We start from the raw sequence: 230,686 nt of genomic DNA on the forward strand, positions 1-230,686 counted from the left end.
CACCCTGGCGCTCGCCACGGTGATCCCGCTCAGCGGCTGGGCCGCCGACCGGTTCGGTACCAAGCGGCTCTACATGCTCGCCCTGCTGCTGTTCACGCTCGGCTCGGTGCTCTGCGCGACCGCCGACTCGATCGGTCAACTCATCGCCTACCGGGTGTTGCAGGGCCTGGGCGGTGGCATGCTCATGCCACTCGGTATGACGATCATGACCCGTGCCGCCGGTCCGGAGCGGATCGGCCGGCTGATGGCGGTCCTCGGTATCCCGATGCTGCTCGGCCCGATCGGCGGGCCGATCCTCGGCGGCTGGCTGATCGAAGCGGAGAGCTGGCACTGGATCTTCCTGATCAACCTCCCGATCGGCGCGGCCGCGCTCGTGTACGCGGCCGTCGTGCTGCCGAAGGACAATGCCGAACCGTCCCAGTCGTTCGACTTCGTCGGCATGCTGATGCTGTCGCCGGGCCTCGCGCTGTTCCTCTTCGGTGTCTCGTCGCTGCCGGAGACCGGCACGATCGCCACCACCAAGGTCTGGTCGACGATGCTGGTCGGCGCACTCCTGGTGGTCGGTTTCGTCCTGTACTCGTTCAAACCGAAGCACCCGCTGCTCGACCTCCGGCTGTTCCGCAACCGCAACCTGACGGTGGCGTCGATCTCGCTGTTCGTCTTCATCATCGCGTTCATGGGTGCCGGCCTGCTGTTCCCGAGCTACTTCCTGCAGGTCGGTGGCGAGTCGACCCTGCACGCCGGTCTGCTGATGGCGCCGCAGGGCATCGGCGCGATGCTCACGATGCCGATCGCCGGCATGCTGGCCGACAAGATCCCGGTCGGCCGGACCGTGCCGTTCGCGATGGCGCTCATCGCCGCCGGGTTCTTCACCTTTACCCAGGTCGGTACGGACACCTCGTACTGGCTGCTGTGCGGCTCGCTGTTCGTGATGGGTCTCGGCATGGGTGGCACGATGATGCCGATCATGACGTCGGCACTGCGTACGCTGACCAACCACGAGGTGGCCCGCGGCTCCACGCTGGTGAACATCCTCCAGCAGATCGGCAGCTCGATCGGCGCCGCCATCATGTCGGTGATCCTCACCAGCCAGCTGAACGGGTCGAACCCGATCCCGGGCCTGACCGACCCGCAGACCGGGGAGCCGATCACCGAGGCCGGCGCGGCGATCGCCAACCAGCACGGCGCGCAGTTGCCGCTGGAGCCGTCGATCCTGCAGCGCGGTCTGGAGTTCGTGGCCGACTCCTTCGCCACGACGTTCTGGGTCGGCTTCGCACTGGTGCTGCTGACGTTCATCCCGATCGCGTTCCTGCCCCGCAGGCGCGCGGCATCGCGGTTGTCGGCGGACCCGAGCGGTGACGGCGGCGAGGACCGCACGGCTACGCCGGTGTTGATCCACTGAGGTTGTCGGTGTACTGACGCCGATCTGGATGGCAGACACCATCGGCCGGCTGCGGGGGAGGACGACGCGCCCCCGCGGCCGGCCTTCACAGTTCCCGGCTGATGCCCAACGCCACGGCCCGGACCGCCGGGCCCACCGAGCGTAGGCTCAGCCCACCGCTGGCACCGGAGACCGAGACCGCCCCGGCCGGACGCCCGTCGGCGCGCAGGACGGCGCTGGCGACCGACGCCACCCCGGCCCAGGATTCCTCGTTCTCGTAGGCCAGGCCGGATTCCCGGACCCGCGCCAACTGTCGCCGCAACAGGGCGGGGGCGGTGACGGTTCGTGGACCGGCCGTCCGCAGCGGCCGGTCGCAGACGAGCGAGACCGCCGCGTCGACGCTGAACGCGAGCAGCGCCTTGCCGGCCGCGCAGGCGTGCGCGGGTAGCCGGCCTCCCACCTCGGACGGCATCCGGGGCGCGTCCCGGCCCGGCAGCATCTCGACGTGGACGACGTCGGTGCCGGCCAGGACCGCCAGCTGCACACTCTGCCCCGTCGCCTCGCGCAGGTCGGTCAGGTAGGGCAGGGCGATCGTCCGCAGGTCGCGTCGCCGGGCGGCGAGTGCCCCGAATTCGAAGAGCCGTACGCCGATCCGCAGGGCCGATCCGGTGCGGTCCAGCAGGCCGTACGCCACCAGGTCGGCCACCAGTCGGGACGTCGTCGACTTCGGCAGGCCGGTACGGCGACTGATCTCGGAGACCCGAAGTTCGCGGTGTCGCAGGTCGAACGCGCCGAGTACCGCCGACACCCGGGCGACGGCCAGATCGGGAATGTTCCGCTCAGCGGTACGCACCAGCGCAGCTCCTTGACAGGTCTGCCGGATCGTTGCTTACTAACGTACCAGTTCGTACATTAGCCGGCCCGGACCGATCCCATCGACGATCGGTCCCATCGAACGGTCAAGCACGGGGCGATCGAGGACGGGAGCGTCACACCAATGCCACTCTGCCGGTACGGCCTGATCGGTGCGGGGATCGGGACGTCGCTGTCACCGGTGCTGCACGAGACCGAGGGGCGTCAGCACGGGCTCGACCTGACGTACCGGCTGTTCGACGTCGACGCACCGGGAACACCGGCCGACCTGCGCCGGTTGCTGGACGACGCCGAAGCCGACGGGCTGGCCGGGCTCAACATCACCCATCCGTTCAAGCAGCGGGTGGTCGACCTGCTCGACGGGCTCTCCCCGCAGGCCCGGGACATCGGCGCGGTGAACACCGTCGTCTTCCGCGACGGGCAACGGCTCGGCTTCAACACCGACGCGTACGGCTTCACCGAGTCGTTCCGGCGGGGCCTGCCCGGTGCGGCGGTCGACCGGGTCGTGCAACTCGGTGCCGGTGGCGCGGGCGCGGCCTGCGCGTACGCCCAACTGCACGCCGGCGTCGGGCATCTCACCGTGGTCGACCCCGACGCCGACCGGCGCGGCGTGCTGGCGGAGGCCCTGAGCGTCCGGTTCGAGACCGACCGGATCGCGGTGGCGGCTCCCGAGGAGTTGCCGGCGGCGATCGGGTCCGCCGACGGTCTGGTCAACACCAGTCCGGTCGGCATGCGCGCCCATCCCGGGCTGCCGCTGCCGGTCGGGCTACTGCACCCCGACCTGTGGGTGGTCGACGTCATCTACATGCCGGTCGAGACGCCGCTGCTGCGGGCCGCCCGCGCCAAGGGGCTGCGCGCCATCGGCGGTGCGGCGATGTGCGTGTTCCAGGCCGCGGCGGCGTTCGAGCTGCTCACCGGTCGGACCCCGGACACCGAACGGATGCTCGACCACCTCGACCGCCTGCTCGATGCCGGCGGACCCGCCGTCCGGGCCTGACCCGGTGCCGCCGCCACCCGACCACTCCGGCCACCCCCGAACCACCGGCCGGCGCTGGAACCGCCCAACCACCATCCCCCTGGAGTACCGATGAGCCAACCAGCAACGAGACCAGAGACAACCGTGCCGCCCAGCGGCATCGTCACCCAGGACCTGCCGGAGCCGATGTCGCTACGCCGGATGGTCGGTCCCGGCGTGGTGGCCGTCGGTATCGGCCTGGCGGCCGGGGAGATCGTCCTCTGGCCGTACCTCACCGCGATCGGTGGGCTGGGCCTGCTGTGGCTCGCCTTCGCCACCCTCGCCGTCCAGTTCGTCATCAACATGGAGATCGAGCGCTACACCCTCGCCACCGGTCAGACCGCCGTCGCCGGCTTCTCCCGCTGGTGGAAGGGCTGGGGCATCATCATCTGCCTGGCCGGCGCGTTCCAGTACGTCTGGCCGGGCTGGGCGACCGGCGGATCGACCGTCTTCACGTACCTCGTCGGCGGCGGTGACGCGGTCTGGATCACCGTCGCGGTACTCGTCCTGATCGGCGTGCTGCTCTCGGTCTCGAAGGTCATCTACCGGACCGTCGAGCGGGTCGAGATCGTCAAGGTCGCGCTCACCCTCTTCTTCCTCGCCGTCGTCGTGGTCTTCGTCATCTCCGCCGCGAGTTGGGGCGAGGGCGCCAAGGAGACCGTCGTCGGCTTCGGGCAGATCCCCGAGGGCATCACCTTCACCCTGCTGCTCAGCGCGATCGGCGCCGCCGGTGCGGGCGGCGTACACAACCTCGTGCTGAGCAACTGGATCCGGGACAAGCGGTACGGCATGGGCGCGCACGTCCCGCGCCTGATCTCCCCGATCACCGGACAGGAGGAGGCGTCGGGCGCCGACCGGTACGCGTTCCCGCAGGACGAGCGGAACCTCGACCGGTGGCGTACCTGGTGGAAGCGCGCCAACATCGAGCACCTCTTCGCCTTCCTGCTGGTCTGCTTCGTGACCATCACGGTCATGAGCCTGCTCGCCTACGACACCCTCTTCGGCCGCGACGACCTCAAGTCCGACACCTCCTTCCTGCGGATCGAGGGCGACGTCCTCGCGGCCGAGGTCGGCACCTGGCTCAAGCTGCTCTTCTTCGCGATCGCCGCGGTCTCCCTCTGGGCCGCCGCGATGGGCCTGCTCGACGTCATCGGCCGGGTGGCGAGCGACTTCCTGCGCCGTAACTACCTCGCCACCTCGACCCGGTGGACCGAGGCCCGGCTCTACCTGGCGGTCGTCTGGGGCGAGATCGTCCTCGGCTCCGGCATCCTGCTCGCGGGCTTCAGTCAGCCGATCGGACTGCTGCTGGTGTCCACCTGCGCCGCCTCGGTCGTCACCCTGCTCTATTCCATCCTGCTCGTACGCCTCAACGTCAAGGACCTGCCGGCCGCCATCCGGATGCGTGGCTGGCGGCTCGGCGGCATGATCGTGGCCATCGGCTTCTACGGCTTCTTCGCCATCGCCATGGTGGTCACCCAGATCCAGAAGCTCTGAACCGTGCGGCGACCGGCCGGGGCGACGACATCGTCCCGGCCGGTCAGCTCGTGGAGAGCCGGAGATGGCGGTGCGCGGCCATCCGTACCGGTGCGTTGGCCTCGCCGCATCCGTCGTAGCCACCGATGCGTTGCACGATCTCGAAGAAGACCCGGCCGCCGTAGACCGGGGTGTACAGGTGGAGCAGTTCGCCACCGTGCTGGTCGCGGTCGTAGAGTATGCCGTACCGGCGCAGCCGCTCGACGAGATCGGTGGGCAGCGCGAACCGGGCGACGAGATCGGCGTAGTAGTTGTCCGGCACCGGCAGCGTCGTGCCGCCGAGCCGGTCGACGGCCGACGCGGTACCGAAGATGTCGGCGGTGGCGAAGGCGACGTGCTGCGGGTCGACGACGGCGGGCGCCCACTCGCCCCGGCGGAGCAGCGCCGCGGTGAGCGCGAGCCGTACGGTCCGGTCCGGCGTGGTGAAGGCCCGCGAGCGCATGAGCCCGAACGGGGCGGCGTACTCCTCCGTGGTCAGCCGGGCGAGCCCGAGCACCGAGCGGTAGAAGAGTCCCGCCTCGTCGAAGTGGTCGAAGGGTTGCGCCAGCCCGAGATGGTCGGTGACGGTGAGTCCGGCGGCACCGGAGAACTCCTCGCCGGTGGGCAGGAAGTCGGCCCGCCAGTCGTCGTCGCGGCTGAAGAACACCGACGTGCCGTCCGGGGCGGCGACGGCGGCGAGGTCGGACTCGCGGGCACCACGGACGCGGGGCAGCACCGGTGCGAGCAGCGCCTCGGCGCGGACCCGGGACCGGTGCGGGTCCGCGGTGGTGAGCGCGAACGCGCTGACCGCGGCCGTACCCGGGGTCTGGGGGCGGGTGACGGCGCTGTTCAGGACCACCCGGCAGGCGGCCTGCTCCCACAGCTCCACCGGCTTGGAGCGGTGCTGACCGGTGTGGGCGAACCCGAGACCGCGCAACGCGGCCCGTAGCGCCGGACCCGACTCCCCGTCCACCGCGAACTCACTGAAGGCGTGTCCGGACAGCGGCGGCGCCGCCGGCAACCGGCGTACGCCGGTTGCCGGCACCTCCGAGGGTCGCAGGCTGTCCTCGAGCGTGACCAGCGACCGCATCGCGTCGACGGCGGCCCGCGCCGGATCGGCCTGCCGGAACACATCGTTGAACACCTCGAGCGACAACGGGCCGGTGTATCCGGTGGCGAGTACCCGGTGGACGAAGTCGGTCAGGTCGAACGAGCCCTGGCCGGGAAAGAGCCGGTGGTGACGGCTCCACTGTAGAACGTCCATGCTGAGCCGGGGCGCGTCGGCGAGCTGGAGGAAGAAGATCTTGCCCGGGGTGATCTCGGCGATGCCGGCCGGACCGACCTCCCGGGACAGCACGTGGAAGGAGTCGAGGCAGAGTCCCAGCGCCGGATGGTCGGCCCGCGCGACGATCCGCCAGGAGTGGTCCCAGGTGGAGACGTGCCGTCCCCACGCCAGCGCCTCGTACGCGATCCGGATGCCCCGGGCGTGCGCCCGGTCGGCCAGCAGGGCGAGCTGTTCGGCGGCCAGTTCGTCGTCGTCGATCGCGGTCGGGGCGACCGACGAGCAGACCAGCATCGTGTCGACGCCCAGCTCGGCCATCACGTCGAACTTGTGCTCCGCGCGGGCCAGGTTGGCGGTCAGTGCCGCCGGCGGTACCGCCTCGAAGTCGCGGAACGGCTGGTACAGGTCAATCGTGAGACCGACGTCGGCGCACCGGGCCCGGACCTCGGCCGGGGTCCAGGGCGTCACCACCAGGTCGTTCTCGAACAGTTCGATGCCGTCGAACCCGGCGCCGGCCGCTGCCGCGATCTTGTCGTCCAGGGTCCCGGAGACGCAGACGGTCGCCATCGACCGGCGCAGCCCGGTGGACGCAGGGCGGGGAGGACGTCCGGTTCCGACCGAGGCCCGGCTGCTGCTCATGGCTCACCCTCCGACCGTACGGTTCAACGTTGGCCGAGATAGCCGACGACCATCTCGGCGAGCATGGTGCGGTAGTGCTGGCGCGTCGTCGGGTCGAGCAGGTCCCGGCCGAACAGCGCGTTGAAGGTGTGCCGGTTGGCGACCCGGAAGCAGCAGTACGCACTGATCATCATGTGGATGTCGAGCGCGTCGACGTCGGTGCGGAACACATCGTCCCGCTGGCCCCGGTCCAGTACGCCGCGCAGGACGTCGACCGCCGAACTGTTGAGGTCGACCAGCCGGGCGACGTGGGTCATGTGCTCGGCCTGTTGGGCGTTCTCGACGCCGACCAGCTTGATGAAGGCGGGATGCGCCTCGTGGTGGTCGAAGGTGACCTCCGCGATGCGGCGGACGGCGGCGACCGGGTCGAGGTGGTCGACGTCGACGGCCCGTTCGGCCGCCCGGATCTCGGCGTACGCGCGTTCCAGCACGGCCAGGTAGAGCTGTTCCTTGCCCTCGAAGTAGTAGTAGATCATCCGCTTGGTGGTGCGGGTACGCGCCGCGATCTCGTCGACCCGCGCGCCGCTGTATCCCCGGTTCGCGAACTCCTCGGTCGCGACGTCGAGGATGTCGGCGCGGGTACGCTCGGCGTCACGCCTGCGGTCGACCCGGGGTTCCGGTGGCGCCTGGCCCGTCATGCCACCTCTTCTCGCCTCGGATCCGTCGGACCCGGTGTCCCGGGCGATCGACCAGCTCCCGCCACCGCCGTCTCGTTGCCAAGGATAACGAACGAACTAGTCCGTACATGCGCGCAGGTAGGGTCGGGTCGGGAGCCGCCGCTAAGCTCAGGCGGTGCGTCCGGAGCCGCCGCCGTCGTCCTCGTCGCCGGGCGGTACGGCCGCCAGGACCGCGTCGAGCAGGCCGGGGAACCGGATGTCGAGGTCGTCCCGGCGCAGCGTGTGGCGGATGATCCGGCCGTCCCGGCGGGCGAGGAGCACGCCGCCCTCGCGGAGCACCCGCCAGTGGTGGCTGGCGGAGGACGGGGGCACGTCGGGCAGCACGGTGCCGCAGGTGAGTTCCGCGTCGTGGGCGAGGCGTCGCACGATCCGCAGCCGGACCGGACTGGCCAGGGCGTCGAGGACGGCGTCGAGCCGCAGCTGGTCCCGGGTCGGGTGGGTCAGGGTACGCATTCTTCGATCGTACGACAGAATGCGAATAATCGAACTGATCTGTTACCGTTCGAATCCGTACCGGCAGTCGGATGGAGACAAGGGACAATGCGGAAAACCGATCCGGCGTCGCCGCTGGACGTCTCGATCGCCCGCCCCGCCGAGGCCGACGACGGCGGATTCGTGGCCGAGATCGTCGACCTGATCAACCGGGTGTACGCCGGCGCGGAGCAGGGGCTGTGGCAGGACGGCACCGATCGGACCAGCCCGGCCGAGGTGACCTCCCTGATCCGTACCGGTCAACTCGTCGTGGCCAGGATGGACGGCCGGCTCGTCGGCACGGTCCGGGTCCAGCGGCTCGCGGGCGGCGAGGGCGAGTTCGGGATGCTCGTCGCCAGTCCGCACGAACGCGGCATCGGGATCGGCCGGGAACTCGTCGCCTTCGCCGAGCGTTGGGCGCGCGAGCGGCAACTCGCCCGGATGCAACTCGAACTGCTCGTTCCGCAGACCTGGACGCATCCGGTGAAGGAATTCCTGCGCGGCTGGTACACCCGGATCGGCTACCGGGAGATCCGCCGCGCCCGGCTCGACGAGGCGTACCCGGCGCTGTGGCCGTACCTGGCGACGCCATGCGACTTCGTGATCTACCACAAGTCCCTCTGATCGGCCGGGTTCGGCCCGTCGACCACACAAAGTGATCATCCTCACGGGAGCTGCCCAGGTCAGAGGTGTCGTTCCGGTCGCCTGACTACTCTGTGGAATCGGCGAACGGCAGGACATCCGCACCGCGCGGGCAAGGATTCGGGGGACGTACGACGATGACCGGTTCCACCACACGGTCCTGGCACGGCATGACGATCCCGGCCCCCGGCACCTACCTGCTCGATCCCGCACACAAGCGGATCGGGTTCCTGGCCCGGCACATGATGGTGAGCCCGGTACGGGGTGAGTTCGGCGAGGCGTCCGCGCAGATCCTCGTCGATCCGGATCCGCTGGGTTCCTCGGTGACCGCGACCATCCGGGCGGCGAGCATCGGCACCGGAAGCGCCGACCGGGACGCGCACCTGAGCAGCGCGGATTTCCTCGACGTGGAGCGGTACCCGACACTCGAGTACCGCAGCACCGGGATCAGGCACCAGCCGGAGCGGGACGACTCGATCTTCTTCTGGGCCCGCCTGCGCAGCCAGCGTCCCGGTCGACGCAGCGAGGTGGTCGTACCCGAGCAGGCCCGCCGGACGACCGGACGGTTCGTCCTCACCGGTGAGTTGACCGTCAAGGGGATCACCCGGCCGGTCGACCTCCAGGTGGAGTTCGGCGGCGCCCGGCGCGACCCCTACGGGCAGGACATCTTCGGCTTCAGCGCGACGGCGGAGATCGAGCGGGAGGCGTACGGGCTGCTCTGGAACGTGGCCCTGGAGAGCGGCGGTGTCCTGGTCGGAAGGACTGTCCGGATCGAGATCGCGGGCGAGGCGATCCGCCAGCCCTGACCCGACCCGCGACGCCCGGCCGGGTACGCCGGTTGCGTGCCGGTCCGGTCGGTCGGATTCGCGGATCACATGAAGTTGCGGGTGTGCAACGCCGACAGGGCGGCCGCCTCGTCGTCCGGGAAGCCGATGTACTCCAGCCGTCGTCGGCGGCCGGAATCCATCGCCTGCTGGAGCCGGAGCACGTCCTGCCAGCCCCGGGCGATCGCCGCGGGTTCCCAGGAGCCGGCGGCCAGGACGACCAGCGAGTCGAAGACCTGCTTGTTCAGGCCGGCCGTGTCGGCCAGCGCCGCGTGGCGTCGCTCGACCGCCGTACGCAGCCGGTGCAGGAAGCCCGGATCCGTCCGGACCACGTGCGCGGTGTGGGCGACCCCGAAGGCGACGTGCCGGGCCTCGTCCCGGGCGGCGAGCCGGGTGACGTCGGCGGTGACCTGGTCCGGGGCGTGCCGGTGCAGGAAGTGCAGCAGGTCCAGGAAGCTGCCCTCACCCAGGACGGAGAGCAGGAACGAGGCGAGGGTGAAGTCCGGTTCCTCGAGGAGGGTCTGCAGGGACGCCCGGCCGCCGGCTCCGGAGAGCCCGAGCCGGTCGCGGTGCATCAGCCCACGGCGGGTGAAGATCTCCATGTGCCGGGCCTCGTCGGCGGCCTGCGCCGCCAGGAGCTGCATCACCTCGCGGTAGTGCGGATGCAGCCGGGAGAGCAACCGGGCCGGGATCATCAGCGCGGCCTGCTCGTTCTCCACCAGGAAGGTCATCACCTGGACGACGGCGTCCTCGACGTCGTCCGGCACGGATCCGGCCGCCGTCCAGTCCACCGCGGTCGCCGGATCCCACTGGTTGGCCGTGGCCTGCGCGTACAGCTGCGGTGCGATGTCGGCCCAGACCAGATCGCGGTCGACCCAGTCGACGGAGAGCGCCGGACCACCCGGCTCGACCAGCGCGCCCCGGGCGGCCAGCCCCCACTCCCGACTCGCGTGCGGTACGACGTCGGCGGCCGTCCGCCCGGCCCGCTGCGCTCCCCGCCACCGGTCCCGGTCGGCCCTGCCCCGCACGATGGTCGGCGAGGCCGCCTCGGGGTCCAACCGGTGCCCCTCCGCCCGGCACCAGGCCGCGAGGTGTACGCCGAGCGCCGGATGACGACCGCGCACCACCAGGCGATCTCCCGGCTCCAGCCCGGCCAGGGCCCGGTTGACGAGCAGGTGGCCACCGTTGTCGAAACCGAGACCCTCAAGGTCGATAGTCGTCGGCACCGAGTGCCCCGTCGGGGTCGTAGAAACCGGTGTCGCTGACCGCTTGGTCCAGGGCGGCGTACCGGTCCGTCCGGCCCGGCAGCCACTCCTTGAGTCCCTCCAGGTCGAGCAGTGGCCGGGCGGAGTCGTCGGCGTACGACATGCTCAGCAGCAGCTCGCCGAACTGGTCCACGAGCGCCGGATCGGCCTGCGGCGCGACTGACATGTTGCAGTGGTCGTACGGCTCCGTCTGGGCGAGCACCCGGACCGAGGCGGACGGCAGGGTCCCGTCCCGGCCGAACAGCAGCAGATTCGCGTCGATCAGGCAGGCCGCGTCGGCACGGCCGGCGAGCAGCGCGGTCGCGGCGTCACGTTCGCCGCCGATGTGGTCGCCGTGCAGGCCGACGCCCACGTCGAAGCGGAGCAGAGTGCCGTCGGCCTCCGGATCGACACCGAGGCCGCGCAGCAGCGCCAACGGCAGCAGGGTCGCCTGCGGCGAGTCGACCGCACCGGTCGCGACGGTCCGGCCCCGCAGGTCGCCGGGGGAGTGCAGGTCGGAGTCCGCCCGTACCACGATCACCGAGGTGAGGTCGCGGTCCGTGTCGCGCATCGCGACGGTGCGCAGGGGAAGGCCGCGGGCCCGGGCCAGCCGCTCGGCGCGGATCCAGGCCAGCGGTGAGTTCCAGGCCAGGTCGATCCGGCCGGCGAGCAGGTCCTCGACCTGCCGTTCGTAGTGCGAGTAGAGCACGTAGTCCAGGTCCAGGCCACGCGCCCGGAACCAGGCCCGGAAGCCGTCCCAGATGGTCACGACCTTCGGGTCGTAGGCGACGGCGCCGAGCAGCAGCGGGCGGCTCACTGGGCCGGCCCGTCCAGCAGCGGCAGGCCGGTCAGGGCCCGGCCCACGAAGTCCAGCAACGCTGGCGTCGTCGGCGCCATCACCCGGGCCGCCCGGGAGTCCCGGAACCGGCGTTCGATCCCCAGCTCCTTGCGGAACGCGGCGCCGCCACACACCGTCATCGCCAGGTCGGCGACCTCGGCGGCGCTGCCGTCCGCCGCCGCCTTGACCTCCAGCACCAGCAGTTGCGCCTCGTCGTCTCCCTGCTCGAGGGCGGTCAGCGTGCTGTCGAGGAGCGCCCGGGTGCGGTCCGTCTCGATCCGCATCCGCGCCAGCACCGCCCGGGACTCGGGCTGCTGTGCCAACGACCGGTCCAGGTGCCCGAGGCGGGTCCGGGTCAGGTGTCCCGTCGCCTCGCGGGTCACCGCCTGCATGAGGCCGACGCTCGCGGCGGCGTTGAGCAGGAGGAACCACGGCAGTACGGCGGTGAGCGCCAGATCCAGGCCGGTGCCGTCCGCACCGAGCAGCGCCGTCCGGGACACCCGTACGTCGCTGCCGGTGACCGGTCGGGAGTCGTTGCCGCGCAGTCCCAACCCGTCGAACTCGGGACCGACCGACAGCCCTTCTGTGCCGGTGCGGACCAGCCAGAGCGACATCGGCCCCGCCGCGGCCAGCGGCCGGCTCGACCAGACGTAGCTGTCGGCGTGACCGGCCGAGGTGACCCAGCTCTTCCGGGCGTCCAGCCGCACCTCGTCGCCGTCGTCCGTCGCGGTGCTCACCGGCGCCCAGAAGTGGCTGCGTGAGCCCGTCTCGGAGAAGGCGAGGGTGCTCAGGTGGCGCCCGGCGGCGACCTCCCGCAACTCGTCGGCGCGGCCGGTCGCGGCCAGCGCGGCAACCGCGCTGTAGTGCATCATCGTCACCATCGCGGTCGAGCCGCAGGCCGCCGAGAGCTGCCGTACCACGTCGGTGGCGGCCCGGAGCCCCTCGCCACCCCCGCCGTACTCAGTGGGCACGGTAAGGGCGAGCAGGCCCGTCTCGGCCAGCGCGGCGACGGCCTCGCGGGGGAACGAGCCGGACCGATCGACGGATTCCGCCCCGGGTACGACGATCTCCTTGACGATCCGGTCCAAGGAATCCTGGTACTTCAAAGCGCCCTCCCCGGGCTCGGCCAACTCCAGCACCGCCATGTTGCCGCCCGGTTGTCGCGCTGACAACTGCCAAGTGTCTCGTCGTCACCGAGTAGTCGGGGCCGCCCGACCCGGTACCTGCCCGAGCGTGACGCGGCGCCGATCGAGTCCCGCCACGCCTACGGTCAGGTCAGCACCAGGATGTTGTAGTAGTCGAGCCGGTCGATGGTCACCCGCAGCCGGCCCTGGCGGCAGGAGGAGGCCGGCACCTCCGACCCCGCGAAGTCGGGAGAGATCTTGATCACTCGTCGGGGGCAGGACGGCAGGTCGACCTCCACGCCGAAGCCGGTCTGCGGAACGATCGCCAGGTCGTAGTTGTGGTTGACCAGGTGCAGCGTGCGCGCTCCGCTGCCGCGCTGTACGAGCAGACTCGCCGCGACGTTGCCGGTGCCGACCCGTACGGCCTGGGTCCCGTGGTCGTTGTTCCGGTAGAGCGATCGGTGCTCCTTGTAGAACTGGCTGTACGTCCGGAAGAAGCCCAGCATGCCGGACTGTTCCGCGGTCGGGCTGCCGATCGTGTCCTTGAGGTGGAAGGCCGGGAAGATGCCGTTGGCGTACGCCTCGGCGCCGAAGATCTGCCAGTAGTCCTTCTTCTCGGCCAGCGGCAGGTTCAGGTAGTTGGTCATCATGTCGTTCGGCCAGTCGATGAAGACCGCCACCGGTACGTCCCCGGCGATCCGTCGGCTCTGCTCCTTGAGGTACCGGTAGTTGGCCTGCAACGACTTGGCGCCGTTGAGGTGGCCGTCGCGCACCGGCACGTAGTCGGCGCCCCGGAAGTCGGGCGTCTGCTCGTCGGGGTTCCACGGGTACATCCCGACACTGTTGAAGTCCACGTACGGCAGCAACCCGTTCGAACTGATCAGCAGGTGGCGGCCGGCCGTGCTCCGGGCGTACGCCCGCAGTTCGTCGACCATCTCCCTCCAGTATCGCCGCAGGTAGCTGACGGTGAACGAGGTGTCGTCGGCGTACATCCGGTTGGCGGTCACCCGGCCCCACTCGGCGGCCAGCGGGTTGCCGGAGGTGAGCGGGTCGAGGTTCCAACCGTTGGTCCGCAGGTACCGCCGGTAGTGGAAGTTGCGGGCGAGGTCGTCGGCGGGAACGTCGCTCCGGACGAGGTTGTCGTCGGTCATGCCGAACCGGGACTTCCAGTCGGCGGCCGTGAAGTCCGGGTACTTCGTCAGCAGGTACCGGTTGAAGTCGGCGATGGCGTAGTCGTCGAATCCCTCGTTGCCGTTGAAGCCGTACTTCTGCCCGCCACTGAACCCGGCGTTCACCTCGTCGAGGTTGATCCCGTCCACGCCGCCGTCGATCTGGATTTTGGCCCAGTCGAGCAGGTATTCACGGTATCTCGGGTTGAACATGTTGCCCCGGCGCGCGGGATCGGGGAACCCGAACTCGTCATGCGGTACCGGGCTGTTGTCCGCGTCGCGCGTCGACATGTCGTCGAAGATCTCGGTGCTGGGGAAGTCGTGCGGGAAGATGACGCTGGCCGTCCCGCTGCCCATGAACGTGATGCCCCTGTCGTGGTAGCGCCGGATCTGGGCGAAGTCGTAGTCGGCCGCCTCGTCGCCGTTGGTGGACCATTTCCCGATCGCCCGGATGGTGACGTCGGGGACCAGTTCGTAAACCTGTGGATCCTCCTGGTCGACGTCGGACTGGCTGAAGCCGAAGACCGTGAAGTCCGTCGCCCGGGGCCGGTCGACGGTTGCGGCCGTCCGGTTGCGTACCTGCGGGACGTGCCCGGCGGCGACCTGGTCGGCGCGGGCGCCGGTCCGGTCGTCCTTCATCCCGGGTGCGGTCGGGGCGGCGGAGGCGGGCGGTGCGGGGAAGGCGAGCAGCAGCACGATGGCCAACGGGAACCAGTTCGGCGCTCCGGATCGGTGTGGCATTGCGCTCCTCCGTGGGCCGTTGTCCGACGGTCTTCTGGTGGCGGGCCATTCGAGAGCATATGTCGCACGCATCAATATAGAAAGCTGTCAATTAAGCGGTGGCGAACGGGTCGCTGGGAAGGGCGGTGCGGGGATTGCCCCGGTGGGGACAATGGGAAGGAGCGAGGGAGGTCGTCATGAGCGGTGATCGTCGGAACATCGAGCGGCTGACGGACGAGGATTTCGCTTCCGTACGGCGGATGAGGTTCGGTCGACTGCCCGCCAGGGTCATGCCGGCGGACCTGATCGAGACGGCGGAGACGGACGCTCCGCGCGACGAGGTGGAGCAGCCCCTGGTGCGCCGGGAGTGGGGATAAGCCGGTCAACGCCAACTGAATGCCGGCGGGGTGGGGCGGCCCACCGCCTCGGACCGGGCCACCGCACAGAACTGCCGCACCTTCGCCCGGACCGGCTCGGTCTCCCGGCCGAGTACCCGGTAGACCAGGCCCGCGTCGTTCGGCAACCTGTTGGCTCCGGCGGCCAGTGGCAGCTCGTCGTCCCAGCTGGGCGGCATCCGCTCGGCCACCCGGCGGGCGCGCTCGGGTGAGGTCAGCAGTAGCACGGTGCCGAGGACGTGGAAGTCGTCGAGGACGCCGCGCCGGCCGACGCCGAACCGTGCGGGTTCGATGACGAACTTCTCCACGAACAGGTCGGGCCCGTGCGGTCGCGCGGCGCGCACGGTGGCGGAGTACACGTCGTACTGGAAGATCTCCCCGGCCCGATGGTGCTTCCGTCCCGGCAGCAGAATCTCCGCGGCGACCATGGTGGCCGTCTCCGGCAGCGTGACGGCGGTGTGGGTGAGGAACCGGCTTCGTCGGTACGGGATGACCGGCTCCGGAAGATACTCCAGATAGGCATCCTCGCCGAGGGTGATCCGCTGGACCTGGACGGCGTAGTTCGCGTCCATCTCCTGGATCTTGTTGGCCGCCTGGGTGGTCAGGTGGACCCGGGCGCGGGCGCCGAGGGACACGTCGATCCGGTGCCGGTCGCCCTGCAGCATTCCGCCCGAGGTGGAGATGATGAACACGCAGGCCATCTCGGGCATCTCCACGTCCCAGTAGAGCGCCTGCTGCACCAGCAGCGGTGCCTGCCGGAACAGGTCGGTCAGCACCGTCCGGTCGACCCGGTGCTCGAACGCGAGTCGCAGCAGGCCGACCTTCCCCGGCGCGGCACTGGCCAGCTGGGCCGGCTCGTCCTGGTAGGGCGCCAGCTCGGGCGCGCTTCCCAGCCAGCTCATGCGGGTACGTCCAGCGCGTCCTCTCGTCGCGGGCCGGCCGGAGCCCCGAGGTCGGCCGAAGCCCCGAGATCGACCGAAGTTTCGAGATCGGCCGGGGGTTGGAGATCGGCCGGCGGGCTCAGGTCGAACAGTGCGTTGTGCCGGACGAGCGCGATCAGTTCGTCGATTCCCGCGCCGGACTTGCAGTTGGTGAAGACGAACGGTTTGCCGTCGCGCATCCGTGTCGCATCGTGGGCCATGACGTCCAGGTCGGCGCCGACGTGCGGTGCGAGATCCGTTTTGTTGATCACGAGGATGTCCGACCGGGAGATACCCGGGCCGTTCTTCCGTGGGATCTTGTCCCCGGCGGCCACGTCGATCACGTAGATGAAGTAGTCGACCAGGGCCGGGCTGAAGGTGAGGGTCAGGTTGTCCCCGCCGCTCTCGATGAGCAGCAGGTCGCTGTCCGGGAAGCGTGCCTCCATGTCCTCCACCGCGGCCAGGTTCATGCTCGGGTCCTCCCGGACCGCGGTGTGTGGGCAGGCGCCGGTCTCCACCCCGATGATCCGCTCGGCCAGCAGCACGCCGGTCAGGGCCCGCCGGACGTGCGCGGCGTCCTCGGTGGTGACCACGTCGTTGGTGACCACGAGCACCCGCAACCCGCTCTCGACCAGCTTGGGCACGATCGCCTCGATGATCGCCGTCTTGCCGCTGCCGACCGGGCCCCCGACACCGATCCGGCTGACTGTCTTCATGATCTCTCCCAGAACTCTGCCGTCAATTCATGAACATGCGGACGTGCGCGTGGACGTGGGTCGCCGCCAGTACGTCGATCACCGGCCCGAAGGTGGCCATGTCATCGAGGCCCGCGCCCGCCGCCCGCCGGTACTCCTCGGCGGCGGTCGCGTTCACCGCGTACAGGATCGCCTGGGTGTCGAGGTGGTCCACCCGCATCAGCCGGATGGCCGCGCTGAGCACCATCACCGCGACGCCGTACTGGTGGGCGGCGAAGGCGTCCTCCTCGGACAGCCCCAGACCGGCGAAGAGCGCACCGAACGCGACCGGATAGGTGACCGGGACAGGGTCTGCGGCGGCGTCCCGGAACCGTTTGTCGAGCATGGAGTCACCGAGGATGTGCGTCGCCGCCTCGGCCAGTTTGCGCCCCATCCGGACGGTCATCGTCCGGGCCTCCTCCGACAGCTTGCGGAGGTGGACCGCCTCGTCGGCCCGACGGATCAGGTCCAGGTCGCCCGCGACGGCGCCGCGATGCCCGGCCAGCAGCGCCACGCCGTCGCCGGTGGCGGCCAGATGGCTCACGGTACGGGTGAACTCCTCCAGGGTCGCCCGATCCCGGACCACCCCCTGTTGTACCGCCGTCTCCAGCCCTCCGGAGAAGGTGAAGGCGCCGACGGGGAACAGCGAGTCGCCGAACTGCAGGAGCTTCAGGGTCGCCGGAATGGTCGGCCTGGTCGGCGTCATCGGCCGACGAGGTCGGACACGTGTGAGTGCGGCGTCTGGTCGGCACCGCCGAACAGGCGGCGGGCCTCGTGCGGTGCGAGGTACGCGATGATCTCGGTGCCGGGCACGAAGTCGTACGAGATGCCGGCGAAGTCGTGGGTCCGCATCACCGAGTCCATCACCCGGCGGTCGACGGTGAGCGGCACGTACAGCCGGGTCCCCTTCACCACCGCGGGCCAGTGCTGATTGCCGATCGCGTGCCCCAGTTCGACCGCCGAGCGCAGGCCCAGCCCCGCCGGCTCGTTCTCCAGCTCCCGCAGGTCCACGACCATCACCTCGCCGAGTTGGACCCGGGCCACGATCGCGGTGGCCGCCCGCTCGTCCCAGCAGAGGACGTCCCCGTCGCGCAGCCGCGTTCCTCGGCCCAGGGACAGCGCCACCTCGACACCGCCAAGGGTTCGTTTACGCAGCCGGTTCTTCTGCGCCTCCCACTGGTCCAGCGCGAGACTGTCCACCCGTGCCGTCCTGAGCCGGGCGTCCCAGCCGGGCTCGGTCTCGTTGCCCAGTACCGATTCCACCAGCATTGCGTCTCCTTGGCCTCTGTCTGGCTTGCCGGACACCCCGTCGCGGCAACGGATCCGACCGGCCACGGACCTGTGCCGCTCCGGCCGCCGGAAGTTCTAGCTGAAGAAGTAGAGCTGGCTCAGCGGGAGGTGCCGGGCCGGCGAAACCGTCGCGTGCACGCCGTCGACCCGTACCGCGAAGGTCTCCGGATCCACCTGGATGTCCGGCAGGGCGTCGTTGCGGACCATGTCCCGCTTGGTCAGACCCCGGGTCCCGCGGACCGGAAGGATCTGCCGGCGCAGGCCGAGTTTCTCGCCGACCCCGGCCTCGTAGCCCGCCTGGGACATGAACGTCACGCAGTTCGCGCTCAGGGCCGCCCCGTACGCGCCGAACATCGGTCGGTACGTGACCGGCTGCGGAGTGGGCACCGAGGCGTTCGGATCGCCCATGATGGACCAGAGGATCATTCCGTTCTTGATCACCATCTTGGGTTTGGCGCCGAAGAACGCCGGCTCCCACAGCACCAGGTCGGCCATCTTGCCGGGCGCGATCGAGCCGAGCACGTGGGCGATGCCCAGGGTGATCGCCGGGTTGATGGTCATCTTGGCCACGTACCGCAGCACCCGGAAGTTGTCGTTCGCCGGTGCGTCCTCCGGCAGCCTGCCCCGGGCCACCTTCATCGCGCTGGCGAGCTGTACGCTGCGCAGCCAGTTCTCCCCGATCCGACCCATCGCCTGCGAGTCGCTGGACATCATCGAGATGGCGCCCAGGTCGTGCAGCACGTCCTCGGCGGCGATCGTCTCCGGGCGTACCCGGCTCTCCACGAGCGCCACGTCGGAGGGGACCTTCGGGTTGAAGTTGTGGGTGACCATGGTCATGTCGAACAGCTCAGCCTGGCTGTTGATGCCGTACGGGTTGGTCGGCGTGGTGGAGCTGGGCAGGCAGTTCATCTGGCCGGCCACCTTGATGATGTCCGGCGCGTGGCCGCCGCCGGCTCCCTCGGTGTGATAGGTGTGGATGGTCCGGCCCTCGAACGCGGCGATGCTGTCCTCCACGTAGCCGCTCTCGTTGAACGTGTCGGTGTGGACGGCCACCTGGATGTCGAAGCGTTCGGCGGCGGTCAGCACCGACCGGATCGCCTGCGGCGTCGCACCCCAGTCCTCGTGGAGCTTGTAGCCGGCGGCACCGGCGCGCGCCTGCTCCGCGAGTGGCTCCAGGCCGGAACTGTTGCCCTTGGCGATCAGGCCGACGTTGACCGGAATGCCCTCGATGGCGCGCATCATCGCGTGCAGGTTCCATGGCCCGGGTGTGGCGTTCACCCCGTTCGAGCTGTCGCTCGGCCCGGTGCCGCCGCCCCAGATGGTGGTCACGCCGTTGCTCAGCGCCGCGTACGCCTGCTGCGGCGCGATGAGGTGTACGTGCGAGTCGATCCCGCCGGCGGTCAGGATGAGATGCTCACCGGCGATGGCGTCGCTGCCCGGACCGACCACCAGCCCGGGGGTGACCCCGGCCATGACGTCCGGGTTGCCGGCCTTGCCGATCCCGACGATCCTGCCCTCCTTGATCCCCACGTCGGCCTTCAGCACGCCGAGTTGGGCGTCGAGGATTGTCACGTTCGTGATGACCAGGTCCAGGACTCCGCTGGAGTTGGTGAGGTCGACGTTGGCGCCCATGCCGTCGCGCAGGGTCTTGCCACCGCCGTAGACGGCTTCGTCGCCAAGGGTGCGCAGGTCCTGTTCGATCTCGATGTAGAGATCCGAATCGCCCAGCCGGATCTTGTCACCGGTGGTCGGGCCGTACAGTCCGGCGTACTCCTGCCGGGAGATCTGACTCATCGCTGCGCTCCTGGGGCCGCCGTCGGCACCCGTCGGGCCAGCCGTCCGGCGTCACTGCCCGCCATCGTTCCGGCCGGATGTGGACTTGAAACCCCTGATCCGGGAGCGGCGGGCGGCTTCGGCGCGATCCGGCTGGTACCCGAGTGGCTCGCCGCCGGTCCAGCCGTTCACCAGGCCGTTGAACCCGTACACCCGTTGTCGGCCCGCGTACGGGACGAGGGCGACCGTCTTCCGGTCGCCCGGCTCGAAGCGGATCGAGGTGGCGGCGGGTATGTCGAGTCGGCAGCCGAAGGACGCCTCCCGGTCGAACTCCAGGCTCCGGTTCGTCTCGTAGAAGTGGAAGTGTGACCCCACCTGGATCGGCCGGTCCCCGGTGTTGTGGACCTCGATCCGGACGACGGGGCGCCCGGCGTTGAGTTCCAGCGGGTCGCCGCGCAGGACGTATCCGCCCACCGGTGTCGGGGGCTCGGAATCGGCCATCGTTGCCTCGCGTTCGTTCGGCGGCGCTCTGCGGGCCGCTGGCGGCTACTGGATCGGCGTGTGTACGGTGACCAGCCGGCTGCCGTCGGTGAACACCGCCTCGACCTGGATCATCGGCACCATGTCGGCGACGCCCTCCATGACGTCGTCCCTGGTGAGTACGGAGCGCGCCGCGTGCATCACCTCCTCGACGGTTTTCCCCTCGCGGGCTCCCTCCAGCGCCGCCGCCGCGACCACGGCGACCGCTTCGGGATGGTTGAGCTTGAGCCCTCTGCCCCGGCGCGCCGAGGCGATCTGGGCCATCGAGAGGATGACCAGCTTGTCGAACTCCCTTGGAGTGAGGTGCACAGCTCGTCCTTCCGTGGTCGATCGCTGCCGGCAGGCAGACGACGGACCCCACGGCGGGATTCGACGAGCGTGAAGGCGAACTGCGACCGGTCAGCGGCCAGTGGAGATCCGTTGATCCGCCGTTCGGACGGCGTGGCTCCACGATAAACGAACGAACCGCTCTATAGCCGGCAAATCACCCAGAAGCCCGGTCAGACACCGGCCAGCCCCTGCGGGCTGTTGTACGGGATGCTCACGCTGGTGATCTCCTCGAGCGAACCGTCCGGCTGGATCTCGTAGCCCACGAGCTTCGAGGCGTTCCCGTAGATCTGGTAGAGATAGGCGCCGTCCGGTGAGACCCAGTTGTCGCTCGGACCGCTGCTCACGGTCCCGTTGAGCGCCCGGAAGCTGCCATCGCCCGGGACCCTCGGGCAGGCCGGATCCTTCGCGACGACCGGCGCGCCGCCGTCGAGTTGGAAGCTGCTGATGTTGCTGTACCCGAAGTTCGTGGCGAACACCGTCCGGTCGTCCGGCGAGACGGAGAGCCAGCAGAGTTCGGAGGGCTTGCCCGCACTGGTGTTGATCGGGGTGAGTGGGCCGAAGCTGACCATCCCGTCGGCGTCGATCCGACCCATGACGATCCCGTCGCCGACGGCGTACCCGACGACGAAGGTGTCCGGACGACCGTGCAGGAAGGCGATGTAGAACGGCGAACCGCCGCCGGCATCGTGGAACGAGGGAGCGCCGAGGGTCCCGTCGGCGGCCACCGGGAAGACGATGAGACCGTCCGGATCCGGCTCGTTCGACGCGATCGACTTCGGCTGGCCGTCCCGTTCGACCCAGAGGATCGCCGAGCCGTCCGGGTTCGCGGTGGGCGGCTCGTCGAACGTGGTGCCGACGAAGAGGAACCTTCCGTCGGGGGAGAGGGCCACCATGGTGGCGACTCGGTGGGGCTTGTCGGGCGTGTTCACCGAGTAGCGTTCCAGGCGCAGCGAGAGCCGGCCCTCGCCGTCGACCGACATCAGGCGGACGTGGTCGGGACCGAACGAGTGCAGCACGAAGAGCGTCTCACTGGCGGGGGCGTAGGCCAGCGACTTCGCGGTGCCGCTGCGTCCGGTGACGGCGTTTCCGGTCGGCTTGACGTCCAGCAGCGCGAGGCCTCCGTCCTCGGACACCCTGAAACTGGAGACCGAGTTGTCGCCGCCGTTCGTGGCGAACAGGAACCGCCGATCCGGCGAGAGGATCACGCTGGCCGCTCCCTCGAAGGCGTTCGGCGCGCTGGGCTGCCCGCTGATCGGCTTGAAGGTCCCGGATCCGGCGCCGCCGGTGGGGATGCGTCCGAGTTCGGTGATCATGCCGTCCGGCGACCGGAGGTAGTGGACGACGGAGTTGACCGGCTCGTTCGTCTGCATGTACAGATGTCCGCCGTGCCGTCCGTCCTGTGTGGCCGGTGGTGGCATCGCCCGCTCGCTCGACATACTCTGTCCCCCCGCCGTCGCCTCCGCCTCAGATCCCCTGGTGAAGCGGTAGCCGGTCCAACCTGAGACTACTTCGCCCGGACCGTGCCGGGAGCGGATACGCCGATCCGTCGGCCCGCTGAGGTTCCGGCCCCCGCTGTCCTTCCGGACCCCTCGGTCGTGCTGTTCGGACGCGGGGGCCTCCGGGGGGTGAAGGGCCGGCTTCGGGTCATCCCGCTCTCTTTCGGTGAAGCACCCTCGATGCGGTCACCGGCCGCCATACCCTCGAACAGGAAAATTCCTCTTATTAGTGCTTCAAGCAGCGTAAGGGTGAACCATGCGTCGGAAAAGGCTCGCAACAGCGGTTTTCCTCGCCTCCCTGGTCGGGGCGACCATCGCCTCGGGACCGGTCGTCGCCGACGACGACCGGTGGGACCACGGCGGCGGGAGCGAACGCGAGGGTCTGGTCTTCGTCCAGACCAACAAGCCGCTCGGCAACACGATCAAGGTGTACGAGCGCGGCCGGAACGGCCATCTCACGGCGGCCGGCGAGTTCGAGACGGGCGGTCTCGGGGGTGCCACGGTCGGACCGCCGGTCGACGCCCTGGCGTCCCAGGACTCGCTGCGGTACGAGGACGGACTGCTCTTCGCGGTGAATGCCGGAAGCAACACGGTGACCGTCTTCCGGGTCCACGACGACGGACTGGAGCGGACCGACGTGATCTGGTCCGGTGGGCTGCTGCCGGTCAGCATCGGGGTACACGACGACCTGGTCTACGTGCTGAACGCCGGCGGCGACGGTTCCGTCCAGGGCTACCGACTGGATCATGGACGGCTCGAACCGATCCGGGGGGCCCACCGGTCGCTGGACCTGGGCAACGCCAATCCGCCGGCGTTCGGCGACGCGCCGGCCCAGCTGAGCGTCACCCCGGACGGCCGGTTCGTGCTGGTGAGCACGAAGAGCCACAACACGGTCGAGGCGTACGAGATCGAGGACGACGGCCAGCTCGCGGAGCCGGTCAGCAACCCCGCCGAGGGCGCACCGTTCGGGTTCACCTTCGACGACAACCGGGGCGTCCTGGTCACCGAGTCCGGAACCAACGCGTTGGCCCGGTACCGGCTCGACCAGCACGGCAAACTGAGCCAGGTGGGTCCGGCGGTGCCGAACGGTCAGATGGCGCCGTGCTGGGTCCAGCGGGTGGGGGACTACTTCTACGTCGCCAACGCGGGAAGTTCCACCATCAGCGCCTACCGGATCGGCGACGACGGGCACCTGGTCCTGGTCGCGGCCGTCGCGGTGAACACCGGGGGCGGTTCGATCGACATGACCGCGAGCGGCGGATTCCTCTACGTGCAGAACGCCGCCGCCGGCAACGTGCAGGGCTACGCGGTGGGGGAGGACGGATCGCTGACTCTCGTCACCACGGTGGACGGACTGCCCGTCTTCGAGAACGGGATCGGCATGGAGGGCATCGCCGCCTCCTGAGCGTGACAGCAGCGTCGCCACCGGGGCTGACCTGCTTCCGGCCGGACCAACCGCGAAAGGGTGCGGATGGTCCGGCCGGAAGCCGTCCAACCCGGCCCGACCCTCACGGGTGGGTCAGGCGGCGCAGTTGTTGCTGGTCCGCTTGACGGTGTACTCGCGGTCGTCGTGGGTGATGCCCGACGGTGCGCCGTCGAAGTGGGCCTCGACCTTCTGCCAGCCCTGGCGCTGCTCGTAGTGCAGGTGCGGAGCGCCGGAGTTGCCGGTGCTGCCGACCCGGCCGATCTGGTCGCCCTGTTCCACCCGCTGACCGACCCGGACCAGTGGCGGTTCCAGCATGTGGAGGTACTGCGTCTCCCAGCTGCCGCCGTGGTCGATCTTCACCCAGTACCCGCCGCCACGGCCGCGTGGGCCGTCCGGGTTGTCCGGGGTACGGCCGCCCAGCGAGCCGTTGATCCCGGCCACGGTGACCTCACCACCCCAGGACGCGAGCACCGGGCGCCCCCACGCCTCGCCCTCGGCCGGGAACAGGTCGACGTCGTAGTCGTCGTGGCCGGGATAGGTGCCGAGCTGCCAGGTCTCGCCGCAGGCGACGGGAAGTTGGAATGCCGGACGTGGACCGGCTCCCCGCAGTAGCGGCACGGCGACGACGGCGACCACCGCGAGAACGCCGGTGGCCGCGACGGCGGCGAGCACGAGAAGGACCCTGGTGGTGCGGCTCCGGATGCGGCGGTGGGCGCGGGGTCTGGTCGGCTGGCCGGTCGTCACCGTCCCGAGGATGTCAGACACCGGCAAGACGGCGGATCCCGGGTCAGGGAGGCGTCCGGCGGCCGGCCAGGCCGACGAGGTCGTCGGGCTTGGCGTCCGGCACGTCCCGGTCGAAGTGGGCCAGCACCGGCAGGCGCAGCGAGACGACGACCAGTACGCCCATCGCCAGCCCGCACAGCAGGCGGCTGCCACCGAACCGGGGCGGTTACGGCCGCCAGACCATCGTCTGCTGGTGGAGCTGCCGGCCGCCCTGCCGAGCGCCGGGAACCAGCGCGGTCCGACCGTGCCGGGCGAAACCCACGCGTTCGAAGAACCGCACCGCACGGGTGTTCTCGGCCACGGTCTGCAGGTAGCACCCGGGTGAGCCGGTCTTGACGAGCCGATCGAACCACCGGCTCATCAGGCCGTCGGCGGCGCCGGTTCCCCGGGCCAGGGGTGCCACGTTGATGTGCAGGTGCGCCGGCCAGCGGGCATCGTCGAAGGCTCCGGCGGTAGGCACTCGCCGGATCGCCGCCGACGCCAGGTCGACCATCCCACGGGCGAGAAAGGCCGCCGGCCTGGGCCGGAGAATCAGCCGATACTTCGCGATCGCCCTCTCCATCCGCTCTCTCTCGCTGGGAAACGTCGAGCTGTCGAGGCACCCCGCGAGGTAGCCGACGACATCACCCCGGACCACGGCGACGAAGAACGAGTCCGGTTCCTGCCCCATGTACGGCTCCAGGTACATGGCCGCTTCCGACTCCTCGTGCCCCCACAGCGACGAGGACGGCGAGCCCGCGCCGGCCCGGCGGAACAGCCCACGCAGCTCGGTGCGGTCAGTCTCCGCGAAGCTACGAATTTCGATCATCCCGAGCCACTCCCCGCCGCCACCCCACCCGATCAGAACAGTCTGCCACGTCTCTGACCAGGGGTTTCCGGCGGCGATCCGGCGCCGGACGAGGGGCGCGGCGTATCCGGGCCCCAGTCGGAGGGCTCCCGGTCAGAGGCTGCGGGCCAGTTCGGTGCGGGACCGGACGCCCAGCCGGCTGAAGATGTTGCGGAGATGGTGGTCGACGGTGCGGGTCGACAGGTTCAGCTGGGCGGCCACCTCGCGGTTGGTGGCGCCGGCCGCGACCAGCTCCGCGATGCGCCGCTGCTGCGCCGTTAGCGCGGGTCCGGTCGGCGCGGGCAGGTCGCCGGCTTCTCCGGCCGCCCGGAGTTCGGCGGTCGCCGCCGCCACCCACACCGGCATGTCGACCAGGGCGAAGCCCTCCGCCGCGCGGTGCAGGTGCGGACGCGCGTCCCGGGGGCGGCGGCTGCGGCGCAGCTCGCGGCCGAGCAGCAATGCGGTGCGGGCACGCTCGAACTCGCTGCCGTCCGGTGGATGCAGGTCGAGGGCGGCTCCGAACTCCGCGAGCGCCGCCGGGCTCCCCCGGGGCAGCAGCAGGGCGCGGCACCGGGCGGCCAGCGCCTGCCGGGTGCCGTCGCCGGTCGCGGCCGCCCAGCGCTCGAACACCGACGCCGCGGTCGCCGCGACCGACGGGTCGCCGGCACCCGCTGCCGCCTCGACCAGGAACGGGGCGGCGGTCATCTGGATCAGCACGTTCCCGCTGCCGGTCGACGGATCGGCCATCGTGGACAGTCGACGGAGAGCGTCGCCGTGGCGGCCGGCGATCAGGTCGAGCACGGCGAGGGCCCACTGGACCAGCGCCCGGGGACGGCTGGCGTGTGAACCCGCGTGCAGTTCGCGCATCCAGCACAGGCAGCCGGCCCGGTCGCCGCGTACCGCCGCCAGCAGCGCCAGCAGTCCGACGAGGTTGCCGGCTCCGGCCGCCTGTCCGCAGGACCGGGCGACCACCAGCCCTTCCCGGGCGCTCGCCGTGGCGGTCTCGTAGGAGCCGGTCCAGTACTCCACGAACGTGCGCAGCTCCAGCGCCCGGGGAAGCAGCGCGACCGCGCCGGCGGAGTGCGCCGCCCCGATGCCCCGCTCCAGCGCCCGGTGCGTCGCCGCGTCGTCGCCGAGCAGCAGGCCGGCCGTTGCCGCCGAGACCAGCGACTCGGGATCGTCGACGCGCTCGGCCTGGGCCAGCACCGAGCGCAGCGCCGGCCGGGCCCGCACGTGGTCGCCACGCAGCACCGCCGCCAGGCCGGCGACCTGCGCCGACGGCAGCGGGGCGGTCCCCGCCGACCGGCGCAGTCGGGCGGCGCGGCGGACCACCTCGCCGTACCGGACGTGGTTGCCGTCGAGGCAGACCGCCTCGCCCGCCCGGACCAGGGCCCGCCAGGCCAGGTCGGGACGGCTGCCGGCGAGCGCGTCGGCAGCGGCGACGAAGTGGTCGAGGGCGGCGGAGGCGGTACCCGCGTGCAGGGACATCTCGCCCCGGAGAAGGTGACGCTCGCCGCTCGCCGCGTCGGCCGGCTGGTCGGTCGCCAGCCGGCAGGCGCGCTGGGGGTCGCCGGCAAGCCAGGCGTACCGCGCCGCCGCGACGCGCCGCTCGGCCGCGCGGGCCGGCTCGGGTGTCAGCTCCGCGGCGCGGGCCAACGCCGCCGAGGCGAGTGCGCAGTCCCCGGCCGCGTCGACCGCGTGCGCGATCTCGTCGGCCAGCCGGGCGTTCGGCGGCGCCGTCACGGCGGCGAGGTGGACCAGGCGGTGCATCCCGGTCAACACCCGCGCCAGCGTGCGATGCGCGTGCTGCCGGTCGGCGAGCGTGGCGTCGTCGCGGATCACCTCGCGCACCACGGGATGCGGGAACCCGACGCCGATCCGTACCAGCCCGATCCGCTCGGCCGGCGCGAGCGCGTCGGCGCCCAGCCGCGCCAGGACACCCGGATCCAGGCTCGCGTCGAGCGCGGCCATCAGCAGGACCCGCCGGGTGGCCGGCGGCAGGGTCCGCAGCCGCACGTGGTACGCCCGGTGCAGGGCGCCGTCCACCGGCAGGCGCGTGGGCGGCGGCTGCCCCGGCGCGGCCCGGACCAGGTCGAGCAGCGCGGCCGGGTTGCCGGCGGCCAGTTCGACCAGCGGCGCGGCAATGTCGCCCGTGATCCCGTGGTCGGCGAGCACCTCGCGCGCCGCCGTCGGCTCCAGCGGGGCGAGCCGGAGGACGGAGCCGCCGACCGGCGGTCCGGAGCCGCCGGCGAAGAGCATCGCGACCCGGTGGTGCCGGGCCCGGCGGGCGACGAACGTGAGGGCCTCGAGCGACGGCGGATCGACCCACTCGACGTCGTCGACGGTGCAGAGCACCGGCCGTTCCCGGCTCATCGCCACGACCGCGTCGAGCACCGACGCGCAGAGCGCCAGCCGCTGGTCGGTGGTGCGTGGCCGCCGGCCCCGTGGCCCGATGCCGAGGCGGTGCAGCGCGGCCAGGGGCAGGTCGTCCTCGCCGAGCAGGCCGTCAGTGGAGAGTCGGGTGAACGTCGCCGCCTGCCGTGCGGCGTAGCCGAGCAGCGCGCTCCGACCGGTCCCCGGTGCGCCCTCGATCATCAGCGCGCCGCCGGCACCCTCGGCGGTGCGCCGGAGCAGTCCGGTGATCGCGGCCTGTTGCCGGGCGCGACCGCGCAGTACAGGAATCTGCACTGCTGGTGCAACAACCATGTTGCCAGTGTCGCCTATTCGAAAGATCCCCGCAACAAAGGCGCCCATCGATCGGACGGGCGCCTTTGTGCTGGCCGGTGCGGTGATCAGGCGCTCGGGCAGGTGTTGCGGTACTCCTCGACCGCGCTGCCGCTCGGGCCCGGGCAGAGGAACTGCTCGTAGCGGGTGTCGTCGTCGACGAAGCGCTTGAGCCAGGCGACCATCTGCCGGCCGGTCGGCGTGTTGACGCTCTGCGGGAAGAAGTGGCTGGCCCCGTTGAGTTCCAGGTACGCCTTCTCGGACGAGGCCGGAATCGTGGAGTAGAACGGAACCGCGTGGGAGGAGACCGGGGCGACCGAGTCGTTCTCGCCACCGATGATCAGCGTCGGCACCCGGATCCCGGACCAGGTCTTGGTCGAGTTCCACGGCGCGATCGGGATGGCGGCCTGCAGGGACGGCCGGTCGCGCGACGCCTCCAGGCTTCCGCCGCCGCCCATGGAGTGACCGGCAACCGCCAACCGACCGGCATCGACGCGGCTGCGGACGGAACTTCCCTCGACGAGGTAGTCGAGCGCCGCGAGGAGTTGACGGCCACGGCTGTCGGGCTGGTCCAGCCGGCTGTTGGTCTCGATGCCGATCACCACGAAGCCGTGCGAGGCGATCCGTGGGCCGAGCCAGCTGATGCTCGACCAGGCTGCGGTGTAACCCGGCGAGATCGCGATCGCGCCGAACGTACCCTCGCTGGTGCTCGTCGGGTAGTAGATGACGCCGCCGCCGAAGCCGGAGACGAGCGACGAGACGCTCACCTGTGCGGTGGCGAACGGGCCACGGCTGGCGTCGAGGATCGCGGAGGTCGGGTCGGGGCCGCGCTCGTACGGGCTGTCGGCAGCCTGGGCGGGCGGGCTCGCGCCCACCAGGGCGAGCAGGACGGCGGTGGCTGCGGTGCTGAGGCGGATGGCGGTCTTCACGTCGGGGGCTCCCTGGTCCGTCGGGACATCGACGTGGACCAGTGTTTGCCGCCCCGGGCGGGTACGCATCGGCGAAATCACCAGCGGCGGGCAGCGTCCCGACCGCACGGGTGGGTGACGAACGACCACCACGCGTCGCCGACGGGATGGGCGAAAATCGTCGTACGACGGTGTCGGACGTCGTCTAGTCGTACCGGAGGTGTCCATGCTGTTTCGTCCTCCTGGGACTGTCGCCACCGGGGCGGCCGGGCAGGATCTCGGTCCGCGGCTGGCGACGTACCGGGCCTGGCGTACCGATCCGTTCACGGCGGTCTGGATCGCGGTCGGCGCCGCGGTCGTACTCGCGGTGCTGTCGTTCCTGGTCGGACTGCCGGCGGTCGGCGTCGCGCTCGTTCCCGTGGCCGCGCTCGGTGCGGCGGCGTACGCGGGACTTCTTCCACCGGCCGGGGGCCGCCGCTGGCTGGTGGTCCACGAGCGGGGATTCGTCGACGCCGTCGACGGCGTCCCGCCGCTGGTGGCCAGGTGGGAATGGGTGAGTGGCCCGGTGCGGCCCGGACCGGACGGGAGCCGGGCGATCAGCGTCCACCCGGTCGGGGCGGCCGAGCCCACGCGGGTCGTCCTCGACGGCCTGGCGCCGCTGGCCGACCTGGTGGCGGCGGTCGAGCTGGGCGTCGGGCCCGTCATCGTGTCCCGTGCCCTGGCGGCGGCGCGTGCCGGCGAGCGGGTGGAGTTCGGCCCGCTCGCCGTGACGGCCGACGGGGTGGAGCGGGTGGCCGATGGGGACCGCCTGCCGTGGGAACTGGTCGACTCGGTCCGGCTCGTGGCGGGAGAGCGGATCGTTCTCGGCCGGGCCGGCGAGGTGCGGGCCTGGTTCAGCGGGCAGGTGCCGGAGGCGGCGGTCGCGATCGGGCTGATCGCCGCGCTCCGACCTGCGACGGCACCCGGGCAGCCGGATACCGCGATCTTCGTCCCCGCCGCCGTCTCGGCCGCCGGACGCGCCCGGGACCGCCGCCGCCGGTACCTCGTCTCGGTCGCCGGGCTGGTGGTGCTCGCGTTGCTTCCCGGCGTCGCCTACGCGGCGATCGACCAGCCGGACGACCAGGCCCGGCCGGCCGCCACGAAACCCGTGCTCCGGGTGGCGCCGACGCCGTCGCCCACCCGGCCGAGCCCCACCCCCACCCCCACCCCCTCACTCGTCCCACCGCCGCTGCCGCGGTTGCCGGAGACCATCTACGGGTACTCGCCGGTCTGCGACGGCCAGGGTTTCGCCGGAGCCGCGCGGTACGGCGGCCGCGCGCCGCACCCGGTCCATGTCGACGAGAACTTCGTCCGTGGACCCGGGCGGTGGTACTCGGACAACCCGGCGAAGATCCAGATCGTCGCCTGCGTCCAGTTGCAGAAGGGCCGGGTACTCAAGAAGTGCCGCTACTTCGGCGGCGGCAAGGACGTCGTCCAGAACATGGTCCTCGGGCGGTACACGCTCGTCATCCGGGAGGCGCGTACGGCGAAGATCATCGGACGGACCCGGATCGACGGTGCCGACGCCGACTGCCTGTTCCTGCTCTACGGCGCACGGGAGCCCGACGAGCAGCAGGTAAGCGTGCCGACCGAGGCGCAGATCCGGACCGCGTTGCGCCGCTACGTCGAGTAGGACCGAGCCGACTCCGTCACGTCGGCTACCGGCCCATGGCAGCGCCGATGCGATCGTCCCTGGTGTTGGTCAGAAAGGTGGTCGGCGGCAGACCACCGCCCGGTGGTCTCGGCGCCAGTGTGGAGCCCGGATCGGTGGTGTGCAGCTCCGCGCCGCTCCAGCCGTCCTGGTTCCAGGAGTTGTCCGCCGCGTCCACGCCGGCACCGAGCTGCCACTCGCGGGCGTTGCCGATCGACAGGTTCTGGCGCAGCAGCGATGTTGATCGCTCGAAGGCGAAGCCGGTCTTGCCGTTGCGGAACGCCGTGTTGCTGCGCACCGTCAGCGTGCCGGCGTTCCCGCTCTCGGTGAACCCGTACCCGGCGTTGTCCCACGCCGCGCTGCCGGTGACCACGTGATCCACGGAAGCGGGTCGGGTACCGCCGCCGAGCTTGAAGCCGTAGCCGTCGCCGTCGAAGGGAGCGATGCCCCAACGGTTCACACCGTTGCCGAACGACCAGGTGCGTTCGATGGTGACCGGACCGGTGAACTCGTGCAGGCCCAGGCCGTCGTCGGCGTTCTCGTACAGCCGGCAGTTCCGGACGACGTTTCCGGTGCCGGAGCCGTACTCGATGCCCAGGCCGTCGGCGTACTCCCCGTTGGTGGCGGTGTCGTGGTTGCGGAAGAAGTCGCTGTCGACGACCAGGTTGCCGGTGGTGTTCGGGTCCCGGAGCAGCAGTCCGGTCTGCCCGTTGTCGTGGAACGACAGTCCCCGGAAGACGCTGTACGCGCATGACCGGCAGACGTACGCGCTCCCGGGGGCGCCGTGGACCTGAAGACCCTGCACGGTCCAGTAGCTCGCCCGCTGGCTGACGTACGGCGCGTCGGCCGGGATCTGCGAGGCGTCGATGGTCGGAATCTCGTTCCGGTAGTTGCTCAGCACGATGCGCCGGTCCGCCGTACCGCTGGTGGTGATCTCCACCGGTCGGGTGGGCCGGTAGACCCCGCCGCGCAGGGCGATGTTCTGACCCGGCCGGACCACCGATGTCGCCCGGTCGAGGGTGGCGAAGGGGAGGTCGAGACTTCCGGGGTTGGTGTCGCTGCCGTCGGGGGCGACGTAGTAGGAGGCGGTGGTGACGCCGTTGACGCCGCCCGCCGGTCGCGGGGCCGGAGCGGGCGTACTCCCCGGGCCGGCCGTCGGCGCGGCGGATGGCGCCTCGGCGGTCGCCGCCACCGACGGTTCCGCGAGTTCCGGACCGCCGTCCTGGTACGCCGGGTAGTGCACCGCGAGGACGAACGCGCCGGCCGTACCGACCGCGACGAGTCCGCCGACCGGCAGGAACTTCGCCATCAGGTACCTGGCGGCCCGCTGGAGCGGATCCCACAGGCCCCAGACGGGTGCGGCAACCCCGCCGGCGGTGGCCGCCGCGCCGGCCAACCCGGCGAGGACGGGCGCGAGGTTGGCGCCCGCGATCAGGTGTTCCGCCGGGATGAGCTCCCGCTCGTGGGCGAGACAGACCTCGCAGCGCCGGACGTGCCGACCGAGCCGCTTCAACCAGCGAGGATCCGACGGCCCGCTGAGTTTCTGGGCCGCCTCGGTCAGTTCGGCACAGCGCGGGATCGCGTGCCAGGCTCGCAGCAGCGTCCGGGCGAGCGCGAGCTGCGCCTTCACCCGCTGCACCCGGACCGCCGCGTGCGCGGGGGTGAGCCCGAGCCCGGTGGCGAGGTCGGCGCGGGTGAGCAGACCAGCCGACTCCTGCCACCACAGCCTCAGCACGCGCTGGTCCTCGACGCTCAGCCAGCGGCTGGCCTCGTAGGTCTCCCGGCGTTCGCCGGAGAGGTGGAGCCGGAACATGGTCGAGTCGACGAAGTCGCCGGCCGGGTCGGGCCATTGCGACACGTCGCCGACGAGCGGCCCCAGTGCGGTCGCGACTCGGATCGAGCGGCCGCGATCCTGCATCTGACGGTAGGCGATCGAGATCACCCAGGCCCGGAAGCGGTCCGGATCCTTGAGCCCGGCAATCCCTCGTACGACCCGGAGCATGGTTTCCTGGACCACGTCGTCGACGTCGGAGCTGCCGTGCAGGGCCTTGCCCACCACGTTGTACACCAGCGGCATGGCCTCGGCCACCAGGGTCGCCATGGCCTGCTCGTCCCCGCCGCGAGCCGCGATGACGAGCGCGGGGTCGACCGCTGTCCGCACGTTGACCCCCTCTCCGTCCGTGATCGTCATATTTGCATGGTTCGACCTCCCGGTCGGTGGTGACCCGGGCGTGGCCCACCTTCGTTGACGCGGGACCGGGTCGCCGGATAACAGCAATCGAAGCCCGGCCGCACGGGGCGGCAAGATTCCAGACCCGATCTTGCAAGGGGTACGGGAACGCGCTTTCCTGACCCAGGCTCCCGACGCTGCCGACCCCGGTGGCGACTGCTCCCGGGCGCCGTACGCCGTGCGCCGCATGTGCGTGGACCCCACTCCGTCCCGCCCCTGGAGGTTCCCCATGATCTCTGCGCTCCTGGACCGCCGACGATGGCGTCGGTGGTCAACGGTCACCGGTGCCGTCGCGGTGCTGGTCGTCGGTGCCATCGGCTTCAGCCACACCGCACAGGCCGCAGCACTGTTCGGTGACGACTTCGAGGACGGCGACACCGGCGGCTGGTCCAAGTCCGGCGGTACCTGGGCGGTCACCGCCGACGGTTCCCAGACGGTGCGGCAGTCCAACGCCGGCAGTGAGAACGCCCGCCTGTTCGCCGGTACGACCAGTTGGACCTCCTACGCCGTCCAGGCCCGGGTCAAGCCGCTGAGCTTCGGCTCAGGCGGCCAGGTCGGACTGCTGGCCCGGGCGGCCGGGTCCACGACCTTCTACCGGCTGGCCCTGCTCCCCGGCAACCAGGTGCAGCTACAGGCCGTCAAGGGCAGCACCGTCACCGTTCTCGGCGGCGCCTCCCGTACGGTCGCCACCGGCAGCTGGTACACGCTCGCGATCGAGGTCAACGGCTCGACGGTACGCGGAACCGTGGACGGTTCCCAGGCCGCGCAGGGCACCAGTTCGGTCTCCGGCACCGGCCGGATCGGCCTACAGACGGTGTACGCGTCCGCCGCGTTCGACGACGTCTCCGTGACGACGTCGGGAACCACCCCGCCGACGGCGAGTCCGACGACACCGAACAACCCGCCCACCACCACGCCGCCGCCCACGACCACTCCGCCCTCGACGACCTGGCCGACCCCGACCGGCAACGCGCCGGTCAACAACGGCACGATCCAGGTCACCGGCACCTTCGACGGTGGGATGCGCCGCTACTGCTGCATCGGCGACGGCGGGCAGGGCGAGAGCCAGGACCCGGTCTTCGAACTCGCCGCCGGAGCCACCATCCAGAACGTCATCCTCGGTGCGCCCGCCGGTGACGGCATCCACTGCGAGGGCAACTGCACCATCCGCAACGTCTGGTGGGAGGACGTGGGCGAGGATGCCGCGACCTTCCGGGGCGGCACCACCTACAACGTCATCGGCGGCGGCGCCCGATCCGCCTCGGACAAGGTGTTCCAGCACAACGGTTCCGGCACGGTGCACATCTCCGGCTTCTACGCCGAGAACATCGGCAAGCTCTACCGGGCCTGCGGCAACTGCTCCAGCTCGTACCAGCGGCACGTCGTGATGGACAACGTGACCGTCCGCAACGCCGATGCCATCGCCGGCATCAACACCAACTGGGGCGACACGGCCCGCTTCACCCGGATCACCATCTACGGCGACGCCACGGTCTGCCAGAAGTACCGTGGCGTGTCCAGCGGAAACGAGCCGGAACTGATCGGTGAGGGCGCGGACGGCGTCAACTGCATCTACAGCAGCTCCGACATCACCTACCGCTGACCGACGCTCAGCTGAGGACGGTGGCCCGTTCCCGCGCTGGCGGCGACGGGCCACCGCCACTTCTGTCCGAACCGACCGTTCGGCCGGCTGTACTCCACCGGACCAGCCGATGTCGGCCGGGGCGGCGCCGAGTGGTGGCCCTTGGGCGGTCCCGGTGGCATGCTTGGCGTCGGGCAGAACCCGGAGGTGCGGGATGAGCGGATCACCGCAGCAGGACGGGCCCGGCGACGGGCCCACAGCCGTACGGACACTGTTGGGTGCCCAGCTACGGCGGTTGCGCGAGGAACGGGGCTTGACCAGGGCGGAGGCCGGTGAGCCGATCCGCGCCTCGGAGTCGAAGATCAGTCGGATGGAGCTGGGACGGGTCGGCTTCAAGGAGCGCGACGTACTGGACCTGCTGTCGCTCTACGGCGTACAGGACGAACGGGACCGGGCGGCGTTGATGGCGCGGGTACGGGAAGCCAACGCCCCGGGCTGGTGGCATCCGTACAGCGACGTCACGCCGAACTGGTTCCAGCGCTACCTGGGGCTGGAGGCGACCGCGACCCTGATCCGGAGCTACGAGGTCCAGTTCGTCCCCGGGCTGCTGCAGACCGAGGACTACGCGCGGGCGGTCGTACGCCTCGGCCACGGCGCGGCGCGGGAGGACGAGGTCGCGCGCCGGGTCGGGCTGCGACTGGAGCGGCAACAGGTGCTCAACCGGCCGGATCCGCCGAGGCTCTGGGCGGTGGTCGACGAAGCCGCGCTACGGCGTCCGGTCGGCGGCCAGCGGGTGATGCGGGACCAGCTCGAGGCGCTGATCTGCATCGTCACGAAGATGCCCCACGTACGGCTCCAGGTGGTTCCGCTCGTCGCCGGTGGACATGCCGCCGCCGGTGGCGCCTTCAGCATCCTGCGCTTCCCCCAACAGGATCTGCCCGACCTGGTCTACATCGAACAGCTCACCAGCGCGCTGTATCTGGACAAGCGTGAGGACGTCGACTGCTACTTCGAGGCGGTGAACCGCCTGTTCGTCGAGGCCGCGCCGTTGGAGGACACGGTCGGGATCCTGGAGCGGATCATCCACGACCTCGACGGGACGGCGACCCGCTGACCGACGGTACCCTGAGCTCGTCAATGGACGGTGGCGGACCGGAGGGTGTTGCTGGTGACCGAGGAGACGTTTCAGTCCACGAAGGACCCGGCGGCCGGACCCGGGATCGACAGCAGCGTTCCGCAGACGGCCCGGGTCTGGAACTACTGGCTCGGTGGCAGGGACAACTACGCCGTGGACCGCGCCCTCGGCGACGAGATCGCGCAGGCCTATCCGATCATCGTGGACATCGCCCGTGCCGACCGCGCCGTGCTCAACCGGGCCGTGCGATACCTGGCCGGTGAGGCCGGCGTCACGCAGTTCCTGGACGTCGGCGCCGGCCTGCCCACCACCAACAACACCCACGAGGTGGTCCAGGCGGTGGCTCCGACGGCCCGCATCGTCTACGTCGACTACGACCCACTCGTCCTCGTGCACGCCCGGGCCCTGCTGAGCAGTGGACCCGAGGGCGCCACGGACTACGTCGACGCCGACCTGCGGGACACCGGGACGATCCTGCGGGAGGCGGGACGCACGCTGGATCTCACCCGGCCGGTCGCGCTCATGCTCTCCGGGATCCTGGCCCACCTGCCGACCGTCGACGAGGCCCGATCGGTCGTACGACGGCTGATGGACTCCCTGGCCGTCGGTAGCCATCTGGTGGTCGTCGACGGCACCAACACCAACCAGGAACTCAACGACGTGATGAGGATCTGGAACGAGTCGGCCAACCCGCCGTACGCGATGCGCAGTCCCGACGAGATCGCCAGCTATTTCGATGGTCTGGAACTGGTCGAGCCCGGCCTGGTGGACGTCACCCGGTGGCGACCCGATCCCGATCCCGCCGGCCCGGCGCGCCCGCTGGACAATCTCGTCGGCGTGGCCCGCAAACCCGCGCGGCCCTGACCACACCGGCCACCCGGCTCGGCGGCCGGTACCCGTCCCCCTGCTGCCGAGGGCGTCCCCCGGAACACGGGGGACGCCCTCAACGTCGTGCGGCGGTACGGCGGTTCAGCTCAGGCGTCGTCGTCCTGGACGGTCAACTGGCCGTAGGCGTCACCCACGGACACACCCTGGACCGACTTGACCGCCACGAGGTACGTCCGGCCGTCTCCGGGCTGGGTGTTGCCGGTCACCGCGATCGGGATGGCGATGCTGGTGCTGCCGGACGGGACGGTCACGACGCTGGCCGTGGCCACCCCGGTGACGGGGTCCACGACGAACACCCGTACCTGGCCGGTGCCGGTGCCGGAGACCTGGGCCGGCACCTGGTAGGTGACGGTTCCGGAGTTGCCCTCGGAGACCGTCCGCTCGCCGAGGTCGAGCCGGGGCCGCGCCACCGGCTGCGGCGCCGGGGTGCCGGGCCGCCAGCCCCAGGCGTCGATCAGCCAGATCCTGGCCCAGGTCTCACCGGCGCGCGGCACCACCTCCAGCGTCGCGATCTGGTTGAGATTCAGCCCGGCCGAGGTGGCGTTGGTCAGCGGCATCCGCACCTCCTGGGCCCACTCGGACGACGTCTGGGTCGGGCCGGGCCACGGGTCGAGGGTGGTCGTGCCGAGGGTGGCCCGACGGCCTGCGGAGTCCGTGATCGCGACGTCGAACTGGGTCCCCGGTGAGCCCGGCGGTACGACGGCCCGCAGCGCCACCGACTGCGCGCCGGAGAGCGAGACCGGTGCCGGCGGCCGGAGACCTGCCGGCGTACCCGGCGCCGTCCAGGTGACCAGGACCGCGTACCGGCCGGCCTCGGGGCTGACCGGATCGAACGCGGCGAAGTGCGGCGAGTTCGGGTTGCCGCAGGCGGTGGGTGAGCCGGGGGCGCCGATCTGCTCGCAGAGCCGGCCGTTGGTGCCGCTCACCACGGTCGAGGCGTCGGGCACGATCAGCCGCGTCCGGTTGCCGCCCACCGCGTGGCTGAACACCGTCGCCGGGTCCGCCGAGGGTGCCCGGAAGCCCGAGCCGTCCAGCAACGGGCGTACCTGGTCGTTGCCGGCCACGAAGGTGGCGGCGGCCGCGGCCACGTAGGTGGCACCGACGTTCTGTTGCTGGACCGGGGTCAGCCGGGTGGGTGCGACCGACCGGCAGACCGGGTCGTGCGGGCTGGGGTAGTCGTCCCAGGACTTCGCGGCGGACAGGCCGGGAGTCCACTCGGTGTTGAAGTAGTTGTGGTTGGCGCCGAGCACGTAGACGGCGCCGTGCAGGGCGAAGCCACGGCCGACGCCACGGGTCGCGTCCAGGTACAACTCGCCTTCCAGGTCGGACAGGTCACCGTCACAGCTCGGCAGGATGGTCACCGACGGTACGTCGGGAAGGGGGTTGTGGCTGTAGATCGACGGGGCGATCAGCGCCAGCCCACGGATCTGCCAGCGCACCGTACCCGGATATCCGTCCTGACCGGCGGGCGGCCGGTTGAGGCTGTCGAGGGCAGCCCGGCTGACGCCCTCACCACCTCGGGAGTGGCCGACCAGCAGGACGTTGGACATGTTCGGTACCGGTGCGTTGCGCACCACGTCGGGGGCGGTGGGGCGGGCCGTGCCGGCCCAGTCCGCCCAGCGGCCCAGGTGCAGCCGGACCAGTGACGACCGGGCCTGCGCACCGGCGTCCCGGGGCGGGAGGCCGGCGCCGTCCTGCGCGTTGATGCCGTTGGCGGAGACGGACACGGTCACGTACCCCTGCGAGGCCAGCACCTGCTGGATCCGCTCGTACCCACGGTGGCTCGGCAGCGCCGTCCAGCCGCTCGGGCAGGGCCAGGCCGTGGTCGGCTCGGCCGTGCCCTGGTAGCAGGTGGGGTGCCGGCCGTGCAGGATCAGCACCAGGGGGCGCTGGCCGGACGTACCCTGCGGTGCGACGACGTAGCCGCGCATCTCCACCGGCACCGCGAAGCCGGGCAACTGCACGTCGGGCAGCGCGTACTCGCCGGAGATCGTCGAGTATGGACCGGGCAGGCCCGGGTCGACCGGGTTGGGCGGCAGTGGGGCTGCCGCGAGCGTCGGTGGTGCGGCGGCCGGGCGGGGGACGGTCGGATCCACCGCGTCGAGGCGCCGCCCGCTGGCCCGCACCTGCAGGTCGGTCAGGCCCTGGGCGGTGACGCCGTCGATGGCGAGGTGGAAGCCGCGTTGGTCCGGCGTTGCCCCGGGCCGGCCGATCATCCGGTCTCCGACGTAGAACTCGACCGCCGCGTCGCCGGTCCGGACCAGCTGCTCCGGATGCCAGCTGAGTTCGTACCCGGACGCCGTCCTCTTCAGGTCCCAACCGTCCGGCAACGTGGCCGGGGAGTTCGGGTCCGGGTCACCGGGATCCGCCCAGGCCGCACCACCGCCGCCGATCGCCAAGGTGAGTGTTACCGCAGCCGTCATCACGGCTCTGCCGACGCGCATAGACGTACTCCCCGTTTGTTCCGTTGTCGGCGGAAGCGCCACCATTCCGGGAGCGCTCCCATGTCCGATGCGTCGCCATCCTAGATCGGCCGGACGACCGTGATCAATGCGTGTTCGACTGCCTACTTGAGACGGTGGCGGGGTCAGCCGGCGTGCGGACGGACCGGACCGCAGGTCACGGGCGACTCTGTTCATCACGTGTTGCGGTGGGTGTCATGTCGGCCGGTTGGGATGATCGAGAACAACGGCAAAATCCGACCGCAGTCCGGAAGGCACCCCGCCATGTCGCAGTCTCCGTCGACGTTGCCCCGTCGTCATTTCCTCGCCCTGGGCGGTATCGCCGCGGGCGCCTCGATCCTCGCCGCCGAACCCGCCTCGGCGACGTCCGCCGTCTCGAACGACCGGGTCACCCTGCCCGGCTACGCGTTCACGCTCGGCGTCGCGTCCGGCGACCCGGCGCCCGACGGCGTCGTGCTCTGGACCCGCCTGGCACCGGACCCGCTCGCCCTCGACGGGCTCGGCGGCATGCCCGACCGCGCCGTCGACGTGCGGTGGGAGGTGGCGGAGGACGAGCGGTTCCGCCGGGTGGTGCGCCGTGGCGTCCAACGGGCCACGGCGAGGTGGGGGCACTCGGTGCACGCCGAGGTGCACGGCCTGCGGCCGGACCGCGGGTACTGGTACCGGTTCCGGGTCGGGGACCAGGTCAGCCCGGTGGGGCGTACCCGCACGGCACCGCGCCCCGGGACCAGCCTGAAGTCGCTGACCTTCGCGTTCGCGAGCTGCCAGGCCTACACCGACGGCTACTTCACCGCGTTCGAGCACATGGCCCGCGAGGACCTGGACCTGGTCGTCCACCTCGGCGACTACATCTACGAGGGCGGCGGCGCCGGCTCGATCGGGCGCCCGCACCTTCCGGCCGTGGAGACGTTCTCCCTGACGGACTACCGGATCCGGTACGCCCAGTACAAGCTCGACCCGGCGCTGCGGGCGGCGCACGCGGCCGCGCCCTGGGTGGTCGCCCCCGACGACCACGACGTGGAGAACAACTGGGCCGGTGACCACTCGCAGCCGGACACCGAGCCGGACCAGGACCCCGCCGTCTTCCGGCTCCGCAGGGCCGCCGCCTACCAGGCGTACTACGAGAACCTGCCGCTGCGGGCGTCGTCGATGCCCCGTGGTCCGGAGATGCAGGTGTACCGACGGCTGCGGTTCGGCGATCTGCTCCAACTCGACGTGCTCGACACCCGGCGGTTCCGGGACCAGCAGCTCACCGACCCGTCACTGCGCTGGGACCCGAACCGGCAGATGCTCGGCGCCAAGCAGGAGGCCTGGCTGCTGGCCGGGCTCCGCGCCTCCACCGCACGGTGGAACGTGCTCGGCAACCAGATCTTCGCGATGGAGGCCGACCACACCGACGGCGCGCCGGAGACGTTCGGCATGGACACCTGGGACGGGTACGCGGCCGCCCGCCAGCGGCTCTTCGAGGGCGTGGCGGCGCGACGCGTCGAGAACTTCGTCATCATCACCGGCGACGCCCACCGCAGCGTGGCCGCCGACCTCAAGCTGGACTTCGCCGACCCGGGCTCGCGCACGGTAGGTACCGAGTTCCTCGGCACGTCGATCAGCTCGGGCGGCAACGGAACCGACATGGATCCGCTCGGCGTGACCTGGCTGGCCGAGAACCCGCACATGAGGTTCCACAACTCCCAGCGCGGGTACCAGCTGTGCCACCTCGGCCGGGGCGAGATGCGTACCGACTACCGCGTGGTGCCGTTCGTCAACGCCCCCGGCGCCCCGGTCGCGACCCGGGCCAGCGTCTACGTGCAGAGCGGGCGGCCCGGGGTGGCACACGTGTCGGACTGACATCGACCCCGCCCCCTGGCGCCGCTGCGGTCGAGGGCCGCGGCGCCGGAGTCCGCCACCAGCGGCCGGGCCCTGAAGGTCTCCCGGGCGCGGCAACGGTGGACGGACTCCGGCGTCGCGGCAGTGCTGCGGTCAGTCAGCCACTTCGGACCGGTCGCCGGCCCACAGGGTGTGGAAGGATCCCGGCCGGTCGACCCGCTGGTAGGTGTGCGCCCCGAAGTTGTCCCGGAGCCCCTGGATCAACGCGGCGGGCAGTCGGTCCCGGCGCAGCGCGTCGAAGTAGGCCAGCGACGAGGAGAACGCCGGGGTGGGCACCCCGGCCCGGGCGGCGTCGGCCACCACCCTCCGCCAACTCGGTACGCCGTCACCGATCGCCTTGGCGAAGTACGGCGCCACCAGCAGCGTCGGCAGGTCCGGCTGGTCGTCGTACGCCTCGCGGATCCGGTCCAGGAAGCGGGCCCGGATGATGCAGCCGCCCCGGAAGATGCTGGCCACCGCACCCCGGTCGATCTGCCAGCCGTACTCCTGGCTGCCGGCCTGGATGTGGTCGAAGCCCTGCGCGTAGGCGACGATCTTCGAGGCGAGGAGTGCCTTGCGGACGTCCTCGATGAACGCGTCCCGATCCTCCACCTGCCAGACCGGGGTGTCGGGGAAGGCGCGGGCGGCGGCGGCCCGTTGATCGGCGTGCCCGGACAGCGACCGGGCGAAGGTGGCCTCGGCGATGCCGGTGATCGGGATGCCCAGGTCGAGCGCGCTCTGCACCGTCCAACGGCCGGTGCCCTTCTGCTCGGCCTGGTCCAGCACCACGTCGACGAACGGCTGACCGGTGGCGTCGGTGTGGGCCAGTACGTCGGCGGTGATCTCGATCAGGAACGACTCCAGCTCGCCCGAGTTCCAGCCGCGGAAGATCTCGGCGATCTCGGCCGGGCTGATGGACAGGCCGGCCCGCAGCAGGTCGTACGCCTCGGCGATGAGCTGCATGTCGGCGTACTCGATGCCGTTGTGCACCATCTTGACGAAGTGCCCGGCACCGTCCGGGCCGACGTGTATGCAGCACGGCACCCCGTCGACCTGCGCGGCGATCGACTCGAACATCGGCCCGAGCTTGGCGTACGACTCGGCCGACCCGCCCGGCATGATGCTCGGGCCGAGCAGCGCGCCCTCCTCGCCGCCGGAGACACCGGTGCCGACGAAGTGCAGGCCGTGCTCGCGCAGCGCCTCCTCGCGTCGGCGGGTGTCGGCGAAGTGGGCGTTGCCGCAGTCGACGACGATGTCGCCGGCGTCCAGCAGCGGCACCAACTCCTCGATCACCGCGTCCGTCGGTCCGCCCGCCTTGACCATCACGATGACCGCACGCGGCCGCTCCAGCGAGTTGACGAAGTCGGCCAGGGACTCGCCGGGCACGAAGGTCCCCTCGTCGCCATGCTCGGCGACCAGCCGGCGGGTGCGCTCGGGCGAACGGTTGTGCACGGCCACGGAGAACCCGTGCCGGGCCAGGTTGCGGGCCAGGTTTCGGCCCATGACCGCCAGCCCGGTCACCCCGATCTGAGCGCCCGTCCGCGGCGCGGTTGCTTCTTCGGTCATCCTGACCGTCCACCTTTCCTCGGCAGCACCGTTTGGCATCGTGCCTTCGTGACCGTATCGCGCCGGCCACCCGTGCCGACGCCATCGGTGGCCCGTTCCCACGCCGTACCCGTTGGGTCGCGGTTGACCTGGGATCTTGTCGCCGGCCGGCGGGCGGTGCCGGATGGCTCGCCGACGCGATCGTGATCGCCGTCCGGCGATGATGTCGCTACTGTCGGTCAGGTTGATCCGCCGAGGGTGCCCGGACGGTGGAACGGCGCCGGCACCGAGGCGTACGCCGAGGCCCCCGGGCGGGACCGTGCGCCGGGTCCGGTGTTCGAGGGCCGGGCGAGGTGGGCGCCCGGCCCCGGTGGTCACCGGTGGCTCAGCTGGCGGTGCAGGACAGGCTCGGTGCGCCGTTGCTGCCGTTCCACGAGCCGATGAAGCCGAACGTGGTGCCGGCTCCGGCGCCGAGGCTGCCGTTGTAGCTCACGTTGCGGGCGGTGACGGTGGATCCACTGGAGGTCACGGTGGCGTTCCAGGCCTGGCTGACGGTCTGGCCGTTGGGGAAGGTCAGTGTGACCGTCCAGCCGCTGATGGCGGTGCCGCCGGCGGTGACCCGTACGTCGCCCTGGAAGCCGCCGGACCACTGGCCCACGGCCGAGTACGTGGCGGTGCAGGCCCGGTTGCCGCCGGGTGGCGTGGTCGTGGGCGTCGCCGGCGGTGTTGTCGGCCGTGGCGTGCTGGTCGGCGTGCTGGTCGGCCCCGTGGTGGGCGTCCCGCCGCCGTAGATCGTGGCCTCCCGGGCGGTGGGCCTGATCCCGTTGGCGCCGTTGAAGATCCGCTCACCCCAGGTGGTGAGCTGGTCGGGGTCGAAGTTGACCGTCATGTCGAGGATCGGGTCGGTGTTGCCGCTCCAGGACCAGGCGAGATAGCCGAGGCCGCGCGCGTTCGCCTCGGCCAGGATCGTCTCGTGGTCCACCTCGTTGGCGTTGAACCGCCAGCCGAACTCGCCGATCACGAGCGGCCAGCCGTTGGTCCGGAAGCGGTTGAGGTAGTCGGTGATGCTGGCGGCGGTGTTGAACACGGCGTACATGTGGATCGACAGCACGGTGTTGCGGTTGGTGTCGGCGTTCAGGATCGTCTGCGCGTTGTCCCGCATGACGTACTGCCAGTCCTGACCCCAGTTCGGCGCGTCGACCATGAGCAGATGTTCGAAGCCGTTGCTGCGCATCTTTCCGATTGCGCTGGTGGTGGCGTTGATCCATTGGCTGGCGTTGGTGTTCCCGATCGGCTCGTTGCCGATGTTGATGACGACGTAGTTCTCCTGGCCGACCAGTGCGCTCTTCTGGCTGACCCAGTAGTTGACCGCCTCGTCGAGGCTGGCGGCCGCGCCCTCCTCGCCGTACCCGGTGGTGTCGTGCACCTCCAGGACGCAGATCAGCCGGTTCTGCTTGCACAGCGAGATGACGTTGGCGACGTCGGTGGACGGGCCCCACCGCTTGCCGCTGCCCAGCACCACCCGCACCGTGTTGGCGCCCAGCGCCTTGATGTCGGCGAACGCGCTGGTCTGACCGGTGTACCAGACGTGCGGGTGGTTGACCCCCCGCATCACGAACCGTTGCCCGTTGGCCTCGACGATGTTCGTGCCGCTGACCCGTAGGCCGACGGCGGCGTCGGCGGGGCGTACGAACGTCAGGATGGATGCCACGGCGACGAGCAGGGTGACGCCGAGGACGGTGAGTTGTCTCTTCATGACCTACCTCAGATGGAAGGCCCCGGAGCCGGGGCAGGGTGAGTCCACCTCGTGGACCCGCTGTTCCTTTGCCCGGCTTCCAGCGGCAATTACCGTAGATCAATGTCTGGCCCGGATGCAACCTGCCCGAAGTGTTGCCCGTGCGCCCGTTGCGGAGCGGTTGTCGATGCGATGTCCGCCCCTCTTGACAAGGAAGATGTTAGCGCTAACACTCGCTTTTGGCGAGTTACCACCGTAAATGGCTGCTCAGCGGGTCCGGCCTGCGCCGACCACCGGGTCGACGCGCTGCCGCTCCCGAAGGCACGTCTGGAAGGGCGAACCCATGCGGCTGCACGTCCGGCGGTACACAGGCGCGGTGTTGGTGCTCGGCATGCTGTCGGCACCCCTGGGGGAGGTTCCGATGGAGCGGGCGTCGGCGGCCAGCGCACTGCCCAACGGCGTCGCGACCACGCCGCCGATGGGCTGGAACAGCTACGACTCGTACAACTGGAATGTCACCGAGGCGCAGGTCAAGGCCAACGCCGACTACATGAGCACCAACCTGAGACAGCACGGTTGGCAGTACGTCGTCGTCGACTGGGCCTGGTACTACCCGGGCAGCGGCACCGGAAGCCCGAACCAGGACGCCAACCTCCAGCCACGGCTGCGGATGGACGCCAACGGACGGCTGTTGCCGGACACCACCCGGTTCCCGTCCGCGACCGGGACGAACGGCTTCAAGCCCCTGGCCGACCACATCCACGCCGCCGGCCTGAAGTTCGGCATCCACCTGATGCGGGGAATCCCACGCCAGGCGGTCGCCGAGAACACCCCCGTCCTTGGCACGAGCTATCGGGCGAACCAGATCGACAACACCACCACCGCGGCCTGGCTCAACCTCATGTGGGGGCTGGAGATGGGCCACCCCGGGGCCCAGGCGTACCTGGACTCGCTGTTCCAGCTCTACGCGAGCTGGGGGGTGGACTACGTGAAGGTCGACGACATCGCGGCTCCGACGTACCGGCAGGCGGAGGTGGAGGGGTACCGGCTGGCCATCGAGCGCAGTGGCCGTCCGATGGTCCTGAGCCTGTCTCCGGGCCCGACACCGACGGCGAGCGGCAGCCACGTGGCCGCCAACGCCCACATGTGGCGGGTGGTCAACGACCTGTGGGACAACTGGGCCAGCGTGGACGCCCTGTTCGACAAGCTGCGGGACTGGACACCGTACCGGGCGAGCGGCGCCTGGCCGGACCCCGACATGATCCCCATCGGGCGACTGTCGAAGCAGGGGCCCGTCGGCTCGCCCCGCTACTCCAACCTGACCCCGGACGAACAGCGCACCCTGATGACGCTCTGGTCCATCACCCGGTCACCACTGATGTGGGGCGGCAACCTGGTCGAGAACCGCGCGTCGGAGCTGGCCCTGATGACCAACCCGGCCGTGCTCGCCGTCGACCAGAACAGCACGGCGAACCGTGAGCTGTACGGCGGAACCAACCGGGTGTGGACCGCGGACGTTCCGGGCACCGACCACAGATACGTCGCCCTGTTCAACCGGGGTACCGCGACGGGCAACGTCTCGGTCACGCTGGCGGACCTGGGCATCGGCTCGGCCAGCGTCACCGACCTGTGGTCCGGGGCGAACCTCGGCACCGCCACCGAGGTTCTCACCCGCTCGCTGCCCGCGCACGGCTCCGGGCTCTACCGGCTGGTTCCGCAGTCGACGGTGCCGGTGCCCCCGGCGTACACCCTGGCCGTCCGGCACAGCGGCAAGGTCGCCGACGTCTTCAACGGCTCGACCGCCGACGGCGCCGACGTCGTGCAGTGGACGGCCAACGGGCAGACGAACCAGCAGTGGCGGTTCCGGGACGCGGGCGGCGGCTACTCCCAGATCGTCAGCGCGAACAGCGGCAAGTGCCTCGACGTGTACGGCGGAGCCGGTGCCACGGCGGACGGTGTCCGGGTCACGCAGTGGACCTGTGGCACGGGTACCAACCAGCAGTGGCGGATCCAGGACCTCGGTACGGGCTACCTCCAGCTCGTCGCCCGGCACAGCGGCAGGTGCCTCGACGTGTTGGACGCCGCGTCGACCGACGGCGCCCAGTTGGTGCAGTGGACCTGCGGCTCGGGTACCAACCAGCAGTGGCGGCGCGGCCAGGTGTAGCGGCGCACCGCGACCCCGGCGACTCCGCATAACCGAACTCGCGTTTCTCCGGTCGCACCGCCCGCCGTTTTGCTCAATGCGCGGCAATGACTTATGGTTCTTAATCGATGTAGCCGACTCCTTCCCCCGTGGGAGCCGGCTACATCGCTTTCCGGACTCTTGTGCCCCACCCGGCCATGAGGTTCGTGGTGGTCCTGCTCTTCCTCGGTGCCGAGCCTCCCGAGGGGTTCGCACGACTGGCGAGGGCCGGGGATGGGGGCGGGGGAACGTGGGCACACACGAGGCGGCGCCCGCCCGGCCGCAGGTGTCGGCCGGGGCGGTCTTCTTCGACGACGACGACCGGGTGCTGCTGGTGGACCCGACCTACAAGAAGTTCTGGAACCTGCCGGGCGGTGCCGTCGACGTCGGCGAGACACCTCGGGCGGCCTGTGTCAGAGAGGTGCGGGAGGAACTGGGCCTCGACCCGTCGATCGGGCCGCTGCTCGTGGTCGCCTGGACGGCGAACGGTCCGGACGGGAAGCTCTTCTTCGTCTTCGACGGCGGGGTGCTTCCGCCGGACCGGCGGGCGGCGATCGTACCGGCGCCCGGGGAACTCGCCGAGTATGCGTTCGTTCCGGTCGAGCGGGCCCGGCGGCTGCTGTCCGAGCCGCAGTGGATCCTGCTGACCGAGGTGCTGGCCGCCCGTGCCGACGGTGTGACTCGGTACGTCGAGTCGGGCCAGGTCTAGACACCGCTGCCCGGACCCGAGGGGTGGTGGTCGCCCTCGTCGTGGTCTGCCGCGGGGTGGCGGATCCGGAGGTCGGCATGCCGGGGCGGCTGGCAGGATGGTGGGGTGTCAGTCCTCCAGAAGTCCGGCCTGCGTCCCGGCTACCCGGTCCGGACCGAGCGCCTGCTGCTGCGTCCGCTCACCGTCAGCGATGTCGACGCACTGTTCGCCTACCGAAGCCGGCCCGATGTCTGCCGATACGTACCCTTCGAGCCGATGACCCGTGAGGTTCTGCACGAACGGCTCGCCTCGTCCTGGGCGAACACCGACCTCACGGACGAGGGTCAGGCCCTGACCCTCGGCATCGAAGTCGCCGGGACGGGTCGACTGGTCGGTGACGTGGTGCTGTTCTGGCACAGCCGGGAGCATGGTGGCGGCGAGATCGGCTACGTCGTGAATCCCGACTTCAGCGGAGACGGGTACGCCACCGAGGCGGCCCGCGCGCTGCTCCAGCTGGGCTTCGACGATCTCGGCCTGCACCGCATCGTCGCGCGGATCGACGAACGCAACGAGCCCTCGGCGAAGGTCGCGCGACGGCTGGGAATGCGACAGGAAGCCCGACTGGTGCGCAACGAGCTTTTCAAGGGGGAGTGGAGCACGGAACTCGACTTCGCGATGCTCGACGAGGAGTGGCCGGCGTACCGCACTCCGCGCTGACCGCTGGTTCCGCGGGGCGGGGGTGGCCGGCTGTTCACCCGCGCGAACCTCGCCGAGGTGCTCGGGCCAGACTGGACGGCGTGAACCGCTCGGAACGTCGGCCCACGCTGGTGATCAGCCACGGGGCGTGGCACCAGCCATCGAGTTGGGCCGCTACCTGTGCCGCGCTCGCCGAGCGCGGTTACCAGACGCGGGTGCCCGCTCTGCCGAGTGCCGGAAACCCCACCCCGACCGGGTCGATGTACGACGACGCCGACGTCATCGCGCGGGCGGTGACCGAGATCGACGGGCCGGTCGTCGTACTCGCGCACTCGTACGGCGGCATGCCGGCCACCCAGGGGGCCACGGGCCTGACCCAGGTCTCCCACCTCGTCTACGTGACCGCCTACCTGTTGGACGAGGGCGAGTCCGTGTTCAGCTTCCACGGCCGGAGTACGCCGAGCGACACCGGCGGCATCCTCCGACTGCTGAAGAACCCACGGGTGGCGCTCTACAACGACATCGCCGACGAGCCGGCGGGCCGGGCCCTCGACGAGCTCGTCAACCAGAGTCGGCGGTCGTTCACGGACAGGCTGACGAGTGCCGCCTGGCGCGACATCCCGTCGACGTACGTCCTCTGCGAGGACGACCGGGCAATACCCCTCGCGATGCAGGAGAGGATGGCCACCCGAGCCACGGCCAGTCGCTGGATCGCCGGAGGACATTCGCCCTATCTGGCGGCACCGCACCGGTTCGCCACGGTGATCGACGAGATCCTCCGGTCCACGCCCGACGCCACGCGCTGACCGCCCTGCGTGGCAGCCGTACGGCCCTCGTGCGGCCGGACCCGTGGCAGCCGTACGGCCCTTGGAAGACAGCAGCCGGCGCGGGCTCAGCCGAGCAGGGCCGGTCTCATCTCCGCGCCGAGATTGATCGCGCTGACCACCCGGTGACCGGTCGGGTCGTAGACGTCGATGCTGTTGTTGGTCCGCATCAGCTCCCGGGCCGGGGGCGGCAGCGGTGGAGGATCGTCCATGGCCGCGCGGATCTGTCGGGCGCTGGCGATCAGCCGATTGGCCAGGGAGGCGGCGTCGGTGTCCACCCGGACCCGGCCGTACTCCCAACCGGCGGTGGTGAGGTCGAACACCTCGAAGACGTGGGTCAGCAGCGGGTTCGGGTCGATCGCCCGGACGACCCGGGTCGCCCGGCTGCCGACGACCGTGGCGGCTGCGGCCACCTGCACGTACGGATGGAAGCCGCACGGCAACGCGAAGAGTGGCCAGCGCAACTCCGGTGCGGCCGACCGCCACAGCGGCCGATAGTTCCGGCGGTCCACCACGAGCCGGCGGCCGGTCCGCCGGTGCAGATCGAAGGCCTGGCCGAGGAAATCCGTGTGAGCCTCGTCGGCGACCTCGCGCAGGACCCTGGCCGCCACGGACAGGCCGTCGTCGCCGTCCAGCAACCGGACGATCGCATCGACCTGCTCGGGGAACTGGACCTGTACGCGGGCACCGAACCGCTGCCGTACGTCCTGGAGCAGTTCCTCCTGCCGCCCCGGATCGTGCTGGACCTGCCTCTTACCCAGCAGGAGCCGGAACCACCGCATGTCGCCTCGTCTCAGCAGCTGCCTCAGAACTCGGCAATGCTAGCGGAGATCCCTGCGAATGCTGACCAGCGACGCCCTCGGTATGACGGCCGCTACGGTGCGGCGTCGACTCGGGGGGGGTGTGGCCAGCGCCGCCATGTTCTCGACCGTCCACAAGCGCTGCTGCAGGAGAGGTCCTGGGCAACGGCGCCCTGGTGTCACCGGCCGATCCGCGGACCGGGTCTGCTCAGGCCGGGCCACCATCGGCGTCGGCACCGGGATCCTCCGGTCGGGCGACGATGACCTGCACGAGGTCCCGCAGGTGCCGGCCGAGCGGGGCCGGGTCCGCCGCGCTCAGCCCGTCCGTGCCGATGACCTTGCGCATCAGCCACACCCCGGCGAGCAGGGACAGCAGCAGCTCGGCACGTTGGGCGGCGTCCGGACCGGGTAGCAGGTCGGTCAGGTGTCGGCCGAGACGGTTCCGGACTCCGGCCCGGATGATCTCGGCGGCCCGCGGATTGGCCGCCGATCGCAGCACCAGCAGGAACGGGTCCGGGTCGTCGGCTTCCGGAGCGGTGCGGGCGACCAGCGTGGCCGCCAGCTGCTCGCTCAGCGTGGCAGGATCGTCGCCGACCACCGTACGGGGCGCGAAGGCCCGGTCGACGGCCTCGGCGAAGAGTTGCTCCTTCGACCCGAAGTAGCGGTTGACCAGCATCGCGGTCACTCCCGCGCCCCCGGCAACCTCGCGTACTCCGGCGCCGTCGTATCCGGCCCGGGTGAACGCGGCCACCGCCGAGTTCAGGATCGCCTCCCGGGTGGCGCTGGCGTTCCGCCGTCGCGGAGGTGGACCGCCGACGTCATCCGCCGCGCCCCCGGTCATGTCTACGATCGTAGACAGCCCGGTCGCAGGAGGTCTACGAACGTGGACATGACGAGACCCGAGTGGCCGAACAGGGGGCGGATCCGGCGTCAGCGTGCGGCGCGGCCGGGTCGACCCTGGCTGGTCGCGGAGCGCCGGTGGCCGACGCGAGGTGCCCGTACCACGGGGGAGTTACCGGATGCCGGGCGGTAGTCGCGCGCCGCGTCGGCCACGGTTTCGTCGGAATCGCGTCCGAGGGCCTGCCGGATGTGCGGCGGAACGAGGTCGGAGGTCGCCATCGCCAGTCGGACCTGCACCGACCGGTCGTCGACCAGGCGTTCCAGGTCCGCCTCGGCCAACTCGACGGTGCGGACGAGTGCGGCCCGGACGTCGACCACGGGATCCTGGGCGAGCGCGCTCCGCTGTTCGGCGGTGGTCCGGGGGTTCCGGGCGACCCCCTTGCGTACCCGGGCGGTGCGGTCGGCCATCAGGGCGGTGATCACGTCGGGATCGTGGGTGTGGGTGGCGAGGCGTTCCCGTACCTCCGGGGAGACGTCGTCGATCAGCCGGGCGGCCAGGTCGGGCTCCAGGTCGCGCCGCTCGGCGAGGAGACCACGAAGTTCCTTGTCGGGTGCCTCGGACATCACCCGGCGAACCGACTCGTCGCAACCCGGGTTGCCGGCGACCGCCCAGCGGATCCACCGGTCGGCGTCCTTAACCAGACGCAGCAGGTTGCCGACGGACGTCGAGGGATTCCTCGCCACCGCCTCCCGAACCTGACGATCATGGTCCCGGGTCAGTGGTCGCAGTGCCTGCGCGGGGGCGTCGGTCCGGGCCGCGACCGCCTTGCGGACCGCGGCCGACGGGTCGGACGCCAGGTCGAAGAGGGTCATTTGTGGCGTTGCGGGATCCTGCGCGAGGGCGAGCCGTGCGTCGGAACTCGTCTCCGTCGCACGCTGGGCGGTGGCACTCGACCCGGTGTGACGGTCGGACCCGCCGACGTCCTGCTGCTTCCCCATGGGCGCAATCATGTCATGCGCCGATCGGGGCGGTGCGAGCCTGACCAGCGCGACCGGACCGCACCGCCGCGCCGACAGGTGCGACAGAACCCCCGCAAGGCGGTCGAGAAGCCCCTGATCTCCCGCGAACCGGATCGGGTCGGCGCGCATCCCTGACGGCTGCGCGACAGAAGGCAAGCCCAGCGGCTCCGGCCGCAACCGATCGCGATCACGACACGTGTTAGAGGCACTTCCCGGCCGACGACCGGGATCTCCTGGGGGAGGGATCGTGCAATTGTCAACGCCGCCACGGCTGGACGAGTCGCCACCGCCGAGCTCGGGCCGTGAGGTACCGGAGATCAACTTCGACGAGTTCTACCAGATCCACTTCCGAACGTTGACAGTGCAGCTCTGCGCATACACCGGTGACATGGGACACGCACAGGACCTGGTGCAGGAGGCCTTCTGCCGGGCGTTCGCCCGCTGGCAGAAGATCGTCCGGTACGAGGATCCGGTGGCGTGGGTCCGCAGGGTCGCCTGGAATCTGGCCACCAGCCGGTGGCGGCGACTGCGTACCGCCCAGCTCTTCCTGCGCAGGCAGCGGGAGGAGCACGTGCCGGGACCCGGCCCGGATCGGGTCGCCCTGGAGGCCGCCCTCGCGCTCCTGCCTCCCAAACAACGCCGGGCCGTGGTCCTGCATCACCTGGCCGACATGCCCATCTCGGAGATCGCCCGTCAGGAAGGCGTGGCCGAGGGAACCGTCAAGTCCTGGCTCCACCGCGGTCGCGCCGCGCTGGCCGCACACCTGACCGAACGCAACGAGGAGACCCGCCGTGACTAACGGGGACAACTTCCTGGACATCCAGTTCGCCGCCTACCGCAACGAGCGGTTGGCCGAGGTCAGGCCGGCCGGCTCGGCGGCGGTACGCGCCACGGTCGGACACCGCCGCCGGGTCGCGATGACGGCCGGCGCGGCGGCCGCGGTGGCACTCATCGCCGGTCCGGCGGCCGGGTACGCCGCGCTCGAGCGAGGGCCGGCGCCTCCCGGGCCGGTCATCTCGACCGAGCCGACGCCGGAGCCGACTTCTCCGGCGCCGGTGAGCCCGTCACCGACCGGGACGGCCCCCAGGGCACCCGCCACGGCGGATGGCCACATCGCCCGGACGGACCTGCTCGGCGCCCGACTCGATCTGCCGCCGTGGTGGGGCGACGCGCCCTGCCAGGGGGAGGGCCGGCTGGCCGGCGACAAGCCCTCGGAGGAGGGCAACTGGCTGGAGAGCGTCGACTACGCGGACGTGGACCGGGACGGCGCCGAAGAGACGGTGGCCATGCTCGGCTGCAAGTTCAACCACAAGGTCATCCAGACCCAGGTGGCGGTCTTCGAACGGGACCCGACCGGTAAGATCATCGTCGCGGGTCAGGTGCTGACGAGCCGGCCGATCGGCTGGATCTTCCAGGTCGACGCGCGGCCGGACGGCTCGATCCGGATCGAGGTCGGCGACCGGGAGCCGGTGGGCGAACGCGACGAGAACCTGGTGGTCCGGCAGTGGCGGACGTACGGCTGGACCGGCCAGAAGTTCGCGCAGACCGCCGGCCCGAGGAGCTTCCCCGCCAAGCCGAACCTGGCCGACCTGCGGGTGACCGCCACCGATATCGCCTACGGTGCGCCGCAGGACGGGTCCCGGCACGGGACCACCACCGTCCGGATCCACAACGCGGGGCCGGCCGACGCGGACTACGTCTTCCTGTCGTTGGAACTCGGCGACAACGTGCGGCACGAGGGCAAGGGCTGGTCGGGCTGTGCGGAGGCGAACACCAACGCGGGATCCTCGCCCCCGAACCTCGGCTGCCTGCTGGGCCGGTTGCCGGCCGGCGAGACCCGAACACTCGTGCTCGGGGTGGCCAGTAGCGGCGCGGAACTGAGCCAGGTTTCGGCCAGGGCCCACGTGATGCGCCTGGACCGGCAGCGGGACCCCGTACCGGACGCCAAGACGGCGGACAACGAGTTCCACTTCGACCAGGGTTAGTACCGCAACCGCAACAGCCGAACGGGTGGGTACCCGGCGTGCGTCGCCGCGTACCCACCCGTTCGGGATGGGTGCTCAGCCGAAGGCGCGGGCCTGCCAGGTGCCGACCTGGTCGGCGGGGAGCGCCTCGGGCAGGATGGCCATCCGGTCGACCTCACCGGTGAGCCGCTGGCCGCCGTCCTGGTCCGCGGCGAACCGCAGTTCCCTCGTGGCACAGCCGACGATGCCACCGTCCGGCACCTTCGCCGTACCGGCCCGCTGACCGTCGACGTAGACGACGATGTCGCCGTTGTCGTCCATCGTGATCACCAGGTCGATCCAGCGGTTGACCGGCAGGGTCGCGGTGCTGGTCACCCCGGTGCCGGAGCCGATGAACCGCACCTGGTTGCCCGGGGTGAGGTCGATCAGGACGCCGTCCGTTCCGGGGTCACCGCCGGGCTGGAAATCGAACAGCCGCCGATAGCTGCCGCTGGTGGTCACCTTGACCTCGGCGGCGAAGGTGGCGGTCTCCAGGAAGCCCAGCGTGGTCGGGGCGGTACGCAGGAACCGCGTGCCGTCCAGCACCAGCGCGCTGCCGCTCGGCCCGTCGGCGACGTACCCGGCACCGCTCTGCACCGTGGCCGTGCGCCCGTACGGCGACCGGTCGGCCACGGTGTCCCCGGACGTCGGATCCCAGGCGACGAGCGGGTTCGCCGGGTCCGGCCGGTCACACGGCGGCGGGATCGGCAACTGGATCGCGGTGCTGCCGGAGGCCCGCCAGTCGTCGTGGACCAGCCGCGCCTCGATCCGGTTCCGGCCCGGCGCGGCCTCCCGGCTGGGCGTGACGGTGAACCGGTAGACCTGGGAGTCGCCGGGCCGCAGTCGGGGTACCTGCAACTGTCCCGGCCGGCCGGTCCAGCCGGTCGGCAGGACCAGCTTCACCCGGGAGGCCGGCACGGTGGCCCCGCCGGAGGCCCGGACCGTCACCGAGACCGTGCCGGACTGGCCGGCCTCCAGCGTCGCCGGTGCGTCGATCTCGAAGCTCACGCCGGCGGTGGCGACGTACCGGTGGCCCTTGCGGGCGGTGAAGGTGGCCCGGTCGCCGTTGCCGTCCGGGTTGACCCGCTTGCCGGTCGTCGCGTCGACCAGCCGGTACGGGCCGGCGAAGAGCGGGCTGCGCAGCGTGACCGGGCCGTCCCGGCCGGCGGTGACGGCGACCTCGGTGGCGGCGCCGCCGGACCAACTGGTGTCGACGGTCAGGTCACCCCGGGCGCGCAGCCCGGAGACCGAGCCGGTGGGCCAGGCGCTCGGCAACGCCGGCAGGATCTGCACCTCGCCGGTCTGGCTCTGTAGCAGCATCTCGGCGATTCCGGAGGTGGCGCCGAAGTTGCCGTCGATCTGGAACGGCGGGTGGGTGTCCCAGAGGTTGGCCAGGGTGCTCTGCCGGAGCTGCTCGGTCAGCATCTTGTGCGCGTGGTCGCCGTCCAGCAGCCGGGACCAGAAATTGATCTTCCAGGCCTTGCTCCAGCCGGTACCGCCGTCGCCACGTGCGTTCAGCGAGACCTTCGCGGCGGCCGCCAGCTCCGGGTCCTTCAGCGCGGAGATCTGCGCCCCCGGATGCAGCGCGAACAGGTGCGACACGTGCCGGTGCTGGTCGCCCGGGTTGTCCAGGTCCTCCTTCCACTCCTGGAGCTGCCCCCAGGAGCCGACCCGGATGCCGGGGTCCAGCTTGTCCAGCGCGGCCCGGACCTCCTGACGGAACGCGGCGTCGCCGCCGACGATCCCGGCCGCCTCGACCGTGTTGGTGAAGAGCTCCCAGACGATCTGCTGGGACATCGACGCGCCGGCGGTGAAGTCGCCGTTCTCCGGCGAGTAGCTGGGGGAGACCACCAGCTTGCCGTCGCGCGGATCGACGACCAGTTCGTCGAGCCAGAAGAGCGCCAACTGCTTCATGACCGGGTACGCCCGGTCCCGCAGGAACCTCTCGTCCCGGGTGAACCGGTAGTGCTCGTAGTAGTGCTGCGCCAGCCAGGCGCCGGCCTCGGGGAACCAGAACGACTGCGGGTAGCTGTGCAGGCCGGTGAAGCCGTAGATGTTGGTCTCGTTGTTGACCACCCAGCCCCGGTTGCCGTAGACCTGCTCCGCCGTCACCTGCCCGGGCGGCACCATCGAGTCCACGTAGTCGAACAGCGGCGCGGTGGTCTCGGACAGGTTGGTGATCTCGGCCGGCCAGTAGTTCATCTGGAGGTTGATGTTGACGTGGTAGTCGGCGTCCCAGGGCGGGTTGGTGACGTTGTTCCACACGCCCTGGAGGTTCGCCGGCAGCGAGCCGGCCCGGGACGACGCGACCAGCAGATAGCGGCCGTACTGGAAGAAGAGCGCCTCCAGCGCGCGGTCCGCCGCCGAGTCGCCGCCCCGGTAGGCGCGGAGCAGGTCGTCGGTCGGGATGTTCGGCATCGCCTGGCCGATGTTCAGCCGTACCCGGTCGAAGAGGGCCCGGTGGTCGGCGGTGTGCGCCGCGACCAGATCGGCGTACGACTTCGCGGCGGCCCGGTCGACGGCGGCGGTGACCGCCGGATGCGGGTCCGGTCCCCGGTACGTCGGATAGGTGTCGGCGTAGTTCGTGCCGGCGCCGAGGACGACGGTGGCCGAGTCGGCGCCGGCCACGGTGACCGTGCCGTCGGTGCCGTCGGCGACCGTACCGCCCTCGGCGGTCACCTGGATCTGTGACTCGTACTTCAGTTTGTTGTCGTTGAGCGTGCCGGCGAAGGTGATCCGGCCGCCGCTGGCGGTGGTGCTCTTCGACCGGTTGTTCGGCGCGGTCACCCCGGTGGTGAACCCGACCCGGCCGGGCTGGTCGGCGCTGAGCCGGACCACGAGCACGTTGTCGGGGTTGCTGGCGAAGTACTCCCGGGTGTAGCGCACACCGTCGTCGGAGTAGCTGACCCGGGCGATGGCCCGGCCGATGTTCAGTTCACGGCGGTAGTCCTGGACGGTGCCGGGATCCTCGGAGAGCCGCAGCGTCAGGTCACCGAAGGTGTTGTACGACCCGAACCCGCTCTTCGGCTGGCCGAGCCGGTTCGCCACCTCCTGTGGACTCAGCCGCCCCCGCTCGTTGATCAGTTGTTGGACCTCGGCGATCGCGTTCGGGCGCGGCGAGGTCCAGTTGCCGAAGTTGTAGCCACCGGCCGAGCCGGGCCCGCCGGTCCAGAGGCTCTTCTCGTTGAACTGCACGGTTTCGGCGCCGACCCGGCCGAAGACCATCCCGCCCAGTGCGCCGTTGCCGATCGGCAGCGCCTGGGTCTCCCAGTCGGCGGCGGGTTCGTCGTACCAGAGGGTCAGGGCGTCATCGGCCGAGGCGGCCGGTACGGCGCCCGGGGCCGCCGAGGCGGGCATGGTGGTGGACCAGGTGGGCAGCAGGGCGGTCAGCGCGGTCGCCAGGCCGGCGGCCGTCCACCGGCGCAGCGTGCGGCGCCGGACAGGGTCATCCATCAGTATCTCCGGTCGTCGGATGTGGGGCGGGCAGGGCTCTGGCGAGCCGGACGACCGCACCGCCGATCGCGGGTTCGACACGCCTCCGATGTTTGGCCACGAGGTTACAAAGGACACCGTTGAGAAACAAGGGTGGTGAGCCATGGTGAACCGATCGAATCTCTGCTGACGGCGGTGTTGGGCCACTAGACATCCGATGTATTGGAGTGCCGGTGGGTGCGTGGCATCCCAGCCCTTCGGGCCGACGGGCCGGCCTCCGGCGACGGGGTAGGAGCAGCCCGGCCGGACGAACATCGAGTGAGGAGCGAGTTGAGAGCCGGGACCTGGCGCCGCGGTCCTATTCGCGGGGTCGGGCGGGCAGCAGCGCGCCGACGGCGAGCATGATGGCGACCGTGACCGCGGTCGCCGGGGGGATCGTGCTGCGGCCCATGTGCCGGAACAACAGCACGACGGCGGGTACCGCCACCAGGGTGGTCGAGACGATCAGGACGACGTGTCCCCAGCCCGGTCGGGGAATCCGGCGGGTTCGGAGCGACGCCCATCCGATGGTCGTGACCATCTGTACGCCGAGCAGGAAGACCATGCCCGCCGGCCCCTGCTTCACCAGGAGCACGCCGCCGAGCGCGATGTCGGTCGGCATCAGCAGCACCAGGGCCGCCGCGGCGGCGGCGACCGCCGGACTTCTCCGGTGGACGCGGAAGGCGGGCGGGTCCGGGTCGGTGCGCTCGGGCGGCTCCGCCGGCCCGGCTCCGGTGGCGGCGGGTCGGGGTCCGGGCTCCGCCGCCGCTACCGGATCCGGCGCGGTGCCCCCGGCCGGACCGAGGTGGAGACTGCCGGTGGCCACCGCCAGCTCCGGTTGTTCGATCACGGTCGGCGCCAGCCCGAGGGTACGGTGCAGCAGGCTCGCCACGAGCGGAACGCGGCTGGAGCCGCCGACGAGGAACAGCCCGGCCAGTGCCTCGCGGGTCACGCCGGCCCGGCGCAGGGTCGTCAGCGCGACCTCGACGCTGCGTTCCAGTAGCGGGTGGGCCGCCCGTTCGAACTCCTCCCGGGTCAGTCGCACTGTCACGTCGACGAGCGGGACGTAGAGGTCCGCGGCGGCATGGCGGGACAGCTGCTCCTTGACCGCCCGGGCGCCGTCCCAGAGGGTTCTGCGGGCCCGCTGGTCGTCGGGCGCCCGGGGCCAGTCCAACCGCCCCCACGCGTCGACGGCCGCGTCCCTGGTCAGTTGCCGGGCGTGTGCTACCACGAGGTGATCCAGGTCGACCCCGCCGAGATCGGCCAGGCCGGCGGCGGCGAGCGTGTCGAACCCGGTGCCGTGGCGGCGCAGCACACTGGTGTCGAAGGTGCCGGCGCCCAGGTCGTAGACCGACACCGCATGACCTTCCGGCAGTTCACGACCGAGCACGGTGCTGAAGTACGCGGCCGCCGCGATCGGCTCGGGCACCAGCGTCACCTCGCCCAGCCCGGCCCGCCGCGCCGCGTCGCCCAGCACATCCGTCCGGGCCCGGCCCCACGTCGCCGGGTGCGTCAGCACCACCGTCGCCGGGGCCGCGCCGACGACCCGGCGCGCCTCCCGCTCCACCCGGGCCAGCACCGCCGCGATCAGATCCAGCACCGGGATCTCCCGCTCGCCCAGCCACACGGTGCCCTCGTCGATGCGCCGCTTCGGGTGCGGCTCGAACCCGCCCGGATGCGCCAACCCCGCCCGGTAGGCGTCCGCACCGGTCAGCACCTCGGTGTCCGGCCCGGCGAACACCCCGGAACCCAGCAACGGCGAGGCGTCGAACAACAGCGGGGTCACCGCCCCGGCCCCGTTCCGGAGTACCGCCACCGTGCTCGTGGTGCCGAAGTCGATTCCGAGCCGGACCCCCATGGCGGTCAGCATCGTGCCCTGGACCTCGCCCGGCGGGCCGACCAGACCGGCGACGCGGCCCGGCGGCGGTCAGGCCCGGCGGTAACTCCGCCGGGACTGCGATGATTCGGCCCGCGCTGCCCCGGACAGGGATCGATCGGCACGGTGACACCGTATCCCGCCATCGGAGTCGGTCGCTGCCTCGGCTGTGCCGCACCACCCCGGCTCGACCCGACGCGGTCCCACCTACGTCGTGCTCGGCCAGATCAGGTCGCCGGAGATGCCGGATCGGACGGGGGAGTGCGGCCCCGTCGCCTGTCGTTGCCGGTCCGGCCATCCGATCCGGGCGACCACCGCGTCGGTGATGTCCTCGACCGCCTGGCCATCGGTGTCGATCCGGTGGCCGATCCCGGCCCGTTCCAGGGTCTCGGCCTCGCGCGCCGCCCGGTCGGCGACCTGGCGCAGGTACGGGACGGGCCTGCCCAGCAGCGGATCGCCGGGTTGTGACCAGTTGCCACGACCCTGGCCACGAAGCATGATCCGGCTGGTCAGCTGGTCCCGTCCGGCGTGCAGGCGGCACACGGTCACCGTCGATGCGGCCAGCGCGTCGGCGTACCCGGCGAGGGCGGATCCGTCTTCGGCAGGGCCGACCATGACCAGCGCCTGTGCTCCGGCATCACGGTAGACCCGCCACACGGCCGCGAGGTTCTGCGCCTTCACGCGATGACCGGCCGGCGTGGGGCCGCAGAAGCCGAGCTGGTCCAGGTCGACGTACGCGGCGGTCAGCCCGGCGCCGAGGACCTTCAGGTAGACCTGGAAGCCCACGGTGGACTTGCCGACACCGGTCGCGCCACAGAGCCACAGGACGTACCCGGCGGGGTCCGCGTCGGCTCCCGCGCCTTTCGGGACAGTGTGGCCGTGGGCGGCTGGTTCGGGCGCGGACGGAGGTCCGGGTGGGTCGCTGCGCACCGGCCAGCCATCGACGCGGTCGCGTACCCGGCGCGCCACCTCCGGCACCGTCAGTCCGCTGGTGTCCACGCAGACCTCGGCGACGGCCCCGGCATCCAGCCGTGCGGCCTCCAGCAACGCGTTCGTCAGTCCCTTCTCGTGTCCCTGCCGGCCGACGAACCGCCGCTTCAGCTCCTCCTCGCCAGCGCGTAACCGGCAGACCGTCAACGTCAGGTGGGTCAGTTCGTCGCGGTGCACGCCATGGTCGGCGTCGACAACGCCGGAGACCACGACACACCGGGCCCCGGCCGCGCGGTAGCCGGCGACGACGCCATCGAGATTGCGTGCCTTCATCCGGTGTCGAGCGGGATCGCCGGCCGCCTCCGGGTAGCACATGCCGAGCTGGTCGATGTCGACGTAGCCGGTCTGGACCCCGGACCGGACCAGCTCCGAGTAGATCTCCCAGCCCACCGCGGTCTTCCCGACCCCCGGAGGGCCGCACAACCACAGCACCGGAATCGCGTCGCCGGTCACCACCGGGAACCCCTCGGCGGACAAGGGGCGACATCGGGGCGCGACGCCTCGCCCCGTCCGACCGTTGCCCAGACCATGACCGACGATTCTCGCGTCCGTGGTCCGGCGCGTCGAGTCCATTCCCGTGGGCGGCGGCCCGGTGCACCGGACGAGGCACCATCGACGGTGAACTATGGTGATCGCGAATGGGAGGTCCGACCGTGATTCACCACGTGCAGCTCGCCTGCCCACCCGACAGCGAAGACGCCCTGCGTGCCTTCTACGTCGGCGTGCTGGGCCTGGCGGAGATTCCGAAGCCTCCGGTGCTGGCCGCCCGTGGTGGGTGCTGGTTCCGTGGTCACGGCCTCGAGCTGCACCTCGGCGTCGAGCAGGACTTCCGGCCGGCCCGCAAGGCGCACCCGGGCCTACTGGTCGACGATCTCGATGCCTGGGCGACTCGACTGCGGACGGCCGGATACGGCGTCGAGTTCGACGATGACTTCCCCGGCATGCGCCGCTTCTACAGCAACGACTGCCATGGCAACCGACTGGAGTTCCTGCAGCCGCTCGCCTGAGCCGGGGCGGGGCCGCGGCTCGCCGAAAAGGCTTTCGGAGGAATGCGGCCCCCGTCCCGGCGCCAGTCGGGTACGTCTACGCCCTCCGCGAACCCGGCCGACATCTCGATCACCGTCGACGGCGTGGTGGCGGGCGACTCGCGATCGCACACCTGCTGGCGGGTGGCCGGTGCACCATGGCCAACCCCCACCGCACCCCTCGGCCGAAGACCCACCGGTCGCGCCGGTGCCCCTTCCCGCGGCCGAAAGATTTCGGCGACGCCGCCGTGGCCGCCGGGCACCGATGATGCTGTTCGATGAACCACGGACGGACGTCGAAACCAACTGTTGACAGGGCCGTAACGGGCGGCCAGAATCCTCCGAAAAGGTTTTCGGTACTTTCAACATCGCGGTTGGTCGGAAAAGCTCTCGCGGGCTTCCCGACATGTCGGGTGTGGAGCTGCTCATGGTCGACGCCGCGACCGACCACCGGTCGTTCGCCAACCAGCTGCGTTGGGACAACGGCTACCACGGGCTGTAGTCGCACCTCGTACTGCAACAACAGGGAGAACGGCTCTTATCTCAGACAGACCCGAGGAGAATCATGAGAAGAACATCGGGCCGACGGACCGCTCTGCGGTCGTTGGCCGGAGTCCTTGCGGTGACGCTGGTGCTCAGCGTGGCGGCCTGCGGTGACGACAGCCCGGGGGACCAGGGCGGCGCGGCTCAGGCCGGCCCCAACGGAGTGGACGACGGCAGCGAGCTGACGCTGTGGACCCGGGCCCCGCTGGAGAAGCAGGCGAAGCTTCTCGTCGAGGCGTACAACGCAGGCCACAAGAACAAGGTCAAGCTGACCGTCGTCCCCAACGACGACTACGTCGCGAAGGTGGGCGCGGCGGCGGGCTCCGACAGCCTGCCGGACCTCTTCGCCGCGGACATCGTCTACGTGCCGAACTGGGTCAACCAGGGACTGTTCCAGGATCTCAGCTCGAACATCGACGGACTCAGCTTCAAGGACTCCGTCAACAAGGGCCACCTCGCGGCCGGTACGCAGGACGGCAGGAAGCACGTGCTGCCGTTCGTACTCGACCTGTCGATGCTGTTCTGGAACAAGCAGCTGTTCAAGGATGCCGGGCTGGACCCGGAGAAGGCGCCCGCGAGCATGGTGGAGTACGCCGCGGCGGCCAAGGCGGTCCAGGCGATGAAGAAGGACGGCGTCTACGGCACGGCGGCCGGTCTGAACTGCGGCGGTTGCCTGGTCTTCACGTGGTTCCCCTCCATCTGGGCCGCCGGCAACGAGGTGCTCAGTGAGGATGGCAGGGAGTCCAAGCTGGCCGACGACACCGCCAAGAAGGTGTACGACATCTGGGCCGACCTGTGGCGGTCGGGTGCCGTCCTGCCGGCCTCGTCCGGAGAGACGGGACCGACCTGGACGGCGGCGTTCACCGAGGGCAAGGTCGGCCTGATGCTCTACCCCGCGACGCTGCTCTCTTCCACGCCGTTCGATGCCGGCGTCGCCGGTATCCCCGGCCCCGACGGTGGTGCGTCGACCTTCGTCGGCGGCGACGGCATCGGCGTGTCGAAGGACTCGAAGAAGGCCACCCAGGCCTGGAACTTCCTCAGCTGGATGATGTCCGAGGAGGCCCAGGTGGAGGTGCTGGCGAAGAACAAGGACGTGGTGTCCCGCTCCGACCTGGCGAAGAACAAGTACGCCACCGCGGACCCGCGCCTGGTCACCATCAACGAGGTGGCCGGCAAGGGTGACACCCCGGTCGCGATGAACTTCCAGCAGGCGTTCAACGCACCGAACAGTCCCTGGCTGACCCTCGTGCGCAACCAGGTGCTCAACGCCAGCGGCGACACCCAGAAGGACAACAGCGAGATCACCGCCGTACTCAAGCAGTAGCCCTGATCGTCGCGGGCGTATGCCGGCAGCCGGACCCGTCGGACCGGCATGCGCCCGCCTCGCGGCACCGGAACGGGTGACCGGTCCGGCCCATCGCCGATGGAACGAGGAGTTGTCATGAATGTCGACGCACCGTCGCGCACATCCAGTGCGACGACGCGGGGCGGCTTCCGTCCCAGCCGCCGCCAGGCCCTGCTCGGCTGGATCTACGCCACGCCGACCGCGGTGTTCGTGGTGGCGCTGTTCCTGGTGCCCCTGCTACTCGTCATCAAGATGTCGCTGTCGAGATGGCCGCTTCTCAGCGGCGACCAGGGACCCAACGCGCCGGACAACTTCACCAAGGCGATCGACCACCGCTTCTTCACCGACTCGGTGGTCTTCACGATCAAGTACACGGTGATCGCGACCGTGCTGCTGCTGCTCCTCGGCCTGGGGATGGCGCTGCTCGTCCAGGAGTCCAGCCGGTGGAACAACCTGCTCCGGGCGTCGTTCCTGGTTCCCAGCGCACTCGGGTTGGCCTCGGCGTCCCTGCTGTTCTACGTGCTCTACTCGCCCTATGCGAGCCCGTTCGCGCCGGTGATGGAGAGCCTCGGCATCACCTTCCTCGGCTCGCCGAACGCGGCGCTCTTCTCGACCGTGTTCCTCATCGTCTGGCGCTACGCCGGCTTCTACATGGTGCTCATGCTGGTCGGGCTGCAGAGCATCCCGGCGGACGTGTTCGAGGCGGCGCGCTCGGACGGCGCGACCCGCTGGCAGACCTTCCGGAGCATCACCCTGCCGCTGCTCCGTCCGACGCTGGCGCTGACGACCGTGCTCTGCGTGACCGGATCCCTGCTCGCCTTCGAGCAGTTCTACATCCTCACCAAGGGCGGCCCGGACAACAGCACCATCACCGTGGTGCAGCTCATCTACATGATCGCGTTCCAGGGCCAGAACGACCTCGGCGTCGCCGCGGCGCTCTCGGTCATCGTGCTGGCGGCTCTGGTCCTCATCAACGCGCTGCAACTGCGCGCCTTCCGGTCCGAGGAGAACTGATCCATGACCGTGGACTCCAGCCCCACCAGTGCGGCTGTCGCCGGGTCGCCCCGGCGCCCACCGAGGATGCCGAGCGGACCGGGGAGGCAACGCGGCCTCACCATCGCCGGTGTCGCGTTCCGTACGCCGTACTGGGTCTTCACCGGAGCGGTGGCAGTGGTGTTCCTCTTTCCACTGGTGTGGACCGCCGTCGCCTCGGTCTCCCCGCAGGCGGGCACCAACCAGGTGACCGGTTGGGGGTTCGGCAACTACGCCACCCTCGCCGACTACCAGGCCGGCATCTGGCGGTACCTCGCCAACTCGGCCTTCGTCTCACTCCTGACGGTCGCGCTCACGCTGCTGATCTCCTTTCTCGGTGGCTACGCGTTCGCGCGGTTCCGCTTCCCCGGCAGGAACCTGCTGTTCCTGCTCACCCTGGCCATCCTCATGGTGCCGTACGCGACGCTGCTCATCCCGCTCTATGTCCTGCTCAACGAGGTGGGTCTGCAGAACTCGCTGGTCGGTGTCGCCCTGGTGCTCACCATGTTCCAGCTGCCGTTCTCGACCTTCCTGATGCGCATCTCCTTCGAGGCGGTGCCGCGCGAACTCGACGAGGCGGCGATGGTCGACGGCTGCTCGTCGTTCAGCGCGCTGTGGCGGGTACTCGTCCCCGCGGTCAAGCCGGGTCTGATCACCGTGGGGCTGTTCGCGTTCCTCGCCGCGTGGAACGACTTCATGGCGCCGCTGATCCTCATCAACGACTCCGAGCGCATGACGCTGCCGCTGGCCGTGTCCAACCTGCGTGGCCAGGTCCAGGGGGTGGTCGACTACGGCGCGACCGAAGCGGGCGTCGTCGTCCTCGCGCTGCCGTGCATCGTGCTGTTCCTGCTGCTCCAACGACACTACGTGCGCGGCTTCATGTCCGGCGCACTGAAGGGATGACCATGGCACCCAGCGCGCCCACGGCGGCACCCGTCCTGCCGAGCCGAGGCCGGCTCCAGCCGCTCGGACTGGACGAGGTACGGATCACCGGCGGCTTCTGGGCCGAACGTCAGTCCGTCAACGCGGAGGCCACTCTCGAGCACATCGGGCACTGGCTCGAGCGGGAGGGCTGGATTCGCAACTTCGACCTGGTGGACACCGGCGACCTGACCCGCGAGCGCCGGGGGCGCGAGTTCTCCGACTCGGAGGTGTACAAGTATCTCGAGGCGATGGCGTGGGAGATCGGCCGGACCGGTGACCCGGAGCTGGAGTCGCGGTTTCGTGCCGTCGTGACCAGGGTGGCCCGGGCCCAGGACGCCGATGGCTACCTCAACACCAAGTTCGGTCATTCCGGGCAGCCACCGCGCTGGTCCGATCTCCAGTGGGGCCACGAGTTGTACTGCGTCGGCCATCTCCTCCAGGCGGCCGTCGCCCGCGCCCGTACCCGACCGGAGGCGGACGACGGGCTGGTGGCGATCGCCCGGCGGGCCGCCGACAACGTCTGCGCGACCTTCGGACCGGACGGTATCGACGGGCTCTGCGGCCATCCGGAGATCGAGACCGCGCTCGTGGAGTTCGCCCGCGCCACCGGTGACGACCGCTACCTGCACCAGGGGGCGCTCTTCGTCGAGCGGCGCGGCACGGGCCGGCTGGGCGACGTGGAGTGGGGGAGGGAGTACTTCCAGGACGAGACGCCGGTACGTGAGGCGACGGTGCTGCGGGGGCACGCGGTACGGGCGAACTACCTCGCCGCCGGGGCGGTCGACGTCGCCGCCGAGACGGACGACCCCGACCTGATGAAAGCGGTCCGTGACCAGTGGCGGAACACGGTGGCGCGACGCACGTACGTCACCGGCGGGCAGGGCTCCCGGCACCAGGACGAGGCGTTCGGCGAGGACTGGGGGCTGCCGCCCGATCGCGCCTACTCCGAGACCTGCGCCGGAGTGGGATCAGTGATGCTGGCCTGGCGGCTGCTGCTCGCCTCCGGTGACTCCGGCTACGCCGACCTCATCGAGCGGACCCTCTTCAACGTGGTGTCGACGTCGCCCGGGGCCGACGGAAGGCAGTTCTTCTACACCAACACCCTGCACCGCCGGGAACTCGGCACCGTACCGGACGGCGACCGACCCAGCATCCGCGCCGCCGCCGCCCAGCGGGCGCCGTGGTACGAGGTGTCGTGCTGCCCGACCAACGTGGCGCGCACGCTGGCCAGCCTCGCGGCCTACGTCGCCACCACCGACGACGAGGGCCTCCAGATCCACCAGTACGTGCCCGGGACGATCGCGCACCGCCCGGTGGACGGCACCGATCGCCGACTGACCCTCACCACCGGCTACCCGGCCGACGGGCAGATCCGGGTCCGGATCGACAGCGACGACGACCGCCCCTGGACGCTGTCGCTGCGGGTGCCGGGCTGGGCGGACCGGGGTGCGACGCTGACCGTCGACGGGGAGGTCCGGCCGGTGCGCGCCGGTTACGTCACCGAGCGACGGACGTGGCGACGCGGCGACGAGGTCGTCCTGAGCCTGCCCATGGCGCCCCGGTTCACCCACCCGGACGCGCGCATCGACGCGGTCCGCGGCTGCGTCGCCGTGGAGCGGGGCCCGCTGGTGTTCGCGGTGGAGTCCGTGGACCTGTCGGGGGGCGAGAACGTCGACGAACTCCTCGTCGACACCAGCCAGCCGCCGATGTTGGCCGGTGGCCGGGTGGTGGTGTGTTGCCGGCGCCTCGACCCGGCCGACCACCACTGGCCGTACGGCGGGGGCGAGGCGGCGTCGACGACCACGCCCCGGGGGGACCTGCTCGAGGTTCCGTTGATCGCGTACCACGCCTGGGCCAACCGGGGTCCATCCACGATGCGGGTCTGGCTCCCGACGATCTGAGCCACCGGAAGCCGGACATCCCGGGCCGCGAGGGCGGCGCCAACCAGGTGACCGAGGCAGACCACCGCCTCGGCCGCGACCCCGTCATGCCCCGAGTGCGCCATCCGACCGAAGTCTGACCTTCACCCCCACCGCCACCAGGAGGAACAAGATGAGTATTAGACGCGTCAGGAGAGCGTCCACGTGGGCGGCTCTCGCCGCCCTCGTGGCGGGCGGGGTGGTCGGCCTGCCGTCGCCCGCCCACGCCGCCAGCCCGGTCCTTCCGGGCAACGAGGGCGACGTGGGTGTCTACACCGACGGGCAGAGCCACGTCATGGAGATCGGGGATCCTGCCTACGGCAACGTCGCGGAGGTGGCCGAACAGCTCAAGCCCGGCGTGCCGTTCACCGCGTCGAGCATGCACCAGTCCATTTTCGACAAGGATCTCGCGGCCGGCGGCACGGACTACTACCTCGACCGCGTCCTGGGCGTTCGCGGCACCCTCGGCGCGGCGGTGCTGATGACCAGGGGCCGGTCGCTGTACATGCGCGGCGCCAGCAACAACAACTTCGCCGTCATGGGCTTCGCCGGCAGCACCTTCGTCGGCGGGCCCAACAACCTCGGCAACCTCTACACCGTGACGGTGCCCGGCCAGACGGTCACGGAGGTCGGCGCGAACCGGTTCAACGCACCGAGTCACGCCAAGGGCCGGTACACGATCGGCAGCACCGGTGTCACCGCCGACCTGACGAAGTTCATCACCTACGACAACGTCGCGGTCACCGCCGTCGACCTGCGCAACCCGGGCGGGGAGGCGGCGACCTTCACCGTCCGCGCCGCGTCGCCGCTGGCGACGCAGGCCGGCGAGGGCGCCGCCGAGCTCACCGGTACCCGCACCATCACCAGCGGCTCCAACAACGGGCTCGTCGACACGGCGTGGAACACGATCAGGGTCGGCCTCACCGGCTCCGGTTTCACCCGCAGCGGCAGCAACCTCGACCGGGAGGTCACCGTGCCGGCCGGCGGCACGGTGTCGCTCTCCGTCGTCGGTGCCGTCTCCTCGGCCACCCTGCCGGAGACCGTGCAGAGCTACCAGCAGTACACCGGCCAGGCGCCGGGCGAGGCGGTCCGGACCGGCATCACCGAGTTCAACCGGCGCTGGGCGCAGGACGTCCCGTACATCGACGTCCCCGATCCCGCCCTGGAGAAGGCCATCGTCTACCGGTGGTGGGGCGAGCGGTACAACAGCCTCGACGCCAACGCGCCGGGTCACGTGTACCAGTACCCGACGACGATCGAGGGGGTGAACCTCTACCAGAACTCCGTGGCGCTGACCCAGCCGATGCATCTCCAGGACACCAAGTGGCTGCGTACGCCGTACCTGCCGTACGGGCAGATCCTCAACATCGGCGAGCTCTCCGGCTCCTCGGCCTTCCTCGACAGCCCCGGTCACACGAGTTGGAACAACCACTACTCGCAGTACCTCGGCACGGCCGGACTCGAGGCATACAACGTGCACGGCGGTGGTAAGGAGATCGCCCGGAAGTTCGCCGGCTACTTCGAGGGCGACGGCGTCGGGCAGCTCGAGCACTACGACGGCAACGACGACAAGCTGATCGCCTACGACACCAACTACATGCCGGGCAACGACTCCGACGCGATTTCCTTCGGTTTTCCGAAGACCAACGCCGGGGCACCCGGGGCGCGGACGATCGAACGTCCCGAGTCGGCGTACGTCTGGGGCGCGTTGGACGCGGCCCGGCAGCTCTACCAGATCGCCGGCGCCGACCAGGCCAAGGTCGACCAGTTGGCGGCCGGCGCCGACGGCGTCCGCGCCGCGGTCCTCGACCGGCTGTGGAGCCCGGACATGCGGATGTTCCTGGCCGGTACGTCGCACGGGGCCACCAGTGCGGCCAGCTCCAACGGCAGGGCCAACCCGCTGCCCGAATCGGCCCGCGACCTGATCCCGGCCAAGGAGTCGAACCTCTACGACGTCTACGCCGAGAACCTCATCCCGTTCGACCAGGCACAGAAGTACGTCGACGGGTTCCGCTTCCTCACCTACGGCGACAACTTCCCGATCTTCCCGTTCTACACCGCCAACCAGTACGACAAGACGGCCTACGGGGTCGGCGGCTCGAACAACTTCTCCAACATCAACTTTACGGTGCAGTACCGGGGTGTCCGGTCGGCGCTGCGCCACTACGACCCGGCGCAGAAGTACATCACTCCGGAGTACGCCAAGCGCCTGCTGGACTGGATGGCCTGGAGCATCTACCCGAACGCGGATGTCCGGGTGCCGAACCAGGCCGAGTACTACTCGAACTGGAACCCGACCGCTAAGACCTACAACCGGAACAACCCGAACCACGTGATGCTCGGGAACATGAGCTACATCTTCGTCGAGGACATGGCCGGCCTCCAGCCGCGCTCCGACGACAAGATCGAGTTGTGGCCGATCAAGTTCGGCTACGACCACTTCATGGTCAACAACCTGCGCTACCACGGGCAGGACGTCACGGTCGTCTGGGACCCCGACGGCAGCAAGTACGGCCTGGGCGCCGGCTACAGCCTGTTCCTGAACGGCGAGAAGAAGGTCAGCACCGACAAGCTCGGCAAGCTCACCTACGACCCGAACACCAACCAGGTGCAGGCCGAGGAGGGCGTGGCCGTCACCTTCACCGCCACGACCGGGACCGACTTCCCGAGCGCGGTGGACACCCCGGTCGCCGACGACCGGGTCGTCAACTACCTCAAGACGGCCGGCATCGACCTCACCGAGAACGCGCCGAACCTGGCGGCGGGGGCCGAGCTCAGCTCGTCGTACACCCAGCAGGGCGTGCGGCCGGCGCCGTGGCGGCAGTTCCACACGCCCGGCTGGAGCAGCACCTCGATGAACCACACTCCCGGGGCGATCAAGGAAACCGAGCGGCCGGTGTCGCTGGCCGCCGTGACCGACGGCGTCACCGCCAATGAGCCGTACTGGGGCAACTACGGCAGCACGGACAAGAACGGCTATGTCGAGCTCGATCTGGGGTCGGCCAGGTCGTTCGACAACGTCAAGGCGTTCTTCGTCAGCGACCGGCAGGCCGGTGGCTACCGGGAACCCGCTCGCTGGTGGATCCAGGTGCCCGACGGCGACGGCGGCTGGAAGGAGGTGCCGGGCCAGTTCAAGAACCCGACCGTACCCTCGGCGAAGTTCAACGAGGCGCTCTTCGAGAAGGTGACGTCGAACAAGCTGCGCATCGCGTTCACGAACAACCCGACGTTCTTCACCGCGATCTCGGAGATCCAGGTGTTCGACTCGGGCCGGGACGTACCGGAGGTCTCCAACCAGGGGCCGGTCGTCACCGCCACCCGCGACGGCTCGGCGGACGGGAACCTGTCCACCAGGCTGGTCGGCACGGCATCCGACGACGGCATCCCGTACGACAGCGAACTCACCTTCGGCTGGGAGACCGTCTCCGCGCCGCAGGGCGCGGGCGTCATCTTCGCCGACCCGAAGGCATCGGCGACCCGGGTGACCGGCACGGTTGCCGGTGACTACGTGTTCCGGTTCTTCGCCAGCGACGGCGAGAAGCGGTCGGAGGCGACCGTGGCGGTGACCCTCGCCAAGCGGGACGTCGTCGCGGAGTTCGGCTCGTCGGCGGCGATCACCACCAGCGGTACCTCGTCGTGGGAGAACCACCAGCGGGTCAACGAGGCCACCACCCCGACCAGCTCGAACGCGGGTGCCGGGACCGGCTGGGGCAACTGGGGCCAGCCACAGAACGGCACCAGCACCGAGCGGGAGGCGTGGATCTCCTACCGGTGGACCTCACCGGTCCGGCTCTCCTCGACCGACATCTACTGGTACGACGACAACGGTGGCACCCGCCGCCCCACGGCCACGACGTACGCCGTCGAGTCCTCCAGCGACGGCACGACCTGGACTCCGGTGACCCTCACCGGCGGATCGACGTACGCCGACGCCCTGGCCACCAACGCCTACAACCGCCTCGAATTCGCCCCGATCACGGCCAGCCAGTTGCGGATCAGGATCTGGGGCGTCCAGGGTGCCGGCGCGGGCACCGGTGTGCTGCGGTGGCGGGCCAACGGCGAGACCGTCGACTCGGTGCGTTCGCCGGTGCTTCTCCGGACCACCGTGGGCCAGCTGCCCACCCTGCCGAGTGCGCTCGACGGGGTCTACTCCAGCGGTGCCCGGGGCAGCATCGGTTTCACCTGGCAGGAGATCACCCCGGCGATGGTCGCCGAGACCAACGTCGAGCCGTTCGTGGTCTACGGCACGAACGACGCCTACGGCCTGATCGCCGAGGCCCGGGTCTACGTGCGTCCCGAGACGTCCCAGGGCGGCATCTCGATCCAGGGCGCCGAGTCGTTCCAGCAGACCGTCGAGGTGGGCGAGCAGCCGTACCTGCCGGGGAAGGTGGAGGTCTCCTACAACGACGGATCCCGGGACAACCAGGCGATCGGCGTCGACTGGGACTTCGACGAGAATCTCGTCAACACTCCCGGTCGGTACACCGTCATCGGTAATTTGATCCTGCCCGACTACGTCAGCGAGGCCGGCACCACCCGGACCACGCTGACCCTCACGGTGGGCGACCCGCCGGAGGAACCGGCCTGGGACGTCGAGGTGCAGGCCCGCACCCAGTGCACCGGCGCCAACGCGTACGTCTCGGTCAACGTCCGCAACGCCGACGACGTACCGCTCACGATCGAGCTGGTCACGCCGTACGGCTCGCGCGCGGTGTCCGGTGTCGCGCCGGGGAAGGCCGCCTACCAGGCGTTCAACACCCGGGCGAAGACGGTGCCGGCCGGCACCGCGACGGTGAAGGTCACCGGAGATGTCAACGGTCAACCGGTGACCGCGCAGGTCGCGGCGCCGTTCGGCGCGATCAACTGCGGCTAGTCCCTCAGCGGTGGCGGCGCCGTTCCCGGCGCCGCCACCACCCCCGCCAAGATTGAGGAGATCGACACCGTGAACACCACCGTGGGGCGCGGCGCCGCTCCACCACGCCCTCGGCGCTTAGGAAGACCGGTCCGGCCGAGGCCGCCGCGAGAGGCCCGTACCGGTAGGACGGTCTTCCTGGGCCGGCTCCGCGCGACAGCAGCAGCGGTGGTCGCCGGGCTCCTCGCCGGCGGCCTGGTCGGGGTCGCCCAGCCGGCCGCCGCCGCCGACTCGTACACCTTCACCAACACCCGGAACCCGATCCTCGGCGACGGCAGCTACTACTCGGCCGATCCGGCGCCGCTGGTGGTCCCGGCCGGCGCCCCCGGCAACCCCGGCGACCGCGACGAGTTGTACATCTACACCGGCCACGACGAGGCCGGGCCGTCCACCAACGACTTCATCATGAACGAGTGGGGCGCGTTCCGGACCACGGACGTCGACGCCGGCCAGTGGACCCACCATCCGTCGCTGATGCGGCCGGAACAGGTCTTCGCCTGGGCGACGCCGGGCCGTGCGTACGCCGGCCAGGTGATCCGGGGCGTTGACGGGCGCTACTACTGGTACGTCCCGATCCACGAGCGGGACAGCCCGGCGTCCGACAAGTTCGCGATCGGCGTGGCCGTCTCGGCGAGCCCGACCGGGCCGTGGACCGACCACGCGGGCGGGCCGATCATCTCCCAGCGGGTGCCGACGGCCAACACCATCCACAACATCGACCCGACGATCCTGATCGACGGCGAGGCACCGAACCAACGGGTGTACGTCTGGTGGGGTTCCTTCAGCCAGCTCCGGATGCTCGAGTTCCAGCAGGACATGAAGACCCCGATCGGCACCCCGCGCACCGTCACCGGCCTGACCGGGTTCTTCGAGGCGCCGTGGGCCTTCAAGCGCAACGGCACCTACTACTTCGCGTACGCCGGGAACAACGCCGGCCCGTCCTCGGCCTGCACCCCGGCGAACTACCACGCCTGCATCGCGTACGCGACCGCGTCGTCGCCCGAGGGACCGTGGACCTACCGGGGAACCGTTCTCCGGCCGGTCTCCTCGACGACGAGCCATCCGGGCATCCTGGAGTTCGACGGCCAGTGGTATCTCGCCTACCACACCGCCGACGCCGTCGGCGGCGGCCACTTCCGCCGGTCGGTGGCGATCGACCGGCTCGAGTGGGACGACACGCAGACCCCACCCCGGATGAAGCCCGTCACGCCGACCCCGGTCCGAGGACGCGACCTCACCCCCCGGGCCAACATCGCCCAGGAGGCGAAGGTCACCGTCTCCAACCAGCCCGTGCCCACCCAGTACTGGGTGAAGGCGCTCAACGACGAGATCGTCCGGTCGAACCCGCTGCCGCCGGACATGTGGGGGACCTGGACCGGCAACAACCCGCCCCAGCAGTGGGTGCAGTACACCTGGGACCAGCCGATGCGGATCTCCGGTTCGCAGATCGACTTCTGGAACGACCAGCCGCAGGGCACCGGCGTCGGCGTCGCCGCACCGGCCCGCTGGCGCATCCAGTACTGGGACCTCGCGGGCGGACGGTGGCTCGACGTACCGAACCCGAGCGGCTATCCGACCGGCACGCAGGGCCCGCAGAACACCACGTTCGACGCGGTGACCACCACACAGGTCCGGGCGACCTTCGACGCGTCGACGGGCGGCAGCACCTACTCCGCGGTGGCGGTCGAGGAGTGGAAGGTCCTCGCCGCCCCGCCGCAGTCCGTCGCCGCACCGCCGATGACGGTCGAGGTGGGGGAGACGGAACTGCCCGGCACCGTCGGGGTGTCGTTCGACGGCGAAACGCTGCGGGTGCCGGTCTTCTGGGATCCGGTGACGCCGGAACAGGTCGCGCGGCCCGGCACGTTCAGCATCGCGGGCAGCGTGCTCGGCTATGCCGCCGGCCGGGTCACCGCACAGGTCACCGTCATCTCGCCGGGCGACACCGAGGGTGACGAAACCCGGCCGACCCTGACGCTCACGCCGAGCGGCAGCGCCGGCACCGCCGGCTGGTTCCGGTCCGCGGTGGGGGTGCGGGCCGCCGGTGTCGACGACCGGGGCGGCCGGATGACCATCGAGTCGCGGGTCGACGACGGGCAGCCGACCGTCGTCAGCGACGTGCGGTACGTCGACGTTACGGTCGCCGGGGACGGCCAGCACAGCGTCACGGCGACCGCGACCGACCGCGCCGGCAACGTCTCCACGCCGGCGACCCTCGCCGTACGCATCGACGCCACGGCGCCGGCCAGCACGGCCACCGTGGACAGCGCCACCCGGAAGGTCACCGTGACCGCGAGCGACGCCACCTCCGGGGTCGCCCGGGTCGAGTACTCCATCGACACCGGACCGTGGACCGCCTACACCGGCCCGGTCGCGGCGCCCGACGGCAACCGGCACACCGTCTCGTTCCGGGCGCTCGACGTGGCGGGAAACCCGGAGACCGCCAGGAACGTCACCATCCCGGCGGACCTGTCCGGACCACTCACCGGCAACATCGGGCCGGTCGCGACCCCGACCGCCGCCTACACGGCGGGCTGGAACAGCGTCACCGCGCTGAACGACGGCGCCGACCCGCAGAACCCGTCCCAGGCGCAACTCTGGGGCACCTGGTCCGGCACCCGCCCGGCGACCCAGTGGATCCAGTACGACTGGGCCCGCCCGGTGCGGATCACCGGTACCGAGCTGAAGTTCTGGCGGGACTCCGAGCCCGGCACCGGCGACGGCGTCGCCGCACCCGACGGATGGGTGCTGCAGTACTGGGACGAGGCCACCTCGGCCTGGCGCGACGTTTCCGGCGCGTCCGCCTACGGCACCAGCACCACCGCGTTCAACACGGTCACCTTCGACCCGGTCACCACGCCCCGGGTCCGGGCCACGATCCGGGCCAACGGCAACGGCAGCACCTACTCCGCGGTCGCGGTCACGGAGTGGCGGGTCACCGCCGACGACCCGGGCGCCGAGCCGGCCGAGGTACCCGTCACCGTCACCGTCCAGCCCCGGTGCGTCGCCGGCAGGGCGTACGTCGCCGTGCAGGCCCGCAACGACCACGACGCGCCGGTACGGATCGCCCTGGAGACCGCGTACGGCGAGCGTTCCTTCGCGACCGTCGCGGTGGGCGCCAACGCCTACCAGTCGTTCGCCACCCGGACGGCCTCGGCCCGGGCGGGCTCGGTCACCGTCCGCGCCACCGGGACCGTGGACGGTATGGAGGTCACCACTGTCCACTCCGCCGAACACGCCGGCATCGCCTGCACCAACTGAGTCGCACCAACTCCACCCACCACGAATGACAACGGAGCATCGCATGAGCACACCGAATCGCAAGCGACTGGTCGCGGGTGCGGCCAGTGCCGTCCTGGCCGGGACGTTGGCGCTGCAGTCGCCGGCTGTGGCCGACCCCGGCGACAGCACCGACGTGGAGGTGACCGTCGACATCGAGGAGATCAGGGAACCGGGCGTGCTGGCCCTGTCGATCGCCGCCGACTCCGTCGCGCTGTCCGAGGACGGCTCGACCCTGCTGGTACGCCAGTTCGTCGGTACCCTGCCGACGGTTACGGTCTCCGACACCCGTACCCCCGAGGAGGTGCCCGACGGTGCGGCGTGGGCCGTACTGGGTAGCGCCACCGACTTCGTCGGCGCCGCCGGTCAGGCACCGATCAGCGCGGGTCACCTCGGCTGGAAGCCGAAGTTGCTCGACGGCGGCGAGACCGGTCAGGTCACCGAGGGCGAGGAGGTCGTCACCGTCGTCGACGAGCCGACCCAGCCCGGCAACAACGTCGGTCTGGTCGACCAGGAGCTGCTGGTGTCGACCTTCGACTCCGAGGCCGTCGCCGGGAACTCGTACTCTGTCAACGCCGACCTGTACCTGCGTACCCCGGCGGATGTCGCCGCCGGCTCGTACGCCTCGACCCTGACCCTGTCCCTGTTCGAATGACGCACGGGTGGGGGCCGCGGTGTCGCGGCCCCCACCACACCCCTGCCGCGAAGGACTCCGCCATGATCCGAACCTCGCCGCGGGCCCCGCTGCGGCTGCTCGCCGTGCTGGCCGCGGTGCTCGTCACGGTGCCGATCGCGCCCGTCGGCGCGGTCGCGGAGCCGACCACGCCGACGCTGACCTGGGCGGTCCAGCCGGCGAACCAGAACGGCCCGGACGGCCGCCGGTGGATCGAGCCCACGCTCGACCCGGGGCAGGTGGTGACCGAGCACCTGGCGGTGCGGAACTTCAGTGACGGCATCGTGGTCTTCTCGCTGAAGGCGGCCGACGGCTACCTGACCGACAAGGGCCGCTTCAACATGCTCCCGTCCCACCAGACATCGGTGGACGGCGGCACCTGGATCAAGGTGCAGCAGAAGGTCACCGTCGGGGCCAAGGCGACGAAGGTGGTGCCGTTCACCATCACCGCGCCCTCCGGTGCCACCCCGGGAGACCATCCGGCCGGCATCGCGGCGACGGTCACCAGCACCGGGGGCACGGTGGCGGTGGAGAGCCGGGTCGGATTCCGGGTCATGACGCGGGTCACCGGTACGGTCACCGCCGCCCTGGCCGTCAGCGACCTCACCGCCACGTACCGGCAGTCGTGGAACCCCTTCTCGCCCGGCACCCTCCGGCTGCGGTACGGCAGCACGAACGCCGGCAACGTCGCGGTGACCGGCACCGGGCAGGCGACGGTCGCCGGGCCGTTCGGCCTGGCCACCCGCGACGCCCGGGTCGAGGTCGCGGAGACGCTTCCGGACGGTGGCCGGGAGGTCGACACCCGGGTCACCGGGATCTGGGCGCTGGGACGGCTGCACACCACTGTGGAGGTCACCCCTGCCGTCCTCGGTGGCGGTCCGGCCGGCGTCGAGACGCGGCCAGGCTCGGCGGCCGTGACGGTGTGGGCCCTGCCCTGGCCGCAGTTGGCCCTGGTGACCATCCTGGTGGCCCTGGTCCTCGCCGTCCGGACCGTCGTCCGGCGACGCCGGCAGCGGCTCGCGAAACTCCTCGCGCGCGCCCGCGACGAGGGGCGGGAGGAAGGTCGGGAGTCCGCGCTCGTCGGCAGCCCGGCCAAGGAGTCCGCCAACTGAACAAATCGATGTCCACTATGGTGGAACGACCCAATCACGACCGGACGTCCTCTAGAATCGTCACCCGGACCAGGGTGGGGCATTCCGGAAGAAGGACTCATGGCGGAACAGAACCGATCGACCACTGCCGGTGTCGAATGATCAGTCGTGACGTGCCGATAGGTTGCCCGCTGCACGACCGGGCGGTGCCGTTGTACGGCAAGGTGCTCGCCGGTCAGACCTGGGATCGCCTGCGGGACCGGTTCGGCCCGGTCGCGCCGATCCAGATCGAGCCCGGGGTCGCGGCCTGGCTGGTGCTCGGATACGACGAGTGTGTCGAGGTGCTGCGCAATCCGGGCGTCTTCACGCACGACTCGCGGATCTGGCGGGAGATCAGCGAAGGCCGGATGTTGCCGGACTCGCCGCTGATGCCGATCTTCGGTTACCGGCCGAACGTGCTCTACGCCGACGGCCCGGAGCACGAGCGGTTGCGGTCCACCATCGTGGACTCGTTGGCCCGGGTGCCGAAGCAGCGGCTGGAGACCGACATCCGCAATCTCGCCGACCAGCTGATCGACCGGTTCATCGCCGACGGCCGCACCGATGCCCTCCAGCAGTACGCGCGCTGGTTGCCGATCCTGGTGATGAACCGGATCTACGGCATGGACGACCGGCACGGCTACCTGCTGGCCGAGGTGTCCCGGGCCGTCTTCGACGCGGATCCGGACGCGGCCGGGCAGGCCAACCAGCAGCTCATCGAGTACTTCGGCGCGGTGGTGGCGGTCAAGCGGGAGCGGCCCGGTGCCGACGTTCCGTCGTGGCTGATGGAGCACGACGCCGAGCTCAACGACGAGGAGATGGTGCATCAGCTCGCCCAGATGATGCTCGGCAACTGCGATCCCACCGCCCACCTGATCAGCAACACTCTGGCGGCGTTGCTGACCGATCGCACCTTCTGGGCGCAGTACGCGCGTTCCGAGTTGCAGGTCGAGGAGGCGGTGAACCGGGTGCTCTGGCAGGATCCGCCGGTGCCGGTGCTGCCGGCCCGCTTCGCGCGGACCGACACGCAACTGCGCGGCGTACCGGTCAAGGCCGGGGACGCGCTGCTGCTGGGCCTCGCCGCGGCACACGGCGACCCGGTGCTGGGCGACGTCACCGGGGCGTCCCAGAGCAGCTATGTGAACCGGGCGCACCTGGCCTGGGGTGCCGGCCCGCACCGTTGTCCCGCCGAGCGACTCGCCCGGCAGATCGCGTACATCGGCATCGGACAACTACTGCACCGGATCCCCACCATGCGACTGGCCGTACCGACCAGCGAGCTGAACTGGCGTCCGGTCATGTACCTGCGTGGGCTGAACGAGCTGCCGATCGAGTTTCCTCCGGGCGAGCCCCGGCTGCCGTCGGAGATGCCGGAGCCGACCGCGCCGCTCGCCGTCGCGAGCGAGAACGGCAAGGCCCGCGCCTGGTTCACCCGGGTCACCTCCTGGTTGCGCGGACGGTAGCGCTGAACGCCGTTCGACCGGCCGGGCAGAAAGCGGCGTCGATTGGATCGTCGGTGTCCTGTTAGGATTCGCGGGCTATGTCGAGGTTGATGCGCCATGCGCCGCTATGGGGCAGAACGCCGATTGGTCGGGGTTCACCGGACGCCGGCTGACCGGTTCGCCATCCGCCTGCGGCAGGGATCGATGATCAGCTTTGGTGGGCCCACGATCAAGGGAGATCGGTCAATGGACACTGGCGTGCGTACCGAGAACGCCGGGCTTGTGGTGGCCAAGGGAATCGTCCGGTACAGCGGCCACGCGCTCCGGGAACAGATCGTCCGGCAGCGGGCCACCGGCCCGGCCGACGTGCCGGTGCGGACCCGGGAGGTCAGCCAGGAATGGCTGACCGCCGTCCTGTGCGAGGGGCACCCCGGGGCGGTGGTCGAGGCGTACGAGCTGGAGGACGTCAGCAGTGGCACGTCGACCCGGTGGCGGGCCACGGTCGCGTACAACGACGCCGGTCACGCCGCCGGTCTGCCCACGGAACTCTTCGCGAAGACGAGTCTGAGCTGGACCCAGCGCCTCCTGCTGGGCATGGCCGACGTACTCACCGGCGAGCCGGGTTTCTACCAGCACATCCGGCCCCACCTGGACATCGAGGCGCCGCACGGCTACCACGGCGCGGTCGACGCGGCGTCGGGGCGGTCGATCGCGCTGATGGAGGACATCGCGACCACCAGGCAGGTGACCTTCTGCACGCCACAGACCCCGATCTCGCGCGCCGAGATAGAGGACCTGCTCACCGGCATGGCCACCTGGCACGGCAGGTACTGGCAGAGCCCTGAGCTGGACAGGCACCCGTTCCTGCGCAAGCTGCCGGGTACCTTCGTCGGCAACCTCGCCAGGTTCGCCGGCCTGGAGAAGCGGGCCAGGGTCGGGGTGCAGCGGGCCAGGTCGGTGATGCCCGAGGCGATCCTGCCGCGACACGACGATCTCTACCGGGCGCTGTGGCGGTCGCTGGAGCTGGCCGGCCAGGGACCACTGACCTTCCTGCACGGCGACTCGCACATCGGCAACGTCTACAAGACCCAGGCCGGCCGGTTGGGATTCTGCGACTGGCAGGTCGTCATGCGCGGCAGCTGGGCGTACGACCTGACGTACACCATCGTGACCGCGCTGGCGGTGGCCGACCGGCGCGAGTGGGAACGCGACCTGCTGGCCTTCTACCTGGAGCGGCTCGCCGCCGCCGGCGGTACGCCACCGGACTTCGACGCCGCCTGGCTCGCCTACCGGCAACAGACGTTGTGGGCCTACTTCGGCTGGCTGCTCTCCATCGGACGCAGCGCGATCCAACCCAAGTTCCAGCCGGACTCGATCAGCCTCGGCATGCTGGAGCGCGCCTCCAACGCCATCCTGGACCTGGACACGCTCGGTGCCGTCAACGGCTCAGCCGCCGACTGACCGCCCGTCCGAGGAGTGCTCCGCGCCAGCCGGCGACGGGACTGCGGACTGGCGGCGCCGGGTGGCAGGATGCGTGGAGCATTCGGGGGGACGGGGAGGTATCGGCGATTGAGCGCCACCGCGTCGGCTGTGGACACCCGGATCTACCACCGGCCGTCCGGCCTGGCCGGCGACCATCTCGCGCTGGCCACCTCCACGCCTGACCAGGTCCGGGAGCAGACGTTCTACTCCGGCTTCGTGCGTACGCCCCGGGTGGTCGCCGGTGGGCTCCTCGCGTTGGCCGACATCGCCGCCGCCGACTTCCGCCAGGCCCGGACCGACCCGTGGCGCGGCCGTGACCCGGTGGTGACCGGCGACGGCGAGCGGCTGCGGTTCGAGGCCCTCTCGATGTGCGGTGGGCTGTACGGTCGGCTCGACCTGGCCGCCGCCGAACTGGAAAGTGCCGTTACCGGCCGGGGTACGACGAACGTCGACATCAACCCGCCGCTGTACCAGGCGCTGACCAGAGTCGGTGGTGCCGACCCGCTGCGACTCTCCGTCGGTGCCGACGGCCTCACGGTCGCGACGCTCGACGGCGGCATCGTCGAGAAGAAGGTGCCGCTGCCCACCGCCTGGCTGCGCGGGCTGGCCGAGGTGGCGGCGCGGGCGCTGCCGCTGGATCCGCGGCTGGAGATCCCGGCGGGCCGGGCCGTGGCGCTGCTCGCGGAGATGTCGGCGCGCTCGGGCCGACGGGTCCGCTGGCTGCTCCCCGCCGGCTCGGCGGTACGGGCCACCGCCGGTCCGGCACCCGGCGCCGTCTGCGTGGCCGACGGCTTCCGGTTGGCGGTACTGCGGCCACTGCTGCCCCTGGCCCGCACCGTGGCGCTCTACGCGCCGCCGGTCTCCGGCGCACCCGCCCAGGTCAGCGGCTGGGTGCTCGACCTCGGCACGGCCCGGTTCACGCTGCTGGTCTCGACCGGCGCCCGCGACGGCTTCGCCGGTGACGGCCAACTGCTGACCGACCTCGCGGCGGAGACCGCCGACGCGGACGCCGAGGCGCTGAGCGCGCTGCTCGCCACGGACCCGGTCGTCGAGCGTGCGTCGGTCGCGGCCCGTACCGGCTGGGATCCCGCCCGGGTCACCTCGGCGCTCGCCGCGCTGGCCACGGCCGGGCAGGTCGGCTACGACGTCGCCGAGGCCTCGCCGTTCCACCGCCCGCTGCCCTACCGGGCCGACGTCGTCGCGGCGCTGCATCCCCGGCTGGCGGCGGCACGGGTGCTCGCCGACGCCGGCCGGCTGGTGCGAACGGCCGCCGGGATCGAGGTCACCTCGGGGGACAACACCTACCTGGTACACCGACGCGGCGGCGAGTTCGCCTGCACCTGCGCCTGGTGGGCCGACCATCAGGGCCGGCGCGGGCCGTGCAAGCACGTCGTGGCCGCCGTCATCATCGAGCAGCCGGGGCGCTCGGATGGATGACCTGTGGACCGAGGTCCGCGCGAGGATCGACGCCGCCGCCGTCGAGGCGATCGCCGACGTGCTCGCCGGGCTGGCCGACGGAGACCGGACCGCCCTGGTGGCGCACCTCGACGGGTACGCCCCGGCGCACGCCGAACCGGAACCCGTGGTCCTGCCGCCGCTGGAGCCGGAACCGCTGCCCGACCTCCCGACGTCCGGGTTCTTCGCCGTGGGCTTCGTGGCGTACGGCAACGAAGAGCTTCCCACCGATCTGCAGGGCATCCGCGAGCATGCCGCGCGGCAGCGCACCCGGCAACGGGAGAACCAGCGCAGGTGGGAGCTGCGGCGGCTGGAGGACGAGGCGCGGCAGGCCGCCCGGGCGCTGAACGCCTCGCGGTGGGCCGCTGCCGGGTTCGCCCTCGTCGCCTGCACGGCGAAGGCACCCGACGCGGTCAAACTGCTGCACCGCCCGTGGAGCGCGGGACCGGCGCCGCGGGTGTCGCCCGAGATGGTGTCCGCCCTGCTGCGGGTGCGCGGGACCGCCTGGTGCAGCACACTCGCCCGGGGACTGCTGCGCCGCACCCGGCCACGTACCCAGGTCGTTCCGTGGGCGTTCACCGAGGCGCTGCTGCGGGCGGTACGGGCGGACGTGCCGGACACGCCCGCCGCCGCCGCGCAGTACGTGGCGCTCTACCGTGGGCGACCGCTCGCACCGGTGCTCGCTGCCGATCCGTGGTTCGACCACATGCTGCTGACGTACGTGTTCGACGACGACGGCGTAGCGAACGCGTTCGCCACCGGTGTGGCGTCCCGGGACTGGTCGACGGCGCTGCTGGAGTTGGCCGGTACGGGCCGCGTCGACCGTCACCTGCTTCTCGCGGGCTGCCTGCGCCGGCTGCGTACGGGCGGACGTCAACGTGTCGTGCAGTCCTACCTCGCACTGGCCGTTGAGCTCGCGGCGACGGCGGAGGAGCTGGCCGGGTACGCGCAGGAACTGATCGGTCTGCTGACGGCGCCGATGTCCACCGTCGCCGGGTTCGCCTACAGCTGCCTGCAAACGGTGCACCGGAGGGCGGAACTCGGTCCGGTGTCCCTGGCCGAGATGACCGGGAACATGCTCTGCCGGCCGGAGAAGAAGCTGGTGCGCGCGCACCTCGGCTGGCTACGGGCGATGCCGCTCGACGAACTGGTCGAAGGGCTCGTCGTCGGACTGCACCACCCGGTGCCCGAGCTCGCCGAACGCACCCTCGACCTCGTCGAATCACGGCTGGCGGAGCTGTCCGGGACGACCCGGAAAAGGCTGGCGGCCGAGGTGCCGTCCCTCGACGGCGCGGTGGGGCAGCGACTCGCGGCGGCGCTCGGTACGGCCGCGCCGGCGGCGGCACCCGTACCGGTCCTGGCCGCCGTGGAGCTGCCCACGGAGATGCCACCGCCGCTCGACCTCGGCGCGCTCGCCGGTGAGCTGAGCGTCCTGCTCCGCAACGGCGACACCGACCCGATCCGGCACGAGGCCGCCCTCGACGGGCTGGTCCGGGCCGCGCGCGGCGACCGGGAACTCGCCGCTCGCGTGCTGGAGCCACTGATCACCCACGAGTTCGGGTACTGGCCGGCGTTGATCGCCGCCACCTTCGGCGGGTCCGCGGGCCACCCCGGCCGGCAGGTCACCCGCGCGGACACGCCGCTGAGCCTGTTCGTCAGGGGTCGATCCCTCGAACTGATCCCCCGTCTGATCTACCAGCCGCCGCCCGGGTTGCTGGCCACCCCGGCCACCCTCGCCGGTCACGTCGATCCGGCGCGGGTGCTGGGTCTCCTACAGCAGGCCGACCGCGACCGCTGGCAGCCTGCCGCCGGTGACCTGACCCAGGCCCTCCTGCGGCTTCCCCGCGAGGTCGACCCGGCCGTGCACACCGCCGCCGCGCGCCTGGGCTCACCGGCCGGCCGCCGGTTCGCCGCCTGGCTGGCCGACGGCGTCACCGAACCGCGTACCTGGATCGAGGAGGTCGAGGGGACCACCTCCCGCCCCGGCCGGCGGGTCGCGATGGTCGATCCGGCGGGGCTGCCGGCCGAAGTCGGCGACGCCCGGACCGCTGCCGACCGTTCGGCGTCCACCTGGCAGATGCCCGCGCTGGCGCTCTGGCCGATGATCACCCCGGCGCACCGGGAGGTCGCCGCCGCGCACCTGCAACCGTTCGTCGCCGCTGCGGTGGACCGTCAGGACCCCGGTACCGGCTTCCTGACCGGCCTCGCCGCCGCAGACGGCCCGGTCGGACCCGCGACGGCGCTGACCATGGTGTACGCCCTGGCGAACCGCCGGGAGAGCGTCCGGCTGGCGGCCGGCGACGCGCTCACCCGGTTCGCCGCCCGCCCCGGCTGGGACGGCAGCGGCATCGGCGTGGAACTCGGCATCCTGGCCGGCTCCGACCGCATCGTCCTGCAACGCACCCTCCAGCCCCTGACCGAGGCGCTCAGGGCCGGCGCCCACCACGCGGTCTGGCAGATCGCCTCGGCGGCGCTGCCCGGCCTGCTGGCCGCCAAACCCCGCCCGGGGCTGCCCGAGCTGCTCACGCTCGCCGCTGACGCCGCTCGGACCGGCCGGCACACCGCAGAGCCGCCGGGGCTCGCCGCGCTCACCGGCAAGCCGGGCCGCAGCCAACTCGCCACCGCCGCCCGCAAGCTCGCCGAGGCCCTCCGATAGTCGGTTACGACACTAGCGGGAGCGGGCCGACCGCAGCAGCCATTGCTCGGGGTCCTGACCGCCGACGACACCGAGGTACTTGCTCGCGGGCGCGACCCCGGCGAGGCGGCGCAGTTCCGGGGTGAGGCTCAGGAGCTGTTCGACTCCGGTGGCGAGGGTGTGGTTGTCGGCGGGTCGTAGCCACGGCAGGACGTGTTCGCAGATAAGTGCGCGGCGGGTTGCCCGGCTGCGATTGTGGCCGGCGGCATGCCACAGCCGGCCGCTGTAGACCACGGCGCTTCCGGCGGACATCACGACGGGTACCAGTTCGGGTGGCTGTGGGCGCCGGCCGGCGGGCCACCGGTGACTGCCGGGAGCGATCATGGTTGCGCCGTTCTCCGCGGTGAAGTCGTCGAGGGCCCAGATGACGTTGGTCTCTGCCTCGACGTCCTGGGGGAGGGGGTAGACACCCGCGTCGAAGTGCAGCGCCTGGGCTCCCTGGCCCGGATCGACCGCGGAGAGGAAGAGCATGCCGAACTGGTGGACCTCGCCCAGGCGCGCCGTGACGAGGCGACGTACCTGGGGGTGGGTCAGCAGGGATTCGAAGGCACCGAGGCGGCCGAGCAGGGAGTACACCCGCCTGGTCCGGCGTCCGTCGAAGTCGTTGTCGCTCCAGCCGACACCGTCCAGAAGGTTGTCCGCGTGCTGGACGACGGCAGCCAGTTGCTGGTCGGACAGCAGCGCGGGCAGCACGACGAAGCCGTTCTCCCGCAGTGTCGCGGAGGTCTGGTCGATGTCGGAGTTCTCGGCCATAGCCTGGGATCCTAATACCGCCACGGGCGGCTGCGGCCGTCGATCCGGACCGGGCCCGAGTCCACCATGGATGGCTGTCCGGTGGGTTGGTCACCGGTGAGCGGCGGGCCCGTTCTGCCGTACGGCCTGGCGCGGGGACGCGGAACGGGGGTGGCGCCGATCGGCGCCACCCCCGTCGCAGCTGCTGCTACCTGGCCGTACAGGTCAGGGTCGGCGCGGTGTTCGTGCCGGTCCAGGAACCGTTGAACCCGAAGCTGGTGCTGCCGTTGGCGCTCAACGCCCCGTTGTGACTGACGTTCGCGGCGGTTATCGACGACCCGCTCGAGGTTACCGTCGCGTTCCACGAACTGGTGATGCTCTGGCCGTTCGCCCAGGTCCAGCGCACCGTCCAGCCGGCGATGGCGGCGGTGCCGGCCCGGACCGTGACCGTGGCGCCGAAGCCGCCGGTCCACTCGCTCGTCTTGGCGTAGGTCGCGCTACAGCCGCCGTTGCCGGTGGGTGGGGTGGTCGGCGGGGTGGTCGGCGGAACGGTTGGCGGCGGGGTCGTCGGCGGGGTGGTCGGCGGGTTGGTCGGGTCGGTGCCACCGCCGCCGAAGGTCACGTCACTGCACAGGTAGTACGGCTGGTCGAGGTGGCTCGCCTGCCAGATCGTGTAAACGACGTGCCGTCCGGTGCGGCTGCCCGCGTTCACCTGGGCCTCGTACAGCCCGGTGGTCGGGTAGCTGCCGGTGCGCAGCACCAGGTCCAGACTGCCCCAGGTGAGCGGCTGGGTGGCCGGATTGAAGCCCTGCTTGGTGATGTAGATCAGCATGTAGTCGGCACCGTGCCGGGCACCGTCGGTCAGCGTGAGGGTGAAGTTGTTCGGCATCGGCTTCGCGACCCATGCCCCGACCGTGTCGAGCGAGGCGTACAGCCCGCCCTGGGTACGACCACCGCTGCAGAGCTGGCCGTCCGGCACGGCGGCCTGGTGGTTCCCGCCGACGTTCTCCCGGTACAGGCCGTTCCAGTTCCACATCGTGTTCGGGTTGGCCTGCCAGGCCTGGGCACACATCGGGTCGGTCTGCGCCATGTTGGGGTTGAGGTGGTCGTCACCCCAGCGGTCCCAGCAACCGTAGTTCCGGGACGGCGGGTTGGTGACGGAGCCGTGTGCCGAGGCCGGCTCGGGCTGGTTGACGACCACCATCGTGAGTCCGCTGACGAGGACGGCGACCGCACCGATCACCAGACGACGGGCTGTTCGTGAGACTTTCATCAAAGCTCCAGCGTTTCGCCGACGCGTGTGTCGCTCGACAGGATGCCCGAGCCCGCGAGGAGACGCGCCGATCAACATGAAGGACCCCGGAAGCGCAGGTGACACGGCTGTGTCGCCCGCGGTGGCTTGGTGGCTCCCGCGATGATGCTACTCAGTTACATAGACACGCGCGAATCCGCTTTTCCGGTGAGGTCTGCGGGACGGGCCGTCGACTACGGCATCACCCGGCACAGTGCGTCGAGCGCGCCCGCCCACGCGCTGTCCGGGGGAGCGGCGTAGTTGACCACCAGCGCATCCTGCTCCGGCAACCGCCAGCCGGCGTCCGGCACCTCGTAGCGGAACTGCGCCATCCCGCGCACCGCCAGGCCTTGCCGGGCCGCCGCCTCGACGACCGGGCGCTCGGTCCCGGGTGGAAGTTCGAGGACCACCTGCAATCCGGCGGCCAGGCCGGTCACCCGGATGCCGGGGGCCCGCTCTGCCAGGGCCGTGACCAGTTGGTCGCGGCGGCGCCGGTAGCGCAGCCGCATCGCGCGCAGATGACGCTCGTACGCGCCCGACGTGATGAACTCCGCGAGCGTCAGTTGCTCCAACGCGCTCGACCAGTCGACGGGCCCCTTGGCCGCCACGATCTCCGGAACCAGTTCCGCCGGCAGCACCATCCAGGCGAGCCGCAGCCCCGGTGCCAGCGACTTGCTCACGGTGCCGAAGTAGACCACCCGCTCCGGGTCGAGTCCCTGCAGAGCGCCCACCGGCTGACGGTCGTACCGGAACTCCCCGTCGTAGTCGTCCTCCAGGATCAGGCCGCCGGTGGCGCGGGCCCAGTCGACGGCCGCCGCGCGCCGGTCCGGGTGCAGTGCGACCCCGGTCGGGTACTGGTGCGCCGGTGTCATCAGCACCGCACAGGTCCCGCGCAATCGCGCCAGTTCGTCGGTGCGCGCGCCACACTCGTCCACGTAGAGGGGCGGGGTGCTCAGGCCGGCGCCGTTCAGCAGTTCGCGGTAGACGGCGAAGCCGTACGACTCGACAGCCACCGTCCGTACCCGACGGGCCCGCAGTACCTGTGCCATCAGCGTCAGGCCGTGGTGGAAGCCGGAGCAGATGACGACCCGCTCCGGTGTCGCGTACACCCCACGGGCCCGTGCCAGATAGTCCGCGAGGGCGGTACGGAGTTCCATCCGGCCGACGGGATCGCCGTAGCCGAAGGCGTCGTGCGGTGCGGAGGTCAGCGCGCGGCGGGCGGCGCTGAGCCACTGCGCGCGGGGAAACTCCGCCAGGTCCGGTGTACCCGGCAGCAGGCCGTACCTGGGAGGGCGCCGGGTCGGCTCGGTCGGGGGAGCGGCGGGCGCGGCCGTACGCGGCTCGGCCCGCCTGGCCACCCGGGTCCCGGAGCCCTGTTGGGCGGTGAGCCAGCCCTCGGCGATCAGTTCGGCGTAGGCGTCGGCCACGGTGTTCCGGGCGATGCCAAGATCGGTGGCGAGCGAGCGGGACGACGGCAGTCGGGTGCCGGGCACAAGACGCCCGGTGCGGACGGCGTCCCGCAGGGCGTCCATCAGCCCGGCGCGCAGCCCGGGCGCGTCCAGATCCAGTTCCAGATGCAGGTCGGAACCGGACCCGGAAGGCGGGTCGGGCGTCGAATTGGCCCACGAATCCGTCATAGAAGTGGACCATACCTCAGTGCCACCTGGGGCGTAGCCTTGCCGGGATGACGATCGACCATGCACACGACACCAGGGGTCGTGTCCCGGAACACTCCCCACGCCTGGACTTGGCGAAGCTTGCCCCCGACGCCTACAAGGCCATGATCCGCCTTGACACGGCCGCCCGGCAGGGTGTCGAGCCGACCTTGTTCAACCTGGTGAAGATCCGGGCATCGCAGCTCAACCACTGCGCCTACTGCCTGGACATGCACAGCAAGGACGCGCTGGCGGCCGGCGAGTCGGTGGAGCGGATCATCCAGCTCGGCGCGTGGGCGGAGTCGAGGCACTTCTACACGGCGAAGGAGATCGCGGCGATCGAGCTGACCGAGGCGATCACCGTGCTCACGGACGGGTTCGTTTCGGACGAGGTGTATGCGAGGGCCGCGAACGAGTTCGACGAGACCGAATTGGCCCGCCTGATCGTCGCGATCACGACGATCAACGCGTGGAACCGCTTCGGGGTCTCCACCCGGATGGTCCCCGGGCACTACAAGCCCTAGCGCCCGGCCGGACCCCTGCGTCCGTACCACCGCCCCTCCGCGACCACTTCGGGACACGTGAAAAGATGACAGCCTCCACCTTCCGCGCCCTGCACCAGGGCCGCACCGTCGGCGATCCGCTGGTCCTGCCGGGGCCGTGGGATGCGGCCAGCGCCCGGGTCTTCGCCGATGCCGGCTTCCCCGCGCTCGCCACGCCGAGTGCCGGGATCGCCGCGTCGCTCGGTTACCAGGACGGCGCGACCCCGCCCGAGGAGATGTTCGCCGCGGTGGCGAGGATCGTCCGAGCGGTCTCCGTACCGGTGTCCGCCGACGTCGAGGGCGGCTACGGCCTCACGCCCCGGGAACTGGTCGGGCGGATCCTGGAGACGGGCGCCGTCGGCTGCAACCTGGAGGACTCCGAGGGGCACACCGGGGTCAAGGACCCCGCGCGGCACGCGGACTGGCTGGCCGAGGTACGGGCGGAAGCGGGTGAGGCGCTCTTCGTCAACGCGCGCGTCGACACCTTCCTGTTCGGCACCGGTGACCCGGCCGACGCCCTGGCCCGCGCCCGGCTGTACGTGGCGGCCGGCGCCGACTGCGTCTACCCGCTGATGGCGCCGGCCGAGGTGTTTCCGCTGCTGCGGGCGGGCATCGACGCCCCGCTCAACATGGCTGCCGGACCGGACGAGGGGTCCGTGGCCGAGCTGGCCCGGCTGGGCGCGACGCGGATCACCTTCGGGCCGGGCATGCAGCGGTACGCGATGGGGTCGATCGCCGAACTCGCGGCACGGCTGCGGCTCTGACGTCCCGCGAGCCCGGTGCGCGCGGGCCCGAAAAATGAATGGCAACGACGGGGATAGGAACACCATGACCGACAACTCGTCCACCGACACCCGAGGGACAGCCGAGGCATTCCTCCAACTCGTCACCGGGAACGACCCCGGTCGCATCGCGGACGTCTTCGCCGACACCATCGACTGGTACGTACCGGGCCTCGTCGATCTGCCCTGGACCGGAGCACGTACCCGGGGCTCCGACGTACCGGAGTTCTTTCGAACGATGGGCTCGGCGTTCGTCCCCGGGCAGAGCCGGTACGCGGTTGACCGGATCGTGGTGGAGGGCAACGACGCCGTCATCATCGCCACCGCCACACACACGTTCGCCGGCAGCGGTACGCGGTTCACCACTCCGATGATCATGCACCTGACCGTCGACGGCGGAAAGATCGTGCGGCTGCACCTGTACGAGGACACCCACCTGGTTGCCCGGGCGTTCTCGGGCTGACGAGCGCCGACGGCTCGGCCATCCCGGTGGTCGGGGCGGTCCGTGGCCCTTCTCTCGGTGGCCGTGCCCAAGGGCACGGCACACCCATCTCCGACCCTGTGTTGAGGCCGGGGCGGTACTGCTCATCCACGATGCCGGCCGCCCCGGGCCGCCGGCACCTCTCCGCGCGGCTCGACCCCACCGGCCGGCGCGGTACCCCGGCACACCGATGTGGACAGCGGCATCGGCCAGGCCGGTCAGCGGTAGATGCTGGTTCCGGGGTTGAACCGCAAGCTCAAGTAATGCTCAAGATCCGGTTCGGGCGACCCGTCGATGCGAAAAATGGACATACGCTCACCGCACCCAGCTCGCTCACAGCCGCACGATCCTCTCGCGACGGCAACCGTCGTCGTCACCAGGCTCACCGTGGCGGGCTCAGCACGACAGTCCCGGATAGCTCGGCCCGGCTCGCACGCGGGGGCCGGCCACGGCATCAACCACAGGCCGCAAACAGAAGGAGGGGAGCATGCGACGCAGACGACTGCGCATCGCGCTTCTCGCGCTGCCCGCCCTGGCGGGTAGCGTCCTCATGGCGACCACGCCCGCCGGCGCGGTCCCCACGGAGTCCGCCGCCCCGGCTGGCGCGGGCCGATCCCACCTCGAGGATCGGGAGGCGATACGCCTCGTAAACATTCAGTTGACCGGCGCCGACATGCTGGACAAGGTGGTCGCCGCCGGCTTCGACCTCGAGCACGGCGTCCGGCGGGTACCGACCGGTATCGAGGGCGAGGCGGTGGTCACCGCCAAGCAGATCGCCGAGCTCAAGGCGATGGGCGTCAAGATCCTCGGCGACGGCGAGAGCTTCGCCTGGAGCGAGAAGGCCGACGGCGGCTTCCAGTCCTCCGGTACCCGGTCGGACCAGCCGCACGGCCACGAGGCGACGGTACGGGTCGTCCGCGCCGACTGGTTCACCACGAAGGGCCAGGGCTTCCTCTACGTCGAGGCCCGGACCACCGAGGGGCAGCAGGCGGAACCGGTCGTCGGGATGCAGCTCGAGAACGACTCGGGCCGGGGTACGTCGTTCGGCTTCGCCCGGACCATGAGCCGGTTCGTCGACTCCGGGCAGTACATGTTCCACCGGAACCTGTTCAAGCTCGACAAGCGCCCGAAGCAGATCCGGGTCACCAGCTCGACCGGCGGTGTCACCACCGGCGACGTCTCCAACTGGCTGGAGGACGCTCCGCCGCCGCTGACGGCGAACCCGCGCTACAAGTGGGACTTCGTCGACGGGTACAAGCACCCGCAGCAGCTCTTCAACCGCGCCAAGGAGATCGCCCGGCAGTACCCGCACATCGCCGAGATCGTCTACCTGCCGAACAAGACGAACGGCTACCAGCGCAAGGCGCAGGCCACGATCGGCGGTACCGGGGAGGCCGCGGTCGTCGTCAGTTCGGCGGCGTGGGGCCACCAGGGCGGCAACGACATTACCGTCGAGTTCGCGGACCGCCCGGGGGCGAACCTCCCGCTCGGCGTCGAGGTGACGGGCAAGGCGATCCGCGTCCTCCTGGCGAAGGACGCATCCGGTGCGCTCGCGAGCACGGCCGCCCAGGTGGCTGCGGCGCTGGAGGGCCAGTCCGGGGGACTCGTCGACCGGTCGCACCCGTACCGCACCAACGCGGGCACCGGCATCGTCGCGCCGACGTCGAGTCCGGTCGCGCTGACCGACTTCCTCGACGAGAAGCGCGTCGGGGCGCCCGAGGGCGAGGTGCCGCGGGGCCCGGCCACGATCCCCGTGCTGCGGATCGGCAAGCACCGCGACGGCAAGAAGCCCGGCGTGCTGATCCAGGCGCAGGACCACGCCCGGGAGTGGGTGCCCGCCACGACCACGCTGGAAACGGCCGAGCGTCTGGTGCACAACTACACGTCCGACCGGGAGACGAAGAACATCGTCGACAACACCGACGTCTTCCTCATCCTGTCGAACAACCCCGACGGGGCGAACTACAGCTTCTACAACTTCGCCTCACAGCGCCGGAACATGACGAACCACTGCCCGGACGCGAACGCCGATCCGGCCCAGCGGAACGCCTGGGGCGTCGACCTGAATCGGAACTACCGGGTCGGTTCGGGGCACGACGGTTACGCGGGTGGGTCGACCAACTGCGTCAGCAACAACTACCAGGGGCCGGAGGAGCTCTCCGAGCCCGAGTCGAAGAACATCATCTGGCTGGTCGAGAAGTACCGGAACATCAAGTTTATGATGTCGGTGCACTCCAACGGCGGCCAGCTGTTCTGGCAGCCCGGCGCCTACATCGCGGACGGGCGGATCACCACGCCGCGTCCGCCGCTGGGTGACGAGGCGTTCTACTGGCAGTCGGCCGCCCGGATCCTGTCGCAGGTAAAGGCGCACCGGGAGACCGTCGTCACGCCGGAGAACGTCGGCGGTTCGTCCGACGTCCTCTACTCCTCGGCGGGCAACGTGCGCGAGGACCTGTACCACACCTACGGGATCTACGCCTTCGGTTGGGAGGTCGGCGGCTCGGTCTACAACGCCGAGACCGGCGACTGGCAGGGTGGCTCGTTCCAGCCGGAGTGGGTCGGAGATCCCAACCTCGTCAGCGGCCATGCCGAGACGATGGAGTACTCCAACGGGATCATGGAGATGTTCCGGGTCGCGGCCGATTGGGGCAAGGACAAGAAAGACCCCACGTCCCGGCTCCTCCCCGGCGGCGGGAAGTACTCCAAGCCCGTCGACGTGCGGTTCGAGACGAACGAGCCGGCCACCATCTACTACACGACCGATGGCAGCCGGCCCACGCTCAAGTCGCCCCGTTACGAGGCGACCGAGTTCCGTGAGCCGGGGGAGGTGTTCCACGTGACCAGGACCACGACGTTCCGCTGGTTCTCGGTCGACGCCGCCGGCAACGTCGAGAACAACTACGACCCGACGAAGAACGACAGGCGCGAGAAGTACCGTACGGCGACGATCACGATCAAGAGGTAGTGCGCGTTTTCTGACCATTGCCTCGCCAGTGTGGTTTTCCGCACTGGCGAGGCAATGCGCGCGGACGCACAACCGGCGCGAGGAAGAACGCGCGCGAATCTCCAGCGCCGCGGAATCGGGAGCGGTCGGTATTGAACCAGCCCGATGTCCCGGTCGTGTCAGAACACATGAGACATCTGTCGGGCGTGGAGCGAGGTCGGTTGACCATCGCGGTGGGCGTACTCGTAGCACTGGTCGGCGTCGCAGGTCTGGTGCGGGTCGGCGTCCAGTCGGACTCTGGACAATCGGAGCGAACTGCCAGGCGGACCGGCTCTGGCCAGGAGCGTGAGCAGGCGGCGGACGCGTACGCGGGTCTGCCGCTCACGTTCGTCGAGAACCGGGGGCAGGCCGATGGGCGGGTGCGATACCTCGCCCACGGCACCCGATACGGGTTCTTCTTCACCCCCGACTCGTTGGTGATGTCGTTGTTGGAGCGGGGTGGTGCAACCGGCGTCAACCTCTTCCTGGACTATGTCGGCGCCAACCCGGACGTATCGGTAGACGTGGCAGAGCAGGCACCCGGCCGGGTCAGCTATCTGCGCACAGCTGGGTCGACCGAGTCCCGGGCCGGCCTACCGAGCTATGCCGAGGTCGTCTACCGGACGTTGTGGCCCGGGGTGGACATGGCCATCAACGGGCGCGACGGCGTGCTCAAGTACGAGTTCCGGGTAGCGCCCGGCGCGCGGGTCGACGACATCCGGCTGGCCTATCGCGGAGCGGAGGGGCTGGCCACCGACCAGGCAGGCAGCCTGCTGGTCGACACGGCGGTCGGCACGCTGCGGGACACGCCGCCGGTGTCGTACCAGGTGGTCGACGGGAAGCGGGTGCCGGTCGAGAGCCACTACCTGCTCGGCGGCGTGGGTGGCCCCGAGCAGTCCTACGGTTTCGCGGTGGGCGGCTACGACCCGGCACGAGAGCTGGTCATCGACCCGGGCCTGGAGTACTCCACGTTCCTCGGCGGGTTCGGCAACCAGGCCGGTGCGGCGATCACGGTCGATGCGACGGGAAGTGCCTACGTCACCGGCTTCACCCAGTCCCCGACCTTCCCGACGACGGTCGGCGCGTTCGACCGGAGCGGGTCGGCGAGCAACGACTCGGACGCCTTCGTGGCCAAGCTCAATCCGGCCGGCACCGGGCTCGTCTACTCCACCTTCCTCGGCGGAAGCAACTCCGACTCGGGCCGGGACCTGGCGATCGACGCCGACGGCAACGTGTACGTGACCGGACAGACGAGCTCGTCGAACTTCCCGACCACCAGCGGGGCGTTCGACCGGACGATAAACGTCGGGAACTGCCCACGGTGCGGCATCGACCCGTACGACGCGTTCGTGGCCAAGCTGAACCCGAGCGGTTCCCGGCTCGTCTACTCGACGTACCTCGGGGGGACCAGCATCGACGACGGCCTCGCCGTGGCGCTGGACGGTGCCGGCCAGGCGTACGTGTCCGGGCTGACGTCGTCGGGTGACTTCCCGGCGACCTCGGGCGCGTTCGACACCACGGCCAACGGTGAGAACGACATGTTCGTCGCGAAGGTCAACGCGCAGGGCTCTCAACTGCTCTACTCGACGTTCCTCGGTGGTGCGGACAACGAGGCGCCCGGTGGGCTCGCCGTCGACGCGTACGGCAACGTGGTGGTCGCCGGTGCGACCAGGTCGGTGGGCTTCCCGACGACCCCCGGGGCGCTACAGGCGACGCACAGCGGCGGGGACGTCGCCGGTCTGTTCGACGGGTTCGTCACCAAGGTGAATCCCGCGGGCTCGGCCCTGGTGTACTCCACGTTCCTGGGCGGGACCAGGCAGGAGAGCGTCGGCGACGTCCTCGTGGACGCGACCGGCAACACCTACCTGAGCGGGACGACGATGTCGCCGGAGTTCCCGACCACGCCCGGCACGTTCGACACCACGTTCAGCGGGACCAGCGAGTCGTTCGCCGCAAAACTGGACCCCACCGGCTCGGCGTTGCTCTACTCGACGTTCCTCGGTGGCGCCAACGCGGGAGTGGGGGCGGTCGTCGCGGACGGCAGCGTCTGGCTGGCCGGCAGCGCGGACCCGTCCGCGTTCGTCAGCCCGGACGCCTGGAACCGTCAGTTCGGCGGGGGCGTGTCCGACGCCTATCTGGCCAGGCTGGACCCGGTCGGCACGGCGCTCGATTATGCGACCTTCATCGGCGGAGGCGATTCGGAGCGGGCCGCCGACCTCGCGCTCGACCCGGTCGGCAACGTCTTCCTCACCGGTATCACCCGATCGGCGAACTTCCCGACCACCGCCGGCGCATTCGACCGTGGGTACGGCGGAGATCCGTACCTCTTCGGGGCCGACGCCTGGATCGCGAAGCTCGCCGTCGGTCCGGGGCTGACGCGCTACCGGCCGGCGGCGTAGCCCTGCATGCCACGCGGATTCGCCCCGGCCGTGAGCAGACCCGTGCCCGGGTCGCGGGCCACGGCACAGAGTCGGCCGAGACTCCACGGGCCGGAGAGCCGGACCTCGTGCCCGTACTTCCGCAGGGCCGCCAGGACATCGGAGTCGAGGCGGTCCTCCACCACCAGCACACCGGGCTCCATCTCGCGCGGATAGAAGGACCCGAGCAGGCTCAGCGTGTGCCACGCGGGCGCGTCGATGGCCTCCTGCAGGGACTGGCCGCCGAGGAGATGGCGGAGCAGGAACGGCAACTGCCACTGCTCCTGCTGGTCGCCGCCGGGCGTGCCGCAGGCGAGTACGGGCTCCCCGTTCCGATGGACCATGGTCGGGCTCAGCGTGGTTCGCGGTCGGCGGCCGGGGGCCAGCGACGAGGCGAGACCCTCCTCCAGCCAGAACATCTGGAGCCGGCTGCCCAGCGGAAAGCCGAGGTCCGGAATTGCGGGCGAGCTCTGCAGCCAGCCGCCGCTCGGGGTAGCGGAGATCATGTTGCCCCAGCGGTCGACCACGTCGACGTGACAGGTGTCGCCGCGGGTCACCCCGTCCGCCTGCACCGTCGGCTCCCCGGTGGTGGGGTCGACCAGGTCGGCGCGCCGCCCGGCATCGCGTCCGAGATGGGCGGGAAGGTGTGGCTCCGCGCCGTCGGGCCGCCCCGGTCGCAGCTCCGTCGAGGCGCGTTCGCCGATCAGGGCTGCCCGCTCCCGCGCGTACCTCGGGGACAGGAGCGCCTTCGCGGGCACCTCGCCGTCGCCGTACCACGCCTCGCGGTCGGCGAAGGCGAGCTTGAGCGCCTCGGCCTGGGCGTGGATGCCGGCCGCGGTCGCCGGGTCGTACGCCCGGGGGTCGTCGAGCGCGTCGAGGACCGACAGCGTCTCCAGCAGCACCGGTCCCTGTCCCCAGAAACCGGTCTTCGCGACCGAGTAGCCGTGCCAGTCGAGGGTGACCGGCTCCTCCCAGGTCGCGGTGTAGGCAGCCATGTCCTCGCCGGTGACGAGGCCGGCGTTGCGGCGCCCGCTGGAGTCCTGGAACGGCTTGCGACCGAACCGGTCGACCGCCTCTGCGACGAAGCCCTCGCTCCAGGCACGACGGGTGGCCTCGATCTGCGCCTCGCGGTCGGAGCCGGCCGCCCGACCTGCCTCGACCAGCCTCTCCAGGGTCCGGGCGTAGGCCGGGTTGGCGAACATCTCACCCGCGACCGGTGCTCTGCCGTCGCGGAGCCAGAGTTCCGCCGAGGTGTCCCAGTGCTCCTCGAACAGCGCCTGTACGGCCGCCACGGTGTCGCCGACCCTGCCGATCAGCGGGTGGCCGGCGCGGGCGTACCCGATCGCCGGGTCGAGCACCTCCTCGACGCGGAGCGTGCCGTGGTCCCGCAGCAGGAGGAGCCAGGCGTCCACGGCGCCGGGCACGGCCGCAGCGAGCGGACCGGATCCGGGAACGAGTTCCATCCCGAGGGACCGGAAGTGCGCGATGGTGGCACCAGCCGGCGCGGGCCCCTGCCCACACAGCACCTTCGGAGCCGGGTCCTGGGCCGTCGCCACGATGGCGGGCACCTCGCCGCCGGGCCCGTTCAGGTGGGGTTCGACGACGTGTAGGACGAACCCGGCGGTGACCGCCGCGTCGAAGGCGTTCCCGCCGCGTTCGAGGATCCCCATTGCCGCCTGGCTCGCGAGCCAGTGGGTCGAGGAGACCATTCCGAATGTCCCCTGCAGCGTCGGCCTGGTGGTGAAGGTCATGACGACAACTCACTCGGCTGGGTGGCTCGGACGTCGGGTCGGGTGCCGTCGGGCTGGACCAGGTGGCACGCGGCCATCCCGCCGGCGATCTCCACCTGGGCGGGCACCTCCGTCGCGCACCTGTCGAACGCGAGCGGGCACCGGGTACGGAAGCGGCAGCCGGACGGAGGATCGAGCGCGGACGGCAGGTCGTCGCCGAGCAGTACCGGCTGCCGTTGCCGTTGCCGGACCGGATCGGCCAACGGCGCGGCGGCCAGCAACGCCTGCGTGTAGGGGTGGGCGGGCCGCGCGAAGACCTGCTCGCGCGAGCCCTTCTCGACGAGTTGGCCAAGGTACATGACGGCGATGTCGTCCGCCAGGTACTCCACCGCGGACAGGTCGTGGGTGATGAACAGGCAGGCGAACCCGAGGTCCCCCTGCAGGTCGGCGAGGAGGTTGAGCACCGACGCCTGCACGGAGACGTCGAGCGCGCTGGTGGGCTCGTCCGCGATGAGCAGCATGGGTTCGGAGATCAGTGCGCGCGCGATGCTGACCCGCTGACGTTGCCCGCCGGAGAGCTCATGCGGATATCGGCGGGCCACCTCGGCCCGCAGCCCCACCCGGCCGAGTTCCGCGGCGACCCGGGCCTCCCGGTCGCGTCGCGACATCCGCTGGCCGGACAGCCGCAACGGCTCGGCCACCACGTCGCCCACGAGCATGCGCGGGTCGAGCGAGCCGGCAGGGTCCTGGAAGACGATCGAGACCTTCTTCCGGTGCTCACGTAGCCGCCGCCGGGACAGGTGCGTCACGTCCGTTCCGGCCAGCCTGACCACGCCCGCGCTGGGCTCCAGGAGTCGTACCACGCACCGGCCCACCGTCGACTTACCGGAGCCGCTCTCGCCGACCAGAGCCGTGACGCGGCCCCTGGCGATGGTGAGGGAGACCCCGTCCACGGCCCGTACGGGCCCGAAGTGCATCACCAGGTCTTCGAGTTCGAGGGCGTTCGGCTGCGCTGTCATGGGCTCGTCTCCTGGGGCTGCCGCACCCGGGGCGTCGGGCAGGGGTGCCAACACGCCACGAGATGGTCCTCCGCCGGTGCCGCTTCCGTTCCGAGGACCTCCAGCGGCGGCGCGGACTCGCGACACTGCTCGTCGGCGGCCGGGCAGCGGTCCGCGAACGTGCAGGCGTCGGGCTGGACCGACAGGACGGGCACCAGACCGGGGATCTCCTGTAACCGCTGGGTGCCGGCGTGCGTACCCGGTGTCGGCGAGGCCGCGAGGAGTCCGGCGGTGTACCGGTGACCCGGATGTGCGAACAGGTCGGTGACGTGGGCCCGTTCCACCACCCGGCCGGCGTACATCACGACGACGCGGTCCGCGATGTCGGCGATCACGCCGAGGTCGTGCGTGATGATGAGGATGCTCGTACCCAACCTGTCGCGCAGGTCCCGGAGCACCTGGAGGATGCCGGCCTGGACCGTGACGTCCAGTGCCGTGGTCGGTTCGTCGGCCACCAGCACCTTCGGGCCGCAGGCCACCGCCATCGCGATCATCACCCGTTGGCGCATCCCGCCGGAGAGCTGGTGCGGGTAGTTGTCGACACGTTTCGGGGCGGACGGAATGCCGACGAGGGACAGCAGTTCGACGGCACGTGCGCGGGCGGCCCGCCGCGACATCCGTTCGTGGACCTGTAGCACCTCCCCGATCTGCCGGCCGACGGTGAGCACGGGGTTCAGGGACGTCATCGGCTCCTGGAAGACGTACGCGATGTCCTTGCCGCGCACGCGGCGCAGCACGGACTCACGGGTGCCGACAAGCTCGGTCCCGCGCAGCCGGATCGAACCGGAGATCCGGGCGCTGCCGGGGAGCAGGCCTCCGATGCTCATCCCCGTGACGCTCTTGCCGCAGCCCGATTCGCCCACCATTCCGACGATCTCTCCGGCGGCGAGATCCAGGTTCACCCCGTCGACCGCCGAGACCGTGCCGCTCTCGGTGGTGAACGAGACCGACAGGTCGCGCACCTCCAGGACGGGTGTCCCGACCACGGCGGAGACGGTGTCCGCGCGTTCGCCCGTGCTCATCGCCGGTCCCCCTTCGGATCGAGGGCGTCCCGGAGGGCGTCGCCGAAGACGTTGAACGCCAGGGCCAGCACCATGATCACGACGCCGGGAAGCACGGCCGCCCACGGCGCCTGGGCGGCGAACTGCTGGGCGGTGGCCAGCATGGTGCCCAGGCTGGGTGCCGGGGGCTGGATGCCGAGGCCGAGGAAGGAGAGCACCGCCTCACCCAGGATCGCCGCCGGAATCGCGACCGTGGCCTGCACCAGGATCACCGATGTCGCGTTGGGCATGATGTGCCGGGCGAGCACCCACAGGTCGCTGGCGCCGTCCACGATGGCCGCGGCGACGAAGTCCAGGGACTTGAGCCGCAGGGTGTCCGAGCGGACCACCCGGATCACCCCCGGGATCTGGGCGATCCCGATGGCCACCGCGGCGTTCGCGAGGCTGGCGCCCCGGATCGCGGCCAGCCCGACCGCCATGATCAGAAACGGGAACGCGAGGAGCAGGTCGGTGAACCGGGAGATCACGGCGTCCCAGGCCCGGAAGTAACCCGCCGCGAGCCCGAGCGGCACGCCGACGACCAGGGAGGTGGCCACCGCCAGGAGTCCTACCTGGAGCGACGCCCGTGCGCCCAGCATGATGCGGGACAGCACGTCACGGCCCAGGTCATCGGTGCCCAACACGTGTCCGGGGCTGCCCGGAGGTGCGAACGTGTGGGCAAAATCGGTCTGTTCGACGGAGTAGGGAGCGATCCAGGGCGAGAGTACGGCGACGACGGCCGCGAGCGCGAGCACGACGAAGCTGGCGACGGCGAGCGGGTTCCTCCGCAGCCGTCTGAGGACCCGGGTACGCCGGGTCAGCCCGACGGGACCGGTCTCGGCCATGGGGACGGTGAGGACGGTCATGCCGGATCCCCCGTTACCCGGATTCGTGGATCGATGACCGAGTAGAGCAGGTCAACGAAGAAGTTGATCACGATGTACGCCGTCGCGGTGAGCAGGACGACCGCCTGGATCACCGGGTAGTCCCGCTGGAACACCGCATCGATGGTCATCTTGCCGAAACCCGGAAGCCCGAAGATCTGCTCGGTGACGACCGCACCCGAGATCAGGCCCCCGAGTTGGAGACCCACGATCGTCACCACCACGATGAGGCTGTTCCGCAGCGCGTGCCGGGTGATGACGGCCCGGGGCGGCAGTCCCTTCGCCTTCGCCGTACGCACGTAGTCGGAGGAGAGCGAGTCCAGCATCGCCGAACGGGTCTGTCGCATGATGATCGCGGCGAGGCCGGTTCCGAGGATCACCGCCGGCAGGACGATGTGGTGCAGGTTGTCCACGGGATCTTCGAGCAGCGGCACGAAGCCGGAGGCGGGAAAGAGCCCGGTCGCCACGGAGAGGTAGAGGATCGCCAGCAGTCCGAGCCAGAAGTGCGGCACCGACAGGCCGATCAGTGCCATTCCGTTGGCCAGCCACTCGGCCGGGCGCCCGCGGCGTACCGCCGCGAGCACCCCGGCGCCGACGCCGAGCAGCGCGGCGATGAGGATCGCCAGTACGGCGAGTTCGGCGGTCACCGGCAGGGCGGTCGTGAGCATCGACGAGACCGGAACTCCGGTGCGGATCGACACCCCGAAGTCGCCCTGCACCGTGCGTTCGACGTACTGCGCGAACTGCACTGGCACCGGCTGGTCGAGCCCGTAGTGGTGCCGGATGGCCTCCAGCGCCTCCGGTGACCGGTCCTCCCCGGCCAGCGCGAGGGCCGGATCGCCGGGGAGGGCCCGGACACCGAAGAACACCACGATCGTCGACAGCAGCAGGGTCAGCGCTGACTGCCAGGCGCGGGTGAGTAGATATCGGGCCACGGTGAGCTACTTGGCGAACCCGGCGAAGGCAGCGCGGATCACGCCGTCCGGGAAGACCTGGAGGCCCTGGACCTGCTTGGTGACGGCGGTCAGGTTCCGCTGCCGGTAGAGGTAGATCAGCGCGTCGTCCTGCTGGAGGAGCGTGACCGCCTGCCCGTACAGCTTCTTGCGCTCCTCGACGTCGCTGGCCTGGCGGGCCTGGGTCAGGATGGCGTCGAGCTGGGGGTTGCTGTAGCCGGCGACGTTCTGGCTCGCGAGGGTGCCGACGAAGTTCGTGATGTTGGCGTCCGGGTCGATCCGCCCGCTCCAGCCCAGCTGGAGCAGCTCGAAGTTGCCCCGGTCCTGCTCGTCGAGGAGGGAGGAGTACTCGACGGGGTTGATCTTCAGGTCGAACCCGCCGTCCTTGACCATGGACTGGAGCGCCTGCGCCAGGCGCAGCGTGTCGGGCGTGTTCGAGGCGAGCAGCGTCACCGGGTACGGCGTCGGCACGCCCGCCTCGGCGAGCAGTTGCTTCGCCTTGGCCGGGTCGTGCGCCGGACAGGCCTGCGCCTCCGGCGAGGAGAACGGGCTCGCGGGGGAGATGGGGGAGCAGGCGGTGGCGTGGAGTCCGTTGAAGACGGCCTCGACCAGCACCTTCCGGTCGATCGCGTGCTCGAACGCCTGCCGGACCTTGGCGTTCTGCGCGATCGGCCGGTTGATCGGCTTGGGGGTGGTGCGCACCCCGTCGACGTTGCCGATGTTGAGGGTGAGGCCCTGGTAGCCGAGGGACTGCGACTGCAGGACGGAGAGCGAGGCGTCCTGCCGCAGCGAGGCGACGTCCTGGGTGGAGACGCTGTCGGCGACCTGGGCATCCCCGGAGCGCAGGTTGGCGGCGCGGATGCTCGCGTCGGTGAGGATGCGCCAGGAGATGGTGTCGAGGTGGACCTTGTCGGCCTCGTAGTAGTTCGGGTCCTTCACGACGTCGATGGAGTTCTGCGGCACCCGTTTGGCGAACTTGAACGGCCCGACGCAGACCGGGGCGGAGGCGAATTCGTCGCCCAGGCTCTGCAGCGCCTTCGGGCTCATGATCATGCCGGCCCGGTCCGCGAGCGCGCCGAGCAGGGGCGCGAACGGCTGCTTCAGGCGAAGGACGACGGTCTGCGGATCGGGGGTGTCGACGCCGTCGATGGGACCGAGCTCGCTCTTGCGCGCCGAGCGGGCGTTGGTCAGGTGCCGCTCCAGGGTTGCCTTGACTGCGGCGGAGTCGAACTGCGTCCCGTCCGCGAAGCGCGCGCCCTGGCGCAGGGAGATGGTCACCGTCTTACCGTCGCCACTCGTGACCGGCAGGGCGGTCGCCAGTTGCGGCACGACCTGCGCCTTTTCGTCCACGTCGTAGAGCTTCTGGCACATCGCCTGGAAGACGTAGCGCGAGTAGAGGCTCCGGGACAGGGTCGGGTCCAGTGCGTCGGGCTCCGCGGAGAGGGCGATGACCAGGTTGCCACCCTGCTTCACCGCGGCGGGGTCCGCCGGGGTGCCGAAGGAGTCCTGGCCGGCCGGCTGGCTGTTGTCGGTCTGGTTGCCGCCGTCCCCACTGTCCACCGGTGAGCAGGCGACGACGGTGCAGAGCACAGCGACCGCGGCCACGGCGGTCCGTAGTGGATCAAGCTTCCGCGAGCTCGTCCCGCCGATGGGGAGCTTCGTCATGGGAACTCCTCGGGTGAGTGATCATGGGAGAGTATGTTGTATGCGATGAGTGGCACAAGACTTCCCTGAATGTCCCTCATATCGGTGTGGACCGGAAGCCCGTCGCAGGCGACGGGCGGTCCCCCCGTTGAGGTGCGCGGAGAACTCGAGGCAACTCGCCCCGCCGGCGCCCGGTTACCGGGCCGTCGTCATCCGGCCGGTCATCCGAAACGGGGTACCACATGCTTGCCCTGGCGGGCACGACCGGCGCCCTGCTGCTGGCCCCCTACCGGCGCCGCCGGGACACCACTGCGGGCGGCGGCGGACCGCCGGTACCGCGAACCCGACGCTGAGCCCAAGAGGCTCCGCCAGATGGTGCGTCGCCGATCGGCGGCCCGCCAACCGGTGGCGCGGCCCTGGCGGACCGACAATTTCCGCCAGGGCCGCGCCCCACACCCACCGCGACGGGTACCGCCTGGACCCCGCGCACACCTGACGCGCGAACGGAGCGGCCGCGACACCCGAGGGTGCCGCGGCCGCTCCGCGTTCGTGTCGTGGCGGTCGCTACCGCCTCGGCGGGATCGCGATGCCCTTGCGGTAGTTCGTGTCCCGACCGTCGGGACGGTACTTGTTCTCGACGTTGCCGGCCGCGTCGACCGAGAACCAGTTGATCCTGGTCCCGTAGGGCACGGTCAGGGTCTCCGCGCCCTCGCGGATGCCCGCCGAGCCGTAGAGCGTCGACGAGTACGTCGGCCTGCGGCCGTTCAGCGTGTAGAAGACCGCCGCCGGCTCGCTCACCTCGAACTTGACGTCCACCATCCCTGGTGTGGCACTGCGGCTCACCGAAAGGTCGCTCTCCGGCCGTCGGCGATCGGTGTCGAAGTCACGCGCCACCCGCATCATCTCGACGAGCCCGTTGGCGAACTCCATCGTCTCGTCGTGCGCCTCGGCCCACTCCGGCTGGAACGAGGTGCCGACCTCGAAGTTCCAGGCGTAGATGCCGTACTTGTACCAGAGCATGTCGCCGGAGTTCCCCGCCGCCGAGTAGAGCACGTCGGAGATCGGGCCGGTACGCGCCGGGGTGACCGCCATGTTCCGGTGCCGCTTGATCGAGGTCAGGATCCGTGACGAGGCACCCCAGAAGAAGGACTCCTCGCCGAGGGTCGGCCGGGGCGCCGAGATCCGGTCCGGCGTCGAGTACGCGCCCGGCGACCACATGAAGTAGTTGCCGGAGGAGTGCAGGTTCATCGAGAACTTGATGTTCGGCCGGGAGGCCAGCCAGTTGAGGTTCCGGTTCTCCGGCTCCGACAGCTCGCTGGGCCCGGCGTACGTGCCGCTGGTGCAGCTCGACGACGCGCCCGAGTAGCCGTCGAAGAGGCTGTACTCGGTGTAGTTACGGTTGTTGTCCACGCCCCACGAGTCGCGGCCGAGGGCGTCCGCCGACCCGGTCTGCGGGCAGTGGTTGGTCATGTTCTTGCGCTGCGAGTTGAAGTCGTAGAACGAGTAGTGGCCACCGTCGGGGTTGATCGACGGAGCGATCCAGATGTCGAGGTTGTCCAGGAGATCCCGGGTCTTCCGGTCGTGGCCGTAGTTGCGCAGCAGCCGCTCGGCGGTCTCCAGCGTGACCAGCGGCGGTACCCACTCGCGGGCGTGTTCCTGGGCGTACGCGAGGACACCCATCTTCGAGCTGTTGCGGTGCTTGCCGAGCCGGATCGCGTACACCGGATGCGGGTCACGCGACACGCTGGCCGGGGCGCTCAGCCCGTCGGTCAGCGGTGTCGGTGCGGCCGGCGCCACCACGCCGTCGCCGACGCTGCCCCGGTAGGTGTACGCGACGACGAGCGACCCGGCGGTGGCGTTCAGCGCCGCGACGACCTGGGCGGCGGTGCTGGTCACCGCCCCGGCGGCGTCGGTGGCCAGGCTGACCCGGATCGCGGTGCCGGTCACGCTCACCGACAGCGCCTGGTCGGCGGCGCCGGGGTTGGCGAGTTCGACGGCGATGTCGTTGCCGCCCTCGTGCCCCCAGGCCTTGGAGTCGACCGCGACCCGGTCCGCGTTCGCGGCGCCGAGAACGGTCTGCGCCTTACGCCGGTAGCCGTTCGTCTTGTACGGCAGCGTGACGACCTCGGCCAGCTTCGGGTACTGCTTGGCGAGCTGGTGGATCCGGTCGTACAGCTCGGTCGGGGTCAGGTAGCTGGCGATGAAGTCCTTCTGGTAGCCGGGTCCCTCCGGGTTGTCCTTCGGGATGGGCAGCCACTGGTTCACCTTGACCACGGTCACGCCCCCGGTCGGGCTCGTGATCTGGATGTAGTTCGGGCGGGCCGTCACCGTCGAGGCGCCACGGTGGTAGAGGTACACCCCGGCGTCGACGAAGCGGGAGATGGTCTGGGTGCCCCCGGACCCCATCGCCGTGCCGGGGCCGCTGTCCCGGCTGACGGTGAGGGCGTCGGTGGCGGTCTGCCCCTGCGCCCACTTCGCCTCGACGGAGAGGACCTGGTCGGTGCCGGAGGTGTAGTAGTCGGCCCGAATGATCTTGACGTCGGAGGTCGGCTGGGTACCCCTGCGGGCCTGGTTCCCGCTGAGCGCCTCGTTCTCCGCGATGTGGGCCGCGATGGTCGCGTCGCGCTCCGCGATCCGCTGTGCCGAGTCGCTGGGCGTGAAGAGCACCTTGCCCAGCCGGTAGCCGCTCGCCCGCAACGCGGCGACCTCGTTCGGCGTGACGACGGCGTGCACCACGATGGCGCTCTCGGTACGACTCACGTGGTGGTCGAGGTCGACGCCGGTGGCGACCAGCTTGTCCAGCTCGGCGCTGTCGGCGAGCAGGATCTCTACGACGCTCGTCTCCTCGCCCGCGAGCCGTCCGAGATCGACATGCCCGTCGGATCCGGAACCGGAACTCGACGGGTCCGGGCCTGTCGCGACCGCTGGGGCCGGGGTGACCAGTAGCGCACCGACGAGGGCGACCGATGCCGCGAGGTAGACGCGGCGTCGCCATCGAGGGGCAGGAAGATCAGACATGGCGTTGCAACCCTTTCTGCGCAGTTCTCCTACGCGGGGTCGGCCGTCGGGGTACGACGACCGCTGGATGACACGCAGGATGCAATGCCGCCTGGATCGGCGGCGGTCCTTGCTACTGCCCGGGCTGGCTAAATCTTGGAGGCGCCGTGATCGATCTGTCAATCGTCGGTCACAGTGGAGGGCCCCGCCTAGCCGCAAGGGGCGGCGGTGCCGGGGTCAGGCCTTCCGCAGGCCGGCCGTGAACAGTTCGATGTTGAGCGGTGGCCGGGGCGGGGTCGGCTCCGGGCCGGATGCTCGCGTCGAGTGTGTTCCGGGTGGTGTCGAGTTGGAGCGTGGCGAGCAGGCCGGTCGGGCATCCGGTCGGCGCGTGCGGCAGCGCGGGAATCTCCAGCCCTGGTATCGCCATCAGAAGGCTTGCCGCGGGCGACAAGTGTGGCCGCCGCCGTCGTGAACCGTCCCGGAGTTGATCACTTCCGGTTCGCGTCCACGGGCGGTACCTCGTGATACCGCGGTATGACGCACCATCCTTCACGGCACCGGCGTGCACAGTTTGACGGCCCCGGCGGCGCTTGTTGAGTGGACGGCTTGTGCGGTGGTCCCGGTCCGATCAGGCGCACGGCGGATGCGAGATGGTGAAGTGGGCCGAGGTGTTGCCCCAGCCGCCGTCGGGCTCCCCGCAGCCCGACCAGCGCTGCCCGGTGAGCTGGGACTTGTGTGGTGTGGCGAAGTAGGTGACGAGGAACCGGGTGTCTGCGGCGGCGGCCGCGGAGGCGGTCGGATGGGACGCGACGAGCGGCCCGACCAGGATGGCGGCGAGTCCGACGGTGCCGAGCCTCCACAATGTAGTCATCCCGTCGGGTTAGGTGACCTAACCTGATTTACGGCGGTCGATCCCGCGTACGGCCCGCGCGGTGTCCCGGCAACTGTCCGACCCCGCTGGCCCCGACGGTCGCGGATCGGATGCCGACGGGTCCGAAAACGACTCTCTCCGGGAAGTCGGCCGTCGGAGTCGGCCGGCCGTACCGGGTCGCGGAGTAGCGCTACCGGACGCCTATCGCCCTGCTCCGGTCGGATCGACGGCCGTCATACCCCGGCCCGTCCCGGTGGTGCGGACCACGAGTGGACCCCGGCTTCCCAGCGCCCAGACGCAGAGCGCGAAGCAGCAGAGCCCGGCTCCCGTGATCGTGACCGCCGTCCAGCCGCCCACGGACCAGAGCGCGGTCGCGGCGGCGGAGCCGATCGCACCGCCGATGAAGTTGCCGACGCCGAGCGCCGTGTTGAGCCGGCTGCGCGCCTCGTCGGAGACGGCGAACAGCCGTGCCCGGTTGAGGATGCCCTGCCCCTGAAGGGCGACATCGCACACGATGATCACGACGATGACGAGTACGACGGACCGGCCGGCGAAGGTCGCGAGGGCGAAGGCGCCGAGGGCCAGTAGCCATGCCGTACCGGTGGCGGGAAGCGACCAACCCAAGTCGTGCAGGCGACCGGCGTGCTGTACGGCGAGGGCGCCGGCGAGGCCGACCAGCCCGAACAGCCCGATCACCCGTACCGGGTACCCGAACGGCGGGCCGCTGAGCAGGAACGTCAACGCGGTCCAGAGCAGCGTGAACGCGGCGAATCCGGTGGCGGCGAGGACCAGCGTCCAGCGGACCGTCCGCTCGCGGGCGACCACCGCGCCGACCGAGGCGAGGAGCGCCGGGTACCGCAGCCGGGTCCGCGGGGCCAGCGGCGGGATGGCGCGGTGCAACAGGATCGCCAGCAGGACGGCGACGACCGAGGCGAGCGCGAAGACCGTACGCCAGCCGGCGGCGTCGGCGACGAAACCGCTGAGCGTACGGGAGGCCAGGATGCCGGTGAGGGTCCCGGACCCGATGACACCGACTACCCGACCGCGCTGGGCGTCGCCCGCCAGGTCTCCGGCGAGCGGGGTGAGGACCTGCCCGGAAATCGTCGTCACGCCGAGCATGCCGACCGCGAGCAGGAGTACGCCGATCGACGGCGCCAGCGCGCAGAGCAGCAGTACGACGGCCGAGGTCAGCACCATCACCGGGACGAACCGCCGACGGTCGAGGACGTCACCGAGCGGTACGAGCAGCAGTACGCCGAGCGCGTACCCGACCTGGGTCGTGGTGACGAGCCATCCGGCCGTCGCGGTCGACGCGCGCAGGTCGTCCGCGATGAAGCTGAGCAGCGGCTGCGCCCAGTACAGGTTGCCGATTGCCGCGCCCGCCGCCACCGCGAACAGGAACGTCCGGCGGCGGCTCATCGCCGACGGCGGTGACCCGGAGGATGTCGTCACCCGTTGCTCCTACGTCAACCCGCTGCCGTAGGCAAGCAGGTCCGAGACAGCGGGTTCGTTGGCGGTGGTGGGTGTCCGGCCGACCCGAGCCAGCCGGCGCCCGGGTGCCGCTACGGCCTACCCGGTGCTGGCTCCGCCGGCCGGCGGTAGGCGCCGTACCACCAGATCAGGGCCAGCTCCCGGGCGAACGCGGCATCGTGCTGGGAGTTCCCGACGGTGATGTGGTCGAGGATGGCCTGCTTGCCGCCCATGACGATCACCCGGCCGGCGCTGACCAGGTCGAGGTCGGCGGGGCTGCGACCGGAATCCTGTTCGTCGCGGAGCACCGCGATCGTCCGGTCCGTGAACCGGCTGAGTCCCTCGTACCAGAAGTCGCGCACGGTGGCGTCGTAGCTGGCGACCTCGGCGATCGCCCGCAGTACCACGGCGTGTTCCCGGTAGATCCCCACCACCTGACGGAAGCCGTCGGCGAGACGTTCGAGGCCGTCGGACGGCTCCCAGGCCGAGGCGATGTCGAACGACCTGTCCACCACCGTGGTGGCGAGCCGCAGCAGCAGGTCGGTCTTGTCGCGGAAGTGGCTGTAGAAGGTCGAGCGGGCGACCCCGGCCTCGGTGGAGATCTGTTGTACGCCGAGTTCGGTGAAGTTCGCGCCGTTGATCAGGAGGCGCCGGGTCGCGGCCAGGATCTCCGTCTCGACGAAGGCACGCCGGCCGGGATTCGGTGCGCGTCTTCGGGTAATCGAGGGCATGCGCGGATCCTTGGTGTCGCGGCCCGGCGGTGCCCGTGCGTCGCCGCACGTTCGGTTCGCCCTTGCCGAACCAACACTACACGTTGTCCGACACCGTGTAGTGTCAAGTCCGGACACCATGTCCGACGGAGTGACCGGCTCGATGCCGGTACGCACAGTAGTCGTTCTGCCGAGCGGGACGTACAGGTACAAGAGGAGTTACTGGTGAAATATCGCCTGTTGGGGCGTACCGGGGTGTGGGTCTCCGAGATCTCCCTGGGCACGATGACCTTCGGTGGCAAGGACCACCCGGTGTTCAGCAAGATGGGTGCACTCGGGCAGGAGGAGGTGGACCGGGTCGTCGGCACGGCACTCGACGCCGGGGTCAACTTCATCGACACCGCCGACGTCTACGCCGACGGCGAGAGCGAGGAGCTGCTCGGCCGGGCGATCGGGCAGCGGCGCCGGGACGTGGTGCTCGGCACCAAGCTGCTCGCACCGGTCGGGCCGGGGCCCAACGACCAGGGGCTGTCCCGGATGCATGTGATGCGGGCCCTGGACGACAGCCTGCGCCGGCTGCGGACCGACTACATCGACCTCTACCAGATCCACAACCACGACCACGTGACGCCGATCGAGGAGACGCTGAGCGCACTCGACGACGCGGTACGGCAGGGCAAGGTCCGCTACATCGGCTGCTCCAATCTCGCCGCCTGGCAGATCAGCAAGGCGCTGGGCGTCTCCGCGCTGCACAACCAGGCGAGGTTCGTCGCGAACCAGATCCACTACTCGCTGGTGTCGCGCGACGCCGAACGCGACCTGGTGCCGATGGCCCTGGACGCGGGGCTGAGCCTGACGGTCTGGAGCCCGCTCGCCGGCGGATTCCTCTCGGGCAAGTTCGACCGGGGCGGGGCCACCACCGAGCAGAACTCCCGCCGGGCCCAGGTCGGCGTCGACTTCGTCCAGTTCGACGAGGAGAACGGCTACGAGGTGGTCAACGTGCTGCGGACCGTCGCCGCGCGGCACGAGGTGAGCCCCGCCCGGGTCGCGATCGCCTGGCTGCTCGCCCAGCGCGCCGTCACCAGCGTCATCGTCGGTGCTCGGAAGCTGGACCAGCTCACGGACAACATCGCCGCCAGCGGCCTGACCCTGAGCGAACAGGACCTCGCCGACCTCGACGAGGTGAGCCGGCCGCCGGTCGCCTACCCGAACTGGATCCAGGAGGCGTTCGGCCCGGGCCGGATCCCGGCCAGCAACCGAGCCTGATCCGGTACGTCGGATGTCGGGCGCGGGCGACGACCCGGCCCGACACCCGGCGCGACCACCGGTGACCGACCACGACGGCTCACCGCCGGTGACCGACCACGACGGCTCACCGCCGGTGACCGACCACGACGGCTCACCGCCGGTGACCGACCACGACGGCTCACCGCCGGTGACCGACCACGACGGCTCACCGCCGTGGTCGAGCCTTGACCGCCCGGGTGGCGAAGTAGCCGGGCAGCCAGCCGGCGGTGGCGTCGGACTGGTGCGGCGCCTCGTCGAACCCGTCGATCACGAAGCCCGCGGCGAGCTGTCCGCCGATCTGCCGGGCCAGGGTGTGGCTGTACTCCAGCGGTGCGTCCGCGCCCCACAGGCGTTCGCGCGTCTCGGCGGGGACGTGGGTGAGGTCGCTGTACGGCAGCCGGTGGCTGACCACCAGCTCGCCGCGCTTCTCCATCACCTCGTGGTCGAACAGGTAGACGTCGGGGTTGAGGAAACCGCACAGCAGCACCCCGTCCGGGCGCAGCACCCGGAAACACTCCCGCCACACCGGAGCGAGTTCGGGTACGAAGAGGTTCGAGACGGGGTTGAAGACCACGTCGAAGGAGGAGTCGGCGAAGACCGACAGGTCGCGCATGTCACCGAGGACGGTCCGCAGTTGCAGGCCGTCCCGGCGGGCGACCATCTCGTCCTGTTCGAGCTGGCGCGGCGAGTTGTCGAAGACGGTGACCCGGGCGCCCACGGCGGCGAGCGTCGGACCCTGCTGCCCGCCACCGGAGGCCAGGCAGAGCACGTCCGCGTCGGCGAGATCGGGCGGGAACCAGGACCGGTCGACGGGCCGGTAGCCGATGAGTACGACCGACCAGTCACCGGCCCGGGCCCGGGCGATCGTCTCCGAGGAGACCGGACGTGACCACTCGTTGCCCTCGTCGACCTGCCGGTCCCAGGCGGCCCGGTTGTGCGCCACCGGATCAGGATTCATCGCCCCACGTTAGCGGCCACGGCAACGAACATCGCGGAAGTTTTCGGCACACGCCGCGCCGTCCCGGCTGACCAACGCCGCGGAGGCGCAGTCGGAGAGCAGGCCGTAGTCGGCGATCATGGCGGCGGACACCCCGCGCGAATACCCAGGCACGCCGCCAGTACTGCCGGACCCGGCCGATCCGAGGTCCAGGCAGTGCAACCGGAACGCTCCGCCGCTGGTCCTTTCTGAAACGTCGTCGATCCGGGGAGAGCGTGTGGAAGCCGAGGACAAGGTGCGCCAGGCGTACCAGGTCTCCTACCGGCGGCTGGTGGGGCAGGTGTTCGGCCTGGTCGGCGATCTGGCCGAGGCGGAGGACGCGGTGCAGGAGGCGTTCGCCCGGGTGCTGACCTCGCCGAGGGCTTTCATCGAGGCCGACGACTCCGAGCGGTGGCTGCGGGTGGTGGCGCTCAACGTCGCCCGGACCCGCTACCGCCGCCGGTGGCTCTTCGAGCGGCTGGTCCGCACGGGCCGGGTGGAAGCAACTCCGGCCGCGGCGCCACCGCTGTCCGCGGACCGGGTGGCGCTGCTGGCCGCGCTTCGCCGACTGGCACCGCCGACCCGCGAGGCGGTGGTCCTGCACCACCTGGCCGACCTGCCGGTCGGCGAGGTCGCCGCCACGCTCGGGGTGCCGGTGGGCACGGTCAAGGCGCGGCTGGCCCGGGGCCGGGCCGCGCTCGCCCGCTACCTCGCCGACGAGGACCCCACTGTGCTAACCGAGGAGGTACGTCATGCGTGAACCGCACTTCGACAACCTGCGCGCCTACGTTGACGATGCCGCCCGGCAGCCCGACTTCGCCGTCATCCGTCAGCGGGCGGTCCGGGTACGCCGTCGGCGTCGTGCCACCGCGTCCAGCGCCGCGGCCGTGGTCGCCGCCCTGTTCGCGACCAGTCTCGGGTACGCGACCGCGGGCGGCCCGCAGGCACCGGATCCGACGCCGTCCGTCAGCGCCGTTCCGGACGTCGGCTGGCCCCGCGTCACCAGTGTCGTGGCCACCGGATCCACTGATCTCTACGCGGTGTTCGAGCCCTGCCGGGACTGTGCCGCGCAGCTGTACGCCTCGGACGATGCCGGCGCCAGCTGGCAGCGCCGCGCCGCGCCGCCCCGTTCGGCCGACGACGTCGGCGGCATGCTCGTCTCGTTGGGCGGGAACGCGCTCGCCTGGCGGGAGTCCAGGAGGGTCCTCCTGCTGGAGGAGGTCGAGGTCGGACGGCTGCCGTCCACCACGCAGTCACCGACCGTCCCGCCGAGTCCGCCGGCGCCCGACCGGCTCTGGATCACCGTCGACGGGGGCCGGACCTGGCGCCGGCCCGTGGTCGACCCGAAGCCGGTGACCGCCGTGCCCCCGGGTACCCGGCCGGTCGACTGTCAGCTCGTCGGGCGGCCGTCGCCGTGCAAGATCTACGCGGTCGACCCGGTCAGCGGCCGGTTCGCGCCGCTGGTCCGTCAGCCCGGGATCACCGTCGAGGCACGCTGGACGGACCGGGTGGTCGTTCCGCTCGGCGCCCAACTGTGGGTACCCGGACTGGACCCCGCCAGCGGCAGACCGGCCGTCGCGTCCAGCGCCGACGGTGGCCGGACCTGGAACACGACCGTGTTCGGCGGCGGGGAGCAGGAGCGGAACCCCGCATTGTCGACGGTGACCGCCGGCACGGGCGACACGGCGTACGCGCTGGTCTACCGCGACGACCACAGCCGGGACCCCTACCGGACCACCGACGGCGGCGCCACGTGGCGACCGGTGCGGGGCGGCGCGCTGACCGACATCCCGGCGCGGGGGCTGGTCACCACCGACGGTGCCCACGTCGTCAGGTCGAGCCAGGGGTTTCAGGTCAGTCGCGACGGTGGCCGGTACCAACCGGCGACGCTGCCCGGCTACCCGGCCGATCTGCTGCAGCCGACCGCGGGCGAGGTCCCCGTGCCGCAGGCGGCCAAACGCTACCTGGTCTGGTCGGAGTCCTATCTCTACCTCTCGGACGACGGCTGGACCTGGCGGCAGGTGGACATGCCGTAACCCGGTCCGCTCGGGCTGCCCGTACCGACTTCTGACCGAGGAGCGTGTCTTGGCAGTCGATCACGCCTGGGCGCCGACCGCCGGCGGCAGTAGAGGGCGGACCGGTGACCGCCGGGTGGCGGGCCTGGACGGGCTTCGTGGCCTGGCCGCCCTGTACGTGCTGGTCCACCACTGCTGGTTGCTGACCTTTCCGGGGTACCCGGCCAACACCGGCCCGGACTGGCTCGGCTGGCTGGTGCACGGCCGCCTCGCCGTCGTCGCCTTCATCGTCCTGTCGGGCTTCTCGCTCGCGATCTCGCCGGCCCGCGACGGATGGCGGCTGGGCGGCGTGCTGCGGTTCGCCCGGCGGCGCGCTCGGCGAATTCTGCCGCCGTACTGGCTGGCGCTGGTGCTCAGCTGCGTGATCGCGAGCGCCGTGCCGTCGTTGCCACTCAGTGCGCCACCGTCCCTGGGATCGGTCGTCGTCTACGGGTTGCTGCTCCAGGACGTCGTCGCGGCACCGGCCCCCAACGGCGCGTTCTGGTCGATCGCGGTGGAGGCGGGCCTGTACCTGACGTTCCCGGTCCTGCTCCTGATCCGTCGGCGGGCCGGCGCGGTGGCGACCCTCGCCGTGGTCACCGTGTCGGTGGTCGTGATCGGCCTGCTCTGGCCGTCGGTCTCCACTACGGCCAAGGCCACCGGGTACACACTGGAGCTCGCCCCGCTGTTCACGCTCGGCGTGCTGGCCGCCGGGGTGGTCGCCGCCCCCGGGTGGATCCGTCGCCTGCCGTGGCCCGGGCTGGCCGCGCTGGCGGCCGCGCCGGTGCTGCTGCTGGTGGCCGGCCAGGGTTCGGTCTGGACGGTGCGGCACTACTACTGGGTGGACCTCGCGGCCGGTCCGGCGATCGCCCTGCTCCTGGCCGCCGTGGCCACCCGCCGGCCGGCCCTGCTGGTCCGGCTGCTGGACAGTCGGCCGCTGCGGGCGCTCGGCGGGTTCTCCTTCAGCCTCTACCTGATCCACCTGCCGATCGTCGCGCTGGTCGGCCGTCGCCTCGTGGCGCCGTACGTTGTGCCCGGACTGCCGGCGTTCTGGGCCACGCTCGTGGTGACGGTGCCGATCTGCCTGATCGCGGCCCGGGTGCTCGCGGCGCTCGTCGAGACTCCGTTCCAGCGGCCCGGTCCCGGGAGCCTGGAACGAGGGATCGAAGATCAGGAGCGTTATTCGCACCGTCCACGGTGGCGCCGGCGGTCGATCGTCATTGCCGTCCAAGCCTTTTGTTGCTACGGACAAAAGTGTGGGTTGTTCCGTCGAAAGATCTAGACATGTCGACGGCAAGACGGTTAGGGTCGGACAACATCAGCAGGTTTCATCGAGGTAACCGGCGGCGCGGTTAGCTCACCGTCTGAGAGTTCCGGCAGGACCGGGGGAGAACGCTCCCCGGGTCGGCGGTGCCCGCAGACCCGCCCCGGCGCGGCCCCCGCGCCGATCATCCGCGTACCTCCGAATCGACACACTCTGTCCACACGCCAGCCCCGACGGGCGGGCAGCCGCAACCCCGGACCCACCCATCGCGGACCGAGCCGGTGTGCGGTCTGTCGCCATGTCATCCGTCGATCCACGCGAAGCCCCCTACGGGTCGGCGACGTTCCCGCACGACTCGCGAAAGGTGTGTTCGACATGCCAGCTCTTTCCGCGCGATGTGGCCCGGCACGGCGCCCGCGGCTGCTCACCCGGCTCAGCACGGGCCGGCGCAGCCGACCGATGAGGATGCTCGCGGCAATGGCCGTCCTGCTCGCCGGCTCCGCGCTCCTCGCCGTACCGGCCGGCGCCCGCCCTGCCGACTCCGGGTCGACGACGTCCGGCGGCGCGTCGGCCGGGCAACTCCAGGCCCAGGTGCTCACCTGGACGGCCGGCGACAGCGTCCAGTCGTACGTCTCCGCGCCCACCACCGCCGTCGCGGGGCCGACCACCCTCGTCTTCGAGAACAGCGCCGCAACCGGCAACACCAGCGGCATGCAGCACACCCTCACGTTCGACACGGGCAGCACCGAGTACAACCGCGACGTGGTCGTCGACATCCTGGCCGACCCGTTCGACGCCAACCAGGGCCGGTGGACCCTCGACGTGGTGCTCACCGCCGGCACCTACCGCTACTTCTGCGCGATCCCCGGACACGGCACGATGACCGGGCTGCTCGTCGTCAGCGGCGGTGACCAGGACACGACCCCGCCGACGGTGACCGCGGCGGTCACCGGTGAGCAGAACGACGACGGCGCGTACGTCGGCGCCGCCACGGTGACCCTCTCCGCCACCGACACCGGATCGGGCGTCGGCCGGGTCGAGTACGCGGTGGACGGCGGCCCGTACGGCACCTACTCCGCTCCGGTGACGGTGAGCGCGCCGGGGCAGCACACGGTGACGTACCGGGCCACGGACGTGGCGGGTAACACCTCTGCGGTGCAGTCGGCGGCCTTCGAGGTGGTGGCGCCGTCGGATCCGGACACCACCGCGCCGACGGTGACCGCCGCGGTGACCGGTGAGCAGAACGAGGACGAGGCGTACGTCGGGATGGCGACGGTGACCCTGTCGGCCACCGACGCCGGATCCGGGGTGGAGCGGGTCGAGTACTCGCTCGACGGTCAGGCGTACGCCGCTTACTCCGCTCCGGTGACGGTGAGCGCGGCCGGGCAGCACACGGTGACGTACCGGGCCACGGACGTGGCGGGTAACACCTCTGCGGTGCAGTCGGCGGCCTTCGAGGTGGTGGCGCCGTCGGATCCGGACACCACCGCGCCGACGGTGACCGCCGCGGTGACCGGTGAGCAGAACGAGGACGAGGCGTACCTCGGGATGGCGACGGTGACCCTGTCGGCCACCGACGCCGGATCCGGGGTGGAGCGGGTCGAGTACTCCCTCGACGGGCAGGCGTACGCCGCTTACACCGCTCCGGTGATGGTGCACCAGCCGGGCCGGCACACGGTCAGCTACCGCGCCACCGACGAGGCGGGCAACACCTCCGCCCCGCAGTCCGTCGCGTTCGAGGTGGCCGACACGTCGACTCCGGACACCACCCCGCCGACCGTGACCGGCGGGGTCACCGGCGACCGCGACGACAACGGCGGGTACCTCGGTGCCGCCACGGTGACCATCTCCGCCACCGACACCGAATCGGGTGTCGAGCGGGTCGAGTACTCCCTCGACGGGCAGCCGTACGCGGCGTACACCGCCCCGGTGACCGTCAACACGCCCGGCCAGCACACCGTCGACTACCGGGCCACCGACGAGGCGGGCAACACCTCCGCCCCGCAGTCCCTCGCGTTCCAGGTGGTCGAGCGGCCGAACCCGGACACCACCGCGCCGACCGCGACCGCGACCGTCGCCGGCAACCGGGACGGCACCGGGGCCTACCTCGGTGCGGCCACCGTCACGGTCTCCGCCACCGACGCCGGATCGGGCGTCGGCCGGGTCGAGTACTCCCTCGACGGCCAGCCGTACGCCGAGTACACCGCTCCGGTGACGGTCAACCAGCCCGGTCAGCACACCGTCTCGTACCGGGCCACGGACGTCGCCGGCAACACCTCCACCCCCGGCTCGGTCTCGTTCACCGTGGCCGCCCCGCCCAACGCCGACACCACCGCCCCGACCGTGAACGCCGCGCTGACCGGGCAGCAGGACGGAAGCTGGGCGTACGTCGGCAGCGCCACCATCGTGCTCACCGCCGCCGACACCGGATCCGGTGTCCACCGCGTCGAGTACGCCCTGGACGGGCGGGGCTACACCGTCTACTCCGGACCGGTCACCGTCAACACCCCCGGTGCGCACACGTTCAGCTACCGGGCCACCGACAAGGCCGGCAACGTCTCGGGGACCGCCTCGGCGACGTTCACGGTGGTGGAGAGCAGGCCGCCGGCGCCGACCTGCCAGGTGACCGACACCCGGCCGACGGTCTGGCTCGGCACGCTCAACAGCGGTGTGCCCAGCCGGGTGGTCGAGGGCCGCTGCTCGATCAACGATCTGATCGACGACGAGCGGGCCTGGCCGAGCCACAGCGAGTTCGTGGAGCACGTCCGGGCGATCGCCGAACGCCTGCACCACCGGGGCCAGATCCTGCTCAGGGAGCAGAACGCCCTGGTACGCACGGCCCGTGAGTCCGCTGTCGGCAAGTCCGAGCAGAAGCAGGGCTACCTGCCGCTGCTCGACCGCTCCGCCGCCTCGTTCAAGCTGTGGGAGCAGGTCGGTGCCGGCGGCTTCCGGCGCAACGCCGACGGTTCGGTCACCAGTCGGGCCGTCGACGGCCTCGGCATGCTCTGGTTCCCGGTCCGCACCTACGGCGACTTCTCCCTCAAGCTCCAGTGGCGCGACGACGCCCCCGGTGACGGCCGCGCCAACAGCGGGGTCTTCGTCCGCTTCCCCCAGGTGCACCAGCACCCGCAGGAGTCCCGCCCCGAGTGGGTGGCCATCAAGTACGGCCACGAGCTGCAGATCTACGACCGCACCGACGGCGACCCGTACAAGAGCGGGTCGGTGTACGGATTCGACCGGGTCGACCTCGACGGCGCACAGGTCGCCCCGAAGGGCACCTGGAACGACTACGAGATCCGCGTCGTCGGCCAGCACTACTCGGTGTTCCGCAACGGCAAGCTGCTCAACGAGTACGTCAACGTTCCCGGAGCCGTCTTCACCCCGCCCCGCGCCGACGATCCCGGCGGCGCCGGCCGCCAGCACCCGAGTGGCTTCGTCGGCCTGCAGAACCACGGCGTCGGGGACATCGTCAGCTTCCGCAACATCAGGATCGCCCCGCTGACCCCGTGACGCCGGCACCGCACGCCGTCTGATCCCGCCCACCAGCGCCATCGGTGCTAGCCGAGCGATTGGATAGAACGTTGGACAAGGAAACGAACGACATCGGCGGGGTCGTGCTCCCGCCGCCCGCCGGCGGGTCGGATCCCCGCCCGGCGTCGCCGGGCCGGCTGCTCGGCACCGGCGCCGGCCGGGCCGTCCTGGTGGCGGCCGTTATGTTGGTGACGCTCGTCGGCGCGGGCGGGCTGGCCCTGGCCGGCGGCACCACCGCCCGGCCGGCCGAGCGGGCGGTCGAGGCCGCTCCGGCGGCCCGCTCGGCGGAGCGGCCGGAGGGCTGTGTGACGCCGGACCGCCGGTTGCAGCTGTACGCGGTCGAGCTACCCAAGGACCCGGTGACCAACCAGGTACGCCTCGGCTACGGCCTCACCCCGCAGACGGCCTCCTATCCGGGGCCGACGATGGAGATGATCGAGGGGGAGTGCCTGGCGATCACCCTGCACAACCAGGTGCCGGCCGCGACCCTGGAGCAGCTGCGCACCGATGCCGCGCATCCGATCGGCGTCTCGCTGCACGTGCACGGCGTCAAGTACACCCAGATGTCCGACGGCACCGTGCACAGCAACTCCTTCGTGCCGCCGGGCGGGTCGCGGACGTACGTCTGGTTCGCCAAGCCGCGTACGGCGACGTCGCCGGGTACGGCCGGCTACTGGTGGTACCACGACCACGTCGTCGGCGGGCCGCACGGCACCCAGGGGCTCCGCTCCGGGCTGTTCGGCGGTCTCGTGGTACGCCGGCAGGGAGATACCCGGCCCGACCGGACCTACGTGACGGCCTTCGGCGACCGGCAGACCATCAACCTGCGGCGCAGCGCGGAGGCGGACACCTGTGATCCGGTGAATCCGCAGCCCGGCCCGACCTGCCTGGTCGCCAAGGTCGGCGAGCGGGTCGAGTTCATCGTGATCGGCATCGGCGACGACATGCACACGTTCCACGTGCACGGGCACTCCTGGGCGGACACCCGGACCGGCATGGTGGAGGGCGCCAACAAGGCGCTGATCGACTCGATTCCGGTCATCGACAACAAGACTCTCGGCCCGGGTGACACCTTCGGCGTGCAGTTCGTCGCGGGCGACTCGGTGGGGCCGGGGCACTGGATGCTGCACTGCCACATGCAGTTCCACTCCGACCTGGGCATGTCGACGACGTTGCACGTCCTCGACGAGAACGGGCAGATGATGCCGCACGCCGGTAGCCACACCCCGTCCGCACCGGCCCAGAACGCGCCGGCGCAGAAGGCACCGGCACAGGGCGCAGCGCACCCGAACCACCGCTGATCCGGAGCACCCACACCTCGACCCCGACACCTCTGCCATCGCCCGAAGGACTCTTCGTACCCCCTCTGAGGAGGAGAAATGGCTCACCGACGCCATTTTTTCCAGCTGTCCCGATCGGTCGGGCGGCAACGTCCCGGCCCCGTCGACCTACCGTCCCCCGCGCTCGGCCCCGTACCCCGGCGTCGCGTCGCCGGACCGTTCCGCCGTGCGGTCGCGCTGGCCTCGGGCGCCGTACTCACGCTCGGTCTGTTGAGCGCGCCGGTCGCCGCCGCCCCGGACCAGAGCGTCGGCGCGGTCGCACCGGCCTGGACCGGTCGGGCCGTGAACGTCCTGGTCTTCCACGGCCCGGCCGCGTCCCAGGACGACCCGGTCGCCAAGGCCGTCAGCAGCATCCGCAAGCTGGGCAACGAGAACGGCTTCACCGTCCACGACTCCGACGACCCGTCGGTCTTCACTCCTGACAACCTGGACCGCTACCGCAGCGTGGTGTTCCTGTCGGCCAACGGGGTGACGCTGAACGACACCCAGGAGGCGGCGTTCCAGGCGTACGTCAAGGGTGGCGGCGGCTTCGTCGGAATCCACGACGCCGCCCGCGCGCAGCCCGGCTCCGAGTGGTTCACCGGTCTGATCGGCACCCGTCCGGCGGCGACCCTGCCGAACGCGGAGAAGATCGCGAGCGTCACGGCCAGCGGCGGCAACCCGCCGAACGAGGTCGTCGAGAACCTGATCGACGGGGCGACCGGAACCAAGTGGCTGACCCGTACGCCGACCGGCTGGGTGGTTGCCAAGCTCGCCGAGCCGAAGGCCATCGCGCAGTACGCGCTGACGTCGGCGAACGACTTCCGGGGCCGCGACCCGAGGGACTGGACCCTGCAGGGGTCGGCCGACGGCACCACCTGGACGGACCTGGACCGCCGGACCGGGGAGACGTTCTCCCAGCCGTTCCAGACGAAGCAGTACACGTTCACCAACACCCAGGCGTACCAGCACTACCGGCTGAACATCACCGCGAACAGTGGTGAGCCGCTGATCCAGCTCGCCGAGCTGTGGCTGATCGGCCCGGACGCCGGACCCGCACCGGAGAGCAAGGTGCAGGAGGCCGTGGTCGCCGTGGTCGACCGGCAGCACCCGGCGAACAAGGGCCTGCCGCTGAACTGGACCCGGTCCGACCAGTGGATGAACTGGGACCCGAGCCCGGTCGGCCGGGTGCACACGATCGCCCAGGTCAAGGAGAACACCTACCAGGCGGGGCTGGGTGGCAACGGCGCGTTCCACCCGATCTCCTGGTGCCGGGACTACGACGGCGGTCGGTCGTTCTACACCGGCATGGGACGCACCGAGGCCAGCTACACCACCGACACCCAGTTCCGGGGCCACCTGCTCGGCGCCCTCCAGTGGACGACGGGCATGGTCCGCGGCGACTGCCAGGCGACCATCGCGGCCAACTACAAGATCGAGCGGTTGACCGCCACCAACCAGTCCGGTCAGCTCGACCAGATCGGTGAACCGCACGGCCTGACCATCGCGCCGGACGGCAAGGTCTTCTACATCGGCAAGGCCGCCTGCCCGACCGGGCCGGTCGCCGACTGGGCCAACCCGAACGTGGGTCTGGGCTGCGGCACGATCCACCAGTGGGACCCGAAGAACAAGCAGGTCAAACTGCTGACCACGCTCAAGGTCATGGGCAACCGGGGCAGCGGCAGCGAGCTGGTGAAGAACGAGGAGGGCCTGGTCGGGATCACACTCGACCCGAAGTTCGCGGAGAACGGCTGGTTCTACGTCTACTGGATGCCGCACGAGTCGATCGACCGGGAGCGGCGGGTCGGCCAGCGTACGGTCTCCCGGTTCACCTACGACCACGGGCAGCAGTCGATCGACCAGGGCACCCGCAAGGACCTGCTGCACTGGGACACCCAGATCCACAGCTGCTGCCACGCCGGCGGCGGAATGACCTTCGACGAGTCCGGCAACCTCTACATCGGCAGCGGTGACAGCAACTCCTCCGGCGGGTCGAACGGCTACTCCGGGAACAACTGGACCCAGGAGTACGCGGGCATCTCGTTCCAGGACGCCCGTCGTACCTCCGGCAACACCAACGACCTGAACGGCAAGATCCTCCGCATCCACCCCGAGCCGGACGGTACGTACACGGTTCCCGGCGACAACCTCTTCACCGGCCAGGAGCAGGGCGGCGGCAAGACCCGGCCGGAGATCTACGTGATGGGCGTCCGGAACATCGCCCGGATCGCCTGGGACCCGGTCAACGACTGGCTCACCGCAGCCTGGGTCGGCCCGGACGCCGGCGCCCCGAGCCCGGAACTCGGTCCGGCGAAGTACGAGACCGCCACGGTCATCACCTCGGCGGGCAACCACGGCTGGCCGTACTGCATGGGTAACCGGCAGCCGTACCGGGACCGCAGCAGCACCGACGCCACCGTGCTGACCGGCTGGTACGACTGCGACAACCCGAAGAACGAGTCGCCGCGCAACACCGGTCTGGTCAACCTCCCGCCGGTGCGGGACAACATGATCTGGTACTCGCCGCAGGGTGGCGGGCCGATCTTCCCGAAGCGTGCCGACGGCAGTGGCCTGCCGACCTACAAGGCCGAGGACGCCACCTTCACCCAGCCGTACGTGAGCGGCGGCGGCCAGGCCATCATGGACGGCCCGACGTACCAGCGCTCGAAGGTCGACGTGAACAGCGGCGTGGCCTGGCCGGCGTACTGGGACAACAAGTGGTTCATCGGCGACCAGTCCAACGCCAACAACCGGATCGCCGTCACCGTCGACCCGGGTACGGCCCGGGAGGCCGGGGCGCCCGCCTTCGCCGAGGACCTGCGCAGCATCATTCAGGGCGGCAACGGTGCGAGCCAGCTCCAGTCCTGGATGGACGCGAAGTTCGGGCCGGACGGCGCGCTCTACATGCTCGACTACGCCAGCGGCTTCTTCAGCCTCCATGCGAACCAGAAGCTGGTCCGGATCACGTACCAGGGTGGCCAGGCCACTCCGAACCCGGGTCTGGCGACGGCGCAGTCGGTCACGCCGAGCCAGCCCCGGACCATCGGGTTCTCCGCGGCCAAGGTCGGCGGTGTGGCCTGGGAGTGGGACTTCGGCGACGGCAGCAAGGTGTCGACCGCGGCCCACCCGACGCACACCTACAAGCGGTACGGCACCTTCGCCGCGACGCTGAAGGTGACGTACGCAGGTGGTGAGGTGGTCACCGGGAAGGTCGACGTCAACGCCGGCTGTGGTGCCGCCGACGCGCGGCCGACGGTCTGGATGCTGGACAGCGACACCGGGGTGGCCAACCGGCAGGCCGGTGGCGGCTGCACGATCAACGACCTGATCGACGACGAGACGACCTGGCCGAACAGGGCCTCGTTCGTCACCCACCTCGACGGGGTGCTCGCCGAGCTGAGCGCGGCGCACGTCATCGACAACCGCGAGGCGACGACGCTGCGTCGGGCCGGGAAGCAGTCTCCGATCGGCGCCACCAACGGCTACCAGCCGATCTTCGACGGTTCGGCGAAGTCGCTCGCCGGCTGGCGCCAGGCACCCAGCGGGTCGTTCTCACTTCGGCCCGACGGCTCCATCCGCAGCGCCGGTGGCCTCGGCATGCTGTGGTACGCGGACCAGCAGCTCGCCGACTACTCGATCAAGGTGCAGTTCCGCGACATCTCGCCGGAGAACGTCCGGGCCAACAGCGGAATCTTCGTCCGGTTCCCGGATCCGAGGACCCCGCTGAACCAGCGTCCGGCGGGCAGTTGCGGCACGCTGGGGTCGGCCCGTAGTTCCCAGGCCTGGGTCGCGATCTACTGCGGTCACGAGATCCAGATCTACGACGGCGAGACAGGTGAGCCGCAGAAGACCGGCTCGGTCTACAACTTCGCGCCGAACACCCTGGACAAGGCCGGGGCGACGCCGAAGAACCAGTGGAACGACTACGAGGTCCGCGTGGTCGGCCAGCACTACACGATGATCCGTAACGGTGTGGTGATCAGCGAGTTCGACAACACACCGGGCAAGCAGTCGTCCCGCCAGGGCGACCCGTCCACCGATCTGCGGCAGTTCCTGAGCGGTTTCGTCGGGTTGCAGAACCACGGCACCAACGACCTGATCGAGTTCCGCAACATCAGGGTGCGCCAGCTCTGAGCGAGGGGTGCCGGATACGGGAGCGACTCCCGTATCCGGCACCTGCACCGTCTGGCGCGACCTTCCGCAGCCGTCAGTGCTGTGCCGAGAGGTAGCCACGGGAGAACGCGGTGGCCACGGCTGCCGCCCGGTCGTTGACGCCGAGCTTGGCGTACACGTGCAGCAGGTGGGTCTTGACCGTCGCCTCGCTGATGAACAGCTGTTTCGCCGCCTCGCGGTTGGTCGAGCCCCGGGCGATCAGCGCCAGTACCTCCAGTTCACGCTGTGACAGCGGTTCCGAGGCCGGCTGTCGTATCTGGCCCATGAGCCGGGTGGCGACGGCGGGGGAGAGTACCGCCTGTCCCCGGGCGGCCGCCTCGACCGCGCGGAACAGTTCGTCCCTCGGCGCGTCCTTGAGCAGGTAGCCGGTGGCGCCGGCCTCGATGGCGGGCAGGACGTCGCTGTCGGTGTCGTACGTGGTGAGCACCAGGATCCGGGCCGGCACACCGCGTCTGGCCAGTTCCTTGATCGCGGTGACCCCGTCGGTCCTCGGCATCCGCAGGTCCATCAGGATCACGTCGGGTTGGAGCCTTTCTCCGGCAGCGATGGCCTCGGCGCCGTCGCCGGCCTCGCCGAGCACGTCGAAGCGCGGATCGGCGCTGAACATGCCCCGCAACCCGTCCCGGACCACCGGGTGGTCGTCGACGATCAGTACTGAGATCAATCCGTACCTCCTGCGGGGATTGCCGGCACGATCGCCGAGATCGCCGTTCCGCCACCGGGCTCGGACTCGATTTCCAACCGGCCCGCGAGGCGCTGCGCCCGCTGCCGCATGCCGGCGAGCCCGAACCCGCCGTTCGCGGACCCGTTGGTGCGCTTGGCACCCGGCTCGAAGCCGATCCCGTCGTCCCGTACGTCGAGAGTCACCAGGTCCTCCATGTATGACAGGGTCAGGCCGACCCGGCTGGCCCGGGCGTGTTTGGCCACGTTGGCGAGTGCCTCCTGCGCGGTCCGCAGCAGCGCCACCTCGACGTCGGTGTGCATCGGCCGGGCGTCGCCGGTGGTGGTCAGCACCATGTCGATCTGGTGCACCTCGGCCCAGCGCCGGGCCACCTCGTTGATCGCGTCCGGCAGCCGGGCCTCGGCGAGCATGGACGGCTCCACCGCGTGGACCGTCCGGCGGGCCTCGGTGAGGCTCTCCCGGGCCAGGTTCATCGCGTTCGTCACGTGCCGGCGTGACGTCGACGGATCGCCCAGGGTCTGCTCGGCCGCCTGTAGCTGGGTGAGGATTCCGGCGAGGCCCTGGGCGAGGGTGTCGTGGATCTCCCGTGCCATCCGCTGCCGCTCGTCGAGCACCCCGGCCTCGCGGGCCTGGACCAGCAGTTGCGCGTGCAGGCCGGCGTTCTCCGCCAGCGCCGCCTCCAGCTTGACGTTGGCCTCGTGCAACTCGACCAGCGCCCGCTTCTGCTTGTGGTTGCGCTGGTCGGCCAGCTCGGCGAAGTGGAAGAACGCCCCGGCCAGCAGGATGCTGACCAGGCTGACCGCGATCCACTCTCCCCACGCTCCCGCGATGATCTCGGCGGCCCCACCCAGGTACCCCACCGCCGAGATCGTCGCCGTGGCGGTGACGCCGGCATAGCGCCAGCGGCCCTGCAAATACACGATCGCCTGGGGGTAGCCGACGAAGGTGAAGAGCGCGTAGATCGGTGCGACCGCGACCAGCCCGGCGGCCAGCACCATCAGGCCCGTGTAGTACAGCCCCATCAGCGGGCGGTTCTGGTGCCACTGCGGATGGAGGGTGTGGAACCAGAGCAGCCAGAGCGTGGCCGCGGGCGCCAGCCCGAGCACGGTCGGGACGTGCACCGGCATGTCCCAGGTCGGCTGGAGCAGCGTGAGGAGGGTACTGGCCGCCAGGAGGAGGTACGGCAGGACCTTGAAAAGCGCGATCTCCTTGCGCTCCCAGCGGTCGAACTCCTCGCGCAGCTCCGCCTCGATGCTCATGACCTCACTCCCAGCGGAAGTACCGCGCGGCCAGTCCACCGGCCACGATCGTCCATCCCAGCATGACAGCCAGGTGCAGCGGCTGCGGCCAGTGCCCGGCCGTGGCGTCCTGCATCGCCTGCACGGCGGCGCCCAGCGGGGTGAAGTCACTGATCGTCCGCAGCAGGTCGTTCATGCCGTCGCGCGGTACCCAGAGGCCGGCGAAGAAGACGATCGGGAAGAAGAGCACGGTTCCGATCGCTCCGGCGCTCTTGCCGGTCGGCGCGAGCGCGGCGACGAGCAGACCGATCGCGAACATCGCCAGCGCCGCCAACACGTAGCCCAGCAGGTACGCCGGTAGCTGCCGGGGCAGGCTCACGTCGAACACCAGCCGGCCGATGGCGAGTACGACCGTCATCGTCGCCACGGACAGGATCGTGGACATCAGCAGCTGCGCACCGAGCATCAGCTCCGGCTTCACCGGGGTGGTCCGCATCCGGCGCAGCACGCCCCGCTCCCGGTAGCTGGCGAGGAGCTGGGAGAGGCTGTTGAGGGCGAACATGGCCAGGCCCATCGCGACGATGATCGGCACGTACAGGTCGATCGTCCGCAGGCCGCCGATGGACTCGTCGGGTTCCCGAAACGCCGGGATCGCCCCGAGGATGACGAGCAGGAGTGCGGGAAACGCCAGCGCGAAGAACACGATCATCGGCTCGCGGAAGAAGAGTCTGGTTTCGGTGACGGTGAGCCGGGACAGGGCGGACACGATGTTCTCCTCAGGCTTCGAAGGATCGGCCGGTGAGCGCGACGAAGGCGTCCTCCAGCGAGGTCTGCTCGATCCGCAGGTCGGCGGCGACGACCTGGTTGCGGGCGAGCACGGTGGTCACCGCGAGCAGCAGGTTTCCGGTACCGGTCACCACGAGCTGGCCGCCGGCCCGCTCGACCGACGTCACCTCGGGCAGCACGGTCAGTACGGCGTGGTCCAGCGGCACCGACGGCCGGAACCGGACCCGCTGCCGGTCGTCGACCTTCGCGACCAGCCCGGCCGGGGAGTCGAGCGCGACGAGCCGCCCCGAGTCGATCACGGCGAGCCGGTCACAGAGCCGTTCCGCCTCCTCCATGAAGTGCGTGACCAGCAGGATCGTCACGCCCCGGTCGCGGATGTCCTCGATCAGGTCCCAGGTGTCGCGTCGCGCCTGCGGGTCCAGGCCGGTGGTGAGTTCGTCGAGCACCGCCACCGTCGGGTTGCCGACCAGCGCGAGCGCGATCGACAGCCGCTGTTTCTGCCCGCCGGACAACCGCCGGAACTGCGTGTCGAGCTTGCCGGTGAGCCGCAGCGTGTCGACCAGATCCCGCCAGTCGGCCGGCTCGCGGTAGAAGGAGCTGTACAGCGCCATCGCCTCGCCGACCGTGAGCTTGTCGGGCAGCTCGCTCTCCTGGAGTTGTGCGCCGAGCAGTTGCCGCAGCTCACCGGTGTCGCGTTGCGGGTCGATCCCGCAGACCCGGATGGCGCCGCCGTCCGGGGTACGCAACCCCTCGACGCACTCGACCGTCGTGGTCTTGCCGGCCCCGTTGGGACCCAGGATGCCGAAGATCTCGCCCTGCTCGACGGCGAAGCTGATCCCGTCCACCACGGTGTGCTCGCCGTAGCGCTTGACGAGGCCGTCTACCTCGATGATTGCCATGACGAAAGCCTGCCGTCGACACCAGATGCGCCGAATCGACCGCGTGGCCGGGACTTCTCCGGACCCTGGTGGGTGGCCTCCATCCACCGGTTGGTGGATGTCGGATCAACAGGGTGGCCGCACGTCGGAGCCCCTCTCGTACCCACACCACGCGCCGGGCCGTCCATCCGCTGTGGCCGGGGCGCCGCACCGGAATCGCCGGCCATTCTTCCGGCTATTGATAGCTGTCGGATCACGGACTGGCGACTCCATCGTCCACATTTCCCTTGCTGATTAACTGCTGTGAATGTTAGCGTCGGCGCAACCGGGGAGTAATAACCGTTCGAACGGGGCCATGTTGGTTGAACGGGAAGCGGGGATTACATGTTAAGACGAACAATCGGTACGACTCTCGCCGCCATTGGGGCAGTTCTGGCGATGCTGACGGTGACGGGCGCACCGGCATCCGCCGACTCCTTCTACACCGGGGGAACGGCGAACAGCATCTGGAACTTCACGATCGGCAGCACCACCTACTACCAGAACCACGGTGGTGACGACTTCGCATTCGATGTCACTTCGGGTATCGCGACCGACATGCGGTGGCAGAAGTGCTCGGATTCGAGTGTCATCGGTAGCATCATGTACAACATCACGCCATCCGGCGGCTACCGCGTGCTGGGAACGAACTTCCTTGCCGGCACCTGCCTGCGCATCCAGTTCCGGGGCTACACCTCGACCGGTGCGTTCAACGGTTACACGTACTGGAATTACAACTTCGCCTAATCCCTAGGGTCCGGGGTGGACGTCGCCCCGGTTCCTAGAGCGGCGGGCCTGGCAAGGATCTCTCGACTCGACGAGGTCCTTGCCAGGTTGCCGTCCCCCACCGGAACCGACATCAGATATAGGATCCCGTCGCAGGCCGGGCGCGACGGGCACTCGGAAGGATAGGAATGATCTCTCGACCACGGCTGGCTGCCGTTCTGATCTTTGTCCTGGTGGCCCTTGCCGGCTGTTCCCAGAATCCGTCGGAATCCGGCGACGGCTCCGTCCCGGGTCGTGACGAGCCGGCGACGGGCAGCTCCGCCGACGCGCAGAACAAGGAGGGCGAGCGGCCGGAGGGGGCGGGCCCGGCGACCACCCGGGAGAAGTTCCTGCCGGTCCTCACCCAGGCCCATGCCGGGGTCTCCTGGCCATCGGCGTACACGATGACTCCCGACGATCTCTGGGGCTTCATGGCGTCCGGCGCGGCGGACACGTCGTATTCGCAATCCGACGCCACCGACATGGTGACGATCTGGAACACCTGCGCCTGGATCCTCCAGCTCATCGACGACACGAAGGCCGGACGGTCGATCGACAAGGACGTGGCACAGTTGACCAAGCTCGGTGAGGGGCCCGCCGCCAGCTTCGTCGGCCGGATCGTCTCCGACGCCAAGCTCGGTGAACTCGGCACGGCACGTCAGTTCGTGACGGCGAACGGGTGTGAGAAGGGCTTCGGGGATTGACTGGATCGGTGCGCCATCGGCTGACGACCGCCGGGGTCCTGGCCGGCACGGTCGTGCTCCTGATCGGGTGCCTTCCCGGCAGCTCGAAGCCGACGGCCACCGCCCCGGACGTCCGGGTCAGCCCGATGCCCCGGCCGGCCACGGCCCGGGTGGAGGCCCGGGACATCTACCAGACCGTACGGCTGACGGGCGTGGTGGAGACCTACGAGCCGGTGGAGGCCAAGTCGCCGGTCGCCGGCCGGTTCCTACCCTCGTCGCGGGTCCGCAATGGGCAGTCGGTCCGCAGAGAAGCGGTGATCGGGACCGTGGACCCCTGCCCGGACCCCGCGAGCACCGGGCCCGGCCCGACCGGCGGTCCGTCGCCGGAACCGACCGCCGAACCCGAGTGCGAGGGCCGGCGTAGAAACGTGCGGTCGCCGGCCGCAGGAGTGATCTCGGGCCTGCGGGAACAGGACGTGGCGGTCGGGGCCGCGGTGGCCGCGATCCAGCCTCCGGGACATCACATCCGGCTCTCGGTCGAGGATCCGGCGGTGCTGTTCCACTTCACCGAACCACCCGAGTCCGGCAAGGCGGAGATCCTCGGCGGGCCGTCCGGGCTCACCGTGCGGTACGAGAAGCGGGTCTACGACCGGGACAGCGGCCAGGTCAGCGTCTACGTCTCGGCACCGGGCGACGTGCCGCTCTTCCCTGGGCTGCGGGCCGTGGTCGTCTTCGTCACCAGCGTCAAGGATGACGTGCTCACGCTGCCGTTGTCCGCGGTACGGGGCAGGTCCGGGCAGGGCGAGGTGGTCACCATCGACGAGGTCGGGAAGACGAGGCGGGTCGAGGTGACCCTCGGGGAAGCCGACGACGCCTACGTGGAGGTGTCGGGCATCGAGTCCTCGGTCGAGGTCCTGCGCTATCCGCTGGAGTCGGATTTCGGTGCCTGACGAGGCTGTCATCATCCTGCGCGGTGCCCGCAAGAGCTTCCGGCAGCCGAACGGTGCGGAACTCCTCCTGCTCAGCGACGTCGACCTCACCGTGGGTAGGGGTGAATCGCTCGCCGTGCGTGGCCGCTCCGGATCCGGCAAGACCACTCTGCTGCGGTCGCTGGGGCTGTTCCTTCCGTTCGACGCGGGCGAGCACCGGCTGCTCGGTGTCGACGTACGGTCGGCCGGCGACCGGCGCTGTTCCGCGCTGCGGGCACACTCGATCGGCTTCGTCTTCCAGGACTTCCGGCTGCTGCCCAACCTCACCGCCCTGCAGAACGTCGAGTACGCCGGCATCCTGGCCGGGATGTCCCGGCAGCGGCGGAGCCGGGCGGCACGGGCCGCGCTGGGTCGGGTGGGGCTGTCCGATCGGCTGCACTCCCGGCCGGCCCACCTGTCCGGCGGTGAGCAGCAGCGGGTGGCCATCGCCCGGGCGCTGGTGAAGCGGCCGGCGCTGGTGCTGGCGGACGAACCGACCGGTGCGCTCGACGGGGACACCGCGGACGACGTCATCGAGTTGCTGCTCGACGCGGTGACCGAACTGCGTACCGCGCTCGTCGTCGTCACCCATGACGACGCGGTGGCGGAGCGCTGCGATCGGCGGGTCCGGCTCGCCGACGGTACGCTCCAGGTCGACGCCACCCCGACGCCGGTGCCGGGCGGCGGCTGATGCGGGTACTTCCGATCGCACTGCGCGAGTTCCGGTCCAACTGGCGACGGAACACGATCTTCGGTGCGATCCTGCTGATCTCCGTGGTGGTGCAGCTCTTCACCGCGCTGGCGTCGACCGCGTCCCGGACGGCTGTCGAGACCTACGGGACGGCCGTCTTCGGGTACGCCGAGACGTACACGATGTCGCTGGCGGATCCGCTCACCCCCGAGCGGCTGGCGGCGTTCAACGACGAGCTGGCGCTGATGGGGCAGAGCTATCCGTGGTTCCGTCCGGCGACCGCCGTGGATCTCTCCGGATTCCTGCGGGTCTCGCCCGACAGCGCCGCGGACGCCGCGACGCCGGTCACCATCCGCGCGGTCACGTCCGGCTGGCGGCGGTTGACGGCGGCCATCCCGGACGACGACGTGTGGCGGACGGTCACCAGCGATCGACGGCTGAGCGCGGCCGTGCTGGTGGAGCAGGGCACGGCGCAGCGGCTGGGCGTCACCGGCCCGATGGCGGTCACCGTGCTGCTGGACGCCGAGCGCGGGGACTCGGCGGGCGGCGACGGCGAGCCCGGCTCGGACGTACCCGGAAGTGGGTTGCCGACCCCGAGCGCGACCGAAGCCACGGACGGCGGTGGCCCGGACGGCGGAGGCCCGGCGCCGAACGCGCCGCCGGCGGAGGCCGCCGGACCCGTCGGGCACCGCACCACGCTGCCCGACGTGCCGGTCTTCGGTTCGTACGCCGAACCGAACAAGTCGCTGGCGGTCGACGCGCTGGTGAGCCAGAACGTGCTGGCCCTGGGCGGACTGGGCCCGCAGACCGTCCAGGTGTACTGGCGCTGCGTCGAGCGCGAGTGCCGCGACACCTACCGCCTGGTCGAACTCGCCGCCGCCACCGTCGGTGCCCGGCCGGGGCGGGAGCAGCGGATCGACCAGCTCGACCAGTTCGGACCGGTGCTCCGCCAGCAGGACCGGGACGGGCAACGGTTCGCCCTCGTCGTCCTGGTGCTCGGTGCGCTCGCGGTGGCGATCGTGTCGTCCGCTTTCGTCGAGGTGCGGGCGCCCCAGTTCGCGACGCTGCGCGCGCTGGGTGCCTCGCGTTCCGGGATAGCCGCGATCGCGCTGCTGGAGAACCTGTTCACCTCGGCGCTGGTGGGATCCGCGGCGGTTCTGCTCGGGCTGGCCGCCACCGGACTCGATCCGAACAGCTTCAACCAGATCCCGCAGGTACGGCTGACCCAGCTCGCCGTGCCGATCGGGCTGTACGCGCAGACGATCGCGCTCACCCTGCTCATCGGACTGCTCACCGGGTTGGCTCCCGCCGTCCGGGCCTACCGCTCGGTGCGGACCAGTTGATCCGGCGTCGTCGGGTAGGTGTGCAGACGGTGGGCCGGGCCCTCCGGCCCGGCCCACGGTCTGTCCTACGCCATCGTGGTCATCGCTCCCGGTGTCCGAAAGCGGGTCGCCGATGGGCCCTTCCCTGCCGACCCGTCAACGGCCCGGCATGTAGCGCCGCTCGACATGGCCCCGGAGGTCCTCCGGATAGAAGTAGACGGGCCGGAGGTTGCCGCTCGCGTAGCGCTCGGCCTGGTCGTTGAAGTGCGGCGAGTCGGGATTCCCGCTCACGCCCCCGGCCGTGACCGCCCAGGCACGCAGCCTCGGCCCGAACTCCACCACCGCCACGAAGCTGTTGCCGCTGGTGCCGTAGTAGCGCTTCGTGCCCGGGTAGCGCCGGGCCCCGAACGAGGCGAGGGAGCCCCATTGCGCGGAGGTGAAGGGCACCGGGATGCTCGGTTTGGCGTCGTCGAACGTCTGGACGACCGCGCCGTCGTTGCGCTGGAAGCGGTTGATCTCGCCCCAGGGCACCTGCCAACTGCCGAAGTCCTGCGTCAGTCGCTCGGCGGCGGCCTCGAGCGCCGTGAGCCGCTCCGGATCGGTGGCGCGCTCGGCCAGGTAGTCCCACATCGACATGCCCGCGTCCCTCGCCGCCTGGGACAGGGGCGCCCAGAGTGCCTCGCCCCAGAACACGGCCAGCGACGTCGCGGTCGATTCCGCGCTCCACTGATAGTCCCAGCCGCGCAGCAGGCCGATCGGGTCGGCGAGCGCCGTACGCCGGGGGTCACCCTCGGGCAGCTTGTCCCAGGCCGCGACCAGCCCGGGCACCAGCCGGGCGAACGCGGTGAGGTAGCGGTCGAAGGCGGCCTCGATCAGGGTCTGCGGGGTGAACTTCCGCCGCTCGGTCAGCACCCGGATCGCCTGCGGCCCGCGTGGGTTCTCGCCGGCCTGGTCGAAGTAGCGGGGATAGTCGGCCGCCTTCGGGCTGTCCGCGCCGGCCGCCGTCCAGGGCCAGTTGTTCGTGTTGAACGCCCAGCCGTTTCTCGGATTCACCGCCTGGGGCAGGCTCCGGAGACTGTGCAGTCCGCGCCAGTCGGTCGCCGGATCGCTGCCGTCGACGGGCTTGCGATAGTCGAAGCGATCGTCCCGGATCGGCATGAACTGCGGCATCAGGAAGGCGGTCCCACCCCTGGAGTCCGCGAAGAGGGTGTTGTTCGAGCTGTTGGCCTTGAAGTCGGCCACCTGGATGAAGTCCGCATAGTCCCGCGTCTTGGTACGTAGGAAGCTCTGCTGCAACGCCTCGACGGGCTTGTTCATCAACGCGAACGCGATCCACTTGCCGTCCGCCTCGCGCACGATCGGGCCGTGGTGCGTGGCGTAGGTGGTGAAGGTGCGCTGTGCCCGTCCGCCATCCGTGGTGCGGTAGGACAGCGTGATCGCCTTCGTCGTCACCGGCCGCAACGCCTTGCCGTACCGGTACGCGCGGCTGCCGTTCGGCCTGGTCACGATCGTCTCGGCGAACTCGTCGACGTTGTCGACGCCGCTGGAGGTGTGCATCCAGCCCGTGTTGGCGTTGAAGCCCTGGTAGATGAAGAACTGTCCCCAGGTGGCCGCCCCGTACGCGTTGAGCCCCTCGCCGCTCGTCACGTGCTGCTCGGCCCGGAAGAAGAAGCTGGTGTGCGGGTTGATCAGCAGCAGCGCGTGTCCGTCCCGGGTGTGGCTCGGCGCGATGGCCATCCCGTTGGAGCCCTTCGGCTCGCGGAACAGCAGCCCCTGCTCCTCGTCGGTCATCGGCACCGTGCGCTGGGCGTAGAAGGCCTCGAGCTGGGTGAGGGGCACCCGCTCGATGTCGCCGCCGATGCTGCCCTCGGAGAAGCTCAGCGGCATCCACGGCTCGAACCGCGTGATCACGCGCGGACGTACCTCGGGATGCGTCGCGAGGTAGTAGTTCAGCCCGTCCGCCCAGGCCTGCATCAGCCGGCGCAGCCAGGTCGGGGTCTTCGCGTAGTCCCGCTTCAGCACCTCGGGATCGACGAACAACCGTTGCCGCAGGTCCTGCCAGATCGCACTCTCGCCCTCGGCCTCGGCGAGGCGGCCGAGGCTGACCAGGTAGTTGCGTTCGATCCGGTTGAAGTCGTCCTCGGCCTGGGCGTACATCATCCCGAACACCGCGTCGGCGTCGGTCTTGCCCATCACGTGCCCGACGCCCCAGTCATCGCGGGTGATCACCACATGGGCCGCCTGCTTGCGCCAGCGGACCAGGTCGGGCGCGGTGTGCCCGGGTGCGGTGTGCGCGGGTGCGGCGGCGGCGACGCCCGGCGGCAGTCCCGCCACGGCGGCCGCGGCTCCAGCGGTCAGTCCGACGGCTCCGCCCAGAATGCGGCGCCGGCTCAGCCCTTCGTCGTGCGTGTGGTCCATGGGTGGGCCCACCTTTCTCGGGGGTCGTGAGATCGTGCCGGGGCGTCGAGGGCGGCCGTACCCGGCGCCGGGGCAGTCCGGCGCGTCGAGGGGGAGGAGCGCCACGGCGAGCGGCAGGGCTTCATGATCATCACCACCATAGGTCAAGGTGACGCGGTCCGGAACCGCCTCGGCCGCGAGGATCTCGACCGTGACCGGAAGCGCTTTGTGTGGTTAGGACGGCGTCGGTGGTGATCTGGCCGTCTTGTCGGCCTGCCGACACCGTGGCCCCGGACCCGTACGGCGGGTCGACGCGCTGCCCGACATCGGTGGCGGATATCGCGCTTTTGCTGAGTGCTACAAAAGTTAGAGCGTTCGCGACGAAACATCTAGACATCCAAACGTAACGATCGTAGGGTTTGCCTCGCCAGGCAGCGGCGTGCCCGGTCAGCTACAGGACGCAACGACGTCGTCCGATCGGCCATCACGGTGCGCCCTCGAGCGGTCTGCCGTGCCCGTGTCGGTGCGGCGTCGTCCCGCTCACCCCTGGGAGGAAACGTGTTCCTACCGTCCCGACGAGCGCGTACGCCGATTCTGGGCGTGGTCGCCACCGCGCTCGCCATCGCGGCCGTGTGCCTGCCGGCCGCCAGCGCGACGGCCGCGCCGCCGCCACAGGAGCCCGGCGTCACGTTGCGGGTCTTCGACCTGCAGGTGCCGCTGAACAACCTCTGCACCCTCAAGGCCGCCCAGACACCCAACGTCGACAAACTCATGTCGACGGTCAACTGGACGAGCGCGGCGGACTTCGGCTTCGAGAACTACTTCATGGCCCAGGTCCTCGGCAACATCAACATTGCCCAGGCCGGCAGCTACACCTTCCGGTTGCTCAGTGATGACGGATCCCGACTGCTGATCGACGACGCCGTCGTCGTCGACCACGACGGGCTGCACGGACCGGACCCGAAGGACGGCACGGTCGACCTCACCACCGGCTACCACTCGCTGCGGATCGAGCACTTCGAGCGCGACGGCGGCCAGCAGTTGACGTTGCAGTGGCGCACGCCCGGCTCGACGTCGTTCGTGACCGTCCCCAACTCGGTGCTGAGCACCGACGCCGGGGTGGTCCGGGTGACGGCGCCCGGCCGCAAGGAGTGCGAGGCCAGCGGTGACTCGCCCGGTGACGGGCTGCCGCTGACCGCCGTACATCCCAACTACACGCTGACGAACCTGCGGCCCAGCGGCTTCGAGCCACAGGTCACCGGCTTCGACTGGCTTCCGGACGGGCGCCTCGCGGTGCTCACCTGGGGCGGCACGCTGACCACCGCCGGCGAGGTCTGGCTGCTGGGCAACGTCACCGGCAACACCAGCCCGGCCCAGGTGACCCGGACGAGGGTGGCCAGCGGGCTCCAGGAGCCGATGGGCATCAAGGTCGTCGACGGCAAAATGTACGTCTCGGAGAAGCACCGGCTGACGGAGCTCAACGACACCAACGGCGACGGGGTGACCGACAACTACCGGACCGTGGCCACCTGGCCGTTCGGCGCCAACTTCCACGAGTTCGGCTTCGGGCTGCTCTACGCCGACGGGTTCTTCTACCTCAACCTCTCGGTGTCGATCAACTACGGCGGCAACACCACCAACCCGCAACCGGCGGGGAACCGGGGTACCACCATCAAGGTGAACCGGACGACCGGCGCGGTGTCGTACGTGGCGGGCGGACTGCGTACCCCGCACGGGATCGGCTGGGGGCCGGAGAACGGGCTCTTCGTCACCGACAACCAGGGCGGTTACCAGCCGGCGTCCAAACTGCTGCACATCAAGCAGGACCGGTTCTTCAACCACTACCTCAACCCGGCCGGGCCGTTCGACAACAACCCGGTGACCCAGCCGGTCATCTGGTTCCCGCAGAACGAGATCGGCAACTCGCCGAGTACGCCGGTGATGATGACCCAGGGCGTCTTCGCCGGGCAGATGGCGATCGGCGACGTGACGTACGGTGGCCTCCAGCGCGCGTACCTGGAGAAGGTCAACGGTGAGTACCAGGGTGCGCTGTTCCGGATGACGCAGGGGCTCGAGGCCGGCGTCTCCGAGGTCAGCCTCGGCCCGGACGGCGCCCTCTACACCGGCGGCCTGCACGGCGGCGGAAACTGGGGCCAGGAGGGCAAGCTCAGCTTCGGCCTGCAGAAGATCGCCCCGAACGGCAGCGGCAACTTCGACATGCTGGCGATGCGGGCCCGGTCGAACGGGTTCGAGATCGAGTACACCAAGCCGCTCTCGGCGGCGACCGCGACCGCGCTGGCCTCGAAGTACCGGGTCAAGCAGTGGCGGTACGTCGCGACCGCCGCCTACGGCGGACCGAAGATCGACGAGGAGACGCTCTCGGTCTCCTCGGCGACGCTCTCGGCCGACGGCAAGAAGGTCACCCTGGTCGTCAACGGGCTCAAGGCCGGCCGGGTCGTACACGTCCGCTCGCCCCGGCCGTTCAGCGCGAGCGACGGCCAGGCGCTCTGGAGCACCGAGGTCTGGTACACCCTCAACGCCATCCCGGGCCAGGTGCCGGCGGTCAACCTGGCCCTGGGCAGGCCGGCCACGGCCGACAGTTCCTGCTCGGCGACCGAGGGCCCGGCGAAGGCGGTCAACGGGACCACCACCTCGGGGAACCTCGACAAGTGGTGCTCGACGGGAACCAACAGGTGGTTGCAGGTCGATCTGGGCTCGACCCAGAGCGTGAACCGGGCCGTCGTCGCGCACGCGGGCGCCGGTGGTGAGGTCGCCTCCTGGAACACCCGCGACTTCGCCGTCCAGGTCAGCACCAACGGCACCACCTGGAGCACGGTCGCGAACGTCACCGCGAACACCGCGAGCACCACCACGCACACCTTCGCGGCGACCCAGGCCCGGTACGTCCGCCTCGCCATCACCACGCCGAGCAACGACGGCGGCAACGCGGCCCGGATCTACGAGTTCGAGGTGTACGGCGGTGCCGCCCCGCCATCGGCCAACCTCGCGGTGGGGCGGCCGGCGACGGCGGACAGTTCCTGCTCCACGGCCGAGGGACCGTCGCAGGCGGTCAACGGCAGCGTTACCGGCGGCAACGGCGACAAGTGGTGCTCGCTCGGCGCCACCAAGTGGTTGCAGGTCGACCTCGGCACCACCCAGAGCCTGAACCGGTTCGTGGTCCGGCACGCGGGTGCCGGTGGTGAGGTCGCCGCCTGGAACACCCGCGACTTCGCCGTCCAGGTCAGCACCAACGGCACCGCCTGGAGCACGGTCGCGAACGTCACCGGCAACACGGCGAACGTCACCACCCACGACATCCCGGCCACCCAGGCCAGGTACGCGCGACTGAACATCAGCGCGCCGACCAGCAACACCGACAACGCGGCGCGGATCTACGAGTTCGAGGCGTACGGCCCCGGCGGCACCCCCGGCCGGATCACGCTCTTCGACGGGTCGAACATGAACAACTTCCAGCAGGCCAACGGGGCCAACCCGACCTGGCCGCTGGGCAACGGCGGGGTGGAGGTGCTCGGCGGCGACATCCGGAGCCGGCAGAGCTTCGGTGACTTCAAGCTGCACGTCGAGTTCTGGCTGCCGAACCTGCCGGCGGACGTCACCGGGCAGGCCCGGGCGAACAGCGGCATCTACCTCCAGGACCGGTACGAGTTGCAGGTGCTCGACTCGTACGGCGACACCACTCCCGCCACCAACGAGTGCGCCGCGATCTACGAGAAACTGGCGCCGAGGGTGAACGCCGCGACCGCGCCGCAGACCTGGCAGACGTACGACGTGACGTTCCGCGCCGCCCGGTTCAACGCCGCCGGGGCCAAGACGGAGAACGCCCGCGTCACCGTGGTGTGGAACGGGGTCACCGTGCACGAGAACGCCGAGATCAACGGGCCGACCGGCAACGGAGCGGCGGAGGGTCCCTCGGTGGGGCCGATCCGGCTCCAGGACCACGGCGACCCCGGCCCCAACCTCTTCTACCGCAACATCTGGGTGGAGCCGATCAGCTAGCCGTACGTCCGGTGCACCACCCGTCGTTCCTGGCCGGTGGTGCACCGGACGTCGTGGCGGGCGTTTCCCGGATCCCGTCAGTCGTCGAGTAGCCGCCACGCGGTCAGGGCGAGCCGGGCCCGGATCAGTCCGGCCGGCTCGGTGAGTTCGATGTCCAGGATCCCCGCGATCTGTTCGATTCGGCGGGCGACGCTGCTGTGGTGCAGGTGGAGCAGTTCGGCGGCCCGGCGTAGCGAGCCGGCGTCGCAATAGATGTCCAAAGTCTCCAGGTCGTCCGGGTTGCCGGCCAACCGGGCGATGGCGGCCACGTCGGCGTTGTCCCGTGCGGCCTCGCTGGGCACCTGGGCGAGCAGTGCCAACGCCCCCAGACCGTCGTAGTGGACGATCGGCTGGCGCGCGGTGCTGAACCGGAGGGCGGTGCGGGCTTCCCGCCAGGATCGGTCGGGGCCGGCGGCGGCGCCGATGCCGGCGCGTACGCCCACCGGGATCCGGGCCCGGTCCATCGTGGTGGCCAGGATGACGCCCACGTCGGCGAGGGGCGCCGCCTTCACCGGGCGGTCCGGACAGACCAGGCGGGCAACCTGGTCGAGTGGCAGCTGCGACCGTACGGCGACGACCCTGATCGGCAGGTCGGCGGCGAAGCCCAGGAGCCGGAGCGCGCGGGTTCTGGCCGCCTCGTCGCTGTCGGAGCTGATCACCAGTTCGACCAGGGCGGGGTCGGCCATGGTGGTGCGGGCCGGGCCGTACCGTTCGACGACCGCCGCCGCGGCGATGGCGAGCCGGTCCAGCAGCACGTCGTCGAGCGGGCCGGGCGGGCCGGGACGCTCCAGCCACACCGCGCCGATCTCCTCCTCGTCCAGGCTGATCGGCGCCGTGCTGGACGGGGGCGGCGGCGTGGCGGATGCCGGCCGGCCGTCGGGCGAGAAGCGGATCGTCCGCCCCGTGCCGTGCAGCCGGATCCCCGTCACACACTCGGCCAGGCCCGCGGAGGCCCGGGCGAGCGCAGCGAGATCCACCCGTCGGCGCATCAGCGTGTCGTAGAACATGACGACGCGGATCGCTCCCTCGACGTGCGAGTCCAGTTGCGACAGCCGTTGGGCCAGTGCCTCCATGGCGAAAGGATAGAGGCAGATCGGTGCGCCGACCGGTGCGTGATCTGCCTGGGATGCCCGACGGGTGGCGGATGATTTGGCCGGTGACGACTGTGAGGATGGCCGTCATGGATCCCGAGCTGGAAGCATTCGTCCCGTTGTTCCCCCGGGCCGACCTGACCGATCCGGTCGCCGACCGGAAGAAGTTCGCCGAGTTGGCCACCGCGGTGCCGGCACCGGACACCGCGGACATGGAGATCGAGGATCGTACGGTGCCGGCCGATCCGGACGTGGCGGTGCGGATCTATCGTCCGCACGGAGCGCAGGGCGCCGTCGTCTGGCTGCACGGCGGCGGATGGATCATGGGTGACCTGGACACCGAGCACCCGTGGGCCGCCCGGCTCGCGGCCGCCTCCGGCCAGGTGGTGATCTCGGTCGGTTACCGCCTGGCCCCCGAGGACCGGTTCCCGGCCGCGCTGGACGACGCCTCTGCCGTGCTGAGCTGGGCGGTCGAGCACGCGGCCGAGCTCGGGGTCGACCCGGGCCGGATCGCGGTCGGCGGCCACAGCGCCGGTGCGGGGCTCGCGGCCGGGCTGGCGTTGCGGGCGCGGGACCAGCAGGGGCCGCAGATCTGCTTCCAGTTGCTCAACCAGGCTTCGCTCGACGACCGGCAGCAGACGTGGTCGGCGCGGCATTTCACCGAGACGCCGTGGGCGAACCGGAGCAAGATCGCCGAAGCGTGGCGACACTACCTGGGCTCCGCGCCCGCCTCGCCGTACGCCGCTCCGGCGCGGGCCGCCGAGCTGTCCGGCCTGCCACCCGCCTACGTCGCCACCGCGGAGTTCTGCCCGAACCGCGACGAAGACATCGAGTACGCGGTCCGCCTGCTCCAGTCGGGCGTGTCGGTCGAGCTGCACCAGTGGCCCGGCACGTTCCACGGGTCGCACGCGATCCTGTCCGCCGAGGTGTCGCAGCGGCAGATCGCCGAACTCGGCGCCGTCCTGCACCGTGCCCTGGCCAACTGAGTCCAGGAAAGCCGACCGTCGGGTCGAACCCGGCCAGCCGCGACCAGATTGCCAAACGACGGGGGAGTGATGACCACTACCGACCTTGCCCAGGCGAGGGAGCAGCCCGGACCGGTTGCCGGGATCACGGCGGGACAGAGCATGGCGGGGCTGCTGCGCCCGCATCGACGGAGTTTCGCCGCTGTGGTGATCCTGCAGGTCATCGGCGCTGTCGCGGGTCTGGCGCCGCTGTTGGCGGTCGTCGAACTGGGTCGTACCCTGTTGTCGCCCGGCCCGATCGATCACGGTCATGTCTGGATCGTCGTGCTCACCGGTGCGGTCGGCATGTTCGTCCGACTGCTCTTCACCGCCGCATCGGCCGGACTCGGACATCTTCTCGACGACCAGGTGCAACTGGCGTTCCGCCGGCAACTCGCGGCGCGGCTGGGGCGGGTACCGATCGGCTGGTTCTCCCAACGCCGGACGGGCGAGCTGGCGAAGGTGGTGGGGGAGGACGTGAGTGCCGTGCACCCGTTCATCGCCCACTCTCCCGGCGAACTCGTCTCCGCGTTCGTGGTGCCGCTGGTCTCGCTGGTCTACCTGTTCACCATCGACTGGCGGCTCACGTTGGTCACGCTGGTACCGGTGCTGCTGGCGGTGGCGCTGGTACCGCTGATGATGACCCCGACCCGCCTGCGCGAACAGGCGGAGTTCGACGCCGCCATGGGACGGATCGCGAGTTCCGTCGTCGAGTTCGTCCAGGGAATCGCGGTGGTCAAGGCGTTCGGCGGGGCCGAGCGGGCCCACCGTAGGTTCCTCACCGCCGCCGACGACTTCGTGCACGTCTTCTTCCGGTGGGTACGCGGCATCTCCGCGATCGCCGCCGGGATGCAGCTGGCGCTGTCGCCGCCGTTCGTGCTGCTGGTGGTGCTGATCGGCGGGACGGCTCTGATCACGACCGGTCGGATGGCCCCGGCCGACCTGCTGCCCTTCCTGCTGCTCGGGCTGGGCCTGACCGCTCCGGTGGCGGCCCTCGGTCACGGCTTCGACGAGATGCAGGCCGCCGGGCGCGCGGTCGGCCGGATCCGGGAGGTGCTCGAGGTGCGGCCGCTACCGGAGCCCGCACATCCGGTCGCGCCCGAGGGGTACCGGGTGGAACTGCGTGACGTCCGGTTCGGTTACGTCGCCGGCCACGAGGTGCTGCGCGGGATAGACCTGGTGCTCGAGCCGGGGACGGTCACCGCGATCGTCGGGCCGTCCGGGGGTGGCAAGTCCACGCTGGTGCGGCTGTTGCCCCGGTTCTTCGACCCGACCCACGGTTCGGTCGCGCTGGGCGGGGTCGATCTGCGCGAACTCGGCAGTCGGCAGCTCTACCAGTTGGTCTCCTTCGTCTTCCAGGACGTCCGTCTGCTGCGCGCGTCGGTCCGGGACAACATCGCGTTGGCGGTACCGCATGCCAACCTCGATGACGTGGTGCGCGCCGCCCGCCTGGCGAACATCCACGATCGGATTCTTGAGCTGCCGCACGGGTACGAGACGGTGATCGGCGCGGATGTCGGACTCTCGGGTGGCGAGGCACAGCGGGTCGCGATCGCCCGCGCCCTGCTCGCCGACACCCCCGTACTGGTGCTCGACGAGGCGACCGCCTTCGCCGATCCGCAGACCGAACAGGCGGTACGCCGAGCCCTGGCGACGCTGGCGGGCGATCGGACGATCCTGGTCATCGCCCACCGCCTGGAGACGATCGCCGACGCCGACGTCGTCGCGGTGCTGGAGGACGGGGCGATCGTCGAGCGCGGCCGTCCCGCCGAGTTGCTGGCCCAGGGCGGCAGGTTCGCCGCGCTCTGGCGATCCCACGAATCGGCGATCGCCGACGAGACCGGAACCATTGGTGGCGTACCGCAGGGAGGCGAGCCGCGATGATCCGAATGCTGCTGCGCGTGCTGGGACACGAGTACGCCCAGCCGATGCGTCGCACCGTCGCCCTTCTGACGACGACCGCGATGGTCGAGGGCCTGTCCTACGCACTGCTGGTACCGGTGCTGCGGGCGCTGTTCGGGAGCAGACCCGCGGACACCCGGCCCTGGCTGATCGCGTTCGGGGTGGTGGTCGCGCTCTATGCGGTGCTGCGTTACCGCAGTGATCTGTCCGGCTTCCGGGTCGGAACCGTGCTGTTGCGGGGCATGTACCGCCGGCTCGGCCACCACCTGGCCCGACTGCCGATCGGCTGGTACGACGCCGGTCGGGTCGGGGAGGTGTCCGTCCTGGCCAGCCGTGGCCTGCTACAGGCGATGGGCGTGGCGGCACATCTGCTGGCGCCGTTCATCTCCGCCGGGGTGACTCCCCTGACGATCGTCGTGGTGATGCTTGCCTTCAACTGGCAGATGGGACTGGCCGCGCTGGTCGCCGTTCCGGTCGTGGCGGCGATCCAGATCTGGACCGGACGCTCGATGGCCGCGAGCGATGTCGACAGCGCCGAACGCGGTCACGAAGCCACCGGGCGGGTCATCGAGTACCTCCAGGCCCAGCCGGTGCTGCGGACCGGCGGCCGGACCGTCGAACGCTTCCAGTTGCTGGACGACTCGCTCCAGGAGGTTCAGCGCGCGTCCCGCCGTACCACGATCTCCACCCTGCCCGGCGCGGTGGGCCTGACGCTCGCGGTGCAGGCGATGTTCACCGTGCTGCTGGCCCTGGGCGCCCACCTCGCGCTCGGCGGGCGGATCGGTGCGGTCGAGACGTTGACGATCCTGGTACTGGCCGCCCGCTGCGCGGATCCGCTGCTGTCGCTGTCGGACATCGGCGGCAAGCTCCGCGGGGCGCGTGCCGAACTGGCGCGGCTCGACACGGTGCTGCGTACCGAGCCACTGCCGCAAGCGCCCGAGCCGATCCGGCCGGTACGCCACGACCTGACGTTCGAGTCCGTCGCCTTCCGGCATGGCGGCCGTACGGTGATCGAGAACCTGTCGTTGTCCGTGCCGGAGGGAGAGCGGCTTGCCGTCGTCGGACCGTCCGGCGCGGGAAAGAGCACGTTGTTGCAGTTGCTCGCACGGTTCCACGACGTGGACGCGGGCGTGGTACGCGTGGGAGGCGTGGACGTGCGCGCCATCGACACCGAGGTGCTGATGGCGCGGATCGCCATCGTCTTCCAGGATGTCTATCTCTTCGACGGCACTATCGAGGAGAACGTGCGGCTCGGTCGTCCGGACGCCGACGAGACCGAGGTGTGGGCGGCGGCGACCGCTGCCCGGTTGGACGAGGTGATCGAGCGACTGCCCGCCGGATGGGCGTCGAATGTCGGTGAGGGTGGCGCACTGCTGTCCGCTGGTGAACGCCAGCGTGTCTCGATCGCGCGAGCGCTGCTGAAGAACGCGCCCATCGTGCTGTTGGACGAGGTGACCTCGGCACTGGACCCGGTGAACGAGGCGGCCGTCCACGAGAGTGTCGAGCGACTGATGGCGGGCCGGACGGTGGTGATGGTGGCGCACCGGCCGCGGACCGTCCGCCGCGCCGACCGCGTCGTCCTGCTGGACGGCGGCCGGGTGGTGGAGGAGGGCGGCCACGACGAGCTGCTGCGCCGGGGTGGCCGCTACGCCGATTTCTGGCGCACCTCCGCCACCACGGTGGCAGGTTGACGAGTCGGTAGGCGTCGCCACATTCCTGCCGGGCTCGACGCCGGGTCGCCCACCGGCTACGGCTGCTTCCCGGGTCAGCTACCGGCCGGTCTCCGGCGGCGCAGCAGCAGACCTGCGAGGAGGGCGAGCCCGAGTACCGCGGCCGCGATCAGGATCCACCACAGGGCCGGGGACGTTCCGTCGTCGCCGGAGTCGGCCCCTGCGGCAGGCGACTGTGCCGGCGGCGTCGTGGCGGCCGGGGTCGGTGTCGGGGCGGCCGTCGGCGTGGGCTCGGCGGTGGGGGTGGGCGGCGCGGCCTTGTTGGTGAAGGTGAAGGTGCCCCGGATCGGGTGGCCGTCGGCGGAGACCGTGCTCCAGGCGACCGTGACGGCGCCGACCGGAAGCGGCTTCACCCTCTGCGTGATGGTCTTGTCCAGGACCTGCGCGGCGGCGTCGCTGTAGGAGACCTTGTCCGGGCCGGTCACCACGACCGTGGTGCCGGACTTCTTGATCAGTCCGCTGAAGGTCAGCGTCACCGCGCTCACCGGCTTCGCGACCGTGCTCCGGGCCGCCGGCGAGGTACGGCTCAACTCGGTGTGCGCGCGGGCGGGGCTGGCCGGCGAGACGGCGACGAGCGTCCCGGCGAGGAGGGCGGCGGCGGCGGAGAACAGGCGGTTCCGGGTCACTGGGTCACGGTAGCGTCCCGCCGTCCCACAGACGAGAGGGCGCCGATGGCGGCAGAACTCGACCGGGGCGACCGGTTGTTAGGCTTCGGCAGGTGATCGGACCGGACGCCTACGTCGAGAACGCCGCCGCGATGTGGACGGCGGTCGCCGTCGACGCACACCGGGACCAGACCTGTTTCCGCGCGGAGCTGCCCCGAATGACACGGCTGATCCTGCGCGCCCCGATGCCGGCGGACGGTGTGTCGCGCCTCCTCGAAACCGCGTCCCCGGACAAGAGCGCGGTCGTGGAGGACGTGTTCGGCGCCGGGCCGCCCGAGTCGTCCGTTCCGATCGCGCGGGTGCTGCGCATGCCGGTGATGGTGCGCCCCGCGTCGACCGTACCGACCGTCGCCGACCGGGACGTGCGGATCGTACGTGTCGCCGAACCCGACGAGCTGGCCGTGGCGGAGCGGACCATGGTGGAGGGGTTTCCGCTGCCCGCGTTGCTGCCGTGGCGCAGGGGAGAGGCGCTGCCCGTCGGGGTGCTGGGGGTGCCGGGCTGGAGCGTCTGGCTGGCGTACCGGCACGGTGAGGCCGCCGCCGCCGCGTACACCTATGACGATGGGCGGGTGGTGGGCCTCTACTGGCTGGCCACGTCGCCGGAACACCGGTCGGCCGGGCTCGGCCGAGCGCTGCTGACCCGGGCGGTCCGGGCCCGTCCCGACCGGCCGTTCACGCTGGTGTCGACGGACGCGGGGCGACCGCTGTACGAGTCCCTGGGGTTCCGCACGGTGGCGACGACCGTCTGGCACCTGCGGTCGCCCGCCCGGACGGTCGGCCCGGAGTAGGCCGGCCCGGCCAGGAGTAGGCCGGCTGGGCCCGTGGGTCCGTACACGACGTCGTATCCAGCCGACAGAGGGGATGAACGGGCAGAGTCCGGACACCGGTGCTGTCCGCCCGGCCCCGTACCGGTGCGAACCGCCACTGATCGTGCCACCGGCGTGAAACGGCCGGCCCGACCTCCGTAGCCTTGTAGCGGTGACATCTGTGCGGGAACGGATCAGGGCGGTTCTCGCCGGCGCGGCGGACTACGAATCCGGGCTGGACGCGCTGACCGTCACACCGTCGGCCGAGGTCGACCCGGAACTCGTCGCCGCGCTGCGCGAGGCGTACGCGAGGCTGTGCAGGGGCGGGTGGCAGCCGGCCGAGTTGCACCGGGTGGTCGCCCGGCGGGGCCAGCCACAGCAGGCCGCCCTGGTGACCGACGCGATCGCCGCACACCTGCGGCAGTTTCCCCGGGCCACGGTCGACGAGCGCTGGCTGGCACAGGCGGAGACGCTCGGCGTACAGGTCTGGTGGGCCAGCGACGCGACCTACCTCGACGAGGTCGCCACCCGCTGGCGGCTCGACCGGGTGGCCGTACTCGATCTGGTGTTGGGTCTGCTCGCCGTCCTGGCCACGCTGCCGCGGATCGAGGTGCTCGTCCCGCCGCCGGGGACCGCCGCGCCGGTCGACCGCCCGGGCGCCGCCGGGTCGTCCCGGATCGACACCCGGCTGCTGGACCGGGTACGCGCCCTGCTGGCCAAGGCGGAGTCGACCAGCTTCCCGGCCGAGGCGGAGGCGTACACGGCCAAGGCCCAGGAACTCGTCACCCGGCACAGCCTGGACGTGGCGTTGCTGGTCGCCCGGAGCGGCGACACGGCGCGGGTGGTGCCGTTCGCGCGCCGGATCGGCGTGGACCACGCGTACGAGGGGGAGAAGGCCTCCCTGCTGGACGCCGTCGCCGGGGCCAACCGCTGCCACACGGTCTGGTCACCGGAGTTCGGGTTCAGCACCGTCTTCGGCTTCGACGCCGACCTCGACGCGGTCGACCTGATCTACACCTCCCTGTTGGTGCAGGCCCACCGGGCGATGGCGCGGACCGAGCCGCCGGGCGGCAAGGCCGGTCGGGCCCGGTTGAAGTCGTTCCGGCAGTCCTTCCTGGTGGCGTTCGCGGTACGGATCGGCGAACGGCTGACCGGCGCCGCCCAGGCCGCCGTGGCGGACGCCACCGGTACGGGGAACGGGAACGGGGTGACCGATCCGGCCGGCCTGCTGCCGGTGCTCGCCTCCCGGGACGAGCAGGTCCGGGAGACGATGCAGCGGGTGTTCCCGCGTACGGTCCGGGCCCGGGGCAGCCGGGTGGACAGCCGCGAGGGTTGGGACTCCGGCCGGGAGGCCGCCGACCACGCCGCCCTGCCCGGCCGCGACACCGCGTCCCGGGGGTAGCGCCGCAGTCCAGTCCGGTGGCATCCGGCGTCCCCACCCGCTACTCCTGCCCGCAGGGAGTGCGTCCGCGCCCGCTACCCCGGCCTGGGGGGACGTGCGCCCGCGTTCGCTACCCCTGCGCCGCGGGGACGCGCGCGCCGATCTCGGCCTCGCTCACCCGGGTCGGTTCGAGTACCCGGTGCAGGAACTCGCGGGTGCGGGCCTCGCGCGGCGAGCCGAGCAGCTCCTCGGGCGGGCCGGACTCGATGACCATCCCGCCGTCCATGAAGACCACCCGCGACGCGACCTCGCGGGCGAAGCTCATCTCGTGGGTGACGACCAGCATGGTCATGCCCTCCGCGGCGAGTGAGCGCATCACCGCCAGCACCTCGCCGACCAGCTCCGGGTCGAGCGCACTGGTCGGCTCGTCGAAGAGCATGAGTCGGGGGTCCATCGCCAGCGCACGGGCGATCGCCACCCGCTGCTGCTGGCCGCCGGAGAGCTGCGCGGGGTAGGCGTCGGCCTTCTCGGCCAGGCCCACCCGCTGGAGGTTCTCCGCCGCGATCCGCTCCGCCTCGGCCCGGGACCGGCCGAGCACCCGACGCTGGGCGATGGTCAGGTTCTCCCGTACCCGCAGGTGGCCGAAGAGGTTGAACTGCTGGAAGACCATGCCGATCCGCCGCCGTACGGCATCGATGTCGCAGTCCGGGTCGGTGACCTCCACGCCGTCGACGTGCACCGATCCGCTGGACGGCTCCTCGAGCAGGTTGACGCAGCGCAGCAGGGTGGACTTGCCCGACCCGGAGGGCCCGATCACGCAGACGACCTCACCGGTCTCCACCGACAGGTCGATACCGCGCAGCACCTCCAGTTTGCCGAAGGACTTACGCAGGTCACGGATCTCGATCGCGGGCACCGCCGGTCACCTCTCCTTCGCGGCCCGGCGTTCGAGCCACCGGACCAGTTGTGACAGCGGCAGCGTTATCGCCAGGTAGAGCAGGCCGGCGACCACGAGTGGGGTCGGGTTGACCCGGGTGTTGAGGGCGTCGCCGGCGAACTTCGTCAGCTCGATGGTGCTCACGGTCACGCCCAGCACGTAGGCCAGCGAGGTGTCCTTGGTGAGCAGGATTATCTCGTTGGTCAGCGGCGGGATGACGATCCGGAACGCCTGCGGCAGCACGATCGAGACCATCGCGCGGGCGTGCGACATGCCGAGCGTCCGGGCCGCCTCCAGCTGTCCCTTCGGTACGGCCTGGATCCCGGCCCGGATCGTCTCGGCCATGTACGCGGCGGCGGTCGCGCCGAGGCCGACGGTGACCGCGCCGTACACCCCGCCGGGGATCTCCCGGTCGGGGAAGGCGAGCGGGACGCCGTAGCCGACCATGAAGAGCACCAGCAGGGAGGGCAGCCCTCGGAAGAGTTCGATGTAGCCGGTCGCGAACCAGCGGTACGGCCCGACGGACGACAGTCGCATCAGGGCCAGTACCAGCCCGAGCGCCAACCCGAAGGCGAACGCCAGCAGCGTGTAGACGATGGTGTTGCGCAGCGCGACCGTGATCGCCTCGGGGAACATGCCCCCGGCGATGTCCAGTCGGAAGAACGAGTCGGCGAGGCGGCCCCAGTCGGCCGACCCCACCACACCGAGCAGCACGAGGGCGAAGACCAGGTAGCCGGCCAGTCGCCACAACCGTTGTCGCTGCCGGCGGCCCAGCCGTCGCCGAGGAGGTGGCGGGACCGGGGCCGGTCGGATCTCGGCCCCGGTCGTCAGCGTCTTCGGATCTGCCATGCCTCCCCCAGGTCGCGCGGCGGGAAGCACCGCGCGATGTCGTCACGCCAGATCCGGTCAGACGGTCGGCTTGGCGCCGATCCACTTTTCGTAGATCTTGTCATAGCCGCCGTCGGCCCGTGCCTCCGCGAGTGCCTGGTTGATCGTCTCCAGCAGCTTCGGGTCGCCGCCCTTCTTGACCGCGAGGCCGTACTGCTCGCCCGTGTCGAAGCCGCCAGCGACGACCGCCTTGCCGGGGCTGGCCTCGATGTACTCGTTCCAGACCGGCAGGTCGCCGACGGCCGCCTCGATCTGCCCGGTGACCAGGGCCTGCTGCACGGCGGCCAGATCCTTGTAGGAGACCACCTCGACCTTGAGACCCTGCTGCTGGACCTGCTGCTTGACGTAGTCCTCGCCGGTGGTGGCGCCCTGCACGCCGAGCCGCTTGCCGGCCAGGTCCGCGAGCGCCCGGTACGTCTTGCCGACCGGCACCACGAGCGCCTGGGTGGCGTCGAAGTACGGCGCGCTGAAGTCCAGCACCTCCTTGCGGGCATCGGTGATGGTCATCCCGGCGGCGGCCACGTCGCACTTGCCGGAGTTGAGGTCCGCACCGGACTTGATGCCCTCGAACGGGGTGTCGACGATCTCCTGTGTCACGCCGAGCTTTCTTGCGGCGAGGTCGACGATGTCGACGTCGAACCCGACCACCTTGCCACTGTCGTCCTTGGACTGGAACGGCGAGTACGGCAGGTGGGTGCAGGTGGTCAACACACCGGCCCGGACCAGTTTCACACCGTCGGCGGTGGTGCCGCCGGTGTCCTCCTTCGCACAGCCGACCAGACCGGTGACTGCCAGCACCGTACCCATGGCCAGCGCCGTACCACCCCGGGCACCTCGAAGCTTTGCCATCCGCGCATCCTCCCCAGCCGAGCAATACGTACGTTCCCCATAGGTTAAGCCATGATTCACTCCGCCGGACCGCGCGCCGGAGTCGCGGAAGATGCCCTGGTGGAAGGCGTTACGGCCGGGTCAGGGCCGGCGCGACGAGGCGGCGTTGCGGATGGGATGCGCGGGCGTACCACCGCGTTTTAAATTATTAGTAAGGTTTACGAACAGAACGTGTTACGGTCACCTCCATCGATGCGTGGCCGGCCATCGGCCCGATGTATCTCAGGAGGGAGTGACCTCATGTCGAGACTGCGCGCCCTGGCGGCGCTCGCGGCACTGGTTGTCGCCGTTGGACTCGTGGCGATCATCCCGGGAACCCCGGCATCGGCGGCGGCCTGCACGGCGTCGTGGCAGGCCTCGACGGTCTACTGGGGAGGTGACCAGGCCTCCCGCGGCGGGCGTAACTACCAGGCGAAGTGGTGGACCCAGGGCGAGGCGCCCCCGGGCAGCACCGGCGTCTGGCAGGACCTCGGTGCCTGCGGCGGCGGCACCACGCCGCCACCGACCAACCCCGGCGGCTTCGTGGTCAGCGAGGCGCAGTTCAACCAGATGTTCCCGGGCCGCAATTCCTTCTACACGTACTCCGGCCTCGTCGCCGCCCTCGGCGCCTACCCGGCGTTCGCCAGGACCGGCAGTGTCACGGTCCAGCGCCAGGAGGCGGCGGCGTTCCTGGCCAACACGTACCACGAGACCGGCGGGCTGGTCCACATCGTGGAGCAGAACACCGCGAACTACCCGCACTACTGCGATCCCGGCCAGCCCTACGGCTGCCCCGCCGGGCAGTCCGCCTACTACGGGCGCGGGCCGATCCAGCTCAGCTGGAACTTCAACTACAACGCGGCCGGGAACGCCCTCGGGCTGCCCCTGCTGACCAACCCCTGGCTCGTCCAGAACGATGCCTCGGTGGCCTGGAAGACCGCCATCTGGTACTGGATGACCCAGAACGGGCCGGGCACCATGACCGCGCACAACGCGATGGTCACCGGCGCCGGATTCGGGCAGACCATCCGCAGCATCAACGGCTCGATCGAGTGCAACGGTGGGAATCCCGCCCAGGTGCAGAGTCGCGTCACCAGGTACCAGCAGTTCGTGGGCATCCTCGGTGTGCCGGCCGGAGCCAACCTGAGCTGCTGACCCACGCCCCGGGCTCCGGCATCCGTCGCCGCGACGATGCGGGCGGCCAGGGCCCGACATGCGCGACCGGCCCCGCGACCGTCTCCACCGGTCGCGGGGCCGCTGGCGTGGGGGCGAGCGGTCTCGCTCAGGACAGGAATGCGCCGTAGCGGCCGTTCAGGATCCTGTCCTTCTGCGCCTGGCTGAAGTGCGTGTTCGGGTAGTTGTAGAAGGACGCCGACATCGGGGTGCCGTCGGTGTAGGAGGAGTCCGGCAGGCCCAGGGCGTGGCCCAGCTCGTGCACCATGCCGACGTACCAGCGGTTCATGTTGCGCGCTCCGGCGCCTCGGTGGTGACTGGGTCTCGCCACCTACTGTGCCGGCCGAAACCTTTTCGGCAAGGCTTCGACGAAAGTCGATGAAAGGCGTCCCTTGACGTCGTGCCGGCCCGGCCTCGGCGTCCGTACCGGCCCGGCGTCGTACCGGAATCTCTTTCCGTCGGTGTGCCCGGCACGGCGACCCCGGCCGGCCGGCGCGGGTCACGGGGGTGGGGCGGGCACGACGGTGACCGGGGCGCGATCGCGACCGCGGCGGCGTCGAGGAAGATGGGTCCCATGACCGCTGACGCACCTTCCGCTTCCCACCCGCTCCAGCCCGTCGACGAGAGCTGGCAGCGCGGGCTCGCCATCGTCGCCCACCCGGACGACCTGGAGTTCGGCGCCGCCGCGGCCGTCGCCCGCTGGACGCGGCAGGGCAAGCAGATCACCTACGTGCTGCTCACCAGCGGTGAGGCCGGCATCGACGGACTGGACCCGGCCGAGGCCGGTCCGGTCCGGGAGGAGGAGCAGCGCGCCTCCGCGGCGATCGTCGGGGTGTCCCAGGTCGACTTCCTCGGGCTGCCCGACGGCGTCCTGGAGTACGGCGTCGCGTTGCGTCGCGACCTGAGCCGGGTGATCCGGACGTACAAGCCGGACATCGTGTTCACCAACAACTTCCGGGACAGCTGGGACACGGCCGGCGACGCGCTGAACATGTCCGACCACATCGTCACCGGTCGAACCGTGCTCGATGCCGTCCGGGACGCGGCCAACCGCTGGGTCTTCCGCGACCAGATCGACGCGGGGCTGGAGAAGTGGGGCGGCGTCCGGGAGGTCTGGGCGGCCGGCTCGCCGATGGCGAAACACGGCGTCGACATCACCGAGACGTTCGACCTCGGCGTCCGGTCACTCGAGGCGCACGCCGCCTATCTGCGCGGTCTCGGCTCCGGGGACTTCGACCCGGAGGAGTTCCTGGAGGGCATCTCCCGGCAGACCGGCAACCGCCTCGGCGTCAGGTACGGAGCCGGCTTCGAGGTGTTCCGGCTCGGCCTGCACTGAGGCTGCGGACCGGAACCGCGCTGGGAAGGATTCCGTGATGAGCCGTATCCCGGACGACCAGGCGACCAGGGCGCTCGGGCGGTGGATCGGCACGACCACTCCCACGCTGCTGGGCGAAGGGATGGAAGGCTCGGTCTACGAGATCGACGAGTCGCGGGTGGCGAAGCTCTGGTTCTCCGGTTCCGTCGACCTCTCGCGCCGGATGGCGACGTTCTACGACGTCCTGAACGCGAAGTCGTTCGCGTTCTCCGTACCGAGGATCGTGCAGGTGGCAGCCGTCGAGGGGCGGGTGGTCACCATCGAGCGGCGGTTGACCGGCAGCACGTTGTCGGCCGCCCTCGCGGCGGGCACGATCCGGCCCGACGACGGGTACGCGGTCTTCGTCGACATCCTCGTCGAACTCGCCGCCGGTGGCGAGCTCGCGGCGGCCCGGGAGCTGTCCGTACTGGGTGAGGAGTCCCCGCTGTTCGTGCCCGGGGAGGACTTTCCGCTGGCGCTCGCCCGGCTCGCGGGACGCCGGGTCGAGCGTTTCCGGCCCGTGTTGAGCCGGGCCGTCGAGGGCTTCGAGGCGAAGGCCGCGGCACTCGTCGGCCGGCTGCGCGAGGTCGACAGTGGCCGGCGAGCCGTGGTCCACGGTGACCTGATCCCGGGGAACATCCTGGTCGACGTCGCGGGCAGACCGAGCGCCGTCCTGGACTGGGGCTTTCTGACCACCGAGGGTGATCCGGCCTTCGAGGCGGCGGTCGCCGCGGCGATCTTCGACATGTACGGGCCCGAGGCGCGGCAGGTCGAGCAGGATCTCCTCGACCGGATCACCGAGCGGATGGGCTATGACCGTGTCGCGCTGCTCGTCTACCGGGCCGCGTACTCGCTGATCTCGGCGAACGCCTTCGACCCCCTGGGCCGGGACGGCCACTTCGCCTGGTGCGTGGCGGCGCTAAACCGGGCCGACGTCACCAGGGCCCTGCTGGACTAGGTCGGGTGGTCCGGCGAAATGGCGACTCTCCGCCGGACAGGTTTGTGACCGGTCGAGGAGTTTGGGATGCTGCGCCGGGCTACCCGCCGACACCAGCTGCGCGAAGGGACCACCACGATGGCAAAGGTCATCTCTACGCTGTTCATCTCGGCCGACGGTGTTGCCGAGATCGACCCGGATTGGCACTTTCCGTACTTCGACGAGAACATGGGCCGTGCCGTCAGCGAGGACTACGACACCGCCGACGTGCTGCTGATCGGGCGGGAGACGTACGACAGCTTCGCCGGAGCGTGGCCCGACCGGGAGGCGGCGGGTGGGGACGACGCACCGTTCGCCAAGCAGATCGGGGACGTACGCAAGGTGGTCGCCTCGCGCCAGCCGCTGGAGTTCAGCTGGCGCAACTCCGAGCTGATCAAGGGCGATCTCCTTGACGCCGTCACCTCGCTCAAGGCCGACGCCGGCATCAGGGGCATCCTCATCCCCGGTTCGATCTCGGTGGTGCAGCAGTTGCTCGCGGCGGGGCTGATCGACGAGTTGCGCCTGCTGGTGCACCCGGTGGCGGCGCGCAAGGGACGCCGGCTCTTCGACGACGGCGACGCGCCGTACCACCTGAGGGTGACGGCGACCGAGACGTACCCGACGGGTGTGATCCGGGTGGTCTACGCGCCGGCCGAGGCGCCCGGCAAGGTCGGCTACGACGAGGTCAAGGGCCAGGTGCCGACCGCCGACTAGCCGCAGCGGCCGATCCGGGCGTACCCGTGACGGGTTTCCCGGACCGGGTGACCGGCGCGACGCGATCCGCGCACCGGGCGGAGTTCCGGCACGGGCCCGCGCGCCGGGTTCGGAACGGAACCGCCGTGCCGCGACCGGCGTCGAACCCCGGACAGGAGGTTCGACTGTGCAGACATCCCGAGGTCCCGCGCGGCCGTCCGTCCGGATGGGCGCGGTTCTGGTCACCGGCGCGATGCTGCTGGCCGGCTGCGCCGGACCCACCCCGCCGGGCGACGCGGCGCGGATCGACGCGCAACTGGTCGCCGACCTCGCGCCGAACGACGCCCGCACGGTGAGCCAGGCGGTCAACGCCTTCGCCTTCGACCTCTTCGACGAGGTGGCCGACGGCCGGCAGAACACCGTCACCGCGCCGCTGTCGATGACCGTGCTGTTGGCGATGATCCTGGCCGGTGCCGACGGCGACACCGCCACGGAGCTGGCCAGGGTGCTGCACCTGGGCGACCGACGCGACGTACGGGTCGGTGCGCTGCTGGGGAAGCTGGCCGACACCGACGAGGTGACCCTCTCCGTGGCCAACTCGCTCTGGGCGGATCCGGGCAGGCCGTTCGAGGCGGACTACCTGACGTTCCTGCGTCGTGTCTTCGGCGCCACCGTGGAACAGGGCGACCTCGGTTCGCCCGGCACCGCCGAGAAGATCGACGCCTGGGCCAGCAGGAACACCAACGGGCTCATCGACCGGATCGCCAGGGACCTCGGGTTGCCCGACTCGGCCGCGATCCTGGTGCTGCTCAACGCGGTCTACTTCCTGGGGGAGTGGACGACCCGGTTCGACCCCGGCGACACCCGGCCGGAACCGTTCACGCTGGCCGACGCGGGGACGGCCGACGTACCGATGATGCACCTGACGGGTGGGCGGTTCGGTTACGCGCAGCGCGACGGCTACCGGATGCTGCGACTGCCCTACGGCGAACACGGGCGGTACGGCATGGAGATCATGCTGCCCGACGACGGCGGTACCCTGGCCGACCTGGTCGCCTCGCTGGACGCGGCGCAGTGGCGTGCCGCCGTCGACAGCCTCACCACGCAGACCATCGACGAACTCGCCCTGCCGCGCTTCGAGCTGCGCTGGAAGGGCGAGCTGACCGACCCGCTGCGCCGGCTCGGCATCTCCACCGCGTTCACCCCCGGCGACGCCAACTTCCGGCCGATGTCCCCGGCCGCCCCGTGCTGGAGACGGTGGTGCACAAGACCTACCTCCGGGTGGACGAGCGCGGCACCGAGGCCGCCGCCGTCTCCGGCGGGGTGATGAGCACCTCGGCTGGGCTGGGCCGGACGGTGTTCCGCGTCGACCGGCCCTTCGCCTTCAGCATCTCCGACCAGCGGACCGGAGCCATCCTCTTCCTCGGCGCCGTCGCCGACCCTCGCGGCTGAACCGCAGACCGTGCCGGGACGGTGTTCGGGTGGCCACCTGGACGGCGGCCACCCGAACTCGGGCGGTGTACCCAGCGCGTTACCGCTGGGCGAGCGCGCCGTCCGGGCCGAACTGCGGGCGCAGTTGCTGGACCGAGTTCGCGTCCACCGCGGCGGCCGGGCCGTGGTAGATCGCGTTGTACAGCAGGTTGAACTGTGACCGGGGCAGCGTACGGAAGGTGATCTCGCTGCCGTACGTCACGACCTGCCCCTTACCGACCTCGAAGGAGGCGATGTTGGTGGCGCCCCGGATGTGCTCGGCACCGCGCAGATAGCCGCTGGCCAGTACGTCACCTTCGGTCGGGTACTTCGACACCACCTGCCCGCCCTCGCCGGTCAGCTCCCACGCCTGGGTGTCGTACAGCCACACCGGCCAGGACTTGGGCATGCCCCAGGCCACCGGGTTGTTCGGGTCGAACTCCTGGTGCAGAAGGCTTCCGCCGGTGGTGAACTGGTCCTCGTCGTCGGGCAGCGCCGGCTTCATCGGAAGGTTGAGCAGTTCCTGGGTGGTCTCCACCGAGCTGCCGATGGCCAGCAGCGTGCCGCCGTTGCGGACGAACTGCTGCAACTTCCGCCAGCCCTTGTCGCCCACCCCGTAGGCCCAGGAGTACTCCTCGCCGTACTCCTTCGGGTCCAGGCCCTCGACGATGTCGTCCCGGGACACACCGTGCGAGACGACGATCGTGTCGTACAACTCGTTGAGGGACTTCCGCTGGAAGTCCTGGGCGGACACGACGTCGTAGTTGACGCCGTACTGGTCGAACTGCCACATGTCCCAGCCGCCGGGCATGTTCCCGATGCCCCGCAGCAGGCCGACCTTGGTCTGTGGCTTGAGCTGGACCCCGGGGGTACGGGGAGCCCGGTCGACCGCGGTGACCTGGAGGCCAACCTTGGCCGAGGCGGTCGCCAGGACGTTGCGGGCCTGCGGGGTGGCCGGCACGACGTAGGTCCCGGCGGGGTAGCTGACGCCCTGCTGGGTGAAGCTCTTGCTGCTGCGGAACGTCGGGATGTTGGCGTCCTGGAGCGCCGAGACGATCTGGACCGTCCCGTAGGACTCGGGGCGAACCAGGTAGGCACCCTTGTCGCGGGGGGCGGCCGGCATCGTCACCTGGGGCACCTTGACCGACGTCACCCGTTCCAGGCTCGCCTGGAACGGGGCGCGGATCTCGGCGACGTCGACACCGAGTTGGAGCGGCAGGCTCGTCGTCGCCTCCGCGTACGGCAACAGCGCCGGGCACTCGCCGCAGTCCCGGACCTCCGGATAGGCGTCGACGCCGAGCACCTGATGTGCCCAGTTACCGCGTGGCTGGTGCATCTTGATGACGTACGAGCCGGCGCCGTAGCGCTTTCCGCCGGCCGAGAACTCCGACGTGGCGCGATCGATCTCGACCTGGGTCCACTCGAGACGCTGGAGCATCTCGAAGGTGGCGTACGGGTCACGCTGGTTGGCGTCGACGACGAACGCGAAGGTGCCCGACGGTACGCCCTGGGTCATGTACTCGTACGGCACGGCGTACAGGTTGTCGTAGAGCAGCTTCTTGCCGTTGTCGGCGGTGTACTCCATGCCGGCATAGGTGGCGATCTTCGCGTAGTCCACGATGTCGGCCAGGGTCCAGGTGTTGGAGCGATAGGGCTCGATCAGGCTCATCCGGGCCTGCTGCGGACCCAGCGGCTTGCCGTCCGAGGAGACCTGCGGATAGGCGTAGTCCGTCACCGAGGCGATCTCGGTCAGGTAGACGCCGGAGCCGGTGAACGGGAAGAACCCGACGGGTTGTTCGAGGGTCCAGTAGATGTGGTAGTCGAGGCTGCCGACGCCGGTCTTGCCGGCCGCGGCGAGTTCCCGGGCCGCGTGCTGACCGATCGCCGAGACCGAGGAACTCATGTTCGCCGGCACGTTCTCGCTGGTGATGCCGCCGTAGGGCGGGACGAAGATCCGGCTGCCGGAGTTCCCCTTCTGGTGCATGATGTGCACGATCGCCGGGCGGTACTTCTTCTCCAGGGCGAGTCGGTACTGCGCCTCCACCTGGGTGAACATCGTCCAGTCCCGGTTGTCGTCGTGACCGGTGTACTTGTGGTACAGGTCCGGGTATGTCCGGGCCCGGTCCGTGCCGGCGGTCCGGTTGAAATGGTCGATGATGAGATGCTGTCCGTCCGGGTTCTGTGACGGCACCAGAACGATTACCGAGTTGTTCAGCACGTTCTTGGTGAAGTCCGAGTCCTCCGAGGCGAGGCGGTGGACGATGTCGTTGATCGCCTGTCCGTTGCCCACCTCGCTGGAGTGGACCGTCGCCTCGAGGTGGTAGAACGGCACCCCTTCCTCGGCGAGCTTCCGGGCCTCTTCCGGAGTCGTGTTGCGGGGGTCGGAGAGTTTCTGGTTGATTTCGACCAGCCGGTCGAGACGGCGGAGATTCGCCGGTGAACTGATGATGACGGTCGCGTATTCGTTGCCCATTGTCGTCGACCCGATGGTCTCGTAGTCGACGCGATCGGACCGTTCCGCGATCAGTTTCATGTACCTGAGTACGTCGGGATAGGAGGCCAGTTTTCCTTCGGTGCCCATCTTGAAGCCGAAGTGCTGCTCCGGGGTGGGGATGTCCGCGGCGCGAGCGGCCGCGACGGAGAGTGTGGAGCCGGCGCCGGCGGTGGCGCTCGGTGCGACCGCGGTGGATCCGACCAGAGCTACCAGGGCCACACAGGCGCCGTATAACAACGGCGGACGGGTCTTGAGCATGGCGGGACCTTTCGACTCGAGCTCAGCCGCTGAAGATCGACTGTTGCTGAACCGTAACGGCGGGTGTGCTTGTCCTCGCTCGCGCCGCTGTTCGCGTTTGTTCGCTCTTGTGGTGGCCCGGAAAAGCTCAAGAATGCCTCAACATGGTTGCCCCGGCAGCGGCCCGCGATGTATCAAGAGCCATGATCGCGCAGGCGCCTCAGTCACCGATGGCCGATCAGCAACACACCGTTGCCGACGCGGTACCCACGCCACGGCCCGAACGACTGCACGCCCGCGCACTCGCATTGATGCTCACCGACCAGTCCGCCCGGGGGATCGCCGACCGGCTCGGTCATCTGATCTACTCCGGCGAACTCGCCCAGGGACTGCACCTGCCGACCGTGCGCGCGCTGGCGGCGGCCCTGCACGTCGGCCCCACGACGATCGCGTCCGCGTGGGCCCAACTGCGGCAGCGTGGACTGATCCACTGCGACCGGCGCCACGGCAGCGTCATCCGCGGTCCCGGCAGGTTGGCCGGCCGCCGGTACGCGAGCCTTCCGCTCCGGTCGGCCGTACGACTGGACCTCTCCACGGCGTTGCCCGACCCTGCCCTGCTCCCCGACCTGGCCGTCCCGATGGCCGAGGCCGTCAGCGGTACGCACTGGCGGAGCTACCCCGACGACGCCATGGACGTGCACCTGGCGGCGGTGCTGCACGGGACGTGGCCGTTCGAGGCCGAGGACTTCGTCGTCACCAGCGGTGCCCACGACGCCGTCCACCGGGTCGCCGACGTCGTCCTGCACCCGCATGACCGGGTACTCGTCGAGGAGGTCGCCGCCGCGTCACTGCTCGACATCGTCGAGGACCACCAGGCCCAGGCGACGCCGATCAGGTGCGACGACGAGGGCCCGCTGCCCGAGGCACTCGAACCGGCGCTGGCCAGCCAGCCCAGGATGCTGCTCCTCCAGTCCCGGATGGCCAGCCCGCACGGCCACGCACTGTCCCGCCGACGCGCCCGTGCCCTGGTGCCGATGCTGGCCGCGAGCGACGTCGTGATCGTCGAACAGGACACCGCCCACGAACTCGCCCCGACGCCGGACGTGTCGCTCGGAGAGTTCCTGCCGGAGCAGACCCTTCTCGTCCGGAGCTGGAACAAGTCGCACGGACCCCACCTGCGGGTCGGGGCGCTGGCCGGGATCAGGCGGGTGGTGGCCCGGGTGCGGGCCCGGCAGAAGTCCACCGGAAGCTGGCCCTCGGTGCTGACCCAGCGGGCCCTCGCACAGATGCTCACCGACCCGCAGACGCAGGAGACGATCCGGCTGGCCCGGTGCTGCTACCGCCAGCGCCGGCACCGGATGGTCCGGGCCCTGCACGACCACGGCCTCGCGCCCACCGGTGTCGCGGGGCTCTCCGTCTGGGTGCACGTGCACAACGCCGGGACCGCGATCCGCTCGTTGGCCGGTGACGGCATCGGCATCGCCTCCGGGGCGCCGTTCGTCACGCACGGGGACGGGCGATCGCATGTCCGGATCGGCACGACCCTGCCCCACGACCAGCACGCGCACATCGCCCGTACGCTCGGCGCGGCTCATCGCGGTCAACCGCTCTGACCCGGTCTCCGTGGTCCGGCCGCCATGCGGGATCCGGTGCGGCGCACCCGGCCGTCCGGCTGTGGCGGCGGCTCGGCGGCGTCCACTCACTCGCGTGGTCGGACGAGTCCCGCGTCGTAGGCGAAGACGATGGCCGCGGCCCGGTCGCGCGCGCCGAGTTTGTTGAAGAGCGATCCAATGTGGGTCTTCACCGTGGTCTCCGCGAGGAACAGTTGTTCGGCGACCTCACGGTTGGAGGCGCCGCGTGCCATCAGGCGGAGGACGTCGAGTTCGCGTTCGGTGAGCGCGTCGAGCCGGTTGTCGCGGCGGCTCGTCGGCCGGGCGAACTGCCGGTAGGAGGCGAGGATCGGGCCGAGGAGGGTGCCGTCGATCCAGGTGCCGCCGGCCGCGACCGTGCGGACCGCCTCGATCAGGTTCTCGGGGGTGGCGGACTTCAGCTCGAATCCTGCCGCGCCGGCGTCGACCGCGGACCAGAGCACGTCCTCGTCATCGAAGGTGGTGAGGATGCAGACCGGTGGCCCGCCGGCGGCCCGTAGCCGGCGGGTCGCCTCGACCCCGTCCACGCCGGGCATCCGCACGTCCATGCAGACGAGGTCGGGGGAGCACCGCGTCACGGCGTGGACGACGTCGCCGCCGTCGTCGCACTCGCCGACGACCTTGATGTCCGGCTGAGTGCGCAGGATCAGGCCGAGACCGGCACGGACCATCGGCTGGTCGTCGACCAGCAGCACCCGGATCACGCGGACGCTCCGGCGAGCCGGCGGGGCAGGCGGGCCTGGACCACCCAGTGTTCCCGGTCCGGCCGGGCCTGGAAGGTTCCCTCGATGGCGGCCACCCGGTGCTCGAGTCCGGCCAGTCCCATGCCGCTGCCGGCGCGCCCGGAACCCGGCCCGAGCGCGCTCTCCACCCGTACGTCGACCCGGTCACGGTCGACGCCGATCCGGATCGTCGCCTCCGGGGAGCGGGCGTGTTTGGCGACGTTGGTGAGGGCCTCCCGGAGCACGTCGTGCAGGACGATGCGGGGTGCCGCCGACACGCCCTCCATGTCCCCGGCGACGTCGAGATCGATCCGCATCCCGGCGTCGCGGTACGTGCCCAGCAGATGTTCGAGTTCGTCCGGATCGAGTGGGGCGAGCGAGGAGGAGCCCTGGTGCATGAGCATCAGGGCCTGGCGCAGCTCGTCCATGCCCTTGCGGCCCACGAGTTCCGCCTGCCGCAGGGCCGCCGCGGCCTCGGCGACCTCCGTCGGCGAGGAGGTGAGGAGCATCCGCGCCCCGGAGAGGTGGAGCAGGACGACGCTGAAGCTGTGCCCCACCAGGTCGTGCAGGTCCCGGGCGATGCGTTGCCGGTCCTCGGTCACGGCGGTCTCGGCCAGCCTGGTGCGGGTACGTTCCAACTCGTCGATCAGCGCGAACTGCCGGCCGACGACATGCCCGAAGCCCCAGCCGATCAGCAGGCCGCCGAACCAGAGCCACGCGCCGATCCCCCGGTGCCAGTTGTTCGTCTCGAGCAGCCAGATCAGGAACGGCGACACCAGGCAGAGCATCATGACGACGGTGTCGAGCCGTCGGGTACGCCCGGCCGCGACCACTGCCAGCGCGGTGACGACCACGAGGTAGGCGCTCTGGGTGACCACCGCCGCGTCGCCGACGAGCGTCGGAATCGTGACCCAGGACAGCAGCAGCCAGCCCGGCATCGACCGCCAGAGCGCTCGCACGATCAGCGCCGGAAGCATCAGGACCGCCAGGATCCAGCCCCAGTCCGACGTGTAGGCGAGGTTGAGCACCCCCAGGCCGGTGCCGAGAACGGCCGCCCCGATCACGAACTCGTCGCGGTCACGCAGCAGTGCGGGCATGTCAGGAATATAGGTCAGCCTCGGCACCGTCGACTCCGACCACGGTGCCGTGGCGCCTCCTCCCGGGGTAGGAGCGGGCGGGCCTTTCCCGGCCCGGGGAGGGATTGGCAACGGCACCACACTCCGAGGACACCGGGGTCCGCCCACTCCAGACTTCATCAGCAGGTGTCCGGACCGACCGGAGCCTGGAGGAGGTCGTCATGTTCACTGCGCTCGGGAGGCTGGTCGTCCGACGCGCCCGGCTGACCCTGTTCGGCTCGCTGGTCGTCATCGCGCTGACCGCGATCCTCGGCGGTGGAGTCTTCAGCCTTCTGTCAACGGGCGGCTTCGAGGATCCGGGTTCGGATTCCGCGCGGGCGGGCGAGCTCCTCGAAGACGAGTTCGGCGCAGGCACGCCGAACATCCTGCTCGTCGTCACGGCCGACGGTGCCGACGTCGACGCCCCGGACGCGGCAACCGCCGGCCTGGCCCTCGGCACCGAACTGGCCGCCGTGGAGGGCGTCGACGAGGTGACGTCGTACTGGAAACTCGGCGCACCGCCGTCGCTACGCTCGGGCGACGGTTCGTCGGCGCTGATCCTCGCCCGCGCGGGCGGCGAGGACACGGACGCGGAGGCGACGGTCCAACGCGTACGGGACCGGCTCGACGGAGACCGGGATGCGGTCACCGTCGAGATCGGCGGTGCCGCGGCCATCGGCGAAGCGCTCGGCCACGGCCTGGAGCAGGACCTGGTACGCGCCGAGCTGATCGCGATCCCGCTGACGTTGCTCCTGCTGCTGTTGGTCTTCCGGGGCGTCGTCGCGGCGCTGCTGCCGCTCGTCGTCGGTGGCGCGGCGACATTCGGCACGTTCTTCGTACTGTGGGCGATCGCCCAGTTCACCGACGTCTCGGTCTTCTCGATCAACCTCGTCATGGCGCTGGGTCTCGGCCTGGCCATCGACTACTCGCTGCTCATGGTCTCCCGGTTCCGCGAGGAACTGGACGCCGGGCACGGGGTCGGCCTGGCCACGATCCGCACCGTGGAGTCCGCCGGCCGGACGGTCGTGTTCTCCGGGGTGACGGTGGCCGTGGCGCTGCTGGCGCTCGCCGCCTTCCCGCTCTACTTCCTGCGCTCGTTCGCCTACGCCGGTGTCGGTGTCGTGCTGGTCGCCGTACTCGCCGCGGTGATCACCCTGCCCGCGCTGCTGATGGTGCTCGGCCACCGGGTCAACGCGTGGCGGTTGCCGGGGATGCGGCGGGGCGGGGAGACCGGGTCCCTCCGGTGGGCGGCCCTCGCCGAACGGGTGCTCCGCCGGCCCGGCCTGGTCACCGGCGCGGTGGTGGCGCTGCTGGTGCTGCTCAGCCTCCCCATCCTCGGCACCCGGCTCGGCAATCCCGACGCCCGGGTACTGCCGGCCGACGTGCCCGCGCGGCAGGCGACCGAGAAGGTGCAGCGCGACTTCGGCTTCGCCGCCGAGGCGTTCCCGGTGGTGACGAACGGGTCGGCGAACCCGGCCGAGATGGAGGCGTACGTCGTGGCCGTGTCCCGGGTCGCGCACGTCGCCGAGGTCGTCACCGCGCGTGGCACCTGGGCCGACGGGCAGCGGGTCAGCGGCCCCGCTCCGGACTCGGCACGGTACGTCGCGGACGCCGGGGAGTGGTTCGAGGTGGTGCCCTCGGTGCTGCCGATCTCGTCCCAGGCCGAGGAACTCGTGCACGGCCTGCGGGACCTGGCTCCGCCCTTCGAGGCCCTCGTCGGCGGCAGCACCGCCCAACTCGTCGACACCAAGGCGGCGATCTTCTCCGTCGCTCCGTGGGCCGCGCTCTGGATCTCCCTGGCGACGTTCGCCCTGCTGTTCGCGATGTTCGGCAGCTTCCTCGTGCCGTTGAAGGCGATCGTGCTCAACACCGTCAACCTGACGGCCATGCTCGGCGTGATGGTGTGGATCTTCCAGGACGGAAACCTCTCCGGCGTCCTGGAATTCACCGCGACGGGTATGACCGACACCTCGATGCCGCTGCTGATGTTCGCGGTGGCCTTCGGGCTGTCGATGGACTACGAGGTCTTCCTGCTCGCGCGGATGAAGGAGGAGTACGACCGCACCGGCGACAACCACGTCGCGATCGTCACCGGAATCGCCAGGACCGGACGGATCGTCACCGCCGCGGCGCTGGTGCTCTCCATCACCTTCTTCGCCTTCGCCGCCAGCGGGATCACCTTCATGAAGATGTTCGGTCTGGGCCTGGGCATCGCCGTGCTGATCGACGCCTTCCTCGTTCGGGCGACCCTGGTGCCGGCGCTGATGAAGCTCGCCGGGGCGGCGAACTGGTGGGCACCGGGATGGGCCCGGCGCCTGCACGCACGGGTGGGACTGGACGAGACCGGCGGCACCCTGTCCACCGAACCGCCCGGCGCGCCGGTGGTCGACGAGCGATCCGGCCCCGTACCGGAACACGTCTCCTGACACGCCGGCACGACAGCGCGGCGCCGACCCGATCGGGGTCGGCGCCGTGACGGTCGACCGCCACCCCGATGGCGCCGGTCGATCGGACCATCTCGAACCATCGATGCCCTTGTGTCGTGGCGTCGGCTCTCGTAGCGTGCGTTACGACCGGTTCCGACAACCCTTTTAAGAAGGGCTGTCGCAAGGGGTGTTCGGAGGCGTGCAATGGCGGCTCGACGTGGAATGACCCGGGTGGCGAGCGCGACGCTGGCCGCGACACTGGGCGTGGCGGGCGTCGCCGTGCCGCACGCGGTCGCCGGAGCGGCGTCCGCGGCGGGCGCGGCCGGGGTCACGATCCGGATCGATCCCTCGTACCAGCAGCAGCCGTTCCAGGGCTGGGGCACCAGCCTCGTCTGGTTCGCCAACGCCACCGGCGGCTACCCGGACGAGGTCCGGAACAGGCTCGTCGACCTGCTCTTCGGCGAGGACGGCCTGCGGCTCAACATCGCCCGGTACAACATCGGCGGTGGCAACGCGCCCACCGTCGACGACTACCTGCGGCGGGGCGGCGCGGTGCCGGGGTTCTGGCGGGCGCCGCAGCCCTACGGGCCGGGGGAGAAGGAGTGGTGGGACCCCGACAACCCGGACCACTGGAACTGGGACGCCGACGCCAACCAGCGCTGGTGGATCGACCAGATCAAGGACAGGGTCGACACCTGGGAGGCCTTCAGTAACTCGCCGCCGTGGTTCCAGACCGTCAGCGGGTACGTCTCCGGCGGCTTCGACCCCAACGCCGAGCAGATCCGGGCGGACCGGGTGGACGAGTTCGCCGACTACCTCGTCCGGGTCACCGAGCACATCGAGCGGGAGCACGGCATCGCGTTCGACACCATCGACCCGTTGAACGAGCCGAACACGCCGTACTGGCGTACCACGCTGGGGCCGGACGGCCGGCCCACGGGCGGGCGGCAGGAGGGCGCACACGTCGGGCCCGCGCTCCAGGCGCAGGTCGTACTGGCCCTGCGGCGCCGGCTCGACACGGCGAGCACCGACGCGGCCATCTCGGCGCCGGACGAGACCAATCCCGGCATCTTCCTCCAGGACTGGTACGGCTACCCGGCCGAGGCGCAGGCGGCGGTCAGCCAGCTCAACGTGCACACCTACGGCACGGGGCAGCGCACCGCCGCCCGGGACGTGGCCAAGGCCGAGGGGCGCCCGCTCTGGATGAGCGAGGTCGAGGGCAGCTGGGGCAACGACTTCACCAGCATGGACTCCGGCCTGGGCATGGCCCGCCGGATCATCGACGACCTGCGCGAGCTGGAGCCGGCGGCGTGGGTGCTGTGGCAGCCGGTCGAGGACGCCGAGAACATGGTGGCCGAGGGCAACCTGCAGTGGGGGAGCATCCACGTCCCGTTCACCTGCACCTCCACCGACACGCTCGCCAGCTGCCCGATCCGGACGAACACCAAGTTCGACACGATCCGTAACTTCACCCACCACATCCGTCCCGGCGACCGACTGGTCAAGGTCGACGACACCGCCAGCGTCGCGGCGGTCAAGGAGTCCGGCCGTGGTGCCGTGGTGGTCCACGCCAACGCCGACACCAGCCCGCGCGCCGTGACGCTCGACCTGTCGCGCTTCGCCGAGGTCGGTGCCCACGCCACGGTCACGCCGGTGTTGACCAGTGCCGAGGGCAAGCTCGTCCGAGGTCGCCCGGTCCGGGTCGAACGGCGCTCGGCCACGCTCACGGTGCCCGGCGAGTCGGTCAGCACGTTCCTGATCGATGGTGTCCGGGCCGGGGCCGGCCGGCCACAGCACATCCAGCCCGGCCACGCCTACCGGCTCCAGGGGGTGCAGAGCGGTCGCTCGCTCGCCCCGTCCACGGACGGCGCCCGTCCGGTGCTCGGCACCACCGACACCAGCCGCCCCGAGCAGCTCTGGTACGTCCGCAAGCTGGGCCACGGCGCCGGCAATCGGGACCGCTACACCATCGGGAACGCCGGTACGGGCCGGCGGCTCGCCGTGCGCGGCGGGGCCACCGTGCTGGAGGGCGCCGACACCGCCGCCGACCAGGGTGCACAGTGGATCCTGTCCACGACCGGCGACGGCACCTACACGTTCGTCAACGTCGCCGCCCGGCGCGTGCTCGACGTCTCCGGCGGCGCCACCGAGGACGGCAGCCCGGTCTCGGTCTGGCAGCCGACCGGGTCGGGCAACCAGCGCTGGGCGGCACTGGACGAGACCGTGGCCAGCACCGAGGCCGCGCGACTGCACACCGTTCCCGGCCGCGTTCCGGCGCTGCCGCAGACCGTGACGGCGGTGCTGTACAGCGGGGAGCGCCGCAGCCTCCCGGTGACCTGGCACCCGCCGCCGGACGGGGCGTGGCGCCGGCCCGGCGTCGTCACCGTGCGGGGCGTCGCGACCGACGTGCTCGACCGGCGGGTTCCGGCCACCACGCGGGTCACCGTCGACACCTTCACCGCGACCGAGCCGGCCCGGGCCAAGGCGTACGCCGGCGGACAACCCGACCTGCCGGCCACCGTGACGGGCCTCGGCGCGCACGACGGCACGGCCACCCTGCCGGTCAGCTGGGAGCCGCCGCCGGTGGGCGCGTTCGACCGCCCCGGCGTGGTGACCCTGACCGGCGTGGCCCGGGTGGTGGACGGGACCGAACTGCCCGCATCCGTACGGGTGCAGGTCACCGGGCCCGCGCAGACCAACGTCGCGCTCGCGGACGGGGCCACGGTGGCCGCGACCTTCACCGAGGGCGGGTACTCGCCGGCCGGGCTCCGTAACGGCGTCACCGCCGAGAAGGCCTGGTCCAACTGGAGGTCCGGCACCCAGAACCCGTCCGAGACCATCAGCGTCACCCTGCCCCGACCGGCGGACCTGCTCCGGGTGGTGACCCACTTCCACCGGGACAGCATCGGCGGTGGCGGCCTCGCCGCGAGCCTGCGCGTACAGGTCCGTGACGCCGGCGGCACGTGCGTCGACGCGAGCGGCGAGGTGGCCGTCGGCACCGAGGGCGCACCGGCGGTCGACGTTCCGGTGACGGCTCCGGTCACCGATGGCGTCTGCGTGCTGCTCACACCCCGCCCCGGCGGCTACCTGACGCTCGGCGAGATCGAGGTCATGGCCAAGGCCCCGGGTGTCTCGTCCGACGCCACGCTCGCGTCGATCGCCGTGGACGGCGTGCCGATCACCGGCTTCGACCCCGACCGCACCGACTACCGGGTGTCCGCGGCCCGGCCGGGGCGCAGCACCGTCACCGCGACCGCGAGCGACCCCTACGCCACGACCCGGATCGTCCGGGACACGTCCACCCGGCGAACCACCTGGACGATCAGCACGACCAGCGAGGACGGGTCGCAGCGCCGCACGTACCGGGTGACGGTCACGCCCCGCTGAACCCGGTCGGTCCGGACGGGCTGCGCGGGTACGGACCGCCGGTGGCCGGGTTCGGATCCGGCCACCGGCGGGTCTGTCCCGGTTCGCTATCCGATGGCGAAGCTGGGGTGCGGCGGTTGGTTGTAGGCGGTGTTCTGCCACGCGACGGCGACCCGGTACTGCCGGTCCTGCATGAGGGAGGGCCGGGCGATGCTGGTCGAGTCCGTGGTGGAGTAGATGCGCAGCGCCGAGTTGTTCGACGTTCGCCAGATGACCTCCTCGCGCCAGTCGCCGAGGATGTCGGCGGAGAGCGCGGGGGTGGACTTGGTGCCGTTGTTCGAGGCGACGCCGGAACCGGTCAGCAGCCGCGTGTCGCCGCCGGTGCCGTACTTGTCGATGTGGGTGCCGTCGAGCAGCTCGCGTTGCGCGTCGCCGTCCCACCAGATGACGAAGTTCGCCGAGGACGGGTTGCGGCCGATCGAGGTGCCGGAGGCGTTGTACAGGTTGCCCATGTTCGTTCCGGAGCCCCAGAACTCGGCGCCGGGGCTGCCGGCGTAGATGTCGGCGGCCACGCCACGACCGGGTCCTTCGGCTCCGCCGTTGCCGGGGCGCCGCCAGATGACCTGGCCGTTGCTGCCGGCGTGTACGTCGGCGGCCGGCTGGCTGCCGGACTCGTGGATGGTGAACACCTCGATGCCGGCCCGGCTGGGGATGAGGTCGCCGACGTGTAACGCGTCGCCGTGTCCGAAGCCGGTGGAGTACATCAGGGTGCCGTTGTCGTTGATGGTGGCCGCGCCGTAGATGATCTCGTCGCGGCCGTCGGCGTCGACATCGGCGACGGACAGGTTGTGGTTGCCCTGCCCGTACGCGCCGCCACTGCCGGAGTCGTAGGTCCAGCGGCGGGTCAGGCTGCCGTTGCGGAAGTCCCAGGCGACGATCACGGCCCGGGTGTAGTAGCCCCGCGCCATGATCAGCGAGGGGCGCGAACCGTCCACGTACGCGGTCGCGGCGAGGAACCGGTCGACCCGGTTGCCGTAGTTGTCCCCCCAGGAGGAGACGTTGCCCCGGGCCGGTTCGTAGTTGACCGTGGACAGCACCGCACCGTTCTGCCCGTTGAACATGGTGAGGAACTCGGAGCCGGCGAGGACGTAGCCGCTGGAGTTGCGGTGGTCGGCGCTGGCGTTGCCGATGACCTGCCCGGTGCCCGAGCGGGTACCGTCGGCGGTCTTCATCGCCACTTCGGCCCGGCCGTCGCCGTCGTAGTCGAAGACCTGGAACTGGGTGTAGTGGGCACCGGCCCGGATGTTGCGGCCGAGGTCGATGCGCCACAGCCGGGTGCCGTTTAGTTTGTACGCGTCGACGTAGACGTTGCCGGTGTAGCCGGACTGTGAGTTGTCCTTGGCGTTGGACGGGTCCCACTTGAGTACGATCTCGTACTCGCCGTCGCCGTCCAGGTCACCGACGCTCGCGTCGTTCGCCGCGTAGCTGTACGACTCACCGCTGGGCGTCGTTCCGCCGGGCGGGATCTGCAGCGGTACGTCCCGTGAGGTGGCGAACGGTACGACCTCCTCGGCGGTGGCGGACCGCAGTTCCATCCCGTCGGCGACCGGGCGCACCGAGTACCTCGCGTCGGCGGGCGCGCCGGCGTCCAGGTAGCTGGTGGCGGTGGTCACCGGTGCGGGGTTGACCTTCACCGAGTCGCGGTAGACGTTGAAGCCCGTGCCGGCCGGGTCGGTGTTCAGCAACCGCCAGGACACGAAGTTGCCCTTGCCGGTGCGGATGCTGATCAACCCACGGTTCAACTTCTCTGTCGTCGTACCGGCCTCGGCGGGCGCGGGGGCGGCTCCGGCGGTGGCCGTGGCCGGGTCGGTCGTGGCGTGCGCGGCGCCTGCGGTGACGATGCTGGCGGCTGCCACGGCGAGGGACGTCGCGGTGGCGAGCAGGAGCCGTGGCCCGGGCCGGTGGGTCCGGGGTGGATCGAGCGGAGGGTGATTGATACGTTTCATTTGACCGTCCAGGTTAGGGCGCACGTGAACGTACGCCAGCGGGGGTGCGGTCGCCTCGGGGTTGGTGGTGGTGCTCGAGGCGGGCCGGTGCTGCTCGCGGGGGATGCGAGCGTCGTGCCATCGGGACCGGGCTGCCCCGATGTGCCTTCGTCGACTCGTGGAAAGCGCTTGTTCCAGGGCCAACGAGGGTAGTCAATCGACGTACATAAGTGTTATTCGATCGACTGGAGCCTGTCAACCGCCCGCGGTGGCCGGCCGGGCGTCAAGGTCGACGGTTGCCACCCGGTCCGACGGCGCCTCGCCGCGCACGGCCCCATCGACGGACGCCGCCGCGTGGATCCATCTCCGCGACGTGCGCGATGATCTCCCCGGTCGTCGCCCTGGTCGGGCATCCACTTTGTTTGGGCACCAAACTATTGACAAGCCACATTCATCCGCGTAAATCTTTGTTTAGCGGCACCCCGCCCGGAGCCGGGTGATTGGTGCGGGAGCGCCGGGCAGCCTCCCGCCTACCCGTTCGTGCAATCGATGTCTGGGGATCCCCATGTCTTCACTCGCCCAACAAGTCAACCCGTCCCGGTACCGCGCCACGATGCTCCTGCGGATCCTCGCTCTCGCGGTGACCGGGGCCGTCGCGCTCACTGTGTCCCTGGTGGTCACGCAGGACACCGCGAGTGCGCACGGCTCGACGATCAACCCGGCCTCGCGCAACTACGGCTGCTGGAAGCGCTGGGGCAGCGACTTCCAGAACCCGAACATGGCCAGCCAGGACCCGATGTGCTGGCAGGCGTGGCAGGCCGACCCGAACGCCATGTGGAACTGGAACGGTCTGTACCGCGACGGTGTCGCGGGCAACCACCAGGCCGCCGTGCCGAACGGGCAACTGTGCAGCGCCGGGCAGACCGGTGGCGTCCGGTACGCCGCGTTGGACAACCCGGGCAACTGGCAGTCCACGAAGGTCAGCGCCAACTTCGGTGTCAAGCTCCACGACCAGGCGCTGCACGGCGCGGACTACTTCCGGATCTACCTCACCCGGCAGGGGTTCAACCCGCTCACCCAGCGGCTGAACTGGAGCAACCTCGAACTCCTCAAGGAAACCGGCCGGTACGCGCCGGGCGCGGGCACCCGGGAGACCGGCGACCCGGTGCTGAACGGCGTCTCCAACACGATCAACGTCAGCTCGTCGGGACGTAGCGGCCGACACATCGTCTACACCATCTGGAAGGCCAGCCACTCCGACCAGACCTACTACTGGTGCGCCGACGTCAACTTCTGACTCGGGAACCCGTAGCCGACCGGTCCCCGCCAACCGGGGTACCGACCCCGAGGTGGGCTGCGGGAATGACCAGCCGGTGACGGTCGGGCACGGGCCGGGTCCGCGACACGCGTGGACCCGGCCCGGCGCTGGTCGAGTACGCCGGTCGGCCGGCGGTCGACCTGCCGTGGTGTGGGACGGGCGGACGTCCGATCGGTGCCTTGGCGGGAGCCGGCTCCGGGTCTTCGTCAGCGACCGCGGACGAGGGTGAGCATCTCCTCCACCGAGCCGGCAGGATCGCTGATCGGAAACTGCACCGCGCGGATGACGGCGTCGGCGTCGGCCAGCAGGGTGAGGCGCTTCAGGCGGTCGACCCCGGACGCCCGGAAGGTCGGCAGCCGCAGCCCGGCCGCGAGCTTCATGTCCTGGTCGGACAGCAGGGGGTAGGGCAACCTCGCGTGGTCGGCAAAGGCGGCCAACTGGTCGGGTCGCTGCGTGCTGATGCCTCGGACCGTGGCACCGGACATCTCGAAGTCGTTGTGCCGCGACGCGTAGGTGAGGGACTCCAGGGTGCAACCCCCGGCGCCCGGGATGTCGCCCCAGCCGGGTGGGTGCCCCTGCGTGCCGGGGGCGAAGGCGCCCGGGAAGAGGTACAGCACGGTCCAGAGGGCGCCGGACGCGCTGGGGGCGACCCGTTCACCGTCCTGCCGTTCCAGCACGACATCCGGCAATTTGCGCCCGACCAGCTCATGCACCCGGCGGGCCTCGGCACCGCCGTCCTCGCTGGTCCCGGTCAACGTGCCGTTGCCCATCACATGCCTGGTGCCCCAGTCCTGCAGCGCGATGAGCGCCGGGAGCAGGCCCTCACCCTTCGCGGTCAGCAGGTAGTCGTAGCGTGGCGGGCGATTGGAGTACGCCCGCTTCTCCAGCACTCCGTGTGCGACGAGGCTGGCCAGGCGCTCGGCCAGTGCGCGGCGGCTGACGCCGAGTTCCCGCTGAAGGCTGTCGAAGCGGGTGGTACCGCCGGCTATGTCGCGTACCACCAGGAACGTCCACCAGTCGCCGATCACACCGAGCGCCTGCGCCACCCCGCAGTCGGCATCGGCAAGATCCGCACGCTTCACGGGCTCCAGTATAGTGCGTTCCATTCTGAAACTCACTGACGGGAGGATGCCGGATGGTAGTTGACGACGCACGCGGGGTGAGCATCTTCTGGCGGTGGTGGACGGCGGGCACCAGTAGCGCGCTCGGTTCGGCGGTGGGCGCGGTGGCGCTGCCGTTGACGGCGGTGACGGTGCTGCACGCCACCGCCTTCGAGATGGGCATGATCGTCGCGGCCAGCTACGTCGCCTGGATCGTGGTCGGCCTGCCAGCCGGAGTGATGGTGCAGCGGATGCCGATGCGGAGGGTGCAGATCGGGGCGGACCTCGCTCGTGCGGCGGCGGTCATCTCCATCCCGCTGGCCTGGTGGGCGGAGCGTCTGACCATCGCACAATTGGTGATCGTCGCCCTGGTGATCAGCTTCGCGGACGTCATGTTCGACGTCGCCAACTCGACATTCCTGCCGTCGATCGTCAGCAAGGAGCAGCTGCAGTCCCGTAACAGCCTGACCTCCGGAACGCACGCCACCACCCAACTCGGCGGACCATCCATCGGCGGCCTCATTGTCCAGTCGATCGGCGCGGTACCCACTCTGCTCTTCGACGCCGGCAGTTACCTTGTCTCCGCCCTGCTGCTCCGGACCCTGCCCGAACGCCGTACCGAGGCCCCCGACCGCTGGCCACCGATCCGCGCGATGATCCGCGAAGGCTGGCGGTTCGTCGTACGGCACCCCGTGATGGGTCCCTGCATGTGGGCCGCCACCGCCGCGAACACGGTCTGCGGAGCCCAGCACGCCCTCTACGCGCTCTATCTCGTGCGTGAGTTGCACGCCAAGCCCGGCCTCGTCGGCCTCCTGTTGGCAGCGGACGGGGTTGGCACCCTGATCGGCGCGGCGCTGACGAACCGGATCGCGGCCCGATTCGGAACGGCCCGTACGCTGATCGTCGCCGGATTCGTCTCGGTCGCCGGGGCGCTCATCGTCCCCCTCGGCGCCGGCTGGCAGGCGTTCGTGGCCTTCGCGGTCGGCAACGTGGTCTTCTCCGTCGGCGTGGTGGTGCTCAGTGTGCTGACCCGGACCTATCGGCAGATCGCCAGCCCACCCGACCTGCTGCCCCGGGTGATGGCAACGGTCCGCTTCGTCTCCTGGGGCGCGATCCCGATCGGCGGCCTGATCGCCGGAGCCGTCGCCGGAGTGCTCGGCGGCCGGGTCACCCTGATGATCTTCGTTGTCGCGGCCGCCTGCGTGCCACTGGTCCTACTGGCCTCACCGGTCCGGCAGCTGCGCGATCTCACCGACTACCAGCAGGGGGACCAGTCGACAGAATCGCCGACGGATCAGGTCGTCGGAGCGCGCCACTGACCATTTCGGAACCCCTCCCGGCGGTGTCCGGACCGGTGTGGGTGTGAGGAAACACGTACGGGGCAGGTCCACCAATCCGTGGACACGGTCAGCGCGAAGGTCCCCTCGGCGGGATGTTGAAGTTCAGCCGGAACATGTTGTCGGGGTCGTACGCGGTCTTGAGGTCGGTGAGGCGGTCGAAGTCGGCCGGTGTGTAGGCGGCGCGGACCAGGTCAGGTTCGGCGTCCTCGACACCGGCGAAGTTGAGGTTCGTTCCGCCGGTGCGCCAAGGACCCAGCTGGCGGAGCAGTTCGTCGCGTCGCCGGAGGCTCTGTGCCGAGGGGACGGTGCCGGTGAAGACCGAGAAGGCCGCGTCCCGTCCGCCGACGCAGTTGGGGACCTTCGGTGATCGGCCGTAGGCGCCACCGAAGTGCCGTAGCTCGGTGACGAACGGCGGCGCCGCTTTCGGTCCCGCGTTCGAGACGATGGCATGTACGGCGTCGCGGTTGAGTTCGCTCAGCAGCACGTTGCGGTCGTGGGCGACGTACGGCACGGCGGTGGGCTCGTGGTGGATGGTGCCGACCTCGGCATAGGGCATGTCCCGGACGGTGTCGAGCAGAGTCGGGCCGAGATCGCGCAGCGGCTTCACGAGGCGTTCGCCGTCCGCCGTTTCGCCGCTGTGGGCGATGCGGACATGGATGACGAACTTTCCGCGCAGCGGGTCGGGGACGGCGGAATCGTCCGGATACTGGACCAGGAGCACGGAGGAGGCCATCTCCTCGGGCGCCCGGGAGGTCCAGTCGGCGTAGGCGTGCAGCACCTCTGCCGTGGCATCGCCCGGAAAGTAGAGCCCACCGCCGAAGAGTCGCGGTACCGGGAACAGGTCCACTTCCATCCCCACCACGACGCCGAAGTTGTCCTTACCGCCGCGTACCGCCCAGAACAGGTCCGGGTCGCTGTCGACCGACACCTCGCGCAGGCGTCCGTCGGCGGTGACGACGCGCAGTTGCCGTACGTGATCGGCGGCGAAGCCGTACCGGCGGCCGAGGAGTCCGGCGCCGCCGCCCACCAGATAGCCGACGGCGCCCACGTCAGGGCTGGAGCCGTTCAACGGGGCCAGCCCGTGTGGGGTGGTCTGCTCCAGGACCTGCCGCCAACGCGTTCCGGCCTCGATCCAGGCGGTTCTCCGGCCCGGGTCGACGTCGACACCGTCCATCCGCCGGGTGTTGATCAACACCGCGTCGTCCGCCGGTACGGCGGGACCATGCCCGGTGGCCAGCACCGCGACCGCCCGCTGCTGCGCCGCGGCCAGCCGGACAGCGGCCACCACGTCCTGGTCGCCGGCCGCCCCCACGACGTATGCCGGTCGCGACTCGACCGCTCGGTTCAGTCCCAGCCGTTCGTCGTCATATCCCTGCTCACCTGGCCTGGCAACCGGTCCGGTCATCCCGTTCATGCAGGTCAACGTAGCAGCGCGGGGTCGCACCAGGATTGAAGAAATCGGACCAGCATCGCTGTTCCAGGGCTGGTCACCATTGACATCGACTCCTGTTAGCGCGAACATCCTGTGACGGGCCGTCGCTGAGGGCACGCGGTGGTCCCGGGGCCGGGTGGCTACCGGCTGTGCCGGTGATATTGGAGCCGTACGTCGAGGGTGTTCCCTGCGGTTCCTGCATGGTTCCTGACAAGCTCGCTGCGCTGGCCACCACATCCGCGAACCCACCGTCCACGACCCGTCGATCCCCGTGTTAGCGCAAACACGGAAGCGTCACGACGTCCTCTCGGGCCCGTCCCGGCGCCCCGTCCGAAAGTGCCGCCCTCCGGTCATCCGGCGGCCAACACGTCCCGCCCCCAGGAGTCAGACATGTTCGTTGGTGAACCGTCCCCCGGCACGGACCGTCGGCGTCTCCGTCGCTACGGCGCCGCGCTGGCCAGCGCGGCGCTCGTCGTCGGGGTCACCGCGCTTCTCCCCACTCCGCAGGCCGACGCCGCCACGATCGATCCGTCGGCGTACTACCAGATCGTGTCCCGGCACAGCGGAAAGGCGATCGAGGTCGCCGGCCAGTCCACCGCCGACGGCGCGGCCGTCCAACAGCGGACCCGGGCCAGTCAGAGCAACCAGCAGTTCCAGTTCGTTGACGTCGGCGGCGGGTACTTCAAGCTGCGTGCCCGGCACAGCGGCAGCCTGATCGACGTCTCGGGCGCCGCCAGCACCGACGGCGCCAACGTCGTGCAGTGGCCCGACAACGGTGGCGCCAACCAGCAGTTCCGGGTCGTGGACACCGACAGCGGGTACGTCAAGCTGCTCAACCGGAACAGCGGCAAGGCCCTGGAGGTGTGGGACTGGTCGACCGCGGACGGCGGCCGTATCTCGCAGTACACCGACACCGGCGGTGCGAACCAGCAGTGGCAACTGATCCGCACCGACGTGTCCGTACCCGGCGCCGGGGGCTACCTGTTCAGCTACATGACCGGTGAGGGCAGCGCCAACGGTGAACAGATCTACTTCGGGCTGAGCCAGGGCAACGACCCGGTCCGGTGGCGCCAGCTCAACGGCGGCCAGCCGGTCCTGCTCTCCAATGTCGGCACCAGGGGCGTACGCGACCCGTTCATCATCCGCTCTCCGCAGGGCGACCGGTTCTTCCAGATCGCGACCGACCTGCGCATCTACGGCGGCGGCAACTGGGACACCGTCCAGCGTACCGGCAGCAAGTCCATTGTGGTCTGGGAATCCACCGACCTGGTGACCTGGAGTGCTCCCCGGCTGGTGCGGGTCTCGCCGGACACCGCCGGCAACACCTGGGCGCCGGAGGCCTACTACGACGAGAGCATCGGCCAGTACGTGGTGTTCTGGGCCTCGAAGCTATACGCCGCCAACGATCCGAACCACACCGGCAGCAGCTACAACCGGATGATGTACGCGACCACCCGCGACTTCCGTACCTTCAGCACCGCGCAGATCTGGGTGGACAAGGGCTACTCCACCATCGACTCCACGCTGATCAAGCACAACGGCACCTACTACCGCTACACCAAGGACGAGCGTAGTTCCTCGCAGTCGACGTGCGGAAAGTTCATCCTGGCCGAGCGGTCCACCACGGTGCTCAACAGTAACTACTCCTTCCTCCGGGAATGCATCGGCCAGGGCTCGCTCAACCAGGGTGAGGGACCGCTCGTGTTCAAGTCGAACACCGAGAACCGTTGGTACCTCTACATCGACGAGTACGGCGGCCGTGGCTACATCCCGTTCACCACGACCGATCTGACCACCGGGCAGTGGAGCATGGTGTCCAGCTACACCATGCCCGGCCGGCCCCGGCACGGCACCGTCCTCCCGCTGAGTCAGGCCGAGTACGACAGCCTCGCGCAACGGTGGGGTTGATCCGTGAGGACCGCCAGGAAATCGGCGGCTCCTCCACTCCCACCCCCGGCGCAGCGGCCTGGAGCCGATCACGATCAGCTCGACCGACCGGTTGGCGAATTCGTTTGACGCAAGTTCCTGCTATTGATGGAGGACAATAGATATAGACATACTGTGCAGGACGGACTGTTTCAGGGATGGAGTGCTATGCAGCACAAGAATTGGATGTCGGATTATCTTGGCAGGAGCGGTAGGCGCCACGGTGGATGGCTCGCCGTGCTGGTCGCACTGCTCCTCGCGGTCACCGGGGTCGGCACCGCCTCGGCGGCGACCCTGGCCAGCGACGACTTCGAGGACGGCAACGCCGCAGGCTGGGTCACCACCGGTGGCACGTGGATCGTCACGCGCGAAGAATCCAGAGTGCTGCGCCAATCCAGCCTCGCAGGCAACGCGCTGGCCAGGACCGGTCAGCCCGGCTGGCGGGACTACACCATCGTGGCCGAGGTTCGGCCCGACTCGTTCAACGGAATGCCCGGCTCCGTCGGCGTCGTGGCCCGGGCGCAGTCCAGCTCGACCTTCTACGCGCTGGTACTGCGCCCGAACAACACCGTCGCGTTGATCCGGACCGTCGGGGGCAGGTCGACGACGCTCGCGGCCGCGTCCATGACCGTCGCGGCGGATCGCTCGTACACGCTGGTGCTGCGGACGGCCGGCCAGACCCTGACCGGATTGGTTGGCGGAGTTCGGCTGACCGCCTCCGACGGTTTCATCCTCAGCGGGCCGGCCGGTCTGGTCACGACCTGGACCATCGCTTCCTTCGACGACGTCTCGGTCGATACCGACGCCCCGGCGCTCTAGCTCCTTCCGCTGATCATGAAGCTCGCTCGGCGAACCCGCCGTGGTAGGAGGTGTAGCGACCGATCACGGTGATCTGGCGGATCACGAGTGGGCTGTGCTGGCGCATTGCCGCCGACACGGCCCACTCGTGGCGGCCGGTGGCGGGATCACCGGCAGCTCACCAGCGCGTTCTGTCGGGGTCGGGCGCGCCGGCCGGCCGGCGCGTGACCTGGCCAGCCGGCCCTTGTGTACGAGTGGCCGAGCGCCGCCTCACCTCTGCGCCGCCGTCCCGCCAACTCGCCGGACGGCGCGTACGACGACGTCGTCCAGCGGGACCACCCGGCCGCCATGGCCGGTGATCGTGCGGTGGACCTCGTCGGCGACGACGATCTCCCAGGCTGCGTCGTCCAGCCGCGCGGTGATGGCCGCGGCGGTGACCGATGCCTCGGCAGGCGGCAGGTGCCCGGGGGAGGGGCCATGCCCGTGGCGGTGACCGTCGGCGTCACCGTTGGCGCCATGAGCGTGCAGGTGACCGACGATCAGCAGGGTGCCACCGGGTGCGACCCAGCCGGCGATGCGGTCGTAGAACTCCAGTTGCGGTGTCGCCGGGTGGGCGTAGTGGGTCGTGACCAGGTCGAACCGGGTTCCCGGCTGCCAGGCGCTCAGGTCCGCCTCGACCCACTCCACCCGATCGGAAACGCCGCTTGTGCTCGCGCGCCGGGCAGCGCCGGCCAGCGCCTCGGACGAGATGTCGGCGGCGGTGACCTGCCAGCCGTGCGAGGCGAGCCAGATCGCCTCGGCGCCCGTACCGCACCCCGCATCCAGCGCGGTTCCCGGCACCAGGCCGCGGGTCTCCCGGCCGAGGTAGGGGTTCGGCGGGTTTCCGGCGATGGCTCCGGGGCTGTCGGTGCTTCGCCGGTGCCAGTGCTGCTCCCAGTACTCCTTGTCGAACCCGTGCGTCATCGGTCGCCCTCCACGTTCGTTCCGTTACGTCCCCCAGGGTGACGACGGCGGCGGTGAACCCGCAAATGTTGTTGCCGAATGGCAAAATGCGATCATGGACGAGTTGGTGGACCGCACTCTCGATGCCGTCGGGCCCAGGCTGAAGCAGCTTCGGCAGCGTCGCGAGGTCACGCTCGCCGAGCTCGCCGAGGAGACGGGCATCTCGATCAGCACCCTGTCCCGACTCGAGGCCGGCCTGCGGCGCCCCACGCTCGAGCAGCTCCTGCCACTGGCCCGCGCCTACGGGGTGACCCTCGACGAGCTCGTCGACGCGCCGCCCACCGGCGACCCCCGGATCAATCTGCGTCCGATCGCCGGCAGCGACGGATCGACCATCCTGCCCCTCACCCGCAGGCCGGGCGGTATCCAGGCCTACAAGTTCGTCCTACCGGCGGGACACGACGACACCGAGCCCGACCTACGCATCCATGAGGGCTACGACTGGGTCTACGTCCTCAACGGCACGCTCCGGCTCGTCCTGGGCGAGCATGACCTTCTCCTTCGACCCGGTGACGCCGCCGAGTTCGACACCCGTACCCCGCACTGGTTCGGCGCCACCAGCGCCGGCCCCGTCGAGTACCTCAGCCTGATCGGAAGGCAGGGCGAACGCGCGCACATCCGTATCGCACCCAAGCTTCGGCCGTCCGAGTAGCCGGCCCAACGGACCGTACGTCCCGAGCGCCGCCCGTGCCTCGTCCGGCGTCATCCCGAGCCGGACCGGACGGTGCCGAAGAGGTACGCCCGTCAGTCGATCGTCCAGGGCCGGAGCTTCTCGGGGTTGCGGACCGACCAGACGCGGGTGATCCGATCATCGGCGATGTCGAACGCGATCACCGTCAGGCTGACGCCGGCCGCCTGAACCACCAGGCCCGGCTGACCGTTGACCGTACGCTCCAGGATCGTCAGGCCGGGTGCCCTGCCGGCGACGTCCACGAGCACGCGTGCGACCCGCTCGCTGCCCTCGATCGGCCGGAGTTCGGCGTTTACCAGTCCACCGCCGTCACCGATCGCCGTGACATCGGGATCGAGGAGGCCGATGAGGGCCTCGATGTCCTTGGCTTCCCACGCCTGCTTGAAGTCCCGGACGATGGCGGCGCGCCGGGCCGTCGGCGTCGCCGGAGCCTGCGAGGCGCGGATGCGGCGGCGGGCCGACGAGGCGAGTTGGCGGCATGCCGCCGGGGTACGGCCGACGATCTCGGCGATTTCGGCGAAGGGGTAGCGGAAGACGTCGTGCAGGATGAACGCGACGCGTTCGGCGGGGGTCATCGATTCGAGTACGACGAGGAAGGCCATGTTGACCGACTCGTCGAGGGTGACCCGGTCGGCCGGGTCGGTCGTGATCCCGTCCGAGCGTGTGTTGATCCACTCGGTGGGTTCGGGTAGCGGCTCGGGGATCCATTCGCCGACGTAGCGTTCCCGTCGGGCCCGCGCCGAGCCCAGCAGGTCGAGGCAGATGCGGCTGGCCACGGTCGTCAGCCAGGCGCCGGGGGACTCGATGGCCTGCTGGCGCTGCGTGGACATGGCGTACCAGCGGGCGTACGTCTCCTGTACGACGTCCTCGGCGTCGGCCAGCGAGCCGAGCAGCCGGTACGCGAGATTGATCAGTCGATGCCGCTCGCGTACGACCGCGTTCAGGATCGGATCGAGCTGGTCTCTGCCGGGCCCGGACTGGGTGCTCATGGTGTCGCCGACTCCCTTGATCGCATCTGCCTCACCGGTTCGACGAAACAACGCACCGGACTGTGAGGTCGACGCGTCGCCTCACATTCCGAGCGGTCGGGTCGTCGTACTGGTCGGACGAACACCCCGGCCAGTCAACCACCGCGTCGGCGCTGACCATCCTGCTGGCACTCGTGTCCAGCCGGCGCACCAGCCCCCGCGGCCCGGCTGGACTGGGCACCCACCGGCAACGCCGGACAGAACGCCGCGAAGGAAGGAAACCGATCATGGAACCCGTGCAGGTCGCGATCGTCTACTACAGCGCCACCGGCACCGTGCACACCCTGGCGCGAGCCGCCGCCGACGGCGCGGAGAAGGCCGGCGCACACGTCCGACTGCGCAAGGTCGCCGAACTGGCCCCGCCGGACGCGATCAACGCCAGGCCGGCCTGGGCCCAGCACGTCCGGGACACCGCCGACGTCACCGAGGCCAGCCTCGCCGACCTGGCCTGGGCCGACGCGGTGCTGTTCGGCACCCCGACCCGGTTCGGCAACGTGGCCGGCCAGCTCAAGGCGTTCATCGACACCACCGGTGGCCTCTGGTACCAGGGCAAACTCGCCGACAAGGTGTACTCGGCATTCACCGCGTCCAACACCGCGCACGGCGGACAGGAGTCCACCATCCTGGCGCTGGCGAACGTCTTCTACCACTGGGGCGGCATCATCGTGCCCCCCGGCTACACCGATCCGGTCCAGTTCCAGACCGGCAATCCCTACGGCACCTCGCACGTGACCGCCGATGGCCCACCCGGAAACGTGGTTCTGGAAGCCGCCCGCTACCAGGCCCGGCGCGTCGTCGACATCGCGGCGGCGCTCAAGGCGGGCCGCACCGCCTGACCGGAGCCGGCGAGACCGTCGAGGCGACCGGTCATCCCGGGCGGGCCTCGGCGAGCGTGCGCAGTGCCCGGGCCTCGATCAGCCGGTACCCGGATCGGCGAGCGAGTTCGACGGCCTTGCCGCCCTGTGCCCTGGCCCCGGCGAGATCGCCGAGGTCCAGTAGGGCCTCGGCCGATCCGCGCAGCGCGTCCGCCTCGCACCAGCGGAAGCTGGTCGCCCGCGCGATCTCCAATGCCTGGCCGTGATGCTCGCTGGCCTCCGCGGCCAGTCCCAGCCGCAGGCAGACGTCGCCGAGCGAGATGAGCGCCCACGCCTCGGTGCCGTGGTCGCCGATCTGACGGGTCAGCTCGACTGCCGACCGGGCATCCGAGCGTGTCTGCGCCGACGGGCCGGTCTGGCAGTGCAGCAGCGCGCGGCCGGAGAGCGCGGTCGCCTCGCCGTACGAGTAGCCGAGCTCCCGGTTGGCGACCAGCGCCCGGGTGTAGAACTCCTCGGCCGTGTCCCGGTGGCCGAGGTCCCGGTGCACGTTGCCGAGGTCGACGAGCAGGACCGCGACGCTGTACCGGATGCCCTCCCGCTCGGCTGTCTCCAGCGCCGGGCCGAAGTGTCCGAGCGACTGGTCCAGCACGCCGAGCTGCCAGTACGCGAAGCCGAGGTTGGCCAGCGCCATGACCGTTCCGCCGCTCTGGCCCAGTTGCCGACTCAGCCGCAGCGACTGCAACCCGCAGTCGATCGACGCCCGCGGGTTGCCCAGACGCTGGTGCACCGCACTGAGATTGTTCAGCACGGCGGCCCGGCCCTCGTGCCAGCCGTCGGCGACGTTCCGCCGCAGTGCGCTGACGAGATGCGCCCGGGCCTCCTCGTACCGGCCCGTGTTGACGTAGGCGAGCGAGATGCTCTGGTGCATCGCGGCCTGTGCGCGCTCGTCGCCCTCGGCACGCGCCACGTCCAGCGCCGCCGTCGCCATGTTGGCCCACTCCGTGTGGTGGCCCCGGTAGTGGAAGAAGGCGCGCAGGGCGTCGGCGATGTGCCAGGCCAGCGGCCGGGGGCCTCGTTCCGCGACCTGGTCGACGGCCGCGGCCAGGTTCGGCCATTCGGCGTCGAGCCAGGAGAGGGCGCTCGGGTTGTCCGTGAAGGCGATCCCGTCGGGCAGCTCCCTCGGCAGTCGGAGGAACTGTGGAACGAGCCGCCGGCCCGCCGCGTCGGCCGTGTGCAGGTAGTGGTCGAGTACCAGTCTGCGGGCCTGCTCGCGCTCGGCCGTCGTGTCTTCGGTCAGCGCCCGGTCGACCGCGTACTGGCGGAGCAGGTCGTGGAACCGAAAGCGTCCGCGTGCGTACTGCTCGACCAGGTGTGCCGCGACCAGCGCCTTCATCAGCCGTTCCGTACGAGCCGGCGGCAGCCCGGAGACGACACTTGCCGGCAGTGCGGTGAAGGTCTGTCCCGGCAACAGCCCGAGACGGCGGAACAGGAGTCGGTGCTCGGTCGGCAATGCCTTGTAGGACAGGGCAAAGGCCTTGGTGATGGCACTCTCTTCGGCACCGTCCACGGTCAGACCCGCCAACGGGTCACCCTCGGCGAGGTCCTGCACCAGTCCGGCGATCTCGGACTCGGGGTCCGCACCGACGTTGGCCACCGCGATCCGCAGGGCGAGCGGCAGGTGACCGCAGAGTTGGGCCAGCCTCTCGGCGGCCATCGCCTCGGCGGCGACCTGGTCGACACCGAGTGCGACCTCCAGCAGCCGGCGGGAGTCCGCGGCCGGAAGCACCGACAGCGGCAGCGCCTGTGCGCCGGTGCGGGCGATCAGGTCACCGAGCCGCTGTCTGCTGGTGACGACGACCGTGCCCACCGGCGGGATCAGCGTGATCACCTGGCCGGTGTCGCGTACGTTGTCCAGCACCAACAGGACGTGTTCGTCGGCGAGCATGGAGCGGAACAGGGCTGCCCGGCCGTCCACGTCCGCCGGGATCAACCGGGGGTCGGCACCCAGGCCGGTCAGCATCTGGATGAGCGCGGCGGCCGGGGTCAGCGGTTCGTGCTCGGCGTCGAAGCCGCGCAGGTCGAGGTAGAGCTGTCCGCCCGGAAACCGACCCCGGTTGCGGTGGGCCCAGTGGACGGCGAGCGCGGTCTTGCCGACCCCCGCGATGCCGCTGATCACCCAGAGCTTCGTGCCCGACGGCGACGTCAGCCCGGCATCGAGCCGGTTCAGTTCGCCGGTACGCCCGACGAACCCGAGGGCGTCGTGTGGCAGTTGGGCCGGCCGTACCGGTTCGGGCGACGTTCTCCGCCGCGACTGCCCGGGAGCATGGTCGAGGGCCGGATCCGCGCGCAGGATCGCGGACTCGAGCCGCCGCAGTTCCGGTACCGGATCGAGGCCGAGTTCGTCGGTCAGTCTCGTCCGCAGGGTGTGGTACGTCGCGAGCGCGTCGGCGGTACGGCCCTCCCGGTACAGCGCGAGCATGAGCTGGCCCACCAACCGCTGCCGCAGGGCGTGTTCGGCCACGAGGCCGGTGAGTTCGGCGAGCAGTTGCCGGCTGCGGCCCAACCGCAGTAGGGCGTCCACCCGGCTCTCCAACGCCGCCCACCGGCCTTCGTGCAGGTGGCCGCAGAGCCGATCCGCGACGTCCCTGGACACCACCTCGCCGAGGGCGTCGCCGCGCCACAGCGCGAGCGCCTGGTCGAACAGTTCGACGGCGGGCTCGTCGGCGCAGGAGGCCGCCCGGGCGACCAGGTCGGTGAACCGGTGTGCGTCCACCGAGAGCGGGTCCACCCGTAGGACGTATCCGGCCCCCCGACCGACTATCTCGGGCGCGTCGTCGCCGAACTGCCGGAACGACGTTCGCAGCCGGGATATCAGCGTCTGGATCGAGGCTCGTGCGGACGCCGGCACGTCCTGGTCCTCCCAGACGAGGTCGACCAGGCGGTTCAGCGGCACCAGGCGGTTGGCCTCCAGTAGCAGGACCGCCAGTACGAAACGCTGCTTGCGCGAACCGAGGCTGACTCGTTCCCTGCCCACCCATGCCTCGACGGGGCCCAGGATGCGGAACTCGATCTCGTTCACCTCTCCGTCGATCTGCGACTCGCGGCCGGGGCGGCGACGCCGTTCGGGGCCCGGCCGGCGGACCGCCCGCGAGGAGGTCGGCGAACCAACGGCGCGGCCGGTTCTCGGCCAACGGGTGGCCGGGGAAGGTCGGATTGCAAGGGCCTTGCAAGCGCGGTACGCAAGGGTACTGCGCCATCCGTACCCGTCGCCCGAACATCCATCGGTAGGAGTCAAAACATGCGAAGAGCCTTCAGTGTGGTCGTGGCCATGCTGTTCGTCGTCACGTCCGCGAGCGTCGCGCACGCCGACGAGGGGTCGGTGACCAGGGTGACGCTGACGAGTGCGAACAGCTTCCAGTCGAGGGTCGAGGAGCGCCTGTTGAGCAGGACCGTCACCCTCGCCGCCGGGGAGTCCCGGCACGTGCGGGGACGCCTCCAGGCGACCAGCAGCGTGCCGCAGATCGTGTCGATGAACAACACGCTCAAGTGCGTCAACTCGGCCGGTGCCGTGGTCGGCACCACCTCGACGTCGTCGCGCAACCACGAAGGCTCGGACACCACCTACTACGCCAGGCCCGGGCATCTGCCGATCGACGCCGACCTCCTGTTCACCGCGCCCTCGGCGGGCACCTACACCTGTGGCCTGTACGGGTACACGGCCTCCACCTCGCTCAGCGGTTACCACCTGACCGCCGTCGCCACCGACACCTGGCTCGAGGTCAGCGACACCAACCAGGTGGGCGCGCGTTGGTGGCAGAACCCGGCCTGTAGCAGCACCGGTACCTCGAGCACCTGTACCTACGTCGGCGCCGGTACGTCCACGGCCTGGGTGTTCTACGACGACGGTACGCCGGTCCACAAGTGGAACGCCGCCGCCAACGCCAGCTCCGTGCAGGCTCTGGCCACACTGGAGCTGACGACGTGTTACACCGGTACCGCGTCGTGTAAGAGCAGCATCGACGCGTACGAGCAGCCGCGCGGTACGAACGCGGTGGTCGACGTACGTTTCGAGTTCATCCAGCTGGACCCGACCGCACACACCTGTCGGACGACGAGCACCGCGACCTCCCGGAAGACGATCCGCGACGACGCGCACCACTACGTCGCGAACTTCGCCCTCTCAGGTATTCCGATCGATCCGACCTGTGGGACCCGGACCTTTCTCATGCGGATCTTCGTCAAGCACGTCTCCGGCAACCCGATCAAAATCGACGGGGAGCAGAGCACGACCTCGTTGACGAACGGCATCGCGATGAACATCTTCTGACCACCGCTCGTTCCCGCCGCGCGAGGACGAGTCTGAGGAGGCGGGAAAGGGTCCGGGCCCCCTCGATCGAGGGGCCCGGACCCCTGGTCGGGGCGGCTGACGGCCCCGCCGTGATGTTCGCCTCGCCCGGTCGGCCGGAGTGGTCGCCGCGAGCCGGCGGCTGAGCGGGCTGCAAGGCTTGTGCAAGCGGGTCACGCGAGGGTGGCCGCGTCCACCCACCACATCGGATCTGCCGAAGGCGTATCCGTGGGTGGGAAACGGTCCGACCATCCGAACGTGTCAACAGGAGGTTCCGTGCGTAGACGCATGGTGTTCGTGGGCTGCCTACTCGTCGCGGTCGCGGGCACGACGTCAGCCGCCCAGGCGGACGTGTCGACAGCGAAAGCGGCCGAACAATGGTCTACCGCCGGCTTCGCCGCGGACGTCGACACTGCGGCGATGACCCGGCAGTACCACCGTCTCAGGGCCATGGCGGCCGCCGACCCCGAGGGTGCCGGGAGCACCTACTTCGACGAGGCCACCGGCCAGCTCGTCGTCAGGTACGTGAAGAACGAGGACGGCGCCCGGTGGCAGGCGAGGGGGAGAGGACTGGCCGCCCAGGCCGGTGACGTGCCGGTCCGGTACGAGGCGACCGACGTCTCGTTGCGGCGTCTGGAGGAGGCAACCAAGAGCCTGGACGACTCCCGCGGCTGGGCGGGTTCACTGGCCGGCCTGGTGCATCAGGTACGCCTCGACGAGCTCGCCGATGAGATTGTCATCGAGGCCGCCGGCGAGGCGGAGAAGCTTGCCGCGGCGGCGGAGCGGGCCACCGGACTTCCACCCCGGGTCACCGTCTCCAAGGCCGGGCCGGTCCAGCAGAGCCGCCGGTCGGACACGGCACCGTTCTACGGCGGCCTGGCGCTCTGGCGGCGCGTTGTCGGGAACCCGCTCACGGAAAACGCGGCCTGCACGACCGGCTTCCGGATGACGCGCGGCGGGACGAACAGCAACTGGGTGACCATCGCGGGGCACTGCGGTACGAACGGAGACCAGTACTGGCACCCGGGCGGTTGGGCGGTCCGGATCAGTTCGGACTACGAGAGCCTGGGCACGGACGTCGCGATGCTGGCGCCACTCGGCGACGCCTACTTCAGCCGTAACTCGTGGTTCGGCGGAAGAAACGCCGCGACCGCGCACCCGGTCAGTGGAAAGGACACCGACTGGCCCGCGGTCGGTTCGGCGCTCTACATCTCCGGGTCGAACGGCGGGCTGGTCTACGGCCGGGTGACGTCGGACCGCGGCACCTGCGGCGGCGAACGCATGGTCGTCGTCGACACCACCAACGGGCACACCAACGACGGCGCCACCCTGGGCGGCGACTCCGGAGCGCCGGTCACCCGGTGGAACACCGCCACCTCGGCCACCGACGATCTCGCGGCGGTGGGCAGCCATTCCTGCGGCAACGCCGTCGACACCTCGTGGTTCGTGCCGATCCACCGGGTGGAGTCGGCCACCGACGCCGTCGTGGTGATCGGCGGCAACTGACAGGTACCGGTACGCGGGCGGCAATGGTGCCGTCCGCGTACCGCCGGCTCGGCCGCGCGTGCCGCGAGTGCTTCGGTTTGCCAAAGTAGCAAGAAAGGTTGTCGGAGTCGCAGGCGTTCCGGATGCTGGTGGGCACGGACCTCACGAGTCCTACGCCGCGATCGTCGCGGCGCCCGCTGTGGAGCACCGGAAGGGAAACCGTCTGATGAGTGGACACGGACACCAGCTCACCGAGGACGAAGCGGCCGCGATGTTCGAGCCGCCGAGCTGGGACGAGCGGTACTCCGGGTCGGAAACGATCTGGAGCGGGAAACCCAACGCGCAGCTCGTCGCGGAGGTGGCCACACTGACGCCGGGCACCGCGCTCGACGTCGGCTGCGGTGAGGGCGGCGACGTGATCTGGCTGGCCGGCCAGGGTTGGACGGCCACCGGTGCCGACTTCTCCGCCAACGGCCTGGCGCGGGCCGCCCGGCACGCCGAGCAGGCCGGAGTCGGCGACCGCACGCACTGGTGGCAGGTCGACGCACGGACCTTCGCGGCGGACGGGCGCTCCTACGACCTGGTCACCAGCCACTTCCTGCACGCGCCGGACGGTCAGATGGTGGAGGTGACCCGCCGACTGGCCGAGGCCGTCGCCCCCGGCGGGCACCTGCTCGTCGTCGGCCACGCCCCGTCCGAGGTGTTCGCCCAGCTGACCGCGAGCCAGCGCAGGGCGATGTTCGTCGCCGAGGAACTGCTGCCCGGCCTGCCGGACGACTTCGAGGTCCTGGTGGTCGAGCAGCGGCCCAGGACGATGACCCGCGACGGGGTGACGGTCGACGTGCACGACTCCACGCTGCTCGCTCGCCGTACGTCGTAGCGCGGGTGGCACCGTTGCCCCGTGTCGCCGGGGTGGCTCGGCGATCACGGGACCAGCAGGGTGCCGGCGCCCTTCACCCGCCGTACGACCGGTGCGGTCTCGGCCCGTGACACGCCGTCGAGTGTGCCGATGCCGTGCGCGAGATACTGGTACAGGTCGTCGAGGTCGTGGCAGACCACCGATGCCGCGACGTTGGCCGGTCCGGTGACGGCCGCGGCGTAGCCGACCTGTGGATGGCCGGCGAGGGCCCGGGTGACGGTGGTCAGCGCGGCCGGGGCGACGGTGAGCCACAGCATCGCCTCGGCGGTATGGCCGAACAGGGCGGGCTCGATCTCCACGTCGAAGTACAGCACGTCGATGCGGCGCAGGTGCTCGATGCGGCGCCGGACCGTTGTCTCCGACCAACCGGTGGCGGCCGTGAGGGCCGGAGCGCTGGCGCGGCCGTCCTTGGCCAGCACGGTCAGCAGGTGGTTGTCGGCGGTGCTGAGGCTGATCCGCTCGCCGGGCGCGGCCACCTCCGGTGCCGGGCGCAGTGCGGCGACCTGGTCCGGCTCGAGCGCGGCGGTGCGGCCCGGCCAGCCGTTGGTGCCGGCCACCGCCCGCAGGATGCAGTGCGCGGTGACGGCCGTGATCCGCGACGTACGGGGCAACTTCTGCAGCAGCAGTTCGCCCTCGACGCTCTGCGCCCGGGTCCGGGTGATGCAGGTGATCTCCGTGCCGCCGGACAGGAGCGTGACCCAGGAGGTGTCGGCGCGCTGGGCCAGCGCGCTGGCCACCGGCACGGCGGCATCGGGCGGGCACCGCATCCGTACCAGCCATTCCACGTGGCCGAGGGCTGCGGCGTAGGGCAGGCCGACCACGCGGAGGAGGCCGGCCGAGCGCAGCCGCCGGTAGCGCCGGGCGATCGTCCGGTCGGAGGTGCCGAGCACCGCGGCGATCTGGCTGAACGAGGCGCGACCGTCGATCTGTAACGCGTGGGCGAGTTGGCGGTCGAGCCCGTCGAGGGTGAGTGGATCCACCAATCAAAGGTAGCAACGGGTCGGATTCCGCCACCTATGCTCGGATAGACGCCGGATGGCCGGACGATCGGGCACCGTTCCGAGTCATGCGCAAATGGTTACCCCTGCTCGCCGTCTCGTTGAGCACATTCATGCTGCTGGTCGACCTCACGATCGTCAGCATCGCGGCACCGGACCTGGTCCGGGAACTGCACTCGTCGTTCGCCGCGCTGCAATGGACCGTCGATCTCTACGTGCTGGTACTGGCCGCCCTCCTGATGGCTGCCGGCTCGCTGTCCGACCGGCTCGGCCAGCGGCGTGTCTTCATCACCGGCCTGGTCGTCTTCGCGGTCGCCTCACTCGCCTGCGGGCTGGCGCCCAACACCGGCGTACTCATCGCCGCCCGGGGTGTGCAGGGCCTCGGCGCCGCGGCGATGTACGCCACCAACGCCGCACTGCTCGGCGTCACCTACAGCGGCCGGGATCGCTCGCTGGCGTTCGGCGTCTGGGGCGCCGCCAACGGCGCGGCGGCCGCGGCCGGGCCGATCCTCGGCGGGGTGCTGACCGAGCACGTCGGCTGGAGATCGATCTTCCTGGTCAACCTGCCGGTCGCCGTGGCGGCCGTGGTGCTCGCCCGAATGGCCCTGCCCGCCGGTCGAGGCACGGCCGCCGGGCGCGTCGACGTACCCGGCGTGGCGAGCTTCACCGTCGCCGTGACGCTGGTGGTCTACGGCCTCATCCGGGCCGGCGACGCGGGCTGGGGCGACCCGGTCACGATCGGTGCGCTGGCCGCCGGTGCGGTGGCGGCCACGCTGTTCCTCCTGCTGGAGCGGGGCCGGGCCAACCCCATGCTGGACCTGGCGCTGTTCCGGCGGCCGGCTTTCTCCGTGCTGATGCTCGGTGCGGCGGCGCTGACCGCGGCCGCCTTCGCCAACCTGGTGTTCGTCTCGATATGGGCGCAGTCGGTGCTCGGCCTCGGCGCGATGACCGCCGGCCTGGTGCTGGCACCGATGGCCGTCGTCGCGTTCGTGGTCGCCGGCGTCGGCGGCCGGCTGCTGCACGCCGTCCACCCCCGGTACAGCATCGGGTGGGGTCTGCTGCTTGTCGCCGTCGGTACCGCGCTGTGCATGCTGGTCGGCCCGGACTCCGGCTGGGGCGCGCTGGTGCCCGGACTCTGCGTGACCGGCCTTGGTGTGGGCCTGAGCACGCCGGTGCTGGCCTCCGCCGTGCTGGCCGTGGTGCCGACCGAACGCACCGGTATGGCCAACGGCGCGTCGAACACCTTCCGGCAGCTCGGCTACGCCCTGGCCGTACCCGTCTTCGCCACCATGGTGGCCGGCCAGGCCGGACACGTCCTGGCCGGAGTCGGTGCCGTTGCCGCGCCCGAGGCGGCGGCCAAGCAGCTCACCGGCGGCGGGTACGCCGAGTTGCTCGGGCAGGCGCCCGCCGCGCTGCTGCGCACCGGCTACGCCGCGGGTCTCGACCGGATCTTCCTGGTCAGCGCCATCCTGGCCGCCGTCGCCGGGGCCGCGGTTCTGATGCTGCTGCGCCCGCCGGTCCACCCGCAGGCGGCGGACGAGCCCGCCACCGCCGGGGCGGGCCGCGCCTGATCCGGTACGCACACGCCCGCGAGACCCGAGCCGTCGACCCGTACGGGCAGGTCGTCGACGTGCTCGTTCCGCCCGGAAGCGCCACCGCAGCAGCCCGGCGGTTCTTCGAAACGCACGCGGTGCGGAAGGATCCACCGGGCGTGCTGCCCAGTCAGCGGCTGGCGGCGCCCGGCTCGGCGGGCTCGGCGACGATGAGCCCGGCCGGCGGCGGCAGCGGCTGGTGGCTGACGAACCGCCAGCCGCTGGCGGCCAGCCAGTCCGCGACCTCGTCCGGCCGATACGTGTCGCCGCCACTGATCATCAGGAACTCCCCGGCGGCGAACCGGGCCGATGGATGGGGCGTCGGACCGTCCCGCCACCAGTCGACCAGCAGCAGCCGGCCGTCCGGCGGGGCGACCTCGCGCAGCCGGGTCAGCAGGGCGATGTTGTGTTCCGGCGAGAACAGGTGCAGAAAGTTGGCCACCACGATCGCGTCGTGGCCGTTCGGCAGCGGATCGGTGAAGACGTCGGCGCCGCGCACGTCGAGCCGCTGGGCGAACTCGCTGGACGAGATGTCCGGGCCGACCATCGAGGCCACCTCGGGCAGCTCCAGCAGGGTGCCGGTCAGCCGGGGGTGGTCGCGCAGGATCGGCCGGGTGAAGGTGCCGATCCCGCCCCCCACGTCGAGCAGCCGGCGGTGCCGGCTGAAGTCGTACGTCCGGGCGAGGTCGGCCGCGGTCTCGGCGGTGACCGCCGCGACCGCCGACTCGTACGCCTGGGTCTGTTCGGGGGACAGTTCGCCGCGTACGGCCTGGCGGGTGCGGAATGCCGTGCCCGCCCGGCCCCAACTGGCGTAGCTCACCGTGTCCCAGTAGCGCAGGATCGGGCGCAGGTCGAGTGGGCCCCGACCGCTGAGGAAGGCCTCGGTGTCGGGAGCGTTGCGGTAGCGGTCGCCGTCGCGCTCGAGCAGACCGGCGGCCGCGAGCAGGTAGGACAGGGTCGACGCGCTGCGCTCCGGGAGCTGGCAGCGCTCGGCGATCGTCTGCGGCGTCGCGCCCTCCGGCGGGATGGCGGCGAACAGGTCCACCTCGGTGGCGACGAACAACAGCTTCGACAGCATGAAGCCGGCCGCGGCCTCGGTGATCCGGGCCGGTGTCGGCCCGCCGGCCGGTGCTGGCCCCGGCCCGTCGTCAGGGGCGGGTCCGGCGTCCGCCGACGGCTGTCCAGGTACGGCAAACACTCGGGGTACGGGTCGCTCGGTCATCGAACCTCCGCCGATCCACTGTCGCCATCCGCGTCGATGTGATCGTACGTCCACGGGTGGTGCCAGGCGGTCCTGTGCCGAATGTATCCACAGTGCACTGCGGCGGCGGGCGGGGTGCCGGGCGATGTCACCGGGTCAGTGACTCGACAGGGGCATGACACTAGTGTCCTAGGATGCTCTACGGGGTGTGTCCGCGCTCATCCGCGCCGGGCCGGACGAGTGGCCGTACGCGGCGGAGGGCCCGCGGCGCAGACATCGCCGCGGGCCCTCCTGTCAGCAGGGGTCGATCAGTTCGGCGCGTGAATGTGGTCGGCGGCGTAGTCCCTCGTCGCACCCCGGACGTAGAGCTGCGTCGAGGAGTTGCCCGAGAAGTACTGCTGGATCGAGCCGCTGAACGGGGTGGTGGCGGCGTTGCGGCCGTACGCGTCGGTGTAGACCGTGGTCGGGCCGCTGTTCCGGACCGAGAAGGTGCCCGGCCGGAACTCCCGCAGGGTGCCCTTGAACGGCGATCGCGGATCGTCCCAGGCGACCTGCTGCCCGGTCTGCTGGGTGATCCGGCGGACCGGGTCGCAGTAGCTGCCACCGGCGAGTTCCGTGTAGCACAGGTCCACGATCCGGCCCAGCCGGTCGGGCTTGGTCGGGTCGTAGTAGCGCGACGGGTTGACCACGTAGAACAGTGGCGCGAGCCGGAAGTTCAGCCCGGAACCCGTCACCTGGACGTCGGAGAACCAGAAGTCGTCCATGTCGGAGACGGTGAACGGCACCGGGTTGGGGTAGAGCGGGTCGTTGTGGGTACGGCCTTCCCGGATCGCCTGCACGCAACCCGGCTCGGTGATCAGCCGGCCCAGCGACCGGGTCTCCGAGGGTGAGTCCGCCGGCACCGCAGGCCCGACGTTGATGAACTGGCCGCCGAAGCCCGGGCACTCGCTGGGGCTGAAGCCCCCGGCCCGGCCGAGCGGGATCATCATGCTGAACCTGGCCTCGGTAACCGCCCCGCCGCTGCTCTGCTGGCACCGGCTGTTGTAGATCAGCTCGTGGTTGTTGTTGGTGAAGGCGTCCTTGGAGTGGGTGCCCTGGTGGAACTTGAGCAGTACGTCGCAGGTCGCGATCGTGGTGCCCTGCGGCGGGAAGAAGCTGCTGCCGTTGTCACCCTGGATGACGTTGACGTTGTTGACCGTCAGCACCTTGTGCCCGACGTGGTCCTCGTGCCGCTGACTGCTCTCGGGGAGGGTCGCCGCCATCACCTCGCTGGTGTAGCCGAAGGCCGGCCACCCGGCGGTGGAGAACAGGTCCGAGGGACGCGGGTCGTCACCGTGCTCGTGCCCGAAGCTGCACCCGCTCGGGTCCCGGGCCGGGTGCCAGGTGGGGTAGACCTTGCCGTCGGGTCCGTAGGCCCAGTAGCGGGCGTGGACGTCCACCAGGCACTCGCCGCTGCGCGGCAGGTAGTCACTTCCGTTGCGGATCCTGTCGTACGCCCGGCTCGTCGACGCCGTCGCCGGTGGCAGCCCCTGTCCCCAGGTCGGGTTACCCGGGGGGCTGCTGGTCGGCGGGTTGCCCGGCGGTGTGGTCGGGTTGCCCGGCGGCGTGGTCGGGTTGCCCGGTGGGGTCGGACTGCCGGTCGACGGCGCGCCGGTGCAGGCCGTGCCGTTCATGGCGAAGCTGGCCGGCACCGGGTTGCTGCCGGTCCAGGACCCGTTGAAGCCGAACGAGACGGTCGCCCGGGTGGCGAGGCTTCCGTTGTAGCTGGCGTTGCGGGCGGTGACCTGGCTGCCGCTCTGCGAGACGGTCGAGCTCCAGGCCTGGCTCACCTGCTGCCCGCCGCCGAAGGACCAGATCAGCGTCCATGAGCTGACCGGATCTCCGAGATTGGTCAGCGTCACGTTCCCGGTGAAGCCGCCCTGCCACTGGGAGGCGATCGAGTAGGTGACGCCGCAACCGGTGGCGGCGTGTGCGGGGGTGAGTGAGACGACCATGCCGCCGGTGACGGCGAGCACGGTGACCCCGGCGGCCGACAACAGCCGCGATCGGTATCGATCGATATGCATGGATTCCTCCAGGCGGAGTCGGTGGGTTACTCCGGCGGAGCTGCGTGATCCTGCCAGGTCGCGCGCGGTGTGCCCGGGCGAGTGACGTGCCGCCACCCACGGGCGGGATCGCGTCAAGGTTGCCCTCCGCCTCGACGTCCAGCTCTGTCATCGATAAGTATCGATTAAACGGGCTCGCGTGACAACCACACTTTGTAGTCGGGTGGCCCGGTATTCCGCCACGCCCTGTCACCGCATCTCCCGCTGGACGTCCCGCCCCTCCGGCGTGGGACTGTACGGCTCAGTAGAGGACGCGGTGATAGGTGCGTATGACGTCCCCGTCGGGGGTGAATCGCTGCGCTCCGGCTTCCCATCCCAACCGCTCGTAGAATCCGGCCGCTCCCAACGGCCCGATCGAGGTCTGCAACTCGACCCACGTCGCGCCGGCGGCCCGGACGTACTCGACGAAATGCGCCACCAGCCGCTCACCGACTCCGCTCTTGCGCCACTCCGGTTGCACCGCCAGCGCGGTCATGACGGCCACCTGGGCAGAGGTGATCGACCGGGTCTGTCCCGGCTCTGTCTGGAGGTGGAGCAACCGGCGTGTCCACGGACGGATCCGCGATCGCAGCAGGCGGGCAGCCACCCGTGGCCGGACACACAGCGCGGCAAACCCGGTGACCGCGAGGGACGCCACCGTACGCCGGTCCGCCATCAGCGCGGTGGCGTACGCGGCCTGGTCGCTGGTGCCCACCAGGAAGCCGACGAGCTCCTCCGGTGCGGCCGTCGGGTCGACGACGACAAAGCCGATGCCGTGCCGCGAGTCGAGGAAGGTGCGCTGCCAGCGGCGGACAAAACGGGCACCGAGCGATGGGAACAGCCCAAACGGTAGGAGAACCACGTGGGCCCGGGACATCGCGGGGAGGTCTTCGTCCGTCGCGCGCCGGAGCACGAATCGGCCGGGGTCCGGGTCGGTCGTCGTAGAGCCGGGGTGTGGCCGTGCTGGCGTGGCGCTGGTATGGGATCCGCTCTTGATGCTGGGGATGAAGCGCATAACCTCGACACCCTCGATGTCAGGGCGGAAGGTCGCCCCCGCCGCAGGTCACCCTCGCCTTGCTGGTACGGCGCTCCGGTCCTGGGTCCCGTCAGGGCACTCGGGTACCCCTGCCACCGCCTGCCCCGGCGGTTCACGCCGGCACCACCGACGCGTACCCGTGCGCCCTGGTCTTATGCATGCGGCCGGACGGCTGGCCGAGCGGCCCGGCCCCCACGGGACGGCTCACCAGGAGCATCCACGAGCCGCCAAAGAAATTCCGACGGCGATGTCGAGAACCCGGGGCCGGCTCCGTCCCCGCCGTGGAACGTGACCAGAATGGGTCGCACCAGCACCGAGGAGAAACACGATGGCCAAGTACCTGCTGCTCAAGCACTACCGCGGCGCCCCGGCAGCGGTCAACGACGTGCCGATGGACCGCTGGACGCCGGAGGAGGTCTCGGCGCACGTGCGGTACATGCACGACTTCGCGGTCCGGCTCGAGGGGAGCGGCGAGTTCGTCGACGGCCAGGCACTCGCCCCCGAGGGAACGTTCGTCCGGTACGACGGTGAGGGGCGCCCGCCGGTCACCGACGGCCCGTTCGCCGAGACCAAGGACCTCATCGCCGGCTGGATGGTGATCGACGTCGACAGCTACGAGCGCGCCGTCGAGCTGGCCGGGGAGCTGTCGGCCGCTCCCGGGGCGGGCGGGAAGCCGATCCACGAGTGGCTCGAGCTGCGCCCGTTCCTGACCGAGCCGCCCACCGTCACGGAGTGATCCGTTAGATGAACGAGGCACTGCTCCGGAGCCTTACGCCGGGCGTGCTCGGCATCCTCGTCCGTCGCGGAGCCGACTTCGCGGCGGCCGAGGATGCCGTTCAGGACGCGCTGGTCGAGGCGGTCCGGGTCTGGCCGGCCGACCCGCCGCGCGACCCGAAGGGCTGGCTGATCACCGTCGCCTGGCGCCGGTTCCTCGACGCGACCCGGGCGGACGTCGCCCGCCGCCGACGGGAGGACCTCCTCGACGAGGAGCCGGCGCCCGGGCCCGCGCCCGTGGCGGACGACACGCTCCAGCTCTACTTCCTGTGCGCCCACCCGTCGCTGACCCCGTCGTCCGCGGTCGCGCTCACGCTGCGCGCCGTCGGCGGGCTGACCACCCGCCAGATCGCCCAGGCCTACCTGGTGCCCGAGGCGACCATGGCGCAGCGGATCAGCCGGGCCAAGCGCACCGTCTCCGGCGTGCGGTTCGATCAGCCCGGCGATGTCGCCACCGTGTTGCGCGTCCTCTACCTGGTCTTCAACGAGGGCTACTCCGGCGACGTCGACCTCCTCGCCGAGGCGATCCGGCTCACCCGGCAGCTCGCGGCCGCGATCGACCACCCCGAGGTGGCGGGGCTGCTCGCCCTGATGCTGCTTCACCGTGCCCGCCGGGCCAGCCGGACCAGGCCCGACGGCAGCCTGGTGCCGCTCGCCGAGCAGGACCGGGGCCGGTGGGACACCGAGTCGATCGCCGAGGGCGTCGAGATCCTCCAGGCGGCCCTCGCCCGCGACCGGCTGGGCGAGTTCCAGGCCCAGGCCGCCATCGCGGCACTCCACGCCGACGCGCCCACCGCCGAGGAGACCGACTGGGTGCAGATCGTCGAGTGGTACGACGAACTCGCGCGCCTGACCGACAGCCCGGTCGTTCGGCTCAACCGTGCGGTGGCCGTCGGAGAGGCCGACGGACCGCGCGCCGGGCTGGCGGCGCTCGCGGCGCTGGACGACTCACTGCCCCGGCACACCGCGGTGGCGGCGTACCTCCACGAGCGCGACGGCGACCTGGCGACGGCGGCACGGCTGTACGTCGAGGCGGCCCGGAAGGCGACCAACCTCGCCGAGTGCGAACACCTGACGCGTCAGGCCGCCCGGCTCAACACACCTGCAGCTCAGGCATCGGGCTGTCGGCCTGCCCCGCTGAGCAGCCGGTCGCCGAGTTCGCTGCGGGAGTAGAGCACCTGCCGGCCCGCCCGGCGTGAGCTGAGCAGTCCGGCGGCGCGCAGCGCCTGGAGGTGCACGCTCAGCGTCGGCGCGGAGAGCGCCATCTGGGTGGCGGCCTGGCTGGTCGACATCGGCAGGTCGAGCTGGGCCAGCAGGGCGGCGCGGGTCTGCCCGAGCACGCCGGCCAGCGCCGAGCCGGCCTGTTCGGGGTGTTCCTCCCAGAGCCGGCCGAGGCCGCGCGGCGAGTAGGAGACGCTGGGGGACTCCGGCTGCGCGGTCCGGACCAGGACGTCCGGCCAGGCGAAGGCGCACGGTACGAGGAGCAGACCGCGCCCGGCGCAGTCGGCGTGGCCCTCGTAGTACTTGACGATCGTCAGCGTCTGGCCGGCGAACGTGACCGACGGGTGCAGGTTGCTCATCATCCGGTCGACGCCGCCGTCGGCCAGGGCGTCGAGTCGGTAGGCGATGTCGTCGTGAAGTAGCGCGTCGATCCGCGGCCAGTCCGGGGCGATCGCGACCCGGTGGTATGCCTCGAGCGCCTCGGTGACCGGGCCGATGCCCGCGTCGGGCCGGCCGACCAACGCCTGGAGCAGGGCTCGCCGCGCTTCGCGGCCGGGCCCCTGCTGGGCGACCCGGTGTGCCGCCAGGTGCGCCAACTCCCGCGCCACGGTCTCCGGATCGGCGTCGGCGACCTGGCCGAGCGCGTCCGAAAAGGTCGAGGACCGGCGACCCGGCGGCGGCACCAGGAAGTCGGGGACATAGCCCTCCGGACGCACCAGCGCCCGCAGCAGGTCGAGGTCGCGCTCGCGCAGCTGGCCCGCGCGCTCGGCGAACCGGTCGATCCAGGGACGGTGCAGGTGAGGTCCCCGCCCGCCGGCGGCCAGCGCCCGCAGGCTGGTCACGGTCTCGGTCAGCGGCGAGGCGGCGAAGCGTACCCGGGTCAGGTCGGCCGCCGTGAAGTGCAGGTGGATCACGCGGCCGCCCTTCCGATTAGGGCTGAGCCTAATCGTGGCGACGGATGTGGCGCCACCGGAGACTGATGACATCACCCCAGCCCCACGGATTGGACATCGAAGATGCGCACGCTGATCTACACCGCCTTTGTCTCGTTGGACGGCGTCGTCGACTCTCCCGGCGGCGGTACCCCCGTCGAGCCCCACCGCAGTGGCGGCTGGACCTACCGGGACATCGACTTCCTGCCCGAGGCGTACGAGATCAAGGGCCGGGAGACCGAGGAGGCCGCCGCCCTGATGTTCGGCCGGACCAGCTACCAGGTGTTCTCGCCGTCGTGGCCGGACATCGAGGAGTTCGCCGCCCTCAAGGACCTGCCGAAGTACGTCGTCTCGACCACCCTCGGCCAGGACGCCCTCGTCGACAACTGGGGCGACATCACGATCCTGCGCTCCCTCGAGGATGTCGCGGAGGCGAAGGAGACCGACGGTGGCCCGATCATCATCCACGGCAGTGCCACCCTCGCCCGCAACCTCGGCGACGCCGGGCTGATCGACCGCTACCACCTGCTGGTCTTCCCGGTGCTGCTCGGAGCCGGCAAGCGGATGTTCAGCGACACCGACAAGGCCAAGCAGATGCTCAGGGTCGTCGAGTCCGAGACGTACGCCAACGGCATCACCAAGCTCGTCTACGACGTGGTCCGCTGAGATGGCCGTCATGACCTGCGGATCGATGGTGGAGGCCCTGCCCGCGGCGTACGAGCGGCTGCACGCGTACGGGCCCGAGTTCGGCGGCGACGAGGAGGGCAACCACGGGATGACCAACCACGGGCCGATGGCGGTGGAGGTGATGGTCCGGCGGGGGCTCGACATCGACGTCGACGGCTGGCTCGACCGCTACGTACGCCGGCTGGCGGGGCTGCCCGGGACGAGCCGGGCGATCCAGCCCGACGACTGGGGTGCGGCGCTGGGCCAGGCGCGACGGCTGCCCGACTGGGCGGCCTACTTCCGGCACGAGCTGACCGGGCGACCGTGGTCCGAGGTGCTCGGCCAGTGGTGGCCACGGCTGCTGCCGGGGATCGTGGCCGGCTCGACCCACGGCGTGATCCGGGTCGGTCACGCGGTGCGTACGCTTCGCGGCACCGCCGGTGCCCCGGCCCGGCAGACCCTCGACGAACTGGCCCACGGGCTGGCGTTCTGGGCGGCGCGCTACCGCAGGCTCGCCGGGACGGTCGCGCCGGCGGGCACCCGCACACCGGGACAGGTCCTGTCGGCCGTCACCCGGATCGAGGACCAGAGCGGCTTCATCGCCCACCGACTCGACCGGCTCGAACGCAGCCCTGGCTGGACCGCGAACCTACGGGCGCTGGAACCCGTCGCGTCGGCCGAGGAGGTCCCGGCGCGGCTGGAGTCGCTCGTGGACAGTGCCGCCAGGGCCTACCTCGGGCTCGGCCACGGCTCGCCGGTCCTGCTGGTGCACGCCGCCACCGCGCCCAACGCCGTGCGGCACGTGCTTCCGGTCCTGCCGACCGAGCAGTGGCTGCCGAGCTTCGCGGCGGCCTGGGCGGCCGTGGTGGCGGTCGTCGCGACGTACGCCCCGCCCCGGCCGGCCCCGTGCGCGGAGATCGTCCGGCGCCATCCGGAGCTGACCCGCGAGGACGCGCTCCAGCGAGCGGCCGAGCACGGCGACGAGCACGTCCTCAAGTTCGCCGACACGGCCGTCGAGTCGTACGACCGCACCGGCGACCCCGAGCTGCTCGCCGCGACCCGGTACGTCGGCGAACTGATCGACCGTCCCTGACGCCGAGCCGGCCGACCGTGTTGGGAACGACGTCGTGGAAGACCAGCAGTCCCCCCCGGCGAGCGGCAGTTGCCGGCCGTCCGGCTGGGGCCAGCGCGGGATTCTGGTGGCTGGTCGGGGCGGGCGGGTGACCGAATCACGGCCGCGCGGGGAGTGGGCCGGAAGTGTGGTGGATTGCCGGTGCGTGTCCCGTGGCAATTCGCGGTCAACGGAGATTCCGGTCCACATTGTCGTGCCGGTCGGATCGGACTGCCACACTCCACGCCGTGGATTTTCTGCTGAACCGTCGACAGGTGTTGACCGGGGCGGGCACGGCCGCCGGCGCGGCCGTGCTCGCGGTGGCCGGGGACCGGGCGGTGCCCGCGCGCGCCGTCGACACCGCGGCACCGTTCCTGTTGGGTGTGGCCAGCGGTGACCCGCTGCCGGACGGTGTGGTCCTCTGGACCCGGCTGGTCGGGGACCGCTCCGCGCCCTGGTCCGGCCGCCCGGTACAGGTCGGCTGGCAGGTCGCCCGGGATGAGCGGTTCCGCCGGGTGGAGCGTTCCGGTGTCGCGGTGGCCGACCCGCGGCTCGGCCACTCCGTGCACGTGGACGTGCGGGGGCTGGAGCCGGGGCGGGAATACTTCTATCGGTTCCGCGTGTCCGGGCAGGTCAGCCCGGTCGGTCGGACCCGGACCGCGCCGCATCCGCTGTCCCGGCCGGACCGGTTGCGCTTCGGGGTGGTGAGTTGCCAGGACCTCCAGAACGGCTACTGGCCGGCGTACTGGGCACTGGCCGACGAGGACCTCGATGTGGTGTTCCACCTCGGCGACTACATCTACGAGTACGACCCGGACAGCCGGTTTCCCGACCGGGCCCACGTCGCGCCGCACACCCCTGGCCTCGACCAGTTGCGCACCCTCGACGACTACCGGAGCCGTTACGCCCAGTACAAGAGCGACCCCGCGCTGCGCGCCGCACACGCCGCCGCCGCGTTCGTGGTGACCTGGGACGACCACGAGACCGAGAACAACTACGCCGATCTGGTCGACGAGTTGGACGAGGGCCCCGCCCACCAGAACCAGGGCGAGTTCGCCCGGCAGCGGGCCGTCGCGTACCAGGCGTACTACGAGCACATGCCGATCCGGGCACACCTGCGCCCCGGCAGCGACGGCCTGCGCATCTACCGCCGGTTCGACTTCGGCCGGCTCGCCCGGGTCAACGTGCTCGACACCCGCCAGTACCGCACCGACCAGCCCGGCCCGGGCGATCTGGGCCCGGAGCAGTCGGGCCGCGACAATCTCACCGGTACGCTGACCGGCGACGCCCAGGAGCGGTGGCTGGCACAGGGCCTGGTGCACTCGTACGCCCGGTGGAACGTGATCGCGCAGCAGGTGATGATGAGCCGGGTCCGATTCCCGAACCCGGCCGGGCCGGTGCCGCCGTCCGTGGTCAACCTCGACCAGTGGGACGGCTACATGCCGCAGCGTGACCGGCTGCTGCGGCTGCTGGCCGATGCGCGGGTCGCCAATCCGGTGGTGTTGGCCGGTGACATCCACTCCACCTGGATCAGCGACCTGAAACTCGACTTCGACGACCCGGCGTCGCCGACCGTCGCCACGGAGTTCGTCGGTACGTCGATCAGCTCCGACTTCCCGGCCGCGTTCGACGCGCCGATCAAGCAGGCCAACCCGATCCTGAACCCGCACGTGCGCTACTTCGACGGCCTTGATCGCGGCTACCTGCGTTGCGACGTCCGGCCGGACTCCTGGCGTACGGACGTGCGGGTGGTGGAGACCATCGAGCGGCGCGAGTCGCCGGTGCGGACCTCGGCGTCCTTTCTGGTGGAGAACGGACGGCCCGGCGTCATCCCAGTCTGATGGTGCCACCGCCGCGGATTCCGGCCGGCCGGTCATCGCCGCCGTCCCGGCTCCGATCGCCGGTACGGTGGGTCGATGCGGGGTGCCCGGATCTGGCTACCCGTCGCCGTGCTGTTCCTGCTCGCCAGCGCGGCAGCGGTGGCCGTACCGCTGGTGCGGGGTGGCGGGTCAGCCGGTGCACCAGATCCTCGGCCCACGGCGGCCGTCGAACGGTTCGCCTGCGCCCAGGTGGCGTCCAGCGTCGATGACTACTGCCGGCGCATAGCGGCGGATCTCGGCCGGCGTGCGCCGCTGGCGGACGGCGACCGTGCGGCGGCGCGGCCACTACAGCAGGCGCTGATGGAGGGCTTCGTCCGTGAGCTCGGTGCGGACTGTCCCGGACCGACGGAGCCATGCCTGTTGCCCCAGGCCACGCCACCGGAGGCGGTCCGGGCCACGCCACCGGAGGCGGTCCGGCGGGCGCTGGTCGCCGCCGGTTTTGTCGACCCGGTTGTGCGGGCGGCCCGGATCACCGACCCGGCCCCGTCGGGCGCGGTCCTCTACGCTGCGCGGGCCGGCTACGCCTGTCTGGTCGGCCACGTCCAGCCGGAAATCGCCGCGCCGCCCCGGGTCGTGGGTCGTCTTCCCGATGGTGCCTGCCTGTCGACGTAGCACGCCGGTGCCGGACCGCGCAGGAGAGCCGCCGCCAGCGTCCGGATCGCGCGCCCGTCGTGAGCGCGCACGGTTCCGGGCGATGGCGGCGCGGTGGGTCAGTTTCTCAGGAAGGCGAGCAGGTCGTTGTTGATCTGGTCCTGGAGGGTGGCGGTCATGCCGTGCGGGGCGCCCGGGTAGTAGATCTCCTGGGCATTCGAGATCATCTGCGCGGTCTTGCGCGCCGAGTCCTTGACCGGCACGATCTGGTCGTCCTCGCCGTGCATCACCAGGGTGGGTACGTCGAATTTGGCGAGGTCGTCCCGGAAGTCGGTCTCCGAGAAGGCCTTGATGCTCTCGTAGGCGTTCTTCATGCCGGACTGCATGCTCCAGAGCCAGAATTGGTCGAGGACGCCCTTGGACACCTTCGCCCCGGGCCGGTTCGCCCCGTAGAACATCTGCGCCAGATCCTGGTAGAACTGCGAGCGGTCCTTGAACAGGTTGGCCCGCAGCTCGTCGAAGACCTGCACCGGCAGGCCCTCGGGGTTGTCCGGGGTCTGGACCATGATCGGCGGTACGGCGGAGATGAGCACCGCCTTGGCGACCCGACCGGTCCCGTATCTGCCGATGTACCGGGCGACCTCACCGCCGCCGGTGGAGTGGCCGACCAGCGTGGCTTCGGTGAGATCCAGCGCCTCGATCACGGCGGCCAGGTCGTCGGCGTAGCCGTCCATGTCATTGCCGGCCGAGGCCTGATCCGACCGGCCGTGACCCCGTCGGTCGTGGGCGACGACCCGGAACCCGTTCTGCACCAGGTAGAGCAGTTGACCGTCCCAGGCGTCCGCGCTCAACGGCCACCCGTGCGAGAACGTGACAACCGGGCCCGAGCCCCAGTCCTTGTAGTAGATCCCGGTGCCGTCCTTGGCGGTGATGAAACCCATGACACTCCCCGTGGCGGATTGATCGACATGCTCGGGCTGGCGACGCTCCGGCTGCCCCCTGGAGCCCTCGCGCAGGCATCTCCCACTGACCCGATATTGTCAGTTTGCCCGATTTCGCCGGCAGGTGGAGCGCAATCGGCCCCGAGGGGCCGTGTTCTCCGGAGGAGGACTGGCGCGACGCCTCCGGCGGCAACGACACATCCGGCGGCAACGACAAATCCGGCGACAACGACAAAGGCAGGGAGATCTCTCTCCCTGCCACTTCTAAGGTATAGCCCACCAGGGGGCTTGCGGCAAGGCCCGGGTTGGGGCGCAGAATCGTCGACCGAGGCTACAACCTGCAGAAATGGGGTCACGACGTGCCTGTGTTGTTGTCGACGTACGGGGGACGGGGTGCCGTCGAGCCAGCGATGGGGCTGGCGGCGGGGTCGCGAAGGAGCACGGCCGCCCCGGAGGTGTCGCGATGATCGAGCAGTACGTCCTGGATCTCCAAGAGGTCGACCCGACGCAGATCGCGGTCGTCGGCGGCAAGGGCGCGCACCTGGGCGGGCTGTCGCGGATCGAAGGCGTCCGGGTGCCGGCCGGCTTCTGCGTGACGACGGACGCCTTCCGGCGGATCATGGCGGAAGCGCCGGGGATCGACGATCGGCTCGATCAGCTGTCGCGGCTGAACCCGGACGACCGGGAGGCGATCCACGGGCTCAGCGCGGAGATCCGCCGGACCATCGAAGGGATCGCCATCCCGGGCAATCTCGCGGCGGCGATCACCCATGCGCTCGCCCGGTCCGGCGAGCAGGCCGGCTACGCCGTCCGATCCAGCGCGACGGCGGAGGACCTGCCGACGGCCTCCTTCGCCGGCCAGCAGGACACCTACCTGAACGTCATCGGGCCGGCAGCGATCCTCCAGCACGTCAGCCGGTGCTGGGCCTCGCTGTTCACCGAGCGGGCCGTGACCTACCGCCAGCGCAACGGCATCGACCACCGTACGGTCCAGATGGCCGTGGTCGTGCAGCAGATGGTCTTCCCGGACGCGGCCGGCATCCTGTTCACGGCCGACCCCGTCACCGGCAACCGGAAGGTGTCCACCGTGGACGCCGGCTTCGGCCTCGGCGAGGCCCTGGTCTCCGGCCTGGTGAACCCGGACGTCTTCAAGGTGCGCGACGACGGAATCCTCGCCAAACAGCTCGCCGCCAAACACCTCGCCATCCACGCCCTGCCGGCCGGCGGTACGCAGGAGGTGGCGATCGACCCGCGGCGGCAGGAGCAGCCGGCGTTGACGGACGCGCAGGTCGTACGGCTCGTGCGGCTCGGGCGGCGGATCGAAGCGCACTTCGGCCGCCCGCAGGACATCGAATGGTGCCGGGTCGACGAGGACTTCCAGATCGTCCAGAGCCGGCCGATCACCACGCTGTTCCCCATCCCCGAGACCGGTGACGCGGAGAATCACCTCTACGTCTCCGTCGGCCACCAACAGATGATGACCGACCCCATGAAGCCCCTGGGCATCTCCATGTGGCAGCTGACGGCCATGGCGCCGATGCACGAGGCGGGTGGGCGGCTCTTCGTCGACGCCATCCGGGCCCTGGCCTCGCCGGCCGGCCGCGCCGGCTTCCTGGAGATGGTGGGAAGATCCGATCCGCTGACCCGGGACGCGCTGGAGACCGTACTCGAGCGCGGCGACTTCGTACCGTCGCTTCCGGACGCGGGTCCCGGCAGGCCGCCGACCAGCGGCGCGTCCACCCCGATCGAGACCGACCCGGCCATCGTCACCGAGCTGATCGCGCGCAGCGAGGCGTCCATCGCCGCCCTCCGGCGGGACATCGCGACGTTGACCGGACCGGCGCTGTTCGACTTCCTGCTGGAGGCGTTCCAGGAGCAGAAACGAATCCTCGGTGAGCCGCTGAACTCGCAGGCGATCATGGCGGGGATGGAGGCCACCTGGTGGCTCAACGACCAGTTGCAGGAGTGGCTGGGCGAGAAGAACGCGGCCGACACGCTCACGCTGTCCGCCCCCGACAACGTCACCTCGGAGATGGGACTGGCGCTGCTCGACGTCGCGGACGTGATCCGCCCGCATCCGGAGGTGGTGGCGTTCCTGCGGGGCGTCGCGGACGAGAGCTTCCTGGACGAACTGCCGAAGGTCGCGGGCGGGACCGAGGCGCGCGACGCCATCGAGGCATACCTCGACCAGTACGGCATGCGCTGCGCCGGCGAGATCGACATCACGAGGCCGCGCTGGAGCGAACGCCCCAGCACGCTGGTGCCCCTGATCCTCGACAACGTCCGGAACTTCGAGCCGGGCGCCGCGCAGCGGCGCTTCGCGCAGGGGCGGCAGGAGGCGCAGCGGATGGAACAGGACGTGCTGTCACGCCTGCGGGTCCTGCCGGACGGGGAGCGGAAAGCCGACGAGACCAAGCGGATGATCGATCGGGTCCGGACCTTCATCGGGTACCGGGAGTACCCGAAGTACGGCATCGTCAGCCGCTATTTCGTCTACAAGCAGGCCCTGCTGGCAGAGGCCGAGCGCCTCGTGCGGGCCAACGTGCTCCCGGACAAGGAGGACATCTTCTACCTCACGTTCCAGGAACTGCACGACGTCGTGCGCGCGAACCAGGTGGATGACCGGCTCGTCCAGCGGCGCAGGGAAGCGTTCCGGTCGTACCACGGGCTCACGGTGCCCCGGGTGCTCACCTCGGATGGCGAGGCCCTCACCGGGGCGTACCGGCGCGACGACGTGCCGGCCGGTGCCCTGATCGGCCTACCAGTCTCCGCCGGGACCGTCGAGGGGAGGGCGCGGGTCATCCTCGACATGGCGGAGGCCGATCTCGAGGCGGGCGACATCCTGGTCACGGCCTACACCGACCCCAGTTGGTCGCCCCTGTTCGTCGCGATCGCGGGCCTGGTGACGGAGGTGGGAGGCCTGATGACCCATGGCGCGGTGATCGCCCGGGAGTACGGCCTGCCGGCCGTCGTGAGCGTGCAGCAGGCCACCCGGCTGATCCGGGACGGTCAGCGGATCCGCGTACACGGAACCGACGGGTACGTCGAGATCCTGTCCTGACCGACCAGACAGGGAAGGCCCGTCGACGCGTACGGCGAGGGGTCGAATGTCGTGGAAGGTGAGCTCCGACACTGGCGGTAGGGGCTCTGCCGTCGCCACGGTGAGCCGAATGCCACCCTGCCAGCGTATTCCCGGTGCCGGACCGACCCCTGTCCGGCCGGCACCGGGAAGAGGCTGGCAAGCTTGCTGTGTGGGGGACGGCGGAAGTGGTACGACTGGCATCGCCCCTACGCCGGTGACCGTCGCCACAGCCGTCGACGGCGTGTTCGGCAGCGCCTCTCAGCGATACTCAGACACTCGCGTGGGTCGATCGGCACCGCGCGATTGGAGGACCCAGGACCATGGACAGCGCCCCTCAGATCACGTCTGAGCGCAACGCCCCACCAGCCACCTTGGTGATCTTCGGCGCGTCGGGTGACCTCACCCGCCGCAAGCTGATCCCCGCGGTGGCCAGCCTCGCCCGCCACCACCGGCTGCCCCGCGAGTTCGCGCTGGTCGGGGTCGCGCGTACGGCGATGAGCGACGAGCAGTTCGCCGACTCCGCCCTCAACCGCCACGGCCTGCGTGACTATCCGCAACTTGAGGGCGGGATCAGGTACGTGTCCGGTGGTTACGACGATCCGGAGACCTACAAGCGCCTCGCCGAGACGCTCGACCAGCTCGACGCCGAGCGCGGAACCGCGGGCAACCGCCTGTTCTACCTGTCGACTCCCGCCGAGGCGTTCGAGCCGGTCATCAACGGTCTCGCCGGTGCGGGCCTGAACCGCGCCCGGGAGGGCTCGTTCGCCCGACTGGTGATCGAGAAGCCGTACGGTCGCGACCTCGCCACCGCCCGTGAACTGGACGCGATCGTGCACTCCAGCTTCGACGAGCCGCAGGTCTTCCGGATCGACCACTACCTGGGCAAGGACACCGTCCAGAACGTGATCGCGCTGCGCTTCGCCAACTCGATCTTCCAGCCGATCTGGGACCGTAGCTGGGTCGACCACGTACAGATCACCGTTGCGGAGACGCTGGGGGTCGGCACCCGCGGCGGCTTCTACGAGAGCGCCGGGGCGATGCGCGACATCGTGCAGAACCACGTGCTCCAGGTGCTCGCGCTCTCGCTGATGGAGCCACCGGCCTCGTTCGACGCGGAGGGGCTGCGCAACGAGAAGGTCAAGCTGCTCCAGGCGATCCGGCTGCCCACCGACCGGGACATCGCCGACCTGGCCGTTCGTGGCCAGTACACCCGCGGCGGTACCCGCGACGATCTGATGGCCGGCTACCGTGACGAGCCCGGTGTCGACCCGTTGTCGCGGACGGAGACGTACGCGGCGATGCGGCTCAACGTCGACAACTGGCGCTGGGCCGGGGTGCCGTTCTACGTGCGTACCGGTAAGCGGCTGCCGGCGCGGGTCACCGAGGTCGCGTTGCAGTTCCAGCGGCCCCCGCACCTGCCGATCCCGACCGACCAGCTCACCGAGTTGGACGCCGACGCGCTGATCCTGCGTATCCAGCCCAACGAGGGCATCTCGCTGCGCTTCGGCGCGAAGGTGCCCGGCCACTCGTTCCGGGTACGCACGGCGAGTATGGACTTCTCGTACGACAAGACGTTCCGCGAGGAGTCCCCGGAGGCGTACGAGCGGCTGCTGCTCGACGCGCTGCTGGGCGACCCGACGTTGTTCATCCGTACCGACGAGGTCGAGCAGTGCTGGCGGATCGTGGACCCGATCATCGAACACTGGGCCAAGGACTCGTCTCCGATCCCTACGTACGAGGCCGCCTCGTGGGGTCCGACCGACGCCGAGCGCCTGATCGGCCGCAGCGGCCGTAGGTGGCGCAACGATGTGGGCGACTTCTGACCCCGGCTCAACTGTGAGGGTTCGTGCCGGGGTGGAGTCAGTCGAGGGTGTATGCGCGGCTGCTGATTTCGTAGAGTTCGGCGTACACCCCGCCCGCGGCGAGCAGGCTTTCGTGCCGCCCGGTCTCCACCAGGCGACCGCCCTGCATCACCAGGATCAGATCGGCGCCCGAGACCGTCGAGAACCGATGAGAGACGATGACGGTGACAGCGCCGGTCCGGGCGGCGAGATGGCGGGCCCGACGGACGTAATGCTCGAAGATGGCCCGCTCGCTGGGCGCGTCCAGCGACGCGGTCGGCTCGTCCAACACGAACAGCAGTGGCTCGTGTCGCATGCAGGCACGCGCCAGCCCGATCTTCTGCCACTGCCCCTCGGACAGTTCCCAACCGCCGAACTCGCGTCCCAAGGGTGTCGCCAGGCCATTCGGAAGCCGCTCGATCAGGCCGTCGGCGTCGGCGGCGGACACCGCTTCGAGGATGCGGCTCCGAGACCCGAGGTGTGGCAGGTCACCGAGGCCGACCGCCTCGCCCAACAGGGTGTGGTACCGGCCGAAGTCCTGGAACGTCACAGCCAGGCGCGCCCACCAGGAGGTGCCGTCCAGGTCGGCGAGGTCCGTGCCGTCCAACAGGATCCGGCCGCTGCTCGGACGATGGAACTTGCACAGCACCTTCACCAGGGTGCTCTTGCCCGAGCCGTACTCGCCGACGATCGCGACGACGCTGCCTGCGGGAAAGTGGGCGGTGACGTCGTCGAGCGCGGCCCGATCGCTGCCCGGGTAGCGATAGGTCAGGTGCTCCAGCCGGATGCCGTCCCGCAGTGTCCGGGGTACCGCAGCACCGGCGGCCCGATCGTCGCCGTGCCCTCGCTCCCGGGCCGCGTAGTCCCGCAGCCACAGGTACGGCTCGAGCAGAACCGCGGAACTCGCCGTCAGCACCGACCGGGTCACCGCCTGCTGCACCAGGCCGCGCAGGCTGGTCGCAATCGCGATGGCGAGCACGACGTCACCGATGCTGCCGGCCCCACCCGCAGCGTCGTGGACGACCAGCGCGAGGGCCCCCGCGAAGCCGAGGGTGAAGATCGTCCACCCGCCGGCCGTCCACGCGGCGCCCACCAGTTGGGCTCGGAACCGGGCCTCGTGGGCGGCGCGGAACGCGGCCGCCTGGCGGCGAATCAGTTCCGGCCCGGCCCCGGTGACCCGGATCTCCTTGCCGGAAGCGGCGTCGGTGGCGAGGTCGAACAGGTGACGCTGAAACCGCATGTCCTCAGCCGTCTCCGTCTCCGTCCGGATCACCGCCCGCCGGCCCCGGGTGTCGAACCACAGCGGGATCACGGCGAAGGCCAACAGCAGCAACAGCAGCGGGCTGACCGTACTCAGCAGAATGAAGATGATCGCCAGCCGGACGACGTTGACCATCGCGTCGAGGGCGTTCCAGGCCGAGGCCAGCACTCCCCAGGAGGCGCCACGCAGTAGATCCACCCGGTCCAGGAAGTCACCGCGCTCCAGATGGTCCATGGTCTCGATGCCACAGACATCTCGGAGGATCTCGGCGTCCAGTACCAGGAGCCCGGCCCGGTCCACCAGGTTGATCTTTACGGAGTTGCCGAGATACTCGACCGTCACGTTGACGGTGTGCGCGGCCGCGGCACCGACCGCTCCGAGAATGGCAGCGTGCAGCACACCCGCGGTGCTGGAGTCCAGCGCCGACCGCAGCGCCAGCCCGGTGGCGGGAACCGTCACCAGGCTCAGCAGCCGGCAGGCGAACGCCGCCGCGGTCAGCCCCGGATAGTGCACGAAGCAGAGCCGCAGCAGCCGCCACCACAGTCGCGGGTATCGGGTCACATCGGCTCGCTGTCGATACGGTCGTCGTAGCCGTGGGTGAATCGCTGAGCCTGGATGCGGAACATGGCGGCGTACGACCCGTCGAGGCGGATCAGTTCCTCGTGTGTGCCGCATTCGGCGACTCGCCCACCGTCGAGCAGCACGATCCGGTCGGCCCGGCGTACGGTGGAGAGCCGGTGCGAGATGAGCACGACACTGGCCCGGCCCGGCCGGGCCAACAGCCGGCCGAACAGCTCGAACTCGCTGCGCACGTCCAGGTGTGCGGTCGGTTCGTCCAGGACCAGCACGCGGGCACCGGTGTGTACGGCGTAGAGCGCTCTGGCGAGCACCACCTGCTGCCACTGTCCGCCGGACAGGTCGACGCCGCCGGAGCGACCCCTGGCCAGCGGTGTCCGCCAGCCGTCCGGTAGCCGGGCGAGGAGGTGCTCCAGGCCGGCCTCGGCGGCAGCCCTCTTCCGTGCGGACGAGTTGGGCGGCACGACACCGTTCCCGAGCGTCACGTTGTCGGCGACAGACATCTCGTATCGGACGAAGTCCTGGAAGACGACGGAGAGGCGCTGTTGCCAGGCACCGATACCGAGCTGGCGGATATCGACACCGTCGGCGGTGATCCGGCCCGCGTCCGGCTCGTACAGTCCGGCCAACAGCTTGATCAGCGTCGACTTCCCGGTGCCGTTCAGCCCGACGACGGCCAGTAGCTCATGCGGGTGAATGGTCAGGTTCAGGCCGTCGAGTACCGGACGCCCGGTGCCCGGGTAGGCGAAGCGGATCCCCGACAGTTCCACCAGCGGTGTCCGGGTCGGCACCGCTCCGTCCGACCGCGTTCCAGCCCTGCCGTTCGACATCGGCGGCAGCACCCGGGTCAGGCCGCCCGGGAAATGGGAGGTGCCGAACTCCTCGCGCAGTCGCGCCATGGCCTGTAGCACCGGCAGCGCGCCCTCGATGTCCCCCGACTCGTCGAAGGTGCCGCCGACGGCGAGGTACACACCCAGGCCGGCGGCGAACACGGCGGTCTGCACCGCGGCTGTCGTGTTCCCCTGCGTGACCGCGTGGGCCACGGCCGCGTAGCCGATGGCGAGCGGCACGAACATGATCGCCGCGGTCGCGGTACTTCTTCGCCAGAGGCGCCGATTGAACGCCCACACCGGATCCAGCGAGGCGTGGATGCCCTGTGCCACTCGGTCCACGGCCCACTCACCGAAGCCGTACACCCGCTGCTCCTTGCCCACGGCCGGGGACATGACCAGGTGCTTCCAGTAGTCGGCACGTCGACCCTGCCGTACCCCCTGGGCCCACAGCCGGGCCAGCTTGACGAAGTCGCGGCTGCGCACCGCACGCCCGACGAGCGCGGGCACGGCCAGGAGGGGGATCAACCACCAGGCGTACGCGGCCAGCACCGCGGCGGCGCCGGCCGCGCCGACGTAGCGGGCGAGAAGGTGGAGCTGGGCGAGGGCGCCGTCACCGGGAGTCTTCTCGGTCCAGTTGCCGGGATCCGCCGCGACGAGGCGGATCCGGTCCCGGACTTGCGGGTCCTCCAGGCGGTCGAGGCTGGGGACCGCAGCCGCCAGACTCGCCACCTCGGCCCGGTGCGCACCATCGATCCGCGTCCTCACCAGGTAACGCAGCGGTTCGATGGCGGCGTCAACCAGATGGCCCAGCAGCAGGACCACGACGAACAGCGCCAATGGTAGGGCCGCCGAGGAGAGGCCGCCGACGGCCAGCTGCACGTGTCCGATCAACAGGCCCATTGCCGCCGCCGAGGCCGCCGGGATCAGGGCGGACACCGCGTACGCGACGCTCAACGCGCCTACCGAGCCGGCACCGGCGTGGCGCAGCGCACCGAGCAGCATCAGCCGCCCCCGGAGCAGGGGCATCGGGCTGATCATGTGCGGTACCCCGCCGTCAGACTGCTGGGGCGGCACCGACCGACATCACGGCCGGTCGCCGCCGGGGCTCGACCGTGGACGGACGGATCGGAAACACGGACAGCGCTGGCACACCTCGTTCGTGGCCACGTCGAGCTCGGCGCGCCAGTGCACCGCAGCCGGCGAATTGACGACGGCGTGCAGGTCTCCCGCCTCGTGCAGGTTTCCGTAGGGCTCCAGGAAGAAACAGGGCCGGACGGTGCCGTCCACCTCGACGACTGCGGAGTCCCACGGGCGGCTGCAGGTCCGGTCGGCATGCTCCGCCAATCCGTGGAAGGCTCGGTAGTGCCCGTACAGGTACGTCCGTAGGTGGCTGGGCGACTCTTCAACGAGACCACTGGCGTACGAGTCGGCGCACTCCTCGGAGAGACGGTCGATCTCCGCTGCCAGCCGGGGCAGTTCGGCGGCCGGTACGGCCAGGTCGTGCTGTCGAGCCTCGTCCCATCCGCCGCTCCGGTTGAACGCCTCGGTGGTCAGATCGGCGGGGATGAAGCTGATCCGGTCTATGCCGAGCCGCTGCGCCGTACGCACGGTCTCCGGCAGGTGCCGGTAGTTGTAGCGGTGCACGGTACACCTGGCGAAGAGGGTGAAGTCCGGGTTCACCTTCCGCACCGCCGCGATGCCGGCCTCCAGCAACCGGAACGCATGCCGTACCCGGCGGACCTCGTCGTGGATCGTCGGCGGGCCGTCCAGGCTGACGAGAACGGCATCGAACCACGTGGTCACCTGTTCGGCGTACCTGCTCAGCAGCGGTCCGGTGGAGAGCAGTTCCAGCTTCATCCCGCGCTCGCGTAGCGGAGCGGCGATGCCGAACAGATTTCGGTGCATCAGTGGCTCGCCGCCGACGAGGACGACCTTCCGCACACCCAGCGCCGCCCACTGGTCGGCCCAGCGTTTCACGTCTGTGGCGTCGATCTCCCGACGAGACGTGTCTTGCCAGATGTCACACGACACGCAGCGCTGGTTGCAGCCCGCGTGTGGCCAGATGAACAGTTCGGACAGGGACGAGAGCACGTGTGCCACCACTACCTCCAGGTCCAGAGAGGTGTACGGAAGGCCGCAGCCTGCCTGCGGTCATCGCCTTTGTAGGTAGTGGGCTCTCAGCTCTCCAACCGGCGGTGGTGCGCGTCTCCCGCGTGACTCCGTCTCTGCGAGCAGTGACCGGTCGACCGTCGGCGGCGAAGGGGTTTCACCGGAGGCCGCACCGTTTCCGCACTTCCGGTGGAAGGCCGGCTGCGATTCCGCTGCCGACCAGCTCCGTTCGAAAGCGTTCGGCAAATTCCTTGTTCAGGCTGGTACGCAGCACCTCGAGGTCGGAATTGGGTACGACCGTGTGCCGTACCCGAAGATATGCCAGGGCCTCCGTCGCCGCGCCCGCCGGGTCGGCCGCGAGATCCTCGTATCTGACCAGGTACGGTGCGATGCCCCGCTCGTCGAAGTAGCGGCGCCAACTCTTCTCGTCTTCCTGGATCACCCCGAGATAGTTGACCAAGAAGGAAAACTCGTACTCCGGTGGCTTGCTGGCGGGTCCCGCCGAGTTCTCGATATCGACGGTGGGTTCGCTGGTCCGTCGGTGGTAGATCCTGGTGGCCTCCGCAATCATCGCCGACACCGCCTGGGCAACCATGTCGTCCCGCCAGACGTAGATGTGCATCAGTTCAGGGCCGCGACGCTCGAACAACTCGAACGGGTCGATCCCGAGCCTCTCGCGACACCACGAAACCTGGTCCCAATGCACCTTGGCGGCCCGGGCGCCATTCTGGACAGCGAACTGGCGCGCATGCCGGAGGTAGTCGAATCCGGCACTCGGTTTCGGCTGCTGGCGGGTCGATCCCGGCGCCGCACCGCCCCAGGCAGTGAGGTTTACGTGCACTGAGCCACGGAAAAAGACCTCTCTCGGCGCCCCGGCTCCCGGAACGCTGGCCAGGGTGCTGCACAGCAGGCTGCTCCCGCTGCGTGGATTGGCACACACGATGTATTCCAGCACCACGGCCCCCATCCTCCGTGTCACTCGACACCTGCGACGGTACGTCATAGATCGACAGACGTCCACCTGGACCGCGCATTTCCGCGAGGCGGGTTGCGGACGGCGAGCTGGTGATAGCGAATGGTTACGGGACGGCGGTCTTTCGAGTGGATTGACGCCGCGCTGGACGTGAGGTCGCCTGTCGATTCGGGCCGGCCGTCGACGGTCGCCCGCCCATAGCCGCCCTGCGTGCGTTGGACCTTCTGCCCGGTCACCCTCCCTCGCGGGATCTCGTGATGAATAGCTACCGGAACTTCTCGTCTCCGCCGGGTGGCGTATCGATCAAGGTCATGCAATACTCGTCTCGAAAGATCAGCAGATGCCTATGGCACCCGCGACTGTAGCTGTCCTGAACCGGCTCATGCCGATCGCTGGCCGAGTCCCGGACCAAGGAGAGAAGTCCCGATGTCTGCGCGAAGAAGAAGCGCCGTCCATCGTCTACCTGGCGCGCCGCAACGATCAGTACGTCGCCGCTGGGTGTCCGCCCAGGCATGCGGCCAGGCGGCCCTGTCGGTCGCCTCGGGTGCGAGTTTTCGCGCGGGATCGGAATTGTCGGCTTGACTGGCGGAGAGGGGGCGCCCGCGGTGGCGAGCGGGCAAGCGTGCCACCACGACGACCGTCGTGCCGCGAGCGACCGCAGGGACATTATCGCGATGCAGGCGCTGGCTCCGTTGTCGTCGACCTATCTACCGTGGACCGTGAGTGCGATGCGGCCCAGTGGGGTCGTCGCGGTGCTGAACGAGATTGTCGTCAACCGGCGTCGTGCAGTTCTCGAGTTGGGCGGTGGCGTCTCAAGCTTCTACCTCGGCCGCCTACTGCGGAACCGGGGCGGGCATCTCTGGACGGTGGAGCACGACGAGCGCTGGGCGGATCTGCTGGAACAGGATCTGGTGGGCGAGGGTCTGGATGGTGTGGTCACGGTCATCCGGGCTCCGCTGACACCGATCCCTTGCGGATGGCCGGGCGAGGATGCCGTCTGGTACGAACGTGAGAGGCTCATGGGTGCGCTCGCGCAGGTACCTGTCGACCTGCTCGTCATCGACGGGCCTCCCGCCTACCAGACCGGCCAGGAACATTCTCGGTATCCCGCCGTTCCTCTTCTGTCTCCAACGCTCGCCGACGACTACGCCATCGTCCTTGACGACATCAACAGGCCCGGTGAGCAGGAAATCATGCGGTGTTGGGAGGAGCAGTTCGAGCTGACGTTCGAGCGCCGCATCGTCGATGGCGGGATCGGAATCGGTCGCCCCCGGCCCGCATACACCGTTTGACGCGCCACCTCGGCGTGTCCGGTTCGGAGGTTAGGGATGAAGGTAGTCACCATAGCGACGGATCTCGAGAACGCCTTCCTCAAGCGGTTGTTGACGACATCGTGCGAGGCTGTCGGTCTCGATCTGGTCATCCTCCACGTAGACAAGGAGGCGTTCAAGTTCAAGGACAAGCGGACGGCCCTTACCCGTTACCTCGCGCAATGTCCCAGGTCTGACGAGCTGATCGTCTTCACCGATGCCTATGACACGCTCTTCCTCCGTGGTGAGCAGTACATCCGCACCGCGTACGAAGGCTTCGCGCAGAAGGTGGTGTTCAGCGCCGAGCCGAACAGTTGGCCCTTGGGGGCCATCGGCTTCGCGCTGCAAGAGAGCCCGCCTGCCCGCCCCTATCCCTATCTGAACAGCGGCGGCTTCATAGGGTCCGTCGGCGATATTCTTGCTCTCTGTGCCAAGTATCCCAAGCCCCCTAGCGACCGGTTCCCACTACTGCGGCACCTGCGGGGGCACGACTACGATACGGACAAGCGGTTCGGCTTCAGTGACCAGTATTATTGGACGCTGGTTCGACTCCTTGAGGCCGAGACGGTCGGGCTCGACAATACCGCCAGGCTCTTCGAATATCTTGGCCCTGCGGTAGGGGATGTCTGGGACCCGAACATAAAAATAGGAATCAAGGACTTCTTTGCCCGAGGTAAGGAGGCTGCGAGCTATCAACGTGAGCGCGAGCGGCTCGTGGCGCGGCTACAGTCGCCCAGCGACGCCGCCCAGGTCCATTTCGCGAGCATCATAACGAAGGCAGTGGCGCTCGACCTGTTCGACGAGGGCAGATTACCTGACTGGCTGGGCGGGTTTCGCGGAGCCACGGGTTCGGATCGCCCTGCGACGGAGGTCGTACACGTGGGGTCCTGGCCCAATGCCACGTAGCTTAAGTCGATCATGTTGCCCGGGGGGGTTTGGTTGCAGTGGGCAGAACCTGGGGACGGGTGGCTCGGCGTGGCGTATGTCCAGTTCAGAGGTGCTCCTGACGCGGTAGGACGTGGGGCGTGCTCGCCGCCCCGATCAACGTGGACGCCGTGTTCACCCGCGCCTGAACTCCGCTCACCCATCCCGGTGCCTTCAGGCGCCGCCGAGGCACTGAGACGGGCCTGTCTCGTGAACGGCACCGCTTGAGCCGGCGCCCTAGTCTGGTGGGCCAGGCGGGTCGGCCTCACGGGTCGGAGTCCTCTTCGAGGAGCGCCCGCAGGATCTGTTCGTCCCGGTTGTCGAGGGTGCTGACAAACCGCCGCAGCACGGTGGTGCGGTCCGGTTCTGCGGCCAGCAGCCGGCTCATCCGCTCGGCGACCAGGCCGGCGGCATCGCGTATCGCTCCGTAGCGGTATGCCCGACCGTCTCGCTCCCGGGTAACGGCACCCTTGTCGAACAGTCGGGTCAGGGTGGTCACCACGGTGCTGTAGGAGAGGGTGCCGTCGGGGTCGAGCCGCTCGCGGACCTCACCGGGGGTCAACGGGCCGACGGCATCGACGAGAACGGTGACTACCTGAGCTTCGAGCTGGCCGGGACGGCGGCGTCCACCTTCGGCCGGATCACCCTCGGCGGCGGACGGAGTAGTGCTCATCGCCGATCACTGTATCGGGCTGGTGCGGTGCATTCGTCATGCCCGCCCGCGTTACGACGTGGCACACTCGATCGGTCGCGGACGGAGGGGCATGTTCGATCATTTCGTATGGTCGGTGGTGGTGGTCCCGCCGCTGATCGTGCTGGCGATGCGGCTGCTGGCCGACCGGCTTCCGCCTTCGGGCGCCGCTGTCACCATGGCCTGGTCGGCCGTTGCCGTGGGCGTGGCCAGCATGACCAACCTCACGGTGTTCGCACTCAAGGCGATCGCCGAGATACCGGCGGTCGGCCGCACGTTCGGCTGGTCGGGGCGGGTGGTTGCGGACGACACCGCCTATGTGTCCTGGGTGCCATGGCTGAGTGCGGCGCTGCTCGGGGCCGCACTCGTGTCGGTCGTCCGGCGGTGGCGTCAACATCGCGAAGCGCTCCGCCTCGGCCAGGTCGCGCTGCCTGACGGTAGCCAGCTCCTGGTGGTGTCCGACCCGACAGCGCAGGCTTTCGCCGTGCCGGGTCGGCCAGGGCACATCGTGGTGACCACCGGTATGCGGCAACTGCTCACCGATCGTCAGTTCGACGCGCTGCTCGCCCACGAGCACGCGCATCTGGCGGCCCGTCATCACCGGCTGATCCGGCTGGCCGAACTCGCCGCCGCGATGCATCCGGCCCTGTGGTGGGTGGCCCGGCAGGTCGACTACCTGGTGGAGCGGGCCGCCGACGAGCAGGCTGCGGTCGAGGTCGGCAGTCGTCGGTCGGTCGCCCAGGCCATCGGGGTGGCCGCACTGGCCGCGAGCGGGAGGCCGGACACCCCGTACGGGCTGCACGCCGTGTCCTCCGGTGGAGTCGTCCCGCGTCGGGTGGCCCAGCTGCTGAATCCGCAGGCCACCGTTCGGTCGCGTCTACTGCGTGTCCTGCCGGTGTCACTGGCGCTGGCTTCGGTGATCTGGACCGGTGAGGCGATCTACGACCTCTGCGAACTGCTGAACGCGGCCCGACCCGGCCGGTAGCAGCCTGATCGGAACCGAGCCCGAGGCGGCGACGAGTGACTATACCCAGTACTCTACTCAGTATAGTCACTCGTGGAGGCAGTCATGAGCGTTCGGCACGCGTTGTTGGCCCTGCTCGCGGAGGGCCCGAAGTTCGGGTTGCAGCTACGGCAGGAGTTCGAGGAGCGGACCGGGGAGGTGTGGCCGCTCAACGTCGGTCAGGTGTACACGACCCTGCAGCGACTCGAACGTGACGGCCTGGTGGAGTCCGACGACGCCCAGGCGGAGGGCTCGCAGAAGGGATTCCGGATCACATCCGGCGGCGACCGTGAACTCGTCAGCTGGCTGCGTACCCCGCCGGACGCCAAGCTCCCGCCGCGCGACGAGTTGGTGATCAAGGTGCTGGTGGCGCTGACGGTGCCCGATGTGGACGTGCACGAGGTCGTGCAGGTGCACCGGCGGCACCTGGTCGAGGCGATGCAGCGGTACACCCGGTTGAAGGCGGACGCACCCGAGCACGACGTCGGGGTCGGACTCGTCGTCGATGCCGAGCTGTTCCGGCTGGAGGCGGTCGTCCGGTGGCTCGACGCGGCCGACACCCGGCTGCGGCGACGGCCGGCGCCCGGTCCCGCCCGTACCCCGGCACCGCCCGCCGCCGCGCCGCAGGCAGCCCGTCCGGCGGAGGCCCGCCGATGACCGCGCGGCTCGAGCTGCGACAGGTGACCAAGGTGTACGGGTCGGGCCCTACCGAGGTACGGGCACTCGAACAGGCCGATCTGGTCGTCGAGGGTGGCGAACTGGTGGCCATCATGGGGCCCAGCGGCTCCGGCAAGAGCACCCTGCTGACGATCGCGGGCAGCCTGGAGCAGGCGACCAGCGGTCAGGTTCTGGTGGCCGGCACCGACCTGTCCCGGATGTCGGGCAATGATCGGGCGCGGATGCGTCGCCGCGCGATCGGGTACGTCTTCCAGGACTTCAACCTGCTCGCCGGGCTGACCGCCGCCGAGAACGTCGCCCTGCCGTTGGAGCTGGACGGGGTACGGGCCAGGGCCGCCCGGGGGATCGCTCTGCGGGCGCTGGAGGAGTTGGGACTCTCGGCGCGGGCGGGACGGTATCCCGACGAGCTCTCCGGTGGTGAGCGGCAGCGGGTGGCGATCGCCCGGGCCGTGGTCGGCGATCGTCAACTGTTGCTCGCCGACGAGCCGACCGGCGCGCTGGACTCGGCCACCGGCGAGGCGGTGATGCGCCTGCTGCGCGCCACCTGCCAGGGCGGGATCGCCGGAGTCATGGTCACCCACGACGCTCAACTCGCGTCCTGGGCCGACCGGGTGGTGTTCCTTCGGGATGGCCGGATCGTCGATCAGACCATGCCGCCCGCCGGCCCGGAGTCGCTGCTCACGGCGGAGACCGGCCGGTGACCCGGTTGTCGTCGGTCAACGAGGTCGACCCGGCCGCGCCGCCGCGCACCGGTGCCCGGGGACGCTCGGCTGGCGGGTTGCCGGCCCGGCGGGCGATTGGCCGCTGGGCGTGGCGGATCTTCCGTCGTCAGTGGCGACAGCAGATGCTCCTGCTGGCCCTGCTCACCGTCGCGGTGCTGGCCGCGATCTCCGGCGTGGCGGCCGCGTTCCACCTGACGCCGTCCCGGGACGCGCGGTTCGGCACGGCCGACCACATTCTGTCGTACGACGGGTCGGATCCGGCTGCGTTGCAGGCTGCCTTGGCCGCCACCCGGGAGTTCTTCGGCACTGTCGACGTCGTCGGACGGCGAGCCGCGCCGATTCCCGGCTCGGCCGACGATGTGCAGATCCGGGCGCAGGACCCGGACGGTGCGTTCAGTGGACCGATGCTGGGCCTGCGACAGGGCCGGTACCCGACCGGCGCGGACGAGATCGCCGTGACGGACGGGACGGCGATGGTCTTTGAGGTCCGGGTCGGGGATCGGCTGACCCTCGACGGTCGTAGCCGCTCCGTGGTGGGCCTGGTGGAGAACCCGAGCGACCTGAACGAAGAGTTCGCCCTCGTCTCCCCGCAGCACGCTGACCAGCCGCAGAGCGTGGCCGTGCTGGTGCGGGCCAGCGCCGACCGGGTGCACGAGTTCCGGGACCCCAGCGGCCGGCGGCCGGCCGCCGAGGACCGGGGAGTCGATCCGAGGAACCTGGCCACGGCGGGCGTACTCGCGTTGACCACGGTCGGCCTGCTGCTGGTCTGTCTGGTGGCCGCCGCCGGGTTCGCCGTCGTGGCCCAGCGCCGGCTGCGTGAACTCGGCATGCTCGCCGCGTTGGGGGCGACCGAGCGGCACCTGCGCCTGGTGATGGTGGTCAACGGGGCCGTGGTGGGGGTGATCGCCGCGCTCGTCGGAGCCGGCGTGGGGCTGGCCGGTTGGATCGCCGTCGCACCGGCGTTCGAGTCGGCGGTCGGGCACCGGGTCAGCCGGTTCGACCTGCCCTGGCCGCTGATCGGCGTGGCCGCGCTGCTGGCCGTGGTGGCCGCCACCGGGGCGGCGTGGTGGCCAGCACGGGTGGTGGCGCGGGTGCCGATCGTGCTGGCCCTGTCCGCCCGGCCACCCCGACCGAAGCCGGCCCGGCGATCCGCGATCGCCGCCATCGGGTTTGTCGGCATCGGCGTCGGATGCCTGGCCAGCGCCGGGCAGAGCAATCCGTGGCTGATCATCGGCGGCACCCTCGCCACGGCTGCCGGCCTGCTGCTCGCCAGTCCGTTGGCGATCAGGTTGCTGCCGCTGGTGGGTGGTTGGCTGCCGATCGCGCCCAGGCTGGCCCTGCGCGATCTGGGTCGATACCAGGCCCGTTCCGCGGCGGCACTGGCCGCGATCAGCCTCGGCCTGGCCATCCCGGTGGGAACGGTGGTGGTGGCCTCGGCCTCGGTGGCCAACTCCGCCGCCGCGTTCGGTAACCTCTCCGACCGGCAACTGGTGGTCCGGATCGACCGACAAGCCGAACCGATCGTTCCGGTCCGGACTCCGGAGCAGCTGGCGAGTCTCCAGACCCAGGTCGACCGGCTCGCGGGAACGCTCGGCGGCGCGGCCGTCATCCCGATGGACCTGCCGCTGCGCCCGGACTCCAGAGTGGAAAGTGGTCAGGACGGCAACGGGTCGGGGCGGCCGGCCATCGATCTGGGCTGGCCGCTCGGTGACGGGCGGCTGCGGGCTGTCCCGCTCTTCGTCGGTACGCCGGCCCAACTACGGCACTACGGGATCGACCCCGCTTCCATCAGCCCCGACATCGACGTGCTGACGGTGCGGGGCGAGCAGGACCTCCAGTTCTCCGGGGTCAGGGGGCGGGGGGAGCCGCTGAAGGTGCAGCGGATCGACGTGCCCGGCTACAGCTCGGCGCCGACCACACTGATCACCGAGGACGCCATCCGAAGGCTGGGATGGCAGCAGGGCCGGGTCGGCTGGTTCGTCGAGGCGGCCGAGTCACTGCGCGACGAGCAACTCAGCCAGGCCCGGCAGGTCGCGGCGGACGCGGGACTGCACATCGAGTCCCGGGAGGCGCCGCTGAGTCTGGCGGCGCTCCAGAACGGCGTTACCGCCGGCGGCATGCTCCTCGCGCTGGGCGTACTGGCGATGACGGTGGGGTTGATCCGGGGGGAGGGGGCGCGCGATCTGCGTACCCTGACCGCCGCCGGGGCCACCAGCCGGGTCCGGCGGGTGCTGACCGCGGCCACGGCGGGTTCGCTGGCCCTGCTTGGCGTGCTGCTGGGTACGACCGCCGCGTACCTCGGACTGGTCGGCGGGTACTGGAGGGAGCTCGACAACCTGAGTCACGTACCCGTGGTCCATCTGCTCGCCCTGGTCGTCGGTCTTCCGTTGGTGGCCGCCGCCTGCGGTTGGCTGCTGGCCGGACGTGAACCGCCGGCCATCGCCCGGCAGGCCCTCGGCTGAGCCCGGACCGCGCCGCACACACCTGTGCTGGCGGATCAACCGCAGGACAGGTGGGTGCGGGCGGCCGACCAACGCTAGCGAGGATAGGTTAGGCTCTGCTAACTTCTACATCCAGTAGAGGAGCGGGTTCGGCTCCGGGTCGAGGACGACCTGACGTCGTACCCGGAAACCAGAGCAAGGCCCACCTGGGAGGCGGTTCGTTCAGGGGGTGCCGGAGAAGGATCGGTCCGATGTTCGCCACCTACCTGATCGGGCTACGCGAAGGTCTCGAGGCCACCCTGGTCGTCAGCATCCTGGTGGCGTTCCTGGTCAAGTCGCAGCGGCGGGAACGGCTGCCGCAGGTCTGGCTCGGGGTCGGCCTCGCCGTCGCCGTCTCGGTGTTCTTCGGCTGGCTGATCGAGTACACCTCGACCACGCTGCTGGCCACCAGCGCTCAGCGGGAACTCTTCGAGGCGATCACCTCGGTGGCGGCCGTTGTCTTCGTCACCTGGATGATCTTCTGGATGCGCCGGGCCGCCCGGTCGATCGCGGGCGAACTGCGTAACCGGCTGACCGAGGCGCTCGCCGTCGGGTCGATCGCGGTGGCCACGATGGCCTTCTTGGCGGTGGTCCGGGAGGGACTGGAGACCGCGCTGATCTTCTACTCGGCCGCGCAGGGAGCGGCGGGCGACACCGGGCCGCTGCTCGCGCTGATCGGTGGGATCGCCACCGCGGTGGTGCTCGGCGTACTGATCTATGCCAGCGCGATGCGGATCAACCTCGGCAGGTTCTTCACCTGGACCGGTGCGCTGCTGATCCTGGTCGCCGCCGGCATCCTCAAGTACGGCGTGCACGACTTCCAAGAGGCTGGTGTACTGCCCGGCCTGAACAACCTGGCCTTCGACATCACCACCGTGCTCGACCCGAACACCTGGTACGCCACCCTGCTCGCCGGGATGTTCAACATCACCCCCGCCCCGACGGTGATCGAGACGATCGCCTGGATCGGGTACGCGGTGCCCGTACTCCTGCTCTTCCTACGGCCCGGACGACGGACGTCAGCTCCCGCCCCGGTGACCCCGGCCGCCACCGACCCGACTTCCGTCACCAGCCCGACTTCCGACACAGCTGCCTCGCAGCCCGCCTGATTCCCACAAGGAGACCCGACCCGATGCGTACCTCCCGATTCCTGGTGGCCGTCGCCGCAGGTGTCCTCGCCACCGCCGGGCTGGCCGGGTGTGGCGGCGACGGAGACGACGACGCGAACACTGCGGCCGGCGGCCCGATCGCCGTCAAGGCCGACGACAGCACCTGTGCGGTCGCCAGCACCGACATCGCGGCCGGTACGGCCACCTTCAAAATCACCAACTCGGGTGCCAAGGTGACCGAGTTCTACGTCTACGCCGACGGCGACCGGGTGATGGGCGAGGTCGAGAACATCGCTCCCGGACTGAGCCGGGAACTGCGGGTGGAACTGCCGGCGGGCACCTACCAGACGGCCTGCAAGCCGGGAATGAGCGGCAAGGGCATCCGGAACGCGCTCACGGTCAGCGGCTCGGCCGAGCCGCTCACCGCCGACGCCGCGCTGGCCGACGCGACCGACAGTTACCAGCGGTACGTCAAGAGCCAGACCACCGCGCTGCTGGAGAAGACCGGAGAGTTCGTCGCCGCCGTCAAGGCCGGCGACGTGGCCAAGGCCAAGGCGCTCTTCCCGGTGGCCCGCACCTATTGGGAGCGGATCGAACCGGTGGCGGAGATCTTCGGCGACCTCGACCCCAAGATCGATGGTCGGGAGGAAGTCATCGAGGAGGGCATGGAGTTCACCGGCTTCCACCGGATCGAGAAGGACCTCTGGACCACCGGCGACATCAGCAAGGACGGCCCGCTCGCCGACCGGCTGATGACCGACATCCAGGAGATCGTGGCCAAGGCCAACGCGGAGAAGCTCTCCCCGCTGCAACTCGCGAACGGCGCGAAGGAACTGCTCGACGAGGTCGCCACCGGCAAAATCACCGGCGAGGAGGACCGCTACTCGCACACCGACCTGTGGGACTTCAGCGCCAACCTGGAAGGCTCCAAGGCTGCCATCGCCGCGCTCCGTCCGGTGTTGCAGGACCGCGCTCCCGACCTGGTCAGCCAGCTCGACACGGAGTTCACCAACGTCGAGACGTTGCTCGGCAAGCACCGCGCCGGGGACGGCTGGAAGCTGCACACCGCGCTGAGCCAGCCCGAGCTGAAGGAACTCTCCGACGGCATCAACGCGCTCGCCGAGCCGATCAGCAAGGTCGCCGCGGTCGTCGCCAAGTAGGTCGCGGACGTAGGTCGGCAACGTAGGTCGTACCACTCGAGGGGGAGCCCAATGGGCGAGCGGACCAGTCGGCTCAGCCGGCGGCGGGCGATGACCCTGGCCGGGACGGGAGTGGCCGGGGCGGTCGGCGCGGCAGCGCTGGGCGGCAGTCGGTCATGGGACCGCCCCGGCACCGAGGACCACGCCGCCGCGGCGGTGCCGTTCCACGGTGAGCACCAGGCCGGCATCACCACCCCGGCGCAGGACCGGCTGCACTTCGTGGCGTTCGACGTCATCACCAAGGATCGGGCCAGGCTGGTCGCGCTCCTCCAGGACTGGAGCGCGGCTGCCGCCCGGATGACCGCCGGTCGGGACGCCGGGGAGCTCGGTGCGGTCGGCGGCGTACCCCAGGCGCCGCCGGACGACACCGGCGAAGCGCTCGGGCTGCCACCGTCCCAGCTCACCCTGACCATCGGCTTCGGCCCGTCGCTGTTCCGCGACGCCCACGGGCGGGACCGGTTCGGCCTCGCCGACCGCCGGCCCGCCGCCCTGGCCGCGCTGCCCCGGTTCCCCGGCGACGCGCTGCGCCCGGAGATCTCCGGCGGCGACCTGTGCGTACAGGCGTGCGCCAACGATCCCCAGGTGGCCGTGCACGCGATCCGGAATCTGGCCCGGCTCGGCATGGGAGTGGTCAGCGTGCGCTGGTCGCAACTGGGCTTCGGGCGTACCTCGTCGACATCGCGGGACCAGGCGACCCCGCGCAACCTGTTCGGCTTCAAGGACGGCACCGCGAACGTGAAGGCGGAGGACGACGACCTGGCGGAGCAGCTCTGGGTGCAGCCGGGCGACGGTCCGGAGTGGATGACCGGCGGGTCGTACCTGGTGACCCGCAAGATCCGGATGGTGGTCGAGACCTGGGACCGGACCTCGCTGGGCGAGCAGGAGGCGCTGATCGGCCGGACCAAGGGCAGCGGCGCGCCGCTGGGCCGAGGTGACGAGTTCGACGAGTTGGACCTGGAGCTGACGGGCCCGGACGGCGAGCCGGCGATCGCCGAGCAGGCGCATGTCCGGCTGGCCCACCCGAGTCAGCACAACGGCGCGCGGCTGCTCCGGCGCGGATACAACTTCGTCGACGGCTCCGACGGGCTGGGCCGGCTCGACGCCGGGCTGTTCTTCATCGCGTACCAGCGGGATCCGCGCCGGCAGTTCGTGCCGATCCAGACCCAGCTCGCCCGGCACGACCTGCTGAACGAGTACCTGCGGTACATCTCCAGCGGGCTGTTCGCCTGCCCGCCCGGGGTACGCGACGGCGCCGACCACTGGGGACGGACACTGTTCGGCTGACGTCCGACGGGCTGCTCGCGGTGGTGGCCTCGAATGCTCGGGTCGATCAGGACCGACAGATACGTGCCGTCGGACAGGACTTCAACGACCGGGAGCCCCAGTTGTGTCGGCGCCCGCCAACACAATGCCGCGCCGGTGCCCGCGGCGGCGCCGAACGCCTGGAAGCTGTAGAAGCCCCGGTCAGCCATCAGCAGCCAGTCCGGCGACAGTGCGGCGAGCAGTGTGGCGGCCATCGCCTTCTCGCTGCGCGGCCACGGGCCGACCTCGGCATCGATGAACGCCCGCGAGCCGCATTCGGCGACCGCGACCACCCGTACCTTCGGAAACGCCGAACGGGTCCGGTCGTTGCCGGCGTAGCCGAACTCGGCGGCGTTGTCGGCGGTGTCGGGCACATCGACGTCGAACCCGTCGATGGCTACCAACCGTCGATCCCGCAGCCACGCACCACGCGTCGCCGGCTGCGCAACCGGCTCCGCGACCCGGTAGAACGTCTCACGCAACACGTCACGGCCCAGACGTCTACGAGCCTGCGTGATCCCCGACGACGTCGGCGGCGTCCACCCGGCGTCCCACACCCCGAAAGCCGACAACGAACCGGTCACCTTCTCCGCGACCTCTTCCGCGCTGTCCTGCGCGAACAGGCACAACGCCATCGTCAGATACGCAGTGACATGCGGCGGTAACTTCCCACCCCGACGCAGCTCCGCAACACCGCAAGCCGCAACCGCCTCCTCGACCTTGAACCGAGGAACCGCCGCGACCAGCACCCCCACCGACACCTGGTCCAGCCGGCCGACCAAACCAGCCCCACCAACCGATGCCCCAGCCCCGTCCACCATCCGGCCGCGGTAGAACCACCCGGGCCGGCCACAGGCCACGCCGCGTCAAACAAGATCATCACCCAGCCGAGATCAACTTAAGCTACGTGGCATTGGGTCCTGGCCAGACAATGAGGGTGCCTCTCCGTCCGGTCGGAACTGACCCCGAGTCGATGCTCGTGCCACCACCGAAGTGTCCGGGCGCGGGCATCCCGCAGTGCCCGGGCCCGTTCGTGGGCTCAGGCGCCCGACCGCGTGCGTAGTGTTCTGCGGAGTGCCATGAGAAGCCGGCCAACCTGATTTTCTCCGTCGCCTTCGGATGCGCCCCAAAAACCTCCGCCCCCGGGCGATCCGTTGACGATGACCCGATCTCCCGTGTCGATCAGTTCGGCACGGAGCTGTGGGTCACGGAATTTCTCACGATGTAGCCGTCGCATCAGTGGTAGCTTGACGTCCGCCCAATTCTCTCGATGTGAGCCGATACCGCTCAGGCTTCGCACATGGAATGCCGTCGGCGCCGCACGGATCCGGACGCGCAGCGCCTGCTCGATTATCCTGGCAGCATAATAGGCGTGTCCGACACTCGGATAGACCTCGCCCTCGAACACGACCGGGGCCGGATGGAAGATGTCCAGGAAATTCCCTTCATCTTCGCCGGAATCCATTACGGTGGGCGTGAAACGGTCCGGTGCTGGGGCCAGTGCCTGAGACAAGCCCGCACGTACCGCATAGTCGATCGCCGGTCTGAGATCATCCGCCAGGTCCGCCAGGACGGACGGAGCGACGAAACAGCGGAGCGCGCCGGGGGCAAACGTGTTCAGTGCCTGCTCGGCCTCCGACGTCATTCGGCATTCGGAGAAGCGCGGCCCTCGGGAGGTGTCCTGAGCGGCGAGGCCGAGCACGACGGCGGTCAGTAGGAGCCGTTTGACGGTGTCGACCGAGATGCAGTCGAAGACCGAGGCTCCTGATATGAGGCCCGTCGCCGTATCCAATGTCGCGGTCAGACCCTCCTCGTCGAAGGCCCAGCCAAGTGCCAGGTCTCGTGCCGGAATCCTTTTCCATCCGTACGGCGGTGCCGCACGGAACAGGCAGTATGCTCGCCCGGTCGCCCACGAGAAATAGGGCAGGATCGGCATGTTCGCCAGCACCGGTCCGAGAAGTGAGGCCGGGGTGTCCCGCGACCAGCTCACAGACCTACGTGCGCCATGGCTCTCATTTCCGGCGACACTCGGTAGGTCTCGATGTTCCACCAGGTTGGGGACCGCCACCACCGCGGGGATACGCGAGGCCCGGATGAAGGCGAGGAGGGCGTCGTCATCTTCGATTTCGGGCCCGAGTTCGTGTGTCACAAACTCGTCGAATGCCAGGCATGCCTGAGCCGGCATGACAAGTGCCTGCGTCGGGACGTACTCGTCCACCGCCTCGACCCAGTTCGCGCCCACCAGGCTCGCCACTCGGGCCGCGTGTGACGTCCTTGATCCCCATTCGGTGAACAGGGCGATGGCATGATCGGGCAGCCGCTGGATCGCGCCGAGGACCTTCTCCAGGAAATCCGGCCCCAGGATGATGTCGTCCTGCACGACGAGGTGGTGCGTTGCTCCCGGTGGAACGCTGGACCAGGCCAGGCGGGCGGTGCGGAGTGTGCCTCTCGGGACCCCGGGAAGCGGATCTTTTACGATTTGGAATGGGATATCCGGGTGCTTTCCGGTAAACCGCGTGGCGAGATCGATCCGAGCGTCGTGTGTCATTATCGCCGCAGACAGGACCACCTCCCGCGTGACGTCTTTGCTTTCCTGCTGTTTTCCCGAGCGACTGCGGACTCGGAATGCCGTACCGGGCCTTACTGGTTCTGCGGACCGGGTCATTTGCCGACTATAAGCGGACTTCCGAGTCGGAAACAAGGCCGATCGCATCGGCGAATGCGTTCCGCGCTTCGGTGTGCCCTCCACCGTTCTCGATCGCCTCGATCACGCTGTCCCGGATGAGCCGGACGCGTGAGTCCTGGAACTCCCAGGACGGTACCGGCCACTCCTGGGCGAGCCAGCCGGCCCGACGGTACTGGTGCCAGAGGGTAGTGCCGGGATGCGCGAAGATCTCGCACAGGAACTGCCAGGTGCTCACGTAACCGCAGGCATCGATCACCCGCAGTGACTCACGTAACTCCTCCGGCGTGGAGGCCGGGTGGTAAGTGAGGATCCCCGGGATGACCTCGATACCCAACTCCTGCAGTCCGCCGACGCGGGAGCGGACGAACTCGACGTCGTACGGGACACCGTAGCGCTTGTTGTAGAAGGTCAGTTGGTCGCCGCTACCCGTCTCGATTCCGACGAACACCCGGTAGAGGCCGGCTCGGCGCAACTCGCGGAAGACGTCCGGATCGGCCGAGTCGAGCCGACAGTCGAGCATGAACGGGATCCGTACGTCGCGCTCGATCATCGTGTGGGCGAATTCGACCGCCCGGGCCAGCGAGTGAGGCGTCTTGGCCACGAACAGATCGTCCACGATGGTGATGTGCGGGATCTGGTAGTCCCGGACGAGACGCTCGATCTCGTCGACGACCGGGCCGACCGAACGCTCCCGGTAGGCCAGCTTCTTGTGTAGCTGGCCAGCGGTCTGCCCGGTAGTGCAGTAGTTGCACCGGTACGGGCAGCCACGGGTGGTGTAGACGGTTGCGCTGACTCCGATCTCCAGGATCTTCGGCAGCTCATCCCGGGCGATCTCGGGCAGGGTGTCGAGGTCGAGCGGCTCGACCTTCGGTGGGCGTACCTGGGTGGTTCCGTTGGCGTCCCGGTAGGCGATGCCCTCGATCCGTTCCAGGTCGGCGGTTGCGGTCACCCCGGCCAGCGCGACGATCGTGGTCTCGCCCTCGCCGAGGGTCACCACGTCGAATTCGGGATAGTCGGCGAGGATGCGTCGGTAGTTGAGGGTTGCGAACTGGTTGCCGAGGACGATCAACGCGTCCGGCCATTGCCGCCGCGCCCGGCGAGCGAGTTCCAGGTTCTCCTCGAACACCTGGCACGGCCCCGAGAGGCCGACAAGACTGACGTCGATCGTATCGCCGGCAGCACGCATCGCCGCCCAGGTCTGGTCGAGGAACCGGTGGCACTCGGTCTGCCCGTTCACGCTGCGGACGGGTACGTCGGCCGCACGCAGGACCGCGACGAGGGCCATCAGCCCGAGATGCTCACCCGGGTAGGACTTGTACCAGTACTGGTCGGTGAAGCTCCTCTCGTACTCGAAGTAGGACATCTGGCCGCCGAGGCCCCTGGCCTCCAGCGCGGCCAGGGTCGGCGGGTTGGCAAGCAGCACACCCATCCTCGTTCTCCATTCCGTTCGGACGACGGCGGTGGCAGTGGTGCCGGGTCGGTGCGGTGGTCAGGTCAGCCATGTCACCGCCGCGGTGTCGAGTCGGCGGCCGGTGACGCTCCAGATGGCAACGGCGTGGGTGAGCACCAGCACCGGGTCGTCCCCGGCATGGCGACCGAGGACCTGGCGGATCCGGGCGGCCAGGTCGTGCCGGCTCTCGTACGGCGGACCGTCGAAGTCGACCGGCTCGATGCCGGCCCAGAGCGCGGTGAGCGGTCGGTCGACCTGGCTCGGATCGGTCCAGTTGAAGGTGAGGTCCGGTACCCACTCGTGTAGGTCGAGTTCGACGTGGAGCGGAAGGTTGAGGCAGCCGGCGGCGATGGCGGCCGACTGAACTGCCCGGGTCATCGGCGACGACACCACGTAGCGCAATGGGATGCCCCGTAGTTCCCCGCACCGTCGGCGCACCTCCTCCACTCCGGCCGAGGTCAGCGGGGCGAGGTCGTTGGCGTGCCCGGGCAGCCGACGCACGTTCACCAGCGGCCAGTTGGTCTCGCCGTGACGCATCAGCAGGAAGCCGCCAGCGGTCAAGGCAGTCGCCGTTCGCCGTGGCCCGGGCACTGCGAGCGTCCGTCCTGGTCGAGCACCGGGGACGGGTGGGAAAGGCCCGGTGCGAATGTCGGGCGGTGCGCACCCAGCCGCTCGGTCATGGTGCGGGCCCTTCTCGGTAGGCGTCGCGCGGATGACTGTCGAAGGCTCTGCGAGCGCGGCGCCTCGGGCCTCTCGGGCGGGTCCGGGCCGGTGGCCGGGGGCAGCCGCAGGTGGGCCAACCAGCGCACGATGGCTGGGTTGACTGGGCGTCGGCCGGTGGTCAGTGATGGTTCCGACCCGCAGGCTCTTCCCGGCGCAGCACCCAGGTCTCCCGGAGCGTGTCCGGCTCGGGCTCGGACGAGGTGTAGTCGGCCGTTGCCCCGACCGTGGTGAAGCCGGACCGGTTCGCGGAGTTCCGAATGGTGTCGTGGTCGAACCACCATTGTCGATGCTGCTCCTCCTCGCGGCGGAACCCGTCGTCGGCCCGGGTGAACAGCGTTATGAGGAAGTCGGTGGCGCCCCGGGTGGGGTCGTACCGATTGCGCCACACGTACGCGAAGTCGCCCTGGTCGTCCCCGTACTGGCTCGAGCCGAAGACCTCCTCGAGCTTGTAGCGGCTGTTGACGTCGAAGACGAACAGCCCGCCGGGCCGCAGCGCCGACGCCACCGTCGCGAAGAACCCCTGCAACGCGGATGGGGGCAGGTAGTTGACACTGTCGAAGCAGCAGATCGCGGCGTCGAAGACGGCCGGGGTGAACGGCAACTCGGCGGGCAGGATCACCTGGTGCAGTTCGACCAGCGGACCGAGGCGGTCACGGGCGACCCCGAGCATCGCGGCCGACCCGTCGATGCCGGCGACCTGGTACCCACGGTCCCGTAGTCGGACGGCCATGCTGCCGGTTCCGCAGCAGACGTCGAGCACCCGGGCACCGCTGCCGATCCCGGCCTGCGCCAGCCGAGCGGTGATGAAGTCGACCCAGCGGTCGTACGGGTTCGGATCGGTCCACCGGTCGTAGACGCCGGCCAGCGCCGTGTACGGCTCGCCGAGAGCGGCTAGCCCGGTCATGTCGGTTTCCGAACCTTGATCATGAGGTTCGTTCCCCGCTCGGCCCAACATCCCTGCTCGGAGGCCGCCAGTTCGAGGTCGAGGGCGGTTCGGAAGTACGTCTCGTCGGCAAGTGCCCGGGAGACGGCACTGATGCCGTGATAGGGGTAGCCGAAGTCCTCCGGCCCGGGATGCACGATCGAGGTCACCCCGAACATCGCCTGCACCTCGAAGCCCGCCCCGGTGGCGAGATCGGTCAGCTCGGCCGAACTGTACACCCGCAGCGGCGGCACCGTCGGGGACCACTGCACCACGTGGGTCTCCAGGAGGGCCCGCAGCTCCGCCGCACCGGCGCCGTCCCGACAGGCCTTCGACGACAGCGCGTTGGACAACGAGTGGCTCATCAGCAGACCGGTTGCGCCGGGCCGGAGTACCCGGGCCAGGGTCGCGAACGCGGCGGTCGGATCGTCGAGGAAGCTGAGCACCCCGTAGGTGCTGATCACGGCGTCGAACTCGGCGTCGGCGAGTTCCGGGGCGTCCTCCAGATCGCAGTGCACCAGCCGGACGCCGTCGGGGACCTGCCGCTGGGCCTCGGCCAGCATGGCTGCCGACTTGTCGGCCACGGTGACCTTGGCGTGGAACTCGTCGGCGAGCCACGCGCCCCATCGACCGGTCCCGCCGCCCGCGTCCAGCACGCGGTCACCCGACGCCGGCCCGATGTGTCTTCTGATCAGCTCTTTGATCAGCTCGTCGGCCAGGCGCCAGTAGCTCGCTTCGTAGAAGCCCTCGACGTTGCCGGCGTAGGTCTCGAAGAAGTCGTTGAACTGGTTGTCGGTCATCAGCGTCATCGATGCTCGTCCCTATCTGCGTGTCGGTGGGGAAGTACGGACGGAGCCCGGCAAGGTCAGGGAACGATGTTGCTCCCGTTCTCGCGGAGGAAGATGGCGAAGTCGCGGATGTCGGCGTTGCCGGTCAGCCACATGAGAAACCGTTCGACTCCCAAGCCGAATCCGGCCGTCTGGAGTGGCGCCGTCTCCTTCATCTGGAGGTACCAGTCGTACGTGTCGGCCGAGACGCCGTGGCTGGCGAGCGCGGCCCGGACAGCGGCCGCGGTGGCGTGGCGTTCGCCGCAGCCGACGACCTCACCGGGCCCGAAGAGCAGGTCGCCGTTCAGGGCCCTGCCCCGGTCGTCGACCGCCTGATAGAACGGCGTCGCCTGGTGATCCCAGTGGGTGACCCAGACGAAGTCACCCGCGCGCCTCATCAGCTCCGCCTCGCCGGCGCGGGTCATCGTGCGCCAACCAGCCTCGCTCCGGATGTACCGAGGGTCGTGACCGAGCAGCTCGGCGGCCTCGTCGAAGGTGAACCGGCCGAAGGACTCGGTCCGGTCCAGCAGCCGGTACAGGTGGGCGGGTTCGCCGCCGACGGCCGAGGCGAGCTGGGACTCGTGCGCCGCCAGCAGGTCGGTGGTGAGTCGCCGGACGTACGCCTCGACGAGGGGCAGTACGACGTCCAGCCCGCCGGGTACCTCGGCCTCGCTGTGGAAGAACTGGGCCAGATGGGTACCGTCGGTGGCCTCGCCGCGGAACGACGGCATCAGGTAGTAGGCACCCCTCGGGCTGAGCCGGCACAGGTACTCCAGCCCGAACTGCATCGAGTCGGCCAGATAGGTCTGCACCCCGAACATCGACACCTCGACCGGCCGGGAGTCACTGCCCCGCCCCATCGGGGACGAGATCGATCCGGTGGTGATCGGAAGGTGCCCGAAGCGCAGCCCTCGTTCCGACCAGAACGCCACGGTGGACGAGGTGAGCGTGTCCTGAAGCTCGACCAGCATGCGGTACCAACTCGACGTCATCGCCGTCAGGTAGTGGGTCTGCGGCGCGGTCCAACTGCGGGTCGGTTCGATGTGCAGTGCGGTGGTCATGGAGTCCTCACTGTCTGCGGTCGACGCTCAGGCAGGAGCCGGTCTGTCGGCCGACGGGCGGGCACCGATGCGCGGAGCGCAGTGGCGGCCCGGCGTCGGTGGCCGATCGTCCACCTCCCCGTTCGCCCCCGGTTTCCAGGGACTGCCGTGACCGTAGGGACCGCCAGTTAGAGCATGGTTATGTGCGTGCCATCGCGCGGATCGGTTCGGGTGGCCCGAAGACGGGCGAGGTAGGCGAGGCACAGCTCGTGGTCGCCGTGGAACCCGCCGGCCCGCCAGCCCGCCAGCAGGGCCAGGTCGAGGGGCCAGATCGTGTAGCGGCCTTCGTCGTCGACCACCACACGAAAGAACTCCTCGTGGGGTTCCACCGGCCTGTACCTTCCTCCGGGGGCGGTCCGGACGTGGTCGCGCCCAGGGGCGACCATCCCGGGGGAGAGTAGGTCGGCGTGG

171 protein-coding genes and 2 pseudogenes (1 of these 173 only partly in view) are annotated in these 230,686 nt (G+C 70.4%); 90 read left to right on the forward strand and 83 right to left on the reverse strand.

Annotated elements, in window-relative coordinates; all coding sequences use genetic code 11:
* Positions 1-1,402, forward strand: partial view of a DHA2 family efflux MFS transporter permease subunit gene (locus tag H4W31_RS24690; protein WP_192768822.1) — the 3' portion only. 185 nt of this gene lie to the left of the window's left edge; the window shows 1,402 of its 1,587 coding nt (coding positions 186-1,587); the start codon falls outside the window, past its left edge; the stop codon is at positions 1,400-1,402.
* 85 nt (positions 1,403-1,487) lie between these two features.
* On the opposite strand, the gene H4W31_RS24695 is transcribed toward H4W31_RS24690, so the two are convergent.
* Positions 1,488-2,234: an IclR family transcriptional regulator gene (locus H4W31_RS24695; RefSeq protein WP_318783383.1), complete on the reverse strand. Its 747-nt coding sequence runs from the start codon at positions 2,232-2,234 to the stop codon at positions 1,488-1,490.
* A gap of 144 nt (positions 2,235-2,378) precedes the next feature.
* Between H4W31_RS24695 and H4W31_RS24700 the strand changes: the two genes are divergently transcribed.
* Together H4W31_RS24700 and H4W31_RS24705 are read left to right on the forward strand one after the other, a co-directional pair.
* Complete coding sequence (locus tag H4W31_RS24700) at positions 2,379-3,251, forward strand: shikimate dehydrogenase (protein ID WP_192768823.1); 873 nt, start codon at positions 2,379-2,381, stop codon at positions 3,249-3,251.
* A 90-nt stretch (positions 3,252-3,341) separates the two neighbouring features.
* Positions 3,342-4,763 carry an Nramp family divalent metal transporter gene (locus tag H4W31_RS24705; protein WP_192768824.1) on the forward strand — a complete coding sequence of 474 codons (1,422 nt, stop codon included), beginning with the start codon at positions 3,342-3,344 and terminating at the stop codon, positions 4,761-4,763.
* Positions 4,764-4,806: 43 nt separating this feature from the next.
* On the opposite strand, the gene H4W31_RS24710 is transcribed toward H4W31_RS24705, so the two are convergent.
* The 3 genes from H4W31_RS24710 to H4W31_RS24720 form a co-directional block, all read right to left on the reverse strand.
* The gene (locus H4W31_RS24710; protein ID WP_192768825.1) at positions 4,807-6,702 is read right to left on the reverse strand and encodes a bifunctional sugar phosphate isomerase/epimerase/4-hydroxyphenylpyruvate dioxygenase family protein; all 1,896 of its coding nucleotides are present in this window, start codon (positions 6,700-6,702) and stop codon (positions 4,807-4,809) included.
* 23 nt (positions 6,703-6,725) lie between these two features.
* Entirely contained in the window at positions 6,726-7,379 is a 654-nt protein-coding gene (locus tag H4W31_RS24715) for a TetR/AcrR family transcriptional regulator (RefSeq protein WP_192768826.1), read from the reverse strand.
* Between the two features lie 147 nt (positions 7,380-7,526).
* Positions 7,527-7,871, reverse strand: a complete 345-nt coding sequence (locus H4W31_RS24720) for an ArsR/SmtB family transcription factor (protein ID WP_192768827.1) — start codon at positions 7,869-7,871, stop codon at positions 7,527-7,529.
* An 87-nt stretch (positions 7,872-7,958) separates the two neighbouring features.
* Here H4W31_RS24720 and H4W31_RS24725 point away from each other — a divergent pair, with 87 nt between their 5' ends.
* Both H4W31_RS24725 and H4W31_RS24730 read left to right on the forward strand, forming a co-directional pair.
* A complete protein-coding gene (locus H4W31_RS24725) occupies positions 7,959-8,513 on the forward strand; it encodes a GNAT family N-acetyltransferase (RefSeq protein WP_192768828.1) in 555 nt (184 codons plus the stop codon).
* 155 nt (positions 8,514-8,668) lie between these two features.
* The gene (locus tag H4W31_RS24730) at positions 8,669-9,337 is read left to right on the forward strand and encodes a YceI family protein (protein ID WP_192768829.1); all 669 of its coding nucleotides are present in this window, start codon (positions 8,669-8,671) and stop codon (positions 9,335-9,337) included.
* A gap of 65 nt (positions 9,338-9,402) precedes the next feature.
* Here the strand turns inward: H4W31_RS24730 and H4W31_RS24735 are convergent, their stop codons facing one another.
* The 4 genes from H4W31_RS24735 to H4W31_RS24750 all read right to left on the reverse strand — a co-directional run bounded on the left by H4W31_RS24735 (position 9,403) and on the right by H4W31_RS24750 (position 14,471).
* Complete coding sequence (locus tag H4W31_RS24735; RefSeq protein WP_192768830.1) at positions 9,403-10,581, reverse strand: ferritin-like domain-containing protein; 1,179 nt, start codon at positions 10,579-10,581, stop codon at positions 9,403-9,405.
* On the reverse strand, positions 10,559-11,416 hold the full coding sequence (locus H4W31_RS24740; protein ID WP_192768831.1) for a phosphate/phosphite/phosphonate ABC transporter substrate-binding protein: 858 nt from the start codon (positions 11,414-11,416) through the stop codon (positions 10,559-10,561). Before H4W31_RS24740 ends, H4W31_RS24735 begins: the two co-directional genes overlap by 23 nt.
* Entirely contained in the window at positions 11,413-12,609 is a 1,197-nt protein-coding gene (locus H4W31_RS24745; RefSeq protein ID WP_225945661.1) for an acyl-CoA dehydrogenase family protein, read from the reverse strand. The genes H4W31_RS24740 and H4W31_RS24745 overlap by 4 nt, the downstream gene beginning before the upstream one ends.
* 98 nt (positions 12,610-12,707) lie before the next feature.
* A complete protein-coding gene (locus H4W31_RS24750; protein WP_192768832.1) occupies positions 12,708-14,471 on the reverse strand; it encodes a hypothetical protein in 1,764 nt (587 codons plus the stop codon).
* Positions 14,472-14,647: 176 nt separating this feature from the next.
* Between H4W31_RS24750 and H4W31_RS24755 the strand changes: the two genes are divergently transcribed.
* The gene (locus tag H4W31_RS24755) at positions 14,648-14,827 is read left to right on the forward strand and encodes a hypothetical protein (RefSeq protein WP_192768833.1); all 180 of its coding nucleotides are present in this window, start codon (positions 14,648-14,650) and stop codon (positions 14,825-14,827) included.
* A gap of 5 nt (positions 14,828-14,832) precedes the next feature.
* Here H4W31_RS24755 and H4W31_RS24760 read toward each other — a convergent pair whose 3' ends face one another.
* From H4W31_RS24760 to H4W31_RS24795, 8 genes are all read right to left on the reverse strand, one after another.
* Entirely contained in the window at positions 14,833-15,747 is a 915-nt protein-coding gene (locus tag H4W31_RS24760; RefSeq protein ID WP_192768834.1) for an urease accessory protein UreD, read from the reverse strand.
* Positions 15,744-16,481, reverse strand: a complete 738-nt coding sequence (gene ureG / locus H4W31_RS24765; RefSeq protein WP_192768835.1) for an urease accessory protein UreG — start codon at positions 16,479-16,481, stop codon at positions 15,744-15,746. The genes H4W31_RS24760 and ureG overlap by 4 nt, the downstream gene beginning before the upstream one ends.
* Before the next feature lie 22 nt (positions 16,482-16,503).
* Positions 16,504-17,205 carry an urease accessory protein UreF gene (locus tag H4W31_RS24770; protein ID WP_192768836.1) on the reverse strand — a complete coding sequence of 234 codons (702 nt, stop codon included), beginning with the start codon at positions 17,203-17,205 and terminating at the stop codon, positions 16,504-16,506.
* Positions 17,202-17,768: an urease accessory protein UreE gene (ureE, locus tag H4W31_RS24775; protein ID WP_192768837.1), complete on the reverse strand. Its 567-nt coding sequence runs from the start codon at positions 17,766-17,768 to the stop codon at positions 17,202-17,204. Before ureE ends, H4W31_RS24770 begins: the two co-directional genes overlap by 4 nt.
* Positions 17,769-17,864: 96 nt before the next feature.
* Positions 17,865-19,583, reverse strand: a complete 1,719-nt coding sequence (locus H4W31_RS24780) for an urease subunit alpha (RefSeq protein ID WP_192768838.1) — start codon at positions 19,581-19,583, stop codon at positions 17,865-17,867.
* Between the two features lie 51 nt (positions 19,584-19,634).
* A complete protein-coding gene (locus tag H4W31_RS24785) occupies positions 19,635-20,063 on the reverse strand; it encodes an urease subunit beta (RefSeq protein ID WP_192768839.1) in 429 nt (142 codons plus the stop codon).
* Positions 20,064-20,108: 45 nt separating this feature from the next.
* Complete coding sequence (locus H4W31_RS24790; RefSeq protein ID WP_192768840.1) at positions 20,109-20,411, reverse strand: urease subunit gamma; 303 nt, start codon at positions 20,409-20,411, stop codon at positions 20,109-20,111.
* A gap of 191 nt (positions 20,412-20,602) precedes the next feature.
* The gene (locus tag H4W31_RS24795; RefSeq protein ID WP_225945662.1) at positions 20,603-21,802 is read right to left on the reverse strand and encodes a lactonase family protein; all 1,200 of its coding nucleotides are present in this window, start codon (positions 21,800-21,802) and stop codon (positions 20,603-20,605) included.
* A 382-nt stretch (positions 21,803-22,184) separates the two neighbouring features.
* On the opposite strand from H4W31_RS24795, the gene H4W31_RS24800 reads away from it, so the two are divergent.
* Positions 22,185-23,333 carry a lactonase family protein gene (locus tag H4W31_RS24800; RefSeq protein ID WP_192768842.1) on the forward strand — a complete coding sequence of 383 codons (1,149 nt, stop codon included), beginning with the start codon at positions 22,185-22,187 and terminating at the stop codon, positions 23,331-23,333.
* Between the two features lie 114 nt (positions 23,334-23,447).
* On the opposite strand, the gene H4W31_RS24805 is transcribed toward H4W31_RS24800, so the two are convergent.
* The 4 genes from H4W31_RS24805 to H4W31_RS24820 form a co-directional block, all read right to left on the reverse strand.
* Positions 23,448-24,098, reverse strand: a complete 651-nt coding sequence (locus tag H4W31_RS24805; RefSeq protein ID WP_192768843.1) for a M23 family metallopeptidase — start codon at positions 24,096-24,098, stop codon at positions 23,448-23,450.
* A 205-nt stretch (positions 24,099-24,303) separates the two neighbouring features.
* Positions 24,304-24,945 carry a GNAT family N-acetyltransferase gene (locus tag H4W31_RS24810; RefSeq protein ID WP_192768844.1) on the reverse strand — a complete coding sequence of 214 codons (642 nt, stop codon included), beginning with the start codon at positions 24,943-24,945 and terminating at the stop codon, positions 24,304-24,306.
* Between the two features lie 132 nt (positions 24,946-25,077).
* Positions 25,078-27,669 carry a helix-turn-helix transcriptional regulator gene (locus tag H4W31_RS24815; RefSeq protein WP_192768845.1) on the reverse strand — a complete coding sequence of 864 codons (2,592 nt, stop codon included), beginning with the start codon at positions 27,667-27,669 and terminating at the stop codon, positions 25,078-25,080.
* A gap of 86 nt (positions 27,670-27,755) precedes the next feature.
* Positions 27,756-28,616, reverse strand: coding sequence for an alpha/beta hydrolase family protein (locus H4W31_RS24820; protein ID WP_318783384.1), 861 nt, complete (start codon positions 28,614-28,616; stop codon positions 27,756-27,758).
* Between the two features lie 205 nt (positions 28,617-28,821).
* Here H4W31_RS24820 and H4W31_RS24825 point away from each other — a divergent pair, with 205 nt between their 5' ends.
* Entirely contained in the window at positions 28,822-30,267 is a 1,446-nt protein-coding gene (locus H4W31_RS24825) for a hypothetical protein (protein ID WP_192768846.1), read from the forward strand.
* A gap of 25 nt (positions 30,268-30,292) precedes the next feature.
* On the opposite strand, the gene H4W31_RS24830 is transcribed toward H4W31_RS24825, so the two are convergent.
* Complete coding sequence (locus H4W31_RS24830) at positions 30,293-32,476, reverse strand: sigma-70 family RNA polymerase sigma factor (protein ID WP_192768847.1); 2,184 nt, start codon at positions 32,474-32,476, stop codon at positions 30,293-30,295.
* A gap of 268 nt (positions 32,477-32,744) precedes the next feature.
* Here H4W31_RS24830 and H4W31_RS24835 point away from each other — a divergent pair, with 268 nt between their 5' ends.
* From H4W31_RS24835 to H4W31_RS24845, 3 genes are all read left to right on the forward strand, one after another.
* Positions 32,745-34,118 (forward strand): pectate lyase, encoded by a 1,374-nt coding sequence (locus tag H4W31_RS24835; RefSeq protein ID WP_192768848.1) that lies wholly within the window; start codon positions 32,745-32,747, stop codon positions 34,116-34,118.
* A gap of 193 nt (positions 34,119-34,311) precedes the next feature.
* Complete coding sequence (locus tag H4W31_RS24840; RefSeq protein ID WP_192768849.1) at positions 34,312-35,211, forward strand: helix-turn-helix domain-containing protein; 900 nt, start codon at positions 34,312-34,314, stop codon at positions 35,209-35,211.
* A gap of 54 nt (positions 35,212-35,265) precedes the next feature.
* Positions 35,266-36,096 (forward strand): SAM-dependent methyltransferase, encoded by an 831-nt coding sequence (locus H4W31_RS24845; RefSeq protein ID WP_192768850.1) that lies wholly within the window; start codon positions 35,266-35,268, stop codon positions 36,094-36,096.
* A gap of 110 nt (positions 36,097-36,206) precedes the next feature.
* On the opposite strand, the gene H4W31_RS24850 is transcribed toward H4W31_RS24845, so the two are convergent.
* Positions 36,207-38,564, reverse strand: coding sequence for an alpha/beta hydrolase (locus tag H4W31_RS24850; protein ID WP_192768851.1), 2,358 nt, complete (start codon positions 38,562-38,564; stop codon positions 36,207-36,209).
* A 282-nt stretch (positions 38,565-38,846) separates the two neighbouring features.
* On the opposite strand from H4W31_RS24850, the gene H4W31_RS24855 reads away from it, so the two are divergent.
* The gene (locus H4W31_RS24855) at positions 38,847-40,427 is read left to right on the forward strand and encodes an alkaline phosphatase D family protein (RefSeq protein WP_192768852.1); all 1,581 of its coding nucleotides are present in this window, start codon (positions 38,847-38,849) and stop codon (positions 40,425-40,427) included.
* 132 nt (positions 40,428-40,559) lie between these two features.
* Here the strand turns inward: H4W31_RS24855 and gndA are convergent, their stop codons facing one another.
* Complete coding sequence (gndA, locus tag H4W31_RS24860; RefSeq protein WP_192768853.1) at positions 40,560-42,011, reverse strand: NADP-dependent phosphogluconate dehydrogenase; 1,452 nt, start codon at positions 42,009-42,011, stop codon at positions 40,560-40,562.
* 364 nt (positions 42,012-42,375) lie between these two features.
* Positions 42,376-43,746: a cellulase family glycosylhydrolase gene (locus H4W31_RS24865; protein WP_192768854.1), complete on the reverse strand. Its 1,371-nt coding sequence runs from the start codon at positions 43,744-43,746 to the stop codon at positions 42,376-42,378.
* A 322-nt stretch (positions 43,747-44,068) separates the two neighbouring features.
* Between H4W31_RS24865 and H4W31_RS24870 the strand changes: the two genes are divergently transcribed.
* The 4 genes from H4W31_RS24870 to H4W31_RS24885 all read left to right on the forward strand — a co-directional run bounded on the left by H4W31_RS24870 (position 44,069) and on the right by H4W31_RS24885 (position 48,097).
* Entirely contained in the window at positions 44,069-45,889 is a 1,821-nt protein-coding gene (locus H4W31_RS24870) for an RICIN domain-containing protein (protein ID WP_192768855.1), read from the forward strand.
* 268 nt (positions 45,890-46,157) lie between these two features.
* A complete protein-coding gene (locus H4W31_RS24875; RefSeq protein ID WP_318783386.1) occupies positions 46,158-46,616 on the forward strand; it encodes an NUDIX hydrolase in 459 nt (152 codons plus the stop codon).
* A 105-nt stretch (positions 46,617-46,721) separates the two neighbouring features.
* Positions 46,722-47,312 (forward strand): GNAT family N-acetyltransferase, encoded by a 591-nt coding sequence (locus H4W31_RS24880; RefSeq protein ID WP_318783387.1) that lies wholly within the window; start codon positions 46,722-46,724, stop codon positions 47,310-47,312.
* Between the two features lie 80 nt (positions 47,313-47,392).
* Positions 47,393-48,097, forward strand: a complete 705-nt coding sequence (locus tag H4W31_RS24885; RefSeq protein WP_192768857.1) for an alpha/beta hydrolase — start codon at positions 47,393-47,395, stop codon at positions 48,095-48,097.
* Between the two features lie 86 nt (positions 48,098-48,183).
* Here the strand turns inward: H4W31_RS24885 and H4W31_RS24890 are convergent, their stop codons facing one another.
* The 3 genes from H4W31_RS24890 to H4W31_RS24900 all read right to left on the reverse strand — a co-directional run bounded on the left by H4W31_RS24890 (position 48,184) and on the right by H4W31_RS24900 (position 50,754).
* Entirely contained in the window at positions 48,184-48,897 is a 714-nt protein-coding gene (locus tag H4W31_RS24890; protein ID WP_192768858.1) for a hypothetical protein, read from the reverse strand.
* A gap of 226 nt (positions 48,898-49,123) precedes the next feature.
* Positions 49,124-49,756, reverse strand: a complete 633-nt coding sequence (locus tag H4W31_RS24895) for a TetR/AcrR family transcriptional regulator (RefSeq protein WP_192768859.1) — start codon at positions 49,754-49,756, stop codon at positions 49,124-49,126.
* An 89-nt stretch (positions 49,757-49,845) separates the two neighbouring features.
* The gene (locus tag H4W31_RS24900) at positions 49,846-50,754 is read right to left on the reverse strand and encodes a hypothetical protein (protein WP_192768860.1); all 909 of its coding nucleotides are present in this window, start codon (positions 50,752-50,754) and stop codon (positions 49,846-49,848) included.
* 268 nt (positions 50,755-51,022) lie between these two features.
* On the opposite strand from H4W31_RS24900, the gene H4W31_RS24905 reads away from it, so the two are divergent.
* Together H4W31_RS24905 and H4W31_RS24910 are read left to right on the forward strand one after the other, a co-directional pair.
* Positions 51,023-51,574: a SigE family RNA polymerase sigma factor gene (locus H4W31_RS24905; RefSeq protein WP_192768861.1), complete on the forward strand. Its 552-nt coding sequence runs from the start codon at positions 51,023-51,025 to the stop codon at positions 51,572-51,574.
* On the forward strand, positions 51,567-52,760 hold the full coding sequence (locus H4W31_RS24910; protein ID WP_192768862.1) for a hypothetical protein: 1,194 nt from the start codon (positions 51,567-51,569) through the stop codon (positions 52,758-52,760). The genes H4W31_RS24905 and H4W31_RS24910 overlap by 8 nt, the downstream gene beginning before the upstream one ends.
* Before the next feature lie 75 nt (positions 52,761-52,835).
* On the opposite strand, the gene H4W31_RS24915 is transcribed toward H4W31_RS24910, so the two are convergent.
* The 3 genes from H4W31_RS24915 to H4W31_RS24925 form a co-directional block, all read right to left on the reverse strand.
* Complete coding sequence (locus tag H4W31_RS24915) at positions 52,836-56,231, reverse strand: glycosyl hydrolase family 95 catalytic domain-containing protein (protein WP_192768863.1); 3,396 nt, start codon at positions 56,229-56,231, stop codon at positions 52,836-52,838.
* A gap of 337 nt (positions 56,232-56,568) precedes the next feature.
* Positions 56,569-58,119 carry an Hsp70 family protein gene (locus tag H4W31_RS24920; RefSeq protein ID WP_192768864.1) on the reverse strand — a complete coding sequence of 517 codons (1,551 nt, stop codon included), beginning with the start codon at positions 58,117-58,119 and terminating at the stop codon, positions 56,569-56,571.
* A gap of 213 nt (positions 58,120-58,332) precedes the next feature.
* A complete protein-coding gene (locus H4W31_RS24925) occupies positions 58,333-59,571 on the reverse strand; it encodes an AAA family ATPase (protein WP_192768865.1) in 1,239 nt (412 codons plus the stop codon).
* A gap of 182 nt (positions 59,572-59,753) precedes the next feature.
* Between H4W31_RS24925 and H4W31_RS24930 the strand changes: the two genes are divergently transcribed.
* The 13 genes from H4W31_RS24930 to H4W31_RS24990 all read left to right on the forward strand — a co-directional run bounded on the left by H4W31_RS24930 (position 59,754) and on the right by H4W31_RS24990 (position 82,929).
* On the forward strand, positions 59,754-60,122 hold the full coding sequence (locus H4W31_RS24930) for a VOC family protein (protein ID WP_192768866.1): 369 nt from the start codon (positions 59,754-59,756) through the stop codon (positions 60,120-60,122).
* Between the two features lie 583 nt (positions 60,123-60,705).
* Positions 60,706-62,007 carry an ABC transporter substrate-binding protein gene (locus H4W31_RS24935; protein WP_192768867.1) on the forward strand — a complete coding sequence of 434 codons (1,302 nt, stop codon included), beginning with the start codon at positions 60,706-60,708 and terminating at the stop codon, positions 62,005-62,007.
* 117 nt (positions 62,008-62,124) lie between these two features.
* On the forward strand, positions 62,125-63,042 hold the full coding sequence (locus H4W31_RS24940; protein WP_192768868.1) for a carbohydrate ABC transporter permease: 918 nt from the start codon (positions 62,125-62,127) through the stop codon (positions 63,040-63,042).
* Positions 63,043-63,045: 3 nt separating this feature from the next.
* Entirely contained in the window at positions 63,046-63,963 is a 918-nt protein-coding gene (locus H4W31_RS24945; protein ID WP_192768869.1) for a carbohydrate ABC transporter permease, read from the forward strand.
* Entirely contained in the window at positions 63,960-65,885 is a 1,926-nt protein-coding gene (locus tag H4W31_RS24950; RefSeq protein ID WP_225945665.1) for a glycoside hydrolase family 127 protein, read from the forward strand. The genes H4W31_RS24945 and H4W31_RS24950 overlap by 4 nt, the downstream gene beginning before the upstream one ends.
* Before the next feature lie 151 nt (positions 65,886-66,036).
* On the forward strand, positions 66,037-70,776 hold the full coding sequence (locus tag H4W31_RS24955; RefSeq protein ID WP_225945666.1) for an Ig-like domain-containing protein: 4,740 nt from the start codon (positions 66,037-66,039) through the stop codon (positions 70,774-70,776).
* Between the two features lie 207 nt (positions 70,777-70,983).
* Entirely contained in the window at positions 70,984-74,073 is a 3,090-nt protein-coding gene (locus H4W31_RS24960) for a family 43 glycosylhydrolase (RefSeq protein ID WP_318783389.1), read from the forward strand.
* A 43-nt stretch (positions 74,074-74,116) separates the two neighbouring features.
* Complete coding sequence (locus tag H4W31_RS24965; RefSeq protein ID WP_192768870.1) at positions 74,117-74,746, forward strand: hypothetical protein; 630 nt, start codon at positions 74,117-74,119, stop codon at positions 74,744-74,746.
* Between the two features lie 62 nt (positions 74,747-74,808).
* Positions 74,809-75,876, forward strand: a complete 1,068-nt coding sequence (locus tag H4W31_RS24970; protein WP_192768871.1) for a hypothetical protein — start codon at positions 74,809-74,811, stop codon at positions 75,874-75,876.
* Positions 75,877-76,013: 137 nt separating this feature from the next.
* On the forward strand, positions 76,014-77,357 hold the full coding sequence (locus tag H4W31_RS24975; protein WP_192768872.1) for a cytochrome P450: 1,344 nt from the start codon (positions 76,014-76,016) through the stop codon (positions 77,355-77,357).
* A gap of 225 nt (positions 77,358-77,582) precedes the next feature.
* Complete coding sequence (locus tag H4W31_RS24980; protein WP_192768873.1) at positions 77,583-78,797, forward strand: phosphotransferase; 1,215 nt, start codon at positions 77,583-77,585, stop codon at positions 78,795-78,797.
* A gap of 108 nt (positions 78,798-78,905) precedes the next feature.
* Positions 78,906-80,255 carry an SWIM zinc finger family protein gene (locus H4W31_RS24985; RefSeq protein WP_192768874.1) on the forward strand — a complete coding sequence of 450 codons (1,350 nt, stop codon included), beginning with the start codon at positions 78,906-78,908 and terminating at the stop codon, positions 80,253-80,255.
* On the forward strand, positions 80,248-82,929 hold the full coding sequence (locus H4W31_RS24990; RefSeq protein ID WP_192768875.1) for a hypothetical protein: 2,682 nt from the start codon (positions 80,248-80,250) through the stop codon (positions 82,927-82,929). Before H4W31_RS24985 ends, H4W31_RS24990 begins: the two co-directional genes overlap by 8 nt.
* A 12-nt stretch (positions 82,930-82,941) precedes the next feature.
* Here H4W31_RS24990 and H4W31_RS24995 read toward each other — a convergent pair whose 3' ends face one another.
* The 3 genes from H4W31_RS24995 to pdxR all read right to left on the reverse strand — a co-directional run bounded on the left by H4W31_RS24995 (position 82,942) and on the right by pdxR (position 86,628).
* A complete protein-coding gene (locus H4W31_RS24995; RefSeq protein ID WP_192768876.1) occupies positions 82,942-83,721 on the reverse strand; it encodes a phytanoyl-CoA dioxygenase family protein in 780 nt (259 codons plus the stop codon).
* Between the two features lie 187 nt (positions 83,722-83,908).
* Positions 83,909-84,973 (reverse strand): lytic polysaccharide monooxygenase auxiliary activity family 9 protein, encoded by a 1,065-nt coding sequence (locus H4W31_RS25000; RefSeq protein WP_192768877.1) that lies wholly within the window; start codon positions 84,971-84,973, stop codon positions 83,909-83,911.
* A 212-nt stretch (positions 84,974-85,185) separates the two neighbouring features.
* Positions 85,186-86,628 carry a MocR-like pyridoxine biosynthesis transcription factor PdxR gene (gene pdxR / locus H4W31_RS25005; protein ID WP_192768878.1) on the reverse strand — a complete coding sequence of 481 codons (1,443 nt, stop codon included), beginning with the start codon at positions 86,626-86,628 and terminating at the stop codon, positions 85,186-85,188.
* 47 nt (positions 86,629-86,675) lie between these two features.
* Here pdxR and H4W31_RS25010 point away from each other — a divergent pair, with 47 nt between their 5' ends.
* The 5 genes from H4W31_RS25010 (at position 86,676) to H4W31_RS25030 (ending at position 93,833) form a co-directional block, all read left to right on the forward strand.
* A complete protein-coding gene (locus H4W31_RS25010) occupies positions 86,676-87,170 on the forward strand; it encodes a carboxymuconolactone decarboxylase family protein (RefSeq protein WP_192768879.1) in 495 nt (164 codons plus the stop codon).
* A gap of 65 nt (positions 87,171-87,235) precedes the next feature.
* A complete protein-coding gene (locus H4W31_RS25015) occupies positions 87,236-87,952 on the forward strand; it encodes an isocitrate lyase/PEP mutase family protein (protein WP_192768880.1) in 717 nt (238 codons plus the stop codon).
* A gap of 64 nt (positions 87,953-88,016) precedes the next feature.
* Entirely contained in the window at positions 88,017-88,433 is a 417-nt protein-coding gene (locus H4W31_RS25020) for a nuclear transport factor 2 family protein (protein WP_192768881.1), read from the forward strand.
* A gap of 505 nt (positions 88,434-88,938) precedes the next feature.
* Complete coding sequence (locus H4W31_RS25025; protein ID WP_192768882.1) at positions 88,939-91,416, forward strand: M14 family zinc carboxypeptidase; 2,478 nt, start codon at positions 88,939-88,941, stop codon at positions 91,414-91,416.
* Positions 91,417-91,583: 167 nt separating this feature from the next.
* Positions 91,584-93,833 carry a DUF7948 domain-containing protein gene (locus tag H4W31_RS25030; protein ID WP_192768883.1) on the forward strand — a complete coding sequence of 750 codons (2,250 nt, stop codon included), beginning with the start codon at positions 91,584-91,586 and terminating at the stop codon, positions 93,831-93,833.
* Here the strand turns inward: H4W31_RS25030 and H4W31_RS25035 are convergent.
* From H4W31_RS25035 to H4W31_RS25080, 10 genes are all read right to left on the reverse strand, one after another.
* Positions 93,815-95,602, reverse strand: coding sequence for a gamma-glutamyltransferase family protein (locus H4W31_RS25035; RefSeq protein ID WP_192768884.1), 1,788 nt, complete (start codon positions 95,600-95,602; stop codon positions 93,815-93,817). The genes H4W31_RS25030 and H4W31_RS25035 overlap by 19 nt on opposite strands.
* The gene (locus H4W31_RS25040; protein ID WP_192768885.1) at positions 95,599-96,600 is read right to left on the reverse strand and encodes an ABC transporter ATP-binding protein; all 1,002 of its coding nucleotides are present in this window, start codon (positions 96,598-96,600) and stop codon (positions 95,599-95,601) included. The genes H4W31_RS25035 and H4W31_RS25040 overlap by 4 nt, the downstream gene beginning before the upstream one ends.
* Positions 96,597-97,661 (reverse strand): ABC transporter ATP-binding protein, encoded by a 1,065-nt coding sequence (locus tag H4W31_RS25045; RefSeq protein ID WP_192768886.1) that lies wholly within the window; start codon positions 97,659-97,661, stop codon positions 96,597-96,599. Before H4W31_RS25045 ends, H4W31_RS25040 begins: the two co-directional genes overlap by 4 nt.
* The gene (locus H4W31_RS25050) at positions 97,658-98,545 is read right to left on the reverse strand and encodes an ABC transporter permease (RefSeq protein WP_192768887.1); all 888 of its coding nucleotides are present in this window, start codon (positions 98,543-98,545) and stop codon (positions 97,658-97,660) included. The genes H4W31_RS25045 and H4W31_RS25050 overlap by 4 nt, the downstream gene beginning before the upstream one ends.
* The gene (locus H4W31_RS25055; RefSeq protein WP_192768888.1) at positions 98,542-99,498 is read right to left on the reverse strand and encodes an ABC transporter permease; all 957 of its coding nucleotides are present in this window, start codon (positions 99,496-99,498) and stop codon (positions 98,542-98,544) included. Before H4W31_RS25055 ends, H4W31_RS25050 begins: the two co-directional genes overlap by 4 nt.
* Positions 99,499-99,504: 6 nt before the next feature.
* Positions 99,505-101,181: an ABC transporter substrate-binding protein gene (locus H4W31_RS25060; protein ID WP_192768889.1), complete on the reverse strand. Its 1,677-nt coding sequence runs from the start codon at positions 101,179-101,181 to the stop codon at positions 99,505-99,507.
* Positions 101,182-101,724: 543 nt separating this feature from the next.
* Entirely contained in the window at positions 101,725-104,178 is a 2,454-nt protein-coding gene (locus H4W31_RS25065; RefSeq protein WP_192768890.1) for a M14 family metallopeptidase, read from the reverse strand.
* A 607-nt stretch (positions 104,179-104,785) separates the two neighbouring features.
* Positions 104,786-105,028, reverse strand: a complete 243-nt coding sequence (locus H4W31_RS25070) for a hypothetical protein (protein WP_192768891.1) — start codon at positions 105,026-105,028, stop codon at positions 104,786-104,788.
* A 201-nt stretch (positions 105,029-105,229) separates the two neighbouring features.
* A complete protein-coding gene (locus H4W31_RS25075; protein WP_318783390.1) occupies positions 105,230-106,480 on the reverse strand; it encodes an MFS transporter in 1,251 nt (416 codons plus the stop codon).
* A 110-nt stretch (positions 106,481-106,590) separates the two neighbouring features.
* Positions 106,591-107,229 carry a TetR/AcrR family transcriptional regulator gene (locus H4W31_RS25080; RefSeq protein ID WP_192768892.1) on the reverse strand — a complete coding sequence of 213 codons (639 nt, stop codon included), beginning with the start codon at positions 107,227-107,229 and terminating at the stop codon, positions 106,591-106,593.
* A 204-nt stretch (positions 107,230-107,433) separates the two neighbouring features.
* Here H4W31_RS25080 and H4W31_RS25085 point away from each other — a divergent pair, with 204 nt between their 5' ends.
* The gene (locus H4W31_RS25085; protein WP_192768893.1) at positions 107,434-108,474 is read left to right on the forward strand and encodes an aldo/keto reductase; all 1,041 of its coding nucleotides are present in this window, start codon (positions 107,434-107,436) and stop codon (positions 108,472-108,474) included.
* 187 nt (positions 108,475-108,661) lie between these two features.
* On the opposite strand, the gene H4W31_RS25090 is transcribed toward H4W31_RS25085, so the two are convergent.
* Entirely contained in the window at positions 108,662-109,453 is a 792-nt protein-coding gene (locus H4W31_RS25090) for a class I SAM-dependent methyltransferase (protein ID WP_192768894.1), read from the reverse strand.
* A 256-nt stretch (positions 109,454-109,709) separates the two neighbouring features.
* On the opposite strand from H4W31_RS25090, the gene H4W31_RS25095 reads away from it, so the two are divergent.
* The 6 genes from H4W31_RS25095 (at position 109,710) to H4W31_RS25120 (ending at position 121,773) form a co-directional block, all read left to right on the forward strand.
* Complete coding sequence (locus tag H4W31_RS25095; RefSeq protein ID WP_318783391.1) at positions 109,710-110,231, forward strand: sigma-70 family RNA polymerase sigma factor; 522 nt, start codon at positions 109,710-109,712, stop codon at positions 110,229-110,231.
* Positions 110,224-111,507 (forward strand): sialidase family protein, encoded by a 1,284-nt coding sequence (locus H4W31_RS25100; protein WP_192768896.1) that lies wholly within the window; start codon positions 110,224-110,226, stop codon positions 111,505-111,507. Before H4W31_RS25095 ends, H4W31_RS25100 begins: the two co-directional genes overlap by 8 nt.
* A gap of 49 nt (positions 111,508-111,556) precedes the next feature.
* Entirely contained in the window at positions 111,557-112,807 is a 1,251-nt protein-coding gene (locus H4W31_RS25105) for an acyltransferase family protein (RefSeq protein ID WP_192768897.1), read from the forward strand.
* A gap of 441 nt (positions 112,808-113,248) precedes the next feature.
* Entirely contained in the window at positions 113,249-116,299 is a 3,051-nt protein-coding gene (locus H4W31_RS25110) for an OmpL47-type beta-barrel domain-containing protein (RefSeq protein ID WP_404825619.1), read from the forward strand.
* A 71-nt stretch (positions 116,300-116,370) separates the two neighbouring features.
* Positions 116,371-117,621, forward strand: a complete 1,251-nt coding sequence (locus H4W31_RS25115; protein WP_225945667.1) for a multicopper oxidase domain-containing protein — start codon at positions 116,371-116,373, stop codon at positions 117,619-117,621.
* Between the two features lie 78 nt (positions 117,622-117,699).
* Positions 117,700-121,773 carry a ThuA domain-containing protein gene (locus H4W31_RS25120; protein ID WP_192768899.1) on the forward strand — a complete coding sequence of 1,358 codons (4,074 nt, stop codon included), beginning with the start codon at positions 117,700-117,702 and terminating at the stop codon, positions 121,771-121,773.
* A 73-nt stretch (positions 121,774-121,846) separates the two neighbouring features.
* On the opposite strand, the gene H4W31_RS25125 is transcribed toward H4W31_RS25120, so the two are convergent.
* The 4 genes from H4W31_RS25125 to H4W31_RS25140 are packed head-to-tail and all read right to left on the reverse strand — an operon-like array spanning position 121,847 to position 125,417.
* On the reverse strand, positions 121,847-122,476 hold the full coding sequence (locus H4W31_RS25125) for a response regulator (protein WP_192768900.1): 630 nt from the start codon (positions 122,474-122,476) through the stop codon (positions 121,847-121,849).
* Positions 122,473-123,753, reverse strand: a complete 1,281-nt coding sequence (locus H4W31_RS25130; RefSeq protein WP_192768901.1) for a sensor histidine kinase — start codon at positions 123,751-123,753, stop codon at positions 122,473-122,475. Before H4W31_RS25130 ends, H4W31_RS25125 begins: the two co-directional genes overlap by 4 nt.
* 4 nt (positions 123,754-123,757) lie before the next feature.
* Positions 123,758-124,498: an ABC transporter permease gene (locus H4W31_RS25135; RefSeq protein WP_192768902.1), complete on the reverse strand. Its 741-nt coding sequence runs from the start codon at positions 124,496-124,498 to the stop codon at positions 123,758-123,760.
* Between the two features lie 10 nt (positions 124,499-124,508).
* On the reverse strand, positions 124,509-125,417 hold the full coding sequence (locus H4W31_RS25140; RefSeq protein ID WP_192768903.1) for an ABC transporter ATP-binding protein: 909 nt from the start codon (positions 125,415-125,417) through the stop codon (positions 124,509-124,511).
* 417 nt (positions 125,418-125,834) lie between these two features.
* On the opposite strand from H4W31_RS25140, the gene H4W31_RS25145 reads away from it, so the two are divergent.
* The 5 genes from H4W31_RS25145 to H4W31_RS25165 all read left to right on the forward strand — a co-directional run bounded on the left by H4W31_RS25145 (position 125,835) and on the right by H4W31_RS25165 (position 129,885).
* Complete coding sequence (locus H4W31_RS25145; RefSeq protein ID WP_192768904.1) at positions 125,835-126,182, forward strand: hypothetical protein; 348 nt, start codon at positions 125,835-125,837, stop codon at positions 126,180-126,182.
* 167 nt (positions 126,183-126,349) lie between these two features.
* A complete protein-coding gene (locus H4W31_RS25150; protein ID WP_192768905.1) occupies positions 126,350-126,904 on the forward strand; it encodes a hypothetical protein in 555 nt (184 codons plus the stop codon).
* A gap of 8 nt (positions 126,905-126,912) precedes the next feature.
* Complete coding sequence (locus H4W31_RS25155) at positions 126,913-127,833, forward strand: efflux RND transporter periplasmic adaptor subunit (protein WP_192768906.1); 921 nt, start codon at positions 126,913-126,915, stop codon at positions 127,831-127,833.
* Positions 127,826-128,542, forward strand: a complete 717-nt coding sequence (locus H4W31_RS25160) for an ABC transporter ATP-binding protein (protein WP_192768907.1) — start codon at positions 127,826-127,828, stop codon at positions 128,540-128,542. The genes H4W31_RS25155 and H4W31_RS25160 overlap by 8 nt, the downstream gene beginning before the upstream one ends.
* A complete protein-coding gene (locus H4W31_RS25165; protein ID WP_192768908.1) occupies positions 128,542-129,885 on the forward strand; it encodes an FtsX-like permease family protein in 1,344 nt (447 codons plus the stop codon). Before H4W31_RS25160 ends, H4W31_RS25165 begins: the two co-directional genes overlap by 1 nt.
* A 135-nt stretch (positions 129,886-130,020) precedes the next feature.
* Here the strand turns inward: H4W31_RS25165 and H4W31_RS25170 are convergent, their stop codons facing one another.
* Entirely contained in the window at positions 130,021-132,282 is a 2,262-nt protein-coding gene (locus tag H4W31_RS25170) for a penicillin acylase family protein (protein ID WP_192768909.1), read from the reverse strand.
* A 537-nt stretch (positions 132,283-132,819) separates the two neighbouring features.
* Here H4W31_RS25170 and H4W31_RS25175 point away from each other — a divergent pair.
* Positions 132,820-136,278, forward strand: a complete 3,459-nt coding sequence (locus H4W31_RS25175) for a discoidin domain-containing protein (protein WP_192768910.1) — start codon at positions 132,820-132,822, stop codon at positions 136,276-136,278.
* Between the two features lie 77 nt (positions 136,279-136,355).
* Here the strand turns inward: H4W31_RS25175 and H4W31_RS25180 are convergent, their stop codons facing one another.
* Positions 136,356-137,390, reverse strand: a complete 1,035-nt coding sequence (locus tag H4W31_RS25180) for a PucR family transcriptional regulator (RefSeq protein ID WP_192768911.1) — start codon at positions 137,388-137,390, stop codon at positions 136,356-136,358.
* Between the two features lie 107 nt (positions 137,391-137,497).
* Between H4W31_RS25180 and H4W31_RS25185 the strand changes: the two genes are divergently transcribed.
* The 3 genes from H4W31_RS25185 (at position 137,498) to H4W31_RS25195 (ending at position 142,005) form a co-directional block, all read left to right on the forward strand.
* Positions 137,498-138,394: an alpha/beta hydrolase gene (locus H4W31_RS25185; protein ID WP_192768912.1), complete on the forward strand. Its 897-nt coding sequence runs from the start codon at positions 137,498-137,500 to the stop codon at positions 138,392-138,394.
* Positions 138,395-138,463: 69 nt separating this feature from the next.
* Positions 138,464-140,296, forward strand: a complete 1,833-nt coding sequence (locus H4W31_RS25190; protein ID WP_192768913.1) for an ABC transporter ATP-binding protein — start codon at positions 138,464-138,466, stop codon at positions 140,294-140,296.
* Entirely contained in the window at positions 140,293-142,005 is a 1,713-nt protein-coding gene (locus H4W31_RS25195; RefSeq protein ID WP_192768914.1) for an ABC transporter ATP-binding protein, read from the forward strand. The genes H4W31_RS25190 and H4W31_RS25195 overlap by 4 nt, the downstream gene beginning before the upstream one ends.
* A gap of 74 nt (positions 142,006-142,079) precedes the next feature.
* Here H4W31_RS25195 and H4W31_RS25200 read toward each other — a convergent pair whose 3' ends face one another.
* Entirely contained in the window at positions 142,080-142,670 is a 591-nt protein-coding gene (locus H4W31_RS25200; protein ID WP_192768915.1) for a copper resistance CopC family protein, read from the reverse strand.
* A 92-nt stretch (positions 142,671-142,762) separates the two neighbouring features.
* Between H4W31_RS25200 and H4W31_RS44375 the strand changes: the two genes are divergently transcribed.
* Both H4W31_RS44375 and H4W31_RS25210 read left to right on the forward strand, forming a co-directional pair.
* Entirely contained in the window at positions 142,763-143,497 is a 735-nt protein-coding gene (locus tag H4W31_RS44375; RefSeq protein ID WP_192768916.1) for a GNAT family N-acetyltransferase, read from the forward strand.
* 190 nt (positions 143,498-143,687) lie between these two features.
* Positions 143,688-144,917, forward strand: a complete 1,230-nt coding sequence (locus tag H4W31_RS25210; RefSeq protein ID WP_318783392.1) for a DUF2786 domain-containing protein — start codon at positions 143,688-143,690, stop codon at positions 144,915-144,917.
* 109 nt (positions 144,918-145,026) lie between these two features.
* Here the strand turns inward: H4W31_RS25210 and H4W31_RS25215 are convergent, their stop codons facing one another.
* From H4W31_RS25215 to H4W31_RS25225, 3 genes are read right to left on the reverse strand one after another with little or no spacing between them, the layout of a single operon-like run.
* The gene (locus H4W31_RS25215; protein ID WP_192768917.1) at positions 145,027-145,812 is read right to left on the reverse strand and encodes an amino acid ABC transporter ATP-binding protein; all 786 of its coding nucleotides are present in this window, start codon (positions 145,810-145,812) and stop codon (positions 145,027-145,029) included.
* Between the two features lie 6 nt (positions 145,813-145,818).
* Entirely contained in the window at positions 145,819-146,682 is an 864-nt protein-coding gene (locus tag H4W31_RS25220) for an amino acid ABC transporter permease (RefSeq protein WP_192768918.1), read from the reverse strand.
* Positions 146,683-146,739: 57 nt separating this feature from the next.
* Positions 146,740-147,570, reverse strand: a complete 831-nt coding sequence (locus tag H4W31_RS25225; RefSeq protein ID WP_192768919.1) for an ABC transporter substrate-binding protein — start codon at positions 147,568-147,570, stop codon at positions 146,740-146,742.
* A 279-nt stretch (positions 147,571-147,849) separates the two neighbouring features.
* Here H4W31_RS25225 and H4W31_RS25230 point away from each other — a divergent pair, with 279 nt between their 5' ends.
* On the forward strand, positions 147,850-148,743 hold the full coding sequence (locus H4W31_RS25230) for a glycoside hydrolase family 19 protein (RefSeq protein WP_192768920.1): 894 nt from the start codon (positions 147,850-147,852) through the stop codon (positions 148,741-148,743).
* Positions 148,744-148,870: 127 nt separating this feature from the next.
* On the opposite strand, the gene H4W31_RS25235 is transcribed toward H4W31_RS25230, so the two are convergent.
* Positions 148,871-149,050, reverse strand: coding sequence for a hypothetical protein (locus H4W31_RS25235; RefSeq protein ID WP_225945668.1), 180 nt, complete (start codon positions 149,048-149,050; stop codon positions 148,871-148,873).
* Positions 149,051-149,335: 285 nt separating this feature from the next.
* Between H4W31_RS25235 and H4W31_RS25240 the strand changes: the two genes are divergently transcribed.
* The 5 genes from H4W31_RS25240 to H4W31_RS43845 all read left to right on the forward strand — a co-directional run bounded on the left by H4W31_RS25240 (position 149,336) and on the right by H4W31_RS43845 (position 153,236).
* Complete coding sequence (locus tag H4W31_RS25240) at positions 149,336-150,097, forward strand: PIG-L deacetylase family protein (protein ID WP_192768921.1); 762 nt, start codon at positions 149,336-149,338, stop codon at positions 150,095-150,097.
* Between the two features lie 37 nt (positions 150,098-150,134).
* Positions 150,135-151,073, forward strand: a complete 939-nt coding sequence (locus tag H4W31_RS25245) for a phosphotransferase family protein (RefSeq protein ID WP_192768922.1) — start codon at positions 150,135-150,137, stop codon at positions 151,071-151,073.
* A 117-nt stretch (positions 151,074-151,190) separates the two neighbouring features.
* Complete coding sequence (locus H4W31_RS25250) at positions 151,191-151,805, forward strand: dihydrofolate reductase family protein (protein WP_192772369.1); 615 nt, start codon at positions 151,191-151,193, stop codon at positions 151,803-151,805.
* Between the two features lie 166 nt (positions 151,806-151,971).
* On the forward strand, positions 151,972-153,111 hold the full coding sequence (locus tag H4W31_RS25255; protein ID WP_192768923.1) for a serpin family protein: 1,140 nt from the start codon (positions 151,972-151,974) through the stop codon (positions 153,109-153,111).
* Entirely contained in the window at positions 153,045-153,236 is a 192-nt protein-coding gene (locus H4W31_RS43845) for a serpin family protein (RefSeq protein ID WP_192768924.1), read from the forward strand. The genes H4W31_RS25255 and H4W31_RS43845 overlap by 67 nt, the downstream gene beginning before the upstream one ends.
* Positions 153,237-153,315: 79 nt before the next feature.
* On the opposite strand, the gene H4W31_RS25265 is transcribed toward H4W31_RS43845, so the two are convergent.
* A complete protein-coding gene (locus H4W31_RS25265) occupies positions 153,316-156,006 on the reverse strand; it encodes a M14 family zinc carboxypeptidase (RefSeq protein WP_192768925.1) in 2,691 nt (896 codons plus the stop codon).
* A 209-nt stretch (positions 156,007-156,215) separates the two neighbouring features.
* Between H4W31_RS25265 and H4W31_RS25270 the strand changes: the two genes are divergently transcribed.
* Positions 156,216-157,598, forward strand: coding sequence for a GntR family transcriptional regulator (locus H4W31_RS25270; protein WP_192768926.1), 1,383 nt, complete (start codon positions 156,216-156,218; stop codon positions 157,596-157,598).
* Between the two features lie 86 nt (positions 157,599-157,684).
* Here the strand turns inward: H4W31_RS25270 and H4W31_RS25275 are convergent, their stop codons facing one another.
* Both H4W31_RS25275 and H4W31_RS25280 read right to left on the reverse strand, forming a co-directional pair.
* Positions 157,685-158,338, reverse strand: a complete 654-nt coding sequence (locus tag H4W31_RS25275; protein WP_192768927.1) for a response regulator — start codon at positions 158,336-158,338, stop codon at positions 157,685-157,687.
* Complete coding sequence (locus H4W31_RS25280) at positions 158,335-159,453, reverse strand: sensor histidine kinase (protein ID WP_192768928.1); 1,119 nt, start codon at positions 159,451-159,453, stop codon at positions 158,335-158,337. The genes H4W31_RS25275 and H4W31_RS25280 overlap by 4 nt, the downstream gene beginning before the upstream one ends.
* A gap of 200 nt (positions 159,454-159,653) precedes the next feature.
* Between H4W31_RS25280 and H4W31_RS25285 the strand changes: the two genes are divergently transcribed.
* A complete protein-coding gene (locus tag H4W31_RS25285) occupies positions 159,654-161,897 on the forward strand; it encodes an MMPL family transporter (RefSeq protein ID WP_192768929.1) in 2,244 nt (747 codons plus the stop codon).
* Positions 161,898-162,101: 204 nt separating this feature from the next.
* Positions 162,102-165,284, forward strand: a complete 3,183-nt coding sequence (locus tag H4W31_RS25290; RefSeq protein ID WP_192768930.1) for an RICIN domain-containing protein — start codon at positions 162,102-162,104, stop codon at positions 165,282-165,284.
* Between the two features lie 86 nt (positions 165,285-165,370).
* Here the strand turns inward: H4W31_RS25290 and H4W31_RS25295 are convergent, their stop codons facing one another.
* On the reverse strand, positions 165,371-167,269 hold the full coding sequence (locus H4W31_RS25295) for a rhamnogalacturonan lyase (protein ID WP_192768931.1): 1,899 nt from the start codon (positions 167,267-167,269) through the stop codon (positions 165,371-165,373).
* 544 nt (positions 167,270-167,813) lie between these two features.
* On the opposite strand from H4W31_RS25295, the gene H4W31_RS25300 reads away from it, so the two are divergent.
* A complete protein-coding gene (locus H4W31_RS25300) occupies positions 167,814-168,545 on the forward strand; it encodes a lytic polysaccharide monooxygenase auxiliary activity family 9 protein (protein ID WP_192768932.1) in 732 nt (243 codons plus the stop codon).
* Between the two features lie 227 nt (positions 168,546-168,772).
* Here H4W31_RS25300 and H4W31_RS25305 read toward each other — a convergent pair whose 3' ends face one another.
* Positions 168,773-169,648, reverse strand: coding sequence for a winged helix-turn-helix transcriptional regulator (locus H4W31_RS25305; RefSeq protein WP_192768933.1), 876 nt, complete (start codon positions 169,646-169,648; stop codon positions 168,773-168,775).
* Positions 169,649-169,701: 53 nt separating this feature from the next.
* On the opposite strand from H4W31_RS25305, the gene H4W31_RS25310 reads away from it, so the two are divergent.
* Complete coding sequence (locus H4W31_RS25310) at positions 169,702-170,985, forward strand: MFS transporter (RefSeq protein ID WP_192768934.1); 1,284 nt, start codon at positions 169,702-169,704, stop codon at positions 170,983-170,985.
* 88 nt (positions 170,986-171,073) lie between these two features.
* Here the strand turns inward: H4W31_RS25310 and H4W31_RS25315 are convergent, their stop codons facing one another.
* Positions 171,074-172,420 carry an FAD-binding oxidoreductase gene (locus H4W31_RS25315; protein ID WP_192768935.1) on the reverse strand — a complete coding sequence of 449 codons (1,347 nt, stop codon included), beginning with the start codon at positions 172,418-172,420 and terminating at the stop codon, positions 171,074-171,076.
* Positions 172,421-172,828: 408 nt separating this feature from the next.
* Between H4W31_RS25315 and H4W31_RS25320 the strand changes: the two genes are divergently transcribed.
* A complete protein-coding gene (locus tag H4W31_RS25320; RefSeq protein WP_192768936.1) occupies positions 172,829-174,346 on the forward strand; it encodes an RICIN domain-containing protein in 1,518 nt (505 codons plus the stop codon).
* A gap of 255 nt (positions 174,347-174,601) precedes the next feature.
* Entirely contained in the window at positions 174,602-175,183 is a 582-nt protein-coding gene (locus H4W31_RS25325; protein WP_192768937.1) for a hypothetical protein, read from the forward strand.
* A gap of 249 nt (positions 175,184-175,432) precedes the next feature.
* On the opposite strand, the gene H4W31_RS25330 is transcribed toward H4W31_RS25325, so the two are convergent.
* Positions 175,433-176,125: an SAM-dependent methyltransferase gene (locus tag H4W31_RS25330; protein ID WP_192768938.1), complete on the reverse strand. Its 693-nt coding sequence runs from the start codon at positions 176,123-176,125 to the stop codon at positions 175,433-175,435.
* Between the two features lie 94 nt (positions 176,126-176,219).
* Here H4W31_RS25330 and H4W31_RS25335 point away from each other — a divergent pair, with 94 nt between their 5' ends.
* Entirely contained in the window at positions 176,220-176,816 is a 597-nt protein-coding gene (locus H4W31_RS25335; protein WP_192768939.1) for a helix-turn-helix domain-containing protein, read from the forward strand.
* A 92-nt stretch (positions 176,817-176,908) separates the two neighbouring features.
* Here the strand turns inward: H4W31_RS25335 and sigJ are convergent, their stop codons facing one another.
* Complete coding sequence (gene sigJ / locus H4W31_RS25340; protein ID WP_192768940.1) at positions 176,909-177,844, reverse strand: RNA polymerase sigma factor SigJ; 936 nt, start codon at positions 177,842-177,844, stop codon at positions 176,909-176,911.
* A gap of 266 nt (positions 177,845-178,110) precedes the next feature.
* Here sigJ and wrbA point away from each other — a divergent pair, with 266 nt between their 5' ends.
* Positions 178,111-178,719, forward strand: a complete 609-nt coding sequence (gene wrbA, locus H4W31_RS25345) for an NAD(P)H:quinone oxidoreductase (RefSeq protein ID WP_192768941.1) — start codon at positions 178,111-178,113, stop codon at positions 178,717-178,719.
* Between the two features lie 31 nt (positions 178,720-178,750).
* Here the strand turns inward: wrbA and H4W31_RS25350 are convergent, their stop codons facing one another.
* The gene (locus tag H4W31_RS25350) at positions 178,751-181,777 is read right to left on the reverse strand and encodes an AfsR/SARP family transcriptional regulator (protein WP_318783393.1); all 3,027 of its coding nucleotides are present in this window, start codon (positions 181,775-181,777) and stop codon (positions 178,751-178,753) included.
* A gap of 219 nt (positions 181,778-181,996) precedes the next feature.
* Between H4W31_RS25350 and H4W31_RS25355 the strand changes: the two genes are divergently transcribed.
* The 3 genes from H4W31_RS25355 to H4W31_RS25365 all read left to right on the forward strand — a co-directional run bounded on the left by H4W31_RS25355 (position 181,997) and on the right by H4W31_RS25365 (position 185,408).
* A complete protein-coding gene (locus H4W31_RS25355) occupies positions 181,997-183,025 on the forward strand; it encodes a hypothetical protein (protein ID WP_225945670.1) in 1,029 nt (342 codons plus the stop codon).
* Positions 183,026-183,319: 294 nt separating this feature from the next.
* The gene (locus tag H4W31_RS25360; protein ID WP_192768942.1) at positions 183,320-184,549 is read left to right on the forward strand and encodes a chymotrypsin family serine protease; all 1,230 of its coding nucleotides are present in this window, start codon (positions 183,320-183,322) and stop codon (positions 184,547-184,549) included.
* A 205-nt stretch (positions 184,550-184,754) separates the two neighbouring features.
* Positions 184,755-185,408, forward strand: coding sequence for a class I SAM-dependent methyltransferase (locus tag H4W31_RS25365; protein WP_192768943.1), 654 nt, complete (start codon positions 184,755-184,757; stop codon positions 185,406-185,408).
* 44 nt (positions 185,409-185,452) lie between these two features.
* Here H4W31_RS25365 and H4W31_RS25370 read toward each other — a convergent pair whose 3' ends face one another.
* Complete coding sequence (locus tag H4W31_RS25370) at positions 185,453-186,427, reverse strand: Lrp/AsnC family transcriptional regulator (RefSeq protein WP_318783394.1); 975 nt, start codon at positions 186,425-186,427, stop codon at positions 185,453-185,455.
* 86 nt (positions 186,428-186,513) lie between these two features.
* Here H4W31_RS25370 and H4W31_RS25375 point away from each other — a divergent pair, with 86 nt between their 5' ends.
* A complete protein-coding gene (locus tag H4W31_RS25375) occupies positions 186,514-188,016 on the forward strand; it encodes an MFS transporter (RefSeq protein ID WP_192768945.1) in 1,503 nt (500 codons plus the stop codon).
* A gap of 151 nt (positions 188,017-188,167) precedes the next feature.
* On the opposite strand, the gene H4W31_RS25380 is transcribed toward H4W31_RS25375, so the two are convergent.
* From H4W31_RS25380 to H4W31_RS25390, 3 genes are all read right to left on the reverse strand, one after another.
* A complete protein-coding gene (locus H4W31_RS25380; RefSeq protein ID WP_192768946.1) occupies positions 188,168-189,259 on the reverse strand; it encodes a methyltransferase in 1,092 nt (363 codons plus the stop codon).
* A 287-nt stretch (positions 189,260-189,546) separates the two neighbouring features.
* Positions 189,547-191,304, reverse strand: coding sequence for a cellulose-binding domain-containing protein (locus H4W31_RS25385; RefSeq protein ID WP_192768947.1), 1,758 nt, complete (start codon positions 191,302-191,304; stop codon positions 189,547-189,549).
* A gap of 280 nt (positions 191,305-191,584) precedes the next feature.
* Positions 191,585-192,184, reverse strand: coding sequence for a GNAT family N-acetyltransferase (locus H4W31_RS25390; protein WP_192768948.1), 600 nt, complete (start codon positions 192,182-192,184; stop codon positions 191,585-191,587).
* A 502-nt stretch (positions 192,185-192,686) separates the two neighbouring features.
* Between H4W31_RS25390 and H4W31_RS25395 the strand changes: the two genes are divergently transcribed.
* Both H4W31_RS25395 and H4W31_RS25400 read left to right on the forward strand, forming a co-directional pair.
* Positions 192,687-193,094: a YciI family protein gene (locus H4W31_RS25395; protein ID WP_192768949.1), complete on the forward strand. Its 408-nt coding sequence runs from the start codon at positions 192,687-192,689 to the stop codon at positions 193,092-193,094.
* Positions 193,095-193,102: 8 nt separating this feature from the next.
* A pseudogene (locus H4W31_RS25400) lies at positions 193,103-194,236 on the forward strand (RNA polymerase sigma factor); the annotation flags it as partial.
* 5 nt (positions 194,237-194,241) lie between these two features.
* Here H4W31_RS25400 and H4W31_RS25405 read toward each other — a convergent pair.
* Positions 194,242-195,267, reverse strand: a complete 1,026-nt coding sequence (locus H4W31_RS25405) for an ArsR/SmtB family transcription factor (RefSeq protein WP_318783395.1) — start codon at positions 195,265-195,267, stop codon at positions 194,242-194,244.
* Between the two features lie 102 nt (positions 195,268-195,369).
* Here H4W31_RS25405 and H4W31_RS25410 point away from each other — a divergent pair, with 102 nt between their 5' ends.
* The 4 genes from H4W31_RS25410 (at position 195,370) to H4W31_RS25425 (ending at position 199,554) form a co-directional block, all read left to right on the forward strand.
* The gene (locus tag H4W31_RS25410; RefSeq protein WP_192768952.1) at positions 195,370-195,951 is read left to right on the forward strand and encodes a dihydrofolate reductase family protein; all 582 of its coding nucleotides are present in this window, start codon (positions 195,370-195,372) and stop codon (positions 195,949-195,951) included.
* Position 195,952: 1 nt separating this feature from the next.
* The gene (locus H4W31_RS25415) at positions 195,953-197,044 is read left to right on the forward strand and encodes a questin oxidase family protein (RefSeq protein ID WP_192768953.1); all 1,092 of its coding nucleotides are present in this window, start codon (positions 195,953-195,955) and stop codon (positions 197,042-197,044) included.
* Between the two features lie 266 nt (positions 197,045-197,310).
* Positions 197,311-198,903: an alkaline phosphatase D family protein gene (locus H4W31_RS25420; RefSeq protein ID WP_318783396.1), complete on the forward strand. Its 1,593-nt coding sequence runs from the start codon at positions 197,311-197,313 to the stop codon at positions 198,901-198,903.
* Positions 198,904-198,978: 75 nt separating this feature from the next.
* Positions 198,979-199,554, forward strand: a complete 576-nt coding sequence (locus tag H4W31_RS25425; RefSeq protein ID WP_192768955.1) for a hypothetical protein — start codon at positions 198,979-198,981, stop codon at positions 199,552-199,554.
* Between the two features lie 98 nt (positions 199,555-199,652).
* On the opposite strand, the gene H4W31_RS25430 is transcribed toward H4W31_RS25425, so the two are convergent.
* On the reverse strand, positions 199,653-200,474 hold the full coding sequence (locus tag H4W31_RS25430) for an alpha/beta fold hydrolase (protein WP_192768956.1): 822 nt from the start codon (positions 200,472-200,474) through the stop codon (positions 199,653-199,655).
* 463 nt (positions 200,475-200,937) lie between these two features.
* Between H4W31_RS25430 and rph the strand changes: the two genes are divergently transcribed.
* The gene (rph, locus tag H4W31_RS25435; protein ID WP_192768957.1) at positions 200,938-203,535 is read left to right on the forward strand and encodes a rifamycin-inactivating phosphotransferase; all 2,598 of its coding nucleotides are present in this window, start codon (positions 200,938-200,940) and stop codon (positions 203,533-203,535) included.
* 341 nt (positions 203,536-203,876) lie between these two features.
* Positions 203,877-205,379: a glucose-6-phosphate dehydrogenase gene (gene zwf, locus H4W31_RS25440; RefSeq protein WP_192768958.1), complete on the forward strand. Its 1,503-nt coding sequence runs from the start codon at positions 203,877-203,879 to the stop codon at positions 205,377-205,379.
* A 37-nt stretch (positions 205,380-205,416) separates the two neighbouring features.
* Here zwf and H4W31_RS43070 read toward each other — a convergent pair whose 3' ends face one another.
* From H4W31_RS43070 to H4W31_RS25460, 4 genes are all read right to left on the reverse strand, one after another.
* On the reverse strand, positions 205,417-207,219 hold the full coding sequence (locus H4W31_RS43070) for an ABC transporter ATP-binding protein (RefSeq protein WP_318783397.1): 1,803 nt from the start codon (positions 207,217-207,219) through the stop codon (positions 205,417-205,419).
* Positions 207,216-209,105, reverse strand: coding sequence for an ABC transporter ATP-binding protein (locus H4W31_RS25450; RefSeq protein ID WP_192768960.1), 1,890 nt, complete (start codon positions 209,103-209,105; stop codon positions 207,216-207,218). Before H4W31_RS25450 ends, H4W31_RS43070 begins: the two co-directional genes overlap by 4 nt.
* A gap of 45 nt (positions 209,106-209,150) precedes the next feature.
* Positions 209,151-210,167, reverse strand: coding sequence for a radical SAM protein (locus H4W31_RS25455; protein WP_192768961.1), 1,017 nt, complete (start codon positions 210,165-210,167; stop codon positions 209,151-209,153).
* Positions 210,168-210,333: 166 nt separating this feature from the next.
* The gene (locus tag H4W31_RS25460; RefSeq protein ID WP_192768962.1) at positions 210,334-211,134 is read right to left on the reverse strand and encodes a Stf0 family sulfotransferase; all 801 of its coding nucleotides are present in this window, start codon (positions 211,132-211,134) and stop codon (positions 210,334-210,336) included.
* 689 nt (positions 211,135-211,823) lie between these two features.
* On the opposite strand from H4W31_RS25460, the gene H4W31_RS25465 reads away from it, so the two are divergent.
* Together H4W31_RS25465 and H4W31_RS25470 are read left to right on the forward strand one after the other, a co-directional pair.
* Positions 211,824-212,441, forward strand: coding sequence for a class I SAM-dependent methyltransferase (locus tag H4W31_RS25465; protein ID WP_192768963.1), 618 nt, complete (start codon positions 211,824-211,826; stop codon positions 212,439-212,441).
* Positions 212,442-212,477: 36 nt separating this feature from the next.
* Complete coding sequence (locus H4W31_RS25470; RefSeq protein ID WP_192768964.1) at positions 212,478-213,365, forward strand: glycosyltransferase domain-containing protein; 888 nt, start codon at positions 212,478-212,480, stop codon at positions 213,363-213,365.
* Positions 213,366-213,648: 283 nt separating this feature from the next.
* On the opposite strand, the gene H4W31_RS25475 is transcribed toward H4W31_RS25470, so the two are convergent.
* A complete protein-coding gene (locus tag H4W31_RS25475) occupies positions 213,649-214,056 on the reverse strand; it encodes a BlaI/MecI/CopY family transcriptional regulator (RefSeq protein ID WP_192768965.1) in 408 nt (135 codons plus the stop codon).
* 91 nt (positions 214,057-214,147) lie between these two features.
* On the opposite strand from H4W31_RS25475, the gene H4W31_RS25480 reads away from it, so the two are divergent.
* The 7 genes from H4W31_RS25480 to efeB all read left to right on the forward strand — a co-directional run bounded on the left by H4W31_RS25480 (position 214,148) and on the right by efeB (position 222,549).
* A complete protein-coding gene (locus H4W31_RS25480; RefSeq protein ID WP_192768966.1) occupies positions 214,148-215,059 on the forward strand; it encodes a M56 family metallopeptidase in 912 nt (303 codons plus the stop codon).
* Between the two features lie 84 nt (positions 215,060-215,143).
* On the forward strand, positions 215,144-215,734 hold the full coding sequence (locus tag H4W31_RS25485; RefSeq protein WP_192768967.1) for a PadR family transcriptional regulator: 591 nt from the start codon (positions 215,144-215,146) through the stop codon (positions 215,732-215,734).
* Positions 215,731-216,456 (forward strand): ABC transporter ATP-binding protein, encoded by a 726-nt coding sequence (locus H4W31_RS25490; protein WP_192768968.1) that lies wholly within the window; start codon positions 215,731-215,733, stop codon positions 216,454-216,456. Before H4W31_RS25485 ends, H4W31_RS25490 begins: the two co-directional genes overlap by 4 nt.
* Positions 216,453-218,939 carry an ABC transporter permease gene (locus H4W31_RS25495; RefSeq protein WP_192768969.1) on the forward strand — a complete coding sequence of 829 codons (2,487 nt, stop codon included), beginning with the start codon at positions 216,453-216,455 and terminating at the stop codon, positions 218,937-218,939. Before H4W31_RS25490 ends, H4W31_RS25495 begins: the two co-directional genes overlap by 4 nt.
* A 230-nt stretch (positions 218,940-219,169) precedes the next feature.
* Positions 219,170-220,066, forward strand: coding sequence for an iron uptake transporter permease EfeU (gene efeU, locus H4W31_RS25500; RefSeq protein ID WP_192768970.1), 897 nt, complete (start codon positions 219,170-219,172; stop codon positions 220,064-220,066).
* A gap of 23 nt (positions 220,067-220,089) precedes the next feature.
* The gene (efeO, locus tag H4W31_RS25505; RefSeq protein ID WP_192768971.1) at positions 220,090-221,226 is read left to right on the forward strand and encodes an iron uptake system protein EfeO; all 1,137 of its coding nucleotides are present in this window, start codon (positions 220,090-220,092) and stop codon (positions 221,224-221,226) included.
* Between the two features lie 51 nt (positions 221,227-221,277).
* Positions 221,278-222,549, forward strand: a complete 1,272-nt coding sequence (gene efeB, locus H4W31_RS25510) for an iron uptake transporter deferrochelatase/peroxidase subunit (protein ID WP_192768972.1) — start codon at positions 221,278-221,280, stop codon at positions 222,547-222,549.
* Here efeB and H4W31_RS44840 read toward each other — a convergent pair.
* The 8 genes and pseudogenes from H4W31_RS44840 to H4W31_RS25545 form a co-directional block, all read right to left on the reverse strand.
* Positions 222,471-223,388 (reverse strand): annotated as a pseudogene (locus H4W31_RS44840) (IS4 family transposase); the annotation flags it as partial. The gene efeB and the pseudogene H4W31_RS44840 sit on opposite strands and share 79 nt — an antisense overlap.
* 218 nt (positions 223,389-223,606) lie before the next feature.
* On the reverse strand, positions 223,607-224,947 hold the full coding sequence (locus H4W31_RS44380) for an NADAR family protein (RefSeq protein ID WP_192768973.1): 1,341 nt from the start codon (positions 224,945-224,947) through the stop codon (positions 223,607-223,609).
* 292 nt (positions 224,948-225,239) lie between these two features.
* Complete coding sequence (locus H4W31_RS25520; RefSeq protein ID WP_225945671.1) at positions 225,240-226,682, reverse strand: B12-binding domain-containing radical SAM protein; 1,443 nt, start codon at positions 226,680-226,682, stop codon at positions 225,240-225,242.
* A 60-nt stretch (positions 226,683-226,742) separates the two neighbouring features.
* Positions 226,743-227,264 (reverse strand): histidine phosphatase family protein, encoded by a 522-nt coding sequence (locus tag H4W31_RS25525; protein WP_192768974.1) that lies wholly within the window; start codon positions 227,262-227,264, stop codon positions 226,743-226,745.
* Positions 227,265-227,544: 280 nt separating this feature from the next.
* Positions 227,545-228,330 carry a class I SAM-dependent DNA methyltransferase gene (locus tag H4W31_RS25530; protein ID WP_192768975.1) on the reverse strand — a complete coding sequence of 262 codons (786 nt, stop codon included), beginning with the start codon at positions 228,328-228,330 and terminating at the stop codon, positions 227,545-227,547.
* On the reverse strand, positions 228,327-229,157 hold the full coding sequence (locus H4W31_RS25535; RefSeq protein ID WP_192768976.1) for a class I SAM-dependent methyltransferase: 831 nt from the start codon (positions 229,155-229,157) through the stop codon (positions 228,327-228,329). The genes H4W31_RS25530 and H4W31_RS25535 overlap by 4 nt, the downstream gene beginning before the upstream one ends.
* Before the next feature lie 56 nt (positions 229,158-229,213).
* On the reverse strand, positions 229,214-230,236 hold the full coding sequence (locus H4W31_RS25540) for an amino acid--tRNA ligase-related protein (RefSeq protein WP_225945672.1): 1,023 nt from the start codon (positions 230,234-230,236) through the stop codon (positions 229,214-229,216).
* A 167-nt stretch (positions 230,237-230,403) separates the two neighbouring features.
* On the reverse strand, positions 230,404-230,604 hold the full coding sequence (locus H4W31_RS25545; RefSeq protein ID WP_318783398.1) for an MbtH family NRPS accessory protein: 201 nt from the start codon (positions 230,602-230,604) through the stop codon (positions 230,404-230,406).
* Positions 230,605-230,686 lie beyond the last annotated feature (82 nt).

Origin of the sequence: Plantactinospora soyae (assembly GCF_014874095.1) — a bacterium.
GTDB classification, from domain to species: Bacteria; Actinomycetota; Actinomycetes; order Mycobacteriales; family Micromonosporaceae; genus Plantactinospora; species Plantactinospora soyae.

What these genes read in the sequence shown, in the direction of transcription:
- H4W31_RS25070 (WP_192768891.1), bottom strand. Translation starts at nt 105,028, where the DNA reads ATGACTACATTGTGGAGGCTCGGCACCGTCGGACTCGCCGCCATCCTG.
- H4W31_RS24975 (WP_192768872.1), top strand. Translation starts at nt 76,014, where the DNA reads ATGATCAGTCGTGACGTGCCGATAGGTTGCCCGCTGCACGACCGGGCG.
- H4W31_RS24725 (WP_192768828.1), top strand. Translation starts at nt 7,959, where the DNA reads ATGCGGAAAACCGATCCGGCGTCGCCGCTGGACGTCTCGATCGCCCGC.
- H4W31_RS25540 (WP_225945672.1), bottom strand. Translation starts at nt 230,236, where the DNA reads ATGACCACCGCACTGCACATCGAACCGACCCGCAGTTGGACCGCGCCG.
- H4W31_RS24995 (WP_192768876.1), bottom strand. Translation starts at nt 83,721, where the DNA reads ATGGCCGAGAACTCCGACATCGACCAGACCTCCGCGACACTGCGGGAG.
- H4W31_RS24970 (WP_192768871.1), top strand. Translation starts at nt 74,809, where the DNA reads ATGATCCGAACCTCGCCGCGGGCCCCGCTGCGGCTGCTCGCCGTGCTG.
- H4W31_RS24955 (WP_225945666.1), top strand. Translation starts at nt 66,037, where the DNA reads ATGAGTATTAGACGCGTCAGGAGAGCGTCCACGTGGGCGGCTCTCGCC.
- H4W31_RS25150 (WP_192768905.1), top strand. Translation starts at nt 126,350, where the DNA reads ATGATCTCTCGACCACGGCTGGCTGCCGTTCTGATCTTTGTCCTGGTG.
- H4W31_RS24890 (WP_192768858.1), bottom strand. Translation starts at nt 48,897, where the DNA reads ATGCGGTGGTTCCGGCTCCTGCTGGGTAAGAGGCAGGTCCAGCACGAT.
- H4W31_RS24980 (WP_192768873.1), top strand. Translation starts at nt 77,583, where the DNA reads ATGGACACTGGCGTGCGTACCGAGAACGCCGGGCTTGTGGTGGCCAAG.
- H4W31_RS25285 (WP_192768929.1), top strand. Translation starts at nt 159,654, where the DNA reads ATGTTCACTGCGCTCGGGAGGCTGGTCGTCCGACGCGCCCGGCTGACC.
- H4W31_RS25310 (WP_192768934.1), top strand. Translation starts at nt 169,702, where the DNA reads ATGGTAGTTGACGACGCACGCGGGGTGAGCATCTTCTGGCGGTGGTGG.
- H4W31_RS25270 (WP_192768926.1), top strand. Translation starts at nt 156,216, where the DNA reads ATGGCCGATCAGCAACACACCGTTGCCGACGCGGTACCCACGCCACGG.
- H4W31_RS24915 (WP_192768863.1), bottom strand. Translation starts at nt 56,231, where the DNA reads ATGGATGACCCTGTCCGGCGCCGCACGCTGCGCCGGTGGACGGCCGCC.
- H4W31_RS24990 (WP_192768875.1), top strand. Translation starts at nt 80,248, where the DNA reads ATGGATGACCTGTGGACCGAGGTCCGCGCGAGGATCGACGCCGCCGCC.
- H4W31_RS25375 (WP_192768945.1), top strand. Translation starts at nt 186,514, where the DNA reads ATGCGCAAATGGTTACCCCTGCTCGCCGTCTCGTTGAGCACATTCATG.
- rph (WP_192768957.1), top strand. Translation starts at nt 200,938, where the DNA reads ATGATCGAGCAGTACGTCCTGGATCTCCAAGAGGTCGACCCGACGCAG.
- H4W31_RS24825 (WP_192768846.1), top strand. Translation starts at nt 28,822, where the DNA reads ATGCTGTTTCGTCCTCCTGGGACTGTCGCCACCGGGGCGGCCGGGCAG.
- H4W31_RS25015 (WP_192768880.1), top strand. Translation starts at nt 87,236, where the DNA reads ATGACAGCCTCCACCTTCCGCGCCCTGCACCAGGGCCGCACCGTCGGC.
- H4W31_RS25335 (WP_192768939.1), top strand. Translation starts at nt 176,220, where the DNA reads ATGGACGAGTTGGTGGACCGCACTCTCGATGCCGTCGGGCCCAGGCTG.
- H4W31_RS25530 (WP_192768975.1), bottom strand. Translation starts at nt 228,330, where the DNA reads ATGACCGGGCTAGCCGCTCTCGGCGAGCCGTACACGGCGCTGGCCGGC.
- H4W31_RS25235 (WP_225945668.1), bottom strand. Translation starts at nt 149,050, where the DNA reads ATGAACCGCTGGTACGTCGGCATGGTGCACGAGCTGGGCCACGCCCTG.
- H4W31_RS25410 (WP_192768952.1), top strand. Translation starts at nt 195,370, where the DNA reads ATGCGCACGCTGATCTACACCGCCTTTGTCTCGTTGGACGGCGTCGTC.
- H4W31_RS25170 (WP_192768909.1), bottom strand. Translation starts at nt 132,282, where the DNA reads ATGGACCACACGCACGACGAAGGGCTGAGCCGGCGCCGCATTCTGGGC.
- H4W31_RS25230 (WP_192768920.1), top strand. Translation starts at nt 147,850, where the DNA reads ATGTCGAGACTGCGCGCCCTGGCGGCGCTCGCGGCACTGGTTGTCGCC.
- H4W31_RS25050 (WP_192768887.1), bottom strand. Translation starts at nt 98,545, where the DNA reads ATGACCGTCCTCACCGTCCCCATGGCCGAGACCGGTCCCGTCGGGCTG.
- H4W31_RS25245 (WP_192768922.1), top strand. Translation starts at nt 150,135, where the DNA reads ATGAGCCGTATCCCGGACGACCAGGCGACCAGGGCGCTCGGGCGGTGG.
- H4W31_RS25220 (WP_192768918.1), bottom strand. Translation starts at nt 146,682, where the DNA reads ATGGCAGATCCGAAGACGCTGACGACCGGGGCCGAGATCCGACCGGCC.
- H4W31_RS24895 (WP_192768859.1), bottom strand. Translation starts at nt 49,756, where the DNA reads ATGACCGGGGGCGCGGCGGATGACGTCGGCGGTCCACCTCCGCGACGG.
- H4W31_RS25180 (WP_192768911.1), bottom strand. Translation starts at nt 137,390, where the DNA reads ATGGAGGCACTGGCCCAACGGCTGTCGCAACTGGACTCGCACGTCGAG.
- H4W31_RS24750 (WP_192768832.1), bottom strand. Translation starts at nt 14,471, where the DNA reads ATGCCACACCGATCCGGAGCGCCGAACTGGTTCCCGTTGGCCATCGTG.
- H4W31_RS25475 (WP_192768965.1), bottom strand. Translation starts at nt 214,056, where the DNA reads ATGAGCACTACTCCGTCCGCCGCCGAGGGTGATCCGGCCGAAGGTGGA.
- H4W31_RS24810 (WP_192768844.1), bottom strand. Translation starts at nt 24,945, where the DNA reads ATGATCGAAATTCGTAGCTTCGCGGAGACTGACCGCACCGAGCTGCGT.
- H4W31_RS25480 (WP_192768966.1), top strand. Translation starts at nt 214,148, where the DNA reads ATGTTCGATCATTTCGTATGGTCGGTGGTGGTGGTCCCGCCGCTGATC.
- H4W31_RS24900 (WP_192768860.1), bottom strand. Translation starts at nt 50,754, where the DNA reads ATGGGGAAGCAGCAGGACGTCGGCGGGTCCGACCGTCACACCGGGTCG.
- H4W31_RS25025 (WP_192768882.1), top strand. Translation starts at nt 88,939, where the DNA reads ATGCGACGCAGACGACTGCGCATCGCGCTTCTCGCGCTGCCCGCCCTG.
- sigJ (WP_192768940.1), bottom strand. Translation starts at nt 177,844, where the DNA reads ATGAGCACCCAGTCCGGGCCCGGCAGAGACCAGCTCGATCCGATCCTG.
- H4W31_RS25010 (WP_192768879.1), top strand. Translation starts at nt 86,676, where the DNA reads ATGACGATCGACCATGCACACGACACCAGGGGTCGTGTCCCGGAACAC.
- H4W31_RS25425 (WP_192768955.1), top strand. Translation starts at nt 198,979, where the DNA reads ATGCGGGGTGCCCGGATCTGGCTACCCGTCGCCGTGCTGTTCCTGCTC.
- H4W31_RS25045 (WP_192768886.1), bottom strand. Translation starts at nt 97,661, where the DNA reads ATGAGCACGGGCGAACGCGCGGACACCGTCTCCGCCGTGGTCGGGACA.
- H4W31_RS25395 (WP_192768949.1), top strand. Translation starts at nt 192,687, where the DNA reads ATGGCCAAGTACCTGCTGCTCAAGCACTACCGCGGCGCCCCGGCAGCG.
- H4W31_RS24855 (WP_192768852.1), top strand. Translation starts at nt 38,847, where the DNA reads ATGTCGCAGTCTCCGTCGACGTTGCCCCGTCGTCATTTCCTCGCCCTG.
- H4W31_RS25415 (WP_192768953.1), top strand. Translation starts at nt 195,953, where the DNA reads ATGGCCGTCATGACCTGCGGATCGATGGTGGAGGCCCTGCCCGCGGCG.
- H4W31_RS25080 (WP_192768892.1), bottom strand. Translation starts at nt 107,229, where the DNA reads ATGCCCTCGATTACCCGAAGACGCGCACCGAATCCCGGCCGGCGTGCC.
- H4W31_RS25485 (WP_192768967.1), top strand. Translation starts at nt 215,144, where the DNA reads ATGAGCGTTCGGCACGCGTTGTTGGCCCTGCTCGCGGAGGGCCCGAAG.
- H4W31_RS25165 (WP_192768908.1), top strand. Translation starts at nt 128,542, where the DNA reads ATGCGGGTACTTCCGATCGCACTGCGCGAGTTCCGGTCCAACTGGCGA.
- H4W31_RS25320 (WP_192768936.1), top strand. Translation starts at nt 172,829, where the DNA reads ATGTTCGTTGGTGAACCGTCCCCCGGCACGGACCGTCGGCGTCTCCGT.
- H4W31_RS24945 (WP_192768869.1), top strand. Translation starts at nt 63,046, where the DNA reads ATGACCGTGGACTCCAGCCCCACCAGTGCGGCTGTCGCCGGGTCGCCC.
- H4W31_RS25330 (WP_192768938.1), bottom strand. Translation starts at nt 176,125, where the DNA reads ATGACGCACGGGTTCGACAAGGAGTACTGGGAGCAGCACTGGCACCGG.
- H4W31_RS24940 (WP_192768868.1), top strand. Translation starts at nt 62,125, where the DNA reads ATGAATGTCGACGCACCGTCGCGCACATCCAGTGCGACGACGCGGGGC.
- H4W31_RS25490 (WP_192768968.1), top strand. Translation starts at nt 215,731, where the DNA reads ATGACCGCGCGGCTCGAGCTGCGACAGGTGACCAAGGTGTACGGGTCG.
- H4W31_RS25120 (WP_192768899.1), top strand. Translation starts at nt 117,700, where the DNA reads ATGGCTCACCGACGCCATTTTTTCCAGCTGTCCCGATCGGTCGGGCGG.
- H4W31_RS24815 (WP_192768845.1), bottom strand. Translation starts at nt 27,669, where the DNA reads ATGGTTGTTGCACCAGCAGTGCAGATTCCTGTACTGCGCGGTCGCGCC.
- H4W31_RS25295 (WP_192768931.1), bottom strand. Translation starts at nt 167,269, where the DNA reads ATGAAACGTATCAATCACCCTCCGCTCGATCCACCCCGGACCCACCGG.
- H4W31_RS25000 (WP_192768877.1), bottom strand. Translation starts at nt 84,973, where the DNA reads ATGAAAGTCTCACGAACAGCCCGTCGTCTGGTGATCGGTGCGGTCGCC.
- H4W31_RS25065 (WP_192768890.1), bottom strand. Translation starts at nt 104,178, where the DNA reads ATGTCTGATCTTCCTGCCCCTCGATGGCGACGCCGCGTCTACCTCGCG.
- H4W31_RS25265 (WP_192768925.1), bottom strand. Translation starts at nt 156,006, where the DNA reads ATGCTCAAGACCCGTCCGCCGTTGTTATACGGCGCCTGTGTGGCCCTG.
- H4W31_RS25020 (WP_192768881.1), top strand. Translation starts at nt 88,017, where the DNA reads ATGACCGACAACTCGTCCACCGACACCCGAGGGACAGCCGAGGCATTC.
- H4W31_RS24920 (WP_192768864.1), bottom strand. Translation starts at nt 58,119, where the DNA reads ATGCTGACCGCCATGGGGGTCCGGCTCGGAATCGACTTCGGCACCACG.
- H4W31_RS25355 (WP_225945670.1), top strand. Translation starts at nt 181,997, where the DNA reads ATGCGAAGAGCCTTCAGTGTGGTCGTGGCCATGCTGTTCGTCGTCACG.
- H4W31_RS24770 (WP_192768836.1), bottom strand. Translation starts at nt 17,205, where the DNA reads ATGACGCCGACCAGGCCGACCATTCCGGCGACCCTGAAGCTCCTGCAG.
- H4W31_RS25110 (WP_404825619.1), top strand. Translation starts at nt 113,249, where the DNA reads ATGAGGATGCTCGCGGCAATGGCCGTCCTGCTCGCCGGCTCCGCGCTC.
- gndA (WP_192768853.1), bottom strand. Translation starts at nt 42,011, where the DNA reads ATGACCGAAGAAGCAACCGCGCCGCGGACGGGCGCTCAGATCGGGGTG.
- H4W31_RS25250 (WP_192772369.1), top strand. Translation starts at nt 151,191, where the DNA reads ATGGCAAAGGTCATCTCTACGCTGTTCATCTCGGCCGACGGTGTTGCC.
- H4W31_RS25520 (WP_225945671.1), bottom strand. Translation starts at nt 226,682, where the DNA reads ATGGGTGTGCTGCTTGCCAACCCGCCGACCCTGGCCGCGCTGGAGGCC.
- H4W31_RS25185 (WP_192768912.1), top strand. Translation starts at nt 137,498, where the DNA reads ATGGATCCCGAGCTGGAAGCATTCGTCCCGTTGTTCCCCCGGGCCGAC.
- H4W31_RS24950 (WP_225945665.1), top strand. Translation starts at nt 63,960, where the DNA reads ATGACCATGGCACCCAGCGCGCCCACGGCGGCACCCGTCCTGCCGAGC.
- wrbA (WP_192768941.1), top strand. Translation starts at nt 178,111, where the DNA reads ATGGAACCCGTGCAGGTCGCGATCGTCTACTACAGCGCCACCGGCACC.
- H4W31_RS24760 (WP_192768834.1), bottom strand. Translation starts at nt 15,747, where the DNA reads ATGAGCTGGCTGGGAAGCGCGCCCGAGCTGGCGCCCTACCAGGACGAG.
- H4W31_RS25030 (WP_192768883.1), top strand. Translation starts at nt 91,584, where the DNA reads ATGAGACATCTGTCGGGCGTGGAGCGAGGTCGGTTGACCATCGCGGTG.
- efeU (WP_192768970.1), top strand. Translation starts at nt 219,170, where the DNA reads ATGTTCGCCACCTACCTGATCGGGCTACGCGAAGGTCTCGAGGCCACC.
- H4W31_RS25280 (WP_192768928.1), bottom strand. Translation starts at nt 159,453, where the DNA reads ATGCCCGCACTGCTGCGTGACCGCGACGAGTTCGTGATCGGGGCGGCC.
- H4W31_RS24930 (WP_192768866.1), top strand. Translation starts at nt 59,754, where the DNA reads ATGGGAGGTCCGACCGTGATTCACCACGTGCAGCTCGCCTGCCCACCC.
- H4W31_RS24715 (WP_192768826.1), bottom strand. Translation starts at nt 7,379, where the DNA reads ATGACGGGCCAGGCGCCACCGGAACCCCGGGTCGACCGCAGGCGTGAC.
- efeB (WP_192768972.1), top strand. Translation starts at nt 221,278, where the DNA reads ATGGGCGAGCGGACCAGTCGGCTCAGCCGGCGGCGGGCGATGACCCTG.
- H4W31_RS25380 (WP_192768946.1), bottom strand. Translation starts at nt 189,259, where the DNA reads ATGACCGAGCGACCCGTACCCCGAGTGTTTGCCGTACCTGGACAGCCG.
- H4W31_RS24730 (WP_192768829.1), top strand. Translation starts at nt 8,669, where the DNA reads ATGACCGGTTCCACCACACGGTCCTGGCACGGCATGACGATCCCGGCC.
- H4W31_RS24720 (WP_192768827.1), bottom strand. Translation starts at nt 7,871, where the DNA reads ATGCGTACCCTGACCCACCCGACCCGGGACCAGCTGCGGCTCGACGCC.
- H4W31_RS25385 (WP_192768947.1), bottom strand. Translation starts at nt 191,304, where the DNA reads ATGCATATCGATCGATACCGATCGCGGCTGTTGTCGGCCGCCGGGGTC.
- ureG (WP_192768835.1), bottom strand. Translation starts at nt 16,481, where the DNA reads ATGAAGACAGTCAGCCGGATCGGTGTCGGGGGCCCGGTCGGCAGCGGC.
- H4W31_RS25470 (WP_192768964.1), top strand. Translation starts at nt 212,478, where the DNA reads ATGAAGGTAGTCACCATAGCGACGGATCTCGAGAACGCCTTCCTCAAG.
- H4W31_RS24800 (WP_192768842.1), top strand. Translation starts at nt 22,185, where the DNA reads ATGCGTCGGAAAAGGCTCGCAACAGCGGTTTTCCTCGCCTCCCTGGTC.
- H4W31_RS24865 (WP_192768854.1), bottom strand. Translation starts at nt 43,746, where the DNA reads ATGAAGAGACAACTCACCGTCCTCGGCGTCACCCTGCTCGTCGCCGTG.
- H4W31_RS25430 (WP_192768956.1), bottom strand. Translation starts at nt 200,474, where the DNA reads ATGGGTTTCATCACCGCCAAGGACGGCACCGGGATCTACTACAAGGAC.
- H4W31_RS25365 (WP_192768943.1), top strand. Translation starts at nt 184,755, where the DNA reads ATGAGTGGACACGGACACCAGCTCACCGAGGACGAAGCGGCCGCGATG.
- H4W31_RS25240 (WP_192768921.1), top strand. Translation starts at nt 149,336, where the DNA reads ATGACCGCTGACGCACCTTCCGCTTCCCACCCGCTCCAGCCCGTCGAC.
- H4W31_RS24835 (WP_192768848.1), top strand. Translation starts at nt 32,745, where the DNA reads ATGATCTCTGCGCTCCTGGACCGCCGACGATGGCGTCGGTGGTCAACG.
- H4W31_RS24705 (WP_192768824.1), top strand. Translation starts at nt 3,342, where the DNA reads ATGAGCCAACCAGCAACGAGACCAGAGACAACCGTGCCGCCCAGCGGC.
- zwf (WP_192768958.1), top strand. Translation starts at nt 203,877, where the DNA reads ATGGACAGCGCCCCTCAGATCACGTCTGAGCGCAACGCCCCACCAGCC.
- H4W31_RS25190 (WP_192768913.1), top strand. Translation starts at nt 138,464, where the DNA reads ATGACCACTACCGACCTTGCCCAGGCGAGGGAGCAGCCCGGACCGGTT.
- H4W31_RS24710 (WP_192768825.1), bottom strand. Translation starts at nt 6,702, where the DNA reads ATGAGCAGCAGCCGGGCCTCGGTCGGAACCGGACGTCCTCCCCGCCCT.
- H4W31_RS24780 (WP_192768838.1), bottom strand. Translation starts at nt 19,583, where the DNA reads ATGAGTCAGATCTCCCGGCAGGAGTACGCCGGACTGTACGGCCCGACC.
- H4W31_RS25290 (WP_192768930.1), top strand. Translation starts at nt 162,102, where the DNA reads ATGGCGGCTCGACGTGGAATGACCCGGGTGGCGAGCGCGACGCTGGCC.
- H4W31_RS25450 (WP_192768960.1), bottom strand. Translation starts at nt 209,105, where the DNA reads ATGATCAGCCCGATGCCCCTGCTCCGGGGGCGGCTGATGCTGCTCGGT.
- H4W31_RS24870 (WP_192768855.1), top strand. Translation starts at nt 44,069, where the DNA reads ATGCGGCTGCACGTCCGGCGGTACACAGGCGCGGTGTTGGTGCTCGGC.
- ureE (WP_192768837.1), bottom strand. Translation starts at nt 17,768, where the DNA reads ATGCTGGTGGAATCGGTACTGGGCAACGAGACCGAGCCCGGCTGGGAC.
- H4W31_RS25315 (WP_192768935.1), bottom strand. Translation starts at nt 172,420, where the DNA reads ATGAACGGGATGACCGGACCGGTTGCCAGGCCAGGTGAGCAGGGATAT.
- H4W31_RS24755 (WP_192768833.1), top strand. Translation starts at nt 14,648, where the DNA reads ATGAGCGGTGATCGTCGGAACATCGAGCGGCTGACGGACGAGGATTTC.
- H4W31_RS24700 (WP_192768823.1), top strand. Translation starts at nt 2,379, where the DNA reads ATGCCACTCTGCCGGTACGGCCTGATCGGTGCGGGGATCGGGACGTCG.
- H4W31_RS24795 (WP_225945662.1), bottom strand. Translation starts at nt 21,802, where the DNA reads ATGCAGACGAACGAGCCGGTCAACTCCGTCGTCCACTACCTCCGGTCG.
- H4W31_RS25195 (WP_192768914.1), top strand. Translation starts at nt 140,293, where the DNA reads ATGATCCGAATGCTGCTGCGCGTGCTGGGACACGAGTACGCCCAGCCG.
- H4W31_RS25465 (WP_192768963.1), top strand. Translation starts at nt 211,824, where the DNA reads ATGCAGGCGCTGGCTCCGTTGTCGTCGACCTATCTACCGTGGACCGTG.
- H4W31_RS25100 (WP_192768896.1), top strand. Translation starts at nt 110,224, where the DNA reads ATGCGTGAACCGCACTTCGACAACCTGCGCGCCTACGTTGACGATGCC.
- efeO (WP_192768971.1), top strand. Translation starts at nt 220,090, where the DNA reads ATGCGTACCTCCCGATTCCTGGTGGCCGTCGCCGCAGGTGTCCTCGCC.
- pdxR (WP_192768878.1), bottom strand. Translation starts at nt 86,628, where the DNA reads ATGACGGATTCGTGGGCCAATTCGACGCCCGACCCGCCTTCCGGGTCC.
- H4W31_RS24840 (WP_192768849.1), top strand. Translation starts at nt 34,312, where the DNA reads ATGAGCGGATCACCGCAGCAGGACGGGCCCGGCGACGGGCCCACAGCC.
- H4W31_RS24850 (WP_192768851.1), bottom strand. Translation starts at nt 38,564, where the DNA reads ATGCGCGTCGGCAGAGCCGTGATGACGGCTGCGGTAACACTCACCTTG.
- H4W31_RS25535 (WP_192768976.1), bottom strand. Translation starts at nt 229,157, where the DNA reads ATGACGCTGATGACCGACAACCAGTTCAACGACTTCTTCGAGACCTAC.
- H4W31_RS25145 (WP_192768904.1), top strand. Translation starts at nt 125,835, where the DNA reads ATGCTGACGGTGACGGGCGCACCGGCATCCGCCGACTCCTTCTACACC.
- H4W31_RS25060 (WP_192768889.1), bottom strand. Translation starts at nt 101,181, where the DNA reads ATGACGAAGCTCCCCATCGGCGGGACGAGCTCGCGGAAGCTTGATCCA.
- H4W31_RS24785 (WP_192768839.1), bottom strand. Translation starts at nt 20,063, where the DNA reads ATGGCCGATTCCGAGCCCCCGACACCGGTGGGCGGATACGTCCTGCGC.
- H4W31_RS25035 (WP_192768884.1), bottom strand. Translation starts at nt 95,602, where the DNA reads ATGACCTTCACCACCAGGCCGACGCTGCAGGGGACATTCGGAATGGTC.
- H4W31_RS24830 (WP_192768847.1), bottom strand. Translation starts at nt 32,476, where the DNA reads ATGACGATCACGGACGGAGAGGGGGTCAACGTGCGGACAGCGGTCGAC.
- H4W31_RS24965 (WP_192768870.1), top strand. Translation starts at nt 74,117, where the DNA reads ATGAGCACACCGAATCGCAAGCGACTGGTCGCGGGTGCGGCCAGTGCC.
- H4W31_RS25040 (WP_192768885.1), bottom strand. Translation starts at nt 96,600, where the DNA reads ATGACAGCGCAGCCGAACGCCCTCGAACTCGAAGACCTGGTGATGCAC.
- H4W31_RS25225 (WP_192768919.1), bottom strand. Translation starts at nt 147,570, where the DNA reads ATGGCAAAGCTTCGAGGTGCCCGGGGTGGTACGGCGCTGGCCATGGGT.
- H4W31_RS25130 (WP_192768901.1), bottom strand. Translation starts at nt 123,753, where the DNA reads ATGAGCATCGAGGCGGAGCTGCGCGAGGAGTTCGACCGCTGGGAGCGC.
- H4W31_RS25140 (WP_192768903.1), bottom strand. Translation starts at nt 125,417, where the DNA reads ATGGCAATCATCGAGGTAGACGGCCTCGTCAAGCGCTACGGCGAGCAC.
- H4W31_RS24935 (WP_192768867.1), top strand. Translation starts at nt 60,706, where the DNA reads ATGAGAAGAACATCGGGCCGACGGACCGCTCTGCGGTCGTTGGCCGGA.
- H4W31_RS25090 (WP_192768894.1), bottom strand. Translation starts at nt 109,453, where the DNA reads ATGAATCCTGATCCGGTGGCGCACAACCGGGCCGCCTGGGACCGGCAG.
- H4W31_RS25300 (WP_192768932.1), top strand. Translation starts at nt 167,814, where the DNA reads ATGTCTTCACTCGCCCAACAAGTCAACCCGTCCCGGTACCGCGCCACG.